Genomic DNA, 226,752 nt, shown 5'->3' on the forward strand with positions numbered 1-226,752 from the left:
TCGCCAAAAAGCTGCCGGGCGAACAGTTCATCTATCTCGGTGACACCGCGCGCCTGCCTTATGGCACCAAGAGCGCCGATACGGTGCGCCGCTATGCCTTGCAAGCCGCCCATGCGCTGACGGAACGCGGCGTGAAGATGGTGGTGATCGCCTGCAATACGGCGTCGGTGGGCCTGCCTTATCTGAAAGAGGCACTGGCGCCGATGCCGGTTTTGGGTGTGATCGAGCCGGGTGCGGAAGCGGCCTTGCGTATGGCTCCGAACGGGCCGGTGGCGGTGATCGCGACCGAAGGCACTGTGAAGGGCGGCGCTTATGTCCATGCCATCCATGATAGGAGCTCCGCCCCGGTGGTGCAGAAGCCCTGCCCGCTTTTCGTGCCGCTGGCCGAAGAAGGTTTGACCGAAGGCCCGATCCCGGAAGCCGTGGCGCGGCGTTATCTCGAACCCCTCCTGGCACAATTGCCCAAACCCAAAGTGCTTGTGCTGGGCTGCACGCATTATCCAGTGCTGAAAAAGGTGATCGCGGGCGTGGCAGGGCCGGATATCGCGCTGGTCGACAGCGCCGCGATCACGGCAGACGCGGTGGCGGAGCTGTTGGAATTGCGCGACCTTAAGGCTTCGGCAAAGCAGGGGCCGCATAAGTTCCTTGTCACCGATGCGCCGGACCGCTTCGCGCGCGTAGGCGAGATCTTCTTCGGCGAACCAATTGATCCCGGCGCAGTGGAGCAGGTGGATCTTCAGTAATCCACCCTGACCAGATGCAGTCCATCGGGCGGCGCGACGGGGCCGCAGCGGGAACGGTCGCAAGCTTCGAGCGCCGCCTTCACATCCTTAGGCCGCCATTTGCCCTCACCCACGAGTTTCAGCGTGCCGGTAATGGAACGCACCTGATGATGCAGGAAAGAGCGCGCGGAGGCTTCGATGCTGATTTCATCGAGGGCGCGGCGCACCGTCAGCTTGTCGATGGTCTTCACCGGCGATTGCGCCTGGCATTCGGCGGCGCGGAAGGTGGTAAAGTCGTGTTGGCCAACGAGATATTGCGCGGCTTCATGCATGGCGTCTGCATCGAGGTCATGCACTACTTGCCAGGCGTGACCGCGTTCAAGCACCAGCGGCGCGCGGCGGCAGATGATGCGGAAAAGATAGTGACGCGCCTTGGCCGAGAAGCGGGCGTGAAAATCGGGCGCCACCTCGGCGGCCTCTAGAATCGCGATGGGCGCGGGACGCAGGAAATGATTGAGCGCATCCTGCACTTTGTTCGGCGCAAAGATTTTTTGCAGATCGAAATGGGCGATCTGACCCAGCGCATGCACGCCCGCATCGGTGCGGCCTGCCCCGGTGATGGTGACGGTCTCGCTGGAAAAGGCTTTGATGGCAGCTTCAATCGAGCCCTGGATCGACGGGCCATTATCCTGGCGCTGCCAGCCCACAAACGGTCCGCCGTCATATTCGATGGTGATGCGGTAGCGCGGCATCAGACGAGCTTCGTGCCTTTTGGGAGTTGCCAGCCGCGTAAGAGGTCGCTGGCGACCATGGCGGATTTGCCGGGGCGTTGCAGACGGATGAGGCGCACCGCGCCTTCGCCACAAGCAATGGTGAGCTGATCATCCAGCACTGTGCCGGGCGCACCGCTGCCAGACACAGGTTCGGCATAAAGGATTTTCAGGCGCTCGCCATTGGCCTCGGTAAAGGCGCCGGGCCAAGGCGAGAGGCCGCGGATATGAGCGTCCACCGCCGCGGCGGATTTCGTCCAATCGATGCGGGCTTCGTCTTTGAGGATTTTCTTGGCGTAGGTCGCGCCTTCTTCCGGCTGCGGCATAGCGGCGAGGTTTCCCGCTTCCATTTCCCGCAAAGTACGGGCCATCAGCTTGGCGCCGGTTTTTGCGAGCTCGTCTGTCAGCTCGCCCGCCGTCTTGCGCGCGATGGGGGTTTCTTCGGTCATCAGAACCGGGCCGGTATCGAGCCCCTCTTCCATGCGCATAACCATGACACCGGTCTTCTCGTCCCCCGCCATGATGGCGCGCTGCACCGGGGCGGCCCCCCGCCAGCGCGGCAAAAGCGAGCCATGCAGATTCCAGCAGCCAAGGCGCGGGGCATCGAGGATGGCTTTGGGCAGGAGGAGGCCGTATGCGGCGACCACCGCAATATCGAGATTCAGCGCGGCGAAGTCTGCCTGCGCTTCGGCATTTTTCAGCGAGACAGGTGTGCGGACGAGAAGGCCATGGTTCAGCGCCAGCTTGGCGACCGGGGTAGGTTCTTCCTGCAAGCCACGGCCTTTGGGGCGCGCGGGCTGGGAATAGACCGCCGCGATGTCGTGGCCTTCGGCGATCAGCTCGGCGAGCAGCGGCACGGCGAAATCCGGCGTGCCCATGAAAGCGAGTCTAAGGGTCATGGGTGTCCCCCCACCCGTCCCCCTTCGCTGCTGCGCAGCTATGGCGGACGACCTCCCCACCGGGGGGAGGTTAAAGGTTGCGCTTACGCGGTTTCCTTGGCCTTTTTGGCCTTGGTCAGTTTCTTGATCGCCATGGAGCGCTTGAGGCGCGAGAGGTGATCGATGAAAAGCGTGCCGTTGAGATGATCGATCTCATGCTGCAGGCAATCGGCCAGAAGCCCATCGGCTTCGAGGACCTGCTTCTTGCCGTCGAGATCGAGATATTCAGCTTTCACCGCGACCGGGCGCTCCACCTCGTCCCAGATATCGGGCACCGAAAGGCAGCCTTCCTGGAAATTGGCGACTTCATCGGATTCCCACACGATCTTGGGATTGATGAAGACCATGGGGTTCTTTTCCCCATCCTTCTGGGCGACATCGATCACCACGACGCGCAGCGCCACGCCGATTTGGGTGGCGGCAAGGCCGATGCCTTCAGCGTCATACATGGTGTCAAGCATATCCGCCGCCAGGGTCTTGATGGCACCGTCTACTTTGGAGACGTCCTTAGCAACCTCTTTGAGGCGGGGATCGGGGGCGGTGAGAATTTCGCGAATGGCCATGGCCAGGAGATAGGGTCAGCGGCCCTGAGGGTCAAGCCAGGGAAACCCGGGCGGGCCTCACACCATTTTGTATGATAAATGAGCCCTATTGCTCTATAACCGCCTCAACAAAAAAATCAGGAGGAATGCATGACCGGGAGCAAAATCGCCAAACGAACACTGTTTAAAACCGCAGCCGCGCTAGGCGTAGCCGCCAGCTTGCCAGAAATGGCGCGGGGGGAAGGTCTGGCGGAGATCGCCAGCGGCCCGTTCAAGCCGGATTGGGCATCCCTGACGGGGGGCTATACCGCGCCGGAGTGGTTTCGGGACGCCAAATTCGGCATCTGGGCCCATTGGGGGCCGCAATGCGCCCCGGAATTCGGCGATTGGTATGCCCGCAAGATGTATCTGCAGGGCGATCCCGTTTATGCCCACCACCTGAAGCGCTGGGGCCATCCCGCCGATAGCGGCTTTATCGATGTGATCCGCGAATGGAAGGCCGAGCATTTCGACCCCGACGCCCTTCTCGACCTCTATGCCAAGGCTGGCGCGAAATATTTCGTGGCGCTGGCCAATCATCACGACAACTTCGACACCTATGCCTCCAAGTTCCATGCCTGGAACGCCACGCGGGTAGGTCCCAAGCGCGACGTGCTCGGCATGTTCGCGAAGGCGGCACGGGCAAAGGGCTTGCACTTTGGCGTCTCCAACCACTCAGCCCATTCCTGGCACTGGCTGCAAGTCGCCAATGGCTATGATCCGGAAGGGGCACGACGGGGCCAGCGCTATGACGCCTACAACCTCACCAGAGCCATGGGCAAAGGCAAATGGTGGGAAGGGCTTGATCCGCAGGAGCTTTATTCCGGCCGCCTGATGCCCATGCCGGACGGGTTCACCTCGATCAAAGAGGCCGACGCCTGGCACGAAAAGCATGATGGCGTCTGGGATGAGAACCCGCCGATGATCAGTCCGGCCTTCACGCGCTCCTGGTTCCTGCGTTGCAAGGATCTGATCGATTCCTATCAGCCCGATCTTCTCTATTTCGACAACACCGGACTGCCCCTGGGCCAGGCGGGGCTCGATATCGCCGCCCATTACTATAACGCCAGCCTGAAATGGCACGGTAAAGTCGAGGCGGTGATCAACTGCAAATACGTGCCCGAGGCACGCCGCAAAGGGGTGGTGGAAGATACCGAACGCGGGCTTCATGGCGAAATTGGCAATACCCCCTGGCAGACCGATACCTGCCTTGGCGATTGGCATTACAGCCGCCCGCTCTATGAACGCGGCGGCTATAAGAGCGCCGCGCTGGTGATCCATTTCCTCTGCGATGTGGTCTCCAAGAACGGCAATCTTCTGCTCAGCGTGCCGGTGCGCAGCGATGGCACTATCGACGAAAAAGAACGCGCCATTGTGGAGGACATCGCCTCTTGGATGGGCCGCTTCGGCGAGGCCATTTATGGCACGCGGCCCTGGAAGCTTTACGGCGAAGGCCCCACCTCGATCACCGGCGGCGCCTTCGGCGAAGAGAAGATGAAATCCTTTACCGCCGAAGACATCCGCTACACCACCAAGGCCGGAGCGCTTTACGCCATCACCATGGGACGGCCCACCAGCGGCAAAATCTTTCTGCCAGCGGTCAAAGACGGCAAAGCCGAGCGTGTAGAAGTGGTGGGCGCCACCGCACCGCTCAGCTTCACGCAAGATTCGACGGGCCTGGTGGTGAACCTGCCTTCCGGAGCCGGTCATGATTTCGGCGTCGCGCTGAAGATCCAAGGCCAAGGCCTGATCTGACGTCATAATCAGGTAGAATGCGCCGATTCCTTAAAACCAGAGTCGGCGCATGGCTTCCCTTCCTCTTATTTTGCAGATCGTCACCTTGGCCCTGGTGGTCACGCTGGGGCTGTTGATCCTGGCCTTCCGCCCACGCCAAAGCGCCGATACGGGCGGCGAGGTTCTCAGGAGCGAGGCAGACCGCATCCGCAGCCATGTCAGCGAGGAAATGCGCGGCCTTCGCCAGGAAATCAGCGAGGCCTTGCGCGGCGGACAGGATTCCCTGGAAAAGCGCCTGGATGCCGGTGTCGAGGCCATCCGCACGCCCATCACCGCCATCGGCCAGAAACTCGACGCCGATATGAAGAAGCTTTCGGAAGAAGCCGCGAGCCAGCGCGACACCATGCGGGCGGCGGTGGAAGCAAAGCTCGATGCCACCGACAAGCGGCTGGTGGATGCGGCGCGCGAAACCCGCGAAGCCCTGGCGGCAAGCTTCAAGGAAACCCGCGAGAGCCTGACCGAAACCCTTTCCGGTCTTGGCACGCATCAAAAGGAACGGCTGGATAAGCTGCTTTCGGCCCTCGACATGCTGATCGAAAAGCAAGGCCAAGCCGCCGAAGCGCTGCGCCAGACGGTGGAAGGGCGCCTGGACAAGCTGCGCCAGGAAAACAGCGAAAAGCTCGACGAGATGCGCAAGACCGTCGATGAGAAGCTGCAGACGGAACTGGAAAAGCGTCTGGGCGAGTCCTTCCGCACGGTGTCAGAGCAGCTTGACCGCGTGCATAAAGGGCTTGGCGAAATGCAGACGCTGGCCACCGGTGTGGGCGATCTGAAAAAGGTGCTGTCCAATGTGAAGACGCGCGGCATCCTGGGCGAAGTTCAGCTTGGCATGCTGCTCGACCAGATGCTGGCACCCAACCAATACGCCACCAATACGCTGGTGAAGCCAGAGACCAATGATCGCGTGGAATTCGCCATCCGCCTGCCGGGCCGCGATGAAGGCGATGAGATTCTGATGCCGGTGGATTCCAAATTTCCACAGGAAGACTATCTGCGTCTGGTGGAAGCTTCAGAGCGCGGGGACGTGGAGGCGATGAAACTCGCCAGCGATGCCCTGGAGGTGCGCGTGAAGGCCTGCGCCAAGGACATTCACGACAAATACATCTGCCCGCCGCACACCACCGATTACGCCATCCTGTTCCTGCCGACCGAAGGGCTTTTCGCCGAAGTGGTGCGCCGCCCGGGGCTGATGGAGCAAATCCAGCGCGACTATCACGTCTCCATCGCCGGGCCGACCACGTTGACCGCCCAGCTCTCCGCCTTCTCCATGGGTTTCCGCAGCTTGGCCTTGCAAAAGCGCTCAGGCGAGGTTTGGAAGCTCTTAAGCGCGGTGCAGGGCGAGTTTGCGAGCCATGGCAAGGTGGTAGAAACCTTGAAGAAGCAGCTTAGTGCCGCGACCAATACCATCGACAAGCTTGGCACCCGCACCAATGTGATGAACCGCAAATTGCGCGAGGTAGAAGCGCTTCCTGCGGAAGAGACAGCGGAGATCCTAGGCCTCCCCTTGCCAGACGACATGGAATAATACAACCATGAAGAGAATCTATAGCTAACTTTCGTGGCAGGGGGCCATGGCGGAGCGAATTACCAAAGAGACCTTTGCCGCCCGATATCCAGGGGCGAAGATCGTTGTTCGCGAAAGAGCAGGTGGCGTGGCGTTTTTGGCGCTTTCGCCCGGGCGTGTGGTGCTGCGCATGGAAGGCTCGATCCATTTCGAGCATCTGATCGGGGTGTTGCGCGACGGGCAGCCCAAGGAAACCTTGGCGTCTGACCAGTTCAATGCCCTGATCGATTTTTCCGCCTTCACCGGCGAGATTGATTGGAATGCCATTCGCGACATTCGCGAGATCATGCCCAAGGGCGACAGCCGCACCAACAAAAACGCCTATGTGGTGCGCAACGATTATTACGCCCTGACGGCCGACGTTACCCGCGCCATCTTCGCCCAAACCGAATGCCGTGCCTTCAAATGCGAGGAAGACGCCTTGGCCTGGCTCGGCTGGAGCTGACGGAAGTAAGGGAAAGCCCTAGGCTTATAGGCTGGGTGGGTCTTTCCGTTTTGTTGAGAATTACGGCGGAAACTTAGCGCCGCAACAAACCTAGGACCTCGATGGCGCCGCCTTCCACGTCATTAGCAGGACATAATTTCTGCCGCAGCTTTCCCGAAGGCATGATCAGCCTCGAGGTTCAGCCTTGCCGCTTGATTTTCCGCATTCAAGGCGCGCTGCATTCCGAGCATATCGTGGGCATCATCGGCGAAGCGCGGGCGGCGGGGCTGCTGCAAGAGGACCATTTCTCGGCCCTGGTCGATATGCGCGACTTCACCGGCGTGATCGATTGGAAGGTCATTCCCAAGATCAATGACGTGATGCCCAAGGGCGATTATTGCGGCAATAAGAACGCCTATATCGTGCGCGATGAGTTCTTCGCCATGCTCGCCAAGGTCAATGTCGCGCTTTTCCCCAACACCGAACACGCCACCTTCCATAATGAGGAAGAGGCCGTGAAATGGCTGGGTTGGGCGTAGTTACAGCGCGCGGCGGGCTTTGAAGGCGGCGGAGAGCGTGCCTTCGTCAAGGTAATCAAGCTCGCCACCAACCGGCACACCATGGGCAAGGCGGGTGACCTTGACGCCGGTTTCCTCGAGCGTATCGAGGAGATAATGCGCTGTGGTCTGGCCTTCCACGGTCGCGTTCATGGCAAGGATGATTTCCTCCACCCCCTCCCGCACGCGGGCGATCAAGGACGCAACATTGAGGCGTTCCGGTGTGATGCCATCCAGCGCGGAGAGCGCGCCGCCCAAAACATGATAGCGGCCGCGGAACACACCGGCGCGTTCCAGCGCCCAAAGATCGGCGACATCTTCCACCACGCAGATCACTTTGGAATCGCGGCGGGGATCACAGCAGAGCGAACAGGGCGTGGCGGTGTCGAGGTTGCCGCAAATCTCGCAGGTCTTGATCGCGGCGGCGGCCTCTTGCATGGCGAGCGCCAAAGGCTCCATCAGGACATCGCGCTTCTTAAGCAGTTCCAGCACGGCGCGGCGAGCCGAGCGCGGACCGAGGCCCGGCAGTTTCGCCAAGAGCTGAATGAGGCGTTCGATTTCCGGACCGATGGTGGACATTACTCGTCGTCGCTATCGGAATCGGATTCCGGCATCGGAGCGGCGGTATCCTCGCCAGCGACATCGCGCACCGCCATGATTTCCGCGCCCGGGAAACGATCCAGCACCGCGCGTACAATGGGTTGCTGCAGCACCGCTTCATAGCGGGCTTGTTTGACGGCCTGTTTCTGCTCAGCAAGGGTCGGCGCACCGCCTTCGCGGGCCACCGTGACCAGCCAGCGCGTGCCGGTCCAATCCTTCAGCTTCTGCGCCAGATCGGCAGCGAGCGATGGCGGGGCATGACGCGCAGGACGGAACTCCAAACGGCCGGGCTCAAGCTTGACGAGATGGACGTTGTTCTCGAGCTGGAATCTTAAGAGCGGCGCATTGTTCTTCTGCGCAAAGGCAGCGAGGTCTTCGAGGCTTTTGAAGACCGGGGCTTGAGAGGCCATCGCCATTGGCTGTACCGCGGCCATAGCCTGCGGGCGTTCATTGGAGACCGCCATGCGCGGACCGGAGCCCGGAGCCCCAGACGGCGCGGGCGCGCCACGGCCTGCGGGAGCTGCACCACCATCCATCAGATCCCGCACCAGCTTATCGGTGGGCGGAAGATCGGCGGCGTAAGCAAGGCGGATCAGCGCCATTTCGAGCGCCTGCACCGGGCGGGCGGCATCGCGCACTTCGAAGAGCCCCTTCAGCAGCATCGTCCAGGCGCGGGTGAGCGAGGGGACCGAAAGCTTGCCCGCCATCTCGGCCGAGCGTTTGGCTTCCGAGGAGGCGCCATCAAAGAAACCTTCGGCGCCAGGAGCAACCTTGATGCGGGTGAGGAAATGCACGATTTCCAGAAGGTCCTGCAGCACCGCCATGGGATCGGCGCCGCGATCATAAAGCTCGCCCAGCTGGGTGAGGGCTTCGGGCATATTGCCCGACATCACCTTTTCGAAAAGGTCGAGCACGCGGCCGCGATCAGCAAGGCCCAGCATGCCGCGAATGACATCGGCGGTGATGATCTCTTCGGTGCCATGGGCGATGGCCTGATCGAGCAAGGAGAGGCTGTCGCGCACCGAGCCTTCAGCGGCGCGGGCGACAAGCGCGAGCGCGGCTTCCTCGATCTTCACGCCTTCCTTCTCAGCGATGTTGCCCAGGTGGCGCATCAATTCCGGCGTCTCGATGCGGCGCAGGTCGAAGCGCTGGCAGCGCGACAACACCGTGACCGGGACTTTTCGGATTTCGGTGGTGGCGAAGACGAACTTCACATGCGGCGGCGGCTCTTCCAGCGTCTTCAACAGGCCGTTGAAGGCCTGCTTGGACAGCATGTGCACTTCGTCGATGATGTAGACTTTGTAGCGGGCCGAGGCCGGGGCGTAGCGCACGCCCTCGATGATCTCGCGCACATCGTCGATACCGGTGCGGGAGGCGGCGTCCATCTCCTGGACATCGACATGACGGGATTCGGCAATGGCCCGGCAAGGTTCGCAGACGCCGCAAGGCTGAATGGTGGGGCCGGTGCCTTTGCCATCCGCACCGATGCAGTTCAGCGCCCGGGCGATGATGCGGGCAGTGGTCGTCTTACCCACCCCGCGCACGCCGGTCAGCATGAAGGCATGGGCGATACGGCCCGTCGCGAAGGCGTTGGAGAGGGTACGGACCAGGGCTTCCTGGCCGATCAATCCGGTGAAATCGGAGGGGCGGTATTTGCGGGCGAGAACCTTGTATTCGGCCTGAGCGGCGGCGCCCGGCGCGGGGCCCAAATCCATACCCAAGGAAGGTTCGTCGCTCTCGTCCATCGCTCGCCCGGGAATGGAGGATTTAGGTGGGAACCGGCAATGACCCGGACCGGATTCGTTACGGCTGCTTCCTTCCGGACCTGACCGGGTTGGCGAGCGTTCCGTCCACCGCCGGTTCCCGGGGTGGATATAGAGAAGCTTGCCGCAGAATGCGAGTCTCTCTTTGAAATGAAGCTGTTGACGGGTCAAATTGGCGGAACCGGCCCGCTGCGGCCACATTTGGCGGGCATTATTCCTGTGGGCTTAGGTAAGACGCATCGCACGCATGAGTAGCAAAATCCCTTTCACCGGTAATCCCTTGGACCGCCGCTCGGATAAGCGGGGCGATACCGGCTGGCTCACGGCCCAGGCGCAGGTGGTTTTGCCCTTGTGGAATCTGCAAGTTCTGGTGACGGGCAGCCCGATCCTCTCCGCCGCCAAGCTGCCGCGCGATTTTGTGCAGGATCTGGCCGGGGCGACCGAAGTGTTTCTCGGCATGGACGGGGAGACGGCGCTCTTCGCGCTGGATGTCTCCCGCCTGGACAATGCACCTGAGCGCTTTGCGAGCTTCGGCGAGTTCCAGGAACTGCGCCCCGCCGCCCCGATGCTGCGCAAGAAAGACCTCGCGATTCTTTCCCAAGCCAAGGCGATGCTCGATTGGCATGCCCGCCATGGCTTCTGCGCCCGCTGCGGCACTAAAACCGTGATCGGCGATGCGGGCTATAAACGTGCCTGCCCCAATTGCCAGGCCGAACATTTCCCGCGCACCGATCCTGCCGTGATCATGCTGGCGACCCACGAAGGCAAAGGCCTTCTGGCGCGCAACGCGAATTGGGCGCCGGATTTTTATTCGACGCTCGCCGGTTTCGTGGAACCGGGCGAGACATTGGAAGAAGCTGTGGCGCGCGAGCTTTATGAAGAGGCGGGCGTGCGGGCGAAGAATGTGCGCTATGTCGCGAGTCAGCCCTGGCCATTTCCTGCCGCGCTGATGCTTGGCTTTTACGCCGAGGCGGAAAGCTTCGATCTCAAGATCGATCACAACGAAATCGCCGATGCCGCTTGGTACACGAAAGACGAAGCGCGCGCGCTGATCGACGGAGACCTCGAAGGCCGCAGAGGCCCGCAGCCCATCGCCATCGCCTATCACCTGATCAAGGGATGGGTGGAGGGGTGAAAGTGGGCTGATTCGCCCGGCTAAACTCCCCCTTCAGCATTACCTGCGGAAGTACTTCCCCCTGAATCTGAACGAAAACCTGCGCCATCCTGGATGCGAAGCGTGGGCACGGGCCATTGACACGGCATCACCTGCCATCGTTTTCGCTTGAAATTGCCAATAGGGCATAGGAGGCGTTTGTGCGAGATTCATTCAAATTCAGCTTGCTTGGCGCGCACATACAAGGACATGGCTGGGGAATTCCGGCTGCGGCCTTAGTAGCAATCTTTTTCGTGACCGCGATTTGGTTCGTAGCCAAGAAATTATCCGTTTGCGAACTAATGGCTGTCGGTCAGAGCTTCCTGCACGGAGTTTCCACAGCCACCACTAAGCTCTCACTGTCATCCCCGGCCGAATGTTCTGAGCAGCGCGAAGAACAGGAGGGAAAGGGGATCCAGGTCGCATCGCAAAGAAAATCTCGAAAACAAAGCGTAACCAAACTTCAGGCGGCGGAGCAGATTTCTCCACCTGGATCCCCTTCCCTCGCCCGCGCGCAAAAGGCCGCGCCTCACCACAAACAGCTTGCGGCGCGGGCTCGCCGGGGATGACAAGCGGGGGCTGGCGGCGATAGCGTTGCGATAAAGACGGCAATTACACGGGCGGGGAATACCATGCGGAAAATCGGCTTTGCGGCGGGGCTTTTGGCAGGCGCGGCGGCTGCGGCGATGGCGGCTCAGGCGAGCGGCTTTGCTTGCGCGGAGCTGAAAGAGCTGCGGCTCGAGAATGTGCGCATAACTGCTGCAGAACGCGTGGAGCCGGGCTGGAAATATCCCGCCTCGCCCTTCAATGGCTCGCTGGGACCGCGGGCGGTGGCGCATAGCTCTTTCTGCCGCGTGGCGCTGACCATCGAAAAAGAGATCAAGGTCGAAGTCTGGCTGCCCGATATCTGGAATCAGCGTTTCGAAGCCGTCGGCAATGGCGGGCTGACGGGCGGGATCAATTTTCCCTCCATGGCCGATGTGATGCGCAGCGGCTTTGCCACCGCCTCTACCGATACCGGCCATGAAACCCCGACGGGCTTTTTCGATTCCAGCTGGGTGAAAGGCCATCCCGATAGGGTCGAGAATTTCGGCCATCGCGCCCATCATCTGATGGCGATGAATGCCAAGAAAATTATCGCGGCCTATTACGGCACGGGCCCAAAGAAATCCTATTACACCGGCTGTTCCTCGGGCGGCTGGCAGGGGCTGACGGAAGCCCAGCGCTATCCCGAAGACTATGATGGCATCGTGGCGGGCGCGCCTGCGATTAATTTCGTGCGGCTGCAAGCCAATGCCTTCGCGCTGGCTTGGCGGGCGCGGCAAATCCCCAACAGCGATATTCCTTATGCGAAGCTTTCCCTGATCGCCAAGGCGCAGATCGCGCAGTGCGACGCACAGGATGGCGTGAAGGACGGCTTCATCACCGATCCGCGCCAGTGCAAATTCGATTGGTCCAAGCTGCTCTGCAAAAAGGATGGCGGCACCGAGTGCTTGACCAAGGCGCAAATCGCGCGCGCCAAAACCCTTTATGGGCCGCAGAGAACGCCGAAGGCCCAAAAGCTTTATCCCGGCAAGCCGCTTGGTATCCTCGCCAATGCGCCGGTGGAATACCCCGCGGGCAGCGATCCCTTAGAGACCTTGATGCTGCCACAAGCGCTGAAGGAAAAGCCCAAATGGACGGCGACGAGTTTTGACCCCGACCGCGATCTGCCCGCGCTCGGCAAGGAATTGGGGCCGATCTTGAACTCGACCAATCCAGATCTTTCCGCCTTCAAAGCACGCGGCGGCAAACTGATCATGTATCATGGCTGGGCCGATAACGTGCTCTCGCCCTATAACAGCATCGATTACGCGGCGAACGTTACGAAGAAAACGCCGGGGGCGGAGAATTTCCTGCGCCTCTTCATGGTGCCCTCGATGGGCCATTGCGGCGGTGGCGAAGGCCCCAACAGCTTTGACAGCAATTCCGCTATCGTCAATTGGGTGGAAAAAAGCGAAGCTCCAGACGTGCTGATCGCCACCCATACCGGAGCCGATGGCGGCGTGACCATGACGCGCCCGCTCTGCGCCGAGCCGAAAGTCGCCGTCTACAAAGGCGAAGGATCGACCAACGACGCGGCCAACTTCATCTGCAAAATGCCGAACAAGAAGGGGGAATAAGGGCCCCCTTCCCGGCCTCCGGCCGGACTTCCCCCTCTTCGTGGGGGCAGAAAAGTTGAGGTTTTACGGCATTTCGTTGCGATAGGGGTGGGCGGGGTAGATGCCCAGCATGATGACGCGGGAGGAGAAGAAGGAGAGCTCCTCCAGCGCCAAGCGCACATTGCGGCTATCGGGATGGCCTTCAATATCGGCGTAGAATTCGGTGGCGTTGAAGGAGCCGCCAAGCTGATAGCTTTCGAGCTTGGTCATGTTCACGCCATTGGTGGCAAAGCCGCCCAGCGCCTTATAGAGCGCCGCCGGAATGTTGCGCACCCCGAAAAGGAAGGTGGTGATCACCGCGCTGCCGTCATTGGGCGGATCTTCCGGCTCGCCGCCGACGATCAGGAAGCGCGTCATATTGTTGGAGGCATCTTCGATATCGGCTTTGAGGATGTCGAGGCCGTAAATCTCGCCCGCGAGCGATGAAGCCACGGCGGCACAAGTGGGATCACCGAGCTCGGCAACATGGCGGGCGGAACCTGCCGTGTCGTACCACTGCTTTTCGACGAGGCCCAATTCCTTCACCACCTTGCGCACCTGACCGAGCGCTGGGGCTTGGCTATAGACGGTTTTGACGTCTTCGAGCTTGGCGCCTTTAACGCCGAGAAGCTGATGGCGCACGCGGTGAAAATGTTCACCCAGGATGAAAAGATCGCGCCCGCCTTTGTCCGGCACGAAGCCTTTCACCGCGCGGCCAAAATGGCGCACCAGCTGGTGCACGTCGGCGATGCGGCCATAGACCGAGTTTTCCACCGGCACAAAAGCCAGATCCGTCTCGCCCTGGCGTACCGCTTCAAGCGCGGCTTCAAAGGTGGGCTTGCCGATAAACTCCGCATGCGGAATGGCTTCCTTGGCGGCGAGATTGGCATAGGCCCCGGCTTCCCCTTGGAAGGCGACGGTCTTGGCGCGGGCGATCAGAGTGCTCATGTCCTATTTTCTCTCAGGCCAACTTTTTCTCTTTGGCTACCTGGGCGCGGGCTTTTTCGAGATCGGCAGGGGTATCGACGCTTGAGGGAACCTCATCCACCTTCCCCACCGCAATCGTCATGCCGGCTTCTATGGCACGCAATTGTTCCAGTTTTTCGCGACCTTCCAGCGGAGAGGGCAGAAGGTTGATGAAGCGCTGCAAGGCTTCGCGTCGGTAGGCGTAGATCCCGACATGGTGGAACCAGGGACCTTTGCCCCAAGGCGCCTTGGCGCGGGTGAAGTAATGGGCCTTGCCGCGGGTGCCGCCGACATCCCAGGTCGCCACCACTTTGACGACGGAAGGATTGTCGGCTTCTTTTTCGTCCTCGATCTCTGCGGCGCAGGTGCCGATATCAGCCCCCGTCGTTACCATGGCATCGATAGCCGCTTTGATGATGGCGGGATTAAAGGTGGGAAGGTCACCCTGTAAATTGACTACGAGGTCATGTTCAAAGGCGCGATCCACGGCGTTTAGCGCAGCCCAGACGCGATCAGAGCCAGAGGGAAGTTCCGGCTTGGTCAGAATCGCGCGCCCGCCTGCCGCTTCGATGGCTTTCTGCACTTCGGGCTCACTACAGGCCACCACGACGGGGCCAACGCCCGTCTCAACCGCCTTCTGCCAGACCCGCACGATCATCGGCACACCACCAATATCGGCAAGCGGCTTGCCGGGGAGGCGCGTGGAGGCCATGCGGGCCGGGATGAGAATGATCGGTTTCATTGGGAATCCCCCTGAACTTATGCGACAGTCCGCCGCACCACTCCGCAAGACTCGATTGCAGGGAGAGGTGCGTTTGTTTTTGTACTCTTAGCGGTCCAGTGCAAGGCCGATCCGGTGCAAGACTGCCCCGGTTCAGCCTATAAAGCGGCCGGGTAACGCGGAGCCAGACCTTATGGATTCCTGGGAGTGGAACAAGATCGCCGGGGCGGTGTTGGGCACGGTGCTGTTTGTTCTGGTCATCAATTTGGTCGCACAAGCGATCTACACCTCCCCAGAGCCGTCGAAGCCCGGCTATGTCGTGGAGGTGCCTGAGGAAGCCCAGGGCCAGACCGCAGCCGCAGCGCCGCAGGCCGAAGCCCTGCCCGACTTCGCTGTCTTGCTGCCCAAGGCCGATGTCGGCCATGGCAAGGAGATCTCTGCCCGCTGCGAGCAGTGCCACGATCTTTCCAAAGGCGGCCCTAACAAGATCGGTCCCAATCTTTGGGGCGTGGTGGAGCGCGCCCGCGCCAGCCATCCCGGATTTTCCTATTCGAGCGCCATGGCGGCCAATCATGATCCGTGGGATTACGAGAAGCTGTTCGTTTTCTTGAAGGCGCCGCAAGCCACCGTGCCCGGTACCAAGATGAGCTTTGCCGGACTTCGCAGCGCGCAGGATCGTATCGATCTTCTGGCTTTCTTGCGCATGCAAGCCGATAGCCCGGCCCCATTCCCTGAGAAGAAGTGATGGGCCCTGAGAAGAAGTGATAGACTCATGCGGCAGCTTTGCCGGTGACATTGCTGCATGCGAGGGGCATGTTTAGCGAAATTTGATCAGAGATTTTTGCCATGGCGCATTCTTCCAAGCCCAAATTATTGATGATCGTACCGATGAAATGGGCCGGGCTGGCAGGAACCGCGCTGGGCTCTGTGGAGGTGGTCGTTGCTGGCAAGGATTCGTATGAGCCCGCCGATATTCATTACGTCTTGAGCTTTCGCCCACCGCAGGGGCTGCTTGCGAGCTTGCCCAATCTGAAAGCCGCATTTTCGCTAGGCGCCGGCGTGGATGGGTTCTTATCGGACCCGAGTTATCCCAAACATGTGCCGCTGGTGCGTTTCGTCGATCGCACCCTTTCCGCCGAGATGGCGCAATATGTGTTGATGCATGTTCTGATCCATCATCGCATGCAGCGCTTCTTCGATGACTGCCAGAAAGACTCGAACTGGCGCCAGCGCGTCTTGGAACGGCGCACCGAAGAGACCCATATCGGCTTTTTGGGGTTGGGCGAGATCGGCAGCTATACCGCGGGTCTTCTGGTGGAACTCGGTTTTCCCGTGCGCGCCTGGACACGCAGCCGCAAGGCCGTGCCAGGGGTGACGAGCTTTGCCGGGCCGGAGGAATTCAAGATCTTCCTGGGCAAGACCGATATTCTCATCAACCTTCTGGCGCTGACGCGCGAAACCGTGGGCATTCTGAACGCCTCGACCTTCGCGGCCCTGCCTCAGGATGCTGTGGTGATCAATGTGGCGCGTGGCGGACACCTCATCGAATCCGACCTGTTGGAGGCGCTCGAAAGCGGCCATCTTTCGGGCGCGGTGCTGGATGTATTCGAGCAGGAACCCTTACAGGTCGAAAGCCCGCTCTGGCGCCACCCCAAAGTGACGGTGACGCCCCATATCGCCGCGATTTCGCAGCCCGCTGTGGTGCTCGCCTATGTGCGCGACGGTATTGCCGCTTTCGAGCGCGGCGAGGTGCCGCCGACCGTGGTGGATGTGAATGCGGCTTATTGAGAGAAAAAGATGAGCACGCTCTTTATCGGCAACAAGAATGTTTCAAGCTGGAGCCTTCGCCCTTGGTTGGCGTTGAAAGCTGCGGGCGTGACATTCGATGAAGTGCTGATCCGCTTGGACGTGCCCGAAACGCGCGCCTCCATTTCGCAATACTCCCCGGGCGGCAAAGTGCCGGTGCTGGTGTGGGAAGAAGACGGAAAATCGCATCAAATCTGGGACAGCCTCGCCATCTGTGAGTTCGTGGCGGAGCATTTTCCCGCGGCCAAGCTTTGGCCGGAAGATGTGTTCCTGCGCGCCAAGGCCCGGTCGTATTGTGCGGAAATGCATTCGAGCTTTCCGGATGTGCGCGATCAGCTTTCGATGTTTTTCGCGCGGAAGATGGAAATGCCGGAGCTGCGCGAAGCCACGCAAAAGCAGATCGCGCGTATCATCGCCGCCTGGGAAGAGGCCTTGGCGCAATCCGGCGGGGATTTCCTGTTCGGTGATTTCTCGATCACCGATTGCATGTATGCCCCAGTGGTGTCGCGCTTTTTGAGCTATGGCATCACCCTGCCGAAAGCGAGCGAAGCCTATGCGGCGCGCATGATGGCCTTGCCCGCGATGCAGGAATGGATGGCAGGCGCGAAGGCCGAAGTGGAAGCAGGCTGGCGGTAACCTCCTCCGTCGTTTCGCGACACCTCCCCCGCTATTTCACGAGTGAGCAACCCAGCGGCTAGTGCTCCGCGGGGACGGAAAGTTTATTGTTTCTTCTTGGGCAACGGCTTTACCGGTGGGGGCGCAGGTAACTGGCCCGCCTCGCGATAGAACTTGGCCGCGCCGGGATGCAGCGGCACCGAAAGCAGGCTGATGGTCTCGCCGAGCTTGATCTCCTGCGCCGGGCTGGGACCATCGGCGAGAATCTGGCGGTTGGAGGGGTGATAGAGCGCACGCACCAGGTCATAGACCGCATCAGCCGGGGCGCTGTCCTTCACGATCCAAAGCGTATGGCAGGAAATCGTCTCCACCCGCGGGGTGCCGCGATAGGCGCCGGGCGGGATGATATCCGCCGAAAGGCCTTTCACCTTGGCGATCAGCCGCGACCGGCCCGGACCATCGATAGGGATGAGACGGGCATCACCACGGCCGATCAAATCGCTGATGAGGGGATTGGGCGCGCCGCCGAGGAAGAACAGCGCATCGATCTTGCCTTTGCGCAAAAGGCCGCCTGAAACCTCATAGGTTTCGCGCAGAAGCGCCTTTGGGCGCACCCCATAGGCGGCGAGGATTTCCCCGGCGATGACATCGGCGCCCGAATTGGGATTGCCGAGCGAGACGCGCTTGCCGCGCAAATCCTTCACCGATTTGATCGGCGAACTGCGCGCCACCAGGATCTGCATCGATTCCGGAAAGAGATCGGCCATGACGCGGATATGGGTCTGGCGGCCTTGCTTGCGGAAAGCCCCACGCCCGGCCACGGCATCGGCCACGACATTGCCTTGGGCCAGCCCCGACGCGGCGAGGCCAGCATTGACGGCGAGTACATTGAAAACCGCCCCGTCGGAACTTTTTGCCAGCACCACCATGCCTGGCGGGCCGCAAAGGGCATTACGCTCGCACCGCGCGAGCCCTGGAGGGTGGCTCACCACCCGCGCGATCAGTTCGCCCATGGGAAAATAGGTGCCCGCCACCGGCCCCGTCGCGATCTCGAAAGAACGTCGCGGCGGCAGGTTCTGCGCCAGCGCGGCGGCAGCCGGCAAAAGGCAGATCAGTGCGGCGAAAAGGCGAAATTTCATTCCTGATGTGCTCGCACAGCTTTGCGACGGGTTTTGGGCAGCCCAACCATGGCCGAACCCCGAAGTGCAAAGCAAGAAGCCTGAATTTTAAGCCTTTTTTGACCGCGTTCGGCCCATTCTAGGCTCCTTAGGCGAAAGGCTTTTCCATGTTGAGGCTTCGTATCGAGCGTTCCGCGCGCCGTCCCAGGCTGAGGCTGGTGCTGGCTGGGCTGGTTTCGGGAGCGGCACTCCTTGGAGGCATGGCCTATGCCGAGGATAAGCCTGCCAACACGAAGCTGAGCCAGGCCCAGTTGAATGACAGCGTGGAAGGCGGCCTGCGCCAAGCCCAGGCTGCCCGCGCGCGGGGCGATCTTAGCGAAGCCGTCAAAGTGTTGAGCCAGCTCATGCTGGTCAATCCCGACGATGGGCGGATCATCTCTGAATACGGCAAAGTGCTGGTGCAGCAGGGCCGCACGAGCGAAGCCCTGGATTTTCTCAAGCGCGCCGTCCAGATCGTGCCGAACGATTGGACGCTCTATTCCGCGCTGGGCGTAGCTTTTGACGGCGCGGGCGATTACGCCAACGCCAAACTCTCCTACGAACACGCCTTGAATTTGCGCCCCGGCGAAGCGGCGGTGCTCAACAATTTTGCGCTGTCGCGCGCCCTGGCGGGAGATCTTATCGCCGCGAAGGCGATGATCGGGCAGGCCTCGGCCAGCTCCAAAGACCCGCGCGTGACGCGCAACGAGGCCTTGATCGGCGGGCTGACCGCAGCGGCGGCAGCCCCGGCCGCGGCTGCCCCGCAAACTGCCCCACAAGCAAAAGCCTCTGTCGCGGCCAAGTCCGTGGCGGCGGCACCCACCACCGCCCCCCGCCCCCTGACAGGGGCCGAAGGTGCCAAGGTGGTGATGCAAGAGGTCCCAGTTGATCCCAAAGCGGGCCCGGTGAAGAAGGCCGCGGCGGTCAAGACCGCGGATAAATCGCTCGACAAGTCCGCGCCCGTGGCGGCCAAACCCGCAAAACCGAAGCAAGGCGACGGCGTTCCGGCACTGCGGCTTTCCGGCGACAGGCTGTAATCGGTTTCAGCTAAAGACTGCGACGGCGCCTCGGCGCGTCACATCACATGGCTGATCTTCATGATCGCCGGGCCCATGATTACGACAAACAGGCAGGGCAGGAAGAACAAGATCATCGGCACGGTGAGCTTGGCAGGCAGCGCGGCAGCCTTTCTTTCGGCATCCATCATGCGCATGTCGCGATTTTCCTGGGCGCAGACACGCAAGGCCTGACCCAGCGGAGTGCCATAGCGTTCAGCCTGGTTCAGCGCAGTCGCCACCGCCTTGACGCCCTGATGGCCGCAGCGCTTGGCGAGATTCTCAAACGCCTGCTTGCGATCCGGCAAATAGGACAGCTCGGCCGTGGTGAGGGCGAACTCCTCTGCCAGCTCTGCCGAGGACTGGCCGATTTCGGCGGCCACCTTGGCGAAGCCCGCTTCCACGCTCATGCCCGATTCAACACAGATCAGGAGAAGATCCAGCGCGTCCGGAAAGGCCGCCATGATCGATTGCTGGCGCTTTTGGATGAGGTTGGTGATGTAGAGGTCGGGAAAATAATAGCCCATCAGGGTGAGCGCCATCGCCACCATGAGCTTAACCATGGGCGCCCAGGCGAAATTGGTGATCAGGAAGAGATACAGCAACGCCACCGCGAACACCAAAAACGGCATCACAAAACGGAAGAAGTTGAAGACCATCAAGGGCGTGGGGCCGCGCAGGCCCGCTTGGGCGAGCTTTCCTTGCGAATCCTCTGATGCCACCAGCTTGGCAAGATCGAAGCGGTCGGAGAATTTCTTGATGAGCTTGGCACCGCCCACCGGATCGGCGCGCAGCGAGGTGCCCTTGCGCCCCGAAATCTGTTCCTTATGGCGCGCGCGCAATTCCTCGCGCCGCTGCGAAACCGACTTCAGGCGCTTATTCAGCGTATCACGCTCGAGCGCCGGCAGCGCCAAGGTGACGATGGTAGCGAAGGCGAGAACGGCAACACAAGCCGTGACCAGAAAGCCCGGATCGAACACCATATCCACGATGTTGATGCTGCCGAACATGACGCCTCAATGCTTGAAGTTGATCATTTTGGACATCACCGAAATACCGATCCCCATCCAGATCGCGCAGCCCACCAGAAGCAGATTGCCCATACGCTCAGTGAACAGCGGCATGATGTAGTTGGGCGCGGTCAGATAGACGATCCCGCCAACACCAGGGGGAAGCGAGCCGATGATCCAGGCCGAAGCCTTGGCTTCCGAACTCATCGCCTTGATTTTGCCCTGCAGGCGTTTGCGGTCGCGCAGCACACCGGCGAGGTTGCCAAGCGCCTCGGCGAGATTGCCGCCCGTCTTCTGCTGGATGGACATCACGATGCCGAAAAAGGACACCTCTGAGGTCGGCATCGAGTCATACATCTTCTTCAAGGCCTGCTCGAGGGTGAGGCCCATCTTCATATTCTCGGTCAGACGCTTGAATTCGCCGCCGACAGGATCGCGAAACTCTCCCGCCACGATGCGCAAAGCATCATTGGTGGGAAGACCCGACTTCACCGAGCGCACGATCACATCGATGGCATTGGCGAAATCCTCTGTGAAGCGCTTCTCACGGCGCCCTTTGAGGATATTCAAGGTCCAGCGCGGCAGCCCCAACCCGGCGGCAAAGGTGCCAAGGATCACCACCAGATAACTTTGGCCTTCAGCAACACAGAAAAGAAGCGCACTCAGAGCAATCAGAACCTGGGCAATATAGAAGCTCTTCTCGCTGACGTTCGAAAGCCCGGCCTGGTCAAGGCGGCGGCGCAGCGTGAGCTGAGGCTTTTTCTCCGCTTGCTTCTTCTCGAAATCCTTCAACGCCGTTTGCATGTTGCGTTTACGGCTGACGGCAGGATCCGGCTTGGCGCCACGCACTTCAGCCTTACCCAGCGCAGCGATGCGTTTTTGCGTGGCGGCATTGCCTGCACCCGCATGGACGACATATGCCCCACCGGCGAGGAGCACGCAAAGAACGGTGGCGAGCACAAACAGCATGCTACACCTGCAACTGATCTAGGGCTTCGGAAAGTTCTTTCTCGAGGCCAAAATAGCTCGCGCGATCCCAGAATTTCGGCCGCACAATGCCGGTGCCGATATGGCGCCCGCGCAGCCTGCCGGTCTCATCCTCGCCCTGGAACTCGAAGGTCAAAAGGTCCTGCGTGATCACGACATCGCCTTCGGTGCCGACCACTTCGGTGATGGCGGTGATGCGACGCGAACCATCGCGCAGACGCTCGGCCTGAACAATGACATCGATGGAGCCGACGATCATCTCGCGGATCGTTTTGGTGGGCAGGGAAAACCCGCCCATGGTGATCATCGATTCCAGGCGGGACATTGCCTCGCGCGGGGAGTTGGCGTGCAGCGTTCCCATGGAGCCATCATGACCGGTGTTCATGGCCTGCAAGAGGTCGAAGGCCTCCGGACCGCGCACTTCGCCCACGATGATGCGTTCGGGACGCATGCGAAGACAGTTGCGCACGAGATCACGCATGGTGATCTGGCCCTGGCCTTCGAGATTTGGCGGGCGGGTTTCCAGGCGCACCACATGCGGCTGCTGGAGTTGCAATTCGGCGGCGTCTTCGCAAGTGATGATGCGTTCGTCGCCATCGATAAAGGCGGTGAGGCAGTTGAGCAGCGTGGTCTTGCCCGAACCGGTGCCGCCCGAAATCAGGATGTTACAGCGGCAGCGCCCAATCACCGCCAAGATGCGGCTGCCCGCTTCAGAGATCGAACCGAAACGCACCAGATCAGAGAGCTTCAGCTTGTCCTTCTTGAACTTGCGGATGGTGAGGGTTGGGCCATCCAGCGCCAGTGGCGGTGCAATGACGTTGACGCGCGAGCCATCCAGCAGACGAGCGTCGCAAATGGGCGAGGATTCGTCGACGCGGCGGCCGACCTGGCTGACGATACGCTGGCAGATATTCATCAACTGCGCATTGTCGCGGAAGCGCACATTTGTCATCTGCACGCGACCCGCGACTTCGATGAAGACGCGGCCCGAGCCGTTGACCATGATATCGGAGATGTCGTCGCGGGCCAGAAGCGGCTCGAGCGGGCCATAGCCGAGGACATCATTGCAGATGTCCTGGAGAAGCTGTTCCTGCTCGGCGATCGACATCACCACCGCCTTGATGGCGATGATCTCGTTGACGATATCGCGGATTTCTTCGCGCGCCGAATCCGGATCGAGCTGGGCAAGCTGCGCCAGATCGATGGTGTCGATCAGGGCGGAAAAGATCGTGGCCTTGATCTGATAATAATCTTCCGAGCGATTGTCGCCCGCAAAAGGCTGTGGAGGTGGCGGCGGAGCAACAGCTATAGCCGCAGCTTTGGGCGGCGGCGGAATCTTGCCCAACGACGACAACGGCTCTTCACGCGCGCCAACGGGAGCCGGAGCTCGCGCCGTTTTTACCTCTGCTGTGCCGCGCTTGCCGAACATCGCCTGTTATGCCCGCTTCTTGTTTCCAAACAGCGAGAAAAGCGAGCTCCTCTGGGGCGGAGCCGCCTTGCGTCCGGTGAGAAGACCGGCGAAATGGCGAATGCCATCCACCACCGGAGATTTCTGACCGAGCTCGGCGATCATCTGACCGTTATTGGCCGCCTGACCGAACAGCAGCGGCTCATATGGCAAAACCAGCGCTGCATCATGGCCGATAGTATCGGCGAAATCCTTGGCCGGGATCTCAGGCCGCTTGGCCAAGCCCGTCTTGTTGAGGACCAAACGCGGCGCCAGATCGTTCGGGCGATTCACCCGCAACACATCCATCATGTTCTTGGTGTTGCGCAGCGAGGCGAGATCGGGATTGGCGACGATGACGATTTCGTCAGCAGCGATCAGCGTCGATTTCACCCAAGGGCTCCAGACACGCGGCAAATCCACCACCACACAGGATGTGGACTGGCGCACGACATCGAGAACCGATTCATACGCCTCCAGCCCATGCTCGAATTCTCGATCCAGCACAGCGGGTGCGGCGAAGAGGGACAGATAATCGCCCCGCTTCAAGAGGATGCGCTCGAGCAGGACATCATCGAGACGCTCTGGCGTGGCCAGGGCATCGGCGACCGATTGACCGGGCTCATCGTTGAAATTCAGCGCCACCGTGCCAAAGGGGAGATCGAGATCAACAATGGTCGTGGTGATCTGCAACTCTTCTGCAATGCACCAAGCGGTGTTCTGGGCGATCGTGGAGGAACCAGCCCCGCCGCGCGCACCCATGAAGGCCACCACACGCCCCAAGGGCCGGCGTTCCGGATCGGCGTAAAGGCCCGAGATCACCTCGATAAGGCGCACAGGATCGAGCGGCGCCACGAGATATTCCGAAGCCCCGCGGCGCATCAATTCGCGATAAAGCTCGACATCGTTGACGCGGCCAATCACCACCACTTTGGTAGCCGCATCGCAGACATCGGCGAGACGATCAATCTCGGCTAGCGCATCGGCGGCGCCAAGCCTGGTCTCGACAATGAGAAGGTTGGGCGTGACCTGGCCTTCGAAATATTCGACCGCGGCGGAGACACCGCCAAGCTGAACCGTGAGCTGCGCCTTGGCCAAGCGGCGATCGGCAGCGGCGCGCTGCAGGGCGGCACCCGTATCGGGATATTCGCAAAAAGCCTGAATGGTGATGCGCGGCACCGGACGTTCGTGCGGCGCGGCACCAAAAGGCTGATCGGGCAGACGCGTATTCATCCCCTAATCCTTGTTCACTTTGGAAACCGCCCCAGACTGGTCTTTGGTCTTTTCGGCGGCAGTCGGTTTGCCATTCTCGTAATTGCCGATCACCACGGCACGGCGTGCTGCATCGGAAGGATCAGAGGGACGCATTTCCAAAAGATCACGCGGATCGGCGACCTGCGCGGCGATATTCTGCTGCACCGCGCAACCGAAGTTCTTCGCCGAGGTATTGTCGTAGGTCTTGCCGAGGTTTTCCGACCAATCCCCGCAAGGCTTGGTGGAGGCCGTATAAGCAATAAAGCCGATTTCCACGCGCTTATCCGCGCCTTCATGGGTGCCCACCAGGATCCGCCCGCGCGGCACGCCCATCTCGGAAAGGCGGGCTCCGAAATAGCGGAGCACCGCGACGGAATCCGACCCTTGCGGAGCGGAGACCGAAATCGACCCCGAACCGCGCGACATGAAATCGGCGACGAAGCCTTCGAATTTGGCGGCATCATCCGGCAGAAGCCCCTGCTCGGAGGCCGCGAAGTTGAGTTTGATCGCCGCAAAATGCGGTTCCACCGAGATCGGATGGTTGACGGAAGGATCAGTGAAGGCCGTGCCATCGCGGTCGGGACCGGCGCAGCTTCCCGCGAGCAGAACAGCACCCACAGCCGCGGCACGCAAAACGTCTTTCAAGCCCGTCATCTTGCGCTCTCCTATGGCACGATATAGCCGACCTGCCCGCCGGCCTTCACGGCCGCCGTTTTGGTCTTGTCCTGGTCGTAGACGGCGTTGAGACGCCCGAAGAAAATGGTCTCAAGATCGGTCGGCAGCACAAACCCGTCGGTGGGCGCGGCGAGTTTTGCCTCGACCGTCGGCTTGACAAGATAGGCCGTCACCAGCACCACCAGTTCGGTTTCATCATTGGCAAAATCGCGGCTGCGGAACAGCGCGCCCAGGATCGGCAGATCCTTGGCACCCGGGAAGGCATCCAGCACCTGCTTGGTGGTGTGCTGCATCAGCCCGGCCACCGCGAAGCTTCCGCCCGAGGGTAATTCCACCGTCGTTTCCGCGCGGCGCACGGAGAGAGCCGGAAGGGTGAGACCGGCCACAGCTGAGGAGCCTTGAAGACTGAAAGACCCAAGTGAGGTCAGCTCGCTCACCTCACTGGAGAGCTGCAGCGATATGCGCCCAGGCCCCAGCACCACCGGGGTGAAAGAGAGGCCGACGCCGAACTGCTTATAGTCGATGGTGATGTTACCATCGCGGTCGCGCGCCACCGGCACGGGGAATTCACCGCCCGCGAGGAACTTCGCCGTCTCGCCCGAAACCGCCGTGAGGTTCGGTTCGGCGAGAATATGCACCAGCCCCACGCGTTCGAGGGCCTGCAAGGATTTCTGGGTGTCGTTCTGGATGTAACACACCCCCTGACGGCCAACGAGTGCACCGACAGGATTGGCGGCTGTGCTGTTAGGGCTGCAGACCTGCCCCACACCGCCCCCCGAAAGATCACTCAAGGCATGGCCGACGAGACTGAATTGGTTTCCAGTCGAAAACGCATAGGGATAGCCACCGACCATGCCGGCCGCCGCGGCGTTGATGCCGAATTGCTTGGCAACGGTGCGCTGCATCTCAGCGATCCGCACTTTCAGCATCACCTGTTCGCCGGTGCGCACCGAGAGAAGATTCACGACCTTCTTGTCATCACCCGCGAACTTCGCCGCGATCACTTGTGCCTTTGTGGATTCGGCAGCGCTCGCGACATGACCGGTGAGCACCACGGTATCGTTGATCGACTGTGCCTTGATATCGGAATCGGGGAAGGACAGCTTGATCAGCTTGGCAAGATCAGTGGTGTCTTTCTCTACCCGGATGTCGATCGAGGCGAGCTGCTTGCCCTGGGCATCGAAGAAGAAAGCGTTGGTTTGGCCGCCCCGCTGCCCCATGAGGAAAATGCGTCGCGGCGTACGCACCACCGCATCCACAATCTCGGGACTGGACACCAGAACGTCGCGCGCATCTGTATCGATTTCGACAAGCGCCGACTTGCCCACACCGAGCGTGATGCGCTGATGCGCGGGGGTCCCATTCTTGGTGGAGATAGAAATCAGGCGCGCCGAGCCTGCGCTATCATCGCTCAGCATCTGGGAGGCTGCAAAGGCCGGCGAGGCCGCAAACAGCAGCGCGGCCGACACACATCCTGCGAGGCGCGGAAGAAGTCCCGTCATCACTGCACGCTCCCATCGCCCGACAGCTTGCGCATCCGGCCATAACGGATGACCGTGACCGCGCCCGAAGAGTCGCCGCCTTTTTTTGAGCGAGGCGCGGTCTCGTCGCCGTTGTCTCCCAAGGGCCTGATCGCCAGCGAAATGTCGCCTTCATTGCGCGCTTGCGAAACAACCTGCGCCTGATCCGGCGTCAATTCGAGCGTGACGGTGCGCACCGCAGAAACGGTCTTCTGCTGGCTGCCATCGGAAGATTGGTCTATCGCGAGCACGCGCACATTCTGGGCGAGAACCGCCGGGATGGCATGCGAGCGGCCCATCATGGTGCCCATGTGGGTATCGATCACATCGACGCGATTATTGGGAACAAGAAATCCGCCTGCGATATTTTCCAGCTTCACAGGCACCGCCAGAGCACGCATGCCATCACCCAGCGTAGCTGCGAGATAGCCCGAGCTTTGCGTCTTCACGATTTTCGCATAGGTGACAGGCTCGCCTTCAACCATCGGCGCGCGTGCCACCATGCCTTCCACCATGCTTGCTGGCGTGGCCGATCCCGGCCTGCGAATGAAGCTGGGATCGATGACTTTCACCGGCCAAGCCTGCCAGCGCACTTGCGCGGCGCCGACGGTCTTTCCAGGCTCGATACGCTGGGCGGCAACAAGAATTTCGGAGGAATCGACAGCGCTGGCCACAGGCTTTTCTTCGGCATGTTTGCCGAACACCGCAGCACGCACCATGAGGGCCACAATGCCAGCAGCAACGGCTGCCAACAACACGACCAGCAAGCGTTTCCTGTCCATCGACCAAGGCTCCTTCAGCGCTAAAGGAGCATGGAACCCTTCAAGATTTGCTTAATGATAGCCTGCCAAAAGGCCCAAAAACCGTGGTTACGCTTTGCTTTAAGCGTTCACGACAAGGCGGAAGATATGGCTTTCAGATAACACGAAGAGCGCGCCGGCGGCGAGCGCGACGCCATAGGGAATTCCCGATTTAGAATCGTGCAGACGTACAATCCAAGCCTGGCTCACCAACCCGGCAGGCAACGGCACACGGCGCGCCATCAGGATAGCAAGTGTTAATCCGCCACCGAGAAGCGCGGACACCAGGGTGTAAGCGAGAAGATCGGAAAACCCGAACCACAAGGCTGTGGCCGCGAAGAGCTTGGCATCCCCGCCGCCAATAAAGCGTGCCGCGAAGAACGCAAAGCCAGCCGCCAGAGCCACCGCGAAAGCAGCCAGATGGCTACCGAGAAACGTCAGGGGCTGGCCGGATACGGCGTAAAACAGAAAAAAGGCGGCGACCAGCGCCAGGCCGATGCGGTTGGGGATCGTGTAGCTCGCCAGATCATAGCCGGCGGCCAGCGCAAGCAAAGCCGGCAAGACAATCGAGACCAGAATAAGAGCCATGGCTTATGCCTCCCAAAAAAAGAACGGCCACCAACGAAGGCAGCCGCTCGATTCCGTGTCCCGCTGACTGCTCGGTAATTATTTGAGCTGCGCGGAAACTTTGCCAAACACGGTGTTCAGGTTCGCGCCGATCGTCGTCAGAGCCGTGATAATCACCACCGCAATGAGGGCCGCGATCAGGCCGTATTCGATCGCCGTCGCACCGGATTCATCGCGGACAAAACGCGCAAAGAGATTCTGCATAAACGCCTCCACTTTTGGACACCCAAGGATGTCCTTAGCCCCCCGATTTTGTACCGGATCGTTGCCAGGACACAGGCCGAGGATAGGCCTTGAGACTTAATGCGCCCTTAAACGGGGCTTTGCGGAATCTGCCATTTGGTTCCGCTATGGCACAAAACACCCCCCGCTCGGCTGGGGCACATCGTAAAGATTTGTCTTTTGTTTACTATCCAAGCAATTAGAACCGGCATTGTCAGACTGCCGCGTTGACCCAAACGAAAACGGCTGCCTTGCGACAGCCGTTTCGCTGATTTGGTTTTGTCGCGGGCATATACCCGCTCGCACGAACCGCTTATTTAAGCTGTGCGGAGACCTTGTCGAAAACGGTTGTGAGATTGGTGCCGATCGTGGTCACAGCCCCAATGATAACCACTGCGATCAGGGCCGCGATCAGACCGTATTCGATCGCCGTCGCGCCAGATTCATCCGTCAGAAAACCCGCAAGAAACTTACGCATTTGAACCTCCACTCACCCGAAGTTGTTTGGCCCGCCATAGGCCTTGCCACCCCGCAAGTGTGCGCATGGCTGTCTTAATCCCGCCTGAATCTCAAAATGTCACCAAAGTGCATATCGTCCCGTTACGGAGCAAAAAAGTGCTTTGGCAGAGGCATGGTAGGATAAAGATTCAGCATCTATTCACTGTGCCGCAACTCTCTTGCACTTCGCCGAATGGCACTTCGGAGAGATGGCGGACTTAAGCGATAGTTTACGGCGCGCCCTTTAAGCTTGGACGTCAGGCTGAGGGAAATCCGATGAACCGCGCGTTATATGCCGCTATTTTTGTGGGCGCCGTTTTCGGACCAGCGCTGGCGGGCTCGCCCTTCTCTGTATCGCTTGATGAAGCGCGGGTGGTTTCGTTTCCCAAGCCGGTCACCACGATCTATGTCGGCAATCCCATGATTGCAGATGTGACCATTATCGATAATCGCCACGCCTTTGTGCAGGGCAAGGCCTTCGGCGCCACAAATGTGATCGCGCTGGACCAAAATGGCCGCCAAGTCGTCAACCAGCAAATCGTGGTCGCGGGTAAAGGCACGTCCACTGTCACGCTGCAGCGTGGCACAAAGCGCAGTACCCTTGTCTGCGGGGGTGGTGCATGCCAGCCCACGCCAATGCCGGGAGACGGCAGAGACAGCTTTGATGAAGCATCCTCCCAGGCGGAGCGCCATCAGAACCTCGCAGGCCACGCCGCCACTAGACAGGATTAGCTAGCTCTTCACTCGCAAATTGGTGATCTGCTGAGCGATGTCTCGGAAAGCGTTTTTCAGATCTGAGCCCGAGGACGGGAAATAAGCATGCGCCGAATCCGTGGCGCAGCTATTGAGCACATCCAGTGCGCTCGCATCGTTGCCGACCTGAAATCCTACCGTATAGACGATGATGCCTTTGGCCTTCATGGCGCTGCAGAGCTGTTTGGCCTGCGACGCCGAAGAGCCGTTGGGGGCGTTACAATTGATGTGGTCGGACGTGTTGCCGCTGCCCGAACCCGCATCCCTGGAAATCACGCCGTTGCAATAAGGCGTGTTGAACGCGCCATCGGTCATCAAAACCGCGACCTTGATGAGATTATCGCCGCCATATGCGGCCGGCTGCTGGGTGGAGCTAGGCCAGAGATAGGAAAAGGCGGGCGATAGGAGATACCAAGCCCAAGCGACACCGATATGGCCAGCGGTGGAACCTGCCGCGGAAAGCCCCTCTACGGTCGCTTTCAACGCCGGCTTGTCGCTGGAGAGCGGCATGATGGTTGCGTTGATGCAAGGATTGGAACTCGCCGCGTAGTTATACCCCAATGGCGTGAGCGAAGGCGCCGCATCGTTATAGGCGTTGGTGGTGCGCTCCGACACGCAAGACGAGGCTGGCAAAAGTGTGGAGCCGCCCGCGGCATTGGCGAAGAAATAATACTGGCAGCCGAGCTTGGTGCAGTAAGCCGTGCCTCCGCCCGCATAACTGCCGTAATTGCGCCCATCGACATTCTTGAGTTCGAAGCTGTTGGTGGTCTTGTTGGCCACGGTATAGGTGTTGCCATTGAGCTGGGTCATGCCCGCGACGCCCGCGATATAGATGATATCGCCATTGGCATATGCGTGGCCGGGCGCGGTGATCACGACGGGATTAGCTCTGCTCGCCCCTGTGATCGCTTTTCCCGCCGCCAGCGCGCCGCGCGCCTGATCCGCGTAAGACCCTAGATTGACCCCCATGGTGTAAGGCGCGATCGCGACTTTTGTGTAAGTCGGACTCTGCTGATCCTGCACCACAATATCGATCAAATCGGACGCCGCGGTCTTGAGATCGGCGATCTTCGTGCCCGACATCGAGCCTGTGGTATCAAGCGCCAGCGCCACTTCGATGTTCTTGGAATTGCGTGTGATGACCGCGGTCGCATCCACCGGGATGGAACTGACACCAACCAGTTTCATCATCACCGTCGGCATGGTGATGGAGACATTCAGGGTGACGTCCTGCCCCGACTGGCTGATCGAAACCGCCTGCGGCACGCCATAGCTCGAATCCACCCGGTAATTCGCGTTGAAATAGCTCTGTGCCAGGGTTTGAACCGCATCGGGCGCGAGATTTGGCGAAGCACCGACCGCAAGCCCTGCGCCGTCGAGCGCGGCCGCCATGGCGGAGCGCACCATCACCGCTCGCGCGAAATCCAGCGCGGCGCAAGCGCAGACCACCATGGGAACAAGCGCGATCGCGTATATCATGGCGACGTTGCCACGCCGGTCGACCCAGAGATGGCGCATAAAGGCAAGGAGCGAGCGCATGGGGACCTTCCCAAAAGCGCCTGAAGGATCGCCCAAACGGTTATTCGATGCCCGACTTATTCCGGGTAACGGTTAGCGTTCCGTTAGGCATTATAACGCGGCTTTAGCCAAAGCTGTTTCACATCAGGCCAGTTTCACCGGGTTTCCATTTACCTTTGAGCCCGCCTATTGGGTCACGCGCAGGGCGCCGATCTGACCGACAATTGTGGCGAAGGCCGAGATGATCTGGCTGGAGGTCGTGAGGGTGAAGTACTTGCTCTTGTCGCTGGCACAGCCCTGCAGCGGAGCCGAGCTTCCCGAACCGCCATTGATGTTCACAAACAGCGTGTAGATGATGATGCCATCCGCCTTGGCATTGCTGCAGGCGAGCGCGAGACGGCCATCCACATCCGAGGAGACGTCGTAGCCATTGCCCGACCAGCGGTTCTGGGTGTTGAGACCGTCAGAGAGAAGGATCATCACGCGCTGAGTGCCGGTGGGCATGACGGGCGGATTGAGCGGCGCCCCCTGGGTCATGGATTGCCAACCCCACACCATGCCGATGGTCTGATTGGTGGAGCCGTTGGGCTGCATGGAATCCACTTTGCTGGACAAGGCGTTCCAATCATAGCCAAGCGGTAGAATGGTGGCTGTCGGACAGCTCGGCGTATTTTCCGCGACGAACAGGCTGGTAGGATCAGATATCGTCGGTGTGGTGTTTCTGACATCCACCGCCTGCCCGTTCGGCTTGGCGGAGCCGCCACGATCCGTGACACATCCGGTCCAGGTCGAATGGGGATTGGCTTTCCAGGTATGGGTGTAGCCCCACCAGCCGGAAGAATCGAAACAGCCGTTCCAGTAATGCCCGGTAACGGTCAGCGAGGGGCAGATATAGCCGCTATAGCTTCCCCAATACGGGATCGCGTTCGTGTCGGATGCACCATTGGACGGGCCGGAGGTGCAGTGATAGCCCTCGTCATAGTCCTGCCAGGGGCAACCGCCACCGGGGCCGATGCTGTTGGACGGAGTTGGCGGGGCCGCATCGAAATCCGAAAAACTGAGCCAACTGGCGTTGCTATACCCCGTACCGATATTCACATCGCGCGCGAAGGGAATAATCGAGACCTGCACATCGCCAGGGTTGGACGCGCTCGCCTTCAAGGTGTCGAGCAATTGATGCGCCGCGGTTTTCAAGGCCGCCATTTTGGACAGGCCAGTGGAATCGGTATCGGCCATCGAGCCCGTGTTATCCAGCACCAGCGACACCCACAGCTTGGCAGTGCCAGCCCATGCCACCGTGCTCGAGGCGCTGACCGGAAGCGAGCTGACGCCAACAATCTTGAGCATGGTGGTCGGCATGACATCGCTGGTTGTCACGGTGACCGAGGAACTTGAAATCGAGACTGAGACCGCGGCGGGCGTGCCGTAGCTGGGATCGATTTTGTAATTGGCGTTGAAATACTGCTGCGCCAGCGTATTTGCGTCGCTTTGCGAAATGTTTTTCTTGCCGCCCACGGCCAGGGCAGCCACATCCAACGCCTCGTTCATGGCCGCGCGCACCATGGTCGCCCGCGCATAATCGAGGCTTGCGCCAATCGCGAGACACAGCGGCACCAGCGACACCGCGAAAATCACCGCGACATTGCCGCGGCGATCTTGCGTGAACGCTTTCAGACGGGCCCACAAAGCGCGCAAACCCAAGAACTCCCCCAAATATCGGCGGAGCATGATGGGGTATCCGTAAAAGGTGCGTTTTTATTTCAGTATATTTTGGGAGATTTGCGCCAAGACGTTAATCCGGTAGTTAGATTAACGTAGAATTCAGCAAAGTATGTGCTTTTGCTTCTGAGATGACGCGGTGCGGACTTTAATGGCGCGCGTCCCGCATTTTGCGGATGGGGAAGCATGCCGATACGGGCTAAGGCGCGTTTTGGGGGGATGAAGCGGCGGGCCATGCGCCTTTGCCTTTCCTTCCTGCGTGCGCGCAAGGCCTCTGCGGCCATCGAGTTCGCCTTTGTGGCACCGATCTTTTTCCTGTTCCTGATGGCGACGATTGAAACAGGCATCATCTTCCTTGGCGGTTTCGTGCTGCAAAACGCAACCAATAGCGCGGCCAGACAGATTCGCACCGGCCAAGTCGCGCTCGGCGGCGTTTCCCAAAGCCAGTTCCGTCAGATGATCTGCGATGGCACTGCGCCACTGCTCGACTGCGACAGCAACCTGCAAATCGATGTGGAGACTTTCGCAAGTTTCGCATCCGCCAACATTACGAACCCAGTGGTCAACGGCAAACTGAACCCGGCGCTCAGTAATTGGCAGACCGGCAGCGTCTGCAGCATCGTACTGGTGCGCGCGTTCTATACCTATAACGTCGCCACCCCGCTTTTGACGCCCTTCCTTGTCAACATCAATTCAACGCAGCACCTGCTCTCTGCGGCGGTCGCCTTCCGCACCGAGCCCTACTCGACGGCGGTCGCGGGATGCTGAAACTCTTCGCCCGCTTCGCCAAGAATCACGACGGCCTCGCCGCGCTGGAATTCGCGCTGATCGCACCGCTGATGATTGTGCTGTTTTATGGCGCGGTGGAGCTTTCCACCGCCATCGACTGCAAATCGCGCGTCAACCGCGTCGGCTTCACAGTGGCCGATCTTGTCGCGCAATCAAGCGCGGTGAGCAGCGCCGACACGACCAATGTGTTCAACTGCGCCAATGCCATTCTCTACCCCTATGCCTCTGGCAACGCGAAGATCATTGTCTCGAGCCTGGTGGATAACGGCAAAGGCGGCGCTACCGTGGCGTGGAGCGATGCCCAGAACACCTCGGCACGCTCAAAAGGCACGACCATGACGGTGCCGGCAGGGCTGATCACCAGCGGTTCAGGTGGCAGCGTGATCTATGGCGAGATCAGCTACAGCTTCACCGCTCCCATCACGTATTTTCTGGGCGGACCAATTACCCTGACTTCGAGCTTTTATGCCAAGCCGCGGCGCTCCACGACCGTGACACACACCTGATTACAAAACGCCAGGGCGCGGCCTGATCAGGCCTTCTTGCACGACCGACGCCACCAGCCTTCCATCACGGCTATAGAGTGTTCCGCGATTGAAGCCACGCGCACCCGAGGCCGAGGGGCTATCCTGTACTAAGAGCAGCCATTCATCGGCGCGGAAAGGGCGATGAAACCACATCGCGTGGTCGAGGCTGGCGAGCTGTACCTTATCGTCATACCAGCCAATGCCATGCGGACAGAGCGAGGTGCCGATGATCGAAAGATCGGAGGCGAAGGCGAGCATGGCACGGTGTAGCGCCGGGTCTTCCGGCACATCGCCTGCCGCCCGGATCCACAGCATCTCCTGTGGCGGGCGCGGCGCGGGATCAAAATAGGGCCTGGGATCAATCGGCCGCGTCTCGATAGGGCGCGGGCGAAACACCCACGCGCAAAGTTCCGGCGGGATTCGATCCTGAGGGATGCGGGCACGCAGCTCGTTATCGCCCTCGAGAGTTTCAGGCGCTGGAACCTCGGGCATGGGCAGGGCATGTTCCAAGCCCGGCTCCTCGCGCTGAAAAGAGGCCTCCAAGGTGAAAATCGGGCGACCATGCTGAATGGCGACAACGCGCCGCGAGGTGAAGCTAGCGCCATCGCGGCAACGCTCGACTTCATAGAGGATCGGAATCTTCGGATCGCCTGGGCGCAGGAAGTAGGCATGCAGCGAATGACACAGCCGCTCTTCCACCGTGCGCGAGGCCGCAATCAGGGCCTGGCCCAGCACCTGACCGCCAAAGACACGCTGAACGCGGTCCTTGGGGCTGACGCCACGAAAGATGTTCTCTTCGATTTTCTCGAGGTCGAGAAGGTCGAGCACTTCCTTGATCGGCGCATTCATGGCATCGAATTAAGCTCGCCTGAGGGCCCTGCGCAAGCAGGGGAATAATATCGGCTATTCCCCTTTGCTCCCGTTCCCTCTAAGTAACGCGGCTTGTCTGGGCCCCGGGGCTCCATCAAAGAAGAACATGGCTAACCAACTGCTCGAACGCGCCGCGCACCAGCGGCCCGCCACAACCAAAAGAGGTGCTCTAGAGCGCCTTTTTACCCTTATGTTTCAAGGGTTTGTCTATAACCAAATCTGGGAAGACCCGGATGTGGATTTGGCGGCGCTGGATCTGAAACCCCACCACCGGATGCTGACCATCGCTTCGGGTGGGTGCAACGTCCTGAATTATATGGCGGCGAATCCCGGCCGAATCATCGCGGTCGACCTCAATCCGAATCACGTCGCGCTGACCAAGCTGAAGCTTGCGGCCCTCAAGAACCTGCCCGATTACGAAACTTTCTTCCGTTTCTTCGGCAAGGCCAATGAGAAGGCCAACCGCGCCGCCTATGACCGCTATGTCAAGGATACGCTGGACGAAGAGACGCGGCGGTACTGGGATAAGCACATCCCGCTGCATGGCCGCCGCATCAACATGTTCGCGCGCAATCTCTACCGTTACGGGCTTTTGGGCCGTTTCATCGGCATTCTGCACGTAGTCGCCAAGCTGCATGGCAAGCGGCTGGAAGAGATGCTGGACGCCAAGACGCCAGAAGAGCAACGCGTTCAGTTCGATAAGTTGATCGCGCCGCTGTTCGATAACAAATCGATCCGGCTGATCTCCAAAAGCCCGGTTTCGCTTTACGCGCTTGGCATTCCGCCAGCCCAGTATGACGAGCTTGCCGGAGATGAGGCCAATATCCTGACCGTTTTGCGCGAGCGCGTAGAACGCTTAGCCTGCGATTTCCCCATCCACGAGAATTATTTTGCCTGGCAGGCCTTCGCCCGCAGCTATGACGTGGATCATCGCGAAGCGGTGCCCGCCTATCTGCGCGAAGATGTCTACAGCAGCATTCGCGGCATGACGGAGAAGGTTGAGGTCAATCACGCCTCGCTGACCGACTTCCTCAAGCGTCAGGATGCCGGCTCCCTGCACCGCTATGTGCTGCTCGATAGCCAGGATTGGATGAGCCCAGCCCAAGCCAGTGCTTTGTGGGCCGAAATCGATCGCACCGCCGACCGCAAGGATGGGCGCGTGATCTTCCGCACGGCGGGGCCGGACAGCATTCTGCCCAAGAAGCTCCCGCCGGAGCTTTTAGCGCCTTGGGAATATCTGGAAGAGGAAAGCAAAGCCTTCCACGCCAAGGACCGTTCGTCCATTTATGGCGGGTTCCACGTCTATGTCCGAAAAGGCTGAACAAGAAACAGCGGGCGGTCACGCCGAACTGATGGACCGGATCTACCGGCATCAGCGCTATATCTATGATCTGACGCGGAAATATTATCTCTTCGGGCGCGACAAGCTGATTGCTGAGATGCGCCTAGGCCCCAAGGCGCGCGTGGTGGAGATCGGTTGCGGGACTGCGCGCAATCTGGTCCGAATCGCCCGGCGCTATCCCGACGCGGAGCTCTTCGGCCTGGATGCCAGCCAGGAAATGCTGAAAAGCGCTGAGGAAACGATTCGCAGAGCCGGACTGTCACGGCGCATCACCCTCGCCCATGGCTATGCCGAGCACCTCAGCCCGGCCATGTTTTCCCAAAGCGAAGGGTTCGACGCCTGCCTCTTCTCCTACAGCCTGTCCATGATCCCGGATTGGAAAGCTTCCATTCGCGCCGCTGAAGCCAATCTGAAGCCAGGCGGCAAAATCCATGCGGTGGATTTCGCAGATCTGACCGGACTTGGAAGACTCGGCCAAGCGGCGATGCTGTTTTGGCTAAGGCTTTTCCATGTCGCCCCGCGCGTGGAGTTGCTGCAGGCCTTGCAAGACCAAGAAGGCGCCAATTTCCGTCTTCTGCCCGGGCGCTATGCCTTTCTGCTCAGCGCAGAGCGGCTCAAGATTTGAGCTTCTTGATGCCGGTTGTGGCCTAAGCGGCACAGATCTGGCCAAACGGCCCTGCGCCTACCGGATTACCTCTTCAGCATCGAACCACAATGTCCTTCGCGCGTATTTGCAGGCGCGCGGCTGATGGCTGGGCGGGAAGAGCGGAAGGACAGAATATCGTGATCTGAAGCGTTAACTTTGCCCAATATTCGAGAACCGCAAAATACATATGCGTTCATCAATTTGGGTTCTTAACAAGTGCGTCGCAATTTGATGAAGATTGTGGGACAAGAGGGCTTGATGTCGGCTCGCTCCACCGCATTTCCACCATATCTTGCGAGAAAACACGCGAAATACGCATTGTGATTGTACCGCCACAGTCAATGATTAATACAATATCAGGCGAGCAAAGGCATGGAATTACGGAAGACGAGAGGGCATATTTGCACTGCCTATGACCTAAGGAGGTCATGGGCTGGAAAGGCAAACTCACTGCCTTCGCAATTAGGGGATTTCAGATGAAGCTTCGTACTCTGGCGCTGACAGGCGCCGCCGTACTGGCGATCGCAGTGCCCGCCGCGGCAAGCGATACGACCGGATGGTACGTCAGTCTCGGCGCTGGTTGGGACAAGTCTGCTGATTACACAACTACCGTAACGACGCCTTTCACCGGTCTGGTGGCTGGCTCAAACAAGACGCCCTACTCGCTCTCGGCGGAAGATGGCTTCCTGATCGCAGGCGCGGTTGGCTACAAGTTTGCTGACAAGCTGCGTGTCGAAAACGAAATCGGTTTCCAGCAGAACCACGTCAACGGTAATTTCGCTGGCCAGACCTATTTCAACGGCACCACGCAGAAGTGGACCGACTTCGTGAACGTGGTCTATGACCACCAGTTCGCGGATAAGTGGACGTTCAGCTTCGGTGGCGGTATCGGCGCTGGCCGCATCGCCACGAGCTACAAGAACGCCTCGGCCCAGTTCTTCAAGCGCACCGATGTGCACTTCGCTCTGCAGGCGATTGCCGAGTTGGATTATGACCTTAACGCTGACACCCAGATTGGCGTCGGCTATCGTTATCGTCATTTCACCGGCGATATCGACGGCAGCTGCGGCACGGGCTGCACGCTCAGCGGCGATGCTCCGAACGAGCATGTTGCTATGTTCAGCATCCGCTACTTCCTGACGCCGCCGCCGCCCCCGCCGCCGCCGCCGCCGCCTCCCCCGCCGCCGCCGCCTCCTCCCCCGCCGCCGCCGCCGCCGGTTAAGACGTTCATCGTCTTCTTCGACTTCAACAAGTCGAACCTGACCTCGGCTGCTCAGGCGGTGGTGACCGAAGCGGTCACGACGGCGAAGAAGAACGGCTTCGTGAAGGTGCAGATCGTCGGCCACACCGACACCGTCGGCTCCGACAAGTACAACATGAAGCTCTCGGTCTCCCGCGCGCAAAGCGTAAAGGACGAGATGGTGCGCCAGGGCCTCGACGGCACGGGCATTGCCATCCAGGGCAAGGGCTTCCACGACCTGCTGGTTCCGACCGGCCCGGGCGTGCGCGAGCCGCAGAACCGCCGCGCCACCATCGATCTGGGTAACTGATCGAAGGTTCCGCGAGGACAATGTTGAGGGCGGGTCGCAAGACCCGCCCTTTTCGTTTGCGGGGCGCCTAGTTGGTTGCGCGGTGTCGATTGCGATGAGCCAGGCACAAAAAAGCCCGGGGCGAACCCGGGCTTTTCAGCCGTTTAGCTGGAACTTACCCTAGTGGCCTGAGCCAGGCGCTGGCGCGGTCACCGTGGGGCCCTGCGGCGCAGTGCTGGGGCTTCCTTCCGCAGCGGGAGCTGTGCCCGCCAGGCGGACGGGATTAGGGCTCGGAATGATCCCGAAAGCCTTGGCGCCCTTCAGGGTGACGGCGACCTGCAATTCGCAGCGTGACACCCCGCCCGAGAGCTCGGCGACGGGAACATCGGCAACGAAATCCGCCAGCTCCATTTTCGTGGGGCCTAAGGCCGCGGCAGCCACCAAGGTCGCCTCTTGGCAGAAATCATCGTGATTGCGGGTACGGCGCAGCTCGGCCTTGGCGGCCAGCTCGGTCTTGAACAGGTTGTAGGCCTTATCCCCCTGCTTGGCGCCCATGACGCGGCCAAACATCTTCAGCATCAGCTTGTCGGAAATCTGCAGATCCCTGGAAAACCGGGTTTGGAACGCATTGTAGTTGTCACGGGCCGCATCACCGCAGGTGAGCGCCGCATCCATGAGTTGCTGCTGGATTGCCGTGGTCTGCATGGCCGAAACCTCGGCCGGATCGGCACATTTGCCGGAAACCGCCTTGGCCTTGGGCGCCGCCCCCGCAGCCACGAACATTACGGCGAAACAGACGCCCGCCACCCCCAGGGTCTTGATCTTCATACCATCCTCAAAAACCAAAAAGCGGGCGGAGCCTATCACCGCCGGTGCGGTAGGGGTCAATCTTTCCCCGCCGCCTCGCAAGGACAAATTTGCGCTCCCTGCGGCTCCTTTGCCGCAAGCCTGGGGCGGGAGGGCGCGCGCCGTCCTTTCCTTGAGCGCCAAGGGCCTGTATTGCTCCGCCCCGCTCTCTGCGGAGCCGCTCTATAAGGAGAATGCCATGACCTACAAAGTCGCCGTGGTCGGTGCGACCGGCAATGTCGGCCGCGAAATGCTGAGCGTTCTGGCCGAACGCCAGTTTCCCGCCAGCGAAGTCGTGGCGCTCGCCTCCACCCGCTCCACGGGCCGCGAAGTCTCCTTCGGTGACAAGGTGCTGAAGGTGCACGCCCTCGACTATTACGACTTCAAGGGCACCGATCTCGTGCTGATGAGCGCGGGCGGCAAGGTTTCCAAGGAATGGGCGCCCAAGATCGCCCAGCACGTGCCTTTCATCATCGACAACTCGTCGACTTGGCGCATGGACCGCGACGTGCCGCTGATTGTGCCGGAAGTGAATGCGAGCGTGCTCGACGCCGGGATCAAGAAAGGCATCATCGCCAACCCCAATTGCTCCACCGCGCAGCTCGTGGTGGCATTGAAGCCCCTGCATGACGAAGCCACCATCAAGCGCGTGGTCGTCTCCACCTATCAATCCGTTTCGGGGGCAGGTCACGAGGCGATGGACGAGCTTTTCCGTCAGACCCGCGCCGTGTTCGTGGCCGATCCGATCGAGGTTGAGCGCTTCCCCAAGCAGATCGCCTTCAACGTGATCCCGCATATCGATGAATTCCTCGATTCCGGCTATACCAAGGAAGAGTGGAAGATGATGGTCGAGGTGCAGAAGATCCTTGATCCGGATATCCAAGTGACGGCGACGGCGGTGCGCGTGCCCGTGTTCATCGGTCATTCCGAGAGCGTGACGGTCGAATTCGAAAAGCCGATTACCGCCCAGCGCGCCCGCGCCATCCTGCGTGAGGCCCCTGGCTGCCTTGTGATCGATAAGCACGAGGATGGCGGTTATATCACCCCGGTGGAATGTGCCGGCGAAGACGCCACCTTCATTAGCCGCATCCGCAAGGACCCGACGGTGGAGCATGGGCTGTCGCTGTGGGTGGTCTCCGATAATCTGCGCAAAGGCGCCGCGCTGAACGCGGTGCAGATCGCCGAATGCCTGATCAATCGCAAGCTTCTGGAAGACTGAGTGACGTGAGGGGGACATTGGCTAATATCCGGCCGCGCCGCAGCGTCCTCTATATGCCTGGCTCCAATGCCAGAGCGCTGGAGAAGGCGCGCAGCCTGAAAGCGGATGCGCTCATTCTCGACCTCGAGGACGCGGTGGCGCCCGAGGCCAAAATCTTGGCGCGCGAGCAGGTCTGCGCGGCGATCCGCAAGGGCTTCGGCAAGCGCGAGGTGGTGGTGCGCGTCAACCCGCTCGACAGCGAATGGGGACACGCGGATGTGGCGGCCATCGCGGCGGCCAAACCGGATGCGATCTTGATTCCGAAAGTATCGTCGCCCGATCACATCGCGGCCGTGGCGCGGGAGCTTTCGCCGGAAGATCATTCCACCGCCTTATGGGCGATGATCGAAACCCCGCGCGGGGTGGTGAACCTGCCTGCCATCGCGGCAGCGGGCGAGCCGCTGCAAGCCCTGGTGCTGGGCACCAACGACCTCATCAAGGAGCTTGGCGCCACGGTGATGAAGGACCGCGCCAACCTGCTTCATGTGCTGGGGCAGATCGTGCTCGCGGCACGGGCCTTTGGGCTTTCTGTCATCGATGGGGTGTATAACGATATCAGCGACGCCGACGGCTTCGCATTTTCCTGCTTCCAGGCGCGACAATTCGGGTTTGACGGCAAGACGGTGATCCACCCCAACCAGATCGAGACCTGCAACCTCTCCTTCTCGCCCTCGATGGATGAGATCGATGCGGCCATGCGCATTGTCGCCGCCTTCAGCAAGCCTGAAAATTTAGGCAAGGGCGCGATCAAGCTCGACGGGCGCATGGTGGAAAAGCTGCACGCCGATGCGGCCCGCCGCACCCTTGCCCTCGCGGAGGCGATCGCCGGGTTATGAGTGTTGCCGCGCGCTATCGCTCTCTCGTCGCCGAAGGGCATATCCGCTTCGACGCGGGCCAGGAAGAAGCCGCTTTAAAGCTCGACACCCTCGCCGATGCGCTTACCTCTTATAAGCCGGGCCTTCTCGGAGCGCTGTTCGGGCGCAAGGAGGCACCGCGCGGGCTATATCTTTGGGGCGATGTGGGCCGGGGCAAATCCATGCTGATGGATTTGTTCTATGGCGAGCTTGCCATCGAAGAGAAGCGGCGGGTGCATTTCAACCTCTTCATGGCCGGCGTGCACCAGATGCTGCACAAGTTGCGCGCCGACGAGACGGTTGCCGATCCCCTGCCGCTGGTGGCCGACAAGCTGCAGCAGCGCGTGCTCTGCTTCGACGAGTTTCAAGTGGAAGACGTGGCCGATGCCATGATCCTGGGCCGCCTCTTCGAGCAGCTTCTGGCGCGCGGCACGGTGATCGTCGCCACCTCCAATACCCCGCCGGAGCGGCTTTATATGGGCGGGCTTAACCGCCAGCTTTTTTTGCCCTTCATCGGATTGATCCAGGCGCGGATGGAAGTGGTCGAGCTCTTAGGCGAGGATCACCGCCGCGATTTCGCGGGCAGCCGCTATTGCGTGGGCCCGGATGGCCCCGCCGCGATGGACCGGGTGTGGCGGGCGCTGGGCGGGGAATATGAGCATATGCGCACCCTCTCGGTCTTGGGCCGCGCCCTCACCATTCCCAGGGCGGTGGAAACGGCAGCACGCTTCACCTTTGCCGAGCTATGCGAGGCACCTTTAGGGCCGGCCGATTACCTTGCCATCGCTGGGGCTTTTCAGACCTTGGTGATCGACGCCATCCCGGTTTTGACCGAGCGCAACTCCGCCAAGCGCTTCACCACCTTGATCGACGCGCTTTATGACGCCAAATGCGGGCTTTATTGCGCCGCGGCGGCGGAGCCCGACGCGCTTTACCCCGAGGGCGGCGAATCTTTCCAAAGAACAATCTCCCGCCTTCTGGAAATGCGCAGCGATACCTATATTGAGCGGGCAACCCTTTAACCCGCCGCTGCCATGTTCTGGAATATCTACAGCGTCAGCCTGACCATTCTCGCCGCGGTGGCGCTGTATTGGCTGGGTCCCAAGGTCATTGCCGCCTTCCGCCGCTTTGACGACGAGAACCGCGCCCGCATCGAAAATGAGCGGGCCGACCGGCGCGATGCCGCCGCCCATATCCGCCACACGCTGGGGGTCGCTTCCGAGCAGGTGGAAGACATCCTGGAAGTGGCCGAAAGCGATCCGCGCACGGGCATGATGGTGACACGTTATATCTTCGAAGGGGTGCGCTATGGCTCGCGCGCCGAGGCCGAAAACATCCGTGCGCAGAAGATCGGCGATATCGCGCGCGGCTTTTATCGCGAATTACCCGCAGCGCTCGCGGCGCGCAGAAGCGGTGAAAGGCTGGGCTAAAAGCTTTAGCTGGGGCCAAAAAGGCTAAGGATTAGTCCGTATCCGTACTAGCCCGTAGTAAGCGGTGTCGCGCGTCCAAAAGTTTTGCGTACAAACGAAAGAAGCGCGCATTTGCGCCACTTTTCCGCCACGCTGCGCGCGGGGCACCCGCAAGAGGCGTAGCTGAGCCAACGGACCGCTCTGGTAAGTTTATACGGCTTTTCAACAAATCGGCGCCAACCCTACCCGCAATGAAAGAACCCGCGATAGTGCGGGGAACGCGGGATGAGCGTCCATGAACTTCAAAGACCTTTCCGTCAGCAAGAAGCTGACCGGCGTATTCGCCCTGGTGCTAGCCGTGACGGTAGCGCTGGGTCTGTTCGCGCAGTACAGCCTTTCGAATGTGAACAAGGTTGCTGATGACGTCGCCTTCAATTGGATGCCATCCGTCAAGGCGCTCGGCAAATACGAATATGCCGTTACGCGCTATCGCGCCGTTCAAAACAACGCCTTGCGGACCATGTCCGATGAACAGCGGCAAGCCTTGGACGCACGCTTCCAAAAAACAATAACTCAAATTGAAAGTACCTGGGCAGCGTACAAGCCACTTATCACACCGGGTGAGGAGCAACGGCTTGCAGCAAACATTGAAGCCGCGAAGGCCGCTTATGACACCATGCAGGCCAAGGGCATGGAGATCGTCAAAACCCAAGGCGATGATGCCGCGCTTAAGTTTCTTGCTGGCGAATCTCGCACCAGTTTTGATGCCCTCATTAATGCCATAGATGCTGACGTCGATTTTAATGATCGCATGAGCAAGCAGGTAGCCGAGGCCGGAAAAGCAGCCTATGCCACTGCCCGCATCTGGATCTTTATCGCGCTCGGCCTTGCCGCACTTCTTTGTGCCGCCTCCGGTTATGTGCTGGTGCAGGCCATTTCCAAGCCGCTCGGCAACATGACCGATGCGATGGGTGAGCTGGCTCGCGGCAACCTCAACACCCACGTGCCGCATAGCGATCAGCAGGATGAAATCGGCAAGCTCGCCGAAGCAATGACGAGCTTCAAGAACCAGCTCCATGCCGCCGAACAGGCCAAGGAAGAGCAGACGCAGATCATCGTCTCCTCTATCGGCACGGGGCTTGAGCATCTGGCGAAGGGCGATCTCACGCATCGCGTTTCGGCCAACCTGACCGGCGCCTTCGCCAAGCTGAAGGGCGACTTCAATGAAGCCATGGAGCGCTTGCAGGACACGGTGAAGAACGTCCTTGGCTCGACACATCAGATAGCCAACAACGCCAACGAAATCTCTACCGCCGCCGACGATCTTTCCCGCCGCACGGAACAACAGGCCGCCAGCCTGGAAGAAACCGCCGCCGCGCTGGAAGAAATCACCGCCACGGTGAAGAAGACTGCGAGCAATGCCAAGGAAGCCAGCCACAGCGTGGCCGGTGCCAAGGATGCCGCCGAGAATGGCGGGCGTGTTGTGGAAACCGCGGTCAAGGCGATGGACGCGATCGCGCAATCCTCCAAGCAGATCACCGACATCATCGGCGTGATCGACGAGATCGCCTTCCAGACCAACCTTCTCGCCTTGAACGCGGGTGTCGAAGCGGCACGCGCGGGTGAAGCGGGCAAGGGCTTCGCGGTCGTGGCCTCTGAAGTGCGTGCCCTGGCACAGCGCTCCTCGGAAGCGGCCAAGGAGATCAAGGCGCTCATCAACACCTCGAGCGAGCATGTCGGCAGCGGCGTGAAGTATGTCGGCGAAACCGGCCAGGCCTTGAAGCGCATTGTCGATCAGGTGCTGCAGATCAACAGCCTGGTCAACGAAATGGCGCAGGCCGCCGAGCAGCAATCCACCGGTATCGAGCAGGTGAGCTCCGCCGTTGGTCAGATGGATCAGGTCACCCAGCAGAACGCCGCGATGGTGGAAGAATCCACCGCCGCCTCGCGCAATCTTGCCGGCGAAACCAAGGTCCTGACCGAACTGGTCGGCTTCTTCTCCGTCGGCGATATGCAGTACGGCACCCCGGTCGCGACGACGCCGCGCCATATGCCTCAGCCCGCCATGCGACGCCCGGCCGCCAAGCCGATGCCACGCATGGCCGCAGCCGGCGGCGGACGCGCCGCGCCGGCCACCAAGGCCGCGCCTGCGGGCGGCGAAGACTGGGCCGAGTTCTAAGCTATAAGGGGCGGCAACGCGCCGCCCCATCTTTCTTGCGCCGGAAAGCGCATTACCTTCGAGGAGAACGCCGGTGAGTGATCATCAGCAAACCGCCGACAGCCGCCAATACATTACCTTTTTCGCCAACGGCCAGGAATTCGCCGCCGACATCATGGCGATCCGCGAAATTCGCGGCTGGACCGATACCACCGCCCTGCCGCATGTGCCGCATTATGTGCGCGGCGTGATCAATCTGCGCGGCATTGTGCTGCCGGTGATCGATCTTAAAGCCAAGCTGGGTCTCGGGCTAACCGAAGCCTCGCCCAAGAACGTCATCATCGTGGTGTCTTGGGATAATCACACCACGGGTGTTCTGGTTGATGCGGTCTCCGATATCGTGACGGTTCGCAGCAGCGATATTCAACCCCCGCCGGATATCATGGATGCGACGCAAGACAGCTATGTCGACGGCATCGCAGTCCTGGACGGACGCATGGTGACGCTGCTGGCCACCTCGCATTTGATGGCGATGACAGAAAACGCGGCAGCTACAGCGGCGATAGAAGCCGCTTAATCCCGCCCCGACACCACTATCGGGGAAAAACAGCCCAGGATGAGGCGCTTGGCATCGAAAGGCGGATTGCCGGCGCTCTCCATCCTGGGATCCTGATGCATCTTTTCTTCCGCGATGTTGAGGCTCTCCTTATCGGGCCATATCTGCCAGGAGAAGACGATCTTCTCCCCCGCGGCGGCGGCGACGGCTTTGCGGAAGTCGGTGTGCACCCCGTCCGGTACGAAATCTTCCAGACACTCGACGATTTCGAGACAGCCATATTCTCGGAAAAAGGCGGCGCTGTTTTGCGCCCAGGCACGATAGGCCTCCAGCTTGTCTTCGGGCACAGGAATGACGAGGCCACAGACATACATGCCAATCCTCCACGATAAGAAGCGTTAGGCGTTGGTGCTTATCCGCGCCGCCATATCGGCATAAGCATCCGCGATGAGCTGGCGCAAGGCGGCGGCATCTATGGGCTGGCCCCAAACAAGCTTGACGTGGCGCATACGCTTGCCGCTTCCAAGCAAAAGGCAAGCAGGGTCCTTTAGCGCGGCGCCCTGATAAAAGCCGACATTCACATGCGCGGCGAAAGCATCGACATAGGCAAAAGCGGCATCCCTTACGCAGGCCGTGGGATGCCCATCATGCAAAAGCTCGCATACATCATCGCCGCAACCGCGCATCTGATCGAACCACAAAAGCGCAAGCTGCCTTAGGGGATCGCCCTCATGCGCGAACCATGCGGCGACTTCGCGATTATGCCGGACGGCCGTAGGAAATCGAAAGAGCGCATCCATTACATCTGCCCCGCAGGCGGCAAATGATTAGAACACGCTTCCACAGGCTTGATGCACCAAATAGATGCAATGCTCGTCTGCGTTATCGGCAGAACACTTGATGGTGATCAGGCGCGCATCAGGCTGGGCAATTTTCCGACATCGCCACCCGCCTCACGCATGAAATAGCGCCGCAAGGGGCCGATTTTATCGACGATCCCCATGCCCAGATCGCGCGCCAAACGTAAGGGCGCAATGTCGTTGGAGAAGAGGCGGTTCAACGCATCCATGGTGAGCGCCTGCGTAACGGAATCAAAACGGCGCCACTGCTCGTAGCGTTTCAAGACATCGAGCGCCCCAATATCCTGACCAAGCGCGGCGGCGTCCAAAAGTACATCCGCCAGAGCCGCGGCATCGCGCAGACCCAGATTGAGCCCCTGACCGGCGATAGGATGGATGCCATGGGCGGCATCGCCCGCCAGCGCAAAACGCGATTTGACGAAGCCGCGCGCCAGATGGAAGCGCAAAGGATAGGACCAGCGCGGCCCTTCCTGATGGATCGCGCCCAAATGCTTGCCAAAACGGCGCGCGATCTCAGCTTCGAATTCGGCTTGCGGCAGCGCCATCATCGCTTGCGCGATATCGCGCTTTTCGGTCCACACCAAAGAGGCGCGATTGCCCGTGAGCGGCAAAATCGCGAAGGGGCCGGAAGGCAGGAAATGCTCATAGGCGGTGCCATTATGCGGGCGCTCGTGATGGACGGTGGCGACAATCCCCGATTGCGGGTAATCCCAGCGCACTACACCGATCCCCATCTCATCCCGCGCTTTGGAATCGCGCCCATCGGCAGCGACCGCCAGCTTGGCGAAGAGAGTTTCGCCGGTGGAAAGGCGCACCCCGATAGAGCCTTCACCCGGAATGATGCCGGTGACAGAAGCCGGGGCGACGACCTTGATCTGCGGCTCATCAGCGACCGCGCTAAACAGCGCGCGGCGAATGGCGCGATTTTCAGCAATTGCCCCGAGAGGTTCGCCGATTTCCTGGCCGTCAAAATAAAGCGAGAAGGGCGATGCGGGCTTATCGAGCGGCGCATCCGTAACGAGAATTTGCTCGATGGGCTGCGCGTAGGGAGCGAGCTCCGCCTCGGCGCCAAGGGCGCGAAACAGCCGCAAGCTCGCGTAAGACAAGGCAGAAACCCGTCCGTCGAAATTTTCTTGCAAGGCCGCGTCGGCAGTGACGGGATCAATTACCGTCACGCTTAGCCCCCCTCGGGCCAAGGCCAGCCCTAGGGCCATTCCGACAAAACCGCCGCCGCCAATGATCACATCGCTATCCATGGACAAGGAGTCTCACGCCAGGATGCGAGGGTCAATGCTTAAAATATAGGCAGTTAATTTGCCCCGGCTACGAATTGCGCAGGTTTTCGCCACAAAGCACGCGAAACATCCTGTCGCACCGTACAAAAAGCATAAATTTCAGAGACTTAGCTCTGCTGAGGAAGTCGGCACGGTTCTTGATGAAAAGAAGGCGTGAGGCTTAACAGCGGGAAGCAGCGATGAAACTTATCACGGCGATCATCAAGCCCTTCAAATTAGACGAGGTGCGTGAATCGCTTTCAGCTCTGGGCGTCCAGGGCATGACGGTTACGGAAGTGAAGGGCTACGGCCGCCAGAAGGGGCACACGGAAATCTATCGCGGCGCGGAATACGCCGTCAGCTTCCTGCCCAAGCTGAAGATCGAAGTCGCTGTGAAATCCGAGATCGCACCTGCGGTCCTTGATGCCATCACCTCCAAAGCGAAAACCGGCCAGATCGGCGACGGCAAGATCTTCGTCACGCCGCTCGAACAAGTGGTGCGCATCCGCACCGGCGAAACCGACGGCGACGCCCTCTAAGGGCGCTGTCTCATCCTTGGGATCAAAGTTTAGGGGACTTTAGTATGAAAGGATCGAACATGAAGAAGCTGGCGCATGGTGCGCTCGCCGGGCTGGCAGCTCTTGCCGCCACAACGGGGGCTGCGTTCGCGGCTGGGCCCAAGATCGACACCGGCGATACCGCCTGGATGCTGACGTCGAGCGCGCTGGTTCTGTTGATGACCATTCCGGGTCTCGCCCTCTTCTATGGCGGCATGGTGCGCCGCAAGAACGTGCTCGCCACGATGGCGCAGAGCTTCGGCGCCACCTGCCTTATCACTGTGTTGTGGTACGTCATCGGCTATTCGATCGCCTTTACCTCCAACCCCGACCCGGTGTGGAACCAGTATATCGGCGGCCTTTCCTATCTCTTCCTGCAGCCTCTGGGCCTGAATGCGCAGTCCTCCTTGGCCGGTACCATTCCGGAATCGGTCTACATGTTCTTCCAGATGACCTTCGCCATCATCACCCCGGCACTGATCGCCGGTGCCTTGGCGGATCGCATGAAGTATTCCGCTTTCCTGTGGTTCATGGGTCTGTGGCTGATCTTCGTCTATTGCCCGGTGGCCCATTGGGTCTGGGGCGGCGGCTGGCTCGGCACCAAGGGCGCCCTCGACTATGCCGGCGGCTCGGTCGTGCATCTGAACGCTGGTACCGCGGCTCTTGTCACCTGCCTGGTTCTCGGCAAGCGCAAAGGCTACGGCACCGAAAACATGGCGCCGCATAACCTGGTCCTGTCCGTCATCGGCGCCTCGCTGCTGTGGGTCGGCTGGTTCGGCTTCAATGCGGGCTCGGCTGTGACCTCCAACGTCAATGCCGGTATGGCGGCTGCCGCGACCCAGATCGCGACCGCTGCTGCGGCGCTCTCCTGGTCCTTCATCGAATGGCTGATCTCCAAGAAGCCGTCCGTTCTCGGCCTGATCTCGGGTGCGGTGGCCGGCCTTGTGGCGATCACCCCGGCTTCGGGCTTTGTCGATGCCACGGGCGCCGTCTTCATCGGCCTGATCGCGGGTCTGGTCTGCTACACCTCGTCGGTGTGGGTGAAGCACATGATCGGCTACGACGACTCGCTGGACGCCTGGGGCGTGCACGGCGTCGGCGGGGCGCTGGGTGCCATCCTGACCGGCGTGTTCGCGAAGAACGCGATCAACTCGCTCGGCAAGGGCTGGCTCTATGACGGCAATCTTGCCCAGATCGGCATCCAGGCCATCGATGTGGTTGCGGTGTTCGTCTACTCCGGCGTCGTGACCTTCATCATCCTGAAGCTGATCGACCTGGTGATCGGCCTGCGCGTCTCGCCGGAAGTCGAAGTCGAAGGCCTCGACATCAACCTCCATGGCGAAACGGTCCACGGCTGATCCTTCCGGGGTACCGTCTCCTCCAGAAAAACTGGGCGCCTCCACAAGAGGCGCCCTATTTTTTTGCCTTGTATGGCGCGCTTATTCCGCCGGACCTTCGATGGTGACGCCTTCCTTATGCAGGACCTCGGCAACGCCGGTCTGCCGCAAAATCGCACCAATATCGGCGACCATCACCACCTTGCCCGGCGTAGAGAGCGCTTCGTGGATCACCTTGAGATAATCGGCGACGGCGCGGTCTTTGATCTTGCCGAAGCTCGTGGCCTGCTGGATGCAGATCTCAAAGGGATGCGGCACAAAATGCGCCTTGATCTCTTTCACATTCCCCACCGCCCACGCCTCACTTAAGGGCTTGGCATTGGGCGTCGCGACTTCGGTATAGGCGATGGAATCGGCAAGGCATTTCTGCTGAGCAGGTTGCGGCAGACGCAACATCTCCTTGAGCATGTCGAGGGCATCGTAATCGCCGATCATCTTAACCGGCACGCGATGAGTTTTGGCGAGGTCCTTCACATTCGAAATGGCGCCATCGACAACCAGCTCATGGACCTTGTTGAACTCTCCAGGCAGTTTGGCGGCAACCAGCACGGGTGGATCATCGTCGAATTTTTCCGGACCGAACTTCAACGCCGTGCGCGCGGCGACGAAGCGGGCTTTCAGATCAGGCGGCAGCGTATCTTCCAGTTTCTTGCCATCCGGCATGGAAAGAAGCCCGCGATGGGTGAGCAGAAACCAGCCCGCCGATAAAAGCCCTGCCGACGCGGTTGGCGGAAGATAGACCGCCCGCGCACCCTTAATCGTGTCGCTCATATGGTCGAGGTTGATCGTGGTGCCCTTCACCATCGGTGCAACCGTTCCCAGGATGAAAATCTCGGCCTCGCCCTTCTTCACATGCCAGAAGGCCGGGCCGGGCTTTTGGGCCACCACTTCGATGACTTCGTTGGGCGCCCATTCTGTCGTGGATGCTGCAGGCGCGACGGGGGGAGGCGAATCGGCGGAGACAGCCGTAGTGATGAGCAGGAATGCGCCGAGCGCAGCCAACGCAGATTTCATCGCGAAACTCCCCAAGCCAAACCCAGCTAACGCCGCAAAGATGAGCGGAGCACAACGGCATAATTAAGGTTGTGTCAGGCACCACGTGTCCCGCCATAGACGGCGGAGTCGCGCAAAGGTTAAAGTCCGCGCGCCATGCTAAACACCCAGTCTTCCGACACGCTTTTTCCCGGACGCCTTGCCCAGCTTCCGCAAGGCTCGTTTGCCAAGCTCGCGAACCTTCTCGATTCGGAAAAACCGGGCGAGGAGCCGATTAGCCTGGCCGTGGGCGATCCCAAAGGGGCCGTGCCGGAGTTTGTGATGGAAGCCATAAACGCCTCGGCCGCCAAGTTCGGCGAATATCCCCCGATCAATGCCACTGCGGAATGGCGTCAGGCGGCGGCGGGCTGGCTGAAGCGGCGCTTCGGCGCCGAGCTTGATCCTGAAGTGCAGGTCTTGCCGCTCAACGGTACGCGTGAAGGACTATTCCTGGCGCCGTTCATTCTGACCCCGGAGGCGAAAGCCGGGCAGCGCCCCGCCATCCTGCTGCCGAACCCGTTTTATCAATGCTATGCGGCGGCGATTTACGCGGCGGGAGCCGAACCGGTCTATGTGCCCGCTACGGAAGAAAGCGGCTTCCTGCCGGATTTTGCGAGCCTACCCCGATCGGTGCTGGCACGTTCGGTTGCTGCCTACATCTGCTCTCCCTCCAACCCTGAAGGCGCTGTGGCGAGCAAAGCGTATTGGCAAAGCCTGTTCGCGCTGGCCGACGAGTATGATTTCGTCGTCTTCGCAGACGAATGCTATGCCGACATCTATCGCGAGACCCCGCCCGTTGGCGCCTTGACGGTACGAGGCGCACCTTATGCGCGGCTCTTGTCCTTCCATTCGCTTTCCAAGCGGTCCGGCTTGCCGGGCTTGAGGTCAGGAATCGTGGCAGGGAGCGTTGAGCTGATGACGCGCTTCAGGGCTTTGCGCAATTATGCTGGGCCGCAGGTGCCCGCCCCGCTGATTGCAGCCTCGGTAGCGGCCTGGAGTGATGAAGCCCATGTCGGCGCCAACCGAGCGATGTATCAGGAACGATTCCGGCTGGCTGAACAGTGTTTGGGCCATTTACCCGGCTTTTTCCTTCCCGAAGGCGGCTTTTTTCTTTGGCTGAAGGTCGGCGACGGGGAGAAAACCGCGCTGAAGCTCTGGCAAAAGAGCGGCATCCGCGTTCTGCCAGGGGCCTATATGGGCCGGGAAATGCGGCCGGGCGATCCCACGAGCAATCCCGGACATGCGTATATACGGGTTGCACTCGTCAACGATTTATCAACCATTAACCGAGCACTTACTAAGATTGCCGGTCAGTTGAGCTGCGAGGGACCATGAGCGGGGTCAGAACCTCTGGAGTCTACCAGCCGCGCAAACGTGGGGCCGCGCTGGCCGAGACCTTCGAAAACGCCCGTCGTGAAGTGATGCGCTTTTTGCGCGTCTTGATGGTACGCGGCTCGGGCGCTCTGGTGCTGGGCGCAGGCGCGGCGATGCTTTTGGCGCTGATCACCTATAATCCCGCCGATCCGAGCGCGAATACCGCGACCAGCCGCGAAGCGACCAATCTTTTGGGGCCCTTCGGCGCCACCGCCGCGGACCTGCTTCTGCAATATATCGGCTTTGCCTCACTCATCTTCCTGGCCGCACCGATCGCCTGGGGCACGCGCGCGCTGATGGGCTGGAACCTGGACCATGCGCGCTGGCGCGGTGCGGCTTGGCCGCTCGGCGTTGTTTTTACCGCGGCAGGTCTTGGCCTTCTGCCGGGGCCGGAGAGCTTCGCAGCGGGCGGCAATGTCGGGATCTTCTCGGTGATGATGGCAACCCGCGCCGCCCATGCCTGGGGCCAGCCCTTCATCGGTTGGGCCTTGCCCATGCTGTTCCTTTTCACGGGCCTCGCCTTTGGCGTTCTGGCCACCGACATCAAATTGAAGATGCTGGCGAAAGGCGGCCTGCACGCCCTGACCCTCTTCTATTGGATCGGCAGCCTGTTCAAAGCGCCCGAAGCAAAACCCGTCAAGAAAGCTAGCCGCCGGGTGGAGCCGCGCATCAAGCGCGAAAACGCGCCTGAGGAAGAAAGCAGCGACGCGCCGGAATACGAGGAAGAGATCGAAGAAGACGAAGAGCAGCCGAGCCTTGATCTTGCGCCCGCGCCGGGCTCGCGGGTGAAGCGCGAGGAGGCCAAGAAATCCTCTGCACCCAAGCGCGCCCAGCAGCCAGCCCTGGCCTTGGCCTCGGGCGATTATGAATTGCCACCGCTGGGGCTTCTGGCTGAGCCGGTACATGTCGGCGATCAGACCGCCTTCTCCGACGAAAGCCTGGAAGAAAATGCCCGGATGCTGGAATCGGTGCTCTCCGATTTCGGCGTGAAAGGCCGCATCGTGGCGGTGCGTCCCGGCCCGGTGGTGACGCTTTATGAATTCGAGCCCGCGGCGGGTGTGAAATCTTCCCGCGTGATCGCGCTCGCCGATGACGTGGCGCGTTCCATGTCGGCGGTGGCAGCACGTATCGCCGTGATCCCAGGCCGCAATGTGATGGGTATCGAGCTTCCCAATCACACCCGCGAAACCGTTTATCTGCGTGAACTTCTGGCCTCGGCGGAATTCGAGAAGGCCAAGGCTCCCCTAATCCTGGCGCTGGGCAAAACCATCGGCGGCGAAGCGGTGATGGCCGATCTCGCCAAGATGCCTCACTTGCTGATCGCCGGTACCACGGGTTCGGGTAAGTCTGTCGCGATCAACACCATGATCCTATCGCTGCTTTATCGGCTGCCGCCGGATCAGTGCAAGCTGATCATGATCGATCCCAAGATGCTGGAACTCTCCGCTTATGACGGCATTCCGCATCTTCTGACCAGCGTCGTCACCGATCCGCGCAAGGCGGTGGTTGCCCTCAAATGGGCGGTGCGCGAGATGGAAGAGCGCTATCGCAAGATGAGTAAGCTCGGTGTGCGTGGCATCGAAGCCTTCAACGATCGCGTTAAGAAAGCTCAAGCCAAGGGCGAAGTTCTGAAGCGCACGGTGCAGACGGGCTTTGATCGCGAGACCGGCAAGCCGATCTATGAAGACGAAGTGCTTGAACTCGAATTCATGCCTTATATCGTGGTGGTGGTCGACGAAGTGGCCGACCTGATGATGGTCTCAGGCAAGGAAATCGAAGGCGCGGTGCAGCGCCTCGCCCAGATGGCACGTGCAGCCGGTATCCATCTCATTGCTGCCACGCAGCGCCCCTCGGTGGACGTCATCACCGGCACCATCAAGGCGAACTTCCCGACCCGTATCTCCTTCCAGGTCACCTCCAAGATCGACAGCCGCACCATCCTGGGTGAGCAGGGCGCCGAACAGCTCCTCGGCCAGGGCGACATGCTTCATATGATGGCGGGCGGGCGTATCCGCCGTGTGCACGGCCCGTTTGTCTCCGATAGCGAAGTCGAAGATGTCGTGCGCCATCTCAAAGCCCAGGGCGCACCGGAATATCTCGATGCCGTTACCGAAGAGCCCGAAGAAGGCGGCAATGATCCCTTCAGCGCTTTCGGCGAAGGCAATGGCGAATCCGGTGACGATCTTTACGACAAGGCACTCGCCATCGTGGCCCGCGAACGCAAGGCAACGACCAGCTACATCCAGCGCCGTTTGCAGATCGGTTATAACCGTGCCGCGCGCCTGATCGAGCGCATGGAAGAGGAACAGGTCATCTCCAAACCCAACCATAAGGGGGTGCGCGAAGTCCTGCTCCCCGAGCATCACGAATAAGCGCGCGATTGTGAGGGGCCAGCCTGCGCGCAAGACTGGCGGCGCCGAATTTACTCAGACATAATCTGGGCGATCCCTAGGGAGGGGACGCCCAGATGAAAATAACAATTTTTGCGGTCGCCATGGCCGCGAGCTTCAGTTTTGCGGCCGCAAGCGCGCAGACGGTTCCTGTGCCAACCTCGCCGCCACCGCCCGGTATTGCCATGGGGCCGCGCACGCCCTTTGACGGCCTCATCTCACCGGAAGTCTCGGCAGACCGGCAGATCACCTTCCGCTTCTATGCCCCCAAAGCGCAAAGCGTGACGCTGAAACCCTGGATACCGGGGTTGCCGGACCAGATCGCGCTGACCAAGGCGGCGGATGGCGTGTGGTCTGTCACCACCGCGGCGGTGGAGCCCGGCGCTTATCGCTATCGCTTCGATGTGGATGGCGCGACCGTCGCCGATCCGAAGAACACCTATAATTCGCCGATGCACGCCGACACCTATAGCCTGGTGGAAGTGCCGGGCGGTGACGGCGATCTGCAGACCTATCGCGCGGGCATCAAACATGGCCACTTGGTGCAGCTTAATTACGATTCCGCCGTGGCGGGCCCACAGCGTCGGCTGCATGTCTATCTGCCGCCGGGATATAACAAGGGCAAGAACTACCCCGTGCTCTACCTTCTGCATGGCGGCGGCGATTCCGATTTCGATTGGCCGACGGAGGGACGCGCGGGCGTCATCCTCGACAATCTGATCGCGCAAGGAAAAGCCAAGCCGATGGTGGTGGTGTTTCCCGATGGTATCGTACGCGACAGCCAGCCCATGACTGGCGATCCGGCCAAGGATAAGTTCGGCGCCGAGCTCGTCAGTGTGATCATTCCGCTAGTCGAATCGGACTTCAAAGTCTCGCGGCACGCCAAGGACCGCGCGCTGGCGGGGCTTTCCATGGGTGGTATCCAGACGCTGAATATCGGCCTTACCCATACGGCGATGTTTCCCTATATCGGCGTCTTTTCGTCGGGCTGGTTCCCCAATGACCTGACCAGCTTCGAAGCGCGCTATGGAGATACGCTGAAAGCCGAAACCAGCCGCTTGAAGCTCTTTTGGATCGCTTATGGCGACACAGACATTGCCCGGGGCAACTCGCAGGCGATGCTCAAGATGTTTGACCGCCATGGTGTGAAATATCAGTCCGAGGAAACCCCTGGCGGCCACACCATGGTCAATTGGCGCCGCTATCTTGGAGAAATCGCGCCATTGCTTTTCCGTTAGACTTGTTTTCTTGCCGCTGCGGGACGCTTTTCCGCCCGTGCCGCAGCGGTTAAAACCCCGCCTGCATTTTGCAGGAACCCCCATGAAGCCGACTGCCGCTTTCACCAGCTTGATCCTTCTTGCCGGAGCCGCCCATGCGGCGGGCGATGCCAAACAAGGCGAGGTCATCTTCGGACGTTGTGCCATGTGCCACACCATCGCCAAAGGCGCAGGCAATGGCATGGGACCGAACCTGTTCGGTGTGGCCAGCAAGAAAGCGGCTTCCGTACAAGGCTTTTCTTATTCCCCGGCGCTCAAGGGAGCGAACATCACCTGGACGGACGACAAGCTGAAAGCCTGGTTCGCCAATCCGCAAAAGCTGGTACCGGGCACGCGGATGTATTTCTCCGGAATCAAGAAGCCCCAAGAGGCCGATGATTTGATCGCCTATATGAAGTCCAAGAAATAGGCTTCAGACGGTCAATGCCCCAAGGCGGTGGCGGCCTTCTTCATTCTCCACCCGCACTTCGTAAGTGCCGGGCTTGAGGAAGAATATAGCCTCATGCGCGTTGAGCGACGCGGGATATTGATCCGAGGGAATGACGGCCGGATTTGCCGCCTCACTTGCCGGAACTGCCTGCAAAAGCGCGCCTTCGGGCGGAATTTCAGTGAGCTTATAGCGCGCCTCTTTGCGCCCCGGAGCCGTGGCAAGCCAGCCCGGACGCCCGGAGACATCAGCGAGCCTTGGATGAATGACTTCGAAATCGATGGCTTTTTTAGCAATCGAAAGGCGGACAGCCTCGCCCGCGCTGTCCCTTAAAATGACCGGCTCGGTGGGATGAAACTGATCGAGGATTGCAGCAAGGAGCGGCTCTTCGGGAAGACCGGAGGGCGGGGGTACGGTCCAAGCCTGGCTGATACAAAGCGGTTCGATGCCGGATTTGGCTTTCAGCCGTGCCGCGAACCAAAGCTGATGGGTATAGACCTCAGCCTTCAGCACATGGTCATAGCCACAATAGACAAAGACCTTGGCTTTGGAATCGGCCTCCAGGACGTGGGCGATGAAGTTGTTCGCCTCGGCATCCTCGCGCACTTCGATCTGGCGGCCCGGCGTGGCACCGGCTTCCTGCATCTGCTCAGGGCGGACTTCGTAGGAGACAAAGCGATAGCCGAGTTTGCGTGCCGCGCGGACGAGTTCGGCAAAAACAGGGTCGGCCAAATACCAGCCAAGCCCCGCCGTAATCGGCGCCCCGGCATTGAGCGCGGTCATGGCCGCATTCGGCCAAGCCCGTTCGGTGTTGGTGAAGGTCTCGGCAGCGAAATGGGTGAAACCCTCTTGGCGCAGCCGCATCATCAGCCTTTCGGCGAAAACCCGGCAGCGAGAAATATGATGCGCCTCGTTGAGGATCACGATCTGGTGGCGCCGGGCGGCATCGACAATCGCCTCCAGCGCATTGGCGGCGGTCAGCTCCGCCAGGTCCGGCGCGGCGAGGCCGTGGGTTTCACTTCCCTCCATCGCGGCGCTTTCGTCCCCCGTCATGGCGAGAATCTGGGCCAGCGGGTCCTTCATCGGCGGATTAAGCGGGGCCTCTGCCTGCATTTGCTGGAGAAGCGGCAGGTAGCGCCCCTCATTCACCAGCAACCGGGCGGAATCGGCCAGGCTCGCGGCCTTCAGCCGGGGCGAGAGCGCCAGGGCCGCCACCGCGCTGGCCAGAAGGGAACGTCGGGTCCACATGCTCACAAGTATGAGAGGTATTTGTTACTAATAGCCCATCAATGGTGTAGGCCGCAGCGGCTGCCCACCGAAAAGCGGGGCTGGCCTGCCGCAGAGGCAGGGCGGCTTCGTTGACAGGACGCGCCCCCCCTTCTAGCGTTTGCCGAACGAGCAGCCGAGCGCTCGCTGGCTCGTCATTCGATCTGGGAAACACATGAAGGTCCTGGTGCCCGTAAAGCGGGCGGTCGATTACAACGTGAAGGTCCGGATCAAGGCGGACCAGAGCGGTATAGACCTTGCCAATGTCAAAATGAGCATGAACCCCTTCGACGAAATCGCCGTCGAGGAAGCCGTTCGGCTGAAAGAAAAAGGCAAGGCGGAAGAAGTGCTTGTGGTTTCCATCGGCCCCAAAGAGGCGGCTGAAACCCTGCGTACCGCCCTCGCTATGGGGGCGGACCGGGCGCTGTTGATTTTGACCGGAGAGGCTGTCGAACCGCTGGCGGTCGCCAAACTTTTGAAGGGCGTATGCTTGGAGGAGCAGCCCGGCCTCGTGATCGCGGGCAAGCAGGCCATCGACAAGGATGCCGGGCAAGCCGGCCAGATGCTCGCCGCCCTGATGGGCTGGGCACAGGGCACCTTCGCCCATGCGCTGGATGTCGAGGGCGATGCCGCCATTGTGGAGCGCGAGGTCGATGGCGGGCTGCAGCGCCTCCAATTACGATTACCAGCGGTGATTACCACCGATCTCAGACTGAACGAGCCGCGCTATGCCTCGTTACCCAACATGATGAAGGCGCGCAAAAAACTGGTCGCGGAGAAAACGCCCGCCGATTATGGGGTGGATGTGCGCCCGCGGCTGAAGACCATCTCGGTGAAGGAACCGCCCCGCCGGGCTGGCGGGATCAAAGTCGGCTCCGTCGCCGAGCTGATCGATAAGCTACACGAAGCGCGGGTGCTCTGATGGCGAGCCTCGTTTTGGCCGAACACAACAATAGTACCCTCAGCGAAGCCACCGCGCGTGCGGTGACGGCTGCCCGGCATCTGGGCGAGCCGGTGCATGTGCTGATCGCAGGCTCTGGGTGCGGCGGAGCTGCCGATGAGGCCGTGCTGCTGCAGGGTGTCGACACCGTCGTGGTGGCCGATGATCCGCGCTATGCCCATATGCTGGCCGAGCCCGTCGCCATGCTGATCCTGTCATTGGCCAGCGGTTATGCCTCGGTGCTGGCGCCTGCCACAGCGAACGGCAAGAACATCCTGCCCCGGGTCGCCGCCCTTTTGGACGTGCCGCAAATCTCGGATGTCACCCGGATCTTGTCCCCGGATCATTTCGAACGGCCCGCCTATGCCGGGAGCGTGATCGAAACCGTCGCTGCGCCGGACGGCAAAAAGGTGCTTACCGTCCGGGTGAGCGCCTTCGCGCCAGCCCCCAGTGGGGGAGCGGCTCTGATGGTCTCCATCCCACCCGCCGCTGATCCCGGCCTTTCGGAATTTCTGGACGAAACCCCCGCCTTAAGCGGGCGGCCGGAGCTTTCAAGCGCCAAGATTGTGGTCGCAGGCGGCAGGGGCCTTCATACGGCCGAGAATTTCCACCATCTGGAACGGATCGCCGATAAATTAGGGGCGGCCGTTGGGGCAAGCCGGGCGGCGGTGGACGCGGGCTTTGCCGCCAATGCCTGCCAGATCGGCCAAACGGGCCAATCCGTCGCCCCTGATCTTTATCTCGCCTTGGGGATTTCCGGGGCAATTCAACACCTTGCCGGCATCAAGGACGCCAAGGTGATCGTCGCCATCAACAAGGACGAGGAGGCGCCTATCTTCGGAATCGCCGATTACGGACTTGTTGCCGACCTGTTTCAGGCCCTGCCGGAATTGGAACTGGCGCTGGGCAAGTGATTGAACCAAGGGCGTAGCTAGGGTAACCGGTGTCGAATTGGCCGGGGCGCGCTCCAAACGGGGAAGAGCATGACTATCGAACGCATCGGAGTGATCGGCGCAGGCCAAATGGGCAGCGGTATTGCCCATGTCTTGGCGCTGGCCGGATACGACGTGCTTCTGGAAGACATCAACGGCGACCAGCTTCCCAAATCCTTGGCGCTGATCCGCAAGAATATGGGCCGCCAGCAGGCCAAGGGCGTGGTGACCGATACGCAGATCGAGACTGCGCTTGGCCGGATCACGACCACGGTTGGCTTCGAGTCCATGGGCGACCGCGATCTCGTCATCGAGACCGCCTTCGAGGACGAGCATTTGAAACGCTCGATCTATAAGGAGCTCTGCCCGCATCTGAAGAAGGGGGCGCTGCTCGCCTCCAATACCTCCTCCATCTCCGTAACGCGGCTGGCCTCCTCCACCGATCGTCCCGAGCAGTTCATCGGCCTGCATTTCATGAATCCGGTGCCGGTGATGCAACTCGTCGAAGTGATCCGTGGCATTGCCACCGATGATTCGACCTATCAGGCGGCGCTGGAAATCGTGAAGCGGATCGGCAAAACCGCCGCCTATGCCGAGGATTTCCCAGCCTTTATCGTCAACCGCATTCTGCTGCCGATGATCAATGAGGCGGTCTACACCCTCTATGAGGGTGTCGCGAATGTGGAAGCCATCGATACCGCCATGCGGCTCGGCGCCAATCATCCCATGGGGCCGCTGCAGCTTGCCGATTTCATCGGCCTCGACACCTGCCTCGCGGTGATGCAGGTGCTGTATGAGGGCCTCGCAGATTCCAAATACCGCCCCTGCCCGCTCCTGGTGAAATATGTCGAAGCGGGCTGGCTGGGCCGCAAAACCGGCCGCGGTTTCTACGATTACCGCAGCGAGCACCCAGTCCCTACACGGTAATCAGCCCGACGCGGTGATGGGCTGACCGCAATCAGCCTTCCGCCACGGCTTTGATCCAGGCGACAACCTCTGGATTGCTCCAGTCAGGAGCGCCCTCGGCGCGGCCGATCTCGCGGCCGTCCTTGCCAATCAGAATGGTCATGGGCAGGCCTACGGCACCAAAGGTGCGGATCACGGCGGCATTGGAATCGACATAGGCCGGAAGCGTGGCGACGCCGTGGGATTTCAGGAAGGCTGCAGCGTCGGGCTGGGCATCACGGCTGACATCCACCGGGACCACCACAAACTTTTCTGCCGGAATCGCTTTTTGCAGCGCCGCAAGCGCCGGAAGTTCCTTGACGCAAGGCCCGCACCAGGGCGCCCAAAGGTTGAGAAGCACGACCTTGCCCTTATAGGCGCTTAAGGTCTGGACGGCGCCGCCTGCCCCAGCAAAGGCGACCGCAGGCACGGCGACCGGGGTTTTCGCCAGCTTGAAGGGGGTAAGCGCTGCCGGCGGCGCCCCAAGTGACGCCTCTGCCTTTCCATTTGGGCCCATCTTCCAATATAGAACGCTGAGCAGCAGCACGCCGCCGAGGATTACGAGAACGAGGAGGCGTGGCTTGGTCACGGGCATCTCATGGTAGCGAATAAAATGTGGGGCGGCCGCTTTGAGGGCGGCCCAGCGAAGATCATGGAAGAGTTTACCCCGTCCATTGGCTTCGACCAACGTCTGGCTGAACAGGATTTGGCCGGATCGCGCACCCATGCGCGGATGCTGGCAGCCCAGGGCATCATCTCCAAAGCCGATATGGACGCGATCCTGACCGGGCTCGACACCATTGCGGGCGAGATCAAGGCCGGGACTTTCGAATTCAAGCGCGCGCTGGAAGACATCCACCTCAACATCGAATCGCGCCTCGCCGAACTTGCCGGACCTGCCGCTGGACGGCTGCACACGGCGCGCTCGCGCAATGATCAGGTGGCCACCGATTTCCGCCTTTGGGTCCGCGCCGCTTGCCAGCGCGCCGATGAAGGGCTGGATGCCTTGCAGCAGGCGCTGTTCAAACAGGCCGAAGCCAACATCACCACCATCATGCCTGGCTTCACCCATATGCAGTCGGCTCAGCCGGTGACCTTTGCTCATCACCTGCTCGCTTATGTGGAAATGTTCGCGCGCGACCGCGGCCGCTTCGCCGATGCCTCCAAGCGGCTGAACGAGTGCCCGCTGGGCTCGGCGGCGCTGGCCGGAACGCCCTTCCCCATCGATCGCGATTACACCGCCAAGGGCCTCGGCTTCGTTCGCGCCATGCGCAATTCGCTCGATGGCGTGTCGGCGCGGGATTTCGCGCTCGAATATCTCGCCGCGGCCTCCATTTGCGCGACGCATCTGTCGAAGCTTGCCGGTGAAATCGTGCAGTGGTGCTCGCCGGGCTTCGGCTTTGTGAAGCTCTCCGACCAATTCACCACCGGCTCTTCGATCATGCCGCAAAAGCGCAATCCTGATGCGGCCGAGCTGGTGCGCGGCAAGACCGGACGGGTGCTGGGTGATTTCGTGGCGCTGGCGACGACGGTGAAGGGTTTGGTGCTCGCCTATGGCACCGACCTTCAGGAAGACAAGGAACGCGTCTTCGATGCAGCGGATACGCTGGAGATCTCGCTCGCCGTGATGGCCGGCATGTTCGCGGATCTGAAAGCGCAGCCGGAACGCATGCGCGCGCTGGCGAATGCAGGCTACCCCACCGCTACCGATCTTGCCGACTGGCTGGTGCAGAATTGCGGCAAGCCTTTCCGCGAGGCGCATCACATCACCGGCTCCATCGTCAAACGCGCCGAAGAGCTGGGCGTCGATCTCGACAAGCTGCCGCTTTCGGAAATGCAAGCCGTTGAGCCCGCCATCACTGAAGATGTGCTGAAGGTATTGAGCGTGGAAGCCTCGGTTGCGGCGCGCATGAGCTATGGCGGCACCGCGCCCGACCGGGTGAAGGAACAAATCTTCTTCTGGCGGGAGAAGCTGAAATGAAAAAGCTGCGCCTTGTCCTGGCCGCGATTTTCGCTTTGTCGATCACCGCACCGCTGGCTGGCTGCGGTGTCAAAGACGAGCTCGAAAAGCCCAATGCTCAGCCCACAAAAAAGGGCGAACGCAATCCTTCCCAGCCATCTTCGCCACTCTGACCGATGAATCATTTCCAATACAAAGACGGCGTTTTGTGCGCCGAAGATGTCAGCCTTGCCGCCATCGCCAAAGAGGTCGGCACGCCCTTTTATTGCTATTCCAGCGCCACGCTGGAGCGCCATTACAAGGTCTTCTCGCAATCCTTGCCGAAGGATTCGCTGGTCGCCTTTTCGGTGAAGGCCAATGGCAATCTGGCGGTGCTGAAGACGCTCGCCGCGATGGGCGCGGGCGCCGATGTCGTCTCCGGCGGCGAATTGAAGAAGGCTTTGGCGGCAGGCATCGCGGCGGAGAAGATCGTTTTTTCCGGTGTTGGCAAAACCAAAACCGAAATGGCGTTGGCCCTCAAATCCGGCATCTTCCAATTCAATGTCGAAAGCGAGCCGGAACTTTTCGCCCTGAATGACGTGGCTGCCTCGCTCGGCGTGAAAGCACCAATCGCCTTTCGCGTAAACCCGGACGTTGATGCACTGACGCATGCCAAAATCTCGACCGGCCATTCCGAAACCAAATTCGGCGTGCCATGGGCGAAGGTGGAAGAAGCCTATGCGGCGGCGGCGAAACTTCCGAATATCGATGTTTGCGGCATTGACGTGCATATCGGCAGCCAGATCACCGATCTTGCGCCTTTCGCCGCCGCCTTCGACCGCATCACCGCTCTGACCAAGAGCCTGCGCGCGGCGGGCCATACCATTTCGCGCATTGATGTCGGCGGCGGGCTTGGCGTTCCCTATCGCAACGACAATGTGCCTCCACCAGATCCGGCGGCCTATGGCGCGCTCGCGGCGAAGGTCGTGAAGGAAACCGGCGCCCAGATGATTTTCGAGCCGGGGCGCGTGATTGTTGCCAATGCTGGCGTGCTCGTCACCCGCGTCATCTATGCCAAGAGCGGCGAGGACAAGAACTTCCTCATTGTCGATGCGGGGATGAACGATCTTATCCGCCCTGCGATGTATGACGCCTATCATGAGATCGTGGCGGTGAAGGCGCCGGCGGCTGACGCACCTTGGTCCCGCTATGACGTAGTGGGGCCGGTGTGTGAAACCTCGGACATCTTTGGTGCCGACCGCGCCCTGCCCGTGCTCAAATCCGACGATCTGGTCGCGATTTTGGCTGCAGGCGCCTATGGCGCGGTGATGGCATCGGCCTACAATGCCAGACCCCTGGCCCCGGAAGTGCTGGTAAAGGGGGATGAGTGGGCCGTGGTTCGGCCGCGGATGGATGATGACGCGCTTTACGCTTCCGACCGAATTCCGGCCTGGATCGGGTAAAAAGGGATCGGACAAGAAGGGCTCAGGCAATAAGGGCTGGGACAAACGCGTCCAGCGCTTTGTCGGCTTGGCGCGCGCAATTCTGGCTTTCGAACGGGTCTGGCCTGCATTATGGCCGGCGATTGGCATCGCCGGTCTGGTGCTTACGGCGGGACTTTTTGGTGCCTTCATCCCGCTTGCTTGGCCCCTCCATGCGCTGATCTTGGCCTGCCTGACCACTGGGCTAGCCTTGAGCTTCTATTTCAATCTCGAGCATTTCGTTTTTCCGCGCTGGGAAGACGGCGCCCGCCGGCTTGAGCAAGATAGTTCGCTGGTGCACCGCCCGATCTCAGAGGCCGATGATGAACTCGCCGCGGGCGCGGGCGATGCCTGGGCAGAGGAACTTTGGCGGGCTCACTTAAAAGCACGCCTTGCCGGGCTGGCGCGGCTTAAGCTGAAACTGCCGAAATCTTCCCTGCCCCGTGAAGACCCCAGAGGCTTGCGCTTTGGCGTCGTCATCCTGGTCGTGATCGGCTTTTTCGTTGCGGGGAAAGACTGGCAGAGCCGCATCGAAAGCATCTTCACGCCCAATCCCGGCGTGCTTGCCACACTGGATGCCTGGATCGAGCCGCCCGCCTATACAGGCCAACCTTCCGTTTATCTTGGGCGGGAGGCGCGCGTTAGCGTGCCCGCGGGGTCGGTGCTGAATCTACGCGTCCATGGCGCGGATCACCGTCCCTCTACGACCTTGGATGAGGTCGAATTCCAAGGCGGCAAAGGCGAATATGCCGGTAGCGCCAAGCTTATGGAAACCGATCGCATCCGCGTGCGCGCAGGAGGGCACACCATCGGCAGCTGGCGCGTGACAGTGATCCCCGACAAACCGCCGACCATCGCCTTTGCAGGAAAACCAGAAGCTACCGAGCGCCAAGCGCTGAAACTGACTTATGCCACCAGCGATGACTATGGCGTCACAGCCGCGCGCGCCATCATCACCCCACATGGCAAACCCGGCGAGCCGCTGGTTTTCGATCTGCAAATCCCTGAGCGTTCGGCGAAGCCCGTCGTGGCCTCGAGCTTTCGCGATTTGACGGAACATCCCTATGCCGGACTTCTGGTCGATATCACCTTGGAAGCGCGCGATGCGGCGGGCAACAAGGCTACAAGCCAGACGGTGACATTCCGCTTGCCGGCGCGGGTATTCACCGATCCCATGGCCCGCGCCCTGATCGAACAGCGCCAGATCCTCGCCATGGAAAGCTTTGCAGGCAAATCGCGCGTCGCCAAGACGCTGGATGCGCTGACCTATGCGCCGGAGATGTTCTTCGAGGGCAAGCCTTCGGTCTATCTCGGCATCCGTTCCGCCTATCGCTCCACTATGGGGGCATATAGCCGCGAAGACCTCACCCGCATTGAAGATCTGCTCTGGCAGATCGCCGTCAGCCTGGAACAAGGCGGACTTCTTTCAATGGCGGAGCAGCTTCGCCGGATGCAAGCCGCAATCATGCAGATGATGGCAGAGGGCGCACCGCAAGAAGACATCGACGCGATGCTGAAGCGCTATCAGGAAATGATGCAGCAGTATCTTGCGGCCCTGGCGCGCAACGCACCCGAAAACGGCGCCCCGCCTGATCCCAATGCCAAGGTGATGGGAGCTGACGATCTTGCCGCCTTAATGAAGGCGATTGAGGCCCTTAGCCAAAGCGGAGATCGCCTGCGCGCCATGCAGCTTCTCGCCATGCTGCAGAGCCTGCTTGAAAACGCGCAAGTGGCGGGCGGGCAAGGCCAGGGTGGTCAAGGCATGGGCGGCGATCCGGCTGCCAACCAAGCCCTGCAAGGCCTTGGCGAATTGATGGGCAAGCAGCGCGCGCTGCTGGATAAGACTTTCCGGCAAGGCAGCGGCGGCGGCGACCCCAAAGATGGCGGCGCTAAAGGTCTTTCTCAGCAACAAGGCCAGCTCAAGAACGAACTTGATGGGCTTAAGGGCAGGCTGAAGAAATCCCCCGGCCAGCAAAATTTCGACAAGGCCGGCAAGCTGATGGACGAGGCGCAAAAGGCGCTCGGCATGGGCGACATCCCTCGCGCCACGACCTTACAGAAATACGTTCTGGAAGAGCTCAGCAAAGGCGCGGAAGCTGTCGCCAAAGCTGCGGGTCAAGGCCAAAACCAAGCAAAGGGCAAGGACCCGCTCGGCCGCAACACCGGCAATACTGGTCGCGGCGGCAGCGATGTAAAAATCCCCGACGCACAAGTGTTGCAGCGGGCCCGCGATATCCTGCTCGAATTGCGCAAACGCGCAGGACAGCAGGGCCGCTCGAAAGAAGAACTCGATTATATCGACCGGCTCTTGAAGCAGTTTTAAAAGCAAAATGGCCGGGACGTGCCCGGCCATGGCGCACTAGGTAAGCGGTTAAGCGCTCTATTCCTCGTCCATTTTGGCGATGTAAGGAAGAGCGCGGTGATTGCCGGCTTCGTCCATGCCATAGCCGACGATGAATTCCTGGCAGCCTTTGAAGCAGGCGAAGTCTGCCTTTTCGACAGCGGTCGGTAATTCCTTGTCCACCACCACGGCCGAGATCACGTTCGCGGCGCCATATTCCTTCACCAGCTCACGGGCCTTGGCGATGGTGTGGCCGCCGTCAAGGACGCCATCGATCAGCAGCACATTCTTGCCCTGGAAATTCTCATTTGGCGGAATGAGAACTTTAACGTTCTTTTCCGCCTGACGGCCAACATAGGAACGCAGCCAGAGAAACTCCGTCGGGATCGAAATGCCTTCATTGGCCAATGCGCGCAAAAGATCGGCTGCAAAGACATAAGCGCCGACGAGGATCGGCGTGGCCAGATGCGGCACGGCCGGACCTTGGGCAATCTCCTTGGCAATCGCTTTGACGCGTTCGGCGATAACTTCCTCAGAAAAAAGTACTGTAGGGCGCATTACTCTCCAGCTTTCGCAAATCGGATTTCGTAGTTTGACGCCCCTTGGGGCGGGTTCGACAGCCGGGTCTCAAATTGAGTGGATTGGCCTGGCTTCAGCACCAGGACGTGCGGTGCAACCGTCCAGTGATAGAGCTCGCGCTTGTCGCGATCGACCAATCCCACGCGAATCTGCGGTACCGGCAGTTCTCGATCCGTCACATTGGTCACCGCCCCGCTCACCGTCAAGACGACCTGACCGTTTTGCGCGGCTTCGCGTGTGCGGGTTTCGGCGAGCTTGAGGCCTGCTTGCGCCGCCTTCAGGCCCAGGTGGCTATACAAACTGGCCGATTTCGGCCACAGATCGACAACCGTGTGGCGAAAACCCACCCCGACAATGCCAATCAAGAGAACAAAAACACCGAGCGCACCCCAGCCTGCCGTCACAAAGGTCTTTTTGGTGTACCAGGGCTCAGCTTTCGGCGCAGCGCTAGCTTGATCATGCCCAGCCGCGTCATCGTCCTGCGGCTCTGGGTCGCGTATTTCCGGCGTACGGATTTGTGGGCCGCGCGGGGTGGGCTCAGGCTCAGGCTGGCGGGCGACCGGCTCCGGCGCGGCAAAGATGGAATCAGGATCCTCTTCGCTTTCCGGCATGGCATGCCAGACATGACTGCATTTCACGCAGCGCACATTACGACCGGCAGCCGGAAACTTGGCCGCATCGACCTCATAGCGTGTGGTGCATGCCGGACAGGTTAAGATCATTGCGTACGGTCCCAGTGCGAAAATAGGCGGCGATATGGGGTGGCCGCAAGGTGTTGTACCGCACGAGACTGAAAGTCTCGTAACCGTCCCACGCTAAGGCTATGGTCCGGCTATGGTTCGCTTCGAAAATGTCGGCATGCGCTATGGCGCGGGCCCGGAGGTACTCCGGGACGTGACATTCGTGCTGGAGGCAGGCTCCTTCACCTTTCTGACTGGTTTATCCGGGGCCGGCAAGACAACACTTTTGAAACTTATTTCCGTGGTGGAGCCACCTTCGCGCGGGCTTATCACCTTGTTTGGGCACGATCTTGCGACCGCCAAGCGTGGCGCCCTGCCCGCTTTGCGGCGGCGGATCGGCGTGGTTTTCCAGGATTTCCGCCTGATTGACCACCTTTCCGCCTTCGACAATGTGGCCCTGCCTTTGCGGATCGCCGGGCGCAAACCCGCCGAATATGCGAGCGATGTGGAGGAGCTTTTGGTCTGGGTTGGCCTCGGCGACCGTATGAAGGCCATTCCAGCTACCCTTTCGGGCGGCGAGCAGCAGCGTGTCGCCATTGCCCGCGCGGTGGTCGCCAAGCCAGACCTTCTTATCGCGGACGAGCCGACCGGCAATGTCGACCCCGAAATCGGCGCCCGGATCATCCGGCTTTTCGCCGAGCTCAACCGTTTGGGTACCACCGTGCTTATCGCCACTCATGATCGCAATATTGTGGAGACCGCGCGGGCACGCGAATTGCGCTTGGTCGACGGGCGGCTCGTCGAACTGCGGATGCCCCGGCCATGAATAGCCGCTTGATGCCCCAGACCAAGGGTGCCGCGCCGCTAGATGTGGTCATTGCGGTGATGGCGTTTCTGGCAGCGCTGGCTTTTGGTGCGTCGCTGGTAGCGAACCGGGCCGCGGAAGGCTGGAGCCAAGGGCTTTCCAGTAAGATCACGGTGCAGGTGATGGTGCCGGATAGCACCGATCCGCGCGGCGATCTTGCCAAGGAAACAGAAGCCGCGCTTTCCGTTCTGCGCGCCACCCCAGGCATTGCCCATGCCGCGCCGCTTTCGGAAGCCGAGCAAGCCAATCTCATCAAGCCCTGGCTTGGTGCGGATGCGCTTGTGGCCGATTTACCGCTTCCACAATTGATCGATGCGGATATCGCGCCTGGCGCCATCTTGGACGTGAAATCTCTTGCCGCGCAAATGAAGCTCGCCGCCCCTCATGCGGTGGTGGACGACCACAGCCGCTGGATCGCCAGGTTGCATGATCTCGCCTCCACCCTGGTCTGGTCAGCTTACGGCATTCTGTTCCTGATCGCAGTGGCAACCGCGGCGACCGTCGCCTTCGCGACACGCGCGGGGCTAGAGGCTCATCATGAGATGGTGGAGCTGCTCCACCAGATGGGTGCCCGGTCAGGCTTTGTGGCCAATGCTTTCGAGTGGCACTATTTCCGCGCTACCCTTTTGGCGGCAGGCGCGGGCGCGGCTTTCGCGGCACTCGCCTTTGCGCTTGCGGGCGGGCTGCAATCGGTCGGCTATGAGGCTGTGCCCTTCCTGCCGCCGATTACGCTGCAGCCGATCGAATTGTTGTGGTTCTTTGCTGTTCCGGCGGCGGCGGGTGTGATCGCATTGCTGACCGCACGGCTTTCGGTTTTAGCGGCTTTGCGGGCCTTGCATTAGCCAAAGACGGCATGCCGGGTCTTTTCCTCTCGGCCCGGCCAGAGCATTATCCGGCGCAGCGTTGACGGGGTGAGGCCTCATTGCTGAAGTGGCTCTTGTTTTTGGGAATCGTGGCGTATGCGGGAGGCTTCATCCTCTTCGCAGCCAATCTCCCGCAAACTCCAAAACATGTGCCGGATGTCGACGGGATTGTTGCGTTGACTGGCGGGGGACTTCGCCTTGACGCTGCGGTGACACTATTCGAACGCGGCGCGGGCGAACGGCTCTTGATCTCGGGTGTCAACACCCAGACCACCAAGACCGATCTCAAACGGATTGTACATGGCCGCCGCCGCTTTGATTGCTGCGCCGATCTCGGCTATGCCGCCGAAAACACCTTCGGAAATGCCAAGGAAGCCGCCGCCTGGACGCGGTTTCACCGTTATCGCCGGATCATTCTTGTCACGTCGCGCTATCACATGCCGCGCAGCCTGCTCGAGTTTCATGATGTGATGCCGGATGTGAAGGTCGTCCCTTATCCGGTCGATACCGATGGACGCCGTGGCTTTCCGCGCAACCTCAAGGCGCTGCATAGCGAATATTGGAAATTCCTGGCTGTGCGCATTATGACCTCTGCCGGGCTTGAACCCGATCTTGACCGGACAAAACCGCTGGCTGACTCTCACGCCGCCCTTTGAAGCGATGCATTCGTGACCTTCTTGCGCTCTCTCCTCTTCATGGTTTTCTTTGCCGCTGTTTCGGCGGTGATGTTCGTCGCGGTGATCCCCGCCTTGATCCTGCCGCGCATGGTGATGGTGCGCGCCTCCCAGAGATGGAGCCGGGTGATGTTCTGGGGTCTGAAATGGATCGCAGGCTGCGATTACGAAGTGCGCGGCGAGATCCCCAAAGGCGCAGTGCTGGTTGCGGCCAAGCATATGAGCATGTGGGATACGCTAGCGCTCTACATGCTGCTCAATGACGTCTGCATCGTGGTTAAGCGCGAGCTTTTGAAAATCCCCTTCTATGGCTGGTACATCAAGAAGGCAGGCGTGATCTCGGTGGATCGCGCAGGCGGGGCTTCGGCCCTGCGCCGGATGACGGCGGAATCTAAGCCGGTGATCGCCGCCGGACGTCCGATCGCAATCTTCCCCGAAGGGCACCGGATGCGTCCAGGGGATGTCCCAGATTATAAGCCAGGTGTTGCGGGGCTTTACGCCCTTTTTGCGCTGCCTTGCGTGCCGGTGGCACTCAATTCCGGCCAGTTCTGGGAAGGCTTTACCAAGCGCAAGGGCACCATCGTGATTGAATTCCTCACCCCTATTCCGGCGGGGCTAAAAAGGGCGGAATTCATGAAGGAGTTGCAGGAACGGATCGAGACTGCGACCAATGCGTTGATCGCGGAAGGCAGCTACCTTCTCGCCCGGTAATCTAGGAAAAACAGGGTTACGTAAGCATTAGACCCTATCCTGGGCAAATCTTGAGTTCACGGCAGGCGGTTGGTATTTCTTCAACCCGTCCTCGTATCGTGAGGCGGACGCGAAATAGGCCCCGCCATGAGTGACATGCCCAGCCCCATCGCCCAGCAAATCTGGGATATGAAATATCGTTTCCGCGACGCCGATGGCACCCCCATCGACCATGATGTCGCCGATAGCTGGGGCCGCATTGCAATCGCTGCGAGCCATGCCGAACGCCCGGAAAACCGCCGGGAACATGCGCTGGCTTTTGCTGAAGCGCTGGCAGGCTATCGCTTTCTCCCTGCAGGCCGAATTCTGGCTGGCGCAGGCACAGGGCGGGCGGTGACGCTGTTCAACTGTTTCGTTATGGGCACCATCCCCGATTCCATGGACGGCATTTTCGCGCATTTACGCGAAGCCGCGCTGACCCTGCAGCAAGGCGGCGGCATCGGCTATGATTTCTCCACCATCCGCCCCAAAGGTGCCCCTGTTGCGGGTGTTGGCGCAGATGCGGGCGGGCCGCTCTGTTTCATGGATGTGTGGGATTCGATGTGCCGCACCATCATGAGTGCAGGCAGCCGCCGTGGCGCCATGATGGCGACGCTTCTCTGCGATCACCCGGACGTGGAAGACTTCATCGCCGCCAAGCGCACGCCCGGACGGCTTTCGATGTTCAATCTTTCGGTGCTGGTGACCGACGCCTTCATGGAGGCGGTCAAGACCGATAACGATTGGGATCTGAAATTTGACGGCCGCGTCTACCGCACCATCAAGGCGCGTGACCTCTGGGACCGCATCATGCGTTCCACCTATGATTTTGCCGAGCCTGGTGTGATCTTCATCGATCGCATCAACGACGAGAACAATCTCGGCTATTGCGAATCCATCCGCGCCACCAATCCTTGCGGCGAACAGCCTCTGCCCCCTTATGGCGCGTGCCTGCTCGGCTCCATCAATCTGGCGCGGCTGGTGCGCAATCCCTTTGAAGCTGACGCCGCGCTCGATCTCGACGAGCTGGAAAAGCTCACCGCAACGGCCATTCGCTTCCTCGACAATGTAATCGATGTTTCGCGCTTCCCGCTCGAAGCTCAGGCGAAAGAGGCGCAAGCCAAGCGCCGCATCGGCTTGGGTGTGACAGGCCTTGCCGATGCGTTGATCTTCTGCCGCGTGCAATATGGCTCGCCGGAAAGCCTTGCCTTGATCGAAAGCTGGCTGTCTACGCTCACTGCTGCGGCCTATCGTGCTTCGGTGGCACTGGCGCGCGAGAAAGGCCCCTTCCCGCTCTTCAGGGCCGAGGAGTATCTCAACCGCCCCTTCATCAAGCGTTTGCCGCAAGACATTCGCGATTCCATTGCGCGTCACGGCATCCGCAACGGGCTTCTCACCTCCATCGCACCGACAGGCACCATCTCGCTCTTCGCCGGGAATGTTTCGAGCGGCATCGAGCCGGTCTTCGCCTATTCCTATATGCGCCGCGTACTTTTGCCGGATGGCACCGCCAAGCAGGAAAAGGTGCGCGATTTCGCGGTGGAAGCATTCGAGGCGCGGTTCGGCGAAGGAACGCCTTTGCCAGAGTATTTCGTCAGCGCCCAGACGCTCTCACCTGAAGCCCATCTGAAGGTACAAGCGACAGCGCAGAAATACGTCGACAGCTCGATTTCCAAAACCATCAACCTGCCGGAATCGATTTCCTTCGAGGATTTCCAGGGCGTTTATCTGGAAGCCTATGCCTCGGGCTGCAAAGGCTGCACCACCTATCGCCCCAATGCGGTGACAGGATCTGTGCTGACGGTAGCCGAAGAAAAACCCGCCTCAGAAAACGAAGACGGCACGCAAGAGGCCAAGAAGCCCCTTGAGAGCAAAAGCGGTGATATCGTTTACATGCACCGCCCGCTTGATCGCCCCGATGTGCTGATCGGCCAGACCTATAAGATCAAATGGCTGGATTCCGACCACGCCTTCTACATCACCGTGAATGATGTCGAGAAGGATGGGCGGCGGCGACCCTTCGAGGTCTTTATCAACTCGAAAAACATGGAAGCCTATGCCTGGACACTGGCATTGACGCGCATGATTTCGGCAGTGTTCCGCCGCGGCGGCGATGTTTCCTTTGTGGTGGATGAGCTCAAGGCCGTGTTCGATCCGCGCGGCGGCCAATGGATGGAGGGCCATTACGTGCCCTCGCTGCTGGCCGCTATCGGGGAGGTGATCGAAAAGCATCTCATCGCGACGGGCTTTATGGCTCATCACGATCATCTCGTGCCGGAAGAGAAAAAGGCCGCGGTGATTGCGGCGGCAGCGGCAGGCGATGGCATCCCCGCCAAGCATTGTCCGCGCTGCGGCTCCCCCAGCTTCATCAAGATCGAAGGCTGCGATTCCTGCCTTTCCTGCAGCTATTCGAAATGCGGGTAATCGGGATAAGGTAGCGCTGCATGCGCTATTCGAGCCGAATCTTCCTGTATGGCCCCATCCTGATTGTCGCGATCCTGTTTGCGGCAGCTGGAGTGCACTGGTGGCAGCGTGCCAATGTGTGGTCGGCAAGGCTAGAAGCCGCCAATGGGCACGAGATCATGCCCGGCGTGCATTTTCACTTCGCCACGAAGAAGATTTCCGGCTTTCCTTTCGGGCTCGATACCGTGTTGTCGGATGTTCGGCTGTCGGTTCAGACGGAAGCTGGCGAAACCATCTGGCAGACGGAGAAATTCGCGCTTCACGGCCTCACCTATGGGCGCGACGAAACCATTTTTGAGGCGGCTGGGAAACAGCGCCTGACGTGGGGCGGCCAGCATCTTAACTTCGCCATCGGGGCGCTGCATGGCAGCGCAATTCTGAGAAAGGGCGGCCTGCAAAGGGCAGATATCGATTTAATCGGATTTGGCTCAACCGCCTTCACGGCGAAGAGATTGCAGTTCCACGCGCAGCGCCAAGAGGGCTCGATTTTGCTTCTGACGGAGGCGGAGGGGCTGGCCTCCAAGCGCAGCTGCGTGAAGGACGTCCACGACCGCTATGCGGCGGTGATGGAGAAGGCGGCCCTGATCGTCCCCCTTCTGGCTGGTGATGCTTCTTATGGGCAAACTCTCCAGCGCTGGCGGCAGGCAGGCGGATTTATAAAGCCACAAAGCACTTCGCCCTTGGCGGCTCTTCGCGCCGAGGACGCAACAGACGTTGGCGCGCTCGCGCGCAGCTACTGCCCGTAATTACTTATCTTTCTTCTCACCACGGCCGAAGTTTGGTGCGGGCGTATCCTGACCCGCATCAATGATCGAACGGCGGATAGCGCGGGTGCGGGTGAAAAGATCGAACAGCGTATCGCCATCGCTCCAGCGGATCGCGCGCTGCAGGTGGAACAGGTCCTCGCTGAACCGGCCCAAAATCTCCAGCACGGCCTCCTTGTTGTTGAGAAAGACGTCGCGCCACATGGTCGGATCGGAGGCGGCAATGCGGGTAAAATCGCGAAAGCCGCCGGCGGAAAATTTGATCACTTCGCCTTCGGTGACGGTTTCGAGATCATCTGCCGTACCGACGATGTTGTAGGCAATGAGATGGGGCACGTGCGAGGTGATGGCCAGCACCAGATCATGACGGCGGGCATCCATCACTTCGACTTGGCTGCCCAGCGCCTGCCAGAACGCCTTCAACTTTTCCACGGCCGCATCGGACGTGGCCGGAACCGGTGTCAGGATGCACCAGCGTCCATCGAACAACTCCGCGAAGCCTGCGCTGGGGCCGGACTGCTCGGTGCCCGCAATGGGATGGGCGGGAATGAAATGCACCCCATCCGGCACGAACGGCCCGACGTCGCGAATAACCGCGCCTTTTACAGAGCCCACATCGGAAAGGATGGCACCTTTCTTAAGATGAGGGGCGATCTTTTCGGCCAACTCCCCAAAGGCGCCCACGGGCGTCGCCAAAACAACCAGGTCGGCATCTTTCACGCACTCCACCGGGTTGGTGCTGAGGCTATCAGCAAAGCCTAGGCCGCGGGCAACCTCCAAGGTCTCGGCGCGATGCGAATATCCGGCAATATGCTCCGCAGCCCCCGCCCGGCGGATGGCGTGGGCCATGGATGAGCCAATCAAACCGATGCCCAGAAGTGCAACCTTGCCAAATTTAGCAGTCATCGGGCCATGAACTCTTTCAATACGGCCACCACTTTGCGGTTGGCCTCTTCGGTGCCGACAGTCAGGCGCAGACAGTGCGGTAAACCATAGGCTTTGACGCCGCGCAGGATGAGCCCGCGCGAGGCCAGAAATGCGTCCGCATCATCTGCGGTTTTGCCCGGCGTGCCAGGGAATTGGATAAGAAGGAAGTTACAAACACTGTCGTCAACGACCAACCCCGTGGTGCGAATCTCAGTGGTCAGCCATTCAAGCCACTGGCTGTTATGCGCCACCGAACGAGCAATGTGATCACCATCCGTGAGGGCTGCTGCGGCGGCCGCCTGCGACGGCACCGAGACATTGAACGGACCCCGAATACGGTTCAGCACATCGGCGACCGCAGGCGGGCACAGCGCCCAGCCCACGCGCAATCCGGCGAGTCCATAAATCTTCGAGAAGGTGCGAGTCATCACGACATTGTCGTGCTTGGCACACAACAAGACACCTGCTTCGTAATCGTTGCGGCGGACGAATTCAGCATAGGCGGCGTCGAGCACCAGAAGAGCGTCTTTCGGAAGCCCCGCATGCAGCCGCGCAACCTCTTCCGCCGTCAGATAGCTGCCCGTCGGGTTGTTGGGATTGGCGAGGTAGACGAGCTTGGTCTTGGCGCTGACCTTGGCCAGCATTGCATCAACATCGACCTTACGGTTCTTCTCCGGTGCCACCACAGGGGTCGCACTGTTGGCAAGGGCGACAATTTTATAAACGAGAAAGGCGTGCTCGCTGAACAGCACCTCATCTCCAGGCAGAAGGTAGGCGTTGGCGATCAGCGTAATAAGCTCATCGGAGCCGTTGCCGCAGACGATGCGCGACGCATCGAGCCCGTAGGCCTCGGCAATGGTTTCGCGCAGGAGGCGAGCGGAGCCTTCGGGATAGATGGAGAGATTGGCCGCAGCCTCGATATAGGCAGCATGTGCTTTGGGGCTGGCGCCGAGCGCGCTTTCGTTGGAGCTGAGCTTGATGGGTTCGGCCACGCCAGGCACAGAGGCGCGACCGCCGATGTAAGGCGCAATATCCAGAACGCCAGACTTGGGCGCGAAGGTCATAAATGTCTCCTTTTCGCCTCTGTTGATAAGACCGGCTCCCAATAAAATCAAAACCGCTTTCAGCCGCCCCTCGGAAAAAGTGCCGGTGGGAGCCCGCCCAAGGGTATTCGTTGACACGGCGCCCCCCCGGCCTTAAACGCCCCGCTCCTGATCTGCCGGGAGGGCGCATGTCCGATCCTGTCTTTCTGCGTCCCTTGGCCGCCCCGGACGCCGATAAAGGCCAGGCGGTGGTATTCGGGCCGGACCAGGCACTGCTCCTGGATTCCGGACGCAGTCTCACGCCCTTTACCATTGCCTATAAAACCTACGGCACGCTGAACGCCAACCGCTCCAACGCCATCCTCATCTGCCACGCGCTGACCGGCGACCAGTTCGCCGCGAGCCCCAACCCTATTACCGGAAAACCCGGCTGGTGGCAGACCATGATCGGCCCCGGCAAGCCGATCGACACCGACCGCTTCTTTGTCATCTCCACCAACGTGATTGGCGGTTGCATGGGCTCATCTGGCCCAGCCGAGGTAAATCCAGAGACTGGTGAGCCCTATGGGCTGTCCTTCCCTCTGATTACCATTCGCGACATGGTGCGGGCTCAGGCCATGCTGATCGATCATTTGGGGATCGAGCGCCTGTTTTCCGTCATCGGCGGATCTATGGGCGGCATGCAGGCCCTGCAATGGGCCGCGAGCTTCCCGGACCGCGTGATTTCGGCCATGCCGATTGCCTGCGCCGCCCGCCACTCGGCCCAGAACATCGCCTTTCACGAAGTCGGCCGCCAAGCCGTGATGGCCGATCCTGACTGGCACGGCGGAGCTTACTATGGGCGCGGCACACAGCCCTCAAAGGGCCTCGCCGTGGCGCGCATGGCGGCGCATATCACCTATCTTTCCGAACCCGCCCTGCAGCGCAAATTCGGGCGAAACCTGCAAAACAAGGAGAGCGTCAGCTTCCTGTTCACGCCCGATTTCCAAGTGGAGTCCTATCTTCACCACCAAGGCATGACCTTCGTCGACCGCTTTGACGCTAACTCCTATCTCTACATCACGCGCGCGGTGGACTATTTCGATCTCGCAGCGGATCATGGCGGGGTCCTGGCAGAAGCCTTTCGCGGCACCAAAACCCGCTTCTGCATCATCTCCTTCTCCAGCGATTGGCTCTACCCCACCGCAGAAAACAAGCGTATCGCCCACGCACTTAACGCTGCGGCGGCCAATGTCAGTTTCGTCGATATCAGGACTGATCGCGGCCACGACTCCTTCCTTCTGGATGAGCCGGAGATGTTCGCCACGGTGCGCGGCTTCTTGAACTCGGTCGCGACCCGGGAAGGGGTGAAGTAATGGCCCTGAGACCTGATCTTGCCGCCATTGCCGCCATGATCCCGGAAGGGACCAGCGTGCTGGATGTGGGCTGTGGCGACGGCGCGCTGTTGGAGCATCTTGTTCGTACCAAGCATGTGGACGGGCGCGGGCTGGAACTCTCGCAGCAGAATGTGAATGCCTGCGTGACCCGTGGCCTTTCCGTCATTCAGGGCGATGCCGATACCGATCTTGGCGAATATCCATCACAGGTCTTCGATGTGGTGATCCTCAGCCAGACCATTCAGGCGACCTGGGACCCCAAATCGGTGCTCGACCATCTCTTGCGGATCGGGCGCCATGTCGTGATTTCGTTTCCGAACTTCGGACATTGGCGCGTCAGGCTATCACTTTTGGCGCGCGGGCGCATGCCGCAAACCAAGACGCTGAGCAATGAGTGGTATGACACGCCGAACATTCACCTCTGCACCATCGCCGATTTTGTCGGCTTGGCGAATGTCTGTGGCGCGAATATCGAGCAAGCTTTGGCGCTAACGCCAGAAGGCACAACCCGCGCGATGCGCGCAGATGCCTGGATTCCCAATCTGATGGCAGAAGGCGCGATTTTCCTTCTCACCAGCGATACAGCGGGATCTGTAATTTAAAAGGAATAGCGGAGAAGGGCGGCTAGCGGGTCTTGATCATCGGGAAACGCCAAGGGGGGTTGAACGCGTCCCATCTGCTCCAGATTTTATTGTTCTACGCTGACCGCCCATCATCCGAGCTATGCGATTAGCCTTTGGCGAGAAGCTCAAGGGCTTTCGTGTAGCGGGCAACGCCCTGCGCATATTGCGAGGTGGCGCAATAGGAGCGAGCGGCCTGAGCATGCTGACGCGCAGCATCGGTGTTCACATTCTGTTGCGCCGTGGCAAGCGCTTCAGCGGTCTTCTTCGAAAGCTGAATGCACTCGGAAAGGCCCGAGGCGCTTGCGGCCGGAGCAACGAGAATGGCAGCAACGGCGGCGGCGATGAGGGTGAACTTCATAGTGTCCTCCACTTACTTTTTATTGTGTTCCGGGGTTGAACCGGTGGTGCTGAGGTATTCCTGTTGACCCCGGCGGTGAACCGACGAAACGGCATAGCAGCCCTTGTGAAATATTATTAGCGTCGCAGGTGACTCGGATTTTATTGCCATTTCAAAGGCTTAATCTGAGAACCCGAGTCAACCATACGAAGCATAGGGGCTATGCGGCCCGCGCAATATTATTTCGCAGTGCAGCGAAGACTGCTTTTCGCTCAGCTCTTATTGAGCAGCTCCAGCGCCTTGGCGTAATGGGCGACGCCTTTGTCATAAAGGCGCGAGGTGCAAAATGAGCGGCCATTTTGGGCTTCTTGGCGCGCGCTCTCCGCATTCGGGTTGGACACGGCGTTTTCGAGTGCCGTGGAGACCTGCTTCTGCATCGAAACGCAATCACTGAGCTTGGCATCGGCAGCGTGAGCAAGCGGGGCAAGTGCCAGGCACGAAAGCGACAGGGCCGCCATCATCCGTTTCATGATATCTCTCTCCTCCTTCATCGCAGCATCGCGCTGCGGTGACCATGAAGTGGGAAATGAAGCGGAGAATTTGTAGAGGCGCGCCGAGATGATATTTGCAGCCCTGCATGGAATGCGCGCGCAGGATTTCAATTTCCCTTGATACTATTGGCTTTTCCGAGAGCCAGTGCGGCAGGGGCATATCCGCCCTGCAGAAGCTGCAGCGACTTTAAAATAGTGGGAATCGCCAATACCTCTTTTCATTCCTGTAACGTCTCATCCTTGCAGTGTCGCTGCCGCACGCAAACGAACCGTCGAACCCGTTGCAGGTATTGCCCGGCCATAAAGCGATTTGGTTGCTTCGACCAAATGGACGCCATTCAGGGTGGGAATCATGTACCGGCCGACCTTCTCGAGACCATTGCCCATTTGCGCCATACGACGTCCCGAGAACGGCGGCATATAGAGCGCTTTTCCCCAGCGCACCGGTTCGAACAGCGTATCGGTGAGAACAGTGGTGAGCTCGCTTTTGTGAAAGGGACGCCCGCAGGCAAAGGGCGAGGAGACCATCTGAGCCCAGAGGCTCGCCCGGTTGGGCGCCACCACCAGAATACGCCCCTCGGGCGCCAGAACCCGCCAGAGCTGGCGCAGGAGCACGCGGGCGGCATCGGCGGTCTCGAGGCCATGAATGACCAGGATGCGATCGAAGAGAGCGTCTGCGAAGGGCAGACAATCCTCATCCGCCAGTAAGGACAAGGGATGACCCTCGGGCCAGGGAATGACGCCCATGCGGGCCGGCATCAGCGCGATCACCCGCTCGGCGCGGGCCCGGACATCGGCGCCGAGATAAGGCGGCGCAAAGCCATAGCCGAGCACGCGCAAGCCCGTCAGATCCGGCCAAATTTCGCCGATGGCCCCAGCGATCAGGCGCTGCGCCGCCCGCCCCACTGCGGTTTCATAGAAGGCACCAAGATCTGCCGCATCAAACATGGAGCTTAGCCCCAGTTCTCTGACATGCGCTGTTCAATGGCTGGACGCTCCCTGATATGACCGGGACTTCATCGGAGGGTTTTATCATGTCCCTTGCCGTCGAGATCATTCCCTGCCTCGAAGACAACTACGCCTATCTCATCACCGCGAAGGATTTAACCGCGGTGATCGATCCACCTGAGGCGGAATCCATTATGGCGGCGCTGAAGGGGCGGCACCTTACCCATATCCTCAACACCCACCACCATCACGACCACAGCGGCGGCAACCTCAGCCTCAAGGAGCAATATGGGGCGTGCATCGTGGGTCCGCAATCGGATTGGGCACGAATTCCAGGAATCACCGACGGCGCCACGGAAGCCCAAGGCTGGCAGTTCGGCCCCTATGCCATGACGGTGCTGGAGGTGCCCGGCCACACCCGCGGAGCGGTCGCCTATGCCCTTGGAGGCGCGGTGTTCACCGGCGATACGCTGTTCAGTCTGGGCTGCGGGAGGCTGTTCGAGGGCACGCCCGAGATGATGGTGGCGAGCCTGAAGAAGATCGCAAGCCTTCCCGACCACACCGCCGTCTATCCAGGACATGAATATACGCTCACCAATGCCCGCTTCGCCCTCAGCTTGGAGTCGGGCAATGCCGCATTACAGGCGCGTGCCGAAGAAGTGGCGCAACTAAGGAAAGCGGGCAAACCGGCGATCCCCTCCACGATTGGCCAGGAAAAAGCGACCAACCCCTTCCTGCGCACCCATTCGGCGGAAATCCGCAAGAGCTTAGGTCTTGAGGGCGCCGATGACGTAACGGTGTTCGCCGAAATCCGGCGCCGCAAGGATGCCTTCTGATCAGCTGCGGACGAACTCGCCCCAGATGGAGGAGAATTGCAGGGCTGTAGCGGCGAGCACGAAGGCGTGCCAGATCGCCTTATGATATGGGATGCGTTCCCAGACATAAAAGATCACCCCCGCCGAATAGACGATGCCCCCGGCCATCAGAAGCCAGAAATCCACCGAGGCAAGGCTCATGGAGAGCGGCTTGATCACGGTGACAATCACCCAGCCCATGCCGAGATAAAGCGCGAGCGAGAGCATCTCGAAGCGGCGCGGGAAAACGAGCTTCATCACCACGCCGAAGGTGGCGCAGCACCAGACAATGGCAAGGATAATGGTGCCGGTCGGCTCGGCCAGGCGGTTGACCGCAAAGGGCGTATAGGTCGCCGCGATCATGATGAAGATGGCGGCGTGATCGAGGCGCCGAAGCACCATCTTGGACGAGCGATGATGCGGCATCAGATTATAGGCCGCGGAACAGCCGATCATGGCCAGAAGCCCGACGCAGTAGACCGCAACACTCACCAGCACCGATAAGCCGGTGACATGCCACAAAAGCCACAGGCTGGCATTGATGGCAAAGACGATGCCGGCGACATGCACGATGCCGTCGGCCACATTCTCGTTACGCGAATAAAGCCGGTGAATCTGTTCAACCGTACGCTCAACCGCGTGATTCATGCACCTTCGTCCGCAAGCATCCCGCGCCCAGTATCCCACGTCTTGTCAGCACGACCTAGAGCCGAATATGAACGCGGCAGGAAGCTGCCCAAAGGGCATGGCGAATTTCAGATTACGAGGCTTGTTTTTCGTTCTGCTTGGCCTGGAGCCGGGCATTCACTTCAGCGACGCGGGCCTGATGACGCTTGACGAAAAGATCGAGCTTCTTGGAAATCTGCGGGATATGGAACTCGCGATCCCAAACGCCAGCGGCTTCCTGCATGATCTTGGCGCGCATCTCTTCCGGCAGCTCGGCCCAATGGCGCAAGAGCGCCGAGCCCAGGCGGCGGATAAAGGGCTCATCCTCGCTCGGATATTTGAACGCGAATTGATCTTGTTGCGGAGCTTTCACGAATCGACCTTTGAGAGATAATCTCGCGCCGTTTGACGGCGTCCTGTCCTTCTTATCAAAGCCTTTGAAGGCCCGCCGTCAATGGCTTTGGGACAGATTTTCGCGCCTGGCATTGGCTTAGCGTCATGCTAGAACATCAGTATATTACAGGGGGTGCAAGATGCGCTTTTCGATCCTTGCGGCAGCGGCGTTCATGGCCGCGACGGGGCCCGTTTTGGCACAGCCCGAAGCCCGTTTTGAAACCAATGTGGGAAATTTCACCATCCTTTTGGAGGACGCCAAGGCGCCCCAAACAGTCGCCAACTTCATCCGCTACGCCAAGAAAGGCCATTTCAACGGTACGCAATTCTATCGCATTGTGCCGGGCTTTGTGATCCAGGCCGGGTCCATGGGCGCGGATGGCAAATGGCGCCAGACCATGAAACCCATCGGAATGGAGACCGCCACCGGGCTTTCCAACACGCGCGGCACCATTGCCATGGCGCGAGACGAAAAGCCGCTGTCCACTCAGGCCGAGTTCTTCATCAACCTGGCCGACACCAATGCGCAAGGCTTGGACCCCAAGCCGGGTGACGCCCCCAACACCACCGGTTATGCCGTGTTCGGCCATGTCACCAGCGGTATGGACGTGGTGGATGCCATCGCGGGCACCCCCATTGGCGGCGGCAAAGGCCCCTTCCCCGCCAACTACCCGAAAACCCAGGTGGTGATCAAAAAGGTGACCATCGGGGTCGCCCCGCCGCAGCCGGTGCCCCCGCCAGCAGCGCCCGCTGCCGCCACAACCGATCAGCAAGCTCCGGCCGCCGAGCCGCAAGCTCCGCCTGCGACGCCGCAACAATAGACTGGCTCTAGTTTGTGCCCATTCCGGCAGGCCTGGGCGCGATTGCGTGGGGCGCATTTCGCCCCACGGCTTTGGCGTACCTAGATTGACTCTTCGATGAGGGAGCACCGCATGAAATTCGCCGCCAGCCTGTTTGCCGGAATGTTGTTCGCCGCAAGCCCCGCTTTCGCCGCCGACGCGCCGATCGAGGTGATGGTGGTGGGCCTTTTTCATATGAGCAATCCCGGCCATGACCTCGCCAATGTCAAAGCCGACGACATGCTGGCCGAGACGCGGCAAAAGGAAATCGCCGCCACCACGGCGGGGCTTTCGCGCTTCCGGCCGACCATAGTGGCGGTGGAATGGCCCGAGGGCGTGACCAATGAGCGGTATGCGAGCTATCGCGCCGGGACGCTGGAGCCTAGCCCCAATGAGGTGGTGCAGCTTGGCTTCCGGCTGGCTAAAGAATCGGGCCTCACCCGGGTGGACGGCATCGATGTGGATGGGAATTTTCCGTTCGAGGCTGTCGAGGCCTTCGCCAAAGCGCATGGCCAGAAGGCGGCGCTGGAGGGGCTGATCCAGACGGCGCAACAGGAAGTGGCCGCGATCGATGCCGTTCTTGCTAAGGGCACGGTGAGCGCCACGCTGCGCTATCTCAACGAGCCCGCCACGATTTTCCGCAGCCAGAATTTTTATCGCTCGACGCTGCTCTTCGGGGCGGGCGATGACCAGCCCGGCGCGGCGCTGATGACAGGCTGGTATGAGCGCAATTTCCGGATCTGCGCCAAGCTTGTTCAGCGCGCCAAGCCCGGCGACCGCGTGGTGATGTTTTATGGCGCGGGCCACGCCTTCCTTTTGCGCCAGTGCATCAGCGAGATGCCCGGTTACCGCCTCGTCGAGCCCAACACCTATCTGCCCTGAACGCGCGGCGAGCTCAGCGCGCGCCTTGGCCAGCGCGGCCCGGGCACGGCGGCGCCAATCGGCGAGGCGGACATTGAGCGCCAGCACCGCCGCGCTGCGCCGCCCCGACCGCAGCGCGTTACGGTTCCCTTTCGGTGCCCCTAGCTTTGGGTGCCATACCTCGTCCGGCCGCAAGAGCTTGATCATTGATTGCCGTCTTCCGCCTCCAGAGGGAGGGGGGAGGTGGTGCGGACATAGACCATCTCATGGCGGCGGGTTTCGATTTTGGGCACCGGGCCCGCGCGCAGCCGCCCGACGCTATCGGCCAGAAGCGCCGCTGTGGAGGCCAGCCCCTGGGCCGCGGTGAGATAGCGGATGCGGTCATTGGGGTCGTAGGTCAGGCAGGCCGAGGTGAAGGCGACCTCGCGCATCAGAAAGCGGCATTCGGCGATCAGGCCGTTCAGCTCGGTCTCGGTATCGCCCGGCGGGGTGATGGGGGCCTTGCTGAGGGGCAGGAGGCGCGGTGTGCGCTTGGGGCTGAGATCGCTGCTTTCCGGAGGCACCGCCCCGCCCGAGGCCGCCGCATCGGCGCGCACCTCTGCCTCCCAGGCCGAAAGCTCCGATTCCAGCCTTTGGTTGTTGGACGTGCCGCGCACATGGACGGGAGGTGGAGAGAAGCTTTCCGAACTCTCCGCCGTTTCAGACTGTTTCTCAAAAGCCATATATGTTGCTCCAAAGTCACATCTTGTTGATGTGGGGAGCGCGGACCGGTTTGAAAAGGGGGAACGCGAGAAAAAGTGGCAGCTGCGTCAGGCGCAACCTAAACTGGCCGTCATGTGAGGAGGGACATGGCCATGGCGATGACCGAGCGGGTGCTGGACGCTTTGCAGGAGGTGAAAGCGCGCAATTATGACAAGGCGCCGCCCTTTCACCGGCTGTGCTGGCGGTTTGGCATCCTCATCCCACCCCCGATGCTGGCGCCGTTCTGGTTCAATTGGGTGTTTCTGGGCGGATTTTTCGCCATCACCTACGGAGGGATCATGGCCCTCTTCCCCGCCTTCTTTTTGCGGGGGGCGGCCTGGCGGACGCTGCCCGGTTTCGCCCTGGGCATTTTGATTGCCGGCGCATTTTTCGGCCTCTTCATGGCGATCTTCGCCCGCGTGAAAACTGCCAAACGCACCCTGCCAAGCTGGCAAAGCCTAGTGGAGGCGGAACGGGCGGAGAGAGGGTGATGCGGAGAGGTTTGCGCTAAACTTCCCTCTCCCCTCGTGGGAGAGGGTGGGATCGGGCGCGGAAGCTGCGCCGAGAGCAGACAGAGGTGGAACGCAAGCTCTGGCAAGAACTGCGCAGCCGCCGCTTTCACGCCTTCAAGTTCCGGCGGCAACAACCGATTGGACCCTACATCGCGGATTTCGTCTGCTTCGATGCCAAACTCATTGTCGAATTGGATGGCGGGCAACACGGGCTTGCCACGAACGAAGCTTATGATGCGGCGCGCACGGCATGGCTGGAGCAAGAAGGCTTTCGCGTGCTGCGGTTCTGGAACAGCGATGTGATCGAGAATTTCGAAAGCGTGTTGGGCGAAATCGCACTAGGGCTAGGGATGAAACCGTGGTGAGGAGTTACCCCTCACCCGGATTGCCTAAGCACTTACTGCGTAAGCGCAAGGCAATTCGCGCCGGTACGCTGTCGCTACCGGCCCCACAAGGGGAGAGGGGCATCGTGCATAGGCTTGACGGCCAGGTCTTCTTCACGGAACTTCTGAAGAAAATTTGAGGGGCGTTTCATGTTGCGGCGGATTGTGATTGGGCTTTTTGCGCTGGCGTTGAGCGGATGCGCCTTTGAGCTGCCGCGCGATTCCGTGGTGCTGACCAACAAGGTCGTGGAGGCGCAGAAGATCAAGCTGGGCGATAAGCCAACCAAAGAAGCCTCGCTGGGCGCGGGCTATCGCTATAGCGTGGACAACGTGCCCGCCTCCTTCGGCACGCTGCATACGATGTTGGTAGAGAGCGATGCGCAAAAGCCGCTGATCGTGTTTTGTGGCGGCAATCTTTTCCGCGAGGAAGGCGTTGGCGGTTATACCGCAGAAGCGCTGACGCCCTTCGGCGATGTGCTTTTCTACGATTACCCCGGCTATGGCACGAGCGGCGGAGACGGCACTCGCGCCGATTTTGCCGAAGCCGAACGGGTGATGAAGACCAAGGTGGAAGCGCTGGCCTTGTCGCGGCCAAGCGTGATTTTCTGGGGCCATTCCTTAGGCGGGGGAATCTGTTCCAGCCTTGCCGCGCATACGAATGTGAAATCGGCGCTGGTGCTGGCGGGAACTTTTGGCTCTTATGAAGACATCAAGGACGACATGCTGGGCCTCGCCTCTGGCCTTGTGACGATGAAGCCCGCCGAGGATCTCATCACCTATGAAGCGCCGGTGCTGCTGAAAGACTATAGCGGCCCCATCGTCGTTCTGGCGCTGACGGAGGACGAGACCATCCCTTACGGGGTGAGCAAGACACTCGCCAAAAAGCTGGAAGCGGAAGGCAAGAAGGTCGTCTTCGTGACCTTGAAGGGCAAAGGCCATAGCCGGATTCATAGCCATCCTGATTTTCGCGCGAAGATGACGGAAGGGTTCAAGTCGGCAGGCGTGGCGATCGCGCCCTAGAACGAGAGTTCCGCTTCGAGCTGAAACACCAGCGCATGGCCTTTGGCGGTGCCGGGGTTTTGCACCCACTGCAGATCGGGCTGTAGCGCGAACCAATCATTGATCTGGGCGAGATAGGTGGTTTCGAAACTCAGTTCGGCATCGCGCGAGGCAAGACCCGGCAAGCTCTGTTGCAGCGTGCGGAAATGGGCGCCGCTCTCGGCACGGGCGAAGGCAAGCCCGATTTCATCATTAGGGCGGCCGGGGATGAGACCGACCGCGTTCAGCCCGGCGCCGAGATAAAAGCCGAAACGTCCCGCGCGGCCATCGGCAACACCAGTTTGCAGAAAGCCCGCGAGCTTGGAACTGTCGCCGCTCCATAACAGATGATCGAGGATGAAATAGGCGCCCGCGGCATGGCGGTTCACACCGGGCGTGCTTTGATCGGGGCTGCCTTTGGTGTCGTACCAGCCGCCGAGCGCGAGCTTGTTATCATAAGCGGGCAGACCGGCGTTGCGCCCGACGCGGTTATGGCTTTCGCCCGGCGGCATGGAGGCGCTGGGGCGTTGAAGCCAAGCAAATTCGCCGATCAGCAGCGGACCATCCGGGCCGGATTGTTCCGGCGGGCGATCATCGATCACCGCGGCGCGCAACACCATGTTGTCGGCGGGTTTATAGGTGAGGCGCAGCGCCAGCGAGGTGTCGGGATAGATGGACGGACCGGCGACGCCGCTCTGGGCGTATTCCGGGCCGATGCCGAAAGAGGAATTGAGGAACAACTGCGCCGAGGAAAGGCGATAGAACTCGCTGTTGAGATCATAGCGGCCCGCGAGCACGGAAAAGCGCCCATGGGCATATTGCACCCAGGCCTCGTAGAGCTTGGCGCCGGGCGGGGCAGCGATGTTGGAGACGCCTTGGGCATCGCCGATCAAAGCATCGGGGGCGCCGCCATGGGTGAAGAGCCCGTCGGCAAAAGCGGTGAGGCCATCCGCCCCGAACAAGGCACCGCCATCGGCGAGAAGCTGGAGATGGGCCGAGCCCACCCCGACCGTGCCGGCCTTCGTGCCGCCGGAAAGATTGGAGATCAGCGCGGTGTTGTAGGTGAGATGCGGCGTGAAGGGATCGGCGGCAAACGCGGCGGGCGCCAAGAGCACCGCACAGAAACTGCCTTGCAGGAAAGCCTTCAAAGGCCGCTCCGCCCTTTATCCGTCGCAGCGACTATAGTTCAGCGGCGGGGCGGGGATAGAACGATCTCATCTCGCCAGACACGCCAAAACACCCTCTCCCGCTTTTGGGGAGAGGGGGAACAGCAAAACCTCGCGGGCGCCGATCAGGCGCGGCGGGCGGCTTTGCGGGCGTTGCGGTAAGCGGTCTGCGCGGCGAGGATTTCCGCGTATTTGCGGATTTCTTCGGCCTTCACGCCCAGAGAGGCGGCGCGCTTTTCATCTTCCGCACGCTGGCGGGCTTCGGCTTCGGCGCGGGCCTGTTCCTCGGCGGCGCGGCGCGCCTCTTCGGCGGCTTTGCGCTCAGCTTCGATACGGGCGAGTTCGGCCTGGCGGGCCGCTTCTTTCGCGGCGATGCGCTCGTCACGCTCCTTAGCGATGCGGGCACGCTCAGCCGCGCGTTCCGCGGCGGTGGCAGACATGGCTTCGGCGCGCTTACGGGCCCTTTCGAGCTCGGACTGACGGGCCTTATTGCGGTCTTGCATACGGTCTTGAAAGCTGTCGGGTCGGAATGCAGCCATTACGCTTGTGGTACCTTTTTCGTCTTCGGCCTGGGGCCTGCTGGTTTGAGGCCAGTCCCTTACCCAGCCTCTAGCGCCAATTCGCGGCACGAATTGGGCCGGGGATGCCGATAAGGGGTGGCGGGTTGGTCTTTATGCTAAGCCGCCTTCAGCTTTGGCCCATGGGGCTAACGCCAAAGGAGGCTCTGTTCGAAAAATCCCTTAATTGTCCAAGAACGAGCGCAGCTTACGCGACCGCGAGGGGTGCTTCAGCTTGCGCAGGGCCTTGGCTTCGATCTGGCGGATACGCTCGCGGGTGACCGAGAACTGCTGGCCCACCTCTTCCAAGGTGTGGTCGGTATTCATGCCGATGCCGAAGCGCATGCGCAATACGCGTTCTTCGCGCGGGGTCAGGGTGGCGAGCACACGAGTTGTGGTCTCGCGCAGATTGGCCTGAATCGCCGCATCGATCGGAAGGACCGCGTTCTTATCCTCGATGAAGTCGCCCAAATGGCTGTCTTCCTCGTCACCAATCGGGGTTTCGAGAGAGATCGGCTCCTTGGCGATCTTGAGAACCTTGCGGACCTTTTCCAGCGGCATGGCGAGACGCTCGGCCAGCTCTTCCGGGGTCGGCTCGCGGCCGATCTCGTGCAGCATCTGGCGGGAGGTACGCACCAGCTTGTTGATCGTCTCGATCATATGCACCGGGATACGGATGGTGCGGGCCTGGTCCGCGATGGAGCGGGTGATCGCCTGGCGAATCCACCAGGTGGCATAGGTCGAGAATTTATAACCGCGGCGGTATTCGAACTTATCGACCGCCTTCATCAGGCCGATATTGCCTTCCTGAATGAGGTCGAGGAACTGCAGGCCGCGGTTGGTGTATTTCTTGGCGATCGAGATCACGAGGCGCAGATTGGCCTCGATCATCTCTTTCTTGGCCACGCCGGACTCGCGCTCGCCCTTCTGCACCGTCTGCACGATGCGGCGGAAATCGGAGATCGACTGGCGCATCTCCTGAGCATGGGTCTGGATATCGTCACGCAGGGCATGGACCTTATCGCGCTCGATGGCGATGAAATCCTTCCAGCCGGCGCGGGACAAACGGCCGACGCGGCGGGTCCAGTTGGGATCAAGCTCGTTGCCGAAATGCTCGCGCAGGAAGTCCTCGCGGGCCACGCCATGGCTTTCGGCCAAACGCAGGAGGCGACCTTCCAGGCCGACGAGACGGCGGTTGATGCCGTACATCTGATCGACCAGGGCTTCGATGCGGTTGTTGTTGAGCTTGAGGCCCTTAACGAGGTCCACCGTCTCGTTGCGCAGCTTCTTGAAGCGGCGTTCCTGAGAATTGGAGAGCTCGTCATCGGCCAGCGCCGCCTCAACCGAGGCATCCTGCAGCTTGCCGAGCTTCTTGTAGAGGTTGGCGATGTTATCGAGCGTCGCCAGAACCTGGGGCTTCAACGCGGCTTCCATCGCCGAGAGCGGCAGATTGCCCTCGTCATCAAAGCCTTCCTCACCCTCGCCACCTTCGGCTTTGGGCTGGCCGTCGCCGCCTTCACCCTCTTCACCCTCGGCCTTCTTTTCCGCAGGCTTGGCGGCCTTGGCCGCCTCGGCAGGTTCAGGACGGACAAATTCGGGCTTCACAAATTCCGGCGGCTTGGGGAATTCCGGCTTCACGAAAGCGGGGGCTTCGCCCTCGGCACCTTCGCCAGCTTCGCCCTCGGCCATATCGGGGCCGCCCACCGCGGCGCCATCCGGCCCCGTGCCATACATGGCTTCGAGGTCGATGATGTCACGCAAGAGCACCTTGCCCTCGTTCAGCTCGTCGCGCCAAACGGTCAAGGCTTCAAAGGTCAGCGGGCTTTCGCACAAGGCACCGATCATCAGCTCGCGGCCGGCCTCGATGCGCTTGGCAATGGCGATTTCGCCTTCGCGGGACAAAAGCTCAACCGAGCCCATCTCGCGCAGATACATACGCACCGGGTCATCGGTGCGATCATAGGTTTCGGTGGCGCCTTCCTTGGTGACGGCGACAGCCTTGCCTTCGGCCAGCGCAGGAACTTCGGCGTCGGCGCCTTCTTCCTGCTCTTCGCTTTCGATGACGTTGATGCCCATTTCGGAGAGCATCGACATGGTGTCTTCGATCTGTTCCGAAGAGACCTTGTCGGACGGCATCACCTTGTTGAGCTCGTCATAGGTGACGTAGCCGCGGGTCTTGGCGCGCGCGATCATCTTGCGCACGCCGACATCGCTCATATCGAGGAGCGGGCTGTCGGCATCGCCAGGGGTCTCGGATTCACCCGGTTTCGCACCTGGCTTGGCAGGCGCAGCCTTGCCATTGGTCTTGGCGGCGGGCTGAGCCGGTTGCGGCGCGGCCTTCTTGGCGGGCGCGGGCGCAGCAGCCTGCGCCTTGGCGGCGGCTTTGACGGGCTTCTCAGCGGCGGGGGCAGCAGCTTTGTCGGCCGCGGCCTTTTCAATCTCGGGGGCTTTTACTTTGGCCTCAACTTTCACGCTTGCGGCCTTGGCCTCTGCGGTTTTCGCTTCATGCTTCGGTTCGGAGTGCTTGTGCTCGGGAGTCTTGACCGCCTCGCTCTTGGCCTTGGCGGCCTTCACGGCAGTCTTCTCGACCGGTGTCTTCTCAACCTTTTCCGTCTTGGCGGGCGCTTTGGAGCTCGCATGCGCGGCCGCGGCAGGCTTCTTAGCCGGCGCGGGCTTCTTGGGTGCTATTTTGGACGCAGCCTTTTTGGTCGCCGCCGGTTTCGCACTGGCAGCCTTGGCAGCCGGACGCTTGGCCGCCTGCTTAGCGGCCTTGGGGGCCTTCGCCGGTTTCTTTGACTTTGTTACCACTTTCGTACCTTCGCGCGCGCGAGCGTGATGATCCAGTTAAGCCCCGGCCGTTCACACGGACTCGGGGGTGCCTTCCTCGACCGCAGGCACCACGGGTTCGACCGTTTCCGGCACCGGGGCCGGAGCAGCCTTCTTGGCCGAGCGCTTGGCGGGTTTCCGCTTGGGGGCCGTCTTCTTGGCGGACTTTTTCGCCTTTTTCACGGCACCTTTTTTGGCGACCTTTTTGGTCTTGGCGACCTTCTTAGCCGCTTTTTTCGCCGTCTTCTTGACGGCAACCTTCTTGGCGGCCTTTTTGGCGCCTTTTTTCACTGCCTTTTTGGCGACCGGTTTCTTCACAACCTTCTTCGCCTTCTTGGCCGGTTTGGCCTTCTTTGTCTTCTTCTTCGCTGCCATTGTCGGTTTCCCTCTTTCTCGGTCCGCTGCGCGCGCGCCGGTAGAATCACAATTTATACGGATTGGATTCTACGTGCTTGTCCTATTCGCCGAAACGGCCTTCTCGCAAGCGGAGCAATTCGCGCAGGTTGTCTTCCGACGGCTCCTTGTTGAAACGCTCCAAAGCACGTTTGCGCTCCGGATCGGTTTCCGCCAGGACGCGAAGGTCTTGTGCGGCTCGCAGGAAGCGGGCATGTGCATCCTCGACAGAAGCGGTCCCCTCCCCCACCTCTGACCCCTGAAGTTTCAGCCGCTGAAGAGTGTCGGCCATACCGAGACGGGTTAGATGGGACTCCAACACCTCGATTTCAAGCCTGGTGCCGGAAGCGGCGACGTTTAGAAGTTCGCCCCGCAACCTGTCAAGGAAGGGATCAGTCAAAGGCAGCGCCGCCACAAGCTCCAAATGGCTCTCTACCATTGCGGGATCAGCCAGCAAAAGCTTGCAGACCTCGACCTCCTTAACCTTGAGGGCGCCGCCGCCCCGCGCGATCAGGCTTTTCTTGACCGCCTCGGAGACGGTCTCCATCGGGGGCTGAAACCCTTGATTCGATTTGCCTTTCCCGCCGAACCCGCGCCCCTTCTGTCCCGGCTGGAAGAGCCGGCTCGACCAAGGCTTGCCGCCGCCGCCGCCCTCGGATTTATGACGGCGCTTAAAGGTCTCGAAAACGCGGGTATCGAAATCACGGCGATAATAATCGGCGATCTTGCCATCGGAAATTTTTGCCACCAGTTCCGATAAAACCTGCTCCAGACCGGCCCGGCGCTCCGGCGTGGAAAAGTCCTTCCCCTCGGTCTCGCTTTTCCAGAGTACCTCGGCGAGGGGGAGAGCGGCATCCAGCACCGCGCGCATCGCCTCGGGACCTTGGGCACGGATGAGACTGTCGGGGTCCTCGCCACCCGGGATGAAGGCAAAGCGGAGCGAATAGCCGGGCTTTAAATGCGGCAACGCGAGGTGGGCCGCGCGCAAGGCCGCCTTCATGCCCGCCGCATCGCCATCGAAGGACATGATGGGTTCGGGCGCCACCCGCCAGAGAAGCTGAAGCTGATCCTCGGTCAGCGCGGTGCCAAGCGGAGCGACCGCCGCCTCAAAGCCTGCGCGCGCGAGCGCGATCACATCCATATAGCCTTCGGCGACAATGATGGTGCCCGCCTTGATGCCCGCAGGCCGCGCTGTCGCCAGATTGTAGAGAAGATGGCCTTTGGAAAAGAAGGCCGTCTCGCCAGTGTTGATGTATTTCGGCTTGGCATCCGCATGCAGGCCGCGCCCGCCAAACGCCACCACGCGGCCTTTGCCATCGCTGATCGGGAACATCAGGCGGTGGAAAAAGAAATCGCGCGGGCCACGATCACCATCCGCCGGACGGGCGAGCCCCGCCGCGATGATGTCATCCATCGCAATATTGAGACCGGTCAGATGCGCGATGAGCGCGTTGTTGCCGGACGGCGCATAGCCGAGGCGGAACTTTCTGACCGTTGCGTCATCAAGGGCGCGGGTTTTCAGATACTCGCGCGCCTCACGCCCGCCCGGCGCCTGAAGCTGGGCCTCGAAGAATTTCGCCGCCGCCTCGATCACGTCGTAGAGAGATTTCTTTTTCTCCTCACGCGCCTCGTCTTCCGGCGACCATTTTGGCAGTTCCACCCCGGCTTCATTGGCGAGGCGTTCCACCGCTTCGGGGAAGGTGAGACCCTCGGTCTCGACCAGCCATTTGAAGGCATCACCGCCCTTGCCGCAGCCAAAGCATTTATAGGTGCGCCGCCCGTTCTCGACCTTGAAGGACGCGCTTTTCTCGCCATGGAAAGGGCAGCAGCCCCAAAACGCCTGGCCCTTGCGGGTGAGCTTCACACGCCGCCCCACCAGCTGGACGATATCCGTCCGCCGGAGGATCTCTTCAAGAAGGTGGGGGCCAAAACGCATGAGAGTAGTTTCGCAGAAAAGGGGGGGACTAGCGCGGGGCGCACCGGCGGAATCTTGTGAATGCTGTAGCCACGACCTTATTGAGACCTGGCTATTCTATATATCGTAAATGGCGCCAACATCACCTAAACTCAGTCATGTAAGCCAGTTGGGGCCCGCCCCAACACGATTTCTGCAGCCGATCCGACCATGCGAAAGGCACATTCGAATTGGCATATAAAGTCGCATATTCTCTCGCAGCAGCTACGCAAATCGAAGCTCTGTATATGTCCCTTGCTGAAAAAGCGGGGGAAATGATCGCAGACTCCTATATCGGCGGCCTTCAGCGGTTCTGTGAGGGCTTGGCGCATTTTCCCAAACGAGGGACACGCCGAGAAGGCTTAATCATCCCAGGCTTGCGCATCATTGGCTAACGTCGCATCACGATCGCGTTTGATGTGGATGACACCACAACGACCGTCACCATCCTGGGGGTCTATTATGGCGGTCAGGATTTCGAACGGGATTTTGGGGGCGACAGCTCGGGCGAATAGTCGCTTTCGGTTTTTTTGGTGCGAGCACGATAAGCCGCGCGTACCCGATCCATAAGCTGATCTGCTGGAATAGCCTTGCTCGGATCAGCCAGATATTCCCGGCAGCTTTGGACGACCTCCGTCCGCAGCCATTTTTCCAAGGCTTCCTCGCGGGCGAGCATTGCCCTGAGCCCATCGCGGATCACCTCGCTTTCGGAGGCATATTCTCCCGACGCAACTTTCGCCTTCACCATCGCGGCCATTTCATGGGGCAAGGTGATGGTAATGGGAGCGGTGTTTCGCATTCCAGGTGCCTTCTCAGAATGCGGCCAATCTAGCATGGTGTATGACTAAATCATACACCACATTTACCACAACCCTTGCGCGCGCAATCAGGTGTTTTGCGGGTTGTTAACTTTGCGGCTGGTACCTATTCTAGGCTGCAATAATTTGCACTACATCCGCTTGCTCCAACGGAGGACTTTATCGTGTCACTCCAAAGCGTTCCCCAGCCATCCGAGGCCTTGAAGCCCAGCGAGCCGGGCTGGCTTTCGCTGGTCAAAACCGTGGAGCAGCTTGCTGGCGCAGCCGAACTTTCCGACATCATAGACATCGTACGTACAACCGCGCGCGATATTTCTGGCGCCGATGGCATCTGTTTCGTTCTGAAGGACGGCGAGCGCTGCCATTATGTCGACGAAAATGCGATTGCACCTTTGTGGAAAGGCAAACGCTTTCCCCTGAGCACATGTGTTTCGGGCTGGTGCATGATGCACGATCAGACCGCCGTGGTGACGGATGTGTTCGATGATGCGCGCGTGCCGGTGGATGCCTATAGCCCGACCTTCGTCAAAAGCATGGTGGTGGTGCCGGTACGCAATGAGGTGCCTGTCGGCGCGATCGGCTTCTATTGGGCCCATAAGCGCAGCTTCGAAAAAGAGATCTTAGGGCTGCTCGAAGCGCTGGGACGTTCGGCCTCTGCCGCTTTCGCCGCGGTTAAGGCCCGCGAAAGCTGGCGGGAGAGTCAGCAAAGCCTGGCGCTGGCGCTTGACGCCGGGGGGCTTGGTGCCTTTGAAGTCGATCTCACCGACGGTAGCGTCAAAGCGACGAAGGCCTGTGCGGATCTTTTCGGGATAAACGGCGAGACCCCGCTGACGCTTTCCGCGCTGCTCGAGAAAATCGATCCAGCCGATCGCGCGGAGGCAGGAAAAGTCTTTGGCTCGGAGCTGATGCCAGGCGGGCGCTCGGACGCGATCTATCGCTTGCGCCGCGACGGGGGATTGCGCCGGGTCGAACTGCAAAGCCGGTTGGTTTTCGATCCCGATGGCCGGCCCTGCCGGGTCTCAGGCGTGGTGCGCGATGTTACTGAACGCTTCGAGGCCAAAGAGCGTCTTGATGCGCTGATGGCCGAAACCCTGCGTGCCTCGCGTCTTACTGATCTGGGCGCGATGGCGTCGGCTTTAGCCCATGAGCTGAACCAGCCGCTCGCGGCGGGAAATAACTACATCAAAGCCGCCGAGCGGCTGATGGCGAAAGACCCGGAAAAAGCGCTCGACGCGATGAGTAAGGCGGGCATGCAATTCGTCCGCACCAAAGACATCATCCAGCGCATTCGCGGCTTCGTTGGCCAGGGTCAGGCCAGCCGCAAGGGCGAGAACATCGAGAGCCTGCTTCAAGAAGTGCTGGAACTCGCCCGCATCGCGGCGCGCCACCATGGCGTGACGGTGCATCTGAAAGTCGAGACCGGACTTCCCATGGTGGAACTCGACCGGGTGCAAATCGAGCAGGTGCTGTTCAACCTCTTGCGCAATGCCGCCGAGGCTTTGGAAAACCAGCCGACGCGGCAGGTGACCGTTTCCGCCGTACAAAAAGGCGAGATGCTGGAAATACGCGTTCATGACACCGGGCCGGGGCTTTCCCCCGAGATCGCGGAAAACCTCTTCATGCCCTTCCGCTCGACCAAGGAGGGCGGCATGGGGGTGGGGCTTTCGCTCTGCCGCAAGATCGTCGACAGCCATGGCGGCAAGCTTTGGTATGAGGGCAGCGAGATCACCGGCGAGGCGGGGGCGAGCTTTGTCTTCACCCTGCCGCTGCATCTTACCGCGATCTAACGCGATTTTCATGCCTTATACCTTGAAGTTCTAGGTATGGAGCCCTAGGTATCGTCTGTTGCGATACTGCCAGGGCTCTTTCGGTGACGCTGAAAGCCAAAACCAATCCCCCGTTCATGACCGGCGTGCCGGAGCTTTTGGTGCTGCGCCTTTTGAAGGCCCGCGCCATGTATGGCTATGAGATCGTCGCCGAGCTGCGCGAACAATCCGGCGCGGTGATCCAGGCCGGCGAAGGCGTGATCTATCCCGTGCTGCATGCGCTGGAAAAAGACGGCGCCCTGAAAGCCAGCCGCAAAGCCGTGAATGGGCGCAGCCGCGTCTATTACAGCCTGACCGATAAAGGGCAGAAGCGGCTGGAGGGGCTTTCGCAGGAATGGTCGCGGATCGCCGAAGCCGTCGGCGCCATGCTGAAAGGAGAGCGCCATGAACCCGCCTTCTGATCAGTTTGCGAGCCTCAAAGACAAACTGTTGAAAGCAGGCATCGCGCCCCGCCATGTCCGCCGCTATGCGCGCGAGCTGGACGACCATTTTGCCGACCTCCTCGAAATGCAGAAAGAGCGTGGTTATGAGGAGCCGGATGCCTCATGCCGCGCCCGCGCGCTTCTGGGCGATGACGAGGAACTTCTGGACGCCATGCTGGCGACGGGAAAGTTCCGCGCCCTATCGGCCCGCGCCCCATGGCTGGTGTTTGGCATCGTGCCGCCAGTGGCGATCTTTCTGGCGCTGCTGGGCAGCGGGCTTGGCATGGCGGCGATCGCCGCTCCGCTGCATAGCCCCAACATGCCATTGCCGAGCTGGTGCGAACCTGCCGCGCAAGCAGTCTGCCTTTTTGCCAATTACGCGGTCGGCCCGCTCGCCATCCTGCTGCTTCTGGTGACGGCGTTGCGCCAGCGCCTGGAAGGCTGGTGGCCGGTCATCGGTGTGATGGCGGCTGCGCTGTTGGGCGTCTTGACCTCATTAGCGGTGTCGATGCCGCATGCGGCGGTGAAGGGCGAAGTCTCAGTGACCATGGGGCTTGCCTTTCCGGATGTGCTCACCACCACCCGCTTCATCGTGATCGCGGCGATCACAGTGCTCAGCCTTGGGCTGTGGGCCAAGCGGCGGAGTCTTGCCTGAGCGCGCGGTTCCATAGCACCCGAGGCCTCGCCTCTGGGGCCGTCATCGGCCTGCATATCTTGATCGTGGCCGCGCTTCTGAACGCCGTGGTGATCACCCATTGGGAAAAGCCGACCGTCAGCGAAGCCATTCTGGAATTTCCGCCACAGCCTCAGCCGGAAAAAGCCGCCCCCAAAGCGGCATCCGGCGCGGCAGCGGCCTCGGGAACATTCCAAGGTCCCGCACCCATATTTCAGACCCCGAATTTCTCGCCGCAAGCTTTGGGGCTGGGACAGGCGGTGTTCGGCTGCCAGCCGGAGAAGTGGCAAGACCTTTCCCGCGAGCAGCAGGAAAAATGCGCCAAGCTTTCGGGCGGACGCTTCGTGGCGATGAAGGATGGCGTGCCGGTCGACCTCAAACTCAAAGGCCCCGAATGGGAGGGGCTTCGCAACAGCGATCTCAGAGCGCGCGAACGCAACACCTCCGATCCCTGCCAGGCCGCCAAAGCCACCGGGACTGAATGCATTCACGACATCATCTATGGCAAAGGGCTGTGGTGAGTTCGAACCAGGCGCGCACTTTACGGAGAACAGCGCACGCGTTTGGCAAAGGTGATGAGGTGGTCGACACATCCTGGTGATGAGCCTAGCGGCAGAAGCACAGCTTCGGCATCGGCAAAACACGCCTCACGTTCGAGCTGCGCGGAATAGCGGACCGCCCAAGGCTGGCCGGTTTCCACAATGTCCCGGTAAACACAGCTCCAATAGCGCGCCGAGTTGGGAAGGTCAGTGGCGATATCGCTTAAGCGGCGCTGGGCCAGAGGCGCTTTGTAAGCCCGCACAACATCATCGCCCACAATCGTATATTCGAAGTCTTTGCCGCCCGCGATCACCTTCAACAGGATGACATGCGCGAGCAGATGCCGGATCGGGCGCGGAGAAATCTCTTCGCGTGCGGGATAAAGGCGAGCACCACAAAGACCCAACCAATATGCGTAGCCTTGCCGGACTTCGGCGAAACGGAGCTCGTCAAATTCGATGCGCCGGTACGTGTCCTGAATCAGATCCTCTGTCGCATCGCGAATGTGCATGCCGCCCGCCCCTCATCCCTGGCGGGAGCATAGCTATGCGTCCCCCCTGGGGTAAGCCCAGGAGGGTGCAAACACTTGTAAAACCTAGCAAATTCTTCCACAGCGGGTAAAGCCGGGGCTACTTGCCACCGAGCAGCGGCTTGATGAGGGCACCGGCTTTGCCGAAATCCATCGTGCCGGTGTAGCGCTCTTTCAAGGCGCCCATCACCTTGCCCATGTCCTTGAGCGAGGTCGCGCCGGTCTCGGCGATGATGGCCGCGATGGCGGCTTTGGTTTCGGCTTCATCGAGTTGGCGCGGCATGAATTCACGAATGATGGCGATCTCGGCCCGCTCGGCGGCGGCAAGTTCAGGACGATTGCCCTGCTCATAAAGCGCGATGGAATCCTCGCGGCTTTTGATCATCTTGCCGAAGAGCGCGAGGATCTCGTCATCGGAAATCCCATCGCGGCTGGTTTCGGTGCGCGAGGCGATATCCTTATCCTTGATCCCGGCTTGCACGAGACGCAGCGTGGCGACGCGCTTCTGGTCATGCGCCTTCATCGCCTCTTTCACCGAATTCATAATCTGATCGCGCAACGCCATGGCTGATTCTCCTTGTGGCGCGTAATCTAGTCATCGGGACCCCAACTCACAACCAAGCCATGGTCACACGCATCCTCTTGGGATTGCTCACGGTTTTCGCCATCGCGCGGGCCGAGGCAGCGGATACGCCAAAGCAGGCCTTGGACGCGGCAACAAAAGTGCTGTCGTCTCACACCGATGGCTTCTATCTCGATCACAAGGCAGGCGCTGAAACCGCGCTCGACAATTTCAGAACCGCAGCGCAACGCTGGGCGGTCGCCTATCTTGATGCTCACCCCAAAGCTGCGCCATCCGCGCTGAAAGCGGCAGCCGAAGCGATGGATCGCGAGCTGAGTATCACCTTCACCCCCCTCGCACCGGAGTTGATGGCCGTAAGCGCGAGCTATGGCGAGCTTGGCAATGTGTTTCTGCTTGCCAAGCAAGGCACACACTACGCGGTCGTCTGGGATATCCGGAAAACAGGTCCGGACACGGCACGCGATAACGGATGGGGGGCAATGGCCGCCTTTGGAGATGGCTGCGGGCGTTGCTGTGATTGCCGCGCTTTATATGGCGACGTATATGCGTTGCCGCCTGATGCGGCGGGACATATCCGCTTTTATATCGATGGCGGCTATGCCCAGCCCGCCGGCGCCACGCGGGGCGCTGAGATCAGCATCTGGGCCTGGGATGGCAAAGCGGCCAAAGCCCTGTTCAAAGGTGATTACGTTTCGGTGGCCGACGATCTGCCGATTGTCGAAGCCAAAGACGACACCATCCTGGTGCATCCCAAAACGCAGTATCGCATGTTCTATGCCTGTGGCGCCTGTTCCGGGCGCAAACTGACCTGGACGCTGAAACTCACCGGCGATGGCGTGCGGGATTTAGGCAAGCGTGTCGATCTTCCCGAAGCCGATGCGGTGGATGAGGTTTTCCTCCGGCTCTGGCAAGGCAAGGGTGCCAGCGCATTGGCGGCGCCCAAGGTGCTGGAAAAGATGGCGGCGATTGTTGCTGAGACGAAGAAGAGCGCTTCCGATCCGAACGACCCGAATCTCGGCATGCTGTCGGGGATCGATGTGAAGCGGAACGGGGATCGCGCCACCCTCACCTATGACACCGCTGTGGCCGCCGCCCCGAAGATGGTGGCCACGGTTCTGCACAAGAAAAGCGGGTATTATCTCGAGGCTTTCGATTTTTCCCTGAAGAATTGAGGATTTCGCGCGATGGCAAACCTCCGTGCAGGGCGTAATCTCTTCATCAGGGCAGCAATGCACAACCCAGCCATGATCAGACGCATCCTCTTGGGATTGCTCGCAGTTTTCGCCATCACGACGGCCGAAGCAGCGCAGACGCCAGAAGCGCGGTACGCCGCGGCATTGGCGGTGCTGGAAGCCAAATGCGGCGACGATTGCGGTTTTGGGGTCGACGAAAGCAATCCCGAGGAGGTGAAAGCGCTCGATGCCCTATGGGATGCAACACAGGATTGGACGCTGGCCTTTCTTGAGAGCAATCCCGGTATCGCGTTAGAGCCGCTGAAGACGGAGCTTTTGAATCGGCACCCTCCGACATTTCAATCTCCGAGTATCGCACCAGATTGGGTGACCTCGCTGGCGGATGATCTCTACGCCTTTTCCACCCGCTGGGACCAAATCGGAACGGCATTTTTAGTGGGCAAGAGAAACGGCCGATGGACCGTTCTTTGGGACGTGCGCAAGACCGATACGAGGCACTTTCCCGTGCTCAACGCATGGCGAACGGATCACGGCGGCGGCGCCTGTCGCGATGACGATCTTGGGTATGCCTGCGGCTCGCTTTCCGGCGGCATCTTCCCGCTAAAGCCTGATGCTGAAGGCAAGCTGCGCTTTGGCCTTGGCGGAACCTACGCCCAGGGCGGCGGCTTTACCTTTACCAAGCAAATCAGTTTTTGGCGCTGGGATGGTAAAAATGCCGAGCCGCTGCTGGCGCACACCTATCAGCAGTACATCGAAGACTCGCAGGCGAGCGTTCCAGATACGCCAAGCCGCATCGTCGTCCGTGTGAAAGACAAGTTCAAATCGGTCGGAGTTTGCTGTGCGGGACGTCAGCTTAATTGGACCTTCCGCATCCTGCCCGACCGCATCGAGGACCAAGGCAAAAAACCGCTCTACCCCGAAGCCGATGCGGTGGATGCGGTCTATGCCGCTCTACAAGACCACCGTTCTGCCGAGGGAGCGGCAACACCTGCCGCACTCAGCTTCATGGGGCGGAACCTTCCGGATGGTTTGGGAAACTTCGTGACTCGCCGAAGCGGTTCCGGCGCCACGGTGTGCCTTTCCTCGGACGCCTTCGAGTCATTCTTCGTGCGGTTCCGTCTTGTACGGCGGGGCGGGAAATTCTTCATCGCAAAAGCGGAACGGGTCGCCGGCGATCTCGATCAGCACTGCTCCCGGCAAAAGGGGGAATAGACCGCCTGGGCCGGGAACACAGCGCCCCCTCACCTGAAAAATCATCGAGGTTAGCGGCGCACCCATTGCGCGTTTTACGGGCGAAATCGCGGCGCACCGCTAACCCCGTGATTTTTCTTCCTCTCCCACAAGGGGAGAGGGATTGAAGGGTTGACCCGGGCCTGCCCCGTCCCTATTTTCCGGCAAATTCGAGGTCCCCCCATGAGCGATACCGCCACCCTGTCCTCCGCGCCAACGGAGGCTCCGTTTTCTCGCGCGAAGCTGGTTTTGGCCGATGGCTCGGTCTTTGAAGGCTTCGGCTTCGGTGCCGATGTTCAAGCCGTGGGCGAGGTCTGCTTCAACACCGCCATGACGGGATATCAGGAGATCCTCTCCGACCCCTCTTATGCCGGGCAGATCGTCTGCTTCACCTTCCCCCATATTGGGATTGTCGGCGCCAATAACGAAGACATCGAATATGGCACCCCGCATGTGCGCGGCGTGATTGTGCGGGCCGATGCCACGCACCCTTCCAATTATCGCGCGTTGCAGACGCTCGATGTCTGGCTGAAGAAGCACAACATTCCGGGCATTGCCGGGCTCGATACCCGCGCGCTGACCAGCCGGATCCGCGAGCAAGGCATGCCCCATGGCGTGATCGGGCGCGGTGACGATGTGGCGGCGCTGACGGCGGCGGCGAAGGGCTTTCCGGGGCTGGTCGGCCTGGACCTCGCCAAGGAAGTGACCGCGCGCCAGATGTTCAAATGGGACGAGACTCCCTGGGTGTGGAACAAGGGCTATGGCAAGGTCGAAGCCCCCACATTCCGCGCCGTGGTGCTCGATTACGGGGTGAAGAAGAACATCCTGCGCCTTCTGGCAGGCCTCGGCGCCGATATCACCGTCTTACCCGCGCAATCCACCCTGGACGACGTGCTGCGCCATGAGCCGCATGGCGTGGTGCTGTCCAACGGCCCCGGCGATCCGGCGGCGACGGGGGAATATGCCATTCCGACCATCAAGGGTCTGGTGGACAAAGGCCTGCCGGTGTTCGGCATCTGCCTCGGTCATCAGATGCTGGGGATCGCCCTCGGAGGAAGCACCAAAAAGATGGCCCAAGGCCATCACGGCGCCAACCATCCGGTGAAGGACCTGGAAACCGGCAAGGTGGAAATCGTCTCCATGAATCACGGCTTCACCGTGGATGCCGATACCCTGCCCAAGAACGTGATCCAGACCCACGTCTCACTCTTCGACGGCTCCAATTGCGGCCTGCGGCTGGACGGGGCGCCGGTCTTCAGCGTGCAATACCACCCCGAAGCCTCGCCGGGCCCGATGGATTCGCACTACCTCTTCGATCGCTTCGCAGAGGCGGCCAAGAGGCGGGCGTAAAGCCCGCTCCCATCGCGAGATACCAAGGGCGGGGAGACTTCCCCGCCCTTTTCTTTACGGCGTTGTGCGAGTGAAAACCGTCGAGCCGCCAGAGGCATCGCGGACCGTGAGGCGTTCGACCTTGCCTTGGGCGTCGCGCGCGAATTGGAAACGCCGGTCCGGGACGCCCTCGCCGCCGAAGAGATCGGGGCCAAGCGGCACGAGCTTCACCTGCGGGGCGCGATCCCGCACGAAATAAAGCGCACCGTCCTTCAACTCCACGCTGCGGGCCATATATTGGCCGGCAAAGGGTTCGAGCGCTTGCGGCTTTGGCGGGTGCAGCAGAGCTTCTTCCTGTTCGAGCGCCCAGCGCTGCGCAGTGTAATCGCGACCGGCTGCGGGCTTTGCGAGGATCGCTTTCAGCGCTTCGATGTTGGCGCGGGACATCGCCTGATCCTGCGGCACGGCGATATCGGGTTTTACCCCGACAGCTTCCCAATTGGTGCCAGTGATGGGATTGATCGCCGCGCCGGTGGAAATGAAAATCGCAAAGCCATCACCTGCATCCACAAAATCACCGGGGTTGGCCCCGCCATAGGTGACATCGCCAATGAGAGTGCCGCGCTTCTGGGTTTGGACATCATAGGCAAATTCTTCAGCGGCCGATGCCGTGCGCCCGCTTATCAGCACAAAGAGCGGCACATCGCTGCGCTTGGGGCCGGTATAATTGGTGAGGGTGTAAAACTCCTCTGTTCTGTCTCCTTCGCGCTGATAAAAGCGGTTGAGCAGAACCTTGTCTTTGAAAAATGGGCTAAGCAGAAGATCGATCATCGCCGGCGAGCCGCCGCCGTTCTGGCGCAGATCGAAAATCACCGCGTCGCAATTGGCCATGAAGGCGAGCGCGGCTTCGGCTGTTTTGCGGGCCTCAGGCGTTTTTTTGCCGGTGAGGGCGGTATCGAAATCGGCGAAAAAGCTGAAGCGCAGATAGCCGATATTGCCGGGCAGGCGTTTGACCTCGTCAAAGCCGTAATTGACCTGGCGCATGAAGGCTTCTTCGGCGGCCAGATCCGGCGCGGCTGCCGCTTGCTGCTGCGACGGTGAAGGCGCGCGCCAAGTGACATGGAAGTGGCGGTCATAGGGGGTAAGCTTTTCGCTGAGCAGCGTCGCCAACTGGCCTTCATCCGTAATGGCGATGATAGAGGGATCGGCCTTCAAGGCACGCACGGAGTCGGCGATTTTCAGCGCTTTGTCCTTATAGACATAATGGTCCCGGATCAGATCGGCGATGTGATCAAGTTTTGCGTCGCGCTGCTGTGCTGTGAGGGCAAGCGCGGGTGCGATAAGGACCATGACACTGAGCGCAGAGGCGCACAAAAACCGAGTCTTCATGAATTATCCTGCAAATGGTGTTGGATCCGATCGAGCATGGGGCGCTTCAAGAGCGCTGCATCGAGGGCTTCGAGATCTGCCAGAAGGCTGGGCGCGGCCTCTTTCAGAAGTGCGGCGCTCGCCGCCGACACCGCATCCCATAAAGGATCGAGTTTCTCGCATAGCGCGCGGCCCTTGGCGGTCATCTGTAGAACACGGCTGCGCTTATCGTGGCGGGCTGTGACCCGGCGGATGAGGCCACGCTTTTCCAGCGCATTGGCCACCTGCACCACGGCGACATGGCTCTGGCCGAGGACGGCGGCGGCGCTGCCAATATCCAAATCCTCAGCGTGGCGCAGAAGCGTAAAAAGCCCATACCAGCGCGGTTCGAAATCCACGCCCGCCTCGTCGTACATAGCCGACACCCCTGCATTTAGGGTTTCGAACAGGCGCCGGAGCCGCGTTCCCAAGGCGCGGGAACCTTGGCTGATGAGAAGATCGTGATGTGCCGTCATTATATGTAAGTGCTTACATAAAATTCCGCACCTCGCAAGTGACCGTTTCTTTAGGGGAGAGTTCGGGCCGCTTCGCACATCACTCTAACTTGCAAATACTTCCGTATGCGCTTTGTCGTTGCTGCGCAGAGGGGAACGTGACAGCCTTCGCGGCGTGGGTTTTGCGAGAGTTCTCATGCTTCGCAGCGGGCTATCGACGGGCGCGGTGGTGACGCGCTTCTGCGACTTTCTGAAAGCGCGCCAAGACGTGCCGCCGCCGGTGCCGCCGGGCTTTCTGGTGCGCCTGGGAAGTCATGATCCCGATGACAGCATCTTTGTGCCGCCTGAGCCGGAGGACGATCTCAATCTGGAAGCCGAGCTTGGCTTTGCCCAGAACCAGAGCTTCGTCATCGTCTATCAAGCCGCCGATGGGCATGAGAGTGTGCGCCGCATCACGGTGCGCAATCTTTCGCTCAATGCCGAAAATATCCCGATCCTCAATTGCTGGTGCCATGAGCGCCAAGCCTTGCGCGCCTTCCGCATCGATCATGTGCGCGAGGTGGTGACCCAGGATGGCGAGGTGATCGCGCCGCCCGCGCGCTTCTTTGTCGAGACCTTCGGCATGGCGCCCGCGCTGGCCGAATGCAGCTTGCCGAGGCCCGCGAGCCTCACCCGCATCCGCCCGATCTTCACCCATCACATGATGGTGCTGACGCATCTGGGGCGCGCCGATGGCGACTATTGCCTCGATGAGCAAGGCATTGTGCTCGACCATTGCTTGAAGCTGGCGCGCGATGCCGACCGGCGCGCAACCGAAGCCGAAGAGCGCGCGCTCAGGCGCTACCTGAAGACGCTAAAGCCCAAGAAGATGTTCCTGGCGCGCGCCATGCGCGGGCTTGAAAGCGAAACGCCCGATCGGGTGATGGCGCTGCTGGCCGCCGCCGATGAGGTGATCAACGCCGACGGCATGCGCCATCGCGATGAGGAAAGCTTCTTCCACCTGTTGCAGCGCGAACTGACGGGGCTGAATTAGCGCTTCAGTTCGATCACGTCGAAATCGGATTCCTGTACCGGATACGGCAGCTCCAAACGGGCGCGGCCATCGGCGGTGAGCGTTAAAAGCCCGATCTGATCATCGGGGGTTTCATTGGCCCCCGCACTCGCGCCTTTGCCGGAATAGGCGGGCTTTTTCTCGGCCGGACCATAGGCGGTCACATATTGGGCGCCGAGATACACGAAGCCGCCCTGGTCGGGATAGAGCGTGCCCGAGATGCGGGTGGAGCCGCCGAGTTTTTCGAAAGAGAGCGTGCCATCGCCGCGTGGAGCGATGCGGCAACGGAACCAGCCATAAACGATGGAGGGCGTGGCACCGCCGAGCTTCATGGTGCGGCAGTGCCAAGTGCCGACGAGGCGATGAGCATCGGAAGCGACCGCGTTGGCCGAAAGGATCGAGCGAGCGGCGGCGTAGAACCCCGGATTGCCGCGCGCGGCGTCTTCGAGGCCCTGCCCGCGCGCTTGGTTCAAATGAGCGAGCCGGTCAGCATCGCGCGGGGAAGCTTCATCCTGCCAGGAGGCAAGAGCGGGCACAGAGAAGAGAAGCGCAACGGTAATGGCAGCCGCGAGCCCCCTTCGGTTCGCTGCGCTCACCACTTCCCCCGCATAGCGGGGGCAGAAAGCCTGATCAGCCTTCGCCGCTTTCATCGGATTTGCCCTCTTCCTGCCCGCTCCAGCTTTCGAGCACGGAAGCAGGAGGAACGCCCATGACGTTATACCCGGCATCAACATAGTGCACTTCGCCGGTAACCCCTGCAGACAAATCGGAAAGAAGGTAAAGCGCGGCGCCGCCGAGGTGATCGAGCTCGATGGTCTTGCCGAGCGGGGTCAGCCCCTTGATCCAGCGGAACATGGTGCGCCCGCCGCCCACCACTGAGCCCGCGAGGGTGCGGATGGGACCGGCGGAGATCGCGTTAACGCGGATCTGGTCATGGCCGAGATCGGCCGCGAGATAGCGCACGGACGCTTCCAGCGCGGCTTTGGCCACACCCATCACATTGTAGGACGGCATCACCTGACGGGCGCCATGATAGGAGAGCGTCAGCATCGCGCCATTACGGCCCTTCATCAGCGGGATGGCCCGGCGCGCCACCGCGGTGAAGGAGTAGCAAGAGACCGACAGGCTCTTGGCGAAGTTCGCGCGGCTGGTATCGACATACCGCCCCTTCAACTCGTTCTTGTCGGAAAAGGCGATGGCGTGGACCAGGAAATCGAGCTCGCCCCATTCCTTCTTGATCGCGTCAAAGGTGGTGTCGAGCTGGTCATCGTCTTCGACATCGGCGGGCAGAAGGATGGTGGCGCCAATCGAAGCCGCGAGCGGCTTGAGGCGCTTGAGCTGCGCATCACCCTGATAGGTGAAGGCAATCTCGGCGCCATGCGCCGCCAGCGTCTTGGCAATGCCCCAGGCAATGGAATGGTCGTTCGCAACGCCCATGACAAGGCCGCGCTTGCCGGCCATTAGTTTGGTGGTCATCAGTCCCTCAAAAAAGCCAATGCCCGCCCAGACGGGGGGCACTTAGCCTGAACTGCACCGGCCCACAAGGGCAGGCGCTTATCCATGGTAACGATCAAAGACGAGCGTGGCATTGGTGCCGCCAAAGCCGAAGCTGTTGGAGAGCACCCGCTCCAGCTTGGCGTTGTCGATCCTGCTGCGCACAATCGGAACGTCCGCAACCGCCGGGTCCAACTCGTCAATATGCGCGCTTTCGGCGACGAAATTGCCCTGAAGCTGCAGGATCGAATAGATCGCCTCCTGCGCGCCCGCCGCGCCCAAAGAATGGCCGGTGAGCGATTTGGTGGAGTTGATCAGCGGGATCTTGTCGCCAAACACCTCGCGCACCGCCTTGATTTCGGTGACGTCGCCAACCGGCGTGGAGGTGCCATGGGCGTTGATGTAGTCGACCGGGCCCTTCACCGTGGCGAGCGCCTGCTGCATGCAGCGCACCGCGCCCTCGCCCGAGGGGGCGACCATGTCATGGCCATCGGACGTTGCGCCATAGCCGGTGAGTTCGGCATAAATCGTGGCGCCGCGCGCCTTGGCGTGTTCGAGTTCTTCAAGCACCACAACACCGCCGCCGCCCGCGATCACGAAGCCATCGCGATCCTTATCGAAGGCGCGCGAGGCGCGGGACGGGGTGTCGTTATACTTGGACGACATCGCGCCCATGGCATCGAAGAGGGCCGAGAGCGTCCAATCGAGCTCTTCGGCGCCGCCCGCGAACATCACATCCTGCTTGCCCCACTGGATCAGTTCCGCCGCGTTGCCGATGCAATGAGCGCTGGTCGAGCAGGCCGAGCTGATCGAGTAGTTCACGCCCTTGATCTTGAACCAGGTGGAGAGCACCGCCGAGCAGGTCGAGGACATGCATTTGGGCACCGCGAAGGGGCCGATCTTTTTCGGACCCGTGGCTTCCGCGATCTTATCGGCCGCAAAAAGGGTTTTGGTGGAGGGACCGCCCGAGCCGACGATGAGGCCGGTCCTGGGATTGATCACGTCCTTTTCTTCCAAGCCGGAAGACTTCAGCGCCTGTTCCATGGCGAGGAAGGCATAAGAGGCCGTGTCGCCCATAAAGCGCTTGGCGCGACGATCGATCAAGGCATCGAGATCGAGCTTCACCGCCCCTTCGACCTGGCTTCGAAAGCCCATGGCCTTTTGAGTTTCCGCAGTGGCGATGCCCGAACGGGCTTCACGCAAGCTCGCGGTGACTTCCTCGGCGCTGTTACCGATGGATGAAACGATACCCAGCCCCGTGACGACAACGCGCCTCATGGCAATTCCCTTCTGAAATCGAACCGTAATGCTGTTCTATCTTACGCCGGTTGCGGGGCGTCTTGGAACAGGCCGACGCGCAGATCCTTCGCTTCGTAAATGACCTGACCGTCAACCTTCATCACGCCATCGGCGATGCCAAGCACCAGCTTGCGCATGATGACGCGCTTCAGATCGATGGAATAGCTCACGAGCTTATTGGTGGGCACCACCATGCCGGAGAATTTCACTTCGCCGACGCCGAGCGCGCGGCCCTTGCCGGGAGCGCCGAGCCAGCCGAGGAAGAAACCGACCATCTGCCACATCGCATCAAGGCCGAGGCAACCCGGCATCACCGGATCACCTTCGAAATGGCACTTGAAGAACCACAAATCCGGGTTGATTTCGAACTCAGCGTGGATTTCGCCCTTATCATGGGCGCCGCCTTTGTCCGAAATCTTGGTGATACGATCAAACATCAGCATCGGCGGCATCGGCAGGCGTGCATTGCCAAGCCCAAACAATTCCCCTTTGGCACAAGAGATAAGGCCCGCCAAATCAAACTGCGACTTGCGCGCGGGAGAGGTCTGATCCACTTTTTCCATGCCCTTCAAGCTCTTAGCGAACGTAACCGGCTCTATTGACGCAGGACTGCCCCTGCGACGATTTCTACGTTAGAACTATTCTAACGACTAGCGTACACTTCTCTAATGAATGACGCCCGATTGTCATAACCTCTCGGACCGTCAAAGGCGAGAGCCAAAGGAGTAACGATGGCGTTTAGACACCGGTGACGGGTACCGTACCGTCCGGTTCAGATGCCGCGAAGAGGAAAGTCCGCCGTGATGCGTAGGAAAATGCGTGAAACGCCGAATGAATCAGCCGTGACGCGCCTCAGAGCTGCGGGCCTTCGCCCGACGCGGCAGCGTAACGAACTGGCCGATCTGTTGTTCAAAGACGGCCATCGCCATCTCACTGCCGAAGCCCTGCATGCGGAAGCCGTCAATAAAGGCATCCGGGTGTCACTGGCGACGGTCTATAACACGCTGCACCAGTTCACTGCCGCGAACCTGCTTCGCCAGGTGATGGTCGATGCGACCCGTTCCTATTTCGACACCAACACCACCGAGCATCAGCATTTCTATTACGAAGACGACGGCATGCTGGCCGATATCCCCGGCTCGGAAGCCATTGCGGTCGACAATATTCCGGAAGCCCCTGAAGGCACCCAGGTCGCGCGCGTGGATGTGGTTGTTCGCCTGAAGCGCCAGTAAAGCGGACGGCAGTAAAGCAGCCACGTGTATCGTTTTGCGGTTGCAACCCCAGCCGCAAACCACGACTCTCGCCGGGTACGATCCGGCGGGAGATATTTTATGCAAGCGCTTCTCATCATCGACGTGCAGAACGCAATGTTCAGCGGTGAGAACGGCGCGGGCCCGCTCAACGGGTGGGCCGTCGTCGCACGCATCAAAAACCTCATCGCTAATGCCCGCGCCGCCCAAGTGCCGGTGTTCTATATCCAGCATGATGGCGGGACCGGCGACGAGTTCGACAAGCACGGGCCGGGCTTTGCCTTTGTTTCCGATATCGCACCTGAACCGGGCGACAGCGTGACGGTGAAAAAGCGCAATAGCGGCTTCTACGACACCGACCTCGATCAAAAGCTGAAAGCGGCGGGGGTCGATTCGCTGGTCATCTGCGGGATGCAGACCGAATACTGCGTCGATGCCACCGTGCGCAGCGCCTTCGATCGGCATTACCGCGTCACCGTGGTGGCCGACGCGCACACCACCTTCGACAGCCAGATCCTGCCCGCCGCGACCATCATCGCCCACACGCAGCATATCTGGAACGGCCGCTTCGCGCGGCTGAAGCTTGCCGCGGATGTGAGTTTCGGGGCTTAAAGCTGGATCGGCGTAACATCTGAATCGTCATGGCCGGGTCGGAGCCCGGCCATGACGAAAAATAAAAGCGGGCGCATGAGCCTCTATTGCTTCACATAGACGCAAAACTTGTTGCCGGTGGGATCGCGCATATAAGCGCCATAAAATTCCTTGCCTTCGGGCGGACGAAAGCCGGGCGCGCCTTCATCGCTACCGCCATTCGCCATCGCGGCGGCATAAGCTTCATCAACCTCGGCTTTGCTCTTGGCCTTGAAGGCCAGCATCAGCCCATTGGCGGGAACAGCCGCTTTGCCGTCATAGGGCGAGCAGAGATAGAGGTAATGGCTATCTTCCCCTTTGGGCCCATAGCCTATCCAGCCGCCGTCGGCGAATTTGCGTTCTTCCCCAATGGCACCAAGCACGGCGTCGTAGAATTTGCCGGAGGCTTCCACATCTCGCGCGCCGATCGTCACATAGCCCAGCATGCGTCCCTTCCTCCCTCTGCCGTCAGTCACAGGCACAGAGAGGCTAGGACCAAAACGGGACAGCGGCTGCCCGTTTTTGGCAGGGCGGGCATGCGGCCAACGCCGGACACGCATCGTTTGGGTGCGAGTGCTTGATTCCACACTCAAGAATCGGCGTGACGCTTTGTCCGGCAAGTGTGAAATTTTTCGTCCGGGTCAAAATGCGCACCCACCACTTCTTGACGTTTCAGCAGGGGCGCATACACCATGTCGTTCTGCGTTACGGTTCTCTAAGGAAGTTTTCCAAAGAGTGAAAAGGGAAGCAGGTGTAACGCCTGCGCTGCCCCCGCAACTGTAAGCGGCCCTGTGCTCAGCGTTTTTGGGGACGGGATCTTGCCGAGAAAGCCACTGGCGATGCGCCGGGAAGGCTCGGTGGGAGCGCCGCGAGCCAGGAGACCGGCCGTAACCTGAACGTATGTCGAGTCCCCGGGCGGGGTGCACCAGCGGGCCCAAGCCGGCGCGAATTTGCGCGCCGCGAAGGCACGTGGCGTCTCCGCTCCCATGAAAGATCAGGTTATGCCGGCCCGTACACCTCGCCATGTCGTCAAGCGCAGCGGCGAAATCGTAGTTTTCGACGCGGCCAAGATCCGCTCCGCCATTGAGCGCGCGGGTAAAGCCAGCGGCGAATTCGAAGGAAACGAGGCCGATCTTCTCGCCATTCAGGCGGTGAAGGTGCTCTCGCACCGCTTTGCCGAATCAGCCCCGCATATCGAGCAGGTTCAGGACGTGGTCGAGCAGGTCTTGATCAGCGCCAACCATTTCGCCACCGCCCGCGCCTTTATCGTCTATCGCGAGAAGCGCGCCCGCCTGCGCACCGACAAGCAGACCGTGGTCAATGTCGAGACCTCGATCAACGAATACCTCAACCGCGCCGACTGGCGCGTGAACGCCAATGCCAATCAGGGCTATTCGCTGGGTGGGCTGATCCTCAACGTCTCCGGCAAGATGACCGCCAATTACTGGCTCTCCCACGTCTATCCGCCGGAAGCCGGACGCGCCCATCGTGAAGGCGATATCCATATCCACGATCTCGACATGCTGGCGGGCTATTGCGCCGGCTGGTCGCTGCGCACGCTTCTGACCGAAGGGCTCAATGGCGTGCCGGGCAAGGTGGAAGCCGCCCCGCCGAAGCATATGTCGAGCGCGATCGGCCAGATCGTGAACTTCCTCGGCACACTGCAGAATGAATGGGCAGGCGCGCAGGCGTTTTCCTCTTTCGACACCTATATGGCGCCCTACATCCGCAAGGATGACATGAGCTATGACGAGGTGCGCCAATGCATTCAGGAGCTGATCTATAACCTCAACGTGCCCTCACGCTGGGGCACACAGACGCCCTTCACCAACCTCACCTTCGATTGGACCTGCCCGGAAGATCTCGCCGACCAGGTGCCGATCATCGGCGGCGAGGAAATGGATTTCACCTATGGTGAATTGCAGACCGAAATGGACGCGATCAATCGCGCCTATATGGAAGTGATGACGGCGGGCGATGCCAAAGGCCGGGTCTTCACCTTCCCCATTCCGACCTACAACATCACCCCGGATTTTCCCTGGGAAAGCGAGAACGCCCAACGTCTGTTCGAAATGACGGCGAAATACGGCCTTCCCTATTTCCAGAACTTCATCAATTCCGAGCTGAAGCCGAACATGGTGCGTTCCATGTGCTGCCGCTTGCAGCTCGACCTCACCGAGCTTTTAAAGCGCGGCAACGGGCTTTTCGGATCGGCCGAACAGACCGGCTCGGTCGGTGTCGTGACGGTGAATTGTGCCCGCCTCGGCTTTGTGCATAAGGGCGATAAGCAAGCGCTCTTTGCCGCCCTCGACAATCTTCTCGACATCGGCCGCACCACACTCGAGATCAAGCGCAAGGTCATCCAGCAGCATATGGATAACGGCCTTTTCCCCTATACCAAGCGTTATCTCGGCACATTGCGCAATCACTTCTCCACGCTTGGCGTCAACGGCATCAACGAGATGATCCGTAACTTCACGAACGATGCCGAAGACATCACCACGATGCAGGGCAATGCCTTCGCGCTGGAATTTTTGGATCATGTGCGCGCCAAGATCGTCGCCTTCCAGGAAGAGACCGGCCATCTCTACAATCTGGAAGCCACGCCAGCGGAAGGCACCACCTATCGCTTCGCCCGCGAAGACAAGAAGCGCTTTCCGGACATACTGCAGGCCGGTTCCGCCGATCAGCCCTATTATACGAATTCCAGCCAGTTGCCGGTGGGCTTCACCGACGATCCCTTCGAGGCACTAACGCGGCAGGAAAAACTGCAGCGCAAATATACCGGCGGCACGGTGCTGCATCTTTACATGCAGGAGCGCGTCTCTTCGGGTGAGGCCTGCATGAAGCTGGTGCGCCGCGCGCTGACCAATTTCTCGCTGCCCTATATCACCGTGACGCCGACTTTCTCGATTTGCCCCAAGCACGGCTATATCGCGGGCGAGCATGTCTTCTGCCCCAAATGCGATGCCGATCTGATCGCCAAAAAACTTGCCGCTCCTCAGGCGGCGCAATAAAACTCCCCAACAGGATGAATGCTATGAACCAGCAGGTTTCCGTTTCCGATCTCGATGCTTCTTTGATCCTGAAGGATGAAGAGCGCCAGCCCTGCGAAGTGTGGACGCGCGTGATGGGCTATCACCGCCCCATCGCCTCTTTTAACCGCGGCAAGCGCGGTGAGTTCGCCGAGCGCAAGTATTTCGTCGAAACGAAATGCGGCTGTGCGTGAAGCTGCCGCGCAAGGACACCAAACATTGCGTGTAGGTGGATTGCAGCCTTGGTCGACCTGCGACTGGCCAGGAGAGCTGGTCGCGACGGTTTTCACCCAAGGCTGCTCCTGGGCTTGCCCCTATTGCCATAACCCTGACCTTCGCTGCCCCAAAGGCGATGGCCGCGTTGCGTGGAGCGAAGTGATCAGCTTCCTCACCCACCGGCGCGGACTTCTGGATGGGGTGGTGATTTCGGGCGGCGAACCGTTGCTGCAAGGAAATCTCTGCGACGCGGCAAGCGAAATCAAAAAGCTCGGCTTCAAGCTCGGGCTTCATACCGGCGGCTCGGTGCCGGAACGCTTCGCCGCCGTGCTGCCGCTTCTGGATTGGGTCGGCTTTGATATCAAAGCGCCATTCGACGAATATGAAAGCATCACCGGTGTGCCGGGCTCGGGCGCGGTGGCGAAAGAAAGTCTGGCCCTGCTGCTCAAGAGCGGTGTGCCGCATCAATTGCGTACCACTGTGCATCCCAAGCTTTTGGACGATGCGGCCATAGAACGGCTCAACGCCGATCTCGCCGCGCTCGGCTGCGGCCCGACGCTGATTCAAGAATTCCGCAAAGAAGGCGTGGCGGATACGGGGCTTTAAGCCCCTTTCATCAGCCCCAGCCCATAGAGCAGCGGACGGAGTTCAGCGTCTGATGGGCGCCAGCGGCCGACCGAGGTCTTGTAAAGCGGCTGGCGCACTTGCGCGGCGCTGGCGGTGAAGACCGGGCGCGCAGAGCTGTGGAAGGCGAGACAGGCAGGATCAAACTCAAGGCCGCAATGATCCAGCATGCGCCGCGCCTGCCCCTCCAGATCAGCCACCACCTCTTCGTAGCGCACCCTGAGCAGGATCTCGGGCGGCAGCAGCGATTGCCAATGCTCCATCAGCCCCTCATAGGCGTGGAAGGCGCGGCCAAGCTCGCCAAGGTCATAGGCGTATTGAACACCCTGCACGAAACGCCGCCCATAGCAGGAAAGACAGGTATCAATGGGATCGCGCTGCACCCAGATGAAGCGCGCGCGCGGAAAGGCAAGGTGCAACAGCCCCGCATAGAACACGCTATCGAGGGATTTGTCGGTGACACGGACCTTGCCTTCAAGCAGCCGCCCCATGCCCTTCAGATATTCCGCCGCGAAATATTTGAGATCACCAACGCCCGCGACGCCTTCCGGAAAGCGCGGAATGAAGCGGGTCACCAAAGGCGGCAAGACACCATTCTCGCTCGCGCCCGCGACATCCTTATGGCTCGCGAGAATCTGCTCCACCAGGGTAGTGCCGGAGCGGGGCATGCCGAGAATAAAGATCGGCGCTTCGCTATCGCTGCCGATGCCACGCTTCTGCGCCATTAAAGAGGGCGTGAAAGCGGACCGGGTGCGCGCGTAATGCCCCATGTTCTGCGCTTCGCGATAGGAGGTGCGGCGGCGCATGAAACGGTTGGCCTCGCCCAGGAGCGTGAAACCTTTCTCGGGCGCGCCGATATCGCCATAGGCTTTGGCGAGCGCGAATTTGGTGAGCGCGATGTCTTCGCCCTCTGTGGCTGTTTGAAGATAGCGCTCCATCACCGCGAGGACCGGATCGCCCGGGGCGAAACGCTTAAGATCGGCGAGAAGATAGAATTCCGCGCCTGTTCTGGCATCTTCCTCCAACACCGCCCGCGCTTCGGAGAGCTTTCCAATCACCCGCAGCACATTGGCGAGCATCAGCGGCAGAAAAGCCTGCCTAGGCGTTTGCTCCCGCGCGGCGCGCAGCACATCGGCGGCTTCCTCGCGGCGTTCCTCCTGCATCAAGAGGCGGATCAATTCATGCATTGCCGCCTGATCTGACGGCTCCAGCGCCACGAAGCATTTTAAGGCGGCGATGGCGCCATCGGGCCGTGCCAAGGCAAAATGCGCGCCCGCGAGCGCGCGATAGGCCTCAGGCGCTTTGGGATTTAGCCGTGTGGCGGCTTCGAGATGGATGAGGGCTTCCCCGGGGCGGCGCGTCTTTAACAGCAGCACACCGAAATTATAGCGCAGGGCGAAATCGGCGCCGTCTTGCGCCACAGCTTGGCGAAAACGCGTCTCCGCTTCGGCGAAGCGGTTGGCGCGCAACAGCGCATGTGCCTCACCGGCCAATATAGCGCTGATTTTCTTAGAGGAAGCTTCGCTCACCACCACCCTCGCCCGGAGGATGGCTGGTTTAAGAGAGGCGGGCGAAAGACACCAAACCGGCGCGTCGCTACGTATTTGTAAAAGCCTCTCTGAGCGATTTTGCGACAATCCTCGTAAAATCGTGAGCGGCAAAAACAAAAAGGCCCGCGCGGAGGCGGGCCTTTTCGCAAATATCGGTAGCTTACTTCGCCATCGCGGCTTTGAGGTTTTCATCGACCTTGTCGAGGAAGCCTTCAGTGGTCAGCCATTTCTGATCGGGGCCGACCAGGAGCGCGAGATCCTTGGTCATGAAGCCCGCTTCCACCGTGTCGATGCAGACCTTCTCGAGGTTGTGGCTGAACTCGGCCAGGGCCGAATTGCCGTCGAGTTTCGCACGATGCGCAAGGCCGCGCGTCCAGGCGAAAATGGAGGCGATGGAGTTGGTCGAGGTGGGCTTGCCCTTCTGATGCTCGCGATAGTGACGGGTCACCGTGCCGTGCGCGGCTTCGGCTTCCACGATCTGGCCATCGGGCGTCATCAGCACGGAGGTCATCAGGCCCAAGGAGCCAAAGCCCTGCGCCACCGTGTCGGACTGCACGTCGCCATCATAGTTCTTGCAGGCCCAGACATAACCGCCGGACCACTTCAGGGCCGAAGCCACCATGTCGTCGATCAGGCGATGTTCATAGGTGAGGCCCTTGGACTTGTAGATCTCCGCGAATTCCTTATCGAAGACTTCCTGGAACAGATCCTTGAAGCGGCCGTCATAGGCTTTGAGGATGGTGTTCTTGGTGGAGAGATAGAGCGGATAGCCGCGGTTGAGGGCATAGTTCATCGAGGCGCGAGCGAAATCGCGGATCGATTCATCGAGATTGTACATGCCCATGGCGACGCCCGCGCCCGGCGCCTTGAAGACTTCATGCTCGATCACTTGGCCGTCTTCGCCGACGAACTTCATCGACAGCGTGCCCTTGCCGGGGAATTTGAAATCGGTGGCGCGATACTGATCGCCGAAGGCATGACGGCCGATGACGATGGGCTGGGTCCAGCCCGGCACCAGACGCGGCACGTTCTTGCAGATGATCGGCTCACGGAAGATCACGCCGCCCAAAATGTTGCGGATGGTGCCGTTCGGGCTCTTCCACATCTTCTTGAGCTTGAATTCCTCAACGCGGGCTTCGTCCGGCGTGATGGTGGCGCATTTGACGCCGACGCCATGGCGCTTGATGGCTTCCGCCGAATCCACCGTCACCTTGTCCTCGGTGGCGTCGCGATGCTCGACCGAGAGGTCGTAATATTCGAGGTTCACATCCAGATAAGGCAGGATCAGCTTCTTCTTGATCAGATCCCAGATGATGCGGGTCATCTCATCGCCGTCGAGTTCGACGACCGGGTTTGCTACCTTGATCTTGCTCATGGATTTCCTCGGAGATGGTCTGGCGGAATGATAGGCTTCGGCTGCCCGAAAACGGCCACAGAGATTGGAAGGGTTCTAGCCAAGAGTTCCGGCAGGGTCAAAGCTAACCTATCACCTCCCCCTTGCGGGGAGGTCGATTTGCGGAGCATAGCGAAGCAAATCGGGTGGGGGTGCGAGCCAGCCCCCCGCCCGGATCGCCTTCGGCTCTCCGACCTCCCCGCAAGGGGAGGTGAAAGTGAATGATTCGATGACCACCCCTGCCGTTATCCTTTGCCGTCCCCAGCTCGGGGAAAATATCGGGGCTGCGGCCCGCGCCATGAATAATTTCGGCCTGACCGATCTGCGCCTCGTCGCCCCGCGCGATCCCTGGCCGAACGAGAAGGCCTATGCCATGGCGGTGACGGCGCGCCCGATCCTGGACGAAGCCAAGCTCTACGATACGCTGCATGACGCGCTGGCCGACCTCAATGTGGTCTATGCCACCACGGCGCGCGACCGGGGCATCACCAAGGAAATCATCACGCCGGTGGAAGCCGCCAAACGCCTTCGCAAGGCGCGGCCCGGCGACAAGACCGGGCTTCTTTTCGGGAATGAGCGCGCCGGGCTTGAGAATGACGATGTCTCGCTCGCCGATTGTGTCATCACCATTCCGACGGCGGAGTTCGCCTCGCTGAATCTCGGCCAGGCGGTGCTTTTGTGCTGCTATGAATATTTCAAGGCCGAGGACGACACGCCCAGGGCCCGCGTCGAGCATGGACCGATGCATCGCAAGCCCACGCGCGAGGAGCTGTTCCAGCTTTTCGAGCATCTAGAAGGCGAGTTGACCCGTTCTGGCTTCCTTTTCCCGCCGGACAAGGTGGGCCATATGACCCGCGCCATCCGCGCCACCGTCCACCGCGCCAAGCTCACCTATCAAGAGGTGCAAACCCTGCGCGGCATGATCGTGGCCCTCGCCAAAGGCAAGCATCGGGTCGTGAAAGATTAGCGCACCACCCTCCCTCAAGGGGAGGGTAACAGAGCGGGTTACCCTGAAATCTTGCCTTGCCAGACGGGCCAGCAGGTGGCGCGGCCTTTGGCTTTGGCGCCGTTATAAAGGCGCAGCTGGGCATCTTCGGCGGAGGCGCCGCGCTCAATCGCCGTATAATCGCCCCCTTGCCCGCACCACACATAGAAGCGGTGTTTGCCGGGCGCGAAATAGTCCGTCTGTCTGGCACTGGTAAGATTGTCGGCGACGGCGACGCCCGCTGCCGTGATGGCGATACCTGCCGCCAGAACCAACCAAACCCGTCTCATCGCACGCCCCACGCGCCAGCAGTATTCTGTCTGGCAATACCGGCAAAGCTTGGCACGGTTTAAAAAGTATTACCACCGGCGGCGGTGGAGGCTTGGATGTCTTTTCCGCCAGATTCGGCAAATATGGTTAGAGCCGTTTGGGCGTCCCGCCCGCCTTGGCCAGCAGCGCGTTGAGCCCCAGGGCGACGGTTTCCAGCTCATTGGCATCGGTGCCGCGCGCCACAAGCTGCACGCCATAGCCTTCGGGCCGGTAATAGGGGTAGGAGCCGATGGCAACTTTGGGGTGTTCCTGCTGCAGGAGCGCCAGGCCTTCGGCGATGTCGCCTTCCGCCACCGCAGCTTCCACCGCCACCGCGCCGACCACCGCACCACGCCGCAGACGCGGGGCGACATCCTCCAGCATCGCCTTCATGACCGAGGGCACCCCGGCCATGACAAAGACGTTCTCGAGCTGAAAACCCGGCGCGATGGAAACGGGGTTCCTGATCAGGCTGGCGCCCAAGGGGATGCGCGCCATCCTTTGGCGCATCGGGTTGAACGCCTCGCCCCGCTCGGCATAGCGCGCCGCCAGGGCCGCGAAGGCTTCGGGGTGAAGATCAATACCAACCCCGAAGGCCTTGGCGATGGCATCGGCGGTGATGTCGTCATGCGTCGGGCCAATGCCGCCGGTGGTGAAGAGGTAGGTGTAACGGGCGCGCAGCGCGTTCACCGCCGCGATGATCTCGCCCTCCTCATCGCCCACAACCCGGATTTCCTTCAGTGCCACCCCCAGCGGCGCCAAGAACCGCGCCAGGGCGTTGGAATTGGTATCCTGGGTGCGGCCGGAGAGAATCTCGTTGCCGATAACAAGGATGGCGGCGGTGGGGTTTGCGGTCATCTTCAAAGTCTTTGATATCAGGGTCTTTGGGCGCCAAGGTAAGCCTCGCCGTCAAGGCTGCCAACCGCCCTGGAAGGCTGCGCGGCAGTATCCACATCGCTGATGTGGTCAATTTCATCCGTCCCAGCCCACCAAAGCGGTTAAAGCCCCTGCTAAGCACTAATCCTGACAGTTCTGGTAATACGGCGCCGGGGGCCTTACATTAGGGCCCCAGCTCATCGCCGCCAGTGCGGCCAACCAAACGTAACGATCCCGCCCTGATGCAAGTTTCCGAGATTTTCGAAGCCGCCCGCAAAGCTCATTTCGCCGTCGCGCTCCACACCGAGAAGGATTTTGAAGGCATGCGCCGCGCCGGAAGGCTGGCGGCGGAAGTACTCGACCTCTTGGTGCCGGAAGTGAAGCCGGGCGTGACCACAGCCTATCTCGACAAGCTCGCCTTCGATTACATCCTGGCGCATGGCGCGGTGCCGGCCTGCCTTGGCTATCGCGGTTACAAGCATACGCTCTGTACCTCGATCAATCATGTGGTCTGCCACGGCATTCCCGCTGACCGCCCGCTCAAGGATGGCGATATTGTCAACATCGACGTCACCGTCATTCTGGATGGCTGGCACGGCGATACGAGCCGCATGTATCTCGTCGGCGATGTGAAGCGCAAAGCGGCGCGGCTTGTCGACATCACCTATGAATCCCTGATGCGCGGCATCGCCGCCATCAAGCCCGGCGCCACCACCGGCGATATCGGCCACGCCATCCAATCCTATGTCGAGGATGAGGAGCATTGCAGCGTAGTGCGCGATTTCTGCGGCCATGGTCTGGGCCAAGCCTTCCATGCCCTGCCCAACATCGTCCATTACGGCAAGCCCGGCCACGGCATCCAGCTTAAGCCCGGCATGTTCTTCACCGTGGAGCCGATGATCAATCTTGGCGGCTATGGCGTGAAGGTACTCTCGGATGGCTGGACCGCGGTGACGCGGGACCGCTCGCTCTCGGCGCAGTTCGAACATGCCGTAGGCGTGACCGAGACCGGGGTGGAGATCTTCACCCTCTCGCCCAAGGGCTATCACAAGCCGCCTTATGTTTAAGGCATAAAGCCTCTTTCCAGCCGCCCGCCGAGTGATAGGCTGCCCCCGCAAAGTCCGGGTGGGGGATGGGCTTGAAACCTGCCGAAGAGTTGGTGCCGCATTTCCATGGGCATCGCGAGCGTCTGCGCGAACGCTTCGCTGCGGGTGGCGCCGACGCCATGCCCGATTACGAACTTCTGGAACTGGTCCTCTTCGCCGCTATTCCGCGCAAAGACGTCAAGCCGCTGGCCAAAGCCCTGATCGCCCGTTTCGGCAGCTTTGCCGAGGCGATTGCCGCGCCGCGCGAGCGTATTCTGGAAATAGACGGCGCCACCCAATCCGTCGCCACCCAGATGAAGATCATCGAAGCCGCCGCCTTGCGCCTTTCCAAAACCAAGCTTCTGGGCAAGCCCGCGCTGACAAGCTGGGCAGCGCTTCTGGATTACTGCGCGGCGGCGATGGCGCGCTCGCAGCGCGAGGAATTCCGGGTGCTGTTCCTCGACCGCAAAAACAGCCTGATCACCGACGAGGTGCAATCGACCGGCACCATCGATCACACCCCGGTCTATCCGCGCGAGATTGTCAAACGGGCGTTGGAAGTTGGGGCCACCGCCATCATCCTGGTCCACAACCACCCCTCGGGCGATCCCACCCCCTCCAAAGCCGATATCGCCATGACCCGCGAGGTGGTGGATGCCGCCAAAGCCTTGCGGATTGTGGTGCATGACCACCTGATTGTCGGGCGCAGCGGCACGGCCAGCTTCAAAGCTTTGGGATTGCTTTAGGAAACGGCTGCTAGATTTTTCACACGAGGTTTTCCAAAACGTCGTGGCATGGCGCTATCGAGGCTTCGGGAGCAAGGGCTCTGGCGTTATAGAGGGGACATCAAGGTGGGGCCGATGAAGCGGTTCTTGGCGCGGCAAGCCGTGCAATTGGTGGTGGGATTGAGCGGGGCGGCATTGGCCGCCATCGCCCTGTCCGCTATCGCTTCGCCGCACCAACGCAATTTACCCGGCTTTCTGGCCGCTTTGGGCACTCGCTTGGTCGAAATCTCACATGGCGATTTCGGCAAAAGCGCCATCACCGGCGCGCCGGTGCTGAGTGATGCCGCCGCCCATCTGCCACCAACGCTGGCGCTGATCGGAAGCGGGGCTGCCATTGCCCTTGCCGTCGGCCTGCCTTTGGGACTGCTCTTTGCTTTTGGCTCGATCCGCAAGGTGACCGCGCCCTTCCTACAAATTCTGACGGCAACGCCGGTGTTTTGCGCGGGGCTGGGGCTCGCTTGGGCGGCGGCGAGCTTTCTGCATTGGCCCGTGAGCATCAATGGCTTCGGGCGGGGGGAGAACGAGCTTCTTCTGGCCGTGCCGCCTATCGCGATGGTGGGGCTGGCGGGCGCCGCCGCGGTACAGCTCGCCTTGCGGCAGGCCGCTGCCAAATCCAGCGGTGAAGCCTTCCGCCCCGCACTGAAAAGACTGGGCCTCGGCGCGATGGAAATCGAAGTTCTTTATGTGCTGCCGCAAATCCTGGGCGGACTTCTGGCCCGGGCCGGAGACATAGCGCTGTCGCTGGTCTCTGCCGCGGTGGTGGCCGAATGGGTGTTTCATCGCCAAGGCGCCGCCGATCTCTTCGTCAAATCCGTAGCGCTGGCCGATTGGACCATGGCGGCGGTGATCCTTTTCGTCTTCGCCGCCCTGACCATCCTTGCCACCTTCGCGGGCCGGATCGCGGGCTATGTTCTGGCGCGGGAGGCCGTGGCGTGACCACCCCCTCGAGCCTTTTCACCCATCTGATACGCGGCCTGGGCTGGCTTGGGCTGGCGCTAATCTTGGTCGTGATCTTCCTCAGCGATTTCCTCGCCCATGCCCCGGCGGGCGCGACCCTTGCCGGTGCTGAGCTTCTGCCCCCTTCGCCCGGCCATCCCTTTGGCACCGATGTTTTGGGCCGCGATGTCTTGAGCGAGACGGTGCATGGCCTGCATCAGACCGGCAAACAGGCGCTCGCGGCGGCGGTGATCGCGATTTTCGCAGGCGGCTTTTTCGGGGTGATGGCCGCGCGGCTGCCACGGGCGCTGGCGCTTTCTTTGCGCGGACTGATCGGGGTCTTCGCCTCGGTGCCGGCGTTGCTTTTGACCATGGTCTTCGTTGGGCTCGCCGGTCATGACATGCTGGCCTATGCGGCGGGCCTTGCGGTGGCGCCTTTGGGTTTCCTGCGCGGCTTCGATTCCGTCGATCTCTCCTCAGCGCACGCCAAATATGCACGGGCGACGGGGATTTCGGGCCTCACCTTGTTGCGGCGCGACCTCACTTACGATTTCCAGCACATCCTGCCCCAGGTCGTGGCGCGCGCCCTCGCCGCCGTGACGATCCTGGTCTCCACCGCGAGCTTTCTCGGCTTCGGGGCGAGCCCGCCCGCGCGCGATCTTGGCCTCATCATCGCGGCCGCCAAGGCGAGCTATCTTACCGAGTGGTGGACGGCGTTGTTCCCGGCGGCGGTGCTGGTCTTGTTCGTGCTCTGCGCCCGGCTGGCCGCGGGTCTTGAAGAAGGCGAGCGGGCATGATGGAGCGCGGCCTCGTTCTGGAACTGCATGGGATCGGGCTTAGCCAAGGCGCCACGACCCACCTGGACCGCATTTCCTTGAGCCTTGCGGCGGGCGAGCGGCTGATCGTCTTGGGCGAAACCGGTTCGGGACGCGAAGCCCTGATGCGGGTGCTGGGCGGCTTTCCCGAGAAAGGCGACGTCATCACCGGCACCATCCGCTATGCCGGGGGCCCGCCCGTACCCGCGGGCAGCAGAAGCAAACCCGCGCTTCGAACCGCCTATCTGCCCAATCCGCTGAGCCATCCCTTGGTGCCCCATGCCAGTGTGGCGGCGCAGCTTACCCGCATCGTGGCGCGCAAGCTCAACGCCCCCTTCGGCAGCGCGCGCGAGGAGTTGCGCTTGGCGCTGGAGCGCCTGCCCGGCGCCGTGACCCTGCCGCTCCTCGACGCCAAGCCAACTGCGCTTGACCCGGTTACCATCGCCACCGGCCTGATCGCTTCGGTTTCGGCGCAAACCCCTGATCTGGTGCTGGCCGAATCTCCCTTCGCCGATCTCGGCCCCAAGGCCATCAAGACGCTGCTCAACGCGCTCGACGCCGAACAGCAGCGGCTCAATTACGGCCTTATCTATGCCACCGGGGGCCTCTCCCCAATTGCGCGGCTGGGCGGGCGCGTGCTGGTGCTGCGCGCCGGCAAGGTGGTGGAGGAAGGCAGCGCCGAGCGGCTGATGAGCGGCCATGCCCATGCCTATACACGGCGCCTGTTCGAGGCCCTGCCACGGCTGGTGATGGAAAATCCCCGGCCGCGCTCTTTAAGTCGGGGCCAGCCGCTGCTCCAATTCCACAACGTGCCGTTTGGCTCTGAACCGCCGCCTAAGAACCTCTATGGTGAAGAGCGGCCCGTGCGGGACGGGGTTACCTTTGAAATCCGCCGCGGCGCCTCTCTGGCGCTGATCGGCGAGCCACAATCCGGGCGGCACGCGCTGCTGCGCCTGATGCTGGGGGTCGATCCGGCGCCTTCGGGCCGGGTTCTCTTCGATGCCGTCGACCTTAACGTCCTCTCAGAAGGCATGGCCGCCCGCATCCGCCGCCGCGTCGCCTATATTTCCGGGCGGGACGACACGCTCGATCCGCGCATGACCCTGTGGGACACGGTGGAAGAGCCTTTGCGAGCCCATCTCAATATCTCCGGCGAGCTGATCGCGGGCTATCGTGAGGCTGCCTTGAAGCGGGTGGGGCTCGCCTCCCATGACGGCAAATTGCCGGTTTCGGTGCTTTCCCCCTTCGACAAGCGCCGCTTGGCTGTGGCGCGTGCCTTTGTCGGCGCTCCCCTTCTGGTGGTGGTGGATGAGCCTTTGACAGGGCTGGACGCCTTTGCCCAGAACATAATGCGCGAGGTTTTGATCGATTTTCGCGCCACCCAGGGCCCGGCTTTCCTGGTTTTGACCTCTGATTTCACCATCGCCCAAGCCTTGGCCGAGGACGCCCTGGTGCTGGAGGGCGGCAAGATCGTGGAAAAAGGCGCCATCGCCCATCTGGTACATTCCCCCAAACATGACGCCACAAAAGCGCTGATCGACGCCGTGAGCCTTTCGCGCGAGGCCGCTAGCGTTTAGGTTCCGGCCCGTTTTCGACACCAACCGGACCCAAAGCCCATGATCCCCCGCTACGCCCGCGCCGAAATGACCAATATCTGGTCGGCCGAAACCAAATTCCGCATCTGGTTCGAGATCGAGGCCCATGCCGCCCATGCCCTCGCCGAGCTGGGCGTGATCCCCAAGGAAGCGGCCAAGATCGTCTGGGAAAAGGGCAGCGTCGCTGAGTTCGATGTCGAGCGCATCGACGAGATCGAGCGCGAGGTGAAGCACGACGTCATCGCCTTCCTCACCCACCTCTCCGAAATCGTCGGCCCCGAAGCGCGCTTTGTGCATCAGGGCATGACCTCTTCGGATGTGCTCGACACTTGCCTCGCGGTGCAGCTGAAGCGCGCCAGCGATATCCTGATCGAGGATATCGATATCCTGCTCGAGCAGATCAAGCATCGCGCCTTTGAGCACAAATACACCCCGACCATCGGGCGCAGCCACGGCATCCATGCCGAACCGACCACCTTTGGGCTGAAGCTCGCTGGCTATTACGCTGAGTTCGTCCGCGCCCGCGACCGGCTGGTGACGGCGCGCGAGGAAATCGCCACCTGCGCCATCTCCGGCCCGGTCGGCACTTTCGCGAGCGTCTCGCCCAAGGTGGAAGAATATGTCGCCCATAAGCTGGGGCTGAAGGTGGAGCCGGTCTCCACCCAGGTGATCCCGCGCGACCGCCATGCCGCCTTCTTCGCGGCACTGGGCGTGGTCGCCTCCTCGCTGGAGCGCTTCGCCACCGAGATCCGCCATTTGCAGCGCACCGAAGTTCTGGAGGCGGAGGAATATTTCTCCCCCGGCCAGAAGGGTTCCTCGGCCATGCCGCATAAGCGCAACCCCGTCCTCAGCGAGAACGTCACCGGCCTTGCCCGCATGGTGCGCGCCTATGTGATGCCGGCGATGGAAAACGTCGCCCTCTGGCATGAGCGCGATATTTCGCATTCCTCGGTGGAGCGCTATATCGGCCCCGACGCCACCATCACGCTCGACTTCGCCATCGGCCGCATGTCGGCGATCATCGGCAAGCTGGTGGTCTATCCCGAACGCATGCAGAAAAACCTCGATCAGACCCAGGGGCTGGTGAACAGCCAGCGCGTGATGCTGGCGCTGACGCAAAAAGGTGTGGCGCGCGAACATGCCTATCGCCTGGTCCAGCGCAATGCGATGCGCACCTGGAATGGCGAAGGTCCGCTGATCGAACTCCTGAAGGCCGACCCGGAAGTCTCTGCTGCCCTCACCCCCGCCGAGCTTGAACCGCTGTTCGATCCTTCGCACCACTTCCAGAATGTGGATGTGATCTTTAAGCGGGTGTTCAAGGACTAACACCGGATACGCCGAAAGCGGGCTTCTTGAGATGAGGCCCGCTTCGCACCGGATCGCAGAGGCGGGCGGAGACCACGCGAAAACCGCATGGATCGGCACCTTGGCCCGGCCTCCTCGAGGCTATGCGAAAGCGACACTGCATCTGGCCTTCCTCGGCAACCCCTTTTCGACCAGGGCGATGTCTCGGTCACTTTCGCTTGGAACGCCGCGAGCGGCGCCCGTCACCTCTGTATGCTCCCGCGCAATTATTCTTTTTCGACCGTGATCGTCATCACGGGCCAATCCCTGGCGTTTCCTCCTCCAGCTACTAAAGAACAAAATAAGAACATTTGTGCCAAAGTTCAAGAAAAAGACGCGCGCCAAATCATCACGAATTATTCCAGCGCTGCGTCTTATGTGCAGAGGAACGCGGCGGGTTTGGAAAGCGAATTTGCCGTTCGGATTACAGGCGCGATGCCACATGTGGACATTCACAACCGGAACGATGTTTGTGACCCACCACGCGATATATTGGCGTCTTCGACAAATGATTCCTGAGCAAGACTCAAGGTAGGTCGCGGGGCTATGACAGAATCTGAACAACGACCTGAATATATCAATCTCAAAAAGCTGATTATCGAATTTCTCGGACAGGACTGGTTAGCGGACGCAACAAAGCCGAGTTACGGGGCACTCGGGTTTTCTGATGTAGTGCCGGTACTGAACCGGTTGAGAGACCTATTAATCCTGCTTGATCGAGCTGATCTTAGCTTTTTTCCACCCCAACTCATTACTCAGGTTCAACAGTGGCTGACTAATCTCTCCGTTTCGATCTTGAGTATGCGCAATTTCGATATTCGACAGAACAATGCTTCACAGGTACGAGATCAGATTGTTGACCAACTGAAAAATCACTACACCAACATTTTCAACGTGCTGGCCGCTCCGCTCGCTGTAAATTTTGCCAAGGACATTGACCTTGCGGTGTTGCGAGCCAACATTTCTGAAGATGTCAAAAAAAACGTTGCATCAGTATTTGCGGAAAGCGAAAACTCTGCTGCGCAAATCCGAGAAGCCAGTAAGCAGGCAAGCGAAGTGCTTGCTGCAATGAAAGAAGCAGCCGGACAGGTCGGAGTATCAGCAAATGCAAAAGTGTTTGCCGACCAAGCAACTGAGCACAAAGCTTCCGCAGATCGTTGGATGTTGTTCACCGTCACGGCCGCTATCCTGACAGTAGGATGGGGCACATTCGTTCTATGGGGAATACCTATTAGCCCGGTAGCGCCAGTAGCGGAGATAGTGCAACAGGCGATTGCGAAGCTGATTGTCTTCTCTGGCCTCTCATATGGACTGCTCTGGTGCGCAAGGAATTATAGCGCAAATCGACACAACTATGTTTTGAACAAACACCGGCAGAATTCGCTCGCCACGTTTGAAACCTTCGCAAAATCTGCCGAGGGAGATCCGGACACAAAGAACGCTATCCTCCTACAAGCGACGACATCGATATTCGCGGCCCAAACAACAGGCTATCTTACGAAGGAGCCGGAAATCGACCAGCCAAGCAAAATCGTCGAGATTATGCGATCAGTGAAGGGCGGCTGAGGGTCCACTTCTGGCGCATATTGCTCATGCGCCTTTTTCTACGAAGGTCCGGAATGGGGGGCGAAAGCGACCCTCACCCGCGCTTAAAATACCGCTCCAGTCTCTTCACCGCCTCTTCCAGCACGCTCTGCTGTTTGCAGAAGGCGAAGCGGATGAGGTGATCGGGCTTGCCGCTTTGGAAAAAAGCGGAGAGCGGAATGGCGGCGACGCCCGCCTCGCGCACCAGACGCTGGCAGAAGGCAGCATCGGATTCGTCTATCAGGCCACGAATATCGGCGGTGAGAAAATAAGTGCCTTCGCAGGCGAGCGGCTTGAAGCCGAGGCGCGCGAGACCTTGCGCCAGAAGATCACGGCGGTCTTGAAGATCGCGCGTGAGATTCAGGGTGAAGTCCATCTCGTGTTCGAGCGCGAAGGCGATGCCCTTTTGCAGCGCGGGCGGGGTGGTGAAGGTGAGGAATTGATGCGCCTTGGCGGCGACATCGATCAGCGGCGCCGGGCCCATCACCCAGCCGACCTTCCAGCCCGTGAGCGAGAACATCTTTCCCGCAGACCCAATGCGCACACAGCGCTCACGCATCCCCGGCAGCGATGCGAGCGAGCGATGGGCACGATCATCGAAGACAAGATGCTCATAGACCTCATCCAGAATCGCGATGGCGTTTGTCTCTGAGAGCACGCGGGCGAGGGTGGCGAGTTCTTCATCGTCGAACACCTTGCCGATCGGATTCATCGGACTGTTGAGAAGGAGCGCAGAGGTGCTGGGCGTGATCACGCTGCGCAGCGCTTCTTCGGTGAGGCGCCAATCGGGCGGAGCCAGCGAAAGGGTTTTCACCCGCGCGCCCGCGGCTTCCGCGATGGGGCTATAGGAATCGTAAGAGGGATCGATCAGCACCACTTCACCGCCTTGCGGCGCGAAGGCGAGAATGGCGGCGGTCAAAGCCTCGGTCGCGCCGGAGGTGACAACGATCTCGGTATCCGCATCATAGCTGAGGCCATAAAAGCGCATGGCATGGGCGGCGAGGGCGCGGCGGAGATCCTGGCGGCCACGCATCGGCGGATATTGATTGGACTCTTCGGTCAGCGCGCGCGCCGCGGCGGCGAGGATTGAGTTTGGCCCGTCCTTATCAGGAAAGCCCTGCCCCAGATTGACCGCCCCATGCTCCACCGCCAGCGCCGACATCACCGTGAAAATGGTGGTGGGCAGTTGGGCAAAGACGGGATTGGCGTGTGTCACGATTCTAGGCCGCAGAGGGGAGTGGTTTGGCGCGTTCGACTCGCGCGCGCTCGTCCGGTGAATTCATGACCTCCCAAAGATCGTTGCGCCGCTGGATGTTCAGCCAAAAATCGGGGCTGGTGCCAAAGACCCGTGCCAAAATAAGCGCTGTGGCCGCGGTGATGTTGCGGCGGTTGTTGCAGAGCTCATTCACATGCTTGCGCGGCACACCCATCGCCTCGGCCAAGGCCGCCTGTGTAAGCCCCATCGGTGTCATGAATTCCTCCGAGAGGATTTCGCCGACACTTGCCGGTTTGCGTTTGGTCATCAGCATGAGGTCACCTCACCGATACGTATGGCTGTCGAGGTAAAGCCCGGAAGCTTCGCCCTTTGTACCATCCCAGCGGAAAATCAGCCGCCATTGCTTGTTGATGCGAACCGAATGAAACCCTTCAAGTGCCCCGCGCAATTTCTCAAAATGATTGCTGGGCGGCACACGCAAATCCCGATCACAGGTGGCATCATCGATCATCTGAAGACGGCGAAACAAACGGTCTTCAAGGTCAGCCGGAATTTGGCGGGCGCGAATATCGTCCACGAAGAATGCACGCAACCACTCATCCCGAAACCCTGTAATCATTTCGCCCCCAACAAGGGCTACTGTACCACCCTACGGTACACTCCACAATAAACAACCCGCCCTTAGCCAAGCTAAGAGCGGGTTGAATGCAGATTAGCCAAAAGCGACCGGTCAGCTCCCGCTGACGTTCATTCCGCTCAGCTCCCGGCCACGATCTGTTCGCGGGCGGTGACGGTGAGTTCGGCCATTTTCCGGCGGATGACGTCGTCGGCGACGCCCTTGTCAGCGAGATCTTTCTTTACCTTGCGGAAGACATCTTCCTCGCCCGGTTCGGCAAAATCGGAAGCGACTACGGTTTTGGCGTAGGCGGCTGCCTCATCTCCCGCCAAGCCCAATAGTTCGGCAGCCCAAAGACCCAGCAGTTTGTTGCGCCGCGCGGTCGCCTTGAAACGCTGATCTTCGTCCAGCGCCCATTTGTCCTCGTGGTTCTTGCGATCTTCCAAGCCGTTCGCCATAACAACCCCTTGAAATTTATGACTAATGCCGGACTTCCGGCAGGTTCAGCAATATCGTAGCCGAGGAAATTACAGAACGCCAACCCTCCCTGAGGGCTCCGTTTTGGTCCTGCACATTGCCCCAGGCAGGCAGCATGCTATTTTCCCGGTTCAGCGGGGTCGCTTCCGACTCCCTTTTTTCGCGTTTTGGCGCAAGCGGCCTAGTTCTGGCCCGAGCGCCGTACAAACCTGGAGCGCGCCAGGCAGTTAGGACGAGCATATGAAGCGCCGGCGCATGATTTATGAAGGCAAGGCCAAGATCCTCTATGAGGGGCCCGAGCCCGGCACGGTGGTGCAATACTTCAAGGACGACACCACAGCCCTCGATTCCACCAAGAAGGCGGTGATCGAAGGCAAGGGCGTGCTCAACAATCGCATCAGCGAATACCTGATGACGCAGCTCAACCTCATCGGGGTGCCGACCCATTTCGTGCGCCGCCTCAACATGCGCGAGCAGCTGGTCAAGGAGGTTGAGATCATTCCCTTGGAAGTGGTGGTGAGAAATGTCGCGGCGGGCTCCATGTCCAAGCGCCTCGGCATCGAGGAAGGCACGCCCCTGCCCCGCTCCATCATTGAGTATTATTATAAAAGCGACGCCATGAAGGACCCCTGGGTGTCGGAAGAGCACATCACCGCCTTTGGCTGGGCCAGTCCCCAGGACCTGGACGATGTGGTGAACCTGACCATCCGCATCAACGATTTCCTCTCCGGGCTTTTCCTCGGTGTCGGCATCAAGCTCGTTGATTTCAAGGTGGAATTCGGCCGTCTCTGGGAGAACGATTACATGCGGATCGTGCTCGCCGACGAGATCAGCCCCGATTCCTGCCGCCTCTGGGACGTCCAAACCGGCGAAAAGCTCGATAAGGATCGCTTCCGGCGCGATATGGGCGGGCTGATGGAGGCCTATTCCGAAGTCGCGCGGCGCCTGGGCATCCTGCCCGAATCCGGCCAGAGCGAGGCCAAAGGCCCGATGCTGGTCCGCTGAGGGCCGCATAAGCGATTTGACACGGAAAAGCGGGTTCCCCTTTTGGGGAAAGCGCTTTAAACCCGCCCTGCAATTCAGATCGGTTTTACCCCCCTTCCTGGGGAGGGTAATCGTGGAGAACATATGAAAGCGCGCGTCTTCGTCACCCTTAAGAATGGCGTCCTCGACCCGCAGGGCAAGGCCATTGGCCATGCCTTGAACAATCTCGGCTTTGAGAGCGTGGGCGAGGTCCGCCAGGGCAAGCTGATCGAAGTCGAACTCAGCGAAACCGACGAGGACAAGGCCCGCGCCGAGCTCAAGGACATGTGCGAGAAGCTGCTCGCCAATACCGTGATCGAGAAATACGAAATCGAGCTCAAAGCTTGAGCCGCCCAGCGGCAGAAAGATCCACGATGAAGCTTCTGGCGAGTTTGGCGGTAGGCGCGGCGCTGTTCTGCGGCGCAGCTTTTGCCGAGGACGAAATCTCCCCGGCGCGCCTGACGCTCGCCAAAGAGGTGATGCAGCTTTCCGGCGCCACCTCGGCGTACGACAATTACGAGAAGAATCTCGACATGATGGTGGCGCAGCTGCGCCGCTATCTGCCCGGCGCCGATGACGCCACCATGGCGGATGTGAAGAGGATCGCCATCGACGAGTTCACGGCCTATAAGCCGACGCTCCTGGAGAACGCGGCCGCGGTCTATGCCCACCATTTCTCGGAAAAAGACCTGAAGGGCCTCGTCAGCTTCTATAAGACCGAGGCTGGCAAGCATTACGCTGCCGAGATGCCTGCGCTCGCGAGCGAAAGCGTCAAGCTCACCGAGCCCTTTACCGAACGCTTCATGGCGAAGCTGCAGGAATACATCGCCAAGCGCGCCGCCGCCGAGCAGAAGAAGCAAGACGAGATGCTTCCCGCCGTTCCGCCCGCCGACAAAAAGAAGAGCCCCGAAAAATGAAATCCGCTGTCGTCGTTTTTCCCGCTTCCAATTGCGACCGCGATGCGGCCGTGGCGCTTGAAGCCATCACCGGCACCAAACCGCATATGGTCTGGCACGGCGATAGCGAGCTGCCTGAGGTCGATCTGATCGTGCTGCCGGGCGGGTTTTCCTATGGCGACTATCTTCGCTGCGGCGCCATGGCGGGCCAGAGCCACATCATGCGGGCGGTGAAGGAAAAGGCCGAGGCCGGGGTGCGCGTGCTGGGCATCTGCAACGGTTTCCAGGTTCTCACCGAAACCCACATGCTGCCGGGCGTCTTGATGCGCAATGCGGGGCTGAAGTTCGTTTGCCGTCCGCAGGCGCTTGAGGTGGTGGAAAGCCAGAGCGATTTCACCCGCAACTACGAAGCGGGCCAGCGCGTGGTCTTCCCGGTGGCGCATGGCGAAGGCAATTACTTCGCTGATGACGAGACGCTGGACCGGCTCGAAGGCGAAGGCCGCGTAGTGTTCAAATACGCCAAGGGCGAGAACCCCAACGGCTCGGCCCGCGATATCGCCGGTATTCTCAACGAAAAGCGCAATGTCTTAGGGCTCATGCCCCATCCCGAACGCGTCTGCGATCCGCTGCTTGGCGGTACCGACGGCAAGGCGCTGTTCGAAGGGCTGCTCGAGACGCTCGCGTAAAGACGACGAATTCTGGATGGCCGGGTCCTGCCCGGCCATGACGACGTGAAAGAATAGAGCTGAAGATGACCGCTATCACTCCCGAACTCGTCCGCGAACACGGGCTGAATGAGGCCGAATACGCCAAGGTGCTGGAGCTTCTCGGCCGCGAGCCTTCCATTGTGGAGCTCGGCATCTTCTCGGTGATGTGGAGCGAGCACTGCTCTTATAAATCCACCCGCCTGCATCTGAAGAAGCTGCCGACCAGCGCACCTTGGGTGATCCAGGGCCCGGGCGAAAATGCCGGCGTGATCGATGTCGGCGATGACGATGCCTGTATTTTCAAAATGGAAAGCCACAACCACCCCAGCTTCATCGAACCCTTCCAGGGCGCGGCGACAGGCGTGGGCGGCATCATGCGCGACGTCTTCACCATGGGCGCGCGCCCGGTGGCTTCGCTGAACGCGCTGCGCTTCGGTGAGCCGGATAACGCCAAGACCAAGCATCTTGTGAGCGGCGTAGTGGCCGGTATCGGCTCTTATGGCAATTGCATGGGCGTGCCCACCGTGGGCGGCGAGACCAATTTCCATAAGTCCTATAACGGCAACATCCTGGTCAACGCGATGTGCGTGGGCCTGGCCAAGAAGGACAAGATTTTCTATTCGGCGGCCAAGGGCATCGGCAATCCGGTGGTCTATGTCGGCTCCAAGACCGGCCGTGACGGCATCCATGGCGCCACCATGGCCTCGGCCGAGTTCAACGAGGATTCCGAGGAGAAGCGCCCGACGGTGCAAGTCGGTGACCCCTTCACCGAGAAGCTGCTGCTGGAAGCCTGCCTTGAACTGATGAATACCGACGCCATCATCGCGATCCAGGATATGGGCGCGGCGGGGCTGACCTCTTCGTCGGCGGAGATGGCCGATAAGGGCGGCTCGGGCATCGAGATCGACCTCGATATGGTGCCGCAGCGCGAAACCAATCTCACGGCTTACGAAATGATGCTCTCGGAAAGCCAGGAGCGCATGCTGATGGTGCTAAAGCCGGGCCGCGAGGGCGAGGCTGAAGCCATCTTCAAGAAGTGGGAACTGGACTTCGCCATCATCGGCGTCACCACCGATACCGGCCGCATGGTCGTCAAGCATAAGGGCGAGATCGTCGCCGATATGCCGGTGACCGCGCTTTCCGATGCCGCGCCGATCTATAACCGCCCTTATGTGCTGCGCAGCCCCGCCGAAGGCCAGCCGGAATTTGATGCCGCGAAGCCCGCAATGGACTCGCTGATCAAATTGCTCGGCACGCCGGACCTCTGCTCCAAGCGCTGGATCTGGGAACAGTATGATTACACCGTGATGGGCGACAGCGTGCAGCAGCCGGGCGGCGATAGCGCCGTGGTGCGTATCCATGGCACGCAAAAAGGCCTGGCGCTGACCACCGATGTGACGCCGCGCTATTGCTATGCCGACCCGCGCGAAGGCGCCAAGCAGGCCGTCGCCGAAGCCTATCGCAATATCTCGGCGGTTGGCGGCACGCCTTTGGCGCTGACCGATTGCCTGAACTTCTCCAACCCCGAAAAGCCCGAAGCCATGGGCGAAATCGTGGCCGGGATCGAAGGCATGGGCGAGGCTTGCCGGGCGCTCGACTTCCCGATCGTGTCGGGCAATTGCTCGCTCTATAACGAGACGCAAGGCACGGGCATTCTGCCGACCCCGGCGCTGGGCGGCGTGGGGCTTCTGAAAGACATCTCCAAGATGGCGACGGTGGCCTTCAAGCGCGACGGCGATGCCATCGTGCTGTTCGGCGAAACGAAAGGCCATCTCGGCGCGTCCGTCTATGTGCGCGAGATCGAAGGCAAGGAAGAGGGCGCTTGCCCGCCCGTCGACCTCGAGATCGAGAAGAAGCACGGCACGTTTATCCGTGGGCTGATTGAAGCGGGCACGCTCGATACCGTGCATGACATCGCCGATGGCGGCCTCTTGGTCGCGGTCGCCGAAATGGCACTGGCGAGCGACATCGGCGCGGTGCTGCGCATCAATTACGGTCCGGAAAAGTTCCTGCCCTTCCTCTTTGGCGAAGATCAGGGCCGCTATCTCGCCGCCCTTCCCGAATCCGAAGCGGACGCGGTGCTGGAAGCGGCGAAAGAGGCCGGTGTTCCGGCCCGCATCATCGGCTTTACCGGCGCGGTTTCGCCCGCGGGCGTGCCCGTGCTGATGGGCCCCGGCCTTCCCGCCACGGCGCTGGAGAAGCTGCGCAAAGCCCATGAAGAGTGGCTGCCGGGCTATATGAAGAACTAGGCCGATCGTTTCACCCTCCCCCCCAAGGGGAGGTTAGGGAGGTTGTGACATGCCGATGCCCGCCCATGAAATTGAAGCGCTGATCAAAGCCGCTTTCCCAGATGCCGAAGTGACCATTTCGGCGCTGGCCGATGACAATGACCACTGGCAGGCCGTGGTTAAATCCGCCGCTTTTCAAGGCAAAAGCCGCGTGGCGCAGCACCAAATGGTCTATGCGGCCCTGAACGGCAAAATGGGCGGCGAATTGCACGCCCTGATGCTGCAAACGATGGCGAAGTAGTCGTCAGCCGTCCTTGACGGGGGCGACGAGGGTTCTTACCTCTAGAGGGACTTTTGAAAGGCTCCAAAATGACCGCCATTGCCGACCGCATTGCCGCTGATATCGCCGCCAACGACGTGGTGCTCTTCATGAAGGGCACGCCGGTTTTCCCGCAATGCGGCTTCTCGGCGGCGGTGGTGCAGATCCTCACCGAAGAGGGCGTGAAGTTCCAGGCCTATGACGTCTTGAAGGATCCCGAGCTGCGCGACGGCATCAAGGTGTTCTCCAACTGGCCAACCATCCCGCAGGTCTATGTCAAAGGCGAGTTCATCGGCGGATGCGATATCCTGCGCGAAATGCACGCCAATGGCGAGCTGAAGGCGCTTCTGGCGGAAAAAGGCATCGTCACCGCCGCGGTGTGATCCCGCTATGACGATCACCGTTCATCACCTTAATAACGCGCGCTCGCATCGCGTGCTGTGGCTCCTGGAAGAGCTGGAGCTGCCCTATGAGATCGTGTGCTATCTGCGCGACCCCAAAACCATGCTCGCGCCCGAAGCGCTGAAGAAGGTGCATCCGCTCGGCAAAGCGCCCGTCCTGACCGATGGTGATGTCACAATCGCCGAAAGCGGGGCGATCCTCGAATATCTGATCGAGCGTTATGGCGAGGGCCGCCTGGCCCCGCCGCCCGGCACGCCCGCGCGGCAGGCCTATCGCTTCTGGATGCATTACGCCGAAGGCTCGCTGATGCCGCCGCTGCTCTTGAAGCTTGTTTTCCGCCGTATCGCGACGGGCGCGCCCTTCCTGATCCGCCCGATCGCCAAAGCCATCGCCAGAGGCGCGGAGACAGGCTTCATTGATGCGCAGCTCAAAACCCATGGCGGCTATTGCGATGCGGCGCTGGCCCAATCGCCCTGGTTCGCGGGCGCCGAATTCTCTGCCGCCGATATTCAGATGGGCTTTCCGGTAGAGGTGTTCCTGGCCCGCTCCGGCCTTGCCGCGCGCACACCGCATCTCGCCGGTTTCGCGGAAAAAATCTGCAGCCGCCCCGCCTATCAGCGCGCGGTGGAACGCGGCGGTCCGCTGAACCTCTCCTAACCCATCCAGAAGTGTTTTTGGAACACCGCGGTCAAGCGCGGGCGCTCCTTGAGCGCGGCGGCGATGGCGCAGATCTTCGGGATATGCGCCTCGCGCCAGCCTTCGGCGCGGCATTCGCGCCAGCGGCTGAACATGGTGGCGTAAATATCCACTAGCGAAAAGCCGGAGGCGAAGAACCACGGCCCTTCGCTGGCCGCCGCTTCCACCGCTTCCATGCGTTCGCGAATGCGCCGCTTGGCGGCGAGCTTTAAGACCGCCGCACCTTTGTGATCGGGGACAAAGCGCTCAGGGTAATCGGCGATCTCCACCGGCGGATAAACTTCCGAGGCCATAAAGGCGAGCCAGCGCAGCGCTTGTGCGTAATCGGGACTTTCCACCGGCGGTAACAGATTGGCCTCGGGATGGCGCGTGGCGATGAGAAGCATCAGCGCCGCGGTCTCAGTGACGATCTCGCCGGAGGGCAGCTTCAGCGCGGGAACTTTGCCGCTCGGATTAAGCGCACGAAATTCCTCTGTGCGCTGCTCTTCTTTCTCGAGGCTGATTTCGGAGAAGGCGTAGTCGAGCCCGGCTTCGGCAAGCACGGCTTCCACCGCGAAAGCGCCCGAACCTTTGTCGCCATAAAGGATGTAGGTCATCGCCGATTCCCCAAAAGAAAAAGCCCCGCGAAGATCGCGAGGCTCTTCCAATCTGGCAATAGCCAAATCTTAGCGCGAATAGAATTCGACGATGAGATGCGGCGCCATCTGGGCAGCGTAGGGAACATCGGCGAGCTTCGGCGTGCGCAGGAACTTGGCGGACTTGCCGGGATCGACTTCCAGATAATCCGGCGTATCGCGCTCAGAAGACTGGCTGGCTTCCAGAACCACCGCCATGTCGCGGGCCTTGGCCGAGAGTTCGATGAGATCGCCTTCGCGCAGCTGATAGGAGGCGATGGTGACGCGCTTGCCGTTGACCTTCACATGGCCGTGGGAAACGAGCTGACGGGCAGCGAACGGGGTCACGGCGAACTTGGCGCGATACACAGCGGCGTCGAGGCGGTGCTCGAGCAAGCCGATCATGTTCTCACCGGTGTCGCCCGGACGGCGCACGGCTTCCTGATAATAGCGGCGGAACTGACGCTCGGTGATGTTGCCGTAATAGCCCTTGAGCTTCTGCTTGGCCTGCAGCTGCGTGCCATAGTCCGAGAGCTTCTTGGCCTTGCGCTGGCCGTGCTGGCCCGGGCCATAGGAGCGCTTGTTGACCGGGCTCTTCGGGCGGCCCCAGATGCTTTCGCCCATGCGGCGATCAATTTTGTATTTGGCAGATTCGCGCTTTGACATCGGACTTTCAGAACTCTCTTGGAAAGGCGGCGCACTATAGTCCGTGAAGTTTTGCTGTCAATGGGCAATAAGTCATTGATTTGTTATGCGGTTTGTCGGGTACCTAGACTACAAGTTGCATCGAAAATGCCCCGTAGCGGCAGACTCCAGCCTAGGCTATACACCCCATCCCTTCGCTGCGGGCGTGGCGAAATGGTAGACGCAACGGACTTAAAATCCGTAGGGCGAAAGCTCGTGCCGGTTCAAGTCCGGCCGCCCGCACCAGCCTTCGCTCGCAGCGCGAGAGAAGGCGTCGAATACACTGCCGTTATCGACCACCGGAGCCCCTTCGGCGAAGGCGGGCTGGTTGCCGCGAGCTACGGCTTGGCAAGCCAGATTTACCCGCGCAGCGCGAGAGAAGGCTGCCACGCCGGTTCCTCGAAAGCCTATGACCTCTTGCCTGCCTGCAGTTCGGGTTTCCGCATCAGGCTGGCGGCGATGGAGATCGCGAGGGCCAGCGCGACGGCGCTTAAGGAGAGCCAGACTGGAATCTTGATCCAATCCACGATCAGCATCTTGGCACCGATGAAAACCAGGATGGCGGCAAGGCCGTATTTGAGCAGCGAAAACCTGCCGCCGAGATCGGCAAGGAGGAAATACATCGCGCGCAGCCCCAATATGGCGAAGAGATTCGAGGTCAGGACGATGAAGGGATCAGTGGTGATCGCGAAAATCGCCGGGATGCTGTCGACAGCGAAAATCACATCGGAAAATTCCACCAGGATCAGCGCCAGCACCAACGGGGTCGCCATGCGCATGCCATCGCGCAGGACGAAAAAGCGCTCGCCCTCCAAATGCTCTGTCACCGGGTAGTGCTTCTTGATCCAGCGGATCAGCGGATTTTGCGCAAGATTCGTCTCGTGATCGGCAAACCAGGCCATCTTCACGCCGGTGATGAGAAGGAAGGCGCCGAAGAGATAGAGCAGCCAATGAAACTCTGCGATCAGCCAGCTTCCGGCGAAGATCATCACGGTGCGCAGCACGATGGCGCCGAGAATGCCGTAGAGCAGCACCCGGCGTTGCAGATGAATGGGGATGGCGAAGAAGGAGAAAATCATCATCCAGACAAAAACATTGTCGATGGCGAGCGATTTCTCCACCAGATAGCCGGTGAGGAAGGCTACAGCTTTTTCGTTCGCGATCTGACGGCCTAGCGTCTGGTCCAGATACCCCCATAGGGCGCCAGCAAAAGCGATCGACAGCGCGACCCATAGAACCGACCACAGCGCTGCCTTGCGAATGGAAACGCGCGTCTCCCCCTTGGCCAGAAACAGATCGGCGGCGAACATGGCGGAAACCAGCAGGCCAAAGACCAGCCACATCCACCAGACGCCTATCGTTTCCATGGTTCCTTTCTTCCCCTGCCTGCGGCGGCAGAGGCGAAATAGGGGGCCTTTTGAAGAGATGGGGGGGAAAATGCGGGATTCAAGCGGGAGCGAGGAAAGCCTTGATCCCCTCCGCCGCTATCGCCGCGGTGGAAAAGCAGCCCTGCAAGAGATAGCCGCCAGTCGGGGCTTCCCAATCCAGCATCTCACCCGCCACAAAGACGCCAGGGCGCGCTTTCAGCATTAGATGATCATCGACGGCGTCCAGCCTCACGCCGCCGGCGGTAGAGATGGCGCGGGCGAGCGGGGCCGTGCCGGTAAGGGCGAGCGGCATCGCCTTGATGCGCGCGGCGAGGACTTCTGGGTCTAGCGGCAGATCCTTTTGACCCTCGCGCAGCAACGAGAGCGCGAGCGGGGAAAGGCCGGAGGCTTTGCGCAAGAAATTGGAGAAAGACTGGCTGCCGCGCGGGGCGGAGAGACGTTTCAGCAAAGCCTCTTGCGACAGATCAGGGCGCAGATCGAGGGTGATGTCAGCTTTGCCTTTGGCCTCGATCGCATCGCGCAAGGCCGCGCCGAACGCATAGATCAGACTGCCTTCCACGCCTTTTTCGGTGATCATGACCTCGCCGCGCTTTTCGTTTCCGGCAAAGGAAAGCGTGACCGGCTTCAAGGGCTCACCCGCATGCTTGGTGCGGAAAATCTCCGACCAGGAAACCAGAAAACCACAATTGGCGGGGCGGAATGGAGAGAGCGCGATATCGGCTTTGCCAAAGATATTCGCCCATTGCCCATCGGAACCCAAATGCGGCCAGGAAGCGCCACCCAGCGCGATGAGGGTGGCGTCGGGCGTGAAGCGCACCGCCTCACCTGTGCTGGTCTGAAAGACGAGCGCATCGCCCTCCCAGCCCTGCCAGCGATGGCGGGGGCAAAAACGCACGCCAAGCCCATCCAGCCGCTTCAACCAGGCGCGCAAAAGCGGCGAGGCTTTCATGGTTTCGGGGTAGACGCGCCCCGACGTGCCGACAAAGGTTTTCAGGCCCATTCCATGGCACCATTCCACCAGGTCCTTGGGCGAGAAACGTTCGAAGGCGCGCGCCATGAGGGTCTCGGCGGCACCATATTTCTTCAGGAAATCCGGCGCGGGCTCACTATGGGTGAGGTTGAGGCCGCCCCGCCCCGCCATCAGGAACTTGCGCCCGAAGCTGGGCTTCTGGTCGAACACCGTCACGCCGTGGCCGGCTTCAGCGAGAATTTCGGCGGCGCGCAATCCGGCGGGACCGCCGCCGATGACGGCTATGTGGGGCACGGCAAAACCAATCACAAAACGGCTGGCTTTGTAGGGCTTGGCGCCCCGCCCCACAAGCTGGCGCTAACCCGCCTTCTTGGCCGTATCTGCCGGGGCGAGAAGCCCGCAAAGCTCATTCAGGCGCGGCATCGAATCCTGCACCAGCTTTCCTGAGAGCCGCACCAGACGGGCGATGTTGTCGACCGAGGCATCGTCGAAATCATCATTCACGGTGTAGGGATCGTGCGGATCGCGGCCCAGCGTGACCTCGAAACGGTAATGATGATCGCCCAGAACCTGATCGCACTGATAGCAGACGGTATCGGCATTGCCGTCCATCAGGATGGAGAGGATGGGATGCAGCCAGCCGATCTCGCCCCAATCCTTCGCCGCCGCATAGGGGATGTCGCGTTCCAGCGAGCCTGTGCCTAACGAGACCACGATATAATTCTTCTTGCCCGGGAAAAGCTTATAGGCCTCGGCCAGCGCGCAGAGCGCGGGGTTGTTAGCGAAGACACCGCCATCCACCGCCGCATAGCGCTTGCCTGCCTTGTTGGTAATCTGCGCGGGCGCAAAATAGGTCGGCGCGGCGGAGGTAGCGCGCGCCACATCGCGCAAGAAGAAATCGAAATCGGCCGCGGTTTGTTGCTGCACTTGGCCCGTGGCAGGATTGGGGCGGCTTTGCAGCCCCATACCGCGCGCCTTCCAGCTTTTGAAGAACATCGGCGTGCGGGTGGATTTCACGCCGGATTGTTGCTGGGCTTCAGGCAATTCGATGGCATAGGTCGGCACCAGCACCTCTGTGGAGGTGATATCGCTGAGGCGCATATCGCCGAGAATATCCTTGAGCGTCGCCTCCAGCGCGTCTGCATTATATTTCGGGCCTGTGAGCGAGGGATGGGAAAGCCTGTCCCAGAGCGAGCGATGGAAAATCGCCCCGCCATGATCGGAATAGAATTTACCGAGCTCTGCCGCCGACATGCCTTTGGCGAGGCCGCAGCAGATGATGCCGCCGGTGGACGTGCCCGAGATGAGGTGGAAGAGATCGGCTGCGCGCTGGCCCGTATGCTCTTCGAGGAATTGCAGAAGGGCCGCTGGAAGAATGCCGCGGATGCCACCGCCATCGATGGAAAGGATGCGGACCGTATCGCCTTGCACGGTTTGCGGCATGGCGCGCCTCATCGGTATGTTTCACATACAATATACGCCGCAGGCGATCTTTTGTTAAGCGTTCCGGCCGGATCCGGCGATGCGGATCGCGAGAGAAGAAGCTGCCGCAGCGTCTCGGCTACATCTGTAACAAAGCGTGGCTAAACCCCTGAATTTTCTTGCGGCACATTCGTACATCCGTTAGGGATTTCGCGTTATGCGGGATTTTCGACTGTATTTCTCGCACCTCGCGTAAGGTTGGAGTGCTGCGGTGTCTTTCGAATTTGGTGCGCTTACCAGAGTACGTGAATGGCATGGGGTCACGCCGGAAATCTTCCACGACCAGATCATTCCCGCCGATCAACCCGCCGTTTTGAAAGGGCTGGTCGCCGATTGGCCCATCGTGCGCGCCGCCACCACCTCTTCCAAAGGGCTTTATGAATATCTGCGCGCCCATGACAGCGGCCGGGCGACGACGATTTTCGTGGCGGAGCCCAGCATCAACGGCGCCTTCTTCTATCGCGATGACATGAGCGGGCTGAATTTCGAGCGCCGCAGTCAGCCCTTGCAGATGGTCGCCGCCAATCTTGTCGCGCTTTCAGAAAGCGAGAATCCGCCCGCGCTCTATGCCCCGGCAGCGGTGGCGAGCGAGACCACACCGAGCTTCACAAAGGAAAATCCGCTGCCGCTGGTGGCGCCCGATGTGGAGGCGCGGCTTTGGCTTGGCAATGCCATCACAGCCCCCACCCATTACGACATGGAGGACGGCATTGCCTGTGTGGTGGCCGGGCGCCGCCGCTTCACCTTCTTCCCGCCGGATCAATTGCCCAACCTTTATATCGGCCCCTTGGATATGGCGCCGGGCGGATTGCCGACCTCGCTGGTGAAAGCTTCCGATCCCGATTTTGCGCGGTTTCCCCGCTATCGCGAGGCGCTGAAGGTTGCGCAAGCCGCCGAGCTTGAACCCGGAGACGCCATCTTCATTCCGAACATGTGGTGGCACAATGTGGAATCGCTCGACCGCGTGAATCTGCTCGTGAATTATTGGTGGTTCGAGGGCACACGCGGCGCCGCCTCGCCCTTCAGCGCGCTTGCGCTAGGCTTGATGGCCATTCCGCCCCTGCCCGAAAGCCGCCGCGCGGTGTGGCGCCAAATGTTCGAACATTACGTGTTTCGCAGCGAGGGCGACCCCGTGCCATATCTGCCGGCGGACAAGCGCGGCATGCTGGGAACGCTGACGCCCGATGTGACACGCTATATGCGGACCCAGATCGTACGCTCTCTAACCCGCAGCCTGCCCGCGCAAATTCGCGAGCAGATTCAGCGCTGGGTATCGGCCAGCCCTTAAGCCGCGGAACGCTGGCGGAGAGGTGCCGCAGGGCTTTGCGCGAAGAAGTCGGTCGATTGGCGCAGCCTTTGGGCCTCTTGCGAGAGGGTGTTGGCGGCGGCGGTCGCCTCTTCCACCATGGCGGCATTCTGCTGGGTGACCTGATCGAGCTGAGCCACCGCTGAATTGACCTCTTTGAGACCCGTCGATTGCTGCTGCGAAGCGGCGGCGATTTCGCCCACCAGGCTGTTGATCTCCACCACGCGTTCCACGATGCGCTTCAAAGCCGTTCCGGTTTCGCCGACATGGCGTACCCCCGCTTCCACCTGTTCGGAAGAAGTATTGATCAGCTTGCGGATCTCCTTGGAGGCCTCGCCCGAGCGCTGCGCCAGGGCGCGCACCTCGGCGGCAACCACAGCGAAGCCCTTGCCGGCTTCGCCAGCCCTGGCCGCTTCGACACCGGCATTGAGCGCCAGAAGATTGGTCTGAAAGGCGATCTCGTCGATCACACCGATGATATCGTTGATCTGCCGCGAGGACTGAGCAATCTGATCCATCGCGGAAATGGCGGTGTCGACCACCTGGCCGCCCAGCTCCGCATCCGCTTTCGCGGCGCCTACCACTTTGGTGGCGTGGCCCGCGTTTTCGGCGGTACGTTGCGTGGTGGCGGTGATTTCCTCCAACGCCGCCGCGGTTTCTTCCAAGGCCGCCGCTTGGCGTTCGGTGCGCTGTGACAAATCCTTGGAAGCTTCGTCGATCTGCGCCGAACCATGCGCGATCTGGCGCGCCCCGCCGATCACCCCGGTGATGGTCTCATCAAGTCGCGCCACGGCGGTGTTGAAATCATCCTTGAGCTTGGCAAAATCCTTGCCGAGCGTTGCGTTAATCCGAACATTCGTCTGCCCGCCAGCGAGTTTTTCCAGCGCGCCAGCGACTTCATCGACACAGGTGTTGATGTCGGCCATGGTCTCATCGAGATAAGACGAGATTGCCATTTCCATATCGAGGATGAGCGCCTGGTTGAGAGCCTTGATGGTGGGGCGGATATTCCAAGGCTTGTACCAATAGGTGCGAAATACCAAGGCGATGAGATCATTGAGGATGATCTGATAGGCCGCCGCGTACCAGCGCGGTTCGAGCCCAATTTTCTTATGCGCCAGCCCGATGCGGGTAATGTTCTGCATATAGGCGCATTCAAATGTGCCTTTGAAAAGCAGCGCCCAATGCGAGGACTGCGCCGCTTTCAGCCGCGTGTGCTGCGTGCCCACGATCTGGGAAAGTCTCGGCACGCTGGCGAGGTGCTGATAAAAATCATCTAAGATGCGCGGCAGGGCCCTTTCCACATGCGGCCAGAAGGCTTGCAGACGATCAGCCACATCTGGGCCGATGCCGGCGAAACGCAGACGTTCATTGCGGTCAAAATCCGGGGTAACGCTCATGGAGGGGCTCCGAGGGCGGCGAACAAGTTTGCTTAGCCTACGAATTCACGCCTAATGCCTCGTAAACTTCGCGTCTGGCGCGTGTGCAAAAACACTTAGGAAAACGAGCATAAGCGATTGATTAAAATGCTTGTTTTATCAAACCTTGGGGTGTTTGCGGTAAGTACTTACCAGTCCTTGATCACGCAACTCTTACTGAACGCATGCCCCACCTGATCTATGCTGCCGAAAAATAAGCGGGATGAAACGATGCGCGCCATGTGGGTGTTTCTGGCCGGTCTCCTGATGGGGGCACCGGGGTTCGCAGGCGAACTTGGCCTCTTCGATGCGTATAACGATATCGGCAAGGTGAGCCCGCCGGGCACGGCTTCTTATGATGCGGCACAGGGCAGCTACACACTGACGGCGGCGGGCGCCAATGTCTGGGGCAAAGAAGATGCGTTTCACTTTCTCTGGAAAAAAATGTCCGGCGATTTTGCGCTGACGGCGGAGGTGGTCTTCCCGCCCAAGGCCTATCCCAAGGAGCCCAATCCACATCGTAAAGCCTTGCTGATGATCCGGCAGGATCTTTCCCCGGGCAGTGTTTATGCCGACGTCGCCCCGCATGGGGTGGGCCTGACGGCGCTGCAATATCGCCCCGAGAAAGATGGTGCCACCCATGACATCGAGCTCAATATCGATTTTCCCAAAACGGTGCGGCTGGAAAAGCGCGGCGATGTGCTGACCATGTTCATCAGCGAACATGGCGAGGCGCTGCATCAAGCGGGCGCATCCACCCGATTGCATTTCACCGCGCCGTTTTATGTCGGGCTTGGGCTGACCTCACATGAGGAGGCGATCACCGACAAAGTGGTGTTCAACCAAGTGCGGCTGGAAATGCCTGAGGCGGAGACGGGCAAGACGACTACCTGGTCGACGCTCAATCTGATCAAGATCGATCCAGGCGCGCCCACCGCGACCATCATCGAGCACAAGCAAGGCATCTATGAATCACCCAATGTGGCGGCGGATAAGAAATCCGTCTTGATCAATGAAGACGGAAAATTCTTTCGCATTCCCTTGAAGGACCCGCTGGCAGGCGGCGCGCGCGAGGCGGTTTTGACCGGAGAGGCTAGCGGCTGCTGGGGCGAGCATGGATATTCCCCGGATGGCAAATGGCTGGCGGTGAGCTGTAAAGCGCCGGGCGAAAATGGACCCGATGTGCATATTGTGCCTGCGCAAGGCGGGGCGGCGCGGCGGCTGACGCATCAGCCGATTTCGTTTTTCCATGGCTGGTCGCCCGATGGCAAAACCATCGCCTTCACCTCCATCAAAGATGGGCATGAAGACATCTATACCGTTCCGGTTTCTGGCGGTGCACCGACGCGGCTGACCACCGAGGCGCTGAATGACGGCGCGGAATTCACGCCGGATGGGCGCTATCTCTATTTCAACTCCAACCGCAGCGGCGCGATGCAGATCTGGCGGATGCGCCCCGACGGCAGTGCGCCAGAGCAAATCACCAAAGACGGCTTCGATGATTGGTATCCCCATATCTCGCCGGACGGAAAATGGCTGGTGATGCTGAGTTATAAACAAGGCGAAGCAACCGCGAGCCATCCTATGAATAAGCAAGTGGCGCTACGGCTGATGTCGCTGACGGATGGCTCCATCCGCGTGTTGCATCGCTTGACCGGCGGCCAGGGCACACTGGATTCGCCTTGCTGGTCACCGGATTCCAAACTGATCGGCTTTGTCAGCTACAGCGATATCGCGGAGGGCACGAAATGAAACGCGCAATATTCCTTGCCAGCGTGGCGTTTACTGTGAGCGCTTACGCGGCACCCGTTCGCCCCGCGATTACCGGGGTTTCGCATTTAAGCGTCTATTCCGCCGACATGGCGAAGTCGGACGCCTTCTATACGCATCATTTGGGCGCGGTGAAGCGGCCCGATCCGGAAGATGCCAAAGGCGTGCGCTATTACTTTAATGCGCGCCAATTCGTGGAGGTGCTGCCGCTGCCCGCCAATGCCGGGATCAATCGCATGGATCATGGCGCCTTCAATACCGCAGATGCCGAAGGGCTGCGCGCCTATCTCGCGGCCAACAAGATCGCGGTGCCCAAAGCCGTGACCAAGGCCAGTGATGGCAGCAAATATTTCCGCGTCAAAGATCCCGAAGGCAACACCATCGAATTCATCGAAGCGCCCAAAAGCCTGCCCGATATCCCCGCGGTGAGCCCTTCCAACCGCATGATCCATTTCGGCATGATCGTGCATAGCCAAGCTGCCGAGGACCCGTTCTATAGAAAGCTGTTGGGGTTCAAGCCTTACTGGTTCGGCGGCATGACGTCGGAAAACCCAACCTGGATTTCCTCGCAAGTGCCCGAAGGCCATGAGTGGGTGGAATATATGATCGTCTCGGGGCCGGAGAAGACGGGCATTCCGGCAAGCATGCCGCAAGCCACCGCCGGCGTGCTCAATCATTTCGCGCTGGGCGTCGGCAATATGGAAAAGACCGTGACGCTGCTCACCGAAGGCGAGCGCATCTCAGAAAAGAATGACGGACCGAAAATCGGGCGCGACGGCAAATGGCAGTTCAATATGTATGACCCGGACGGCACGCGGGCGGAATTCATGGAATTCCACGCCGCGACCAAACCGTGCTGCTCGCCCTTTACGGCAAGCGATCCGGAGGAGTGATTACTTCGCCCACTGCGCCAGCCAGTCGACGACGGCTTGCGGTGACATATGACGGGCGTCGGAGAGGGCGGTGATCTTGCCCTTATTGACGAAGGTGCCATCCGGTTCAGCGACGATCACGGCGGGCACCCCTTCAAGGCGACTGGTGATGCCGAAACGCGCCGGGATGGCGAGGTTCTTGTCGAAGCGGCCGACATCGACAGCGACCACTTCGAATTTGGAGGCGATGAAGGGCTTCACCTCTTTCAGCGCCATGATGTTGGCGAGCACAATGCAGTCGCCGCACCAATTGCCGCCGAGATCGATCAGCACCCGCTTATGGCTCTTCTTGGCGCGGGCGAAGGCGGCATCGACCGCGGCCACGGCATCGGCTTTTTCGTCATAGGGGCTACGCTCGACCACCGGCAGATCGGTCATAGCTGCGACGGAAACACGGGGGGCATCCGCCGACAACCCGGGAACGGCTACAGCCGAAAGCACCAGCGCCGAGGCGGCAAGAAAACGCTTCATGGAAACCTGTCTAGTTCGTTGGTCGAGAATGGGGAGATTAGCGCGGCTGCACGACATTAGAAACCGAATTTGCGCCTCATCCGCCGCCACAAAAAAGTGAATGAATTGGGCCGGGTGCGCGCTTATAAAGCAGGCGCTTTCATGAGGCTTTTTCGATGAATCGCTTTGCGTTTTTTACCGCCCTGGCCGTGACCACGGCCCTGGTGCCCGCCAACGCGGCGGCTCCAGCCGCCCCCGCCGCCTATACCTGGGATTTGGGCGACCTCTACCCCTCGCCGGAAGCCTGGACCGCCGCGCAAGGTAAGGTCAAAGGCGAAATCGACAAGCTGGACGGCTACAAAGCCACCATCGGCAAGAGCTCCAAGGATATGCTCGCCGCCCTCTCCGCGATGAGCGACACCCGCCGCCAGCTTGACCGGCTGTTCGTCTATGCCTCGCTGAAAGGTGACGAAGATGTGCGCGTTTCCAAGAACCAGGAGCGCGTGCAGCTCGCCCAGGCGCTGATGGCGCAATTCGGCGAGAAGACCTCTTGGCTGACCCCGACCATTCTGACCATCGGCGCCGATAAGGTCGCGGCCTTCGAAAAGCAGAGCCCGGAGCTGAAGAGCCGTTTCGGCTTCATGCTGGACAATATCCTGCGCGCCGCCCCCCACACCCTGACACCGGAAGCCGAGCAGGTGATGGCTTCGGTCTCCAATGTGCTGGCGCAGCCCAACACCATCTATAGCCAGCTTTCCAATGGCGACCTGCCCTACCCCTCGCTGGTACTCTCGGACGGCACCAAGGTGGAGCGCCTTGATCAGGCCCATTATTCGAAATACCGCCAATCGGCCAATCGCGATGACCGCAAGAAGGTGTTCGACACCTTCTGGGGCGCCTGGAAAAAATATGAAGGCACTTTCGGCGCCACGCTGAACACGCAAGTGCTGGCCGAAGAATTCGATGCCAAGGTACGCAAATTCCCCAATGCGCTCTCGGATGCCCTCTTCTCCGACAACATGCCGGAAGGGGTTTATCGCCAGCTTGTGGCCCAAGCAAATGCGGGGCTTCCCACCTTCCATCGTTATCTGAAACTGAGGAAACGCCAGCTTGGCATCAAGGACGAGCTTGGCTATCACGACATGTATCCCTCCATCTTCCCGCTCAAGACCGAACCGAAATTCACGGTGGAAGAGTCAGAGAAGATCGGGCTGGACGTCACTGCCGCCTATGGGCCGGAATATACGAACCTTCTGAAGAAGGGTTTTTCCTCGCGCTGGATGGATGTGCTGCCGCGTCAGGGCAAGGCCTCGGGCGCCTATATGAACGGCTCGGCCTATGACGTGCACCCCTATCTTTTGTTGAACCACAACGACGATTACCAGTCGCTCTCAACCCTGGTGCATGAGTGGGGCCATGCGGTGCACACGCTCCTGACCCATGACAATCAGCCTTACGAGAAATCCAACTACTCCACCTTCACGGCGGAAACGGCCTCTATCGGCAACGAAATGCTGCTGAACGATTATATGGTCGCGCATGCCAAGACGAAGGAAGAGAAGCTTTATTATCTCGGTGAAGGCCTGGAGCTGATCCGCACCACCTTCTTCCGCCAAACCATGTTCGGCGAATTCCAGCTCGCCATTCATGAAGAGGTGGAAAAGGGTAATGCCTTGACCGGCGAGAAGCTGTCCCAGATCTATTGCGGCCTGCTCAAGCACTATTATGGCGAGAAAGAAGGCATCACCAGGATCGACCCCAGCGTCTGCATCGAATGGGCTTTCATCCCGCACTTCTACTATGGCTTCTATGTTTATCAGTATGCCACCTCTATGGCTGGCGCCGCGGCGCTGACCAAAGAAATCGGCGAGCAGAAGCCCGGCGCGCGCGAGCGCTTCATCAACCTCTTGAAGGCTGGCGGCTCGGATTATCCCTATGAGATCTACAAGAAGGCCGGGCTCGATATGGCGACGCCTGCGCCCTATCAAGCGCTTATCGCCCGCATGAATCGCCTGATGGATCAGATCGACGAGCTGGAAAAGCAGAAGTAATTTCTGCGGCAGTCAAAATCGAAGCCGGGAGGAGCGATCCTCCCGGCTTTTTTGTTGGCCTATTTGATCTCGAAGGTGATCGAAACATTGGCGGAAAGCGTTTCCTCACCGCCCGCGACCGGCATGGCTTCCTGTGCCATGGCGCGCATCGCCGCAGCCTTGAACATCGGCTGCGGCACATAAGAGCCGCCTTCATTGATCGAGAGAATGGAGCCCAGCGTGATGCCAGCCGCCTTGGCAATGGTCTGCGCACGATCCATCGCATCCTTCACCGCTTCCGTGCGCGCCTCTGAAAGCAACGGCTTTGGGTCGTGGATGGCAAAGGAAATGCCGCCGATCTGATTGGCGCCCGAGGCGACGAGCGCATCCAGCACCGGCCCGGCCTTATCGATCCCCGTCGTGACCATCACGGTATTGGAAACCTCATAGCCCGAAATCTTAGGCGTGCAGGCCACGTTCGGCTTGCAGGGCGTATATTGCGGGTTGAGGGAGATATTGGCGGTCTGGATCGCCTTATCGGGCACGCCCTGGTGTTTCAGGCTGGCGATCACCGCATTCATGGCTTTGGAGTTGGCGGCGAGCGCCTCGCGCGCGGATACCCCTTGCGCCACCACGCCGGCAGAGAAATTGGCTTCATCCGGGGCGGCCTTGGCCTGGCCAGTGCCGGTCACGATGAGGGTGCGCGGCGGGGCCAAATCCGCCGCTAGGGCAAAATTCCCCAAAAAAATTGCTGTCCCAGCGATGACAAAGGCGGTCGATTTGGTCATGTTCTCATCCCTTTCCCGAAGCCTACCCTAGCTTGGGTGGCAAAGCGGCCATAGGTGGAGTTTCTCTGCCGAAGCCTGTATGGGAGATGAACCGCGGCGCCTTCGCCAGAGATTTTGGTGTGGGATTTCGCGACCCTTTGGGGGCCTGTAGCTCAGTTGGTTAGAGCTGACCGCTCATAACGGTCTGGTCACAGGTTCGAGTCCTGTCGGGCCCACCAAATTCATCACCGCCGAACCCCACGCACAGCAACCCACGGGATGCGGCCCCAAAGCTCACCGCTTAGTTGTTGTATGGTCGTAAGAGCCTGTTTAGAGTGAATAAATTGAGTATGATTTTTGTGGGTATCTGGGGGAATCATGCATCGCGATTATCAGGCGAGCCGGTCTTTGGGCCGGGCGGGGATTTCTGGCGACTGTGAGCGCGGCGCATTGCGCAAACGCAAGGCCATCGCTCTCTCTTCAGCGAGTCTGCTGGCGCTGATCGCGACCGCAAGCGCGGTTTCAGCAACGACCTATCAAAACAGCATCACCTCCGACGCAACGCTGAGCGCGCCGATCACCATCCCGAAAGGATATAGCCAACTCACTTTTGGAATCGGAAACAACGCGACCCTGACATTGGGGCCGGGCTCTGATCCGCTGTCGACGGTCTATGTCACGGCATTGAGCGGGGGCGGCAAGCTCGTCAACAACACGACAATAACCACCAATGGCGCAGCCATCGAGTATGTCGGGTTCAATTCGAATTACACTCTATTCTCAATCACCAACAATGGCACGATCCAATCAACAGTTGGTTCGGACCAGTATGCGTTTTCTTCCTCTTGGTATGGTGTAACTTCCTTCAATAACACAGGGACGATTACCGCCATGGGTCCGGGCGGTGCAGTAAGCGTCTCAAATATCGAGTTCACTAATTCTGGTACCATTACGGCTGATGGAACTGCCGTTATTGCCATATATTCGAATTTCTTAAATACAGGGACAATCCGGTCCAATAACGGAATTGGCGCATACATCCTCAATGGGGGCGCTCCCAACCCAATAAATAGCGGCACGATTTACGGCAAGACTGTTGGCGCAGAGCTCATGGGGGGGCTGACCAACAGTGGTACGATCACCTCTCCGGGAATTGCCGTAGGCTTGGAGTCGTATAACACGTTCCGCAACACTGCCACCGGTGTAGTGGATGGAAGCATTGCGCCAGTAATTTCTTATACCACATCTCGTTCGACCATCGAAAACTACGGCACCATAAATGGGAGCGTCAATTTCGGCCTATACGACGGTTATTATCCGTCAAACAATACCTTCATCGCGAGACCAGGAAGCGTCGTGAAGGGCCCCATTCTTCTCGGAACTGGCGGCGATACCTTCGCGACCAACTTTATTAATAATGGCCCGGGACAATTTGCAGGTCTTACCGGCCAAGTATTTGGCTCTGGCACATCCAATTACTTGCACTATTTCGTGACTTCCGATGCTTCGGCGTCAACGCTTACTGTTCCCTCGATCTTCGGTTCTGTGACCTTTGATCTCGCTAATAACTCTAAGCTGGTCCTCACACCGGGCGACGTCGGCTTCCATGCTATTGGATTTGCCGGCACAGGCTCGGCCGATCTAACTGTCAACATTGCTGCAAATAACGGCTATACGGCCCTGGATATGACGAAAGGGTCCATGCAAACCGCCGGAACGCCTGCAGCCACCATCCCAACCCTTCTTGACATTACGAGCCGCGGCAACATCAGCGGTACCCGAAGCGGGAATTATGGGTGGGGTCCGCTCGTTATGGTCGCAAGCGGCTCCAAATTCACCAATGCGGGCACGGTTACCGTGCAAGACCCGACACCGCTGCAAAGCCCATCGACCTTTATTGGCATATATGGCCTGAGCACGATCGTAAACAGTGGCACGATCAACCTGCTAAATGCTGACGGCATAAATTATAACGGCTATGACAGCGGCAATCTGAATGTCACCAACAGCGGCACGATCAACGCGCTAAGTGGCGATATCTCCAGCAGAGGAATTGTAAGCGCAAAATCCGTCACTAATTCCGGCGTGATCTCGACCGGCGGCGTGGCCGTAACGCTCGCGTCTTCAGTCCAAACAGCGAATAGCCTCAACAATACCGGCAAAATAATAAGTGCGAATTCCGATGCGGTCGCCACGGCTTACACCAGCTATTACGCCAAAATCACGAATGGTGCTGGCGCCACAATCCGCGGTGCGCACAGCGGAATTTATGTATCGAGCTGGAGCGGCACTCAAATCATCAACGCGGGTACGATCGCTGGCGGGAACTATGCCATCAACGCCCATGACTCATTTTCAGGCATAGCGTTGACATTGCAGAGTGGGTCGACCCTCACTGGCGACGTGATGGGATCTACCTATGCAACAAACGCATTGACCCTTGCGGGCTCAGGTTCGGAAGACAGTAACTTCTACAATTTCTTCTGGCTCACCAAACAGGATGCTGGCACCTGGACTTTGAGCGGCAATAATGTGATCGCGCTCACCACGGTCTCTGGCGGCACGCTGGTGGTGACCGGCAGTCTGACCAGCGCCTATACCATCGACACCGGCGCCACTCTGCAAGGCAGCACGGCGTCGCTTCTGACGTCTTCGGCGATTTCGGATAACGGCTCGCTGGTGTTCGATCAGAGCGTGGATGGTGCCTTCAGCCAAACCATCACCGGCTCAGGCGGCGTGGCGAAGAGCGGCGCAGGCACACTCGTTCTCACCGGTACCAACAGCTATACGGGCGGGACGGTGTTCAATGCGGGGACACTCGCTGTTTCAGCGGATTCGCCGCTGGGCGCTACGAGCGGCGGCCTGACCTTCAACGGCGGCACACTGAAATTCGCGAGCCAGTTCAACCTTGATAGCGCGCGCGGCTTAGCGTTGAACGCAGGCGGCGGCACGCTGGACACCAACGGCTTTAACACAGGCCTGTCGCAAGCGATCTCCGGGAACGGGGCGCTGACCAAGGCTGGCAATGGCACCCTCACCCTGTCTGGCATCTCGACCTATAGCGGCGCCACGAATATTCAGTCCGGCACAGTGGCGTTGAGTGGCGCGGGCAGCATCGCCGCTTCGAGCGGCGTCGCCAACAGCGCCAGCTTCGACATTTCGGCGACCGATACAGGCGCCACCATCACCACATTGAGCGGCAGCGGTACCGTCGTGCTCGGCAGCAAAACGCTGACCATCAGCAACGGGTCATCGGAATTCTCCGGTGTGATCGGCGGTACAGGCGGCCTCACCGTAAGCGGTGGCGCGCAAGTGCTGTCCGGCGCCAACACCTATACCGGCGGTACGACGATTGCCTCTGGCGCCACACTGCAGCTTGGCAATGGCGGTACAACGGGATCGCTCACCGGAGATGTGGTCGATAATGGCGTTCTCGTGTTCAACCGCGCCGACACCTATACCTTCACGGGCAATCTCTCTGGCACCGGCGCGATCACCGTGGCGGGTACCGGGCGTGTCATCTTCACCGGCCAGAACACGCTGACGGGCGGCGTTGGCGTTGGCAGCGGCTATACGCTGCGGATGAGCGATATCGGCACCGTCAGCGGCCCCATCGTCAATAACGGCATGGTGCATTTCGATAATGCTGGCAGCCAGACCTTTGGCGGCACGCTCAGCGGTAGCGGCTCGCTGACCTATTCCGGCGGCGGCACCCTCACTTTGACCGGCAACAACAGCTACACCGGCAATACCTATATCAACACAGGCATGGTGGGCGTTTCCTCGGATGCCAATCTCGGCAGCGGCGGCACGCTTGTGCTGGCGAATGGCACCGGCATCGTCTTTACCGGCGGCGGCACCTATACCCATGCGGTAACGGTTGCGGGTGATCCGACCTTTGCGGTAGCGGGCGGTTCGACGGTGACCTGGTCCGGACAAATCAGCGATGGCGGAACACCCGGCGATGTCGAAGTGGTGGGCGGCGGCACCCTGGCGCTGACCAACGCAGCAAATTCCTATTCCGGCGGCACCGTGGTGAAAGGCGGCAGCACGCTTAGCATCGCCACCGATCATGCGCTCGGTTCGACGGCGGGAGGTCTTACGCTCGGCGACGCCGCGAGCAGCGGACGGCTGCAATTCAGCGCTAGCGCAACTCTCGATCCGGCCCGGGCTGTATCCCTCAGCGCTGGCGGCGGCATCATTGACACCAACGGCTTTGATGCCACGGCGGCACAAGCTGTTTCGGGCGCAGGCGGCTTGACCAAAGCCGGCAACGGCACCCTCACCCTTACCGGCGCCAATACCTATAGCGGCGGCACGATCATCAGCGGCGGCACGTTGCAGATTGGCGCGGGTGGCAGCGTGGTGGGCAATATTGTCGACAACGCGACCCTTTCCTTTAATCGCAGCGACAACATCGCTTTGGCTTCTGTGGTATCGGGCACCGGCGGCTTGACCAAGAGCAACAACGGCACCCTTACCCTGAACGGCGTCAATACTTATAGCGGGGCCACCAATGTGGCCGCCGGGCGCTTGGTGGTGGGCGACGCCACGCACAAAACCGCTGCCATCGACAGCAGTAATGGCGGTGTGCTGGTGACAGCGGGCGCTAGCCTGTCCGGCTTCGGCAAAATCGGCGCTGTTGTCACCAACAATGGCACCATCGTCACCGGTGCTTCCGCCGGGTCGCTGACCCTTGCAGGGCTGGCGCAAAGCGCCCGCGGCACCTTGGCCGTGGAATTGTCACCGGCAACGCAGCTCAGCGTAACGGGGGCAGCCTCTCTCGCAGGTACGCTGAATGTTACCCCCCTGTCCGCGAGCAGCGCTCCGCAGATCAATTCCGTCTTGCACGCCAAGACCGTCAACGGCCGCTTCGACACGCTGACGGTTACGGGCGGCGCCTCGGACATGATCTATGGCGTCCAATACGCATCCAGCGGACAGGACGTGAATGTCGTAGCCATGCCGCAAAACGCAGGCCAATTCTATGGCGACCTGCGGATGGCAAACCTCAATACCGCCTTCAGCCTGAACAACATCGTCATGGATCGACTTGGCGGCGAGCAAACGGCCAATGGAGCCTGGAAGGTCTGGGCCAAAGGGCTTTACGGATCAGCCGATAATGACGGCACGAGCAACGCGAGCGCCTTCAACACCACGCTCGCGGGCTTTATTGGCGGTGCCGATTACGGCTTTGGCAGCGGCTATTCCCTGCATGCCGCGCTTGCTTATAGCCAGTCCGATCTGACTTTGAGCGGACATGGCGGAAAAGCTTCCACGTCCAGCCTCTATGCCTCCATGGCGGGACACGCGCCGTTCGGCAGCCTCCTGCTCGACGTGGCAGGTTTCTATGCCACAAACAGCACCGATCTTAGCCGCGACACAGAACTGACGGGTTTCGCGAGCGCCAAGCCGGATAGCTCTGTCCTCGGCTTCAGCCTGCAAGCGGGGTGGCCGCTGCTCGACGGCGATCTCGTCCCAACCGCCCGGTTGAACTTCGCCAATTACCTCCAGTCCGCCATCAGCGAGACCGGCGGCGCGGCACTGAATCTCGCGGTCGGAAGTGGCGATACGAGCGAGCTGCGCGGCGATTTCGGCGCGCGCTATGCGCATCGCTTCACTTCAGACGATATGATCCTGACCCCGTCGGTTCATATTTTCCTGGATCAGACTCTGAGCGCGGCGTCTGACAAGATGACGATGCAGCTTCCCGACATTTCGGCGAGCTTCGAAGCGCCCGCCGCCAAAGCCGATCGTACCGCGGTGCTGATTGGTGCCGGGCTGAACAGCAGCTTTGGCGATCATCTGAGCCTCAATCTGGGTCTTAACAGCCGGATTGGCGCGAAAGAGAAACAGCTTATCGGTACTGCGGGCCTGCGCTGGCAGTTCTAAGTCCGCGACCAACATCCGTTCACCCTCGCGCTACCTGCGCGGGGGTTGGCGGGCAGATCATCCCTCTTCCCATCCAAATCAACAGCCTCAGTTTGGGGCGGGGCAGCGGTCTACCGTAGGCAGGGTGGCGAAGGCTGGATAGTCCGCCAAAAGCTTGCGGGTCACGCCGTTGGTCCAGCCGAAGCCATCCTGATTGACATATTCCCCGCCCCCTCCAGGACGCCCGAGTGTCACCACATCGTATTTCTCGAGCAGCTTGCCGCTCTCTTGATAGACCTTGCCGACATTGACGGCCCAGCGGCAGGCAATAGCGGCTGCCAAGCCTCGCTGGCGATAGCGCTTCAAGCCATCCACCGCCACCCATTGCAGCGGCGCCCATCCATTCGGCGCATCCCATTGCTGACCGGTTGTGACGGGCGTGGTGACGATGCCACCCGCCGCGAGCAGCGTTTTGCGCGCGAAGGCGGTGACGCGTTCGGCCTGCGTTTGATCGGCAGCGCCTACAAAGAGGGGATAGAAGATGGCGGCGGATATGCGACCGGTCGCTTGCCTGCGGCGCCAATGGTAATCGACATAGGTGCCCTTGGCGTCGTCCCAAAGATAGCGGTTCATCGCAGCGCGGCGCGATGCAGCCTTGGCGTGGAAGATTTTTGCACAATTCTGATCGGCCTTGCGGGCGCAGCCCTCGGCGATGGCCTGTTCGAGCCCGAAGAGAAGGCTGTTGAGATCGACAGGGACAATGGAGGAGGTTTCGATGCGGGTCAGGGATTTGCCGTCCGCGAACCAGCGTGAGGAAAAATCCCAGCCGCTTTCGGCTGCCGCGCGGATATCACGATAGGTCTCTCCCGCAGGGCGCGACACGGCGCGCGCGACTGCGCGATCCTTCTGAAAAGCTTCGTCGCGCGGAGTGTCGCTGTCGTCCCAATACCGGTTGAGGATAGCGCCATCGCCGAACGCCACCACGCGCGCCTGGGCGGTTCCGGGCTTCAAGCCTTCCGCGCCTTTCATCCAGAATGCATATTCGCGGCGAAGCTCTGGCAAATAGCGGGCGTAGGCAGCCGCCGGGTCTGTCTTGTTGGTAAGCGCTACCATCTTGAAAAAGAAAGGCGGCTGCGAGCGGCTGAGATAATAGCTGCGATTGCCATTCGGGATATGTCCATAAGTGTCGATCAGCGAAGCAAAATCACCAACCATGTTGCCGACGAGATAAGACCGGCCGCTTTCGGCGAGTCCCAACATAGTGAAATAGGAATCCCAGTAATACATCTCGCGGAAACGCCCGCCCGGCACCACGAAGGCATAAGGCAAGCGCAGAAGCGATCCACCTTGCGGCACGCTATCAGCATGGCGCACCAGAACCGGCCATAGACCATCTATATGCGCGATGAGCGGCAGGCCTTTGGGCGGCAAAGGCGCAGAGCGCACCGGTTCGATCACAAAATGGGCCGCGACGAAGCGCTTTAGGGCCTCCGCGCTCTGGGGCTTGTCCCGCTGGAACGCCGTCAAAATTTCGGCTGGCGGGGATTTCGGCACGGCATCGGCGAAGGTCTTATCGTCATCGAATACGCGCGCCTCTTCGACCGCTTCGTAAAGCGGCCCATAAAGCTCTTGCGGCGTGGCCGGACGAGGTGCACCGGCCCCGGCCGCCGACAGAGCTAAAAGCGCAGCAAGCACTACAAACGTGTATTTTGCGGTCCGGCAATTGGCCGGTGCAACTTTGCCGAAACCCGATCTCGCGTTCATTTTTAGATCCTTCGATCCCGTGACGCGGCGTTGCGCGGTGTGCGCACACCATCCTATACTGTTGCAGGGGCATTCGGGGCAGGTGTTTTGCCGGAAACCAGTTCTCCACTCTTTGCAGTGTTCCAAGAGAACGAGGCCGCGCTCAAGCGATATTTGAAGCGCTTCTTTCCGCGTACCGAAGATGTCGATGATCTGGCGCAGGAAACTTTTTTGCGCGCCTTCGCCGCCGATGCGTTCGAGACTGTCGGTAACCCCCGCGCCTATCTCTTTCGTGTCGCCAAGAACCTTGCGCTCAACGAAAAGGAGCGCCGCGCACATGCGACATCCAGTCCAATAGAGGATTTCGAGGAGTCACCTGTCTTAGAGGATAGAACTCAGGTGGCTGCGGACGACGCGCTGGACTCGCGCAGGCGTTTGCGCGTGCTCGCGCAAGCAGTGGCCGTGTTGCCACCGCAATGCGCAAAGGTATTCCTGCTCAGGAAGGCATATGGGCTTTCCTATAAGGAGATCGCAGCCAAGCTGAATATCTCGGTCAGCACGGCCGAAAAGCACATGGTTTCAGGCCTTTTGCGGTGCAGCGAATATCTGCGCCAAGAAGGATATGAGATCGAGAGTAATCCCGTCAGACCGGCGCGAAAGCTCACGCCGGCGGTCGTGAATTTGGAGACCAAGCATGGGAAGGCTGGCACCCCATGAGTGACAGCAACAAGATCGTCGCCTTCCCCGAAATCGGTGAGATCGAGGCGGAAGCCGCGGCTTGGGCCGTCCGTATCGAGGATGGCACGCCAGAGGATTATGCCCGCTTCCGCGAATGGCAAAGCAAGAGCCCGCTCCATCGCGAGGCGGCGGAGCGCTTTTGCAGCCTGCTCGCGCAATATGATGGGCTTGAATCGTATGTGGAGCCACGGAGCGAGGCGGAACATCCCGCACCGCAACGCCCACACAGGCGCTTCTGGCCCAAAGCTGCCGTCGGAGCCATCGCCGCCACCATCGCTTTCGGAGTCTATATAAAGTGGCCGGAACCGGCGCCCGTTATCCTTGCCTACCAAACCGAGATCGGCGCGCAGAAGAATATCTCGCTGCCGGATGGCACGAACATGGTGCTGAATACCAATTCCAAGGTGGAAATCATTCTTTCCGCCAAGGGCCGCGAGGTAAGACTGGCGCGGGGCGAAGCCTATTTCGATGTCACACATGACAAGACCCGCCCCTTCACCGTGACGGTGGGACAGCGCCAGATCCGCGATATCGGTACCGCGTTTAATGTACGAAAGCTCGATAAAGCGGTGGAAGTTACCGTTACCAAGGGCGAAGTGGAGCTGCGTGGCGCGAGTGGCGCGGCGTTAACGCGCGCCAATGCCGGTGAGGCGTTGACCTTTGATGCAAAGATCGAAAAGCGCAAAAAGCTTGCAGTGCCGGAGCTTAACCGCCAGCTTGCCTGGCGCGAGGGCGTCTTGATTTATACAGGGGAACCGCTGTCACAGATGATCGCGGATATGAACCGCTACTCGCACGATAAGATTGAACTGCAGGACCCTGAACTCGGCAAGATTCTGGTGGGCGGCTATTTCGCCATCGGCAAGCTCGACGCGATGTATCAGGCCCTGGACGTCAATTTCGGCATCCGCCCCGTCAGACTCGATAAAAATCATGTCATGCTGGTGAGCCGCGCAAGCGAGACACGCCGGCGGAAATAAGCGATGCCGCTTACAGGAATGTGCAAGGTTGTACTTCGTGCATGCTGGGGGTTGGAGCTATCATACGTTGCCGACCGAGGGATGAGGCGACGCTGGATTTCTTTTTTTACGCAAAAAATTTCCTGTTAGCCTTATCACCTACTGGCGGATTTCATTGTGCTGGCTGTCTTTGGATACGAGGCCGGTGTGAAAGCTCAGTTCCTGCTGATCACCCGAGTCGATAAGTGACGTCAGGGAGAAGAGACTTCGCGTGTTACGAGGCCTGCTGCTTGATTGCTGCGGGCTTGGTGATCCTTAGCGTGCCCGCATCTGCTGAGACTGAGAAGTTCGACTTCCGTATTCCGGATTCGTCGATCGGCGAAGCTTTGACCCTGCTGGCGCAACAAGGACATGTGCAGCTTCTTTATCCCTATCAGTTGGCTCGGAGCAAAGGGAACAACCCGGTTTACGGACGGTACAGCGTTCCAGAGGCACTCGATCTGCTTTTGAAAGGAACTGGCTATTCCGGCGGCCTTACATCCCAAGGGGTGATCACAATCGCCCTGCGAAAAAAAGGTTGTCAACCAGAGGGGAATGCCATGCTTCCAAACGGCAGAAATTCCGTTTCCGTGCTTGCCTTATTGCTTGGCGCGATTACCGCGCCGAACTGCCATGCCCAAGCAGCACCAGCACCCGTTTCGGGCCAGGATGCGGTGGAAACCGTTGTCGTGACGGGTTCAACATCGCGGCGCACCGTTCTTAACGCCTCGGTCGCTGTAACGCCAATCACCGACGAGCAGATCGCACTGAAAGCACCGCGCAGCACAGACGAAGTGCTTGAAATGGTGCCCGGCATCTTTGTCGAAGCCACCGCGGGGCCGGTGTCGAATAACTATTCCGTGCGCGGCCTCCCCGGCGGCGGGCAGAACTTCGTCCGCCTGATCGAAGACGGCATGGCGCCGATCTATACCGGGCTCAATGACGACGAGGTATTCCAGAACAATATCGGGATCGAACGCGTCGAAGCCCTGACTGGTGGTTCCTCCGGCATCCTCACGCCGAACGCGGCAGGCGCTTCGATCAACTTCATTTCGCGCAAACTCAATTACGACCAGGCAGGCGGCATCTTCCGCGCCTCCTATGCCTCTTATGGCGATGTGCGCGGCGATGGCTGGTTCTCAGGCCCGATCAAGGCGCTGGGCGATGATGTGGCTTTCTCCATCAGCGGCTTTTATGACGACACCAAGGGCACGCGTGCCTCCAGATTCCATTATCCCACCTGGCATCTGAAGACTCAGCTTGAAAAAAGTTTTGCCGATGGCGGCTATGTCCGCGCCACTTACCGCCATTGGGATGAGCACGACCCTTATTACGCCGACCAGCCTTACGCCTTCAAGAACGGCAAGATTTCCAGCGTGCCTGGGCTTGATTCCCAATTTGGCAGCATCATCGGCCCGGATTTCGGAAATATCACCGTGCCCAATAGCTGTCTTGCCAATGGCCAGTGCTTCCGTAATTTCTCCATTTCCAAGGGGATACATGGCGTCGGCGATCTATACCGCCTCGATTTCCAGAAGCCGCTCGGAAAGGAGTTCAGCCTCTTTGCCCGCGCGCGCTATACCCAGACCAATTGGGATTTCAATGGCGTCTTCGCCGGCAGTGGCACCGGTAATGCAGGCCTTGCGCCCGCCAGGGTCTATCTGACCAACAATTCGAACTCGCCCATCCAATCGCTGCTGCAGCAGGGCGCCGCCGCTTTCCCGACGGCGGTGCAGTTCGGCATCCGTCGCCTCAACACCGGGCAGGTCATCGCCGCCTCCAACACCGCTGCGCTCAATGCGCTGAACGGAAACGGCCTCTTGGAGCAGACCGTGCTCAACCGCCAGCTCATCAAGATGCGCGATTTCGGCTCTGATTTCGGCGTCAAATGGGAAACCGACGGCGCGGGGTGGACCAACAGCCTGACGCTCGGCGCGATGTACTATTCCACCCATCAGGACAATGACCAGTCCGGCACGGCGACGCTCATCAACGACGTCGTGAACCAGTCGAACATCTATGACATCGTGGCGCTCGATGGCGCCAGCAATGTGGTGGGCACGCTCTCCAATAACGGCCTCATCGGATATGGCACCTGGGGCAATGGCATGAGCTATTGGCAGCAGACCTCCACCTCGGTCTATGTCAACAATGAATTCGCGTACGCCGAAAAGCTGCATGTCGATTTCGGCCTGCGTTATGAGCATGAGCGGCGTACGGGCGCGGGCGGCAATTCCTCACCCTTGCCCATTCCTGCAGGCGTCGGCGGTCTGTTGCAGGTCAACCCCAACGCCTTCAACGGTACCTATACGCCTTTCACTGGCGCGGAATCGCCACTGCATTGGACGGTGGGTGTAAACTATGTGATTGATCCCTCGCTCTCGGTCTATGGGCGCTACGAACACGCTTATCAGACCCAAGGCTCCAACAATAAGCCGACAGGGATCACTTTGTGGGAAACCGGCGTCACCTATGCGGGCTTTGGGATGGTCGGCACGTTGCGCCTGTTCCGCACCGAGTTCAACAACCAGAGCTGGGGCGGTGGTGTGGTGCCGACCAATCCTGACCTGAACCAGGGCTTCTTCGCCGATTCCATTACCAATGGCCTGAACGCCGATCTGACTTATCGCCCGGAATTCGACGCGCTGAAAGCCTTCTCGGTGCAACTGCAGGGCACCTATCAGAAATCGGAATTTTCCAATGTGCGCACCGGCGTGATCAATGTCGGTGGCCAGAACATCTCGCAACAGATCAACGATTTCTATAACGGCAAGACCCCGCAGCGCACACCGGATGTGATGTTCGCCATCCAGCCGACCTATGATCTGCCGGGCGATCTCGGCACCATCTATGCGCGGTATAAGTATATCGGCCGCATCTTCGCCGATAACGGCGACCAGGTGGAGCTGCCCGCCTATGGCGTGGTGTCGGTGGGCGTGAACTACAACATCTCTGAGCGCATGACCCTGAACGTCAGCGGCGATAACCTAACCAATGAGATTGGCCTCACCGAGGGCAATCCGCGCCAGGGCTTCACCCAGCAGATCGTCAACGGATATTTTTATGGCCGTGGCATCATCGGGCCGAATGTGCAGGCCTCTCTCACCTATAAATACTGAGTACCCCTCCCTGTCATGACGCGAAACCTGAGATGGCGGCCAACACCGCCATCTCTTCTTTCCCAAAGACCATCGGGGCAAGGAATGCGCGAGAACCACATCCGCAAAATCGTCATCCTGGGCGGCGGCACCGCAGGCTGGATGAGCGCCGCGGCGCTTTCAAAGATCAATACGCCACCGCAATTCGAGATTTCTCTGGTCGAATCCGACGACATCGGCACCATCGGAGTCGGTGAAGCCACGATTCCCACCATTCACTGGTTCAACAATCTTGTCGGCCTTGATGAACGCGAATTCCTGCGCGAGACCAAGGCGACCTTCAAACTCGGCATCGAATTTCAGGGATGGAACGGCGCAGGTACGCGCTTTTTTCATCCCTTCGGCATCTATGGCGATCCCGCCGATGGGCCGATGTTCTATCACCGCTGGATACGCGCCTGGTTGAAGGACAAAGGCTTGGATCATCAAGCATTGTCCTTGGCGGCATCACTTGCCTATGCGGACCGTTTTGCTCCCGAGGCACGCAGCGCCGGGCTTGGCTATGCCTATCATTTCGATGCCGGGCTTTATGCCGCCTATCTGCGCCGGATCGCCGAAGGGCGCGGCGTCAAACGCACCGAAGGCAAGATCGCGCGCGTGGAGCAGGACGGCGAGACCGGCTTTGTCACCGCGCTTTTTACCCATCGCGGCGACCGGCTGGAGGGCGATCTCTTCATCGATTGCTCGGGACTGCGCGCGCTTCTTATTGAAGAGACGCTGCACACCGGCTTCGAAGATTGGTCGCATTGGCTGGTAGCTGACCGCGCACTGGCCGTGCCGAGCACGCGCATTGCCGATCCAGTGCCTTTCACCCGCTCCATCGCGCATGGCTTCGGCTGGCAGTGGCGCATTCCGCTGCAACACCGCACCGGCAACGGCATGGTCTATGGGAGCCGCTTTGCCAGCGATGACGAAGCACGCGCGGCCCTCCTTGCCAATATCGACGGTGAGGTGCTGGCCGAGCCGCGGCTGATCCGCTTCACCACGGGAAAGCGCCGCCAAGCCTGGAATAAGAATGTCGTCGCCATCGGCCTTTCGAGCGGTTTTCTTGAGCCGCTGGAAAGCACCAGCATCCATCTGATCCAAAGCGGCATCGCCAAGCTCTTGGCGCTGTTTCCCGCACGCGACTGCAATCCCCTTACGGCCCGCCAATTCAACACGGTATTCGATGCCGATATGCGCGCGGTGCGGGATTTTCTTATCCTGCATTACCGCAACACGACGGGACGAAATGAGGAGATGTGGCGTTATTGCCAAACCATGAAGGTGCCGGACGAGCTCCTCTATAAAGAAGAGATGTTCCGCGCCAGCGGCCGCATCGTGCTCAATACCGAGGAACTCTTTCGCGAGGCGAGCTGGTTTGCCGTGATGATGGGTCAAGGCATTCACCCCGCAGATTATAACCCCTTGATTGCGGCCTTTTCCGAAAGCGCCGACAACGCGCATTTCGCCCGGCTTAGCGCCGGCATTGCCGCGCTGGTGCAGCGGGCACCGGGGCACATGCAGGTCGTGGACCGGATGGTTTCGGGCCGTTGAGTTCATTTCAGAGCACAGGACATAAGGCATGAGATTGAAGACGATCGCGGCAGCAGGTTTTGCTGTTCTCGCGCTTTCAGCGACGACCGTCGCGAAGACGGATGTGGACTTTGCCCTCAGCGAAGGGCTGAACCTCAACCTTATTGCGCGCGACGGGCCGGTGGCTGCCCATGTGCTGGCCCGCGCAGGAACGTCGCCCCGCCTGATCGTGGCTTTTCCCGCAGGCAATAGCGGCGCAGGAATATGGTTCAAGCCGCTCGCCACAAAGGCAGAATGGAGGCAATTGCGAGCGCCCGAACCGCTGCGCCTGCGCGATGGCAAAGACCGGTCGCTTTATGGTGTGCGTGTCTCGTTTGAAACCACCGCGCGGCGGCTGGAGCCAAGCGAGGCTGTACTTTCCAGCGTGCGGGTGCTGCGCGATTATGAAATCGACAAGACCTTGCCGGAGGAGCTCAAAGCCGCGCCAACCGTTGCAGGCAACACGATCACCTACGCGCGCGACCGGCTCGATGGCAAAGCGGGCTATCTCATGAAGCTGGTCGTGGATGAAGGAAAACTTGAAAACGGCGCGCTCGTCGCGCCGGCGCAAGGCCGCCTCCGGCTGACGCTGATCGCCGCCAGCGGCGAGACGCCGTTAACACCACTGGAAGGTGGCGCCCTGCTGAATAGCAAACACATGCAGGATGACGCAGCGGTGAGGGCGCTGACCTTCCTCTCCTATCGTGAAAAGTTCCTGGCCGGTTCCTGGCGCTTCAACACCTATTTCGGGCGGGACACGCTGATGTCGGTGCGCTTGCTAATGCCCGTGCTAGCGCCGGAAGCGGTGGAGACGGGGCTTCGTTCCGTGCTGACACGTCTTTCGCCCAAAGGGGAAGTGGCGCATGAGGAAGACATCGGCGAGTTTGCCATTCTCGATCATCGCCGGGCTGGCCAAGGGCTGAGTGATGCACCGGTCTATGATTACAAGATGATCGACGGCGACTTCATGCTGGCGCCGGTAATGGAAAACTGGCTGAGCGATCCGCGCGCGAAAAACCGCGCCGCGGGGCTTCTGGCGCAGAGCGATGGCGCGCATAAGCTGGGCGATGCCTTGGTGCGGAACCTCAAGCATGTCGTAGAAAGCGCGCGCGGCTTTGCCGAGACCCCGCGTTATGACCGGCTGATCGCACTCAAACAGGGCATGTCGGCAGGGCAATGGCGCGACAGCAATACCGGACTTGGGGGCGGGCGCTATCCTTATGACGTCAACGCCGTGTTTGTTCCCGCCGCGCTGCGGGCGACAATCAAGCTGGTGCGCAGCGGCGTGCTGGACCCATATCTCACGGCAGAGGATCACCAAACACTGGCGGAGGCCACACGCATGGAAAGCGTGTGGTCGCGCGAGGCGCCGAAGCTGTTTGAAATCGCATTGCCCGCCGGAGTGGCCGCCAAATCCGTCAGCGCCTATGCCATGGCCGAGCGCGTGCCGGAACGCCCTGCCCTGGCCGCGTTGCACGGCGCGCCCTTGCGCTTCAATGCGCTGGCCCTGAAAGACGACGGCACACCAGTGAAGGTGGAGAATTCGGATATCGGCTTCGCGCTATTATTCGCCGAGCCCTCCATATCGGAGCTCTCACAAGCAGCCGATCTCATCGCACGGCCCTTTCCGGCGGGTTTGATGACCGGCGCAGGCATGCTGGTGGCCAATCCCGCCTTTGAAGCAGACGAGACGCGAGCCCTGTTTCATCGCAATGCCTATCATGGCACGGTGATCTGGTCATGGCAGCAAGCGGTCGCCGCCGCCGGGCTGGAACGGCAATTGCAGCGCAAAGATCTGCCCGTGCCCGTGCGCCGCAAGCTTGAAACCGCGCAAACACGGCTTTGGGCCGCGATCACCAGCGCCAAGCGCATGCGCAGCTCCGAATTATGGTCTTGGGACTATTCCGGCGGTGCCTATCACATTGTTCCCTTCGGCGCCGCCCAGGGCGATGCGGATGAATCCAACGCGCTGCAACTTTGGAGCACGGTGTTTCTCGCCCTGCACCCCGCTAGCGCCAAAACGCTGGAGAGTGTGCATTAGCGCGATCCAGCCTTAAGCCTGCGTGACGGCTTCAACCGCTTGCAGGATCACATTGGTGACAGCATCGGGGGCGGAGAGCAGCGACATATGGCTGGTCTCCAACGCCGTGGTGCGGGCCTTGAGGCGTTTAGCGAGCGTGTCCTGCAATTCGACACTGACAGCGCGGTCCCGACGGGAGATGATGTACCAGACCGGCGTCTCGGCTTTCGGGGCTTTGCTCACCTTATCGCTGAACGTGGCAAGGCCAAGCGGGGTCTGCACCGCAGCGAGAAGACGGGCCTCTGCCTCGGGCAAATCCTGCGCGACGTTACTGATCCAGCTTTCCACACTCATCCAGAGACGCCCAGCCTTATCCTCTGATACACCGCTGAGTCCGGGTGGCGGGGGATGGGCGCCTACTTGATCGCCCGTGGACTGCCCAGGCTCTGGCGCGAAAGCGGCGACATAGACGAGCGCCTTCACATTGGGATGGTTGCCCGCCTCGGTAATGACGGTGCCGCCCCAGCTATGGCCCACGAGCACGGCTGGGCCTGCAACCTTATCCAGGATACGAAGGGTGGCGGCGGCATCATCGGCCAAAGAGGTGGTGGGATTCTGTACGGCGATCACCGCCACCCCTTGGGCCAAAAGACGGCCGATCACGCGCTGCCAGCTAGATCCATCGGCCCAAGCGCCATGCACCAACACAACCGAGGCTGTTTGCTTTGATGACATGGCGTGGGTCTTCCTAAATCAAATGGCAACGCGCGATGGCAAATCTTCAGGCTTTGATGAAGGCGAGAAGATCGGGGTTGATCACATCAGCATGGGTGGTGAGCATGCCGTGCGGGAAGCCCTTGTAGACTTTGAGCGTGCCGTTCTTCAGTAACTTGATGGATTTCAGCGCCGCGTCGGCGATCGGCACGATCTGATCGTCATCACCATGCATCACCAGGGTCGGCACCTCGATCGCCTTCAGATCGCCGGTCTGATCGGTTTCCGAAAAAGCCTTGATGCCATCGTAATGCGCCTTGGCGCTGCCCATCATGCCCTGGCGCCACCAATTGCGCACCACGCCCTCGTAAACCTTGGCGCCTTCGCGATTGAAGCCATAGAAGGGACCCGCGGCGACATCGAGGAAGAGCTGGGCGCGATTATCAGCGGTGCCTTTGCGGAAACCATCGAAGACCTCGATCGGCAGGCCTTCGGGATTCTCTGCGGTCTTCAACATCAGCGGCGGAACGGCGCTTACCAGCACCGCCTTGGCGACGCGGCCCGCAGGCTGGCCAAATTTCGCGACATAACGCGCGACTTCACCGCCGCCGGTGGAATGGCCGATATGCACGGCCTTCTTGAGATCGAGATGTTCGGCCACCGCGAAAGCATCGGCGGCATAATGATCCATATCGTGACCTTCGCTGACCTGTGCCGAGCGGCCATGGCCACGGCGGTCATGCGCCACCACGCGAAAACCCTGCTGCAAGAAGAACAGCATCTGGGTATCCCAGTCATCGGCAGAAAGCGGCCAACCATGATGGAACATGATCGGCTGGGCATCCTTGGGACCCCAATCCTTGAAGAAAATCTCGACGCCGTCTTTGGTGGTCACGAAAGGCATGGTGGATCTCCCTTGTGGTTGCGCGGATAATCTCCGCGGCGCCGCGATCCGGATGAGATTGCATGAGCGCCCCACAATTTCAGCAGAAGATTGCGACCGCTGGAATGTTAGGGATGATATTTTTCAAGCGCGCAGAATTGCTTCCATCACGGCAGCGCCAGCTTCCGCAGGGGCCTGCTAGGATTGGCGCAAAGTCCAGATAGAAAAGCCGAGACGCCGCCGGACGTGAACGAGCAGCAAGAGGTTGGTGGCGATCTGGCAAAGCGTGGTGGCGATGGCGGCACCCACCAATCCAAAGAACGGAATCAGGATGAAATTCGCGGCCACATTGGCGATGGCGGAGAGCGCGAACACCCGCAGTACATCTTTCTCATGCCCCGACATGTTGAGCAGCACTGCGCCGGTGCCGGCTGCGACGGAGACGAATTGGCCAAAGGCCAGAATGGTCAAAGCCGTTGCCCCTCCGGCGTAAGGTGCGCCGAAGACAAAGGTGAGTATCTCACGGCTCGCCAGCATGGAGATACCTGCGAGCACCACGCCACTGAGAACGAGCCACCGGAGCGCCTGGCGCATCAGCGCCTTCAACCCCGCGTGATCCTTGGCCTGGTGCAGCCTTGCGATATGGGGAGACAGCACCTCATTGGCGACGGTGAGCCCGACGGTGACTTGCGTGGCGACCAGCACGGCAGCGCGGTAAATGCCGACATCCGCCGCATCGCGGAAGAGCCCGAGAATGACGAGATCGGCCTGCAAATTCACGATCAACAACGCGTCTGTGAGCGTCAAAGGGATGATCGCAGTGACCCAGGATTTGGACTCGAAGGCGGGTGTGCTCTCACGCACGGCAGGCGGCAGATGACGCATCAACAGCATCGCCCCCGCCACAAAAGCGATGAAGGTCGCCGCAACCTGCAGCGCCATCGCATCCGCGGAGCCAAAGGGCCAAGCCCAATGCCAGAACACGATGAAGAGAAGAAACAGCACGGCACGAATGCCATTATCAGGCAACATGCCCAGCATCACCTTGCGCAGACCGATCAAGGCGCCGCCGCGCAAACGGTTAAGCGCAATCAGCGGTAAAAGCACAATGGCCCAAAGAAAGGTGGTGTGATCCACCGCGGGTATGAAGCGGGCCATGGCGGGCAAGGCCACCAGCAATGCCGCCACCATGAGAAGACCAAGCAGCGCCGATAGCTGATTGGCGCGCCAGAGAAGACCGCGAATATGCCCCCATTGACCCTGCAATTGGTATTTCGCGATCTCCCGCGTCATGAGCTGTGGCAAGCCACATTGCACCGGAAGCGCCAGAAGCGTTACGACGGTGGAAGCGAAAGCATAATAGCCATATTGCGCCGGCATCAGGACACGGCCGAGAAAGGCTGTCGCGAGCACGCCGAAGGTGATGTTGATAGCCTTCAGAACCACCGATCCGGCGGCGCCTTTCAGAATGACGGAAAAAGGCGACCGCGCGGCGCTTTCCGCTGAACTCCCGGTCATGGCATTGCTCTGGAGGGTATGAGGCTGCCCCAAACCCGCTGCGGTGCCCTTGTAAGCGTCGCCACGCCATAGCCCAGCATGCTGGCGGTCTTGATCGACATCGGCGCATAGCCGAAGATCAAGGCCACCATGAGATAGAGCAGGATTGAAACCGCGACCGGGGAAACCTTCTCGCCGCCAAGAAGAACGCCGCTGGCTAAGAGAGGATAAAGGCAGAAGCCGATCACGCCGCTATTGGCGATGAGATAGACAAGCCCGCTATCGGCCACCGCACTGTCATCCACCCCGCCAAAAATAACATGGAGCGGCATCGCTGTGATCAAGGGTTTGGCGGTGACGCCCAGCCGCAGACCGAGATCGCCGGGCAGCGCCTGGACCACGAAATAAAGCACAATCACTGTCATCAGGACGCCATAGGGCACGGCAACGAGCCAGCGAAGCTGAGCCTTTCCGGCAAGATCGCGCAGGAGCACCACCGCGAAAATCACGAAAACCGCAACGCGCGTGTCCGAGAGCAGTGCCAGCATCACGCAGCCGAAAATCAAGGCCGCGCGCTGGCGAAGGCTGAGCCCCGGCGCATGCACCGCAAAGACAGAGCCGATAATCCCGAAATAGCCAACGGAGAGCGGCTCCAGAAACAAGGAGCCCGCGCGATGGGAGAAGCCGAAGAAGCTGCCGGTGTAGCGGTTGGAGCCGAGATAGATATCGGACGAAGTTGCAATGGAAGCATCCGGCGCCGTGACCGCTGCCACCCATTCACGGGTGTAGTAGAAATATTTGCGCGGGTTGAAGAGCCAAGCGTAGAAATCCGGAAAGATCAGCTCGACCGCCGCCGTGACCACGAGTGCGATCAGTACTATCGCGAAAAAGCGTACCGAGAAATTCTTCGCCGATGCACCGAGCAAGAGAAAGAGCGGCAACATCGCCGCGTCATAGACAAAGCGGGGGTTGAAATTCCCTGTGACGATGAATTTCACCAGCACGGCGGTCAGAAACAATGCCCCAGCCACGGCAAAGCTGCGCGAGATGTCGGGCCTTTTGACCGCAATCACGGCCACCGCGACCAAGGTGATGAGAAGCTGAACCCCGGAAACGATCTGGGCATTCAGGGTGAAAGCAAAATTGTTCAGGACGGCCAGAAGCGGATTTTCCAGCACGCAGGCCAGAATGACGGCCTTCACAGCGCCATCGCCCCCGCCTGCTTCTTCCGCTGTTCCAACCATTTAGACGCCTGCGCCTGCCCGATGCGGCACAATTTGGCACGGACGGTCTTAACGGCTGTTTACCAACCGGTTAAAGCCTTACCGCGATAAGGGATTTGGTCATGCCCAAAAACCGTTCCCTCAGTATCGTGGCATCGGGGAACAGGGCCGCAAATTCACGCTCGCTGAGAAGATTGATCTCCTCCAGAAGGGCGTCGATCTTGGCTTGGCTGGGGCGATCCACCAGCCCCCAAAAGCTGCACCAGCGGATGAGTTTGCGCTGCCAAGCCTTGGGCAGCCAATGCACGAAGGGGCCGACCGTGTGGGGATCGGTGAAGAACCACTTATAGGGCGTCTGCACATAATAGCGCGGCGCGATGCGGCGAATTTCCTCGGCGAAAAGCTTGCGGGCATTCTCGCCGCCGACATGCTCGATCACCGAATTGGAATAACACAGATCAAAGCTTTGATCGGCGTAAGGCAGCTTGCCGCCATCGGTGTGCACATAATGAAAGCGGCCGTCTTCATAAGAGTTGAATTCGATATTGGTGATGGTGATATCCGGCTGCTTATCCACCAGCGTCCAATTGGATTTGCGCCCGCCGACATCAATGATCCGCATGGAATCGCTGAGGGAAAACATCTCTGCAAAGCGGCGCATGCGGCTGCCGCGAAAAAGCACCTGCAGCGGAATGATGAGTTTGTAGATGCTCATGATTGCGGAACCCTTATCGTGGTGACGGCGGAAGAACGCGGTTGAGCGAGTGCGGCGAAAGCTTCGCCATAGCGGAGCCTCAGCGTGGACCAGGTAAATTTCCCACGCAGCATTTCGGTGGCATCCGGCACCATGCCCCAATCCAGGGCGAGAATTCGGGCGGATGCGACTTCTCCATCCTGACCATCCACAAGCGAAATGGCCGAGGTCTCCTCCGCCAATTCTTCCGTACCGGGCAAGCGGGAGACCACCGGCGCGACACTGCACAAAAGCGCTTCGATTACCGTGAGCGGATAGGCATCCTGAAGCGACAGGTTCACCAGCACATCCTGGTCCCGCAGAAGAGCCGCGAAAGCCCACTGCGGCAGCGGGCCAAGAAGCCTGACGGAAAGATTTCGCCGTGCGATCTCTTTTGCCAACGCTGCGGTGATGTGAAGATCGCCATTCCCCACGATAACGGCTTCATACTCCACCCCGCTACGCGACAGCGCCGCGCAAGTTTCGAGAAAGGCAAAGCTGCCCTTTTCCCGCGACAGGCGGGCGGCATGGATGAGCTTGATAGGCCCGCTTCGTTTGCGCGGCGGTATCGGGTCTTCCAGAAGCTCTTTGGGAAGAAACGTGCCCATGACCCGGCAGCGCGCTGCCAGAGCTGGAGGAAAGCCCAATGCGTCACTCTGCGATTTATGCAAAGTGAAGATCACATCGGCGAGGCCAAGACACCGAGATGCAAGTTTGCGCAAAATGGGGTTACGCATGGACCGCCAGCTTGAGCCCAGATGCGGTGTGACCGCGACTTTCTTGCCGAACAGCTTGGCAAGAAGAAGATAGGCAAGATCAAAGACACTGCCGAGCTGAAGCCAGACAATGCGATGCGACGGCAATCGCCGCATGAAGCCGATCAAAGCAAAAAGATAGCGCCCCAGCTTGAGGCCGCCATAGCCGGGTGTCTCGGTGAAATGCGGCACGGCAAGGCCAAGGCACTCTTGGGCCCGGCCGATGAACATCTCCAGCCCGCCGCTCACCTTTTCATGCCCGCCAGTGATCAAAACCTGTTGCATGGCTTCTTCGTGAAAACGCACCCCAGACCTCATGACGCTCCCTTCGCGCGCGCGGGCGGCATGGATGCGGCTGGCGGTAATTTGAAGGGAAAAAGATCGAGCAAAATCGCCAGCACCACGAACCAGGATTCCAGGAAATAGCGGCGGGAGAGCCGCCTTGGCTCACTGAAGACTCTGAAGGCCCATTCCAGGCCCGCCCGGCGCATCCAAAGCGGCGCGCGCTGCCGCAAGCCCGTGTAGAAATCGAGGCTGGCGCCAATGGCAAGGGCATAAACATCCCCGAGCAGATGGCGATGTTCGTCAATCCAGATTTCGGATTTCGGCGCGCCAAGGCCGAAGAAGAGATGGGTCGCCTGATGATTGCAGATCTGTGCCGCGAGAGCGGCGGAGGCCGCGTCATCTGCCTCAAAGCCAAAGGTGGGGCAGGCCGTCCCGATGGCCTCTTTCGTAAAACCGCGCGCAAGAAGCTTTTCACGCAGGCGCTCAGCGGTCTCGACCGATCCCGTCACGAAAAAAGGGCGGCAACTTCCTTCTTCCATGCGGTCAAGCAAAGCGACACAAAGATCCGAACCGGCAACACGTTCCGGCACAGCAGCCCCACGCAGCTTGGCATAGAGATAGACCGGGGCGCCGTCCGCGGTTGCCATCCAGGCGCGGGCATAGGCCGCCCGGAACCGCGCGTTACGCACCAAATGGGAAATATGATCGACATTCGCGGTGACCAGGAGGCGGACACCGCCACCGTTCGGCACGGGCTCGTGGAGTAGGCGCCGGGCCAACATCTCACGCGTGGCAGTCGAGAAATCGATGCCCAGTACCGGCTTGTGTTCAAACGGGACAACTGCCTGACAAACAAACTGCTCGGCCATGCGTGCCACCCGACCCCCGTATCAAGACGGAGCAGCAAACGGACGTGTTTTCCCGTATTGCGGCTCACGGGGCAGCTTTCATTCCAAAATGGAACGCGAAGCGCCACCGCAAGGGGGAGCTATGCAAATGCCCTGCTAGCTTTTCGGATTTTCCGCCTGGTTCAGCGGTGATGCGTAAACACGGTTAAAATCCGCGTCCCCGGCAATCCGGCTGGCATCGGCCTCGGGGCGCGTCCATCGATGGCCACGATCGCAAGATCGCTCAACGCCAGGATAGAGGCGGTGGAAGGATCGTTGAGCGGCGGGGCGGCGATGATCATCAGCTCGAGACTCGTTTTGAGACTGTCGAGCATTCCTGTCAGCAAGGGTTGGGCCAGAATGCGCTCATAGGAGGAAATCTGTCCGTTGGGCGCCATGATCAAGGCCGGTGAGAGCCGGTCGGGATTGATGAAACCCTCTATGCCATAGCCCGAATGACCTGCAGATGCCACCTGCCCCGCCATCAGCCCAAGATGATAGGCGCTGCGGTTGGCATCTATTGCTATGGTGGCGATGCCAGATTGCGCCGCCGCCCGTGCCAAGGAAAGCGCGAGCGTGGTTTTGCCCGAACCCGGCGCGGCCGCCGTAACCGCGATGACCAGCGGCGGGGTCGCTTTCTTGATGATGCCGGCCAGAAGATTTGCAACCGCCACAGCGTAAGGGCTAGCGGGATGGGCGAGCACCAGATCGGCGGCGCGAGGGCCCATTTCCGGCAGGATGGCGGCAGGCGCTTCGGCGCGGCGCATGGACGGCGCCGGTGCGGGCTGAACCGGAAGCTCCGGTTCGCGGCGATCGCGCATAAAAGCAAGCGCGAGGCCGAGCAAAAGCCCGGCGGGAATAGCGCTGAGGATGGCGAGCAGCTTGGTTTGCGGCCCAAACGCCTCTTCCACATCCGAGGCTGAAATCACAAATACATCCGGGCGCAAAATGCCCTGCTGGTTTTCGGTCTGGCTATATTGGGTCAGAAACGCCTGATACATTGCCCGCGCCGAGGCGGCGGCGGATTGCAGCGCCGTCAGCTCCACCGAATCCTGATTCTTTTTGGCGTTGGCATCCTCGAGCTGGCGCAGGCTTTTCTGCAAGGAGCCGACATGGCTGCCCGCTGTATCGGCTTCGTTGCGCACCCCATCGGCGATACGCGCTGTTTCCTGTGCGATCTTGCCATCGAGATCCGCGCGCTGCGCGGCGAGCTCTTTCATCTTGGGATGGTTGGGGCCGTATTTGGCGGCGAGATTGGCGATTTCACGCGCCAGTTCAGCCTGCTGCGCGCGAAGACTCGCGATCACCGGCGAAGACAAAACTTGCGGCGCGGAGGCAAGACCCCCGGAACGCAGAAGCGCGGCGGTTCTGGCGGCCTTGGCGGCTTTATCATCGTAATCGGTGCGCGCGACGGTGAGCTGAGCATTAAGCTCGGCAAGCTGCTGTTCCTGCACAGATGTGCCACCAGCAGTGAAGGAGATGTTGTGCTCGGCCTTATATTTCTGGACCGCCGCTTCGGCCTCTTTCACTTTCGCGGCCAATTCACTGACGCGCTGCGTCAGCCAGATATTGGCGTTGCGCGCGGCGTCGGCTTTGGTTTCGAGCTGCTCCTGGACATAGAGCGCGGCGATACCGCTTGCGAGTTGGGTAGCCTTGGCGCGATCCGATGAGGTCACCGTGATGCGGATGGTGCTCGAGAATCCAGCCTGTGCCACTTTGAGATTCTTGCGGAGCTTATCGATAGCGGTCTCGCGCGGCTCAATCGCGGGCGAAAACAGCTTGGCGGCAAGGCCGGGCGCGGCGAATTCTGGATCGCGTTCGAGATGGAACTGATCCACCACCTTGCCCGCGAGCCGGTGCGAGGTGAGCACTTCGATCTGGTTAAGGATAGTCGGCTGATCGACCGACAGACTGGAGAGCACGGCGGCGGAGTTTTCGACCGCCGATTTGCGCGGATCCAGCATGACTTCCGAGGTCGCCGCATATTGCGGGCGCACCTGGAGCACATAGACGGTGGCAAGCGCTACCACCGCCAGGGTGGTGAGGAGAATAAGCTGAAAATGGCGCTCGGCCACCTGCCAAATCTCCGCCACCCGGAAGGCGCGTGTGGCGGCCTCCGGCGGCGGGACAGGTAAGACGAGACGGGCGTTCATCGCTCGATCATCACTTTGCGAAACCAACTCGATTCCCCCGAATATCGGAGGTTTGCCGCGCCAGTCTGCCCCTACCCCCCTGACCATGAGGTTAACCGGCAGATAGCGAACAGGCAGGGAATTGGACGATTCTGTTTCGTTTCGGCACAAACCCCTCACACGAGACGGGCACCGGCCTTGCAGCGACCGAAACGCAACCCGAGGCGGATGCGCCATGAACTTCTACGCCACACCGGCGTTTCTCGATGCTGCCGCGGCGGTCTACTTCAAGGACCGCAGCGCGGCGATCGAGGACGTGCGCATCGGCGAAGACGTCTTGCGCCTCTTGGTGGTGGACGGAAAGACCATCGTCACCCGGCTGCTTTTTCTGGATTATCACCAGCCCTTAGCGCCGCATGAAATCCGAAAGCCTGTGCGGGCCGGCCGCTATGCCCAATCGGTCAGCCGTGGCGTGATGGAGGCCGAGGACTGGAAGCCCGAGCTTTTCGCGGACCAGGAGCTTGCCCCCTATGTCGACCTGACCAGGTTCGACTCCTTCGCCGCCTATTACGAACATCTTCTTTCGCTGCATCATGGATTGGTGCGAGATCGCGAGCGCCGCGCCCGGGCTTTGATCGCCAAACATGGCGCGCTCAGCTTTACCTATGACGACACCAGACCGGATGTGATCACCAAAGCCGCGCAGTGGAAAGGCGATCAACTGCGCGAATTCGGCTTTCCCGATATTTTCGAAAATCCGCAAACGCTGGAATTCTTCGCAGAGCTGCGCAAACGCGAACGGCTTGTGTGCTCAAGCTTGCGCGCGGGCGAGAGGCTTGTTTCAGCCTGGATCGGCTTTGTGCAGGAGGCGAGCTGGTCGGGCTGGGTATTCGCCTATGATCCATCTTTGCGCAAATATTCGGTCGGCCATCAGCTTCTTATCCGCATGATTGAGGAGAGCTTTCGCCGCCAGCACCGCGAATTCGATTTTTCCGCCGTGGCGCAGGATTATAAGATGTTCTACGCTACACATGGCCGTTTGATCGGCGCCATCGGCAAGCCAACGCTAAAGCGTGCCACCGAACTTTATGCGCGCAAAATCCTGCGCCAGCATCGCCCAGAACTTTTCGCGGCCATGTTGCGGGCGAAATCGGCGGTGCAAGCGGCATTGCGGCGGCGCCATCCTGCCCTGGTAGAGGTGCGCGGATGAAAGCCGAAGCAGCCTATCGCACCGAACCACCAGATGTCGCGCGCCAGAGCCTGAAACGCCGCGCCGGTGAAACACTCTCTCATCTTGTCATGCCGCTGATTGCAAAAGCAGCGCGGCCTTATCTCGGCGGAGAGACCATTGAAGACGCGCTGTGCGTGGCGCAGGAAATCACGCGCGCGGAAAGCAATACCTCGTTCAGCTATTGGGATCGGGGCGAGGAAAGCTTGCAAGAAATCGAAGCGCGCGCGGCAAGCGCATTGAAAGCGCTTTCGACTATGCAGCCCAAGAGCTATCTCTGCTTGAAAGCGCCGGCTTTGCGCTATTCGACAAACGCCGCCGTAAAAATTGCGCACGCTGCCGCGCAGCACGGGATAGGGCTGCATTTTGACTCGCATGGCACAGAGACTGTGGACCGTTCCAATCACCTGATCGAGGCGATGGCGACAGTAATATCGCCCGAGATGCTTGGCACGACCTTGCCGGCCGCCTTGGTGCGCTCAGCCGAAGACGCGGAATGGGCCATCGCACAGGGGTTTTCGGTGCGGGTGGTCAAAGGCGCCTGGCCCGACCCCAGCGATCCCAAGCGCGATCTCGACACGAGCTTTCTGGACCTGATCGAACGACTGGCCGGACGGGCGCGGCATGTACGAATCGGAACACATAACTACGCATTGGGGCGACAGGCCGTGGAGCGGCTTGCCGCTGCGGGAACTTCTTGCGAAATCGAAACACTGCTCGGCCTGCCCGCCGCCGCACTGATCGGATGGGCGCGGCAAAACGGCGTAAAATCACGGGTCTATATCCCCTATGGGCCGGGCTATCTGCCCAATGCGATGGGCGTATTGCGGCGAAATCCGAGACTTGCCTGGACCATCGCCAAGGCGCAGATACGTGTTTTTTCTAACTCTAAAGCCCCGCGTCGTTCCGCCCCAGCCGCGCAAAGCCCCGCGTCCTTGTCGCGCAGCGAGAGCTGAACGCGCCGCATTGTTTGCCGTTAGCAATACAGCGCATCCTGCGCGTGCAGTTATTCGGCTCACTCTTCATGGATCGAGACCATAGTGTTGCGCTCCCCGAAGAGCGGACATATCGCCATCACGGCGCCATACCGGCCTATCTCAAACGCCATTATTGGTGGGCTTATGTGCATCCGCGCGCGGTGCAGGTCTTTGATCGCGGCTGGCTGATCAACTGCATTCTCTTGGGCAATTACCGCAGGCTGGTGCGCGAGGCGCTCGTCGAATTCGATGGGCCGCATTTCGCGCGCATTCTACAGATCGCCTGTGTTTATGGGGACCTCACACCGCGCATTGCCCAAGCCGCCGCCGAGTTCATGGGCTCTGTCGATGTCGTCGATGTCTTGGCGATTCAGCTCAGAAATTTGAAATGGAAGCTGCCCGCGCGCCTGCCCACGAAATTGATGCGGATGGATTCGGAGGCGCTGGAGCTTGCCGGGGAACAGTATGACAGCGTGTTGCTGTTTTTCCTGCTTCATGAGCAGCCCGAGGCCGTGCGTCAAAAGACCATGAAGGAAGCCCTGCGCGTTTTGAAGCCGGGTGGCAAGCTCATCATCGTCGATTACGGCAAGCCTTATCGGTGGAACCCGCTGCGCTATCTCTTGGCGCCATTTCTGGCGCTTCTGGAGCCGTTTGCCCTTTCGCTGATGGCCGAACCCCTGGAGCGCCGCCTGCCGGATGGCATGGCGGTGACACAGCACTCCTATTTCGGCGGGCTCTATCAGAAGGTCGTGGCGCGCAAGCCCCGTTAAGGGACGCAAAATTGTTACCCGAGTTTCATATCCCCCCGCTTCCGAAACTGGCCTGCCAAGATTAGTGTTCGCCGCCCTTAGCTTATTCGGGAGGATTTCATGCCGTCGATCACGCGCCGCGCCGTTCTTGGCACCGCCGCGGCCATGCCTTTTGCCGCCGCCATTGCCGCCCCAGCGCCGGGCTCTTATGGCATGGTGCGCCGCCACAGCGCCGATCTGGAGGCTGTCATTTCCCCGGATGCGGTGGTCGAGCAGGTCGGCTGGGGTTTTCAGTGGTCGGAAGGCCCGGTCTGGATCAAGAAGGATAATTGCCTGCTCTTCAGCGATCCCAAAGCCAACACCATGTATCGCTGGACCCCGGGCACGAGCGGCACCACCACCTTCCTGACCCCCTCCGGCCTTGCCGGGGCGGCCAATCCCCTCATCCGCGAGGCCGGCTCCAATGGCCTGACCACCGATGCGGCGGGCAATGTGGTGATGTGCGATTCCGGCAGCCGTAATGTGGCGCGCCTCAATCTCACCACCAAGCAGAAGACCGTCCTCGCCGATAAATTCGAGGGCAAGCGCTTCAACAGCCCGAACGATCTTTGTGTCGCCAAATCGGGCGCGATCTATTTCACCGACCCGCCTTATGGCCTCGCCGACCTGGCGAGCTCCACGCTGAAGGAACTGCCCTTCTCCGGCGTCTATCGCCTGGATCCGAATGGGGCGGTGACGCTGATCGACAAATCCTTGAGCTTTCCCAATGGCGTCGCTTTATCGGCGGACGAATCGGTGCTGTTCGTCACCAATTCCGACAGCGCCCTGCCGGTGCTGAAGGCCTATAATCTGGGCGCGGACGGTTCGGCGGATGCTGGCGAAGTAGTCTTCAACTTCAAGCCGCTGATGGCGCCGGATGCCAAAGGTAATCCCGATGGTCTGAAGGTGGATGAGGATGGCAACATCTTCGTCAGCGGGCCCGGGGGCATTCTGGTGCTGTCGAAGGATTACACGCTGCTCGGCGTCATCAATGTGACAGGCCGCACCACCTCGAACTGCGCTTTCGGCGAGGACGGCTCCACCCTCTTCATCACCGCGAGCGATATCGTCGCCAAGGTGAAGCTGAAGACCAAAGGCGCCAACTGGGCCTGAGAATAAATCGGATACGAAAACGAAATGGCCGGGCTCATCACCCGGCCATTTTCATTACATCTGCATCGTCCAGCCTTCGACACCCATCGCAGCCTGACGCACCGCTTCGGTGAGGGTCGGGTGCGCATGGCAGGTGCGAGCGATATCTTCCGACGACGCACCAAACTCGATGGCGAGCGCCACTTCGGCGATGAGGTTGCCCGCTTCCGGCCCGATGATGTGGCAGCCGAGCACTTTATCCGTCGTTGCATCGGCAAGGATCTTGGCGAAGCCTTCGGTGGAATCGATGGTCTTGGCGCGCGCATTGGCCGTGAAGGGGAATTTGCCGACCTTGTAGGCGATGCCCGCAGCCTTCAGCTCTTCTTCGGTCTTGCCGACGCTGGCCACTTCCGGCGCGGTGTAGACCACACCCGGAATGGCATCGTAATTCACATGCCCGGCGCGGCCCGCGATGCGCTCAGCACAAGCAACGGCTTCATCTTCGGCCTTATGGGCGAGCATCACGCCTTCGCGGCAATCACCAATCGCCCAGATGCCCGGGACGTTGGTCTTGAAATGCCCATCGGTGACGACGCGGCCTCTGGAATCCAGCGCCACGCCAACTTCGGCAAGGCCAAGCCCAGCCGTGAAGGGACGGCGGCCAATCGCCACCAGCATCACATCGGTTTCGATCACGCTTTGCGCCCCGCCCGCAGCCGGTTCGACCGTGACCTTCAGCGCCTTGCCCGAAGTATCGACGCCCACCACCTTGGTGGAAAGCTGGAAGCTGAAGCCTTGCTTGCCAAGGATGCGCTGGAACTGCTTGCAGACCTCGCCATCAAGGCCGGGGGTGATACGGTCGAGGAATTCGACCACGGTCACTTCCGCACCCAAACGGCGCCAGACCGAACCAAGTTCAAGCCCGATCACACCCGCACCAACCACGAGCAGGCGCTTCGGAACGGATTTCAGCGCCAGGGCGCCGGTCGAGGAAACAATACGCTCTTCATCGATGGTGACGCCGGGCAGCGGCGCCACTTCGGAGCCCGTCGCAATGATGATGTGCTTGGTCTCAAGCGTTTTGACCGAACCATCGGCCAGCTTCACCTCGACCTTACCGGGGGCGACGATCTTGGCCTCGCCGACGATGGGCTCGACCTTGTTCTTCTTGAAGAGGAACTCGATGCCCTTGGTGAGCTCGGTGACGATCTTGTCCTTGTTCTTCATCATCGCCGGAAGATCGAGGCTGACCTCGGCCTTGATGCCGATCTTGGCGAAATCCTTCTCCGCCTCGTGAAAACGCTCGCTGGCGTGCAGCAGCGCCTTGGAGGGGATGCAGCCGACATTCAGGCAGGTGCCGCCAAAGCGGCCACGCTTGTCGACACAAGCCGCCTTGAGCCCAAGCTGGCCCAAGCGAATCGCCGCGTTATACCCGCCAGGTCCGCCGCCGATGACGACGGCATCGAATTGTTCGGCCATGAAGGACTCTCGTTTGCTTCTAAAAGGGAGCGGCAAAATAGGACCCTGAGCTTCACTACTCAAGGCATTCTGCCGCAGGGCTGCCCTGCCCCGCCGTCCAGGCGATAGACCACGTAATGGGCGATGGCGACGCCCTTGCGCAGACGGTCGATGGTGGGGAGCTGTTCAGCCTTGCCGAAACAGGAGACAGCCCTGTCATGCAAATCGCGGCGGTCTTCAGCGACATAGAGCACCGGCCCGATGATCCTCGCGGGCTGAGACTGGAGCCAGCGGTAATCTTCCCCGACATGAATGATGGGGAGCGGGCTGTAAAAGGATAGCCAGGCGGTGGTGGCATAATCGCTGGTAATAATCGCCGAGGCCCCGTTTTGCGACTTCACGGCGTCGAGCTTCTGGACCACATCCGGCAGGCCGACCGCGAGAAGACGGGCCAAGGGGTCTTTGCGGCCAAAGGGGATGACTCCCAGTAAGGCCTGGGCATAGCCGATAAAAACCAGCACCGCCGCCACCGGCAGCGCAAGACGCGCCGACCATTTGGCGACCGGCGCCCGCCACCCGGTCCAATTCTGCTGGAAAAACGCCTTAGCTGCCGCCACCGACAGGATCGGGATCAGATAACAGGGCCAATTGCCCTGCACCCGGTCATGCAGCGCGTGCAGGAAGAAATAGGCGACCGAGGGCCAGAACAGCGAGGCCATCAAGGCCGAGCCCTTATCGCGCCGATTCGTGGTGGTGAGGGCCAAAAGGCCCAGCGCCAGCAAAAAGGGCGTGGCAAGCAGGGCTTCAGCGCCGATGAATTCGAAGATGTATTTCGCGGAAAGCTGGTGGGCGCCAATGCGGCCAAACTGAAAGGCGAAAGTCGCCCAGCCATGCTGCGCGTTCCAGAGAAGGTTCGGCGTGAAGATCAAAAACGCGAGGACCCCACCCGCATAAGGCCAGGGCGAGGCGAGCCAGCGACGCATGGGCGGAGAAGCGATCAGCCAGACCAGCGCGCCAGCGCCGAGGAAGAGAGTGGAATATTTGGAGAGCAAGCCCAGCCCCGCCGCGATGCCGACTGCGAGCCACCAGCGGCCATTGCCGGTTTCGGCGAGCTTCGCCAGGGTCCAGAAGAAGGCGGCGGCGGTCGCCATTTGCGGCGTATCCGGGGTGGCGACCAGCATCTCCACCGTGGTCATCAGGCTGAGATTGAAGGCCAGCGCCGCAAAATTTGCGATTTTCTGATCGCCGGTCAGAACGCGGGCGGTATCCCAGACCAGCGCCGTGGTCAGGGCGGACAGCAGAATGCCACCGATCCGCACGCCAAATTCGCTCTGGCCGAAGAGCGATGTGCCTGCCGCGATGAGATAGGCAATGGCGGGAGGATGATCGAAATAGCCTGCCGCCAGATGGCGGGCCCAGAGCCAGTAATAGGCTTCGTCGGCCGATAATGGCAAAAGCGCCCCGGCCAGAAGCCGGAGCGCGAAAAGAACAAGCAATCCCGCGAAAAGCGGTGACTTCACCGCGTGCGCCAGATGAACATGCTCGACATGGCGTAATTCCACAGCACACCCACAATCGATCCGGCGAGGCCCGCCACCCACCATACTTCATGCTGGTGATGGAGCTGAGAGGCAAGACCGATGTCGGTGAAGGCGCCAATGGCGCCGAAAACGCAGAAGCCGATGAACCCGCGCACCAGCCCCAAACCCTTGAGGCGGCGGTCGCGATAGGTGAGCGAGTTGTTGAGCAGGAAGTTGGAGGTCATGGCGACGCCGGTGGCGACCGCCTTGGCGACTTCGAAGCTCGCCGCGGGCCAGAGCAGTAGCGCGAGGTAGAAGATAATGAGATTCACCGCGATACCCGTGGCGCCGACAATGGCGAAGAAGATGAAGCGCGGATCAAGATGGCCGTTCGTCATTTTGGAGAGCAGAAGGCCGAGGAATTCGATGCCGATCTGCATGTTGAACTTGCTCTCGCCATCGAAGCGGGTGCCGAAGGTGTAAGCCTGTTCGGCGATGCGCAGGCCCTCTTTGGCGGTGGCGATATCGAGCAGAATCTTGAAGCCGACCGGCGACAGGCGCGGCACCATCTCGTCAAAAGACGCGCGGCGCATCATGAAAAAGCCGCTCATCGGATCGGAGAGTTCGGTACCGAGAAGGCGCTGCGTGATCTTGGTGGCGAGCCTGGAAATCTTGCCACGGCTGGCACTGAAGGAAGAGGCATCGCCGCCATCGACGTAGCGGGTAGCCGCCACGAGGTCATATTGGCCGGACTGCAATTTCGCGAGCATGGCGGGCAGCACGGTTTCATCATGCTGCAGATCGGCGTCCATCACGGCGACATAGGTGGCCGAGGAGGCGAGCATGCCTTCGATACAGGCGCCCGCAAGGCCACGGCGGCCAACACGGCGCAAGCAGCGAATGCGCGGGTCGGTGCGCGCGATCTGCTTCAACGCATCCGCCGTTCCATCCGGCGAATTATCGTCCACGAAGATCGCTTCCCAGGAAATGCCGGCCAGGGTGAGATCCAAGCGGCGGATCAATTCGGCGACATTGCCCCGTTCGTTATAGGTCGGGATGACCATCGACAGGACGGTCTCCTGCCCCGCGGGCGGCGTGGTTTTGGCGTCGATACTGGCGAGTGTCATGGTCACATCCTTAAGGGGCGGGTTGATGATCTTCCCAAAGCCCGCCGTCAAGAGGCCCCAAGACGCAGCCTAAACACACGAAATAACCATTTTATATCAGCAGTTTATTTCATCCTTCCCGAACCGTTGCGGGATCAAAAGCAAGGTAAATTGATCTGCTGTCGCCGCCATGACGTTGTATAATCCAGCCGTGCGCGGCTCTCTGGCGGGGTGTCACCATGTCTTCAATCCTCAATTCTTTCATCGAAAAACGCTGGCTTGAGGCGCTTGAGCGCCTGAAAGCGGGCTCTCTGACCTTTATCGCCCCCGACGGGACAGTGACCGTCGCCAAGGGACCGGAAGCGGGGCCCGATGCCCGCTTCGCTATCAAAGACTGGGATGTGATCCGGCGTATCGTGCAGCGCGGCGATATCGCGCTCGGCGAAGATTATGTCGACGGCGCTTGGGAGACCGATGATATCGAAGCGCTGATCGCGTTCTTCCTTTTGAACATGGACGCTTTCGAAAACTACGCCAATGGCGGTTTTTTCAGCCGCATGGCGCTGGTGATTTCCGATCGCTTCCTGCGCCGCAACTCGGTTTCCGGCAGCCGGCGCAATATCGAAGCCCATTACGATGTCGGCAATGATTTCTACGCCCTCTGGCTCGACAGGAGCATGACCTATTCCTCGGCTATTTTCGGGGGCGCATCGGGACTGGAGCAGGCCCAGGTCAATAAATACGACCGCATCCTCTCCAAGCTGGCCCGAGGCGGCGAATCCATCCTGGAGATCGGCTGCGGCTGGGGCGGATTTGCCGAACGCGCCGCGCAGCGCGGCCAGAAGGTCACCGGTCTGACGATTTCCCCCTCCCAGCACCGCTTCGCCACCGAGCGCCTGAAAGGAGCGGCGGACATCCTTCTGGAAGATTACCGCAAGGTGAAAGGCGTATTCGACAACATCGTTTCCATCGAGATGTTCGAAGCGGTGGGCGAGCAATATTGGCCACGCTATTTCCAAGCTCTGGCCGAGCGCCTGAAACGGGGTGGCCGGGCGGTGGTGCAGACCATCACCATCCAGGATGAGCTTTTTCGCGATTACCGCCTGCGTAGCGACTTCATCCGCCATTATGTCTTCCCTGGCGGGATGCTGCCCTCCCTGCAACGTTTCCGCGAGGAAGCGGAGCGTGCCGGACTAAAAGTAGTGGATCATTTCGCCTTTGGCCGCGATTACGCCGAGACGCTGCGGGAATGGTCGCGGCGGATGTACGCCCAGGCCCCCGAGATCAAGGCCATGGGCCATGACGACCGCTTTCTAAGGAACTGGCAGTACTACCTCAACATCTGCGCCGCGGCCTTCGAGGTCGGCCGGACGGATGTTGTCCAAGTGGAGCTTGTGCACGCCTAACCCTTTGCGCAGACACGTGTGAGATGAATGCGGCCAGCGGCCGCGTCACACTGTGCCAAGCTGTGCCGGACGTGCTAGGAGGGGCGCGTCCGGTAGGGTTGCCGGAGGGGAATATGGCACACGATGCAAGACTTCTTGAGGCGTGATTGGCCGCTGGCCGCCCTTGGGCTGGTGGCGTTTCTATTGGTCCTGCCGCTTTGGCTTGTTACCTCACCAGCTATGCCGGATTACCCCGCGCATCTGGCTGGGTTTCATCTGACGGCTGGAGCGGCGGCGCAAAAACCGCTGTCCGAGTTCTACACCATCGAGTGGCGGCTGCTGCCGAACCTCGCCTCCGACATTCTGGTACCGCTTTTCGCGCAAGTGCTGCCGCTGGAAATCGCAGTGAAGCTCTTCCTCAGCCTGACCGTGATCTTCTGGGTGACGGGCGCGGGGCTGATCCATCGCGCCGTGACCGGCAAAGTGGGGGCCGTGGCTCTGGCGGGCGCGCTTTTCGCCACCAATGCCAATTTCACCTGGGGCTTTCTCAATTACACCTTCGGGGCAGGGCTTTCCTTCCTCGCCTTCGCCGCTTGGGTCAAATTCCGCGAAAAGCTGACCGCCAAAGTGATCGTGGCCTTCACCCTGGTCACTTTCGTGCTTTATGTCTGCCACCTCTTTGCCGCCTGCATCCTGGTGCTGCTGATCGGCAGCTATGAGCTCACCGCCATCCTGAAAGCGGGAGAGTTCGATCTGAAGAAGCTTTTCCCGCGCGCCTGGCGCATCGCCATCATGTTTGTGCCAACCGCGGCCGCCTCGCTGTTCTTCAAATCGGCGGGTGGCGAAGGCGGCTCTATCGAATTCAACTACGGCGATACGATTGGCGACCGTTTCGGCAGCGCCGCACAATGGGCTTATGGTAATCCGGCCTATCTGGTGATCGGCGGTCTTTCCATCCTGATCCTGGCCGGGCTCGCCTATGGCAAGCTGCGTGTCCATCCGGCGATGAAGCTGACGGTCCTGATCCTGGCCGCATTGACGCTGGTCGCCCCGGAATGGGCACTGGGCGGCTGGGGCGTGGATATGCGCCTGCCGCCAGTTCTGGGCGTGATCACTTTCGCGAGCCTGCAACTGCGCGCCGATAAGCGCATCGCCATGGGATTTGGGGCGCTGGTGGTGCTAATCGCAGGCATCAACGCGGCGACATTGACCACCGATTGGCGGAGCCACGATAAGCAATTCCAGGAATTTCGCGCCGCGACCCGCGTAATGCCGCCGGGCTCCAAGCTCTTCACCGTGCTCGATGGAGATGCCTTGAGCGACATCTCCGACCAGCCCTATTGGCATATGGCGGAGTTCGCCATCGTGGACCGCGGCGCCTTCACGCCCTTGATGTTCACCACCAAAGGCCAGCATATCGTACAGCTAAAGCGGCCTTACGATCAGATCGCCGCCGCCACCGCGCAGCAAGGCTCACCACCCGATGCCACCGAGCTGACCAACCTGTCGCTGGGCCGCGAAGATGCCGATCCCGATATCAAAGAGGTTTTCCCCTACCTCAAATATTTCCAGTGCCGCTTCGATTATGCGGTGATCGTGCATGGCGGCGGCCAGCAGGCCGATGTGCCTGCCTTCCTGCAGCTTGTGCATTCGGGCAGCTTCTTCTCGCTCTATAAGATCCATCCGACAGGAATCTGCGCCGCGCCATGAACCCAAGGGTCGCCACAAGGCTTTGTCTTCTCGGCCTTTGCCTTCTCTCTGCGATTGGGCTCTGGCGAGTCATCGCCGGGCTGACCTTAGCGGTTCCGCTGGACCCCAATGAGGGCTGGAACGCCTATCACACCGCCGCGCTGATGCGTGGAGGCGCACTCTATCCACCCGCGCACGCCTATATCGTCAATAATTATCCGCCGCTGTCCTTCTATGTGGTGGGGGCGGCGGGCAAGCTGATCGGCGATTACATTTTCGCCGGACGCATTGTGTCCTTCCTGGCGCTCGGCTTTATCCTGGTAGCACTTCGGGCGATAGCGCGGCACATGGGAGCGCGACGCGACGCGGCGCTGCTGCCTAGCCTCCTGTTTCTGACGGTGCTGATCCTTTTCAGCGATTACGCCGGGATGGACGATCCGCAAATGCTCGCCCATGCGGTGGCGCTAGGCGGTCTCTGGGTGCTTTTGGCGCGCCCGCGCACCCGGCAGAGGCTGGCCCTTTCGGCCGTACTGTTCGTGGCGAGTATTTTCGTCAAGCACAACATCATCGCCTTGCCCGCCACCGCCTTCCTCTGGCTTCTTTATGTCGACCGCAAAGCGGCCGGGTATTTCTTGGGTTTTGGCATCGCCTTTCTATCGATGGGGCTGGGGCTGTTTCACCTCCTTTATGGCGTCAGTCTTTTGTCCGTGGTCGCCACGGCGCGGATGTATTCCACCGAGCAGCTATTCGAGATGGGTGGCGCCTGGCTGACCGCCATGGCCGGACCGCTGCTGGGCTTTGTATTGCTGGCTGGACGGTTTTACCGCAAACCCTATGTCGTCTTCTGCATCGGTTATGCGATCACATCCATCGCGCTGGGCCTCGCTTTTCTCGGCGGGGCAGGCGTGGATGCCAATGCCATGTTCGAAGCCGACATCGCATTGGGGCTTTCAGGCGGCCTGCTGATCAGCTATCTGCCCGGCTGGCGCAAAGCGATCGCATCGGCGGCCTATGTGCTGCCCTTCCTCTTTTTCGCCGCGCGCAATGACGATTGGAAAGTGGCCAATCTTCAGCTTCATCCCTTTCGGGCGGAAAGCGCCATCGCTTCGGGCGACATTGCCTTCATGAAGGCACAGAAGGGGCCCGGCCTCTGCGAAATGCTGTCTTTCTGTTATTGGGCGGGAAAACCGCCTGCGGTCGACTTCTTCAATGTCGGCCAGCAATTCGATACCGGCGTGCGCAGCGATGCCGAAATCGCCGCGCTGGTCGAGGCCAAACATTACGCCGTGATCCAGTTCGACCCCGACTCGCCCTATTCCCTGGGCGAAGCGGTGCACGATGCGATGGAGCGATCTTATCGCATCCACCACAGCGATTGGTACGGCACCTTCTACGTACCGAAATAAGTCCGAGACCAGTCCAGCCTTGACCAAACCGTCGTTAAGCCGATTTGGTCTTCACCGTGCCGGTGCGTTCGAGCTTGCCCCAGCCCACCACCACGCCGCGCAGCGCCGTCCAGATCGAGCGCATCACCACGTAATACATGAGCTGGCGATAGCCGAAGCGCTGCAGCATCAACCACCACAGAAGGCTCCAATTCTCCCGCCGCTCCATCAGGAAGCCGAACACCGCAGCCGCCAAATCCACCACCATGAACACGACATAATAAATGCCGACAGTGATGAGGTTGTTGTTGGTGTATTCCGAGCCGTGCTGCACATACGCCACCCATTGGGTGATGAGCTGCCAGACCAGCATGAGATCGGCCACCGGCGCGAGCGCCGTGAGCAGAATCTGAAACAGCCAGACCTGCGGCAAGGCCACGGTGCCTAAGAAGCCGTAGCGCTGCGAGAAGGTCATCTCGCGATATTTCCAGAGGCATTGCAGGGTGCCGAAGGCCCAGCGGAAACGCTGCTTGGCCAGGGTACGGAAGGTGGTGGGCGCTTCGGTCCAAGCGATGGCCGAGGAATCGAAACGCACCGTATAACCCGCGCGCTGCAGGCCAATGGTGAGATCCTGATCCTCTGCCAGCGTATCGGTGGGATAGCCGCCGACCTTGATCAGCGCTTCCTTGCGCCAGGCGCCGACCGCGCCAGGAATGACCGTGAGCGTGCCCAGCGCCGCGAGCGCGCGCCGTTCCAGGTTTTGCGCCACGACATATTCGAGAGCCTGCCAGCGGGTGATCATGTTGAAGCGATTGCCCACCTTGGCATTGCCCGCCACAGCACCGAGCGTCGGACCGATCTCGGGATCGGAGAACCAGCGCACCAGCCGCGAAATCGTATCGCGGTCGAACTGGGTGTCCGCGTCGAGCGCCACGATCACTTCGCCCTTGGCCTTCTCGATGCCAAAGTTGAGAGCGCGCGCCTTGCCGCCATTGGGAACGGAGATCAGCGTGACATTGGGCGTGTCCCCGAATTCCTGGCGCACGACCTCGGCAGTGCCATCCTGCGAGCCGTCATCGATGACCAGGATCTCAAGGTCCTGATAATCACTGGCCAGAATACGATGCACCGTCGCGGCAATAACCTTCTCTTCGTTATAGGCCGGGATCAGCACCGTCACCGGCAGATGATTTTCCGGCGGGGGCGGATCATCCTGACGGCGGGCGCGCCAGTAATCCCACATGGACAAGCCGCACAACACCAGAAGCCGCCCGATACCCAGGAAAATGGCGACGATGAAGCAGTAGTAGAGAACGCTCGAAATCCAGGAGAAGGTGAGGAACACCACCCGGTTGGCATAGAGCGTGAGGCTGGGCGCAATACGCGGCATCGCCTGTTCGCGCGTGAGGCCAGCAAGTTCCGACACCGGTACAAAGCGGTAGCCCTTGGCCCGAAGATCATCGATCAGGCCGGGCAGCATCTCGACCGTACGCTCGCGCGGGCCCCCGGAATCGTGCAGCAGAATGATGTTGCCGCGCGTATCCAGATCAGGGTCGGATACCGCCTTGAAAACGCGCTGGCGCATTTCCGCTATCGGAGGCTGCTGCCAATCGAAGGGATCGACATGCACACCCACAGTGATCAACCCTTGGTCCTGGGCGATCTGCACCGGAATGATTTCATCCTTGTTCACCGGTTCGGCGTCGCCGAGATAAGGGGGGCGGAACAGAACCATGCGGCGGCCCGTGAGCGCTTCGACCAATCGCTGGGTGGCGTTGTATTCGAGCTTGTCGGCTTCGGGAGCAGTTTCGGCGAGGTTGGGATGGGTGAAGGTGTGATTGCCGATCTCGTGGCCTTCATCGAGAATGCGCTGTAGCAATCCCGGATGGGCTTCCGCATTGGCGCCGATGATGAAGAAGGTCGCCTTGACCTTCTTCTCTTTCAGGATGTTGAGAATGGCCGGGGTATAGGCGGGGTCCGGACCATCATCGAAGGTCAGCGCCAAAGTCATCGGCACCGCGCCGACACGGCGGATGACAAAGCTGGTCGGCAGGGCGGTGTAGGTTTCGTCGTTGATATCGCCCGTCTGCGGATCGGTGTCGAAGGTTCGCGAGCCTTCAGCAGGTGACGCAATCACGCGCAGGATTTCACCACGGCCTTCGAAATCCACATCCTCACTGGTCGGAATATGGCGCAGCGCTGCCGGGGCGGGCGAACCATAACGCCGTCCGAGCACGGACCAAACCGTCGGGTCTTCGCTACCGATGCGCCACAAGGCATAGCCAGCGGGCTGATAGACGTCGGCGGCATGGACCTGATTGAAGACTGTCACGCCGTCGAGAAACCAGACGTCGTGCTTCACATTGCCGTCTTCGATATAGGAAAAATGCGGGTTGTTGGTATCGGGGTCGAAATCGACCCGAGCGTTGGAGTCCTTGGCCGCGACGACGGCATTCTGAAAAGTCAGATCCGTGGCCGAGGGACCGCCGTGCCAATCATAGCCATAGCTGCCCAAAGCGACGATGGTGCGGCTCGGCGGCAGTTCCTTGATACGCTTGTCGAGATTTTCTTCGAACCAAGGCTCACCGGCGATCGATCCGGCAGACCCGGTCTCGTCATGCTCGTCGTACGCCATGAGAATGGTGTAATCGAGCGATTTGGCGAACCGCGCGAAGGGCCATTTGTCATCATCATATTGAGCGCATTGGGCAAGCACCCAACCATTCGGCCGGAACAGCGCATTGAGTTCCTGCAGAAACTTTTCGAGATCGTTGTGGGAGGCCGGCGGCACTTCCTCGAAATCGAGTACCAGTCCCTGATATTTATTGGCCTTGATGTAGTCGACCAGGCTCTTTTCCAGCGCCGCGCGGCGATTTGGATCGGCCAGCATGCGCGCCAGCCCTTGGCCATCCCAGCCATTATCCGTGAAGTTCCACAGCACCGGAAGGATCGGCACGGAGGGCGCATTAGTGCGCAAGAGCTTCTTGGCTTCGTGGTCTTCCTTGACCCTGAGCGAGTGGTCCGGGCCTTCCAGCGACAGCCAGCAGGGCAAGAACCAATCAAGCTTGGGCAGCGCCCGCTTCAAAGCGGGATAGGCAATGTCGTCGTCATCCCAGGAGGTATAGAAGCCGAGGGTCAGGGGACGATCAGCCCGGGGGCGCAACGCCGCCGCGAGGTCACGCTCGGGAATTTTCTGATGCGCCAGCTTGGCCTTCCACCCCTTTGCCAGCGCGGCACGCCGCCTGGCCTCGGCAGAGAGCTGGGCTTCCGATTTCAACAAGGAGGGGGCAACGGCGCGATGCACCAGCGCGTTATTGGGTGTGCGCTTGACGCGCAAATCCGGCGAGGTCGCTTCTTGGGTGACAATGATGCTGGCCAGAAAGGCGATACCGAGCACCGTCGAGATGATCGCTCCGGCCCAGCCCAGCATGGAAAGCCGCGCCGCGCGCCGCCCGGTTTCGTCAAAGAAAATCGGTTTGTTGGACATGTTCTGTGCGACCAGCTTCGAGGGCCCGCCCTAACCGGACAAAATATCCAGAGGGTTTGGGCCGGACATATATATGTGTCCGGTCGGCAACCAAATTGAATATACGCAATTTTCGGGACAGGAGCCCCCCAATGGCAGGAAATTGCCAGGGGGGATCATTCGAGGCTGGTTGCGGGGATAGGATTTGAACCTATGACCTTCAGGTTATGAGCCTGACGAGCTACCGGGCTGCTCCACCCCGCGACGCCTCGAAGGGTGGCGGGATATAGGCCATCACTTCCCCCCTGTCCACCCCGTTTTTTGTCTTTTCTGGCCGGGACGTAATCCATCCCCAGGCGGGCGGCAAAAGCGGCCAAATCAGGGCAAAATGCCGCTTCTCACCCGGCCCAGGATGACCGGGGGACAAAGAACGGCGCAACTCCTCGCCCCCTAACCAATGGCTGCCTAAAGGACAGGCGGCCGCTGCAAGCTCGCCCTTTTTGTTCTTAACAACGTCCATCGATCTTCATTGATGCGCGTCCCCACTGTCGCTATAAGGCGCGCGACGAGCGACACCTTCGAAGGAGCGTTCATGGGTACCCAACTTCCGCCCGGCTACAAGCCGTCGGAAAGCGAACCCTTTATGAATGAGATGCAGCGCGAATATTTTCGGCGCAAGCTTCTCAATTGGAAAGACGAGATTCTTCGCGAAAGCCGCGAAACCATACAGAATCTCCAATCCGAAACCGTGCCTCATGCTGATCTTGCGGATCGCGCTTCGACAGAAGCCGAGCGGCAATTGGAGCTGCGCACACGCGATCGCCAGCGCAAGCTGATCGCCAAGATCGACGCCGCCTTGCGGCGAATCGAGGACGGGACCTATGGGTTCTGCGAGGACACCGGCGAACCTATCTCGCTGAAACGCCTCGACGCCCGGCCGATCGCGACCTTGTCGATCGAAGCGCAGGAGCGCCATGAGCGCCGCGAAAAGGTCTATCGCGACGATTGATGTGAAAAAGGCCTGACCGAAACCGGACAGGCCTTTTTGCTACAGTCTGATGGTTCGACGCCTTACCAGGGCATCAGGATATCGTAGAGCTGGCTGCCCAGACGCGGCTGCTGCATATCGCTGACCGTTCCGCGGCCGCCGTAATTGATTCGGGCCTCAGCGATCTGGGTGAGATCGATGGTGTTCGAGCTGGTGATGTCTTCGGTCCGGACAATGCCGGTCACCGTCAAATCGCGCAGCTCGCCATTCACCTTCATCTGCTGATGGCCGGCGATCACCATATTGCCGTTGGGCAGGACCTGGGTGACCAGCGCGGCCAGCGTCATGTTGATGGTTTCAGAACGCGCCACCGTGCCTGCGCCCGCATTCGAGGTATCGGAGCCCATATTCACGAGCTTGCCGCCGCCGCCTGCCGCCGCCACCACGGGATTCTTCTCAAGGCCGAAAAAGTTACCGAGGCTCGCGTTATCGGAGTTGGTGCGCGAGCGGCTGGTCTGGTTGGAGAGCTTGGCGGTGTCGGCCACAGCCACGTTCACCGTGATGATGTCGCCCACCCGGCTGGCGCGCGGATCATGAAAGAAGCTGCGGGCGCCCGGCTGCCACAAAGATTCGCGGCCACGCGGTTCTGCGGGCGGCTGCGGCATGGGTACGGAGACCTGCGGCGCACCATTGGTCATGGAGGCGAGCCGGGGACCGCCATGGGCAAGATCATCGAGCCGGTCATAGGAAGAGCAGGCCGAGAGAAAAAGGGCGGCGATAGAGAGAGCGAGGACAGGACGGAAGTTCATGGCGCGTCTCTTCTGTTTACGGGGTGGCGCTGGCGAAGCGGGCGGAGGTCGATTCGGCGCGGACCTGACCCGGACCCACGACAACACCGCTGATCTGGCGGAACGAGGCTTGGTTCTGGATGGTCACGGTGTCGCCGAGACCGCCTTCGGTGATCGCGCGGCCGGTGGCGGTAAGGGCGATCCCGGGGGCTTCGAAGCTCATGGTCACCATGGAGCCGCGGGCGACGAGAACAGGGCGGCGCACATCCTGAACCCGCAGGGTTTCGCCTGCGCGCAAGGTGCGGCGGGTTTCGAGCCCGACCACCTCGGAAGAGGAGGTGGCAACCCCGCCCATGACGGTGGTGGCGACGGTCGTATAGGTCAGGTCCGAATCGGTCAGCACCGTGCCGCGGGCGATATCGTGGGTCGGCACCACCACGCGCACCCCGGCCGCGGCGGGCGCGGAGACGGTTACGGCGAGGCCGATCAGGGCGGCGGCGAGAATGAGAGAGCGGCGGATCATCATTAACCTCCAAGCTTGGCGGTTTGGGCCAGCATCTGGTCGGCGGTGGAGATCACCTTGGAATTCATCTCATAGGCGCGCTGGGCGGAAATCAGCGAGGTGACTTCGCTCACCGCATCCACATTCGAGGTTTCCAGGAAGTACTGCTGGATGGTGCCGTAGCCTGTTGAGCCCGGCACGCCCGATTGCGGCGCACCCGAGGACGAGGTTTCAGCATAAAGATTGTCACCCATCGCCCTCAGGCCAGCTTCATTGGGAAAGCGGGTGAGTTCGAGCTGTCCGACGGTCTGCAGCGCGACCTGCCCGGGAATCGTCGCCTGCACCAGGCCAGCGGGGGTGATCGTCACCGCGGTCGCGGTCGGCGGCATCGAGATGCCCGGCTGGACCGTATAGCCCTGCTGCGTCACGAGCTGACCAGCGGAGGAAAGCTGGAAATTGCCATCACGGGAGAAGGCGTCGGTGCCATCCGGCATCTGGACGCGGAAATAACCCGCGCCATTGATCGCCACATCGTAGGGGTTCGAGGTGTTCTTGATGTCGCCCGGCTTGGTCATGCGGTAGATCGCGGCGGTGCGCACGCCCGCGCCAAGCTGAATGCCCGAGGCGAGCAACGTCCCGGTGTCGGAGGTCTGAGCGCCGGCTTGCTGGATGTTCTGATAGAGCAGGTCCTGGAAGGCTGCCCGCTGGGCCTTGTAGCCCGTGGTGTTCATGTTCGCGAGGTTGTTCGCGATGACTTCGACGTTGGTCTGCTGGGCCAACATGCCGGTGGAAGCAATCGAAAGGGCACGCATCAACTTTACTCCTTACTGTACAGCAGCCAGCTTTTGGATCGCTTGGCGCTGCATGTCCGAATGGCCCTTTTCGAGGGAGGCAGTGGCTTCATAGGAGCGCATCACTTCAATCATGCGCGATATTTCGATTACGGGCTGCACGTTGGAGCCCTCCAGCATGCCCTGGGCTATCACAGCGTTAGGAGCCGCATTGGCCTGTTGGGTGGTGGAATAAAGGCTGTCGCCTTCCTTGGAGAGGGCGCGCGGATCGGCGAAATCGACCAGGCGCAGCTTGCCGATCTGGCCTTGCTTGCCGGTGATGGTGCCGTCGGCCCCGAAGGTAATGTCGCCGTCATCGGGAGCGATGGTGATGGCGCCGCCATCTCCCATGAGCTGGTCGCCGCTCTCGGTCACCACCGTGCCATCGGCATTGAGGGTGAAATGGCCGTTGCGGGTATAGCGCTCGCCTTGGGCCGTCTGGATGGCGAAATAGCCCGGGCCGTTGATGGCGAGGTCAAAGGGCGCGCCGGTGGATTCGATCCGTCCGCCCGAAATATCGCGCAAAAGGCCGGCATCGCGGACAAAAGACACCGTCTGGGGCCCTTTTTGGCCTTCGGCGGGCTTCATCTGCTGCAGAACCTGCTCGAACTTCACGCTTTCGCGCTTGTAGCCGGGGGTGTTCACGTTCGCGATGTTATTCGCGATCACGTCTATCGAGCGGAAAGCCGCCAACTGGTACGATAGGGATAGGAGCGACGTATTATCCACGGAGCGGGGGTCCCTTTCTGGTCCTCTTCCTGGCCAGAAGGTCTGCACAGCCCGTGCCAGGGCAAAATCCTGGATTTCCGGGCCTCACCCCCGGCGCAAAACGTCCATCTCGGCAATTACTGCCGAGAGAAGTCTGCCGAGCCCCTATTTTTGAACCACTCCTTAACCACGTCCGCCTAACGTCGGCTCTGCTTCAATGGCGGAAGGCGCATGGCCAACACCGATACAGCAGATGGCGAAGGCCAAGACGGCCAAAACCCAGCCGAAACCGAAAAGAAAGGTTTCGTTAAGAAACTGCTTGGCAACAAGAAGATGCTGATCATTGTCGTGGCAGCCCTGCTCTTGCTTCTGGGCGGTGGCGGCGCAGGTCTCTACTTCTTAGTGCTTGCCCCCGCCGAAAAGCCCGCCAAGGCCGAGGAGCCCCCGCCACCGCCGCCGACCTATTTCGATATTCCCGATCTGATCGTGAATATTCAGGGTGCGGACGGAAATCCGGTTTATCTGAAGCTCTCGGTCTCGCTCGAGCTCGCCACTGCCGAAGACAAAAACGGCGTGCAACCGTTGATGCCGCGCGTGGTCGATCAGTTCCAGGGTTATCTGCGCGAACTTCGCCCCGACGATCTCAAAGGCTCGGCTGGAATCATGCGAGTGAAGGAAGAGCTCTTGCGCCGGGCCAATGTTGCGGCGGCGCCCTATCACGTCCGCGATGTGCTGCTCAAAGAAATGATCATCCAATAGGATAGTTGCGTTCTATGGCCGACGAAAACCCTATGGCAACCCAAGCCGATATCGACGCCGCATTCGCAGCGGCGGCGGCTTCGACGATGCTGCCTGATCTGGACGCCCCAGGCGCGACATCGGCACCTGCCGAGCGCATTCTCAACCAGGATGAAATCGACAGCCTGCTCGGCTTCGACATCGGCGTTGATCCCATCCAGGATAAATCCGGCGTCCGCGCGATCATCAACTCGACCTTGGTGTCCTACGAACGTCTGCCGATGTTGGAAATCGTCTTCGATCGCCTGGTGCGGTTGATGACGACATCCTTGCGCAATTTCACCTCCGATAACGTCGAAGTCAGCCTGGACAACATCACCTCGATCCGTTTCGGCGATTACCTCAATTCGATCCCGCTGCCCGCCATTCTGGCGGTGTTCCACGCCGAACAGCTCGACAATTACGGCCTCTTCACCGTCGATTCGAACCTCATCTATTCTATCGTGGACGTGCTTTTGGGCGGACGCCGTGGCTCCTCGGCGATGCGCATCGAAGGACGCCCCTACACCACCATCGAGCGCACCCTGGTGCAACGCATGATCGAAGTGATCCTGCAGGACATGGTGCAGGCCTTCGAACCTTTGGCGCCGGTCACCTTCCAGCTCGACCGCCTCGAAACCAATCCGCGCTTTGCCGCCATCGCGCGCCCGGCCAACGCCGCCATTCTGGTCAAGCTGCGCGTCGACATGGAAGACCGCGGCGGGCGCACGGAATTGCTGCTGCCTTACGCCACCCTGGAACCGATCCGCAAACTGCTGTTGCAGCAGTTCATGGGTGAAAAGTTCGGCCGCGACTCCATCTGGGAAGGCCATTTGGCGACCGAGCTATGGTCCACCACCGTCGAGATCGATGCCATCCTCGACGAACAGATCATGCCGCTTTCCAAGATCATGAACATGCAGGTGGGCGAGACGCTGCTGCTCAATGCCACACCTGAATCCAAAATCGATATGCGTTGCCGCGGCGTGCCTCTGCTGCGCGGTCGTATGGGTCGGGCTGGTGCCTCGGTTGCTGTGCGCATCGAGGAAGCCATCGAACGCACCGACGCCAGTAAAGCTTTGTAAGGAGTACCGTCATGCATATGCCGGCCATTACCCTCGCTATGGGGCTCGAGATATTACTATCGGTCCTTCTGGCTCTAACGCTGCTCTACTGCATCGTGCTGGAGCGGCGGCTGGCATCGGTCCGCAAAGGCCAGGATGGCCTCAAGCGCATGATCGGCGACCTTAACAGCGCCATCGCCAATGCCGGAGCATCCTTGCGCGCCCTTAAAATGGCAGCGGGCGAAGCGGCTGAGACGCTGGATGACCGGCTACGCCGCGCACGGGCCCTTTCCGACGAACTTTCGCTTCTGACCAATTCCGGCGAGCGCATTGCTCAGCGTATCGACCGTGGCGTTTCAGCGCCCCGAGAAACGTTCAGAGATTCCGGCCGCGAGATGCCCCGCGATTTCGGGCGCGAGGAACCCCGCGCCACCTCTAGCGGCAGCGCTGCGCCGCTTCCCTCGGGCAGTGTGATGAGCCGTCTTTCCGCGTTGAAGGCTGTACGATGAAATATTTCCGGCTGCTTCCTGCCGTAATGGTTGTGAGTCTGGCGCTTCTCGGCCTGAAGGGCGAGGGGCTTGTTCGTAGTGCCTGGGCCGAAGGTCAGAAGCCGGCAGGCAGTGACCAGCTTGCCAAGGATACGGCACCGCTCGCCTCTGATCCGGCTGCGGAAAATCCCGATAGCGAAAGCGCCGCGGAAGTTGATGTGGTCAACGCGATGACCAAGCGCCGCCATGCGCTGGACAACCGCGAGGCCGATATCGACATGCGCGATCAGGTGCTGAAGGCCGCCGAAGCCCGCGTCGACGCCAAGATCGCCACGCTGAAGCAGATGCAGGACCAGATGGCGACGCTTCTGTCCCAGCGTGATGCCGAACAGCAAAAGCAGGTCGCCTCGCTGGTGAAAACTTATTCGGCAATGAAGCCCAAAGATGCCGCGCGTATCTTCAACAACCTGCCCGATGGCGTGCTGGTGCCCGTGGCCCAGCAGATGAAGTCCGACATCTTGGCGCCGATCCTGGCCGCCATGACGGCCGATAACGCCCAGCGCCTGACCGAAAAGCTCGCCAGCCGCTTGAAGCTGCCGGAAACCGCACAAGCCGTGACGCCTGCCCCCGCTCCCCTGCCCCAAGGCCTTCCGGCCGGTGCGCCTGGGGCTGCGCCCGCGGGCCCGCAGCAAGGTGGTCCGGCCGCAAAGCCGGGTAAATAGATGAACACGCGCCTTCGCCGGATCGCTCCTTTCGCCTTGGCAGGTCTTATCTGCTTTGGGGCTCCGGCTTTTGGCGCCGATACGGTGGCGGGCGCGACACGGGATGGCTATGGCCGCCTGACTTTCGCCCTTGCCCCAAGCGATCAGGTGACGGCCCAAGTCACCGGCCAAGTCCTCACCATCAGCTTCAATCGCAAGATGGGGCTGACGCCGGAAGGCATCGCGCAATCCTTGCCCGGCTATATTTCCAGCGGGCGTGTGGATGCAGATGGCAAAACCTATCGCTTTGCCTTGAGCCAGACGGTCAAGCTGCACACGACCTCAGCGCCCGGCAAATTCGCGGTCGATCTGGCGCCTAATAGCTATACCGGCACGCCGCCCGATCTGCCTCAGCCGCCGCCGCCAAAAAAGCCGGAAACCGATATTTCCAAACTACCGGTGCTGAAGGTGCGTTCGGGCGCCTATCAGAACTTCACCCGCGTGGTGTTCGATTTCCCCCGCACCGTGCCCTATAAGGTCTTTCCGGGCTCAGGCAAGCTGACCATCAGCTTCGATGCTCAGATCAATCCCGATTTCTCCGCCATCGACCGTCAGGCGCCTCCATGGATCAAGACCGCGGGCTGGCACCTGTCGGGGTTTCAAACCATCGTCGATTTCACCATCGACTCCGCCTCGGGTTTCCACGATTTCCGCGATGGCACGCATATCGTGCTGGATGTTCTGGCGCCCAAGACCGATGCCGATGCCTATCGCCCGCCGGGCACAGGTAAAGGCGCGGTCACCCCGATGGCCCAGAGCACCAATGCGGTGGTCGCCGCCATCCATGACGCCTCGTCAAAGATGGGAGCGACTGGAGCGCCCGCCAAGCTCACCCAGCCAACGAAACCGGTTACGCCGCCGCCCGCGCCGCAAGCACAGCCGGGCAAACCTGGGTCCGGCAAACCTGGCGCCCAGCCGCCAGCCCAGCAGCCAGCCCAACCCGCGGCACAGCCGTCGGCCCAACCGACCGCGGAAGGCCAAGCCGCGATCCCGACGCCGCCCACCGATGCCGCCGCCACCAACACCGTCGGTCAGGTGGCCGATGGTCATCTGACCAAGGACGGCGCGGTGCTTGTGTTCCCTGGCGCAGGCCGCCAAGCCGCCGCCGTCTTTCAGCGCGGGCTTAATGTCTTTGTAGTTCTGCAAGATGCCCAGCCTTTGGATGTGCAGCATCTGAAGACCCAGCTCGGCGCCTTCCCGACCGAAGTCGAAGCCTCTTCCGGTGCAGGCTCCACACGTTTGCGCATCGCGCTTCGCCAGCCCGCAGCGCTGGCCGCTTTTGCCGAGGGTGCGAACCTCAAGGTCGTCATCGCCCGGGAAGTCAATCCGACGGCGGTTGCCTTGGGCTTTGCCCGAAACCAGGAAAACCCCAAAACCGCCAGCCTTTCGACCCTGATGACCGGCGCGCAGCGCATGGAACGGCTGACTGATCCGTCCGCGGGAGACGAGCTTCTGGTCATTCCCGGCATGATCGGGCGTTTTGTGCCGGAATCGCGTGAATATGTTGAGTTCTCGGTGATGGCGAGCGCCGCGGGCCTGGTGATCAAGCCGCATGTCGACGATCTCTCTGTGACGGTGCAGTCGCCGCGCGTAACCATCTCGCGCGCCAGCGGTCTGATGCTGACACCGCCCGCCATGGCCGCGTCCACGCCCGAAGCGCTGGCCGCTGCCGCCGGCAGCCCTTGCTTCCTGGATCTTGCCAAATGGAAAACCTTGGGCGGGCCCAACTTCCTCGATGCGCAGCGCAAACTCCGCCTCGACGCCTCGCGGGCGGAGAATGAGCGGTCCCGCAAGGCCCGCCTCAAGCTCGCCCGCTTCTATCTTGGCAATGGTTTTGCCGCCGAAGCCTTGGGCATGATCAACTTCATGCAGGCCGATGATCCCGGCCTTGCCAGCGACACCCAGCTTCTGACTATGAAAGCCGCCGCGAGCCTGATGATGGGGCGTTATCGCGATGCCCATAACGCGCTGTCCGGCTCACAATTCGACCAGGACCGTCATGCCGCCTTGTGGCGCGGACTTGCCGCCGCGGGGTTGGAAGATTGGGAAGACGCGCGCGCCAATTTGGAGCGCGCCGAACCGGTGCTGAACTCTTACGACAGCGAAACCAAAGCCAAAGCGAACCTTGCTATGGCGGAAGCGGCGATGGGCACGCAGCGCCTGGAAATCGCCGATGCCGCGATGGAGCGCGTGCCGGAAAAGCTGGAAGGCTCGCTCGGCATTCTGGCCAAACTCGACCGCGCGCGCCTCGCCGCCGCCGAGCACCGCAACGACAAAGCCGACGCCTTGTTCGACGAGGTGGAGAAGAGCGGCAACGAGATGTACGCCGCCGAAGCGATCTATCATCGCATCACCACCGGATTGCAGAGCGGCATGTTAAAGCCGCAACAGGCGATCAACGGGTTGGAGCGTTTGCGCTATCGCTGGCGCGGCGACAGCCTGGAACTTAAAACCCTGCGCAAGCTCGCCTCGATCTATTTCAGTGAAAAGCGCTATCGCGAAGGCTTTCTGACCTTGCGCGTGGCCGCCACAAACTTCCCGAACAACAATGAAGGCATGGCGGCCATGGACGACATGCGCGCGGCCTTTGTTGACCTCTTCATGCATGGCAAGGCCGATAGCTTGCCGCCGGTGCAGGCGCTTGGCCTGTTCTATGACTTCATCGAACTGACGCCGATTGGCGCCGATGGCGACGAGATGATCCGGCGCATGGCCGACCGTCTGGTGAAGGTCGATCTGCTCGGCCCCGCCGCTGATCTCCTCAATTACCAGGTCACCAAGCGCCTCGACGGCGTAGCGCGGGCCCAAGTCGCGACACGGCTCGCCATGGTGCAGTTGATGGACCACAAGCCGCAAGCCGTGCTCGACACGCTGCGCACCACGCAAATCTCCACCCTGCCCGATGAGGTCAGCCATGAACGGCTTTTGATGGAAGCCAGGGCGCTCACCGAGCAGAAGCATTTTGATCGCGCCCTCGATCTCATCGGAGTCGATCAACAGGCCGATACGGTCGCGCTGCGTGCAGAGATCTATTGGAAGAGCGGCAACTGGCCTGTGGCAGCGCAGAAGGCCGAAGAATCGCTCGGTGAACGCTATAAGGACGACAAGCCGCTGACCGATTCCGAGCGCCAGATCGTGATGCGCGCGGCTGTTGCCTATTCGCTCGCGGGCGATCAGCAAAGCCTAGACCGCTTGCGCAACAATTTCTGGGCCAAGATGAAAGCCAGCCCCGACGGCAACGGCTTTGCAGTGGTCACCGAGCGCATCGATCTGCAAGGTGTTGCCTTCCGCGATGCCGCCGCCAAGGTCGCCTCGGTCGATACGCTGAAGGCCTTCATGCTGGATTATTCCAAGCCGCTGACGCGCTGATCAACACCTGGACAGACTCCCTTCAAAAACCGCGAGGGATTGATTCCGGCTTTCGCGATTTTTCTGCCCCCTCCCCTATTTCAGTGGGAATAGCGATGCGCGGTCGGCGTATTAGGCTGTAATGCCCTGACGACCTAAACCTCGTCTCCTCCAGCAAAGTCAAACAGCGTTAGTGGGGTGAGAAGCGATTGTAGCAATGACGAGAGGCGACTAAGACAAGCCCGAAATCTCCTCGGCGGCGCGTATGAAATTCTATGATCTCGATCTGGTGCCTGGGCGCGATTGCGGGGATTGCACCATCTGCTGCACGGTGATGGCGATCGACCGGCCAGAAATCCAGAAAAGAGCGGGCGTCACCTGCCGCCATTGCAGCGACCAGGGCTGCGCCATCTATGACGCCCGCCCTCAGCTCTGCCGCGATTTTCATTGCGGCTGGCGCCAGCTTCCTATCCTGGCAGAGAGCTGGCGGCCGGATATTTCGGGCGTCTTTACGGAAATCGAAGTGATCGAGGACGAGACCGCAATCAGCCTGGTCTTGATCGGAAATCCCTTGAAGACCATCCGCCAGAGCTGGTTCCTGGATTTCATTATCACCGGTGTGGAAGGCGGCGTGCCGCTATATTTAGGCCTGCCGGGACCGGATGGCTTTCAGGGCGCCAGCCTTCCCATCACCACCCGCCAGATGGCCGAGGCCGCCGCGACCAGCCGCGCCGCGGTGAAAGTGCTGCTCGAAAAAGAGCTGAAACGGCTCACGGCACATGAATTCGAACCCAGAACCTTTGCCTATAGCGGCAAGGATTTCGGGCGATGACCTGCCCCCGCCGACCGTCGGGCGCATATTTGCCTCTGTAAAACTTACAAACCTATTGCGCGAATTCCCGCAAAACCTGCGTTTTCCCAGTCTGGTCAAACACCTATGCGCCATTTAGAGCGATACCGGTTTACCACTTCTCCAGCACTTATCCGCATTATCCCGCCAAAGCGGTGTAGGGCAGTATGCGGTTCAAAAAATCCAGCCTGGAACGGCAATTCCTGATGATCGTCGGCCTTGGACTGCTACTTGCGACCGCGGGTATCGCGCGGCTTGCCTGGTGGTCACAAACCAAAGCGATTGAGGATCGGCTACACAGCCTCTCGGCCAACGAGATGCAATCGCTTGATGCGCTGGTCAATGCGGCGATGCTGGCACGGCTTTCCGATTCCAACAATGTGGCGCTCAACGTCTTCGATGGCTGGTTCGCCCAGCGCAATGCCGATTATCCCGGTGCCTTGTGGAGCGCCTGGAACACGCCCATGGCCGAGGTGGTGGCCAAGACCGATCCTCAAAAGAAGATCAAGCGCACGCGCGACACTATCGATGAAGAGGTGATCCGCACCAAGGCGCCGGTGGCGCGATTTGTGGGAGACACATACCGCTTCTCCACCCCTGTGATTCTGGGCGGCACCAAAGCGACGGCGCGGGCCGAATGCTATGCCTGCCATGCCGCACCGATGGGCCAGAACAAAGGCGATGTCATCGCGGTGTTTTCCTCCAGCCTTTCGGCCAAGAAGGACCTCGCCGAGCGCGACCAGAATGTGAAAATGCTGGTGATGGGCGCGGTGAGTTTTTCGCTTCTTCTGCTCATCGCCATCAAGCTGACGTTCAAGACCGTGGTCGCCCGCCCCTTGGAACGGATGATCCGCGCCATGACGGCGCTGGCGGGCCGCGATACGAGCTATGAGGTGCCGCATTTAAACCGCAGCGATGAGATCGGCCAGACCGCGCGCGCCGTGCAGGTGTTCAAAGAAAGCATGATCGAAACCCAACGCCTGACACAGCAGGAAAAGGCCGAGCAGGCAGCCAAGGTGAAGCGGGCGCAGCATCTGGAAGACTTGACCCAAAAATTCCAGGCCTCCACAGGCTCGATGGTGGAGCAACTTTCCGAAGCCGCCTCTGAGCTAAAGACCGCCGCCAAGGCGATGCATGACACGGCGGAAAAGGCGAGCCGCCATTCGCTGAGCGTGGCCGAGGCGATCGATACCGCGTCGGAAAACGTCAATGCGGTGGCAGCTTCCACCGAACAGCTCACCGCCTCCATCGACGGCATCCGCAGCCATGTGAAACAGGCTGCGACCATCGCAGGCCGCGCCGTCAACGAAGCCCAGCAGACCGACAGCATCGTGCAGACGCTCTCCAGCGCCGCCGCCAAGATCAGCAATATCGTGGAGATGATCGGCACCATCGCCAACCAGACAAACCTGTTGGCGTTGAATGCGGGCGTGGAAGCGGCCCGCGCAGGCGATGCGGGACGCGGCTTTGCCGTGGTGGCCGCCGAAGTGAAGCTGCTCGCCAATAAGACCGCCGAGGCGACGCGCGAGATCGCCACGGAAATCCGCCAGATTCAGGAATGGTCAGGTCAGGCCGTGACCGCGATCAACAGCGTGGGCGGCACCATCCGCGAAATCAGCGACATCGCGTCGGCGATCGATGGTGAGGTGGAACAGCAGCGTCTCGCCACCCAAGCCATCGCCAAGAACGCGCAGGATACCGCGCATAAAACGAGCGAAGTGTCGCGCAACATCAACACGGTGCGCGCGGCCTCGGAGGAAACCGGCGAAGTCTCCGAACAGGTGCTGGGCTCCGCCGGACATCTCGCCGAGCAGTCCGATCAGCTTTCCGCCGATGTGAACAGCTTCATCAAACAAATCGGCGCGGCGTAAGCGGCTGCTTCTCCTCCCCAAGGCATCTCATCCCGGACGCGTCCGCACCAATCCTGGTATTGGCACATGGGACGCGATCCGGGATCAACTTCGACGCTGTCCAGATTTCCTGTTGGGTCCCGGGTCTGACAACATCGCGCGGTGCGCAGTCCTGCTCGCCCGGGATGACAAATGGAGTTGATCTGACTGGGCGTTCTTCAACTCACCGCCCCAGCTTCACCGCTTTGCCGTCGCTGCCCAGCCCCGGCTTGAGGCCCATCAGCTTTAGCACAGTCGGCGCGACGTCGATCATTTCCACCCGCGGCAGGACTTTGCCTTTCGCGATGCCTGGGCCCCAAGCGTAGAAAATCGCATGCATGGCTTCCACATCCGGTTTGAAGCCGTGCTTGGAGTTGAACCATTTATTCTGAGGTTCATAGACCACCGGGCCGGAGACGTTCTCCTCGGCCTTGGCATCGGCTTCTTTCATGATTTCCGGACCTTCGAAATCATAAGGCGGGCGTGTGATGAGCAGAATGTCGCCGACGCGCGCGCTCGTGCCGATATGGGCATAGGAAGGAAAATGACCCTTCTCATAGGTCTCAAAAACATCGCTATAGGTTTTCAGCGCCGCAAGGATGGCGGCCTTATCCTGACCGGGCTTTAGATAGAGCATTGCCGAGCCGGAACCATAGGCGACATCAGCCTCGAAATGATGCTGTGCTCTGAGCTTGCCGAGATTGATGACCTTTTCGACTTTGGTCATGCCATGGTCAGCGCCAATGATCAGGGTGGGCTTGCGCGCCGCAGGCAAGGCTTGCAACGCGGCGATCAGTTTTCCGACCACCGCGTCGGCCTTGGCCACGACCGCTTTGGTCTTATCGCCATGCACGCCATCGCCATGGGCGACCGAGTCCGGATAGTCGAAGTAGAGCGTGACCAGACGGGTGCCGCCATTCAGGGCCGCGACCGCCTTGGCGATGATGGTGTCGTCACTATCATGCTGGGACCAGGGTACTTCCTCATTGATCACATCCGCGGTGGGGCCAGTCTTGCTCGACCAGCGGCCGACGATATTGAACGCAGCGGTCGAAACACCCTGGCGCTTGGCCGCCTGCCAGAAGGTTTCGCAGCCGGTACGCCAAGCCGCGTCGGCGCGATCCATCTTGGTGCCGTAAGCGCCCAGCGTGGGATCGAGAAACTCATTGGAGACGATGCCATGATGGGCCGGCCAGCAGCCGGTGGCAAAGCTGGTATGGTTCACCATCGACAATGTCGGGAAGACCGGCACGAGATGACGTGAGGAAACCCCTTCGCGGGCGAGGCGATCAAAATTAGGCGTCACCACCCCTTCCATCATGAAGGGTGAGAAGCCATCGAACAGCACCACCACGGTTGTACGGCTGTCTGCGAGCGCGGGTGCGGCAAGCAGCAGGAAAACAGCAAAAAGATATTTCATGCGGCGCATGCGAGGCCTCTGTACTTGTAATGATGGGGGGATATACCCCTCACTTTCGCTCCGTAAGCCCTTAGCGCTCCGATTCGACATTGGTGCGACAAACACCGCCTTCAAGGAGACCAAGATGCCTATTTCCGTCGTCGGCTATGCGGCCGCCTCGCCTACTTCCGATCTCGCGCCCTATAGCTTCGAGCGCCGCGATCCCAAGCCGGATGATGTGGTGATCGATATTCTTTATTGCGGCGTGTGCCATTCCGATCTGCACACCGCGCGCAACGACTGGGGCGGGACACAATATCCCAACGTGCCCGGCCATGAGATCGTCGGGCGCGTGATCGAGGTCGGCGGCGCGGTGACCAAATTCAAGGCGGGCGACGCGGTGGGCGTGGGCTGTCTTGTGGATTCCTGCCGCGAATGCGAGCCTTGCCAGCACGGTCAGGAGAATTACTGCGAGAGCAAGGTCTTCACCTATAGCAGCATCGACAAAGACGGCGCGCTTACCCAGGGCGGCTATTCCACTAAGGTGGTCGTCTCTGAACGCTTTGTCTTGAAGCTGCCCGAAGGCATGGATCTGAAAGGGGCCGCGCCGCTTCTCTGCGCCGGCATCACCACCTATTCGCCGCTACGCTATTGGGGCATTTCACGCGGCGACCGCGTGGCCGTGACCGGGCTTGGCGGGCTTGGCCATATGGCAATCAAAATCGCAAAGGCGATGGGCGCCGAAGTGACCCTCTTCTCGCGTTCGCCCGGCAAGGAAGCGGATGCCCGCCGCCTTGGCGCGGATAACGTCGTGATCTCCACCGATGCCGCTGCCATGGCGAAGGTGAAGGGACGCTTCTCCTTCATCTTGGATACCGTACCGTATGATCACGATCTCAACCCTTATATTCCCACCCTTTCGGTGGACGGCACGCTGGTGCTGGTAGGCTATCTCGGTCCATTGGGCTCACCGCTCAACACCGCGCCGCTGGTCCTGGAACGCAAGGCCGTCGCGGGTTCATTGATCGGCGGCCTGCCGGAAACCCAGGAGATGCTCGATTTCTGCGGCGAACATAACATCGCCGCCGATGTCGAAATGATAGCTATGCATGAGATCAACGAGGCTTACGCGAGGATGCTGAAGAGCGACGTGAAGTACCGCTTCGTCATCGACATGGCGAGCTTGAAGGGATGATTTGACCAAAGCTGCCGCGCATTCCGTTCATTTAGACAGGGTGCGCGGCGCTTAAGCCGCAATCAGAGATTCAGGTGTAACAACCCTTTTGAGATCGATTGTATTTTTTTAGACAGACAACCCTCAAAATCTGTCGAAAGAGCCCGGAAATATACGCAAAGCGCGAAGAACTGTGCGAAGTATCTGCGCCGAAAACCCCACGCGATCCGACCCTCGCGTCTCTGCGCTGCGTATGTATGCCAAACAATTCGAAGTTCGAGCTCGAAGCAAAGTATTTTCAGGACATGCCGGTCTATTGGCTGGTGCGCCAGTTGGCCGATCGCTGGTCTTTGCCGGTCATTGCTGAGCTGTGCCGCGGCACGCAGCGCTTCTTAGAGTTGAAGCGCGCCCTGGAACCTGTATCAAAACGGATGCTCACCCTCACTTTGCGAAGGCTGATGGCGGCTGGGTTTGTCGAGCGCCATATGCAGGACACCAATCCACCACAGGTGAGCTATGCGCTGTCACCGCTGGGGCATTCGCTGGGCGAGGCGCTGAAATCCCTCAACGCCTGGACCAAGCTGCATCACGCGACCTTCGCGGCCGCGCTGAAAAGAGATCAGCGCGCCAGCGACCAGGATTTGTAAGCGGCCACGATCTCGGCATAGATCTCGCGCTTGAACGGCACGATGAGATCCAAAAGCTCATCCACCTTGGCCCAGCGCCATTCGGCGAATTCCGGCTCATGGCGGGTAAGATCGATATCGCTGTCTTGGCCTAGGAAGCGCAGCACGAACCAGGACTGCTTCTGGCCGCGATATTTGCCATGCAGCGCCACGCCGAGAAGATGCGGCGGCAGATCATAGGCAAAATCGCCCGGCAGGCGGCCGATGATTTCCGCCTTGTCAGTGCCGACCTCTTCGCCGAGTTCACGCATGGCGGCTTCTTCATCCGCCTCGCCCTTATCGACGCCGCCTTGCGGCATCTGCCAGCTTTCCACCGTCTGATCGATGCGGCGGCCGACAAACACCTCGCCAGCCGCGTTCAGGAGCATGATGCCCACGCCCCGGCGATAGGGAAGGTCTTCGGCTTTCACGGTTTTCATGATGGACGACGCTGCTATTTCTTTTCCGGCGCGACTATTGCCGAAACCGGCGCCAGAACAAAGCCCCGTCCTGCAAGCCCGCGCGACCAGAGCAGAACCCGCTCCATGGTGACGGGATAGGATGAGCCATAGCCCGCAGCAGAACCTTTCGCCCGCGCTTCTGCCTCAAGATCGGCGAGGCGATGATCGATCTCCATCGAGGCCTGGATAGAATCGATGGCTTGACTGGCACCCACCACCGGCGCACCGAGGCGGCCCCCCACATCCTTGGCGACGGAATGGTTGGTGGTGCCATTGTCGAAGAACAAAAGCCCGCGCCGCATCAGATAGGTGAGCATCGGTTCCACCGAACCGCTTTCGGAGAGGAAGCGCCCGCCGAGAAGATTGGTGACGCCCACATAGCCGGTCATGCGCGACAAGGACCAGGAGAGGCGCTTGGTGTTGCCTTCCTCACCCACCGAGGAGCGCAAGGTGTATTGGCCCGGATCGGAATCGGGAAAATCATAGGGCTCCATCGGCACCTGGAGCAGCACTTCATGGCCCTTCTGGCGCGCCAGTGCCACCCAGCGCTGCACATCGACGGCGTAGGGAACAAAGGCCAGGGTCACTTCGCGCGGCAGATTGTTGATCGCGGCCTCGGTGGCGCGCGCCGACATGCCAAGCCCGCCGACCACAATGGCGATGCGCGGACGATTTCCGCCCGCCACCGCACCCGCATAAGCGCGCATCGGCATCAGGCCGGTATCGGAAATGCGCGGGATGAACCCATCCGGCGTTTTCTCGAGCAGGGCAGGGTTGGCGACATTCGGCCCGCCGGTGAGCGGGGGCAGGGCGACCGGCGGCGCGGCGACGGCTTCCTGCACCGCGATGGCGGGCTGGGGCGGCGGCAGCGCGGCGAGGGCGGACTTCTCGGAGGGCGACAGATCGGCGGGGACGATCCCGCCCGCGGGGGTCTCGAACACTTGCGGCAGGGGCGGGGCGGGTGCGGGTTTTTCCGCAGCGGCGGTTTTGGCAGGGGTGGCCAGCTTCTCGATGGCGGCGGTGATGATTTGCGGCGCGCTTTCGGCATGGCCGAAAAGCTCAACCCAGAGGACGATCCCGCTGAGGAGGAAAATGAGCACGAGCCAGCCCAAGCCCAGAACGAGGGCGGCTCGTTTCCCGGTCGTGCCTATGGCTGCCATGGCATTAGGTTAAGCGCCTTCATGGTTTCACCCCAGTTAAGATTAAGGCCGGAAACGGACATTTCCGGCCTTTTCTCGCTGATGTGGGGCTGGCTAGTGGGCCTGGGGGGCTGGTGCCTTGGCCTGAGCCATCGCCGTCTTGCCGTGGAGCATATCCAGCGCATAGGAGAGCTGGAAATCCTCGACCTTCTTGCCCGCGGGCGGACGGATGATCGACTGTTCCTGCTTCTTCTTTTTGGCCGCGTCTTCGTTGACGAGGTGGCCCGGCAGATCGGCTTCCGATGGACGCTCGATCTTGGGGGCGTTCTCTTCCGAGCCCTGGGCGACCGCGATATTCGGCACGATGCCTTCGGCCTGAATGGAACGGCCCGAGGGGGTGTAGTAGCGGGCCGTGGTCAGACGCAGGGCGCCGCCGCCGTCACCGAGCGGAATGATGGTCTGCACCGAGCCTTTGCCGAAGCTGGTCATGCCGACGATGGTGGCGCGCTTGTGATCCTGCAGGGCGCCCGCGACGATTTCGGAGGCCGAAGCGGTGCCGGCATTGACCAGAACCACGATCGGCTTGCCCTCAGTGATATCGCCCGCCTTGGCGTCATAACGCTGGGTATCTTCCGGGTGACGGCCACGGGTGGAGACGATCTCGCCCTTCTGCAGGAAATCGTCGGACACCTGCACCGCCTGATCGAGCAGACCACCCGGGTCATTGCGCAGATCGACGACATAGCCTTTGAGGCCCGAGCCAATCTGCTTCTTCAATTCGCGCACGGCCTTTTCGAGACCCTTGGAGGTTTCCTCGTTGAAGGCGCTGATGCGGATGTAGCCGATATCGCCTTCGCGATGCCACTTCACGCTATCGACATGGATGACGGCGCGGGCAAGCTGCACATCGAAGGGTTTCTTTTCGCCCTGGCGCAGGATCGTCAGCGTCACCTTGGTGCCGACTGGCCCGCGCATCTTGTCGATGGCGTCATTGAGGCCCAGGCCTTGGATGGAATCGCCATTGATCGACGCGATGTAATCGCCCGTCTTCAGCCCGGCCTTGGCGGCGGGCGTATCATCGATGGGAGAGATCACTTTGATCAGCCCATCTTCCATCGTCACTTCGATGCCGATGCCGCCGAATTCGCCTTTGGTCTGGATCTGCATGTCGGCAAAAGCCTTAGCGTCCATGTAGGAAGAATGGGGATCAAGGCTCGAGACCATGCCGGCGATGGCGCCGCTCATCAGCTCCTGGTCCTGGACCGGGCGGACGTAATTCTCGCGTACCTTCTCATAAGCGTCGGAAAAGAGGTCGAACTGTTTGTAGATATTCGAGTTATTGGCGCCTTGGGCCTGGGTCAACACCCCGGCCATGGCAATCGCGCCGATACCCATCCCAAGAGCCAGTACGCCAAGCGACTTCATCTATTTCGCCTTCCTGAGCACGACGCCGATAAAAGGGGCGGGGTTCATCCCTCGTCCGTTCTGTCGTAATTCAAAATATAATCTAGGCTCGTGGTCAAATTTCGACATGCGGCCGACCGGTTCACCTAGGAGGACGTCGTCGTTCAGATGCACATCCAACCTGTCGAGCCCTGCCAATACTAGATGGTAGCCAGCGCCGATTTCCAAGATCAATACGTGGCCGACCCTAGAAAACTGACCTGCAAAGATTATCTTTCCGTCAGCCGGGGCGACCACGGGACTTCCCGCGCTCGCAAGATAGGTGACGCCCGGCGCCGTGGGGCCGCCAACGCCGTCAACACCGCCCGGGCGCACCGGCCCAACCACCGGCGGAATGAACTGCAGACGCCCGCCGCGCCCAGCGGAAGCGGCGTTAACTGTCACAACGGGTTGTGCCTTTTGAGCCAATGCCGCCATTTGCGCCACTTTTTGTAACAGGACTCCCAGATTTCCCGCCTGCGCTGCAATCGTATCCAGCTTCGCCTTTAGAACTCCATAACGCTCTGCCGCCTCTTGGGCTTCCTGGCGCTTTACGCTCAGAAGCCCATCAAGTTCGATCTTGGCGCCAGAAAGTTGCGCGGCGTTTTTTGCGGCTTCCGCGCGGCGGGCCACGAGCGCCTTGCGGGTCTGCTCGATGGTGGTGATGCGACGGGAGAGATCAGCGGCCTTGGTATAGATGTCGGGTAAAGAAGCGCCGATCAGCATGGCGCTGCGGCTGGCCGAGAGCGCATCACTCGGCCGCACCGCCATGGCCGGCGGCATGTCGTGCTGCAGCCGTTCCAGCACGGCCAGGAGCTTGGAGACCTCTACCCGGTCGTGGACAAAGCGGGCTTTGAGCGTGGTGTATTCAGCGGAAAGGCGCGCCACCTCGGCATCGAGGCGCAGTTTCTCCCGCTCCAGATATTCCACCTTGGCGGCGGCATCGATCAGCTTTTGCTGAAGCTCAGCGGCCTCTTTGGCCAAAGCCTCGGAGGTGGTGCGCGCGGTATCGACCGCAGGCTTATCCTTGGCGATCTCGCCAGACAGCGTCTTGTACTGATCGGCGGTGGAGGGCTGTTTCAGGTATTCGGAAAGGGGAACGGCCCCTTTCATATCCGTGATGCCATCCGATGCGGGAGGCACGGGTGCGGAAGGCACCTTTTCAGCCTGGGGCGCGGAAATTCTTTGCGCTTGCGGGGCTGGCCGGGGCTTGGGCCGCGGAATATGGGCGCCATAGGCCGAAACGGCACAGCAAGGCGCAAAGGCGACCGCCGCCAGAGCAGCGATCGCCAATCCGAACGAAAGCCGGTTAGGCCTTCTTAGTCTGTGCTTTGACCGCGTTGATGCGCCGCTCAAGCTCCGCCGGGTCTCCCAGGAATTTCGCATCCGCGGCTTTCCAATCCGCGGTGAGACGATAGGCCTTCGGAATACCGGTCGGCAAATCGACATCGATGATGTCGTTGTCGCTCACGCCTTCGAGGTACTTCAAGAGGGCGCGCAGAGAATTACCATGGGCGGCGATAATAACCCGCTTACCCGCCTTCAGATCCGGCAGCACGGCGTTTTCCCAATAGGGCATGACGCGGGCCAGAACGTCCTTCAGGCTTTCCGACTTCGGCAGCTCGGCCGGATCGACATCCTTGTAGCGGCGATCATGGGCCGGGAAATCAGCCGAGGAGGTTTCGACCGGCGGCGGGGGAACATCATAAGAGCGGCGCCAGATTTTGACTTGGGCTTCGCCGAACTTCTCCACCGCTTCGATCTTGTTGGCACCCTGGAGCGCGCCGTAATGGCGTTCGTTCAAGCGCCAATGCTTCTTCACCGGAGTCCAGACGGCATCCATCTGGTCGAGCGCCAGATACAGGGTCTGGTTGGCGCGGGTCAGAAGCGAGCAATGGGCGACGTCGAATTCAAAGCCGTCATTCTTCAGCGTCACGCCGGCCGCTTTGGCTTCTTCGACGCCCTTTTCCGAAAGGCGGCAATCACGCCAGCCGGTGAAGAGATTGAGCTTGTTCCACTCGCTCTCACCATGCCGCACGATGACAAGCTGGTAGTCTTTATATTGGGACATCGCGTTCCATCCGAGAATTCCGGGGCTGTTTTAGCGTGCTGAGGATGCTTGGGAAGCGATTTCACGCGCCCTGGGCGGTTCGCCGCGGCAGAGGGAAAAATGACACCGGTCCCAACACGGGTCGCGTGTAGCGGGGGCGCAGGCAATTTGGGGATGCGCAGAGCGGCACAGGCCCTCTAGGCCAAAGTTACCGGGAAGAACCTGCCTAGGGTTTTGGGGGCGGCGAGCAGGCCATTGATTTTATAGGGAATTTTTCCGCCTTGGCGCGGCATGAAACTGGCAAGAGAGGGTGGGACCAGTCAGGTGGAACCATGTCCAGCGTCCGTAAAATCGTTTCTACCCTCGTCTTCGCCGCCCTCACCATCACCAGCTTCCAGCCCGCGCTGGCGCTGTCCCGGGTGAAGGATCTGGTCGAGGTCGAAGGCATTCGTGAAAACATGCTGGTGGGCTATGGCCTGGTGACCGGCCTGAACGGCACGGGCGACTCCCTGAAAAACGCCCCCTTCACCCAGCAGACCATCCAGACCATGCTGGAGCGGATGGGCGTCAATACGCGCGGCCAGACCATGCAGACCAAGAACACCGCCGCGGTGATGGTCACAGCCAAGCTGCCCGCCTTTGCCTCCACCGGCAATAATATCGACGTTTCGGTCAGCGCCATGGGCGATGCCAAATCGCTGCAAGGCGGCACCTTGCTCGTCACCACCCTGTTCGGCGCCGATGGGCAGATTTATGCCCTGGCCCAGGGGCCGGTCGCGATCGGCGGCTTTTCGGCCCAGGGCGATGCCGGTTCGGTGACCCGCGGCGTGCCGACGGCTGGCCGCATACCTAATGGCGCGATTGTCGAGCGCGAGATCGGTTTCAACCTCGCCGCCGAACGCAGCCTGAAGCTTTCTTTGCGCAACCCGGACCTGACCACGGCGGCGCGCATCGCCTCTGCCGTGAACACCTATGTCGGCAGCCCGGTTGCGGTTGCCTCTGACCCGGCCACGGTGCGCCTTGCCATTCCCGCCGATTACAAGGGCGGCGTGGTCGGCATGCTGACCGATATCGAACAGGTGAAAGTCGCTACCGATCAATCCGCCAAAGTCGTGGTCAATGAAGCCACCGGCGTGATCGTGATGGGCTCTGATGTGCGCATCTCTACCGTCGCCATCGCCCAGGGCAATCTCACCATCAAAGTCACCGAGACGCCGGAAGTGAGCCAGCCTGGCCCGCTCTCCAATGGCACCACGCAGACCATGCCGCGCACCAAGATCGATATCGACGAAGGCAAGGGCAAGCGCATGATCGTGATGAAAGAAGGCGTCTCGCTGCAGAACCTCGTCGATGGTCTTAATGCCCTTGGCGTCGGCCCGCGCGACATCATCTCCATTCTTCAGGCCATCAAGGCCGCCGGCGCCCTGCAGGCGGAAATCCAGGTGATCGGATGACAATGGACATCTCAGCTCCTGCTACCACAGCCCAGCTCGGCGGCGCGGTCAAAGCGCCTGCCGCCACCAAGGACACGGCGCGGGCCCAAAAAGCCGCCCAGGATTTCGAAGGCGTCTTCCTCACTCAGATGCTGGGGCAGATGTTCTCCGGCCTTTCCACCGACGGACCTTTCGGCGGCGGGCAGGGCGAAGCGATGTTCCGCTCGCTGATGCTCGACGAATACGGCAAGCAGCTTTCCAAGCAAGGCGGCATTGGCCTTGCCCCGCATATTACCGCTGAACTCTTGAAGCATCAGGAAGCCAGCACTTCGGGCCAGGCCGCGCCCACACAAGGAGCCACGCCATGAATCCAGAGACCGAAAAGCTCGAACGCATCATCGTAATGGCTGAACGGCTTTATGAAGCGCTCGAAGGCGATATCGCGGCCTTGAAAGCGGGCCGCCCGCAGGAGATGCGCTCGCTCGACCCCGAAATCGAAAAGCTGACGATGCTCTATAGCCGCGAGGTCACCAATATGGACCCGCAGCGCACCAAGGCCGCGCCGAGCGAAATCAAGAAGCGCCTGATCGCCGCCACCTCGAAATTTCGCGACACGCTGAAAATGCATCAGCGCCTTCTGGTGCGCGTGAAGAATGCGAGCGAAGGCCTGATCAAGGCGGTGGCCAATGAGGTGGATCGCCAGCATGCCCCGCAAGTGACTTACGCCCCCGCCAGCGCCAATTACAAGAAGAACCCTGTGGCGATGATCTATAACGGCGTGATCTGAGCCGCGAAAAAGTTTTGGTGGAGGGAAGCGGCGCCAGGGAGACCTGGCGTCGTTTTTCTTTGTGTGCGGGAATCTATTCGGGAATCTATTTAAGTGCCGTCTGTTGGGACGAAATCTCAGGTCGACAGGATGGCGAGGGCAAGGCTCGCATCGGTTTTGACCTTCGCACTATAGGCCGCGGCGGCCGCCGACATCGCAGTCTGATTGCCCAGCGGACCCGAGGAGGGCAGCGAGACCTGATTGCTCTTTTGATAGATGCTTTGAATGTTGCCGAGCACGCTCAACAACTGCGCGCGCGCCGCCGAGGCGCTGGTGGTTGTTCCCACGGAGAGATTGGAGACCAAACCGAGCGCGTAACTTGAAGTCGAGGTGGAGCTGGTGCTCGAACTCGAGGAGGAACTCGAAGCTGCCGGTTTGGAAAGGGTTTGCGGCGTGATGCCGAGGCGGCCCAGCGCATCGAAATTGGCCGGACCCGCAACCAGCTTGGCGGTGACGCCCGAATTCACTTCCAGTTTCAGCGAGGCGCCGGTCTTGCCATAGACGATCGAGGCTTTGCCTTTGCCGCCGAACTGGGAATTGATCTTGGTGACCAGCGAATTGAGGGTTTCGCCCTTATCGATGGTGACGGTGAAGGTGCGCGCGGCCGTGCCTTCCAGCGCGACCTTGAAGGTATCCCCGGCACGCAAGGTGGTGGCGGTGGTGAGATCGGTGTTCTGCTGGCCCGTGACCTTGCCGGTGGGAAGGCCGAGCGAGTCGAGCACGCTCGAGCCATCTTCATCAATGGCGATATCGGTGCCGACAGACTGCCCATCGAGGCCGCCATATTGGCGGGTCCAAGCGGTATGGCCGCTGGAATCCAGCTTGGCCACGAACATATTGTTGGTGTCGTTTTGCGAGCGGATTTGCCCGGCGAAGGTCTTGTTTGTCGAGCCGGTGAGATAAACCGAACCATCCGAGCCGATGGCGAGACCTTTGCCGGTCTCATCGCCGCTGGTGCCGACATAGCTGACGTAATTGGCGGTGGCGCTCGAACCATTATCGCTGAGCGACATCACAAAGGCATCCGCACCGCCGGAAGAGGCTTGCGCAACCGTTGCGCTCATCGCGGTATTGCGGGTGGCGCCGGAGACATAGATCGTTCCATCCGAGCCCACCGCGAGATCGCCGAGCGAACCGCCTTTGAGATCGCCGAGATCCTGGGTCCAGGCTGCAGGTTTTGTGGCATCACCGCCGGTATATTTGCTCACCACAGCGCGGCCATCCTGCACCGAGGCGACCAGAAGATCGCCCGAAGAGGTCATCGCGGTGGCTGCTACACTATCGCTGCCCGACGTGCCGAATTGCTGGCGATAGACGATTTTGCCCTGGGCATCGAGTTTGGTGACGTAGGCATCCTGGCCGCCCGCATTGGTCTGGCCAAGGCCGATAAGGCCCTTGGTCTGGCCAGCGATATAGACATTGCCATTGCTATCCACGCTCACCGCATTGGCCGAATTGGCATTGAGGGTGGGAAGCTGGGTGGTCCATTTCTGACTGCCATTGGCGTCATAGGAAATGGCGAAGCTGTCCTGATTGCCGTTCGAAATCGCCGTAGTCGTGAGCTGGGCGGTGGTCGACCCCACCACCACAACACCGCCCTTGGGATTGAGGGTCAAAGACCCTGCGGTAGCCGTTCCGGCACTGCCCACCAGTTCCGACCACAGCGGTTTGCCGGCGGAATCATATTTGGTGAGATAAACGTCCTGCGAGCCCTGATTGAGCTGATTGCCGATGTTCCCCGCGGCATTGCCGAGCATGTAGACGTTGCCGCTCGAATCCACCACGGTCGAGATCGCCGTAGAAGAGCCCGCGCCCGTCGACGAGCTGACCGACATGGTCTGCGCGTAATCGACGGAGGGGTCGCTGAGATTGGAGAGCTTGGTCAAACGGCCCTGGGAATCGACGCCTTGGGTGGACGTGGCTTTATCAAGGCCGGTGGTGCCGGAGATATAAAGCGCCGCATCGGTCTTGGCCGCCGAGAGCGACACCTGCTCGACGCCGCCCGGCACGATCTGCATTGAATACTGCGCCGCCGCCTTGCTGGTGGAAGTGCCATCTTCCGTGCCTGCAACAAGGGTCTTCCTGAAGCGGGTGGCGAGGCCTGCCGCATTGAGCTGATCGTTCACATAGGAAACGATGTTGCCCATGGTGAGGTCGCCCTGGACCTTGGAAAGGTCGATCAACACCGGCGTGGTCGTGTCGCCCTTGGTGACGGTGACCGTGAAACTGTCGGATTTGGAAACGCCGGGCAGCGCATTGTTGACGGTATTGCCGCTCGCCAAAACCGTGCCGGTGTAATCGAAACTGGCTGTCGCCACCGCCGCCGAGGAGGTGACCGTGGCAGAGGGTGTTTGGGCTTGCACCGTGAACTGATTGAAACTGGCGCTCGAAATATATTTCTGGATTTCCGTGAGACCGGCCTGGAAGCGCGAATTGAGGCCCGCGCGTTGCGCATCGGTGACCCCGTCGCGCTTGGCCATCACCGCAAGATAGGAAAGATTGTTGACCGCGTTATAGAGCGCGAAGAGCTTCTGGTTATCCTGCTCCATCTTGGTATCGGTCGAATTGCCACCCGAAAGGGGCACTTTCGACGTATCCATGAAGCTTGTCTTCCACGAATTGCTCGTGCTGCTGAATTGTGCCAGCGCCATAACCGCAGCATCGCGCGCTTCCTGGGTCGGATTCTTCTGAGTCCAGGGCGTCACATCTTTGGCGGTGGCGCTGTTCTTTTTTGCAGCCGCCGTCATCGACGACTGCGCCGAAGTGGCGTTGGCGCGCGTCTGCGTGAGCTGGCTATTGTAGTAGTTCACCAGCAACGACGTATCCAATCCGGTGACAAACCCGGCCACGCGCGTAAAATCCCTTAATCCCAAGGCCATTCTGGCCTATTTCCTGTTAATGGCAGCTTAATTCGCCAACGTGCTTAGCACTTCCTTAAGCGCGGACAGGCGAGTTTGGGGCATGGATTTCTACGCGCAAGGATTGAAGCTTTCAGCCGCTGGCGAGCACGCGCGCGCCATCGAGGCTTTTGAGCGCGCCCTTGGCGCCAACCCTTCCGACGGACGGGTTCTTTTCGCCCTCGGCAACACCGCTCGCGCCTTGGGCATGGGCCAGGCGGCGGAAAACTTCTTTCGCCAGGTGCTTTTAGCCGAGCCGGGACGGACAGAAGCACTCGTCAACCTCGCCTCGCTCCTGCGCCAATTGGATCGCCATGGCGAAGCGGAAGCCCTCTTGCGTCCCGCTTTGGAACACAATCGCGCTGACGCCGATCTTTTGCTGGCCTTGGGCAATACGCGCCGCGAACAAGGCGCGCTGGATGACGCGCTATCACTCTATCGTGAGGCCTTGGTTTGCCGCCCGGGTTTCCTGGCGGCGCTGGTCAATCTCGCCGATATGCTGGCCGAAGGCGGCCATGAAGACGAAGCGCTGGCGCTTTATGATCAAGCCTTGAAGGCGGGTAATAACGCTGCCACGGCACAAGCGCGGCTGAACCGGGCCGTGCTGCATCTGGCGCGCGGCAATTTCAAAGACGGCTGGCGCGATTATGCCGCCCGCATCCAGGTGCCGGGCAAGGTGCCGCAAGCAGATCACGGGCTGAAGCGCTGGAGCGGCGAGAGCTTGAAGAAAACCCGCCTGCTGGTCACCACCGAGCAAGGCGTGGGCGACCATCTGATGTTCGCAAGCGTGCTGCCTTCCCTGATCGCCCGGGCCGAAGCCGAAGGCGGCAAGATCATTCTTGAATGCGAGAAACGGCTGACGCCGCTTTTCGCCCGCTCTTTTCCCTCTGTGATCTGTCACGATTGGGAGCTGGAACAGCGCCATGACGGGGCCCGCAGCCATTATGGCTGGCTGAAGAAAATCGGCGGCGCCAACGCGTTCATCGAGATGGGCAGCCTGCCGCGCACTTTGCGCAAATCACGCGAGGATTTTCCCGCGCCGCATCGCTATCTCGTGCCCGACGCGGCCGAAGCGCAAAGCTGGCGCGAAGCTTTCGCGGAGCTCCCCAGGCCTTTGACCGGCATTTGCTGGCGGAGCGGACTTTCCGGCGGGGCGCGCAGCCTTGCTTATGCGCCGCTTGAACTTTGGGCTGCCTTTATCCGCGATCTCAAAGGCAGCGTCGTTGTGGTGCAATATGGCGCGCAGGATGCGGAAATCGCGGCTCTGGAAGCGTTCAGCGGGCGCAAGCTGGTGGTGCCGCAAGGCATCGATCAGAAACAGGAGCTCGACCGCGCCACGGCACTGATCTCCGTACTCGATTGCGTGGTCTCAGCGCCGACGGCGGTATCGTGGCTGGCGGCGGGCCAAGGTCTTGCCACCTTCAAGCTGCAGCACGCGCTGAGCTGGACCACCTTCGGGTCCGATAGGGAAGCCTTCGGCCCCTCGGCCAAATTGCTGCTCGCCAAAACGCCGGCTGCCTGGCCTGAGGTCTTCGCCAAAACCAAAGCCGAAATCGATGCGCTTTAGCTGACGGCGCGGTGATGCTCGCGATGGGCGGTGAGCGCAGCCGATAGAGCGGTCGCGACACGGGTGACACCAAGCCCATCGATAGTCATCAACCCGGCGGCGCGCATTTCGCGGCGGCGGGCACTATCGTTCAGCAGCGACCAGACCGCTTGCGCGATGAGCTTATCCTGCGCGCTAAGACCCAAGGAAATGCCCATGCCGGCGCCTTCGAACGCCGCGGCGGCACCGGACTGGCTTTCATTCTGGCTGAGATAAACCGCCGGGATTCCTGCGGCGGCAAGATCATAGGCCACCGGGCCAAAACACACCAAAGCCGCATCGCTGGAAGTAAATTCCGTGGCGAGGCCGTTCGCCCCTTCCACGGTTTCAAAATTGGGCGCAAGGCGCACGATGGAACGCGCCAGCCGGTCGCGATCCTTGCAATCGGCCCCTAGCACAAAACGGGCGCGGAACACGGGATCCAGGCTTTGCAGTGCATTGGCGAGGCGGCCCACCAAGGCGTCGCTGGTGATCACCAGCAAGGACAGAACTGGCGAAGCTGGACGCACGGCGGAACCCGCCGGAGCGTGACCGGAAAGGCTCCATTCCCAGCCGGTATGCACGCGGCATTTCGATCCCGACCAAGTAAGCGCTTGGGCCTGCGGCAGCGGCGGATAAAAGGCTTCGTCACAGGCAAGACGGCGATCGCTATAATCTTCGATCGCAACCTTATAGGCGATGTCGAGCGCTTCGGTATCGCTGCGCGAAAGCCCTTCGCCGCCATCCAACACCAGAATATCGGGATGGCGCGAGAGCGCCGCCATGGGAGCATCAGGGCTCGCCAGGCGTTCCGCCTCGAAACCAGCGGCCTGTACCGCAGCGAGGGCTTGTTCTGAGCCGGTAAGCGCGAAGGTGACGCCGATGCTTTGGCGGTCACGCAAGGCGCGGGCAAGATCAATCATACGTCGGACGCGTGCGGCGCCTGCCTCGCCTTCACTATCACAGCGGATCAGAACCAGCCCGCCTTCCGGCGCAATGCCCTTTTGACGGACATGGGCATTGATCTTGCGCAAGGAAGGTTCACGTTCGAGCAGCAGCAGCAAATCGGCCAGCGTCGCCTCACCCGCCTTGGCATGCAGGCGCTCATGCACCGCTTCCATGAAGGTGAGATCATCTGGCGTATCGACCGAGAGGCGGCCGACTTCCTTGGCGAGCGCGGGATAAGGCTTGGCGCGCGCCACCGGCACGAAATCCATATGCAGGCGGAAATACCCCGCCACATGCTCGCGCGCCACTGGATCCTCGGCGACATCCATCATCAGCTTATCAAGGCCGTGGCGGCTGAAAACGTCGATCCCCTCATGGGCGGTAACGGCGCCTTCCTCGAGCTGCACGAAATCACAGGCCTGATCGAGCATCGCGTCGATGAGATGATCCGTATAGCCCGCATCGATAAACGGCGAATCCGAGCAGACGCGCACGATGACGTCCGCGTCAGTCAATTCGGCGGCGCGGGCAAACCGGGAGAGAACATCGAATTCCGGCCCGCGCACCACGCGTGTGCCTTCGGCCTTACAATATTCGACGAGGGCGTCATCGCGCGGGTTGACGCTGGTCGCGACCACGATTTCGTTGATCCAACGGGACTTTTCGAGGCGGTGCACGACATGCCAGAGCAGAGGCTTGCCCGCGATGGGTTTCAAGACCTTGCCTGGAAACCGTGTGGATCCCATCCGCGCCTGGATAACAGCGACAACGCGCGGGGTTTCAAACTTGTTCATGACCGCCAACTCCCGGACGGGTGTACAATCGCCGGAGACCTGCTGCTGATCCGTTACCAATTGAATGAAAAGCGAGAAAGCTGAAGGAAGGGTTAACTCGCGCGCGTCATACCAAGAAAAGAGTCACCAATTTCCTTAAGCGGTTAGTAACCCTCATTTCCCCAGAATTGCCGGGAAATTTCGCGAGGGCTGAAGATGAGCCGTTCGATCAGCATTGCCGGGCGCAAAATCGGACCGGATCACCCGCCCTATGTCATCGCTGAGATGTCCGGCAATCACAATGGCGAATTGAAGCGGGCCCTGGCGCTTCTCGATGCCGCCAAGGAGAGCGGCGCCGATGCGGTAAAGCTGCAGACCTATCGCGCCGACACCATCACCATCGATGCCTATGGACCGGACTTTATGGTGGAAGGCGGGCTGTGGGACGGACGCCGCCTGTACGAGCTTTACGAAGAGGCGCATACGCCTTGGGAATGGCATGCGGATCTTTTCGCCCATGCCAAAAAAATCGGGCTGACGATTTTTTCGACCCCGTTCGATCCCACGGCCATCGCGCTGCTGCAAAGCCTGGATGCACCTGCGTACAAAATCGCCTCGTCGGAAATCGTCGACCTGCCGCTGATCAAACAGGTGGCGGCGACGGGACGCCCGCTGATCATCTCTACCGGTATGGCCGTGTGGGATGAGATTGCCGAAGCCGTTGAAGCGGCTAAAGCAGGCGGCGCGAGCGAAATCGCGGTGCTGCATTGCGTGGCGGCCTATCCGACCCCGCCGGAAGAAACCAATCTTTCCACCATCGCCGATCTCGCCAGGAAGCTGGACGTGGTGGTGGGCCTTTCCGATCACACCATGGATACGACCATCTCCACCATCGCCGTGGGGCTGGGCGCCAATATCATCGAAAAGCATTTCACGCTCGCCCGCGCCGATGGCGGGGTGGATAGCGCGTTTTCACTCGAACCCCATGAATTGCACCGCCTGGTGCGCGATGTGCGCATCGCCAAGAGCGCGATCGGATCACCGCGCTATCAGCCTGCGCCGTCGGAAGTGAAGGGGCTGAAATATCGCCGCTCGCTTTATGTGGTGGCGGATGTGAAGGCGGGCGAGGTGTTCACACCAGAAAATGTGCGCTCCATCCGGCCTTCCTTTGGCCTGCGCCCGAAATTCCTGGACGCCGTGCTGGGCAAAAAGGCGACGCGCGATGTAAAGCGCGGCGAAGCCTTGGCCGAAGAGATGATCGTGGGCGGGCTATAAAGCGGCGAGCACGTCCGGCAATTCTTCCAGACTCGCGATGACATGCTGCGCCTCATAGCCGGGGCGCGCGATGGCTTTGGCATGGCAGCCGGTCAAGACGCGGATAGTGTGGCCGCCGAGGCGGTTGAGCGGGAGAAAATCCTTGGCTGGATTATCGCCGACATAGACCATATCGCTCCAGGCACATTTCTCGCGGGCGCGGATCAGCTCAAAACAGCGCGGCGAGGGTTTGGCATGGGCGACGCCATAGCAATGGGTAACGTATGTCTTACGAAAGAGCGGCGCGAGACCCAGCGCATCGATCTTTTTCTGCTGCACCAGCTTGTTGCCATCGGTGATGAGATAAAGCGGATGGTTCCGGGCTAACTTGGGCAAAAGTTTCTTGGCAGGCGCGTTGAGGTGGATCTCGGGGGTATGCGCGCGATAGACCGCAAGCGCGCGTTTCACCTCGGCCTTGCTCAGTTTGCCATGGCTTTCCAGCCAAGTATTGAAAATCGCGCCGCGGCCATTTTCATCCAGCAGCTTGCGCAGCATGCGGAAAGAGGCCTTCGCCTCCCAGCCAAAGCGGCGCTCGGCCTCCGCCGCTACGGCGCGAAAGCCGGACTCCACATAAGTCCGCTCGTCATAGAGCGTATCATCGAGATCAAAGATCAGGACCAAAGACATAGATATCGCCTGGAACGCGGATTTGACGGACCTCGCCGGGAACGCGGTCGAAGCTGAGCGCGGCGACACCGCCGCCAAAGGCTTCGGTAAGGCTCCAAGTGAAGCTGTCGAGACCCGCGGCGATGGAGGTGGTGGAGGCGCCACCGAAACGCGGATTGCATTCGATCACCGCGAGTTTTCCGTCCACTACAAAAGCCTGCATCACCACGGGGCCGGAGAGTTCCAGAGCCTCCAGGATGGTTGCGGCGGCTTTTTCGAGACCCGCATCGCGGAAGGTGGTGGTGATTTGGGATTCGCCATCGACCACGCTGTCGCGCCCGCGCAGCACCAGGCCCTTCACTTTATGCGCTTGGTCGAGCCAGGCATCGATGCTGATTTCACGGCCGCGGATCTGCGGCTGATAGATCGGAGCTTCCAATTTTGCGCCATGGGCAAGAGCGGCATCCTTTGAAAGATTGAGGCCAAGCCCGCGCGAACCGGCACCGAAACGCTCCTTCACCACAAAAGGACCATCGCCTTGCGGCGCCTCGAAGGTCGGGATGAAGGGCAGGCCCTTTTCCAGACCAAAACGGGCGAAGGCGAGCTTATCCAGGCAGCGGGTGATGGAAGCGGCGGGCGAGACCAGAACGGCAATGCCTTCTGCCGCAAAGCGCGCCTTCTGTTCCGCCCAGAAGTGGAGTTCGCCATCGCGTGTCGGCAGGATGGCTTTGATGCCGCGTTCCTTGCAGCCCGCGATCAAGCTTTCGACCGCCGCCGCATCGGTGCGGGGCAGACGCCAGAAATCATCGGCGACATAACGCGTCAGCGCGGCCTCGTTCATATCGCCCGCAATCACTTTAATCTCAGGCTTGAGCTTCTTGGCGGCGGTTTGCAACGCCCGCACCAGCGGCACTTTCTTGGAGGCGCTGGTCACCAGCACATTGCCGTAGACCGGCGCGGGCGGGGCGGCTTTCTTGGTTTTCTCAAACGCGATCATTTCTGGGATCGCGTGTTCAAGATCATAGTCAGGCAGCCAGCCAATTGCTTTCTGCCAAGCAGATGTATCGGCGCCAGAGGCTTCGAAGGGGATATCGGCTTCCGCCGTTTCGGCTTCCAGCTTGGGGAAATGCTGGCGCAACACCTCGACCACATCGGCGACGCGGCGCGAACGCCCGGTGCCGAGATTGATGATGCCGCGCACATCGGAGAGGGCGAGGCGGATCAGGCCCTCGGCAGTATCCTTGGCATAGATGTAATCGAAGAGACCTTCGGGGCGATAGACCGTGATCTTCTCGCCGGCGAGCAGCATGCGTATCCAGCGCGAAATCACATCGCGCGAATTGCAGCCATAACCGCGATAGATGCGGGCGCAAGCGGTGGTGAAAGCCTCAGCGCGGAAACCATCGAGGAAACGCAGCTCGATTTCATGGGCCAGTTTCGCCATGCCGGTGAGATTGCGCGGCAGGATAGGATCGGATTCGTTCAGCGTGCGCGGCTTTTCCTGCGCCACATCGAACTGATAGAGCGCTTGATCATAGATGAGATAGGAGGAGGCAAAGACCACCCGCTTCAAGCTGGGCAGATCCTTCGTCACCGTCATCAGATGATGGGAGAGGCGGACATTGTGCCAGAAATTCTCTTCCCAGAAGCCATAGGTCTCGGTCGAGCGCTCGAAAGTGGCGGCGAGATGGATGAAGCAATCCGGCGCAAAGGCGGCAAGCTCGCCTTCGGTGATATGGTTGAGATCACCCTGGCGGTAATGCACCGAAGACGGAAAATGCTCCGGCCTGGGCTTTAAATCGCCGACCATCACCTCGAACCCGCGCGCCACCAGCTTGGGGATCATTTCCCGACCGATGACGCCAGCGCCACCGCTGACAAAAACTTTCCGGATGTTGCTCATTGGGGTTCGCCGTGCGTTTGGTCGCTGCAAAGACAGCCATGAAGAAGGGAATCGACGCCAACACCGTTGATTCGCACATGCTGGCGCATAACGCCCTCGCGCACAAAGCCCGCGCTTTCGAGCACCGCTATGTGATCGGGCCGCAAGGCATAGGTTTCGGTGAAGAGGCGGTTTAGGCCCAAATCCTTGAACGCGAGAGTCTTCATCAGCCCCAGGAAGGCTTTGAACCGCATCGCATAATGCTCTTTGGGCGCCAGTTCCGCGGGATCGAGGAGAAAGGAAATCTCGGCCCGTTTGTGCTCCCAGGCGATGTGTACCAGGCCGCCATAGCCGATCAGCCTTTCGCCAGCGTGGTAAGAAACGAGGATATTGCAGGGTTGAGCCAGGGCCAGCGTCGGCCAAATTTGGGCCGCGAAATAAGCCTGTTGCTGCTCCGGCGTGATGGGGGCGGGCTGGCGCAGCACTTCGAGCTGGGCATTGCGCCACAGCCGGATGGATTCGATGTCGCCGGGCTGGATGGTTTCGATCCAGACACCATTTTCCTCCAGCCGGGGCCGGGGCAGGCAGGCATAGCGGGCAGGCGATGAAGACATCCAAATCTACCTGTTGCGGTTAACAGAACCCCGCCTACATCCGGCGGTAAAACCGTGCCGGAAAAAGACAAGACCCGTAGTTATTGGCTCAAAAGCGTGAAAGATCGGTTTCCGTCAGGCAATTGTTAACTGTGTTCTGCAATCCTCGCCCCTGAGATGATCAATGGTACAGCCATGACTCAGCAGGCAAAGCAGGTTCTCGAAGGCAGCGAAACCGGGGACGAAAAGCGCAGTTTCCTGCGCGATTTCAGCCAGCCCTGGATCGACCTTAACGATAAGACCGTGATGGTCACGGGCGGAACGGGCTCTTTCGGGAACCATTTCGTCAAGACCGTGCTGGCGCATTACAAGCCGCGCCGCCTGATTATCTTCTCGCGCGACGAGCTCAAGCAATATGAGATGCAGCAGCGCTTTCCGGTGGAACAGCACCCCTGCCTGCGCTTCTTCATCGGCGATGTGCGTGATCGCGACCGCCTCGACCTCGCCATGGCGAATGTCGATTACGTGGTTCATGCCGCCGCGCTGAAGCAGGTTCCCGCCGCCGAATACAATCCCTTCGAATGCATTCGCACCAATGTACTGGGTGCGGAAAACCTCGTTTACGCGGCGCTGCGCCGCAATGTGAAGAAGGTGATCGCGCTTTCCACCGATAAGGCCGCCAATCCGGTCAATCTTTATGGTGCGTCGAAACTCGCTTCCGACAAGATTTTCGTGGCCGCTAACAACCTGTCCGGCGCCGACGGCACCCGCTTCGCCGTGGTGCGCTATGGCAATGTGGTCGGTTCACGAGGTTCCGTGGTGCCCTTCTTCAAGAAGCTAGCGGCAGATGGCGCAACCGAACTTCCCATCACCGATGCACGTATGACCCGCTTCTGGATCACGCTGACGCAAGGCGTGAACCTGGTGCTCTCTTCCATGGAGATGAGCCGCGGCGGCGAGATTTTCGTACCCAAGATCGCCTCCACCACCATCACCGGCCTTGCGGATATTCTGAGCCCCAATCTGCCGCAGAAAATCATCGGCATTCGCCCCGGCGAAAAGTTGCATGAAACCATGATCCCCGCGGACGACGCCCATTGCACGCTGGAGATGGACGACCGTTTCGTGATCCTGGCGAGCTTTGCCGCCGCCTTGCGCGAAGCCTATCTCAATCGCGGCGCCAAGCCGGTGGCCGAAGGCTTCTCCTATTCGAGCGACAACAATCCCGAGCAGCTTGATGCGCGTGGACTGCAGCAGCTCTTGACCGAGGCCTACGCATGACGGCCCCGGAGCCAAAGGCAGAGCAGACCCAGCCCTTTCTGCCTTACGGGCGCCAGATTATCGAAGACGACGACATCGCCGCCGTGACCGACGCGTTGCGCGGCGATTACCTCACCACCGGCCCGCTGGTCACCAAATTCGAAACCGCGCTGAAAGATTGCGTGCGCGCGGACCATGCCGTGGTCTGCTCCAATGGCACCGCCGCGCTCTATATGGCCGCGAAAGCCTTAGGCCTTGGCCCCGGTTCTACGGTGATCGTGCCTTCCATCACGTTTCTTGCCACCGCGAGCGCGCCCCATATGGCGGGTGCGGAAATCGTTTTTGCCGATGTCGATCCCGATAGCGGCTTGATGCGCCCTACCGATCTGGAAGCGGCGCTGACCCGCGCCGGCGGCAAGGCGGATGCGGTGTTCAATGTTCATCTCAACGGCCAATGCGGCGCGGTGGAAGCCATCGCCCAGATCGCCCGCGAGCATGGGCTGAACATCGTTGATGATGCCAGCCATGCCATCGGCACGCGCTATCGCATTGGCGCTGAGGAAAAGCTGGTTGGCGAAAATGCCCTCAGCGATATGACCACCTTCTCCTTCCACCCGGTCAAGACCGTGACCATGGGCGAGGGTGGGGCGGTGACGACCAACGATCCCAAATGGGCCGAAGCGTTGCGGTTATGCCGCAATCACGGCATGACTCGCGATCCAGCCCATTTCCAGACCACTGCGGATGCGTTTGCCGCGCCGGATGCGCCCAATCCCTGGTATTACGAGCTGGAAGAGCCGGGCTTTAACTGGCGCGCCACCGATATCCAATGCGCGCTGGGGATTTCGCAGCTCAACAAGCTCAGCCGCTTCATGGCGCGCAGGAAAGCCCTCGCCGCGGCTTACGACTGCCTTTTGGCGCCGCTCAGCCCCGTGGTGCAGCCGGTTTCTCATACCGATTGCGCCCCGACGCTGCATCTTTATCCGGTGCTGATCGATTTTGCCGCGGTGAAGATGAGCCGGGCCGAGGTAATGGCAAAGCTTGCCGCCGAAGGTATCGGCAGCCAGGTGCATTATTATCCGGTGCACCGTCAGCGCTATTACGCGGCCCGCTATGGCATCACCCATCTGCCGGGTGCCGACGCCTATTACGCTCGGGCGCTGTCCATCCCCTTCTACGCCTCCATGACCATCAGCGACGCCACCCGGGTGGTGCAGGCGCTGAAACTGGTCTTGGGGCTCTAACCTCAAGGACGCCGAACCATGACCTTCAAGACCGAACAGGAGCGCTTTTGGGCGGGAAGCTTCGGTGACGAATATCTGAAGCGCAATCAGGGCGAGGCGATCATCGCCTCCAATGTTGCGCTGTTCACCCAGATCCTGCGCTCGGCACCAGGCATCACCTCCATCGTAGAGTTGGGCTGCAACATCGGCCTGAACCTGCGCGCCTTAAAGCGCATGAAGAGCGCTTTCGAGCTTTCGGCCTATGAGATCAATCCGAACGCCGCCGCCGAGGCGCGCGCCGCGGGGGTTGCCACCATCACCGAAGGTACCATTC

At 60.5% G+C, this 226,752-nt stretch carries 211 protein-coding genes, 3 tRNA genes, 1 other RNA gene, 1 pseudogene and 1 riboswitch (2 of these 217 running past the window's edge); of the genes and pseudogenes, 117 read left to right on the forward strand and 99 right to left on the reverse strand.

The window, feature by feature from the left end; genetic code table 11:
- Positions 1-743, forward strand: the 3' portion of a protein-coding gene (murI, locus tag FHS83_RS05880; RefSeq protein ID WP_167081818.1) for a glutamate racemase. Its footprint begins 64 nt before the window's first position; the window shows 743 of its 807 coding nt (coding positions 65-807); the start codon falls outside the window, past its left edge; it ends in the stop codon at positions 741-743.
- Here the strand turns inward: murI and truA are convergent.
- The 3 genes from truA to def all read right to left on the reverse strand — a co-directional run bounded on the left by truA (position 737) and on the right by def (position 2,993).
- Positions 737-1,474, reverse strand: coding sequence for a tRNA pseudouridine(38-40) synthase TruA (gene truA / locus FHS83_RS05885; protein WP_167081819.1), 738 nt, complete (start codon positions 1,472-1,474; stop codon positions 737-739). The genes murI and truA overlap by 7 nt on opposite strands.
- Entirely contained in the window at positions 1,474-2,391 is a 918-nt protein-coding gene (fmt, locus tag FHS83_RS05890; protein WP_167081820.1) for a methionyl-tRNA formyltransferase, read from the reverse strand. Before fmt ends, truA begins: the two co-directional genes overlap by 1 nt.
- An 83-nt stretch (positions 2,392-2,474) precedes the next feature.
- Complete coding sequence (def, locus tag FHS83_RS05895; RefSeq protein WP_167081821.1) at positions 2,475-2,993, reverse strand: peptide deformylase; 519 nt, start codon at positions 2,991-2,993, stop codon at positions 2,475-2,477.
- 129 nt (positions 2,994-3,122) lie between these two features.
- Here def and FHS83_RS05900 point away from each other — a divergent pair, with 129 nt between their 5' ends.
- From FHS83_RS05900 to FHS83_RS05915, 4 genes are all read left to right on the forward strand, one after another.
- Entirely contained in the window at positions 3,123-4,766 is a 1,644-nt protein-coding gene (locus tag FHS83_RS05900; RefSeq protein WP_167081822.1) for an alpha-L-fucosidase, read from the forward strand.
- A 49-nt stretch (positions 4,767-4,815) separates the two neighbouring features.
- Positions 4,816-6,330, forward strand: coding sequence for a DNA recombination protein RmuC (locus FHS83_RS05905; RefSeq protein ID WP_167081823.1), 1,515 nt, complete (start codon positions 4,816-4,818; stop codon positions 6,328-6,330).
- Between the two features lie 46 nt (positions 6,331-6,376).
- Positions 6,377-6,814, forward strand: coding sequence for a hypothetical protein (locus FHS83_RS05910; RefSeq protein ID WP_167081825.1), 438 nt, complete (start codon positions 6,377-6,379; stop codon positions 6,812-6,814).
- Between the two features lie 101 nt (positions 6,815-6,915).
- Entirely contained in the window at positions 6,916-7,332 is a 417-nt protein-coding gene (locus FHS83_RS05915) for a hypothetical protein (RefSeq protein WP_167081827.1), read from the forward strand.
- Here the strand turns inward: FHS83_RS05915 and recR are convergent, their stop codons facing one another.
- From recR to ffs, 3 genes are all read right to left on the reverse strand, one after another.
- A complete protein-coding gene (gene recR / locus FHS83_RS05920; protein ID WP_167081829.1) occupies positions 7,333-7,929 on the reverse strand; it encodes a recombination mediator RecR in 597 nt (198 codons plus the stop codon).
- On the reverse strand, positions 7,929-9,695 hold the full coding sequence (locus FHS83_RS05925) for a DNA polymerase III subunit gamma/tau (protein ID WP_208414247.1): 1,767 nt from the start codon (positions 9,693-9,695) through the stop codon (positions 7,929-7,931). The genes recR and FHS83_RS05925 overlap by 1 nt, the downstream gene beginning before the upstream one ends.
- Before the next feature lie 25 nt (positions 9,696-9,720).
- Positions 9,721-9,815: signal recognition particle sRNA small type (gene ffs, locus FHS83_RS05930), an RNA gene on the reverse strand.
- 145 nt (positions 9,816-9,960) lie between these two features.
- On the opposite strand from ffs, the gene nudC reads away from it, so the two are divergent.
- Both nudC and FHS83_RS05940 read left to right on the forward strand, forming a co-directional pair.
- Entirely contained in the window at positions 9,961-10,848 is an 888-nt protein-coding gene (gene nudC, locus FHS83_RS05935; protein ID WP_167081831.1) for an NAD(+) diphosphatase, read from the forward strand.
- Positions 10,849-11,498: 650 nt separating this feature from the next.
- Entirely contained in the window at positions 11,499-13,028 is a 1,530-nt protein-coding gene (locus FHS83_RS05940) for a tannase/feruloyl esterase family alpha/beta hydrolase (protein ID WP_167081833.1), read from the forward strand.
- 63 nt (positions 13,029-13,091) lie between these two features.
- Here FHS83_RS05940 and FHS83_RS05945 read toward each other — a convergent pair whose 3' ends face one another.
- Positions 13,092-13,994, reverse strand: coding sequence for a prephenate dehydratase (locus FHS83_RS05945; RefSeq protein WP_167081835.1), 903 nt, complete (start codon positions 13,992-13,994; stop codon positions 13,092-13,094).
- A gap of 13 nt (positions 13,995-14,007) precedes the next feature.
- Positions 14,008-14,754 carry a 3-deoxy-manno-octulosonate cytidylyltransferase gene (locus FHS83_RS05950; RefSeq protein ID WP_167081837.1) on the reverse strand — a complete coding sequence of 249 codons (747 nt, stop codon included), beginning with the start codon at positions 14,752-14,754 and terminating at the stop codon, positions 14,008-14,010.
- Positions 14,755-14,926: 172 nt separating this feature from the next.
- Between FHS83_RS05950 and FHS83_RS05955 the strand changes: the two genes are divergently transcribed.
- The 3 genes from FHS83_RS05955 (at position 14,927) to FHS83_RS05965 (ending at position 17,175) form a co-directional block, all read left to right on the forward strand.
- Positions 14,927-15,478 carry a c-type cytochrome gene (locus tag FHS83_RS05955; protein WP_167081839.1) on the forward strand — a complete coding sequence of 184 codons (552 nt, stop codon included), beginning with the start codon at positions 14,927-14,929 and terminating at the stop codon, positions 15,476-15,478.
- Between the two features lie 101 nt (positions 15,479-15,579).
- Complete coding sequence (locus FHS83_RS05960) at positions 15,580-16,521, forward strand: 2-hydroxyacid dehydrogenase (protein WP_167081841.1); 942 nt, start codon at positions 15,580-15,582, stop codon at positions 16,519-16,521.
- Positions 16,522-16,530: 9 nt separating this feature from the next.
- Positions 16,531-17,175 carry a glutathione S-transferase family protein gene (locus FHS83_RS05965; protein WP_167081843.1) on the forward strand — a complete coding sequence of 215 codons (645 nt, stop codon included), beginning with the start codon at positions 16,531-16,533 and terminating at the stop codon, positions 17,173-17,175.
- A gap of 83 nt (positions 17,176-17,258) precedes the next feature.
- Here the strand turns inward: FHS83_RS05965 and FHS83_RS05970 are convergent, their stop codons facing one another.
- On the reverse strand, positions 17,259-18,293 hold the full coding sequence (locus FHS83_RS05970; protein ID WP_167081845.1) for a TAXI family TRAP transporter solute-binding subunit: 1,035 nt from the start codon (positions 18,291-18,293) through the stop codon (positions 17,259-17,261).
- A 146-nt stretch (positions 18,294-18,439) separates the two neighbouring features.
- On the opposite strand from FHS83_RS05970, the gene FHS83_RS05975 reads away from it, so the two are divergent.
- On the forward strand, positions 18,440-19,348 hold the full coding sequence (locus FHS83_RS05975; protein ID WP_167081847.1) for a tetratricopeptide repeat protein: 909 nt from the start codon (positions 18,440-18,442) through the stop codon (positions 19,346-19,348).
- A gap of 38 nt (positions 19,349-19,386) precedes the next feature.
- On the opposite strand, the gene FHS83_RS05980 is transcribed toward FHS83_RS05975, so the two are convergent.
- The 10 genes from FHS83_RS05980 to FHS83_RS06025 all read right to left on the reverse strand — a co-directional run bounded on the left by FHS83_RS05980 (position 19,387) and on the right by FHS83_RS06025 (position 28,386).
- Positions 19,387-20,376, reverse strand: coding sequence for a type II secretion system F family protein (locus FHS83_RS05980; RefSeq protein WP_167081849.1), 990 nt, complete (start codon positions 20,374-20,376; stop codon positions 19,387-19,389).
- 6 nt (positions 20,377-20,382) lie between these two features.
- A complete protein-coding gene (locus tag FHS83_RS05985; RefSeq protein ID WP_167081851.1) occupies positions 20,383-21,345 on the reverse strand; it encodes a type II secretion system F family protein in 963 nt (320 codons plus the stop codon).
- A 1-nt stretch (position 21,346) separates the two neighbouring features.
- The gene (locus FHS83_RS05990) at positions 21,347-22,792 is read right to left on the reverse strand and encodes a TadA family conjugal transfer-associated ATPase (RefSeq protein ID WP_167081853.1); all 1,446 of its coding nucleotides are present in this window, start codon (positions 22,790-22,792) and stop codon (positions 21,347-21,349) included.
- 6 nt (positions 22,793-22,798) lie between these two features.
- On the reverse strand, positions 22,799-24,043 hold the full coding sequence (locus tag FHS83_RS05995) for an AAA family ATPase (RefSeq protein ID WP_167081855.1): 1,245 nt from the start codon (positions 24,041-24,043) through the stop codon (positions 22,799-22,801).
- A gap of 3 nt (positions 24,044-24,046) precedes the next feature.
- Positions 24,047-24,718, reverse strand: coding sequence for a CpaD family pilus assembly protein (locus FHS83_RS06000; protein ID WP_167081857.1), 672 nt, complete (start codon positions 24,716-24,718; stop codon positions 24,047-24,049).
- Between the two features lie 11 nt (positions 24,719-24,729).
- Positions 24,730-26,241: a type II and III secretion system protein family protein gene (locus tag FHS83_RS06005; protein ID WP_167081859.1), complete on the reverse strand. Its 1,512-nt coding sequence runs from the start codon at positions 26,239-26,241 to the stop codon at positions 24,730-24,732.
- Positions 26,241-27,041 (reverse strand): Flp pilus assembly protein CpaB, encoded by an 801-nt coding sequence (gene cpaB, locus FHS83_RS06010; RefSeq protein ID WP_167081861.1) that lies wholly within the window; start codon positions 27,039-27,041, stop codon positions 26,241-26,243. Before cpaB ends, FHS83_RS06005 begins: the two co-directional genes overlap by 1 nt.
- Before the next feature lie 99 nt (positions 27,042-27,140).
- Positions 27,141-27,647 carry an A24 family peptidase gene (locus tag FHS83_RS06015; RefSeq protein WP_167081863.1) on the reverse strand — a complete coding sequence of 169 codons (507 nt, stop codon included), beginning with the start codon at positions 27,645-27,647 and terminating at the stop codon, positions 27,141-27,143.
- A 78-nt stretch (positions 27,648-27,725) separates the two neighbouring features.
- Positions 27,726-27,890: a Flp family type IVb pilin gene (locus FHS83_RS06020; RefSeq protein ID WP_167081865.1), complete on the reverse strand. Its 165-nt coding sequence runs from the start codon at positions 27,888-27,890 to the stop codon at positions 27,726-27,728.
- A 331-nt stretch (positions 27,891-28,221) separates the two neighbouring features.
- Positions 28,222-28,386 (reverse strand): Flp family type IVb pilin, encoded by a 165-nt coding sequence (locus FHS83_RS06025; RefSeq protein WP_167081867.1) that lies wholly within the window; start codon positions 28,384-28,386, stop codon positions 28,222-28,224.
- 296 nt (positions 28,387-28,682) lie between these two features.
- Here FHS83_RS06025 and FHS83_RS06030 point away from each other — a divergent pair, with 296 nt between their 5' ends.
- Positions 28,683-29,138 carry a pilus assembly protein N-terminal domain-containing protein gene (locus FHS83_RS06030; protein WP_167081869.1) on the forward strand — a complete coding sequence of 152 codons (456 nt, stop codon included), beginning with the start codon at positions 28,683-28,685 and terminating at the stop codon, positions 29,136-29,138.
- Here FHS83_RS06030 and FHS83_RS06035 read toward each other — a convergent pair whose 3' ends face one another.
- Entirely contained in the window at positions 29,139-30,698 is a 1,560-nt protein-coding gene (locus FHS83_RS06035) for a TadE/TadG family type IV pilus assembly protein (RefSeq protein ID WP_167081871.1), read from the reverse strand. It lies immediately after the preceding gene.
- 165 nt (positions 30,699-30,863) lie between these two features.
- The gene (locus tag FHS83_RS06040; RefSeq protein ID WP_167081873.1) at positions 30,864-32,405 is read right to left on the reverse strand and encodes a pilus assembly protein; all 1,542 of its coding nucleotides are present in this window, start codon (positions 32,403-32,405) and stop codon (positions 30,864-30,866) included.
- 225 nt (positions 32,406-32,630) lie between these two features.
- Between FHS83_RS06040 and FHS83_RS06045 the strand changes: the two genes are divergently transcribed.
- Both FHS83_RS06045 and FHS83_RS06050 read left to right on the forward strand, forming a co-directional pair.
- On the forward strand, positions 32,631-33,164 hold the full coding sequence (locus FHS83_RS06045) for a TadE/TadG family type IV pilus assembly protein (RefSeq protein WP_167081875.1): 534 nt from the start codon (positions 32,631-32,633) through the stop codon (positions 33,162-33,164).
- Positions 33,158-33,691: a TadE/TadG family type IV pilus assembly protein gene (locus tag FHS83_RS06050; RefSeq protein WP_167081877.1), complete on the forward strand. Its 534-nt coding sequence runs from the start codon at positions 33,158-33,160 to the stop codon at positions 33,689-33,691. The genes FHS83_RS06045 and FHS83_RS06050 overlap by 7 nt, the downstream gene beginning before the upstream one ends.
- Here the strand turns inward: FHS83_RS06050 and tesB are convergent, their stop codons facing one another.
- The gene (gene tesB / locus FHS83_RS06055; RefSeq protein WP_167081879.1) at positions 33,692-34,561 is read right to left on the reverse strand and encodes an acyl-CoA thioesterase II; all 870 of its coding nucleotides are present in this window, start codon (positions 34,559-34,561) and stop codon (positions 33,692-33,694) included. It lies immediately after the preceding gene.
- A gap of 211 nt (positions 34,562-34,772) precedes the next feature.
- Between tesB and FHS83_RS06060 the strand changes: the two genes are divergently transcribed.
- The 3 genes from FHS83_RS06060 (at position 34,773) to FHS83_RS06070 (ending at position 38,120) form a co-directional block, all read left to right on the forward strand.
- Positions 34,773-35,903 carry a BtaA family protein gene (locus tag FHS83_RS06060; RefSeq protein ID WP_208414248.1) on the forward strand — a complete coding sequence of 377 codons (1,131 nt, stop codon included), beginning with the start codon at positions 34,773-34,775 and terminating at the stop codon, positions 35,901-35,903.
- Positions 35,887-36,549 (forward strand): class I SAM-dependent methyltransferase, encoded by a 663-nt coding sequence (locus tag FHS83_RS06065; protein WP_167081883.1) that lies wholly within the window; start codon positions 35,887-35,889, stop codon positions 36,547-36,549. The genes FHS83_RS06060 and FHS83_RS06065 overlap by 17 nt, the downstream gene beginning before the upstream one ends.
- Positions 36,550-37,046: 497 nt before the next feature.
- Positions 37,047-38,120 carry an OmpA family protein gene (locus tag FHS83_RS06070; protein ID WP_167081885.1) on the forward strand — a complete coding sequence of 358 codons (1,074 nt, stop codon included), beginning with the start codon at positions 37,047-37,049 and terminating at the stop codon, positions 38,118-38,120.
- Between the two features lie 159 nt (positions 38,121-38,279).
- Here FHS83_RS06070 and FHS83_RS06075 read toward each other — a convergent pair whose 3' ends face one another.
- Complete coding sequence (locus tag FHS83_RS06075; RefSeq protein ID WP_167081887.1) at positions 38,280-38,927, reverse strand: hypothetical protein; 648 nt, start codon at positions 38,925-38,927, stop codon at positions 38,280-38,282.
- A gap of 217 nt (positions 38,928-39,144) precedes the next feature.
- On the opposite strand from FHS83_RS06075, the gene FHS83_RS06080 reads away from it, so the two are divergent.
- The 6 genes from FHS83_RS06080 (at position 39,145) to FHS83_RS06105 (ending at position 45,201) form a co-directional block, all read left to right on the forward strand.
- Positions 39,145-40,164, forward strand: coding sequence for an aspartate-semialdehyde dehydrogenase (locus FHS83_RS06080; RefSeq protein WP_167081889.1), 1,020 nt, complete (start codon positions 39,145-39,147; stop codon positions 40,162-40,164).
- Between the two features lie 17 nt (positions 40,165-40,181).
- The gene (locus tag FHS83_RS06085) at positions 40,182-41,039 is read left to right on the forward strand and encodes an HpcH/HpaI aldolase/citrate lyase family protein (RefSeq protein WP_243846190.1); all 858 of its coding nucleotides are present in this window, start codon (positions 40,182-40,184) and stop codon (positions 41,037-41,039) included.
- Positions 41,036-42,079: a cell division protein ZapE gene (zapE, locus tag FHS83_RS06090; RefSeq protein WP_167081892.1), complete on the forward strand. Its 1,044-nt coding sequence runs from the start codon at positions 41,036-41,038 to the stop codon at positions 42,077-42,079. The genes FHS83_RS06085 and zapE overlap by 4 nt, the downstream gene beginning before the upstream one ends.
- Before the next feature lie 12 nt (positions 42,080-42,091).
- Positions 42,092-42,487: a hypothetical protein gene (locus FHS83_RS06095; protein WP_167081894.1), complete on the forward strand. Its 396-nt coding sequence runs from the start codon at positions 42,092-42,094 to the stop codon at positions 42,485-42,487.
- Positions 42,488-42,761: 274 nt separating this feature from the next.
- On the forward strand, positions 42,762-44,645 hold the full coding sequence (locus tag FHS83_RS06100) for a methyl-accepting chemotaxis protein (protein ID WP_167081896.1): 1,884 nt from the start codon (positions 42,762-42,764) through the stop codon (positions 44,643-44,645).
- A 73-nt stretch (positions 44,646-44,718) separates the two neighbouring features.
- Positions 44,719-45,201, forward strand: coding sequence for a chemotaxis protein CheW (locus FHS83_RS06105; RefSeq protein WP_167081898.1), 483 nt, complete (start codon positions 44,719-44,721; stop codon positions 45,199-45,201).
- On the opposite strand, the gene FHS83_RS06110 is transcribed toward FHS83_RS06105, so the two are convergent.
- The 3 genes from FHS83_RS06110 to FHS83_RS06120 all read right to left on the reverse strand — a co-directional run bounded on the left by FHS83_RS06110 (position 45,198) and on the right by FHS83_RS06120 (position 47,296).
- Complete coding sequence (locus tag FHS83_RS06110; RefSeq protein WP_167081900.1) at positions 45,198-45,554, reverse strand: DUF1428 domain-containing protein; 357 nt, start codon at positions 45,552-45,554, stop codon at positions 45,198-45,200. The two genes, FHS83_RS06105 and FHS83_RS06110, sit on opposite strands and share 4 nt — an antisense overlap.
- A gap of 24 nt (positions 45,555-45,578) precedes the next feature.
- Positions 45,579-45,980, reverse strand: coding sequence for a DUF1801 domain-containing protein (locus FHS83_RS06115; protein WP_167081902.1), 402 nt, complete (start codon positions 45,978-45,980; stop codon positions 45,579-45,581).
- A gap of 107 nt (positions 45,981-46,087) precedes the next feature.
- Positions 46,088-47,296, reverse strand: a complete 1,209-nt coding sequence (locus tag FHS83_RS06120) for an FAD-dependent monooxygenase (RefSeq protein ID WP_167085301.1) — start codon at positions 47,294-47,296, stop codon at positions 46,088-46,090.
- 218 nt (positions 47,297-47,514) lie between these two features.
- Here FHS83_RS06120 and FHS83_RS06125 point away from each other — a divergent pair, with 218 nt between their 5' ends.
- Positions 47,515-47,853: a P-II family nitrogen regulator gene (locus FHS83_RS06125; RefSeq protein ID WP_167081904.1), complete on the forward strand. Its 339-nt coding sequence runs from the start codon at positions 47,515-47,517 to the stop codon at positions 47,851-47,853.
- A gap of 44 nt (positions 47,854-47,897) precedes the next feature.
- Positions 47,898-49,229, forward strand: coding sequence for an ammonium transporter (locus FHS83_RS06130; protein WP_208414250.1), 1,332 nt, complete (start codon positions 47,898-47,900; stop codon positions 49,227-49,229).
- An 81-nt stretch (positions 49,230-49,310) separates the two neighbouring features.
- Here the strand turns inward: FHS83_RS06130 and FHS83_RS06135 are convergent, their stop codons facing one another.
- Positions 49,311-50,282 (reverse strand): TraB/GumN family protein, encoded by a 972-nt coding sequence (locus FHS83_RS06135; protein WP_167081906.1) that lies wholly within the window; start codon positions 50,280-50,282, stop codon positions 49,311-49,313.
- 135 nt (positions 50,283-50,417) lie between these two features.
- On the opposite strand from FHS83_RS06135, the gene FHS83_RS06140 reads away from it, so the two are divergent.
- From FHS83_RS06140 to FHS83_RS06155, 4 genes are all read left to right on the forward strand, one after another.
- Positions 50,418-51,635 (forward strand): aminotransferase class I/II-fold pyridoxal phosphate-dependent enzyme, encoded by a 1,218-nt coding sequence (locus FHS83_RS06140; protein WP_167081908.1) that lies wholly within the window; start codon positions 50,418-50,420, stop codon positions 51,633-51,635.
- Entirely contained in the window at positions 51,632-54,046 is a 2,415-nt protein-coding gene (locus tag FHS83_RS06145; protein WP_167081910.1) for an FtsK/SpoIIIE family DNA translocase, read from the forward strand. The genes FHS83_RS06140 and FHS83_RS06145 overlap by 4 nt, the downstream gene beginning before the upstream one ends.
- Before the next feature lie 95 nt (positions 54,047-54,141).
- Positions 54,142-55,302: an alpha/beta hydrolase gene (locus FHS83_RS06150; protein ID WP_167081912.1), complete on the forward strand. Its 1,161-nt coding sequence runs from the start codon at positions 54,142-54,144 to the stop codon at positions 55,300-55,302.
- Between the two features lie 82 nt (positions 55,303-55,384).
- Complete coding sequence (locus FHS83_RS06155) at positions 55,385-55,750, forward strand: c-type cytochrome (protein ID WP_167081914.1); 366 nt, start codon at positions 55,385-55,387, stop codon at positions 55,748-55,750.
- A 3-nt stretch (positions 55,751-55,753) separates the two neighbouring features.
- Here the strand turns inward: FHS83_RS06155 and FHS83_RS06160 are convergent, their stop codons facing one another.
- On the reverse strand, positions 55,754-57,016 hold the full coding sequence (locus FHS83_RS06160) for a hypothetical protein (protein ID WP_167081916.1): 1,263 nt from the start codon (positions 57,014-57,016) through the stop codon (positions 55,754-55,756).
- 193 nt (positions 57,017-57,209) lie between these two features.
- Here FHS83_RS06160 and FHS83_RS06165 point away from each other — a divergent pair, with 193 nt between their 5' ends.
- From FHS83_RS06165 to FHS83_RS06175, 3 genes are all read left to right on the forward strand, one after another.
- Complete coding sequence (locus tag FHS83_RS06165; protein WP_167081918.1) at positions 57,210-57,956, forward strand: electron transfer flavoprotein subunit beta/FixA family protein; 747 nt, start codon at positions 57,210-57,212, stop codon at positions 57,954-57,956.
- A complete protein-coding gene (locus tag FHS83_RS06170) occupies positions 57,956-58,888 on the forward strand; it encodes an electron transfer flavoprotein subunit alpha/FixB family protein (RefSeq protein WP_167081920.1) in 933 nt (310 codons plus the stop codon). The genes FHS83_RS06165 and FHS83_RS06170 overlap by 1 nt, the downstream gene beginning before the upstream one ends.
- A 69-nt stretch (positions 58,889-58,957) precedes the next feature.
- Positions 58,958-59,833 carry a 3-hydroxybutyryl-CoA dehydrogenase gene (locus tag FHS83_RS06175; RefSeq protein WP_167081922.1) on the forward strand — a complete coding sequence of 292 codons (876 nt, stop codon included), beginning with the start codon at positions 58,958-58,960 and terminating at the stop codon, positions 59,831-59,833.
- A 31-nt stretch (positions 59,834-59,864) separates the two neighbouring features.
- Here FHS83_RS06175 and FHS83_RS06180 read toward each other — a convergent pair whose 3' ends face one another.
- Entirely contained in the window at positions 59,865-60,440 is a 576-nt protein-coding gene (locus FHS83_RS06180; RefSeq protein ID WP_167081924.1) for a redoxin family protein, read from the reverse strand.
- Positions 60,441-60,449: 9 nt separating this feature from the next.
- On the opposite strand from FHS83_RS06180, the gene argH reads away from it, so the two are divergent.
- From argH to FHS83_RS06200, 4 genes are read left to right on the forward strand one after another with little or no spacing between them, the layout of a single operon-like run.
- The gene (gene argH / locus FHS83_RS06185) at positions 60,450-61,832 is read left to right on the forward strand and encodes an argininosuccinate lyase (protein ID WP_208414251.1); all 1,383 of its coding nucleotides are present in this window, start codon (positions 60,450-60,452) and stop codon (positions 61,830-61,832) included.
- A complete protein-coding gene (locus FHS83_RS06190; protein WP_167081926.1) occupies positions 61,829-61,984 on the forward strand; it encodes a hypothetical protein in 156 nt (51 codons plus the stop codon). The genes argH and FHS83_RS06190 overlap by 4 nt, the downstream gene beginning before the upstream one ends.
- A 3-nt stretch (positions 61,985-61,987) precedes the next feature.
- A complete protein-coding gene (lysA, locus tag FHS83_RS06195; protein ID WP_167081928.1) occupies positions 61,988-63,253 on the forward strand; it encodes a diaminopimelate decarboxylase in 1,266 nt (421 codons plus the stop codon).
- Positions 63,204-65,594, forward strand: a complete 2,391-nt coding sequence (locus FHS83_RS06200) for a TIGR02302 family protein (protein ID WP_167081931.1) — start codon at positions 63,204-63,206, stop codon at positions 65,592-65,594. Before lysA ends, FHS83_RS06200 begins: the two co-directional genes overlap by 50 nt.
- 57 nt (positions 65,595-65,651) lie before the next feature.
- Here FHS83_RS06200 and FHS83_RS06205 read toward each other — a convergent pair whose 3' ends face one another.
- Entirely contained in the window at positions 65,652-66,170 is a 519-nt protein-coding gene (locus FHS83_RS06205) for a phosphoribosyltransferase (RefSeq protein ID WP_167081933.1), read from the reverse strand.
- Positions 66,170-66,913 (reverse strand): zinc-ribbon domain-containing protein, encoded by a 744-nt coding sequence (locus tag FHS83_RS06210; RefSeq protein WP_167085305.1) that lies wholly within the window; start codon positions 66,911-66,913, stop codon positions 66,170-66,172. The genes FHS83_RS06205 and FHS83_RS06210 overlap by 1 nt, the downstream gene beginning before the upstream one ends.
- A 112-nt stretch (positions 66,914-67,025) precedes the next feature.
- Between FHS83_RS06210 and ftsE the strand changes: the two genes are divergently transcribed.
- From ftsE to FHS83_RS06240, 6 genes are all read left to right on the forward strand, one after another.
- Positions 67,026-67,697 (forward strand): cell division ATP-binding protein FtsE, encoded by a 672-nt coding sequence (gene ftsE / locus FHS83_RS06215; protein WP_167081935.1) that lies wholly within the window; start codon positions 67,026-67,028, stop codon positions 67,695-67,697.
- Positions 67,694-68,578: a cell division protein FtsX gene (locus tag FHS83_RS06220; protein ID WP_167081937.1), complete on the forward strand. Its 885-nt coding sequence runs from the start codon at positions 67,694-67,696 to the stop codon at positions 68,576-68,578. The genes ftsE and FHS83_RS06220 overlap by 4 nt, the downstream gene beginning before the upstream one ends.
- Positions 68,579-68,688: 110 nt before the next feature.
- Complete coding sequence (locus FHS83_RS06225; protein ID WP_167081939.1) at positions 68,689-69,255, forward strand: ElyC/SanA/YdcF family protein; 567 nt, start codon at positions 68,689-68,691, stop codon at positions 69,253-69,255.
- A gap of 12 nt (positions 69,256-69,267) precedes the next feature.
- A complete protein-coding gene (locus tag FHS83_RS06230) occupies positions 69,268-69,984 on the forward strand; it encodes a 1-acyl-sn-glycerol-3-phosphate acyltransferase (RefSeq protein WP_208414252.1) in 717 nt (238 codons plus the stop codon).
- A 126-nt stretch (positions 69,985-70,110) separates the two neighbouring features.
- Entirely contained in the window at positions 70,111-72,426 is a 2,316-nt protein-coding gene (locus FHS83_RS06235) for an adenosylcobalamin-dependent ribonucleoside-diphosphate reductase (RefSeq protein ID WP_167081941.1), read from the forward strand.
- 20 nt (positions 72,427-72,446) lie between these two features.
- Positions 72,447-73,211, forward strand: coding sequence for a DUF2125 domain-containing protein (locus FHS83_RS06240; RefSeq protein ID WP_167081943.1), 765 nt, complete (start codon positions 72,447-72,449; stop codon positions 73,209-73,211).
- On the opposite strand, the gene FHS83_RS06245 is transcribed toward FHS83_RS06240, so the two are convergent.
- Positions 73,212-74,135, reverse strand: a complete 924-nt coding sequence (locus FHS83_RS06245; RefSeq protein ID WP_167081945.1) for a prephenate/arogenate dehydrogenase family protein — start codon at positions 74,133-74,135, stop codon at positions 73,212-73,214.
- Entirely contained in the window at positions 74,132-75,220 is a 1,089-nt protein-coding gene (hisC, locus tag FHS83_RS06250; protein WP_167081947.1) for a histidinol-phosphate transaminase, read from the reverse strand. The genes FHS83_RS06245 and hisC overlap by 4 nt, the downstream gene beginning before the upstream one ends.
- A 167-nt stretch (positions 75,221-75,387) precedes the next feature.
- Between hisC and metX the strand changes: the two genes are divergently transcribed.
- Positions 75,388-76,554 (forward strand): homoserine O-acetyltransferase MetX, encoded by a 1,167-nt coding sequence (gene metX / locus FHS83_RS06255; protein WP_167081949.1) that lies wholly within the window; start codon positions 75,388-75,390, stop codon positions 76,552-76,554.
- Positions 76,554-77,177 carry a methionine biosynthesis protein MetW gene (metW, locus tag FHS83_RS06260; RefSeq protein ID WP_167081951.1) on the forward strand — a complete coding sequence of 208 codons (624 nt, stop codon included), beginning with the start codon at positions 76,554-76,556 and terminating at the stop codon, positions 77,175-77,177. Before metX ends, metW begins: the two co-directional genes overlap by 1 nt.
- A 127-nt stretch (positions 77,178-77,304) precedes the next feature.
- On the opposite strand, the gene FHS83_RS06265 is transcribed toward metW, so the two are convergent.
- The 3 genes from FHS83_RS06265 to FHS83_RS06275 all read right to left on the reverse strand — a co-directional run bounded on the left by FHS83_RS06265 (position 77,305) and on the right by FHS83_RS06275 (position 79,034).
- On the reverse strand, positions 77,305-77,556 hold the full coding sequence (locus tag FHS83_RS06265) for a hypothetical protein (protein WP_167081953.1): 252 nt from the start codon (positions 77,554-77,556) through the stop codon (positions 77,305-77,307).
- Between the two features lie 251 nt (positions 77,557-77,807).
- Positions 77,808-78,065 carry a hypothetical protein gene (locus tag FHS83_RS06270; protein WP_167081955.1) on the reverse strand — a complete coding sequence of 86 codons (258 nt, stop codon included), beginning with the start codon at positions 78,063-78,065 and terminating at the stop codon, positions 77,808-77,810.
- 255 nt (positions 78,066-78,320) lie between these two features.
- The gene (locus FHS83_RS06275; RefSeq protein WP_167081957.1) at positions 78,321-79,034 is read right to left on the reverse strand and encodes a class I SAM-dependent methyltransferase; all 714 of its coding nucleotides are present in this window, start codon (positions 79,032-79,034) and stop codon (positions 78,321-78,323) included.
- Between the two features lie 86 nt (positions 79,035-79,120).
- Between FHS83_RS06275 and gloB the strand changes: the two genes are divergently transcribed.
- The gene (gene gloB, locus FHS83_RS06280) at positions 79,121-79,870 is read left to right on the forward strand and encodes a hydroxyacylglutathione hydrolase (RefSeq protein WP_167081959.1); all 750 of its coding nucleotides are present in this window, start codon (positions 79,121-79,123) and stop codon (positions 79,868-79,870) included.
- Here gloB and trhA read toward each other — a convergent pair whose 3' ends face one another.
- Positions 79,871-80,536 (reverse strand): PAQR family membrane homeostasis protein TrhA, encoded by a 666-nt coding sequence (gene trhA / locus FHS83_RS06285; protein ID WP_167081961.1) that lies wholly within the window; start codon positions 80,534-80,536, stop codon positions 79,871-79,873.
- A gap of 112 nt (positions 80,537-80,648) precedes the next feature.
- A complete protein-coding gene (locus FHS83_RS06290) occupies positions 80,649-80,927 on the reverse strand; it encodes a hypothetical protein (RefSeq protein ID WP_167081963.1) in 279 nt (92 codons plus the stop codon).
- Positions 80,928-81,087: 160 nt separating this feature from the next.
- On the opposite strand from FHS83_RS06290, the gene FHS83_RS06295 reads away from it, so the two are divergent.
- Together FHS83_RS06295 and FHS83_RS06300 are read left to right on the forward strand one after the other, a co-directional pair.
- The gene (locus FHS83_RS06295; RefSeq protein WP_167081965.1) at positions 81,088-81,768 is read left to right on the forward strand and encodes a peptidylprolyl isomerase; all 681 of its coding nucleotides are present in this window, start codon (positions 81,088-81,090) and stop codon (positions 81,766-81,768) included.
- Positions 81,769-81,879: 111 nt separating this feature from the next.
- Entirely contained in the window at positions 81,880-82,668 is a 789-nt protein-coding gene (locus FHS83_RS06300; protein WP_167081967.1) for a DUF5694 domain-containing protein, read from the forward strand.
- A 182-nt stretch (positions 82,669-82,850) separates the two neighbouring features.
- Here the strand turns inward: FHS83_RS06300 and FHS83_RS06305 are convergent, their stop codons facing one another.
- The gene (locus FHS83_RS06305; protein WP_167081969.1) at positions 82,851-83,369 is read right to left on the reverse strand and encodes a hypothetical protein; all 519 of its coding nucleotides are present in this window, start codon (positions 83,367-83,369) and stop codon (positions 82,851-82,853) included.
- 132 nt (positions 83,370-83,501) lie between these two features.
- On the opposite strand from FHS83_RS06305, the gene FHS83_RS06310 reads away from it, so the two are divergent.
- The 3 genes and pseudogenes from FHS83_RS06310 (at position 83,502) to FHS83_RS06320 (ending at position 85,303) form a co-directional block, all read left to right on the forward strand.
- Positions 83,502-83,879 carry a DUF6404 family protein gene (locus FHS83_RS06310; protein WP_167081971.1) on the forward strand — a complete coding sequence of 126 codons (378 nt, stop codon included), beginning with the start codon at positions 83,502-83,504 and terminating at the stop codon, positions 83,877-83,879.
- A 56-nt stretch (positions 83,880-83,935) separates the two neighbouring features.
- Positions 83,936-84,265, forward strand: a pseudogene (locus tag FHS83_RS06315) (endonuclease domain-containing protein); the annotation flags it as partial.
- Positions 84,266-84,433: 168 nt separating this feature from the next.
- Positions 84,434-85,303, forward strand: coding sequence for an alpha/beta hydrolase family protein (locus tag FHS83_RS06320; RefSeq protein WP_167081973.1), 870 nt, complete (start codon positions 84,434-84,436; stop codon positions 85,301-85,303).
- Here FHS83_RS06320 and FHS83_RS06325 read toward each other — a convergent pair.
- From FHS83_RS06325 to FHS83_RS06350, 6 genes are all read right to left on the reverse strand, one after another.
- Entirely contained in the window at positions 85,300-86,469 is a 1,170-nt protein-coding gene (locus FHS83_RS06325; protein WP_167081975.1) for a carbohydrate porin, read from the reverse strand. The two genes, FHS83_RS06320 and FHS83_RS06325, sit on opposite strands and share 4 nt — an antisense overlap.
- A 143-nt stretch (positions 86,470-86,612) precedes the next feature.
- A complete protein-coding gene (locus FHS83_RS06330) occupies positions 86,613-87,026 on the reverse strand; it encodes a hypothetical protein (RefSeq protein WP_167081977.1) in 414 nt (137 codons plus the stop codon).
- A 201-nt stretch (positions 87,027-87,227) separates the two neighbouring features.
- Positions 87,228-89,852: an RNA polymerase sigma factor RpoD gene (gene rpoD, locus FHS83_RS06335; protein WP_208414254.1), complete on the reverse strand. Its 2,625-nt coding sequence runs from the start codon at positions 89,850-89,852 to the stop codon at positions 87,228-87,230.
- Positions 89,853-89,903: 51 nt separating this feature from the next.
- Positions 89,904-90,245 carry a hypothetical protein gene (locus tag FHS83_RS06340; RefSeq protein WP_208414255.1) on the reverse strand — a complete coding sequence of 114 codons (342 nt, stop codon included), beginning with the start codon at positions 90,243-90,245 and terminating at the stop codon, positions 89,904-89,906.
- Positions 90,246-90,327: 82 nt separating this feature from the next.
- The gene (dnaG, locus tag FHS83_RS06345; protein WP_167081979.1) at positions 90,328-92,199 is read right to left on the reverse strand and encodes a DNA primase; all 1,872 of its coding nucleotides are present in this window, start codon (positions 92,197-92,199) and stop codon (positions 90,328-90,330) included.
- A 487-nt stretch (positions 92,200-92,686) separates the two neighbouring features.
- Complete coding sequence (locus FHS83_RS06350) at positions 92,687-93,016, reverse strand: type II toxin-antitoxin system ParD family antitoxin (RefSeq protein ID WP_167081981.1); 330 nt, start codon at positions 93,014-93,016, stop codon at positions 92,687-92,689.
- 183 nt (positions 93,017-93,199) lie between these two features.
- Between FHS83_RS06350 and FHS83_RS06355 the strand changes: the two genes are divergently transcribed.
- From FHS83_RS06355 to FHS83_RS06370, 4 genes are all read left to right on the forward strand, one after another.
- Positions 93,200-94,822, forward strand: coding sequence for an ATP-binding protein (locus tag FHS83_RS06355; RefSeq protein WP_167081983.1), 1,623 nt, complete (start codon positions 93,200-93,202; stop codon positions 94,820-94,822).
- Positions 94,823-94,905: 83 nt separating this feature from the next.
- Positions 94,906-95,262: a helix-turn-helix transcriptional regulator gene (locus FHS83_RS06360; protein WP_208414256.1), complete on the forward strand. Its 357-nt coding sequence runs from the start codon at positions 94,906-94,908 to the stop codon at positions 95,260-95,262.
- A complete protein-coding gene (locus FHS83_RS06365) occupies positions 95,246-95,938 on the forward strand; it encodes a hypothetical protein (RefSeq protein WP_167081985.1) in 693 nt (230 codons plus the stop codon). Before FHS83_RS06360 ends, FHS83_RS06365 begins: the two co-directional genes overlap by 17 nt.
- A gap of 65 nt (positions 95,939-96,003) precedes the next feature.
- Positions 96,004-96,477 carry a hypothetical protein gene (locus tag FHS83_RS06370; RefSeq protein ID WP_167081987.1) on the forward strand — a complete coding sequence of 158 codons (474 nt, stop codon included), beginning with the start codon at positions 96,004-96,006 and terminating at the stop codon, positions 96,475-96,477.
- Positions 96,478-96,497: 20 nt separating this feature from the next.
- On the opposite strand, the gene FHS83_RS06375 is transcribed toward FHS83_RS06370, so the two are convergent.
- Together FHS83_RS06375 and FHS83_RS06380 are read right to left on the reverse strand one after the other, a co-directional pair.
- Complete coding sequence (locus tag FHS83_RS06375; RefSeq protein WP_167081989.1) at positions 96,498-97,007, reverse strand: PAS domain-containing protein; 510 nt, start codon at positions 97,005-97,007, stop codon at positions 96,498-96,500.
- Between the two features lie 118 nt (positions 97,008-97,125).
- Positions 97,126-97,590 (reverse strand): GatB/YqeY domain-containing protein, encoded by a 465-nt coding sequence (locus FHS83_RS06380; protein ID WP_167081991.1) that lies wholly within the window; start codon positions 97,588-97,590, stop codon positions 97,126-97,128.
- A gap of 59 nt (positions 97,591-97,649) precedes the next feature.
- On the opposite strand from FHS83_RS06380, the gene FHS83_RS06385 reads away from it, so the two are divergent.
- The 3 genes from FHS83_RS06385 to carA all read left to right on the forward strand — a co-directional run bounded on the left by FHS83_RS06385 (position 97,650) and on the right by carA (position 101,381).
- On the forward strand, positions 97,650-98,780 hold the full coding sequence (locus FHS83_RS06385; RefSeq protein ID WP_167081993.1) for a hypothetical protein: 1,131 nt from the start codon (positions 97,650-97,652) through the stop codon (positions 98,778-98,780).
- Positions 98,781-98,792: 12 nt separating this feature from the next.
- Entirely contained in the window at positions 98,793-100,013 is a 1,221-nt protein-coding gene (locus FHS83_RS06390) for a hypothetical protein (protein WP_167081995.1), read from the forward strand.
- A gap of 201 nt (positions 100,014-100,214) precedes the next feature.
- On the forward strand, positions 100,215-101,381 hold the full coding sequence (gene carA, locus FHS83_RS06395; protein ID WP_167081997.1) for a glutamine-hydrolyzing carbamoyl-phosphate synthase small subunit: 1,167 nt from the start codon (positions 100,215-100,217) through the stop codon (positions 101,379-101,381).
- A 54-nt stretch (positions 101,382-101,435) separates the two neighbouring features.
- Here carA and FHS83_RS06400 read toward each other — a convergent pair whose 3' ends face one another.
- Positions 101,436-102,749: a S41 family peptidase gene (locus FHS83_RS06400; RefSeq protein WP_167081999.1), complete on the reverse strand. Its 1,314-nt coding sequence runs from the start codon at positions 102,747-102,749 to the stop codon at positions 101,436-101,438.
- Positions 102,746-103,243, reverse strand: coding sequence for a MarR family winged helix-turn-helix transcriptional regulator (locus FHS83_RS06405; RefSeq protein ID WP_167082001.1), 498 nt, complete (start codon positions 103,241-103,243; stop codon positions 102,746-102,748). The genes FHS83_RS06400 and FHS83_RS06405 overlap by 4 nt, the downstream gene beginning before the upstream one ends.
- A gap of 175 nt (positions 103,244-103,418) precedes the next feature.
- On the opposite strand from FHS83_RS06405, the gene FHS83_RS06410 reads away from it, so the two are divergent.
- Positions 103,419-104,255 carry a tellurite resistance TerB family protein gene (locus tag FHS83_RS06410; protein WP_167082003.1) on the forward strand — a complete coding sequence of 279 codons (837 nt, stop codon included), beginning with the start codon at positions 103,419-103,421 and terminating at the stop codon, positions 104,253-104,255.
- On the opposite strand, the gene FHS83_RS06415 is transcribed toward FHS83_RS06410, so the two are convergent.
- From FHS83_RS06415 to fabA, 4 genes are all read right to left on the reverse strand, one after another.
- The gene (locus FHS83_RS06415) at positions 104,252-104,923 is read right to left on the reverse strand and encodes a DUF4893 domain-containing protein (protein WP_167082005.1); all 672 of its coding nucleotides are present in this window, start codon (positions 104,921-104,923) and stop codon (positions 104,252-104,254) included. The genes FHS83_RS06410 and FHS83_RS06415 overlap by 4 nt on opposite strands.
- A complete protein-coding gene (locus FHS83_RS06420) occupies positions 104,904-105,749 on the reverse strand; it encodes an enoyl-ACP reductase FabI (protein WP_167082007.1) in 846 nt (281 codons plus the stop codon). The genes FHS83_RS06415 and FHS83_RS06420 overlap by 20 nt, the downstream gene beginning before the upstream one ends.
- Before the next feature lie 78 nt (positions 105,750-105,827).
- Positions 105,828-107,045, reverse strand: a complete 1,218-nt coding sequence (gene fabB, locus FHS83_RS06425; RefSeq protein WP_167082009.1) for a beta-ketoacyl-ACP synthase I — start codon at positions 107,043-107,045, stop codon at positions 105,828-105,830.
- A 41-nt stretch (positions 107,046-107,086) separates the two neighbouring features.
- Positions 107,087-107,629: a 3-hydroxyacyl-[acyl-carrier-protein] dehydratase FabA gene (gene fabA / locus FHS83_RS06430; protein ID WP_167082011.1), complete on the reverse strand. Its 543-nt coding sequence runs from the start codon at positions 107,627-107,629 to the stop codon at positions 107,087-107,089.
- A 240-nt stretch (positions 107,630-107,869) separates the two neighbouring features.
- On the opposite strand from fabA, the gene irrA reads away from it, so the two are divergent.
- Positions 107,870-108,298 carry an iron response transcriptional regulator IrrA gene (gene irrA / locus FHS83_RS06435; RefSeq protein ID WP_279590125.1) on the forward strand — a complete coding sequence of 143 codons (429 nt, stop codon included), beginning with the start codon at positions 107,870-107,872 and terminating at the stop codon, positions 108,296-108,298.
- Positions 108,299-108,397: 99 nt separating this feature from the next.
- Positions 108,398-108,928: a cysteine hydrolase family protein gene (locus FHS83_RS06440; protein WP_167082013.1), complete on the forward strand. Its 531-nt coding sequence runs from the start codon at positions 108,398-108,400 to the stop codon at positions 108,926-108,928.
- An 83-nt stretch (positions 108,929-109,011) separates the two neighbouring features.
- On the opposite strand, the gene FHS83_RS06445 is transcribed toward FHS83_RS06440, so the two are convergent.
- Positions 109,012-109,392, reverse strand: a complete 381-nt coding sequence (locus FHS83_RS06445) for a VOC family protein (RefSeq protein ID WP_167082015.1) — start codon at positions 109,390-109,392, stop codon at positions 109,012-109,014.
- Positions 109,393-109,637: 245 nt separating this feature from the next.
- Positions 109,638-109,850: riboswitch (cobalamin riboswitch) on the forward strand.
- Between the two features lie 97 nt (positions 109,851-109,947).
- Here FHS83_RS06445 and FHS83_RS06450 point away from each other — a divergent pair.
- Genes FHS83_RS06450 through FHS83_RS06460 form a run of 3 tightly spaced genes read left to right on the forward strand, consistent with a single transcriptional unit; the run spans position 109,948 to position 112,803 of the window.
- Positions 109,948-111,963 carry a ribonucleoside triphosphate reductase gene (locus FHS83_RS06450; RefSeq protein ID WP_167082017.1) on the forward strand — a complete coding sequence of 672 codons (2,016 nt, stop codon included), beginning with the start codon at positions 109,948-109,950 and terminating at the stop codon, positions 111,961-111,963.
- A gap of 23 nt (positions 111,964-111,986) precedes the next feature.
- Positions 111,987-112,175: an anaerobic ribonucleoside-triphosphate reductase gene (nrdD, locus tag FHS83_RS19630; protein ID WP_167082019.1), complete on the forward strand. Its 189-nt coding sequence runs from the start codon at positions 111,987-111,989 to the stop codon at positions 112,173-112,175.
- A gap of 25 nt (positions 112,176-112,200) precedes the next feature.
- On the forward strand, positions 112,201-112,803 hold the full coding sequence (locus tag FHS83_RS06460) for an anaerobic ribonucleoside-triphosphate reductase activating protein (RefSeq protein ID WP_167082021.1): 603 nt from the start codon (positions 112,201-112,203) through the stop codon (positions 112,801-112,803).
- Here the strand turns inward: FHS83_RS06460 and FHS83_RS06465 are convergent.
- Both FHS83_RS06465 and FHS83_RS06470 read right to left on the reverse strand, forming a co-directional pair.
- Complete coding sequence (locus FHS83_RS06465) at positions 112,800-114,350, reverse strand: sulfotransferase (RefSeq protein ID WP_167082023.1); 1,551 nt, start codon at positions 114,348-114,350, stop codon at positions 112,800-112,802. The genes FHS83_RS06460 and FHS83_RS06465 overlap by 4 nt on opposite strands.
- A gap of 181 nt (positions 114,351-114,531) precedes the next feature.
- Positions 114,532-115,746 (reverse strand): NADP-dependent isocitrate dehydrogenase, encoded by a 1,215-nt coding sequence (locus FHS83_RS06470; protein WP_167082025.1) that lies wholly within the window; start codon positions 115,744-115,746, stop codon positions 114,532-114,534.
- Positions 115,747-115,981: 235 nt separating this feature from the next.
- Between FHS83_RS06470 and FHS83_RS06475 the strand changes: the two genes are divergently transcribed.
- Positions 115,982-116,731: a TrmJ/YjtD family RNA methyltransferase gene (locus FHS83_RS06475; RefSeq protein ID WP_208414257.1), complete on the forward strand. Its 750-nt coding sequence runs from the start codon at positions 115,982-115,984 to the stop codon at positions 116,729-116,731.
- A 38-nt stretch (positions 116,732-116,769) separates the two neighbouring features.
- On the opposite strand, the gene FHS83_RS06480 is transcribed toward FHS83_RS06475, so the two are convergent.
- The gene (locus FHS83_RS06480; protein WP_167082027.1) at positions 116,770-117,039 is read right to left on the reverse strand and encodes a hypothetical protein; all 270 of its coding nucleotides are present in this window, start codon (positions 117,037-117,039) and stop codon (positions 116,770-116,772) included.
- A gap of 127 nt (positions 117,040-117,166) precedes the next feature.
- Entirely contained in the window at positions 117,167-117,916 is a 750-nt protein-coding gene (locus FHS83_RS06485) for a competence/damage-inducible protein A (RefSeq protein ID WP_167082029.1), read from the reverse strand.
- A 260-nt stretch (positions 117,917-118,176) separates the two neighbouring features.
- Here FHS83_RS06485 and map point away from each other — a divergent pair, with 260 nt between their 5' ends.
- The 8 genes from map (at position 118,177) to FHS83_RS06525 (ending at position 126,060) form a co-directional block, all read left to right on the forward strand.
- Positions 118,177-119,001 (forward strand): type I methionyl aminopeptidase, encoded by an 825-nt coding sequence (gene map / locus FHS83_RS06490; RefSeq protein ID WP_167082031.1) that lies wholly within the window; start codon positions 118,177-118,179, stop codon positions 118,999-119,001.
- A 65-nt stretch (positions 119,002-119,066) separates the two neighbouring features.
- Positions 119,067-119,765 (forward strand): RadC family protein, encoded by a 699-nt coding sequence (gene radC / locus FHS83_RS06495; protein ID WP_167082033.1) that lies wholly within the window; start codon positions 119,067-119,069, stop codon positions 119,763-119,765.
- Positions 119,766-119,879: 114 nt separating this feature from the next.
- Positions 119,880-120,740: an ABC transporter permease subunit gene (locus FHS83_RS06500; RefSeq protein ID WP_167082035.1), complete on the forward strand. Its 861-nt coding sequence runs from the start codon at positions 119,880-119,882 to the stop codon at positions 120,738-120,740.
- Complete coding sequence (locus FHS83_RS19365; RefSeq protein ID WP_167082036.1) at positions 120,737-121,537, forward strand: ABC transporter permease subunit; 801 nt, start codon at positions 120,737-120,739, stop codon at positions 121,535-121,537. The genes FHS83_RS06500 and FHS83_RS19365 overlap by 4 nt, the downstream gene beginning before the upstream one ends.
- Positions 121,534-123,132: an ATP-binding cassette domain-containing protein gene (locus FHS83_RS06510; protein ID WP_167082038.1), complete on the forward strand. Its 1,599-nt coding sequence runs from the start codon at positions 121,534-121,536 to the stop codon at positions 123,130-123,132. The genes FHS83_RS19365 and FHS83_RS06510 overlap by 4 nt, the downstream gene beginning before the upstream one ends.
- A gap of 39 nt (positions 123,133-123,171) precedes the next feature.
- Positions 123,172-124,476 (forward strand): adenylosuccinate lyase, encoded by a 1,305-nt coding sequence (gene purB / locus FHS83_RS06515; protein WP_167082040.1) that lies wholly within the window; start codon positions 123,172-123,174, stop codon positions 124,474-124,476.
- A gap of 87 nt (positions 124,477-124,563) precedes the next feature.
- On the forward strand, positions 124,564-125,013 hold the full coding sequence (locus FHS83_RS06520) for a hypothetical protein (protein ID WP_167082043.1): 450 nt from the start codon (positions 124,564-124,566) through the stop codon (positions 125,011-125,013).
- 27 nt (positions 125,014-125,040) lie between these two features.
- Positions 125,041-126,060: a hypothetical protein gene (locus FHS83_RS06525; protein WP_167082044.1), complete on the forward strand. Its 1,020-nt coding sequence runs from the start codon at positions 125,041-125,043 to the stop codon at positions 126,058-126,060.
- Positions 126,061-126,133: 73 nt separating this feature from the next.
- On the opposite strand, the gene FHS83_RS06530 is transcribed toward FHS83_RS06525, so the two are convergent.
- The 4 genes from FHS83_RS06530 to FHS83_RS06545 all read right to left on the reverse strand — a co-directional run bounded on the left by FHS83_RS06530 (position 126,134) and on the right by FHS83_RS06545 (position 128,368).
- Positions 126,134-127,294: an aminotransferase gene (locus FHS83_RS06530; RefSeq protein ID WP_167082046.1), complete on the reverse strand. Its 1,161-nt coding sequence runs from the start codon at positions 127,292-127,294 to the stop codon at positions 126,134-126,136.
- 4 nt (positions 127,295-127,298) lie between these two features.
- Positions 127,299-127,607 (reverse strand): HigA family addiction module antitoxin, encoded by a 309-nt coding sequence (locus FHS83_RS06535; RefSeq protein WP_167082049.1) that lies wholly within the window; start codon positions 127,605-127,607, stop codon positions 127,299-127,301.
- Between the two features lie 9 nt (positions 127,608-127,616).
- On the reverse strand, positions 127,617-127,913 hold the full coding sequence (locus FHS83_RS06540) for a type II toxin-antitoxin system RelE/ParE family toxin (protein ID WP_167082051.1): 297 nt from the start codon (positions 127,911-127,913) through the stop codon (positions 127,617-127,619).
- 137 nt (positions 127,914-128,050) lie between these two features.
- On the reverse strand, positions 128,051-128,368 hold the full coding sequence (locus FHS83_RS06545) for a DUF1476 domain-containing protein (RefSeq protein WP_167082053.1): 318 nt from the start codon (positions 128,366-128,368) through the stop codon (positions 128,051-128,053).
- A 259-nt stretch (positions 128,369-128,627) separates the two neighbouring features.
- Between FHS83_RS06545 and purC the strand changes: the two genes are divergently transcribed.
- The 8 genes from purC (at position 128,628) to FHS83_RS06585 (ending at position 134,619) form a co-directional block, all read left to right on the forward strand.
- Positions 128,628-129,392 carry a phosphoribosylaminoimidazolesuccinocarboxamide synthase gene (gene purC / locus FHS83_RS06550; protein ID WP_167082055.1) on the forward strand — a complete coding sequence of 255 codons (765 nt, stop codon included), beginning with the start codon at positions 128,628-128,630 and terminating at the stop codon, positions 129,390-129,392.
- Positions 129,393-129,515: 123 nt separating this feature from the next.
- Positions 129,516-129,758 carry a phosphoribosylformylglycinamidine synthase subunit PurS gene (purS, locus tag FHS83_RS06555; protein WP_167082057.1) on the forward strand — a complete coding sequence of 81 codons (243 nt, stop codon included), beginning with the start codon at positions 129,516-129,518 and terminating at the stop codon, positions 129,756-129,758.
- Positions 129,759-129,784: 26 nt separating this feature from the next.
- Positions 129,785-130,327, forward strand: a complete 543-nt coding sequence (locus FHS83_RS06560) for a DUF2059 domain-containing protein (protein ID WP_167082059.1) — start codon at positions 129,785-129,787, stop codon at positions 130,325-130,327.
- Entirely contained in the window at positions 130,324-130,992 is a 669-nt protein-coding gene (gene purQ / locus FHS83_RS06565) for a phosphoribosylformylglycinamidine synthase subunit PurQ (protein ID WP_167082061.1), read from the forward strand. Before FHS83_RS06560 ends, purQ begins: the two co-directional genes overlap by 4 nt.
- 65 nt (positions 130,993-131,057) lie before the next feature.
- Entirely contained in the window at positions 131,058-133,262 is a 2,205-nt protein-coding gene (gene purL, locus FHS83_RS06570; RefSeq protein ID WP_167082063.1) for a phosphoribosylformylglycinamidine synthase subunit PurL, read from the forward strand.
- A 49-nt stretch (positions 133,263-133,311) separates the two neighbouring features.
- The gene (locus FHS83_RS06575) at positions 133,312-133,542 is read left to right on the forward strand and encodes a BolA/IbaG family iron-sulfur metabolism protein (protein ID WP_167082065.1); all 231 of its coding nucleotides are present in this window, start codon (positions 133,312-133,314) and stop codon (positions 133,540-133,542) included.
- 68 nt (positions 133,543-133,610) lie between these two features.
- A complete protein-coding gene (gene grxD / locus FHS83_RS06580; protein WP_167082067.1) occupies positions 133,611-133,943 on the forward strand; it encodes a Grx4 family monothiol glutaredoxin in 333 nt (110 codons plus the stop codon).
- Between the two features lie 7 nt (positions 133,944-133,950).
- Positions 133,951-134,619: a glutathione S-transferase gene (locus FHS83_RS06585; protein ID WP_167082069.1), complete on the forward strand. Its 669-nt coding sequence runs from the start codon at positions 133,951-133,953 to the stop codon at positions 134,617-134,619.
- Here FHS83_RS06585 and FHS83_RS06590 read toward each other — a convergent pair.
- The gene (locus FHS83_RS06590) at positions 134,616-135,254 is read right to left on the reverse strand and encodes a glutathione S-transferase family protein (RefSeq protein ID WP_167082071.1); all 639 of its coding nucleotides are present in this window, start codon (positions 135,252-135,254) and stop codon (positions 134,616-134,618) included. The two genes, FHS83_RS06585 and FHS83_RS06590, sit on opposite strands and share 4 nt — an antisense overlap.
- 69 nt (positions 135,255-135,323) lie before the next feature.
- Entirely contained in the window at positions 135,324-135,938 is a 615-nt protein-coding gene (rpsD, locus tag FHS83_RS06595) for a 30S ribosomal protein S4 (RefSeq protein WP_167082073.1), read from the reverse strand.
- 178 nt (positions 135,939-136,116) lie between these two features.
- Between rpsD and FHS83_RS06600 the strand changes: the two genes are divergently transcribed.
- Positions 136,117-136,202 (forward strand) — tRNA-Leu (locus FHS83_RS06600).
- Between the two features lie 161 nt (positions 136,203-136,363).
- On the opposite strand, the gene FHS83_RS06605 is transcribed toward FHS83_RS06600, so the two are convergent.
- The 3 genes from FHS83_RS06605 to FHS83_RS06615 all read right to left on the reverse strand — a co-directional run bounded on the left by FHS83_RS06605 (position 136,364) and on the right by FHS83_RS06615 (position 139,757).
- Positions 136,364-137,323 carry a TerC family protein gene (locus FHS83_RS06605; RefSeq protein WP_167082075.1) on the reverse strand — a complete coding sequence of 320 codons (960 nt, stop codon included), beginning with the start codon at positions 137,321-137,323 and terminating at the stop codon, positions 136,364-136,366.
- Between the two features lie 79 nt (positions 137,324-137,402).
- Complete coding sequence (locus FHS83_RS06610; protein ID WP_167082077.1) at positions 137,403-138,608, reverse strand: TIGR03862 family flavoprotein; 1,206 nt, start codon at positions 138,606-138,608, stop codon at positions 137,403-137,405.
- A gap of 63 nt (positions 138,609-138,671) precedes the next feature.
- A complete protein-coding gene (locus FHS83_RS06615) occupies positions 138,672-139,757 on the reverse strand; it encodes a patatin-like phospholipase family protein (protein WP_167082079.1) in 1,086 nt (361 codons plus the stop codon).
- 250 nt (positions 139,758-140,007) lie between these two features.
- Between FHS83_RS06615 and FHS83_RS06620 the strand changes: the two genes are divergently transcribed.
- On the forward strand, positions 140,008-141,084 hold the full coding sequence (locus FHS83_RS06620) for a cupin-like domain-containing protein (RefSeq protein ID WP_167082081.1): 1,077 nt from the start codon (positions 140,008-140,010) through the stop codon (positions 141,082-141,084).
- Here FHS83_RS06620 and FHS83_RS06625 read toward each other — a convergent pair.
- Positions 141,081-142,502, reverse strand: a complete 1,422-nt coding sequence (locus FHS83_RS06625; RefSeq protein ID WP_167082083.1) for a globin-coupled sensor protein — start codon at positions 142,500-142,502, stop codon at positions 141,081-141,083. The two genes, FHS83_RS06620 and FHS83_RS06625, sit on opposite strands and share 4 nt — an antisense overlap.
- A 249-nt stretch (positions 142,503-142,751) precedes the next feature.
- Here FHS83_RS06625 and FHS83_RS06630 point away from each other — a divergent pair, with 249 nt between their 5' ends.
- On the forward strand, positions 142,752-144,272 hold the full coding sequence (locus tag FHS83_RS06630; protein ID WP_167082085.1) for a DPP IV N-terminal domain-containing protein: 1,521 nt from the start codon (positions 142,752-142,754) through the stop codon (positions 144,270-144,272).
- Positions 144,269-145,183, forward strand: coding sequence for a VOC family protein (locus tag FHS83_RS06635; protein ID WP_167082087.1), 915 nt, complete (start codon positions 144,269-144,271; stop codon positions 145,181-145,183). The genes FHS83_RS06630 and FHS83_RS06635 overlap by 4 nt, the downstream gene beginning before the upstream one ends.
- On the opposite strand, the gene FHS83_RS06640 is transcribed toward FHS83_RS06635, so the two are convergent.
- Entirely contained in the window at positions 145,184-145,693 is a 510-nt protein-coding gene (locus FHS83_RS06640; protein WP_167082089.1) for a thioredoxin family protein, read from the reverse strand.
- 155 nt (positions 145,694-145,848) lie between these two features.
- Here FHS83_RS06640 and pepF point away from each other — a divergent pair, with 155 nt between their 5' ends.
- Entirely contained in the window at positions 145,849-147,723 is a 1,875-nt protein-coding gene (pepF, locus tag FHS83_RS06645) for an oligoendopeptidase F (protein WP_167082091.1), read from the forward strand.
- A 59-nt stretch (positions 147,724-147,782) separates the two neighbouring features.
- Here the strand turns inward: pepF and FHS83_RS06650 are convergent, their stop codons facing one another.
- Positions 147,783-148,490: an SIMPL domain-containing protein gene (locus tag FHS83_RS06650; RefSeq protein WP_167082093.1), complete on the reverse strand. Its 708-nt coding sequence runs from the start codon at positions 148,488-148,490 to the stop codon at positions 147,783-147,785.
- 141 nt (positions 148,491-148,631) lie between these two features.
- Here FHS83_RS06650 and FHS83_RS06655 point away from each other — a divergent pair.
- Positions 148,632-148,708: transfer RNA gene (locus FHS83_RS06655), tRNA-Ile, on the forward strand.
- Positions 148,709-148,847: 139 nt separating this feature from the next.
- Positions 148,848-154,361 carry an autotransporter-associated beta strand repeat-containing protein gene (locus tag FHS83_RS06660; protein WP_167082095.1) on the forward strand — a complete coding sequence of 1,838 codons (5,514 nt, stop codon included), beginning with the start codon at positions 148,848-148,850 and terminating at the stop codon, positions 154,359-154,361.
- Between the two features lie 87 nt (positions 154,362-154,448).
- On the opposite strand, the gene treA is transcribed toward FHS83_RS06660, so the two are convergent.
- Positions 154,449-156,104 carry an alpha,alpha-trehalase TreA gene (gene treA / locus FHS83_RS06665; RefSeq protein ID WP_167082097.1) on the reverse strand — a complete coding sequence of 552 codons (1,656 nt, stop codon included), beginning with the start codon at positions 156,102-156,104 and terminating at the stop codon, positions 154,449-154,451.
- Between the two features lie 87 nt (positions 156,105-156,191).
- Here treA and FHS83_RS06670 point away from each other — a divergent pair, with 87 nt between their 5' ends.
- The 5 genes from FHS83_RS06670 to FHS83_RS06690 all read left to right on the forward strand — a co-directional run bounded on the left by FHS83_RS06670 (position 156,192) and on the right by FHS83_RS06690 (position 164,572).
- Entirely contained in the window at positions 156,192-156,800 is a 609-nt protein-coding gene (locus FHS83_RS06670; RefSeq protein ID WP_167082099.1) for an RNA polymerase sigma factor, read from the forward strand.
- Entirely contained in the window at positions 156,797-157,801 is a 1,005-nt protein-coding gene (locus FHS83_RS06675; RefSeq protein ID WP_167082101.1) for a FecR family protein, read from the forward strand. The genes FHS83_RS06670 and FHS83_RS06675 overlap by 4 nt, the downstream gene beginning before the upstream one ends.
- Positions 157,802-158,379: 578 nt before the next feature.
- Positions 158,380-160,938 (forward strand): TonB-dependent receptor domain-containing protein, encoded by a 2,559-nt coding sequence (locus FHS83_RS06680; protein WP_167082103.1) that lies wholly within the window; start codon positions 158,380-158,382, stop codon positions 160,936-160,938.
- Positions 160,939-161,022: 84 nt separating this feature from the next.
- Positions 161,023-162,513, forward strand: a complete 1,491-nt coding sequence (locus tag FHS83_RS06685; RefSeq protein WP_167082105.1) for a tryptophan halogenase family protein — start codon at positions 161,023-161,025, stop codon at positions 162,511-162,513.
- A 28-nt stretch (positions 162,514-162,541) separates the two neighbouring features.
- Positions 162,542-164,572: a hypothetical protein gene (locus tag FHS83_RS06690; protein ID WP_167082107.1), complete on the forward strand. Its 2,031-nt coding sequence runs from the start codon at positions 162,542-162,544 to the stop codon at positions 164,570-164,572.
- Positions 164,573-164,584: 12 nt separating this feature from the next.
- Here the strand turns inward: FHS83_RS06690 and FHS83_RS06695 are convergent, their stop codons facing one another.
- From FHS83_RS06695 to FHS83_RS06730, 8 genes are all read right to left on the reverse strand, one after another.
- The gene (locus FHS83_RS06695) at positions 164,585-165,286 is read right to left on the reverse strand and encodes an alpha/beta fold hydrolase (protein ID WP_167082109.1); all 702 of its coding nucleotides are present in this window, start codon (positions 165,284-165,286) and stop codon (positions 164,585-164,587) included.
- A gap of 46 nt (positions 165,287-165,332) precedes the next feature.
- Entirely contained in the window at positions 165,333-166,169 is an 837-nt protein-coding gene (locus FHS83_RS06700) for an alpha/beta fold hydrolase (protein WP_208414259.1), read from the reverse strand.
- Positions 166,170-166,346: 177 nt separating this feature from the next.
- Entirely contained in the window at positions 166,347-167,666 is a 1,320-nt protein-coding gene (locus FHS83_RS06705; protein WP_167082111.1) for a flippase, read from the reverse strand.
- Positions 167,663-168,889, reverse strand: a complete 1,227-nt coding sequence (locus tag FHS83_RS06710; RefSeq protein ID WP_167082113.1) for a hypothetical protein — start codon at positions 168,887-168,889, stop codon at positions 167,663-167,665. The genes FHS83_RS06705 and FHS83_RS06710 overlap by 4 nt, the downstream gene beginning before the upstream one ends.
- A 70-nt stretch (positions 168,890-168,959) precedes the next feature.
- Positions 168,960-169,583, reverse strand: a complete 624-nt coding sequence (locus FHS83_RS06715) for a methyltransferase domain-containing protein (RefSeq protein WP_167082115.1) — start codon at positions 169,581-169,583, stop codon at positions 168,960-168,962.
- Complete coding sequence (locus FHS83_RS06720) at positions 169,580-170,674, reverse strand: glycosyltransferase family 4 protein (protein WP_167082117.1); 1,095 nt, start codon at positions 170,672-170,674, stop codon at positions 169,580-169,582. Before FHS83_RS06720 ends, FHS83_RS06715 begins: the two co-directional genes overlap by 4 nt.
- Positions 170,671-171,510, reverse strand: coding sequence for a WecB/TagA/CpsF family glycosyltransferase (locus FHS83_RS06725; protein ID WP_167082119.1), 840 nt, complete (start codon positions 171,508-171,510; stop codon positions 170,671-170,673). Before FHS83_RS06725 ends, FHS83_RS06720 begins: the two co-directional genes overlap by 4 nt.
- A 161-nt stretch (positions 171,511-171,671) precedes the next feature.
- Positions 171,672-173,681, reverse strand: a complete 2,010-nt coding sequence (locus FHS83_RS06730; protein ID WP_167082121.1) for a GumC family protein — start codon at positions 173,679-173,681, stop codon at positions 171,672-171,674.
- A 214-nt stretch (positions 173,682-173,895) separates the two neighbouring features.
- On the opposite strand from FHS83_RS06730, the gene FHS83_RS06735 reads away from it, so the two are divergent.
- The 4 genes from FHS83_RS06735 to FHS83_RS06750 all read left to right on the forward strand — a co-directional run bounded on the left by FHS83_RS06735 (position 173,896) and on the right by FHS83_RS06750 (position 177,766).
- The gene (locus FHS83_RS06735; RefSeq protein ID WP_167082122.1) at positions 173,896-174,870 is read left to right on the forward strand and encodes a GNAT family N-acetyltransferase; all 975 of its coding nucleotides are present in this window, start codon (positions 173,896-173,898) and stop codon (positions 174,868-174,870) included.
- Complete coding sequence (locus tag FHS83_RS06740) at positions 174,867-175,844, forward strand: proline dehydrogenase family protein (RefSeq protein ID WP_167082124.1); 978 nt, start codon at positions 174,867-174,869, stop codon at positions 175,842-175,844. The genes FHS83_RS06735 and FHS83_RS06740 overlap by 4 nt, the downstream gene beginning before the upstream one ends.
- Positions 175,845-175,912: 68 nt before the next feature.
- Positions 175,913-176,635, forward strand: a complete 723-nt coding sequence (gene rquA, locus FHS83_RS06745; protein ID WP_167082126.1) for a rhodoquinone biosynthesis methyltransferase RquA — start codon at positions 175,913-175,915, stop codon at positions 176,633-176,635.
- Positions 176,636-176,734: 99 nt separating this feature from the next.
- Positions 176,735-177,766, forward strand: coding sequence for an SMP-30/gluconolactonase/LRE family protein (locus FHS83_RS06750; protein ID WP_208414260.1), 1,032 nt, complete (start codon positions 176,735-176,737; stop codon positions 177,764-177,766).
- A gap of 54 nt (positions 177,767-177,820) precedes the next feature.
- On the opposite strand, the gene lpdA is transcribed toward FHS83_RS06750, so the two are convergent.
- From lpdA to FHS83_RS06765, 3 genes are read right to left on the reverse strand one after another with little or no spacing between them, the layout of a single operon-like run.
- Complete coding sequence (lpdA, locus tag FHS83_RS06755) at positions 177,821-179,224, reverse strand: dihydrolipoyl dehydrogenase (protein ID WP_167082128.1); 1,404 nt, start codon at positions 179,222-179,224, stop codon at positions 177,821-177,823.
- Positions 179,225-179,283: 59 nt separating this feature from the next.
- Positions 179,284-180,723, reverse strand: coding sequence for a glycosyltransferase family 39 protein (locus tag FHS83_RS06760; RefSeq protein ID WP_167082130.1), 1,440 nt, complete (start codon positions 180,721-180,723; stop codon positions 179,284-179,286).
- On the reverse strand, positions 180,720-181,850 hold the full coding sequence (locus FHS83_RS06765; protein WP_167082132.1) for a glycosyltransferase family 2 protein: 1,131 nt from the start codon (positions 181,848-181,850) through the stop codon (positions 180,720-180,722). The genes FHS83_RS06760 and FHS83_RS06765 overlap by 4 nt, the downstream gene beginning before the upstream one ends.
- A 218-nt stretch (positions 181,851-182,068) precedes the next feature.
- Here FHS83_RS06765 and FHS83_RS06770 point away from each other — a divergent pair, with 218 nt between their 5' ends.
- The 3 genes from FHS83_RS06770 (at position 182,069) to FHS83_RS06780 (ending at position 186,309) form a co-directional block, all read left to right on the forward strand.
- Positions 182,069-183,235: an SAM-dependent methyltransferase gene (locus tag FHS83_RS06770; protein WP_167082134.1), complete on the forward strand. Its 1,167-nt coding sequence runs from the start codon at positions 182,069-182,071 to the stop codon at positions 183,233-183,235.
- A gap of 123 nt (positions 183,236-183,358) precedes the next feature.
- The gene (locus tag FHS83_RS06775) at positions 183,359-184,924 is read left to right on the forward strand and encodes a hypothetical protein (RefSeq protein ID WP_167082136.1); all 1,566 of its coding nucleotides are present in this window, start codon (positions 183,359-183,361) and stop codon (positions 184,922-184,924) included.
- Positions 184,921-186,309, forward strand: coding sequence for a glycosyltransferase family 39 protein (locus FHS83_RS06780; RefSeq protein WP_167082138.1), 1,389 nt, complete (start codon positions 184,921-184,923; stop codon positions 186,307-186,309). The genes FHS83_RS06775 and FHS83_RS06780 overlap by 4 nt, the downstream gene beginning before the upstream one ends.
- 34 nt (positions 186,310-186,343) lie before the next feature.
- Here FHS83_RS06780 and FHS83_RS06785 read toward each other — a convergent pair whose 3' ends face one another.
- Together FHS83_RS06785 and FHS83_RS06790 are read right to left on the reverse strand one after the other, a co-directional pair.
- The gene (locus tag FHS83_RS06785) at positions 186,344-189,775 is read right to left on the reverse strand and encodes a trifunctional glycoside hydrolase family 18/polysaccharide deacetylase/glycosyltransferase family 2 protein (protein WP_167082140.1); all 3,432 of its coding nucleotides are present in this window, start codon (positions 189,773-189,775) and stop codon (positions 186,344-186,346) included.
- A gap of 166 nt (positions 189,776-189,941) precedes the next feature.
- Positions 189,942-190,018 (reverse strand) — tRNA-Met (locus FHS83_RS06790).
- A 328-nt stretch (positions 190,019-190,346) separates the two neighbouring features.
- Here FHS83_RS06790 and dksA point away from each other — a divergent pair.
- On the forward strand, positions 190,347-190,763 hold the full coding sequence (gene dksA, locus FHS83_RS06795; RefSeq protein ID WP_167082142.1) for an RNA polymerase-binding protein DksA: 417 nt from the start codon (positions 190,347-190,349) through the stop codon (positions 190,761-190,763).
- Between the two features lie 62 nt (positions 190,764-190,825).
- Here dksA and flgH read toward each other — a convergent pair whose 3' ends face one another.
- Genes flgH through flgF form a run of 4 tightly spaced genes read right to left on the reverse strand, consistent with a single transcriptional unit; the run spans position 190,826 to position 193,591 of the window.
- Entirely contained in the window at positions 190,826-191,551 is a 726-nt protein-coding gene (flgH, locus tag FHS83_RS06800) for a flagellar basal body L-ring protein FlgH (protein WP_167082144.1), read from the reverse strand.
- 16 nt (positions 191,552-191,567) lie between these two features.
- Positions 191,568-192,056 (reverse strand): flagellar basal body P-ring formation chaperone FlgA, encoded by a 489-nt coding sequence (flgA, locus tag FHS83_RS06805; protein ID WP_167082146.1) that lies wholly within the window; start codon positions 192,054-192,056, stop codon positions 191,568-191,570.
- Positions 192,056-192,844 carry a flagellar basal-body rod protein FlgG gene (flgG, locus tag FHS83_RS06810; protein ID WP_167082148.1) on the reverse strand — a complete coding sequence of 263 codons (789 nt, stop codon included), beginning with the start codon at positions 192,842-192,844 and terminating at the stop codon, positions 192,056-192,058. The genes flgA and flgG overlap by 1 nt, the downstream gene beginning before the upstream one ends.
- A 12-nt stretch (positions 192,845-192,856) precedes the next feature.
- The gene (flgF, locus tag FHS83_RS06815; protein ID WP_167082150.1) at positions 192,857-193,591 is read right to left on the reverse strand and encodes a flagellar basal-body rod protein FlgF; all 735 of its coding nucleotides are present in this window, start codon (positions 193,589-193,591) and stop codon (positions 192,857-192,859) included.
- 210 nt (positions 193,592-193,801) lie between these two features.
- On the opposite strand from flgF, the gene FHS83_RS06820 reads away from it, so the two are divergent.
- The 7 genes from FHS83_RS06820 (at position 193,802) to FHS83_RS06850 (ending at position 202,729) form a co-directional block, all read left to right on the forward strand.
- Positions 193,802-194,329 (forward strand): flagellar basal body-associated FliL family protein, encoded by a 528-nt coding sequence (locus FHS83_RS06820; RefSeq protein ID WP_167082152.1) that lies wholly within the window; start codon positions 193,802-193,804, stop codon positions 194,327-194,329.
- Between the two features lie 86 nt (positions 194,330-194,415).
- The gene (fliM, locus tag FHS83_RS06825; protein WP_425061526.1) at positions 194,416-195,432 is read left to right on the forward strand and encodes a flagellar motor switch protein FliM; all 1,017 of its coding nucleotides are present in this window, start codon (positions 194,416-194,418) and stop codon (positions 195,430-195,432) included.
- 11 nt (positions 195,433-195,443) lie between these two features.
- Positions 195,444-195,920 (forward strand): DUF6468 domain-containing protein, encoded by a 477-nt coding sequence (locus FHS83_RS06830; protein ID WP_167082154.1) that lies wholly within the window; start codon positions 195,444-195,446, stop codon positions 195,918-195,920.
- Positions 195,917-196,621, forward strand: a complete 705-nt coding sequence (locus tag FHS83_RS06835) for a MotE family protein (RefSeq protein ID WP_167082156.1) — start codon at positions 195,917-195,919, stop codon at positions 196,619-196,621. Before FHS83_RS06830 ends, FHS83_RS06835 begins: the two co-directional genes overlap by 4 nt.
- Positions 196,622-200,029, forward strand: a complete 3,408-nt coding sequence (locus tag FHS83_RS06840) for a tetratricopeptide repeat protein (protein ID WP_167082158.1) — start codon at positions 196,622-196,624, stop codon at positions 200,027-200,029. It begins immediately after the preceding gene.
- A gap of 244 nt (positions 200,030-200,273) precedes the next feature.
- Positions 200,274-200,840 carry a hypothetical protein gene (locus tag FHS83_RS06845; protein ID WP_167082160.1) on the forward strand — a complete coding sequence of 189 codons (567 nt, stop codon included), beginning with the start codon at positions 200,274-200,276 and terminating at the stop codon, positions 200,838-200,840.
- A gap of 185 nt (positions 200,841-201,025) precedes the next feature.
- A complete protein-coding gene (locus FHS83_RS06850) occupies positions 201,026-202,729 on the forward strand; it encodes a methyl-accepting chemotaxis protein (protein ID WP_167082162.1) in 1,704 nt (567 codons plus the stop codon).
- A gap of 202 nt (positions 202,730-202,931) precedes the next feature.
- Here FHS83_RS06850 and FHS83_RS06855 read toward each other — a convergent pair whose 3' ends face one another.
- Positions 202,932-204,176 (reverse strand): alkaline phosphatase family protein, encoded by a 1,245-nt coding sequence (locus FHS83_RS06855; protein WP_167082164.1) that lies wholly within the window; start codon positions 204,174-204,176, stop codon positions 202,932-202,934.
- A gap of 115 nt (positions 204,177-204,291) precedes the next feature.
- Here FHS83_RS06855 and FHS83_RS06860 point away from each other — a divergent pair, with 115 nt between their 5' ends.
- Together FHS83_RS06860 and FHS83_RS06865 are read left to right on the forward strand one after the other, a co-directional pair.
- A complete protein-coding gene (locus FHS83_RS06860; RefSeq protein WP_167082166.1) occupies positions 204,292-205,341 on the forward strand; it encodes an NAD(P)-dependent alcohol dehydrogenase in 1,050 nt (349 codons plus the stop codon).
- A gap of 236 nt (positions 205,342-205,577) precedes the next feature.
- Positions 205,578-205,967 carry a winged helix-turn-helix transcriptional regulator gene (locus tag FHS83_RS06865; RefSeq protein WP_167082168.1) on the forward strand — a complete coding sequence of 130 codons (390 nt, stop codon included), beginning with the start codon at positions 205,578-205,580 and terminating at the stop codon, positions 205,965-205,967.
- Here FHS83_RS06865 and FHS83_RS06870 read toward each other — a convergent pair.
- The 5 genes from FHS83_RS06870 to gpmA all read right to left on the reverse strand — a co-directional run bounded on the left by FHS83_RS06870 (position 205,940) and on the right by gpmA (position 211,099).
- Entirely contained in the window at positions 205,940-206,425 is a 486-nt protein-coding gene (locus FHS83_RS06870; RefSeq protein WP_167082170.1) for an RNA pyrophosphohydrolase, read from the reverse strand. The two genes, FHS83_RS06865 and FHS83_RS06870, sit on opposite strands and share 28 nt — an antisense overlap.
- Positions 206,426-206,439: 14 nt before the next feature.
- Positions 206,440-207,606 carry a divergent polysaccharide deacetylase family protein gene (locus FHS83_RS06875; protein ID WP_167082172.1) on the reverse strand — a complete coding sequence of 389 codons (1,167 nt, stop codon included), beginning with the start codon at positions 207,604-207,606 and terminating at the stop codon, positions 206,440-206,442.
- 93 nt (positions 207,607-207,699) lie between these two features.
- Positions 207,700-209,010 carry a S41 family peptidase gene (locus FHS83_RS06880; RefSeq protein ID WP_167082174.1) on the reverse strand — a complete coding sequence of 437 codons (1,311 nt, stop codon included), beginning with the start codon at positions 209,008-209,010 and terminating at the stop codon, positions 207,700-207,702.
- Complete coding sequence (locus tag FHS83_RS06885) at positions 209,011-210,321, reverse strand: murein hydrolase activator EnvC family protein (protein WP_167082176.1); 1,311 nt, start codon at positions 210,319-210,321, stop codon at positions 209,011-209,013. It abuts the gene before it with no gap.
- A 16-nt stretch (positions 210,322-210,337) separates the two neighbouring features.
- Positions 210,338-211,099, reverse strand: a complete 762-nt coding sequence (gene gpmA, locus FHS83_RS06890; RefSeq protein ID WP_167082178.1) for a 2,3-diphosphoglycerate-dependent phosphoglycerate mutase — start codon at positions 211,097-211,099, stop codon at positions 210,338-210,340.
- Positions 211,100-211,410: 311 nt separating this feature from the next.
- Here gpmA and FHS83_RS06895 point away from each other — a divergent pair, with 311 nt between their 5' ends.
- The 3 genes from FHS83_RS06895 to FHS83_RS06905 are packed head-to-tail and all read left to right on the forward strand — an operon-like array spanning position 211,411 to position 213,298.
- Positions 211,411-212,532: a flagellar basal body P-ring protein FlgI gene (locus tag FHS83_RS06895; protein WP_167082180.1), complete on the forward strand. Its 1,122-nt coding sequence runs from the start codon at positions 211,411-211,413 to the stop codon at positions 212,530-212,532.
- Between the two features lie 2 nt (positions 212,533-212,534).
- The gene (locus tag FHS83_RS06900) at positions 212,535-212,879 is read left to right on the forward strand and encodes a rod-binding protein (RefSeq protein ID WP_208414263.1); all 345 of its coding nucleotides are present in this window, start codon (positions 212,535-212,537) and stop codon (positions 212,877-212,879) included.
- Positions 212,876-213,298 (forward strand): hypothetical protein, encoded by a 423-nt coding sequence (locus FHS83_RS06905; protein WP_167082184.1) that lies wholly within the window; start codon positions 212,876-212,878, stop codon positions 213,296-213,298. The genes FHS83_RS06900 and FHS83_RS06905 overlap by 4 nt, the downstream gene beginning before the upstream one ends.
- Before the next feature lie 116 nt (positions 213,299-213,414).
- On the opposite strand, the gene FHS83_RS19765 is transcribed toward FHS83_RS06905, so the two are convergent.
- The gene (locus tag FHS83_RS19765) at positions 213,415-216,186 is read right to left on the reverse strand and encodes an SBBP repeat-containing protein (RefSeq protein ID WP_167082186.1); all 2,772 of its coding nucleotides are present in this window, start codon (positions 216,184-216,186) and stop codon (positions 213,415-213,417) included.
- A 112-nt stretch (positions 216,187-216,298) separates the two neighbouring features.
- Here FHS83_RS19765 and FHS83_RS06915 point away from each other — a divergent pair, with 112 nt between their 5' ends.
- Positions 216,299-217,801 (forward strand): tetratricopeptide repeat protein, encoded by a 1,503-nt coding sequence (locus tag FHS83_RS06915; RefSeq protein ID WP_167082188.1) that lies wholly within the window; start codon positions 216,299-216,301, stop codon positions 217,799-217,801.
- Here the strand turns inward: FHS83_RS06915 and FHS83_RS06920 are convergent.
- On the reverse strand, positions 217,798-219,561 hold the full coding sequence (locus tag FHS83_RS06920; RefSeq protein WP_167082190.1) for a cytidylyltransferase domain-containing protein: 1,764 nt from the start codon (positions 219,559-219,561) through the stop codon (positions 217,798-217,800). The genes FHS83_RS06915 and FHS83_RS06920 overlap by 4 nt on opposite strands.
- A 195-nt stretch (positions 219,562-219,756) precedes the next feature.
- Here FHS83_RS06920 and pseI point away from each other — a divergent pair, with 195 nt between their 5' ends.
- Entirely contained in the window at positions 219,757-220,815 is a 1,059-nt protein-coding gene (gene pseI, locus FHS83_RS06925) for a pseudaminic acid synthase (protein WP_167082192.1), read from the forward strand.
- On the opposite strand, the gene FHS83_RS06930 is transcribed toward pseI, so the two are convergent.
- The 3 genes from FHS83_RS06930 to FHS83_RS06940 are packed head-to-tail and all read right to left on the reverse strand — an operon-like array spanning position 220,810 to position 223,956.
- Entirely contained in the window at positions 220,810-221,481 is a 672-nt protein-coding gene (locus FHS83_RS06930; RefSeq protein WP_208414264.1) for an HAD family hydrolase, read from the reverse strand. The genes pseI and FHS83_RS06930 overlap by 6 nt on opposite strands.
- A complete protein-coding gene (locus FHS83_RS06935; RefSeq protein WP_167082194.1) occupies positions 221,459-223,363 on the reverse strand; it encodes an NAD-dependent epimerase/dehydratase family protein in 1,905 nt (634 codons plus the stop codon). The genes FHS83_RS06930 and FHS83_RS06935 overlap by 23 nt, the downstream gene beginning before the upstream one ends.
- Positions 223,360-223,956 carry a GNAT family N-acetyltransferase gene (locus FHS83_RS06940; protein WP_167082196.1) on the reverse strand — a complete coding sequence of 199 codons (597 nt, stop codon included), beginning with the start codon at positions 223,954-223,956 and terminating at the stop codon, positions 223,360-223,362. The genes FHS83_RS06935 and FHS83_RS06940 overlap by 4 nt, the downstream gene beginning before the upstream one ends.
- A 174-nt stretch (positions 223,957-224,130) precedes the next feature.
- Here FHS83_RS06940 and pseB point away from each other — a divergent pair, with 174 nt between their 5' ends.
- The 3 genes in view from pseB to FHS83_RS06955 are tightly spaced (at most 18 nt apart) and all read left to right on the forward strand, a layout consistent with a single transcriptional unit that may run on beyond the window.
- Positions 224,131-225,216 carry a UDP-N-acetylglucosamine 4,6-dehydratase (inverting) gene (gene pseB, locus FHS83_RS06945; RefSeq protein ID WP_167082198.1) on the forward strand — a complete coding sequence of 362 codons (1,086 nt, stop codon included), beginning with the start codon at positions 224,131-224,133 and terminating at the stop codon, positions 225,214-225,216.
- Positions 225,213-226,439 carry a UDP-4-amino-4,6-dideoxy-N-acetyl-beta-L-altrosamine transaminase gene (gene pseC / locus FHS83_RS06950; RefSeq protein WP_167082200.1) on the forward strand — a complete coding sequence of 409 codons (1,227 nt, stop codon included), beginning with the start codon at positions 225,213-225,215 and terminating at the stop codon, positions 226,437-226,439. Before pseB ends, pseC begins: the two co-directional genes overlap by 4 nt.
- A gap of 18 nt (positions 226,440-226,457) precedes the next feature.
- Positions 226,458-226,752 carry the start of a pseudaminic acid biosynthesis-associated methylase gene (locus FHS83_RS06955; RefSeq protein ID WP_167082202.1) on the forward strand. Its footprint extends 320 nt past the window's final position, so 295 of the gene's 615 nt are visible here — the first part of the coding sequence; the start codon lies at positions 226,458-226,460; the stop codon falls past the right edge of the window.

The sequence above is a fragment of the Rhizomicrobium palustre genome, assembly GCF_011761565.1.
Classification (GTDB): domain Bacteria; phylum Pseudomonadota; class Alphaproteobacteria; order Micropepsales; family Micropepsaceae; genus Rhizomicrobium; species Rhizomicrobium palustre.

Coding starts and splice junctions, on each gene's coding strand:
- truA (WP_167081819.1), bottom strand. CDS start 1,474: ATGCCGCGCTACCGCATCACCATCGAATATGACGGCGGACCGTTTGTG.
- fmt (WP_167081820.1), bottom strand. CDS start 2,391: ATGACCCTTAGACTCGCTTTCATGGGCACGCCGGATTTCGCCGTGCCG.
- def (WP_167081821.1), bottom strand. CDS start 2,993: ATGGCCATTCGCGAAATTCTCACCGCCCCCGATCCCCGCCTCAAAGAG.
- FHS83_RS05900 (WP_167081822.1), top strand. CDS start 3,123: ATGACCGGGAGCAAAATCGCCAAACGAACACTGTTTAAAACCGCAGCC.
- FHS83_RS05905 (WP_167081823.1), top strand. CDS start 4,816: ATGGCTTCCCTTCCTCTTATTTTGCAGATCGTCACCTTGGCCCTGGTG.
- FHS83_RS05910 (WP_167081825.1), top strand. CDS start 6,377: ATGGCGGAGCGAATTACCAAAGAGACCTTTGCCGCCCGATATCCAGGG.
- FHS83_RS05915 (WP_167081827.1), top strand. CDS start 6,916: ATGGCGCCGCCTTCCACGTCATTAGCAGGACATAATTTCTGCCGCAGC.
- recR (WP_167081829.1), bottom strand. CDS start 7,929: ATGTCCACCATCGGTCCGGAAATCGAACGCCTCATTCAGCTCTTGGCG.
- FHS83_RS05925 (WP_208414247.1), bottom strand. CDS start 9,695: ATGGACGAGAGCGACGAACCTTCCTTGGGTATGGATTTGGGCCCCGCG.
- nudC (WP_167081831.1), top strand. CDS start 9,961: ATGAGTAGCAAAATCCCTTTCACCGGTAATCCCTTGGACCGCCGCTCG.
- FHS83_RS05940 (WP_167081833.1), top strand. CDS start 11,499: ATGCGGAAAATCGGCTTTGCGGCGGGGCTTTTGGCAGGCGCGGCGGCT.
- FHS83_RS05945 (WP_167081835.1), bottom strand. CDS start 13,994: ATGAGCACTCTGATCGCCCGCGCCAAGACCGTCGCCTTCCAAGGGGAA.
- FHS83_RS05950 (WP_167081837.1), bottom strand. CDS start 14,754: ATGAAACCGATCATTCTCATCCCGGCCCGCATGGCCTCCACGCGCCTC.
- FHS83_RS05955 (WP_167081839.1), top strand. CDS start 14,927: ATGGATTCCTGGGAGTGGAACAAGATCGCCGGGGCGGTGTTGGGCACG.
- FHS83_RS05960 (WP_167081841.1), top strand. CDS start 15,580: ATGGCGCATTCTTCCAAGCCCAAATTATTGATGATCGTACCGATGAAA.
- FHS83_RS05965 (WP_167081843.1), top strand. CDS start 16,531: ATGAGCACGCTCTTTATCGGCAACAAGAATGTTTCAAGCTGGAGCCTT.
- FHS83_RS05970 (WP_167081845.1), bottom strand. CDS start 18,293: ATGAAATTTCGCCTTTTCGCCGCACTGATCTGCCTTTTGCCGGCTGCC.
- FHS83_RS05975 (WP_167081847.1), top strand. CDS start 18,440: ATGTTGAGGCTTCGTATCGAGCGTTCCGCGCGCCGTCCCAGGCTGAGG.
- FHS83_RS05980 (WP_167081849.1), bottom strand. CDS start 20,376: ATGTTCGGCAGCATCAACATCGTGGATATGGTGTTCGATCCGGGCTTT.
- FHS83_RS05985 (WP_167081851.1), bottom strand. CDS start 21,345: ATGCTGTTTGTGCTCGCCACCGTTCTTTGCGTGCTCCTCGCCGGTGGG.
- FHS83_RS05990 (WP_167081853.1), bottom strand. CDS start 22,792: ATGTTCGGCAAGCGCGGCACAGCAGAGGTAAAAACGGCGCGAGCTCCG.
- FHS83_RS05995 (WP_167081855.1), bottom strand. CDS start 24,043: ATGAATACGCGTCTGCCCGATCAGCCTTTTGGTGCCGCGCCGCACGAA.
- FHS83_RS06000 (WP_167081857.1), bottom strand. CDS start 24,718: ATGACGGGCTTGAAAGACGTTTTGCGTGCCGCGGCTGTGGGTGCTGTT.
- FHS83_RS06005 (WP_167081859.1), bottom strand. CDS start 26,241: ATGACGGGACTTCTTCCGCGCCTCGCAGGATGTGTGTCGGCCGCGCTG.
- cpaB (WP_167081861.1), bottom strand. CDS start 27,041: ATGGACAGGAAACGCTTGCTGGTCGTGTTGTTGGCAGCCGTTGCTGCT.
- FHS83_RS06015 (WP_167081863.1), bottom strand. CDS start 27,647: ATGGCTCTTATTCTGGTCTCGATTGTCTTGCCGGCTTTGCTTGCGCTG.
- FHS83_RS06020 (WP_167081865.1), bottom strand. CDS start 27,890: ATGCAGAATCTCTTTGCGCGTTTTGTCCGCGATGAATCCGGTGCGACG.
- FHS83_RS06025 (WP_167081867.1), bottom strand. CDS start 28,386: ATGCGTAAGTTTCTTGCGGGTTTTCTGACGGATGAATCTGGCGCGACG.
- FHS83_RS06030 (WP_167081869.1), top strand. CDS start 28,683: ATGAACCGCGCGTTATATGCCGCTATTTTTGTGGGCGCCGTTTTCGGA.
- FHS83_RS06035 (WP_167081871.1), bottom strand. CDS start 30,698: ATGCGCTCGCTCCTTGCCTTTATGCGCCATCTCTGGGTCGACCGGCGT.
- FHS83_RS06040 (WP_167081873.1), bottom strand. CDS start 32,405: ATGCTCCGCCGATATTTGGGGGAGTTCTTGGGTTTGCGCGCTTTGTGG.
- FHS83_RS06045 (WP_167081875.1), top strand. CDS start 32,631: ATGCGCCTTTGCCTTTCCTTCCTGCGTGCGCGCAAGGCCTCTGCGGCC.
- FHS83_RS06050 (WP_167081877.1), top strand. CDS start 33,158: ATGCTGAAACTCTTCGCCCGCTTCGCCAAGAATCACGACGGCCTCGCC.
- tesB (WP_167081879.1), bottom strand. CDS start 34,561: ATGAATGCGCCGATCAAGGAAGTGCTCGACCTTCTCGACCTCGAGAAA.
- FHS83_RS06060 (WP_208414248.1), top strand. CDS start 34,773: ATGTTTCAAGGGTTTGTCTATAACCAAATCTGGGAAGACCCGGATGTG.
- FHS83_RS06065 (WP_167081883.1), top strand. CDS start 35,887: ATGTCCGAAAAGGCTGAACAAGAAACAGCGGGCGGTCACGCCGAACTG.
- FHS83_RS06070 (WP_167081885.1), top strand. CDS start 37,047: ATGAAGCTTCGTACTCTGGCGCTGACAGGCGCCGCCGTACTGGCGATC.
- FHS83_RS06075 (WP_167081887.1), bottom strand. CDS start 38,927: ATGAAGATCAAGACCCTGGGGGTGGCGGGCGTCTGTTTCGCCGTAATG.
- FHS83_RS06080 (WP_167081889.1), top strand. CDS start 39,145: ATGACCTACAAAGTCGCCGTGGTCGGTGCGACCGGCAATGTCGGCCGC.
- zapE (WP_167081892.1), top strand. CDS start 41,036: ATGAGTGTTGCCGCGCGCTATCGCTCTCTCGTCGCCGAAGGGCATATC.
- FHS83_RS06095 (WP_167081894.1), top strand. CDS start 42,092: ATGTTCTGGAATATCTACAGCGTCAGCCTGACCATTCTCGCCGCGGTG.
- FHS83_RS06100 (WP_167081896.1), top strand. CDS start 42,762: ATGAACTTCAAAGACCTTTCCGTCAGCAAGAAGCTGACCGGCGTATTC.
- FHS83_RS06110 (WP_167081900.1), bottom strand. CDS start 45,554: ATGTATGTCTGTGGCCTCGTCATTCCTGTGCCCGAAGACAAGCTGGAG.
- FHS83_RS06115 (WP_167081902.1), bottom strand. CDS start 45,980: ATGGATGCGCTCTTTCGATTTCCTACGGCCGTCCGGCATAATCGCGAA.
- FHS83_RS06120 (WP_167085301.1), bottom strand. CDS start 47,296: ATGGATAGCGATGTGATCATTGGCGGCGGCGGTTTTGTCGGAATGGCC.
- FHS83_RS06125 (WP_167081904.1), top strand. CDS start 47,515: ATGAAACTTATCACGGCGATCATCAAGCCCTTCAAATTAGACGAGGTG.
- FHS83_RS06130 (WP_208414250.1), top strand. CDS start 47,898: ATGAAAGGATCGAACATGAAGAAGCTGGCGCATGGTGCGCTCGCCGGG.
- FHS83_RS06135 (WP_167081906.1), bottom strand. CDS start 50,282: ATGAAATCTGCGTTGGCTGCGCTCGGCGCATTCCTGCTCATCACTACG.
- FHS83_RS06140 (WP_167081908.1), top strand. CDS start 50,418: ATGCTAAACACCCAGTCTTCCGACACGCTTTTTCCCGGACGCCTTGCC.
- FHS83_RS06145 (WP_167081910.1), top strand. CDS start 51,632: ATGAGCGGGGTCAGAACCTCTGGAGTCTACCAGCCGCGCAAACGTGGG.
- FHS83_RS06150 (WP_167081912.1), top strand. CDS start 54,142: ATGAAAATAACAATTTTTGCGGTCGCCATGGCCGCGAGCTTCAGTTTT.
- FHS83_RS06155 (WP_167081914.1), top strand. CDS start 55,385: ATGAAGCCGACTGCCGCTTTCACCAGCTTGATCCTTCTTGCCGGAGCC.
- FHS83_RS06160 (WP_167081916.1), bottom strand. CDS start 57,016: ATGTGGACCCGACGTTCCCTTCTGGCCAGCGCGGTGGCGGCCCTGGCG.
- FHS83_RS06165 (WP_167081918.1), top strand. CDS start 57,210: ATGAAGGTCCTGGTGCCCGTAAAGCGGGCGGTCGATTACAACGTGAAG.
- FHS83_RS06170 (WP_167081920.1), top strand. CDS start 57,956: ATGGCGAGCCTCGTTTTGGCCGAACACAACAATAGTACCCTCAGCGAA.
- FHS83_RS06175 (WP_167081922.1), top strand. CDS start 58,958: ATGACTATCGAACGCATCGGAGTGATCGGCGCAGGCCAAATGGGCAGC.
- argH (WP_208414251.1), top strand. CDS start 60,450: ATGGTAGCGAATAAAATGTGGGGCGGCCGCTTTGAGGGCGGCCCAGCG.
- FHS83_RS06190 (WP_167081926.1), top strand. CDS start 61,829: ATGAAAAAGCTGCGCCTTGTCCTGGCCGCGATTTTCGCTTTGTCGATC.
- lysA (WP_167081928.1), top strand. CDS start 61,988: ATGAATCATTTCCAATACAAAGACGGCGTTTTGTGCGCCGAAGATGTC.
- FHS83_RS06200 (WP_167081931.1), top strand. CDS start 63,204: ATGATGACGCGCTTTACGCTTCCGACCGAATTCCGGCCTGGATCGGGT.
- FHS83_RS06205 (WP_167081933.1), bottom strand. CDS start 66,170: ATGCGCCCTACAGTACTTTTTTCTGAGGAAGTTATCGCCGAACGCGTC.
- FHS83_RS06210 (WP_167085305.1), bottom strand. CDS start 66,913: ATGATCTTAACCTGTCCGGCATGCACCACACGCTATGAGGTCGATGCG.
- ftsE (WP_167081935.1), top strand. CDS start 67,026: ATGGTTCGCTTCGAAAATGTCGGCATGCGCTATGGCGCGGGCCCGGAG.
- FHS83_RS06220 (WP_167081937.1), top strand. CDS start 67,694: ATGAATAGCCGCTTGATGCCCCAGACCAAGGGTGCCGCGCCGCTAGAT.
- FHS83_RS06235 (WP_167081941.1), top strand. CDS start 70,111: ATGAGTGACATGCCCAGCCCCATCGCCCAGCAAATCTGGGATATGAAA.
- FHS83_RS06240 (WP_167081943.1), top strand. CDS start 72,447: ATGCGCTATTCGAGCCGAATCTTCCTGTATGGCCCCATCCTGATTGTC.
- FHS83_RS06245 (WP_167081945.1), bottom strand. CDS start 74,135: ATGACTGCTAAATTTGGCAAGGTTGCACTTCTGGGCATCGGTTTGATT.
- hisC (WP_167081947.1), bottom strand. CDS start 75,220: ATGACCTTCGCGCCCAAGTCTGGCGTTCTGGATATTGCGCCTTACATC.
- metX (WP_167081949.1), top strand. CDS start 75,388: ATGTCCGATCCTGTCTTTCTGCGTCCCTTGGCCGCCCCGGACGCCGAT.
- metW (WP_167081951.1), top strand. CDS start 76,554: ATGGCCCTGAGACCTGATCTTGCCGCCATTGCCGCCATGATCCCGGAA.
- FHS83_RS06265 (WP_167081953.1), bottom strand. CDS start 77,556: ATGAAGTTCACCCTCATCGCCGCCGCCGTTGCTGCCATTCTCGTTGCT.
- FHS83_RS06270 (WP_167081955.1), bottom strand. CDS start 78,065: ATGAAACGGATGATGGCGGCCCTGTCGCTTTCGTGCCTGGCACTTGCC.
- FHS83_RS06275 (WP_167081957.1), bottom strand. CDS start 79,034: ATGTTTGATGCGGCAGATCTTGGTGCCTTCTATGAAACCGCAGTGGGG.
- gloB (WP_167081959.1), top strand. CDS start 79,121: ATGTCCCTTGCCGTCGAGATCATTCCCTGCCTCGAAGACAACTACGCC.
- trhA (WP_167081961.1), bottom strand. CDS start 80,536: ATGAATCACGCGGTTGAGCGTACGGTTGAACAGATTCACCGGCTTTAT.
- FHS83_RS06295 (WP_167081965.1), top strand. CDS start 81,088: ATGCGCTTTTCGATCCTTGCGGCAGCGGCGTTCATGGCCGCGACGGGG.
- FHS83_RS06300 (WP_167081967.1), top strand. CDS start 81,880: ATGAAATTCGCCGCCAGCCTGTTTGCCGGAATGTTGTTCGCCGCAAGC.
- FHS83_RS06305 (WP_167081969.1), bottom strand. CDS start 83,369: ATGGCTTTTGAGAAACAGTCTGAAACGGCGGAGAGTTCGGAAAGCTTC.
- FHS83_RS06310 (WP_167081971.1), top strand. CDS start 83,502: ATGGCGATGACCGAGCGGGTGCTGGACGCTTTGCAGGAGGTGAAAGCG.
- FHS83_RS06320 (WP_167081973.1), top strand. CDS start 84,434: ATGTTGCGGCGGATTGTGATTGGGCTTTTTGCGCTGGCGTTGAGCGGA.
- FHS83_RS06330 (WP_167081977.1), bottom strand. CDS start 87,026: ATGGCTGCATTCCGACCCGACAGCTTTCAAGACCGTATGCAAGACCGC.
- FHS83_RS06340 (WP_208414255.1), bottom strand. CDS start 90,245: ATGGCAGCGAAGAAGAAGACAAAGAAGGCCAAACCGGCCAAGAAGGCG.
- dnaG (WP_167081979.1), bottom strand. CDS start 92,199: ATGCGTTTTGGCCCCCACCTTCTTGAAGAGATCCTCCGGCGGACGGAT.
- FHS83_RS06350 (WP_167081981.1), bottom strand. CDS start 93,016: ATGCGAAACACCGCTCCCATTACCATCACCTTGCCCCATGAAATGGCC.
- FHS83_RS06365 (WP_167081985.1), top strand. CDS start 95,246: ATGAACCCGCCTTCTGATCAGTTTGCGAGCCTCAAAGACAAACTGTTG.
- FHS83_RS06375 (WP_167081989.1), bottom strand. CDS start 97,007: ATGCACATTCGCGATGCGACAGAGGATCTGATTCAGGACACGTACCGG.
- FHS83_RS06380 (WP_167081991.1), bottom strand. CDS start 97,590: ATGGCGTTGCGCGATCAGATTATGAATTCGGTGAAAGAGGCGATGAAG.
- FHS83_RS06385 (WP_167081993.1), top strand. CDS start 97,650: ATGGTCACACGCATCCTCTTGGGATTGCTCACGGTTTTCGCCATCGCG.
- FHS83_RS06390 (WP_167081995.1), top strand. CDS start 98,793: ATGGCAAACCTCCGTGCAGGGCGTAATCTCTTCATCAGGGCAGCAATG.
- carA (WP_167081997.1), top strand. CDS start 100,215: ATGAGCGATACCGCCACCCTGTCCTCCGCGCCAACGGAGGCTCCGTTT.
- FHS83_RS06400 (WP_167081999.1), bottom strand. CDS start 102,749: ATGAAGACTCGGTTTTTGTGCGCCTCTGCGCTCAGTGTCATGGTCCTT.
- FHS83_RS06405 (WP_167082001.1), bottom strand. CDS start 103,243: ATGACGGCACATCACGATCTTCTCATCAGCCAAGGTTCCCGCGCCTTG.
- FHS83_RS06410 (WP_167082003.1), top strand. CDS start 103,419: ATGCTTCGCAGCGGGCTATCGACGGGCGCGGTGGTGACGCGCTTCTGC.
- FHS83_RS06415 (WP_167082005.1), bottom strand. CDS start 104,923: ATGAAAGCGGCGAAGGCTGATCAGGCTTTCTGCCCCCGCTATGCGGGG.
- FHS83_RS06420 (WP_167082007.1), bottom strand. CDS start 105,749: ATGACCACCAAACTAATGGCCGGCAAGCGCGGCCTTGTCATGGGCGTT.
- fabB (WP_167082009.1), bottom strand. CDS start 107,045: ATGAGGCGCGTTGTCGTCACGGGGCTGGGTATCGTTTCATCCATCGGT.
- fabA (WP_167082011.1), bottom strand. CDS start 107,629: ATGGAAAAAGTGGATCAGACCTCTCCCGCGCGCAAGTCGCAGTTTGAT.
- irrA (WP_279590125.1), top strand. CDS start 107,870: ATGCGTAGGAAAATGCGTGAAACGCCGAATGAATCAGCCGTGACGCGC.
- FHS83_RS06440 (WP_167082013.1), top strand. CDS start 108,398: ATGCAAGCGCTTCTCATCATCGACGTGCAGAACGCAATGTTCAGCGGT.
- FHS83_RS06445 (WP_167082015.1), bottom strand. CDS start 109,392: ATGCTGGGCTATGTGACGATCGGCGCGCGAGATGTGGAAGCCTCCGGC.
- FHS83_RS06450 (WP_167082017.1), top strand. CDS start 109,948: ATGCCGGCCCGTACACCTCGCCATGTCGTCAAGCGCAGCGGCGAAATC.
- nrdD (WP_167082019.1), top strand. CDS start 111,987: ATGAACCAGCAGGTTTCCGTTTCCGATCTCGATGCTTCTTTGATCCTG.
- FHS83_RS06470 (WP_167082025.1), bottom strand. CDS start 115,746: ATGAGCAAGATCAAGGTAGCAAACCCGGTCGTCGAACTCGACGGCGAT.
- FHS83_RS06480 (WP_167082027.1), bottom strand. CDS start 117,039: ATGAGACGGGTTTGGTTGGTTCTGGCGGCAGGTATCGCCATCACGGCA.
- FHS83_RS06485 (WP_167082029.1), bottom strand. CDS start 117,916: ATGACCGCAAACCCCACCGCCGCCATCCTTGTTATCGGCAACGAGATT.
- map (WP_167082031.1), top strand. CDS start 118,177: ATGCAAGTTTCCGAGATTTTCGAAGCCGCCCGCAAAGCTCATTTCGCC.
- radC (WP_167082033.1), top strand. CDS start 119,067: ATGGGCTTGAAACCTGCCGAAGAGTTGGTGCCGCATTTCCATGGGCAT.
- FHS83_RS06500 (WP_167082035.1), top strand. CDS start 119,880: ATGAAGCGGTTCTTGGCGCGGCAAGCCGTGCAATTGGTGGTGGGATTG.
- FHS83_RS06510 (WP_167082038.1), top strand. CDS start 121,534: ATGATGGAGCGCGGCCTCGTTCTGGAACTGCATGGGATCGGGCTTAGC.
- purB (WP_167082040.1), top strand. CDS start 123,172: ATGATCCCCCGCTACGCCCGCGCCGAAATGACCAATATCTGGTCGGCC.
- FHS83_RS06520 (WP_167082043.1), top strand. CDS start 124,564: ATGGATCGGCACCTTGGCCCGGCCTCCTCGAGGCTATGCGAAAGCGAC.
- FHS83_RS06525 (WP_167082044.1), top strand. CDS start 125,041: ATGACAGAATCTGAACAACGACCTGAATATATCAATCTCAAAAAGCTG.
- FHS83_RS06535 (WP_167082049.1), bottom strand. CDS start 127,607: ATGCTGATGACCAAACGCAAACCGGCAAGTGTCGGCGAAATCCTCTCG.
- FHS83_RS06540 (WP_167082051.1), bottom strand. CDS start 127,913: ATGATTACAGGGTTTCGGGATGAGTGGTTGCGTGCATTCTTCGTGGAC.
- FHS83_RS06545 (WP_167082053.1), bottom strand. CDS start 128,368: ATGGCGAACGGCTTGGAAGATCGCAAGAACCACGAGGACAAATGGGCG.
- purC (WP_167082055.1), top strand. CDS start 128,628: ATGAAGCGCCGGCGCATGATTTATGAAGGCAAGGCCAAGATCCTCTAT.
- purS (WP_167082057.1), top strand. CDS start 129,516: ATGAAAGCGCGCGTCTTCGTCACCCTTAAGAATGGCGTCCTCGACCCG.
- FHS83_RS06560 (WP_167082059.1), top strand. CDS start 129,785: ATGAAGCTTCTGGCGAGTTTGGCGGTAGGCGCGGCGCTGTTCTGCGGC.
- purQ (WP_167082061.1), top strand. CDS start 130,324: ATGAAATCCGCTGTCGTCGTTTTTCCCGCTTCCAATTGCGACCGCGAT.
- purL (WP_167082063.1), top strand. CDS start 131,058: ATGACCGCTATCACTCCCGAACTCGTCCGCGAACACGGGCTGAATGAG.
- FHS83_RS06575 (WP_167082065.1), top strand. CDS start 133,312: ATGCCGATGCCCGCCCATGAAATTGAAGCGCTGATCAAAGCCGCTTTC.
- grxD (WP_167082067.1), top strand. CDS start 133,611: ATGACCGCCATTGCCGACCGCATTGCCGCTGATATCGCCGCCAACGAC.
- FHS83_RS06585 (WP_167082069.1), top strand. CDS start 133,951: ATGACGATCACCGTTCATCACCTTAATAACGCGCGCTCGCATCGCGTG.
- FHS83_RS06590 (WP_167082071.1), bottom strand. CDS start 135,254: ATGACCTACATCCTTTATGGCGACAAAGGTTCGGGCGCTTTCGCGGTG.
- rpsD (WP_167082073.1), bottom strand. CDS start 135,938: ATGTCAAAGCGCGAATCTGCCAAATACAAAATTGATCGCCGCATGGGC.
- FHS83_RS06605 (WP_167082075.1), bottom strand. CDS start 137,323: ATGGAAACGATAGGCGTCTGGTGGATGTGGCTGGTCTTTGGCCTGCTG.
- FHS83_RS06615 (WP_167082079.1), bottom strand. CDS start 139,757: ATGCCGCAAACCGTGCAAGGCGATACGGTCCGCATCCTTTCCATCGAT.
- FHS83_RS06625 (WP_167082083.1), bottom strand. CDS start 142,502: ATGAGCGTTACCCCGGATTTTGACCGCAATGAACGTCTGCGTTTCGCC.
- FHS83_RS06630 (WP_167082085.1), top strand. CDS start 142,752: ATGCGCGCCATGTGGGTGTTTCTGGCCGGTCTCCTGATGGGGGCACCG.
- FHS83_RS06635 (WP_167082087.1), top strand. CDS start 144,269: ATGAAACGCGCAATATTCCTTGCCAGCGTGGCGTTTACTGTGAGCGCT.
- FHS83_RS06640 (WP_167082089.1), bottom strand. CDS start 145,693: ATGAAGCGTTTTCTTGCCGCCTCGGCGCTGGTGCTTTCGGCTGTAGCC.
- pepF (WP_167082091.1), top strand. CDS start 145,849: ATGAATCGCTTTGCGTTTTTTACCGCCCTGGCCGTGACCACGGCCCTG.
- FHS83_RS06650 (WP_167082093.1), bottom strand. CDS start 148,490: ATGACCAAATCGACCGCCTTTGTCATCGCTGGGACAGCAATTTTTTTG.
- FHS83_RS06660 (WP_167082095.1), top strand. CDS start 148,848: ATGCATCGCGATTATCAGGCGAGCCGGTCTTTGGGCCGGGCGGGGATT.
- treA (WP_167082097.1), bottom strand. CDS start 156,104: ATGAACGCGAGATCGGGTTTCGGCAAAGTTGCACCGGCCAATTGCCGG.
- FHS83_RS06675 (WP_167082101.1), top strand. CDS start 156,797: ATGAGTGACAGCAACAAGATCGTCGCCTTCCCCGAAATCGGTGAGATC.
- FHS83_RS06680 (WP_167082103.1), top strand. CDS start 158,380: ATGCTTCCAAACGGCAGAAATTCCGTTTCCGTGCTTGCCTTATTGCTT.
- FHS83_RS06685 (WP_167082105.1), top strand. CDS start 161,023: ATGCGCGAGAACCACATCCGCAAAATCGTCATCCTGGGCGGCGGCACC.
- FHS83_RS06690 (WP_167082107.1), top strand. CDS start 162,542: ATGAGATTGAAGACGATCGCGGCAGCAGGTTTTGCTGTTCTCGCGCTT.
- FHS83_RS06695 (WP_167082109.1), bottom strand. CDS start 165,286: ATGTCATCAAAGCAAACAGCCTCGGTTGTGTTGGTGCATGGCGCTTGG.
- FHS83_RS06700 (WP_208414259.1), bottom strand. CDS start 166,169: ATGCCTTTCGTGACCACCAAAGACGGCGTCGAGATTTTCTTCAAGGAT.
- FHS83_RS06705 (WP_167082111.1), bottom strand. CDS start 167,666: ATGACCGGGAGTTCAGCGGAAAGCGCCGCGCGGTCGCCTTTTTCCGTC.
- FHS83_RS06710 (WP_167082113.1), bottom strand. CDS start 168,889: ATGGTTGGAACAGCGGAAGAAGCAGGCGGGGGCGATGGCGCTGTGAAG.
- FHS83_RS06715 (WP_167082115.1), bottom strand. CDS start 169,583: ATGAGCATCTACAAACTCATCATTCCGCTGCAGGTGCTTTTTCGCGGC.
- FHS83_RS06720 (WP_167082117.1), bottom strand. CDS start 170,674: ATGAGGTCTGGGGTGCGTTTTCACGAAGAAGCCATGCAACAGGTTTTG.
- FHS83_RS06725 (WP_167082119.1), bottom strand. CDS start 171,510: ATGGCCGAGCAGTTTGTTTGTCAGGCAGTTGTCCCGTTTGAACACAAG.
- FHS83_RS06730 (WP_167082121.1), bottom strand. CDS start 173,681: ATGAACGCCCGTCTCGTCTTACCTGTCCCGCCGCCGGAGGCCGCCACA.
- FHS83_RS06735 (WP_167082122.1), top strand. CDS start 173,896: ATGAACTTCTACGCCACACCGGCGTTTCTCGATGCTGCCGCGGCGGTC.
- FHS83_RS06740 (WP_167082124.1), top strand. CDS start 174,867: ATGAAAGCCGAAGCAGCCTATCGCACCGAACCACCAGATGTCGCGCGC.
- rquA (WP_167082126.1), top strand. CDS start 175,913: ATGGATCGAGACCATAGTGTTGCGCTCCCCGAAGAGCGGACATATCGC.
- FHS83_RS06750 (WP_208414260.1), top strand. CDS start 176,735: ATGCCGTCGATCACGCGCCGCGCCGTTCTTGGCACCGCCGCGGCCATG.
- lpdA (WP_167082128.1), bottom strand. CDS start 179,224: ATGGCCGAACAATTCGATGCCGTCGTCATCGGCGGCGGACCTGGCGGG.
- FHS83_RS06765 (WP_167082132.1), bottom strand. CDS start 181,850: ATGACACTCGCCAGTATCGACGCCAAAACCACGCCGCCCGCGGGGCAG.
- FHS83_RS06770 (WP_167082134.1), top strand. CDS start 182,069: ATGTCTTCAATCCTCAATTCTTTCATCGAAAAACGCTGGCTTGAGGCG.
- FHS83_RS06775 (WP_167082136.1), top strand. CDS start 183,359: ATGCAAGACTTCTTGAGGCGTGATTGGCCGCTGGCCGCCCTTGGGCTG.
- FHS83_RS06780 (WP_167082138.1), top strand. CDS start 184,921: ATGAACCCAAGGGTCGCCACAAGGCTTTGTCTTCTCGGCCTTTGCCTT.
- FHS83_RS06785 (WP_167082140.1), bottom strand. CDS start 189,775: ATGTCCAACAAACCGATTTTCTTTGACGAAACCGGGCGGCGCGCGGCG.
- dksA (WP_167082142.1), top strand. CDS start 190,347: ATGGGTACCCAACTTCCGCCCGGCTACAAGCCGTCGGAAAGCGAACCC.
- flgH (WP_167082144.1), bottom strand. CDS start 191,551: ATGAACTTCCGTCCTGTCCTCGCTCTCTCTATCGCCGCCCTTTTTCTC.
- flgA (WP_167082146.1), bottom strand. CDS start 192,056: ATGATGATCCGCCGCTCTCTCATTCTCGCCGCCGCCCTGATCGGCCTC.
- flgG (WP_167082148.1), bottom strand. CDS start 192,844: ATGCGTGCCCTTTCGATTGCTTCCACCGGCATGTTGGCCCAGCAGACC.
- FHS83_RS06820 (WP_167082152.1), top strand. CDS start 193,802: ATGGCCAACACCGATACAGCAGATGGCGAAGGCCAAGACGGCCAAAAC.
- fliM (WP_425061526.1), top strand. CDS start 194,416: ATGCTGCCTGATCTGGACGCCCCAGGCGCGACATCGGCACCTGCCGAG.
- FHS83_RS06830 (WP_167082154.1), top strand. CDS start 195,444: ATGCATATGCCGGCCATTACCCTCGCTATGGGGCTCGAGATATTACTA.
- FHS83_RS06835 (WP_167082156.1), top strand. CDS start 195,917: ATGAAATATTTCCGGCTGCTTCCTGCCGTAATGGTTGTGAGTCTGGCG.
- FHS83_RS06840 (WP_167082158.1), top strand. CDS start 196,622: ATGAACACGCGCCTTCGCCGGATCGCTCCTTTCGCCTTGGCAGGTCTT.
- FHS83_RS06845 (WP_167082160.1), top strand. CDS start 200,274: ATGAAATTCTATGATCTCGATCTGGTGCCTGGGCGCGATTGCGGGGAT.
- FHS83_RS06850 (WP_167082162.1), top strand. CDS start 201,026: ATGCGGTTCAAAAAATCCAGCCTGGAACGGCAATTCCTGATGATCGTC.
- FHS83_RS06855 (WP_167082164.1), bottom strand. CDS start 204,176: ATGCGCCGCATGAAATATCTTTTTGCTGTTTTCCTGCTGCTTGCCGCA.
- FHS83_RS06860 (WP_167082166.1), top strand. CDS start 204,292: ATGCCTATTTCCGTCGTCGGCTATGCGGCCGCCTCGCCTACTTCCGAT.
- FHS83_RS06865 (WP_167082168.1), top strand. CDS start 205,578: ATGCCAAACAATTCGAAGTTCGAGCTCGAAGCAAAGTATTTTCAGGAC.
- FHS83_RS06870 (WP_167082170.1), bottom strand. CDS start 206,425: ATGAAAACCGTGAAAGCCGAAGACCTTCCCTATCGCCGGGGCGTGGGC.
- FHS83_RS06875 (WP_167082172.1), bottom strand. CDS start 207,606: ATGGCAGCCATAGGCACGACCGGGAAACGAGCCGCCCTCGTTCTGGGC.
- FHS83_RS06880 (WP_167082174.1), bottom strand. CDS start 209,010: ATGAAGTCGCTTGGCGTACTGGCTCTTGGGATGGGTATCGGCGCGATT.
- gpmA (WP_167082178.1), bottom strand. CDS start 211,099: ATGTCCCAATATAAAGACTACCAGCTTGTCATCGTGCGGCATGGTGAG.
- FHS83_RS06895 (WP_167082180.1), top strand. CDS start 211,411: ATGTCCAGCGTCCGTAAAATCGTTTCTACCCTCGTCTTCGCCGCCCTC.
- FHS83_RS06900 (WP_208414263.1), top strand. CDS start 212,535: ATGGACATCTCAGCTCCTGCTACCACAGCCCAGCTCGGCGGCGCGGTC.
- FHS83_RS06905 (WP_167082184.1), top strand. CDS start 212,876: ATGAATCCAGAGACCGAAAAGCTCGAACGCATCATCGTAATGGCTGAA.
- FHS83_RS06915 (WP_167082188.1), top strand. CDS start 216,299: ATGGATTTCTACGCGCAAGGATTGAAGCTTTCAGCCGCTGGCGAGCAC.
- FHS83_RS06920 (WP_167082190.1), bottom strand. CDS start 219,561: ATGAACAAGTTTGAAACCCCGCGCGTTGTCGCTGTTATCCAGGCGCGG.
- pseI (WP_167082192.1), top strand. CDS start 219,757: ATGAGCCGTTCGATCAGCATTGCCGGGCGCAAAATCGGACCGGATCAC.
- FHS83_RS06930 (WP_208414264.1), bottom strand. CDS start 221,481: ATGTCTTTGGTCCTGATCTTTGATCTCGATGATACGCTCTATGACGAG.
- FHS83_RS06935 (WP_167082194.1), bottom strand. CDS start 223,363: ATGAGCAACATCCGGAAAGTTTTTGTCAGCGGTGGCGCTGGCGTCATC.
- FHS83_RS06940 (WP_167082196.1), bottom strand. CDS start 223,956: ATGTCTTCATCGCCTGCCCGCTATGCCTGCCTGCCCCGGCCCCGGCTG.
- pseB (WP_167082198.1), top strand. CDS start 224,131: ATGACTCAGCAGGCAAAGCAGGTTCTCGAAGGCAGCGAAACCGGGGAC.
- pseC (WP_167082200.1), top strand. CDS start 225,213: ATGACGGCCCCGGAGCCAAAGGCAGAGCAGACCCAGCCCTTTCTGCCT.